Annotated in this window: 213 protein-coding genes, 3 tRNA genes and 3 pseudogenes (2 of these 219 only partly in view); 121 read left to right on the forward strand and 98 right to left on the reverse strand. The window is 73.4% G+C overall.

The window, feature by feature from the left end:
- Window positions 1-498, forward strand: partial view of a cation:proton antiporter gene (locus tag BJY14_RS04750; protein WP_179842484.1) — the 3' end only. The gene continues 810 nt to the left of window position 1, outside the view; only the last 498 of its 1308 coding nucleotides appear in the window; the start codon falls outside the window, past its left edge; its stop codon occupies window positions 496-498.
- A gap of 15 nt (window positions 499-513) precedes the next feature.
- On the opposite strand, the gene BJY14_RS04755 is transcribed toward BJY14_RS04750, so the two are convergent.
- On the reverse strand, window positions 514-1836 hold the full coding sequence (locus BJY14_RS04755; protein WP_312878978.1) for a cytochrome P450: 1323 nt from the start codon (window positions 1834-1836) through the stop codon (window positions 514-516).
- 122 nt (window positions 1837-1958) lie between these two features.
- On the opposite strand from BJY14_RS04755, the gene BJY14_RS04760 reads away from it, so the two are divergent.
- Together BJY14_RS04760 and BJY14_RS04765 are read left to right on the forward strand one after the other, a co-directional pair.
- Window positions 1959-2612 (forward strand): TetR/AcrR family transcriptional regulator, encoded by a 654-nt coding sequence (locus BJY14_RS04760; protein WP_179842485.1) that lies wholly within the window; start codon window positions 1959-1961, stop codon window positions 2610-2612.
- A 275-nt stretch (window positions 2613-2887) separates the two neighbouring features.
- Window positions 2888-3781 carry an RNA polymerase sigma-70 factor gene (locus BJY14_RS04765; RefSeq protein ID WP_179842486.1) on the forward strand — a complete coding sequence of 298 codons (894 nt, stop codon included), beginning with the start codon at window positions 2888-2890 and terminating at the stop codon, window positions 3779-3781.
- Between the two features lie 21 nt (window positions 3782-3802).
- Here BJY14_RS04765 and BJY14_RS47115 read toward each other — a convergent pair whose 3' ends face one another.
- Together BJY14_RS47115 and BJY14_RS04775 are read right to left on the reverse strand one after the other, a co-directional pair.
- A complete protein-coding gene (locus BJY14_RS47115) occupies window positions 3803-4273 on the reverse strand; it encodes a CBS domain-containing protein (protein WP_179842487.1) in 471 nt (156 codons plus the stop codon).
- A gap of 48 nt (window positions 4274-4321) precedes the next feature.
- On the reverse strand, window positions 4322-4588 hold the full coding sequence (locus BJY14_RS04775; protein ID WP_179842488.1) for a histidine kinase: 267 nt from the start codon (window positions 4586-4588) through the stop codon (window positions 4322-4324).
- 228 nt (window positions 4589-4816) lie between these two features.
- Here BJY14_RS04775 and BJY14_RS04780 point away from each other — a divergent pair, with 228 nt between their 5' ends.
- Both BJY14_RS04780 and BJY14_RS04785 read left to right on the forward strand, forming a co-directional pair.
- Window positions 4817-5755, forward strand: coding sequence for a universal stress protein (locus BJY14_RS04780; RefSeq protein ID WP_179842489.1), 939 nt, complete (start codon window positions 4817-4819; stop codon window positions 5753-5755).
- Window positions 5756-5835: 80 nt separating this feature from the next.
- The gene (locus BJY14_RS04785) at window positions 5836-6210 is read left to right on the forward strand and encodes a CBS domain-containing protein (protein ID WP_179842490.1); all 375 of its coding nucleotides are present in this window, start codon (window positions 5836-5838) and stop codon (window positions 6208-6210) included.
- Window positions 6211-6238: 28 nt separating this feature from the next.
- Here the strand turns inward: BJY14_RS04785 and BJY14_RS04790 are convergent, their stop codons facing one another.
- The 8 genes from BJY14_RS04790 to BJY14_RS04825 all read right to left on the reverse strand — a co-directional run bounded on the left by BJY14_RS04790 (window position 6239) and on the right by BJY14_RS04825 (window position 13573).
- A complete protein-coding gene (locus BJY14_RS04790) occupies window positions 6239-7129 on the reverse strand; it encodes a universal stress protein (RefSeq protein WP_376769994.1) in 891 nt (296 codons plus the stop codon).
- A gap of 36 nt (window positions 7130-7165) precedes the next feature.
- Window positions 7166-7807, reverse strand: coding sequence for a phosphoribosyltransferase (locus tag BJY14_RS04795; protein ID WP_179842492.1), 642 nt, complete (start codon window positions 7805-7807; stop codon window positions 7166-7168).
- A gap of 114 nt (window positions 7808-7921) precedes the next feature.
- Window positions 7922-8164, reverse strand: a complete 243-nt coding sequence (locus tag BJY14_RS04800) for an acyl carrier protein (RefSeq protein WP_179842493.1) — start codon at window positions 8162-8164, stop codon at window positions 7922-7924.
- Window positions 8161-9465 (reverse strand): dihydrolipoamide acetyltransferase family protein, encoded by a 1305-nt coding sequence (locus BJY14_RS04805; protein ID WP_179842494.1) that lies wholly within the window; start codon window positions 9463-9465, stop codon window positions 8161-8163. The genes BJY14_RS04800 and BJY14_RS04805 overlap by 4 nt, the downstream gene beginning before the upstream one ends.
- Window positions 9458-10486 carry an alpha-ketoacid dehydrogenase subunit beta gene (locus BJY14_RS04810; RefSeq protein WP_179842495.1) on the reverse strand — a complete coding sequence of 343 codons (1029 nt, stop codon included), beginning with the start codon at window positions 10484-10486 and terminating at the stop codon, window positions 9458-9460. Before BJY14_RS04810 ends, BJY14_RS04805 begins: the two co-directional genes overlap by 8 nt.
- Window positions 10483-11538 carry a pyruvate dehydrogenase (acetyl-transferring) E1 component subunit alpha gene (gene pdhA / locus BJY14_RS04815; RefSeq protein ID WP_179842496.1) on the reverse strand — a complete coding sequence of 352 codons (1056 nt, stop codon included), beginning with the start codon at window positions 11536-11538 and terminating at the stop codon, window positions 10483-10485. Before pdhA ends, BJY14_RS04810 begins: the two co-directional genes overlap by 4 nt.
- Window positions 11535-13325, reverse strand: a complete 1791-nt coding sequence (gene acsA / locus BJY14_RS04820) for an acetate--CoA ligase (protein WP_218905109.1) — start codon at window positions 13323-13325, stop codon at window positions 11535-11537. The genes pdhA and acsA overlap by 4 nt, the downstream gene beginning before the upstream one ends.
- Window positions 13322-13573 (reverse strand): DUF1876 domain-containing protein, encoded by a 252-nt coding sequence (locus tag BJY14_RS04825; RefSeq protein ID WP_179842497.1) that lies wholly within the window; start codon window positions 13571-13573, stop codon window positions 13322-13324. The genes acsA and BJY14_RS04825 overlap by 4 nt, the downstream gene beginning before the upstream one ends.
- 209 nt (window positions 13574-13782) lie before the next feature.
- On the opposite strand from BJY14_RS04825, the gene BJY14_RS04830 reads away from it, so the two are divergent.
- Window positions 13783-15135: a nicotinate phosphoribosyltransferase gene (locus BJY14_RS04830; RefSeq protein WP_179842498.1), complete on the forward strand. Its 1353-nt coding sequence runs from the start codon at window positions 13783-13785 to the stop codon at window positions 15133-15135.
- A 19-nt stretch (window positions 15136-15154) separates the two neighbouring features.
- On the opposite strand, the gene BJY14_RS04835 is transcribed toward BJY14_RS04830, so the two are convergent.
- A complete protein-coding gene (locus BJY14_RS04835; protein ID WP_179842499.1) occupies window positions 15155-16006 on the reverse strand; it encodes a universal stress protein in 852 nt (283 codons plus the stop codon).
- 177 nt (window positions 16007-16183) lie between these two features.
- On the opposite strand from BJY14_RS04835, the gene BJY14_RS04840 reads away from it, so the two are divergent.
- The 7 genes from BJY14_RS04840 to BJY14_RS04870 all read left to right on the forward strand — a co-directional run bounded on the left by BJY14_RS04840 (window position 16184) and on the right by BJY14_RS04870 (window position 22456).
- A complete protein-coding gene (locus tag BJY14_RS04840) occupies window positions 16184-16666 on the forward strand; it encodes a cyclic nucleotide-binding domain-containing protein (protein WP_218905111.1) in 483 nt (160 codons plus the stop codon).
- Window positions 16663-17514 (forward strand): FAD/NAD(P)-binding protein, encoded by an 852-nt coding sequence (locus BJY14_RS04845; protein WP_179842500.1) that lies wholly within the window; start codon window positions 16663-16665, stop codon window positions 17512-17514. The genes BJY14_RS04840 and BJY14_RS04845 overlap by 4 nt, the downstream gene beginning before the upstream one ends.
- Before the next feature lie 2 nt (window positions 17515-17516).
- A complete protein-coding gene (locus BJY14_RS04850; protein WP_179842501.1) occupies window positions 17517-18305 on the forward strand; it encodes an NADH-quinone oxidoreductase subunit B family protein in 789 nt (262 codons plus the stop codon).
- Entirely contained in the window at window positions 18289-19584 is a 1296-nt protein-coding gene (locus tag BJY14_RS04855) for a Ni/Fe hydrogenase subunit alpha (protein WP_179842502.1), read from the forward strand. Before BJY14_RS04850 ends, BJY14_RS04855 begins: the two co-directional genes overlap by 17 nt.
- Window positions 19581-20069, forward strand: coding sequence for a hydrogenase maturation protease (locus BJY14_RS04860; RefSeq protein WP_179842503.1), 489 nt, complete (start codon window positions 19581-19583; stop codon window positions 20067-20069). Before BJY14_RS04855 ends, BJY14_RS04860 begins: the two co-directional genes overlap by 4 nt.
- Window positions 20066-21244, forward strand: coding sequence for a 4Fe-4S dicluster domain-containing protein (locus BJY14_RS04865; protein WP_179842504.1), 1179 nt, complete (start codon window positions 20066-20068; stop codon window positions 21242-21244). Before BJY14_RS04860 ends, BJY14_RS04865 begins: the two co-directional genes overlap by 4 nt.
- Window positions 21245-21316: 72 nt before the next feature.
- Window positions 21317-22456 (forward strand): site-2 protease family protein, encoded by a 1140-nt coding sequence (locus BJY14_RS04870; RefSeq protein ID WP_179842505.1) that lies wholly within the window; start codon window positions 21317-21319, stop codon window positions 22454-22456.
- A 62-nt stretch (window positions 22457-22518) separates the two neighbouring features.
- On the opposite strand, the gene BJY14_RS04875 is transcribed toward BJY14_RS04870, so the two are convergent.
- Window positions 22519-23367 (reverse strand): universal stress protein, encoded by an 849-nt coding sequence (locus tag BJY14_RS04875; protein ID WP_179842506.1) that lies wholly within the window; start codon window positions 23365-23367, stop codon window positions 22519-22521.
- Window positions 23368-23614: 247 nt separating this feature from the next.
- On the opposite strand from BJY14_RS04875, the gene BJY14_RS04880 reads away from it, so the two are divergent.
- The 4 genes from BJY14_RS04880 to BJY14_RS04895 all read left to right on the forward strand — a co-directional run bounded on the left by BJY14_RS04880 (window position 23615) and on the right by BJY14_RS04895 (window position 28634).
- Complete coding sequence (locus BJY14_RS04880; protein ID WP_179842507.1) at window positions 23615-25930, forward strand: heavy metal translocating P-type ATPase; 2316 nt, start codon at window positions 23615-23617, stop codon at window positions 25928-25930.
- Window positions 25931-26021: 91 nt separating this feature from the next.
- Complete coding sequence (locus BJY14_RS04885) at window positions 26022-26639, forward strand: flavodoxin domain-containing protein (RefSeq protein ID WP_179842508.1); 618 nt, start codon at window positions 26022-26024, stop codon at window positions 26637-26639.
- A 9-nt stretch (window positions 26640-26648) separates the two neighbouring features.
- Window positions 26649-27008, forward strand: coding sequence for an STAS domain-containing protein (locus BJY14_RS04890; protein ID WP_179842509.1), 360 nt, complete (start codon window positions 26649-26651; stop codon window positions 27006-27008).
- Between the two features lie 162 nt (window positions 27009-27170).
- On the forward strand, window positions 27171-28634 hold the full coding sequence (locus BJY14_RS04895; RefSeq protein ID WP_179842510.1) for an MFS transporter: 1464 nt from the start codon (window positions 27171-27173) through the stop codon (window positions 28632-28634).
- A gap of 70 nt (window positions 28635-28704) precedes the next feature.
- Here the strand turns inward: BJY14_RS04895 and BJY14_RS04900 are convergent, their stop codons facing one another.
- The 4 genes from BJY14_RS04900 to BJY14_RS04915 form a co-directional block, all read right to left on the reverse strand.
- A complete protein-coding gene (locus BJY14_RS04900) occupies window positions 28705-29568 on the reverse strand; it encodes a universal stress protein (protein ID WP_179842511.1) in 864 nt (287 codons plus the stop codon).
- Window positions 29569-29655: 87 nt separating this feature from the next.
- A complete protein-coding gene (locus tag BJY14_RS04905; RefSeq protein ID WP_179842512.1) occupies window positions 29656-30525 on the reverse strand; it encodes a universal stress protein in 870 nt (289 codons plus the stop codon).
- 188 nt (window positions 30526-30713) lie between these two features.
- Window positions 30714-30917 carry a DUF1918 domain-containing protein gene (locus BJY14_RS04910; protein ID WP_179842513.1) on the reverse strand — a complete coding sequence of 68 codons (204 nt, stop codon included), beginning with the start codon at window positions 30915-30917 and terminating at the stop codon, window positions 30714-30716.
- A gap of 49 nt (window positions 30918-30966) precedes the next feature.
- Window positions 30967-31683 (reverse strand): hypothetical protein, encoded by a 717-nt coding sequence (locus tag BJY14_RS04915; protein WP_179842514.1) that lies wholly within the window; start codon window positions 31681-31683, stop codon window positions 30967-30969.
- Between the two features lie 198 nt (window positions 31684-31881).
- Between BJY14_RS04915 and BJY14_RS04920 the strand changes: the two genes are divergently transcribed.
- Both BJY14_RS04920 and BJY14_RS04925 read left to right on the forward strand, forming a co-directional pair.
- Window positions 31882-32463: an Rv1733c family protein gene (locus tag BJY14_RS04920; protein WP_179842515.1), complete on the forward strand. Its 582-nt coding sequence runs from the start codon at window positions 31882-31884 to the stop codon at window positions 32461-32463.
- A 32-nt stretch (window positions 32464-32495) separates the two neighbouring features.
- On the forward strand, window positions 32496-33866 hold the full coding sequence (locus BJY14_RS04925; protein WP_179842516.1) for a wax ester/triacylglycerol synthase family O-acyltransferase: 1371 nt from the start codon (window positions 32496-32498) through the stop codon (window positions 33864-33866).
- On the opposite strand, the gene BJY14_RS04930 is transcribed toward BJY14_RS04925, so the two are convergent.
- Complete coding sequence (locus tag BJY14_RS04930; RefSeq protein WP_179842517.1) at window positions 33835-36534, reverse strand: cation-translocating P-type ATPase; 2700 nt, start codon at window positions 36532-36534, stop codon at window positions 33835-33837. The genes BJY14_RS04925 and BJY14_RS04930 overlap by 32 nt on opposite strands.
- Window positions 36535-36546: 12 nt before the next feature.
- On the reverse strand, window positions 36547-39189 hold the full coding sequence (locus BJY14_RS04935; RefSeq protein WP_179842518.1) for a bifunctional acetate--CoA ligase family protein/GNAT family N-acetyltransferase: 2643 nt from the start codon (window positions 39187-39189) through the stop codon (window positions 36547-36549).
- Between the two features lie 150 nt (window positions 39190-39339).
- On the opposite strand from BJY14_RS04935, the gene BJY14_RS04940 reads away from it, so the two are divergent.
- Both BJY14_RS04940 and BJY14_RS04945 read left to right on the forward strand, forming a co-directional pair.
- Complete coding sequence (locus BJY14_RS04940) at window positions 39340-40458, forward strand: class I tRNA ligase family protein (protein WP_312878979.1); 1119 nt, start codon at window positions 39340-39342, stop codon at window positions 40456-40458.
- 109 nt (window positions 40459-40567) lie between these two features.
- The gene (locus BJY14_RS04945; RefSeq protein WP_179842519.1) at window positions 40568-40906 is read left to right on the forward strand and encodes a hypothetical protein; all 339 of its coding nucleotides are present in this window, start codon (window positions 40568-40570) and stop codon (window positions 40904-40906) included.
- 1 nt (window position 40907) lies between these two features.
- On the opposite strand, the gene BJY14_RS04950 is transcribed toward BJY14_RS04945, so the two are convergent.
- Window positions 40908-42359, reverse strand: a complete 1452-nt coding sequence (locus tag BJY14_RS04950) for a sensor histidine kinase (protein WP_179842520.1) — start codon at window positions 42357-42359, stop codon at window positions 40908-40910.
- Window positions 42356-43102, reverse strand: coding sequence for a response regulator transcription factor (locus BJY14_RS04955; RefSeq protein ID WP_281382070.1), 747 nt, complete (start codon window positions 43100-43102; stop codon window positions 42356-42358). The genes BJY14_RS04950 and BJY14_RS04955 overlap by 4 nt, the downstream gene beginning before the upstream one ends.
- Before the next feature lie 114 nt (window positions 43103-43216).
- Here BJY14_RS04955 and BJY14_RS04960 point away from each other — a divergent pair, with 114 nt between their 5' ends.
- The 5 genes from BJY14_RS04960 (at window position 43217) to BJY14_RS04980 (ending at window position 47033) form a co-directional block, all read left to right on the forward strand.
- Window positions 43217-44575: a ferredoxin reductase family protein gene (locus tag BJY14_RS04960; protein ID WP_179842521.1), complete on the forward strand. Its 1359-nt coding sequence runs from the start codon at window positions 43217-43219 to the stop codon at window positions 44573-44575.
- Window positions 44576-44589: 14 nt separating this feature from the next.
- The gene (locus tag BJY14_RS04965; RefSeq protein ID WP_179842522.1) at window positions 44590-45030 is read left to right on the forward strand and encodes an FMN-binding protein; all 441 of its coding nucleotides are present in this window, start codon (window positions 44590-44592) and stop codon (window positions 45028-45030) included.
- The gene (locus BJY14_RS04970; protein ID WP_312878980.1) at window positions 45023-45796 is read left to right on the forward strand and encodes an FAD:protein FMN transferase; all 774 of its coding nucleotides are present in this window, start codon (window positions 45023-45025) and stop codon (window positions 45794-45796) included. Before BJY14_RS04965 ends, BJY14_RS04970 begins: the two co-directional genes overlap by 8 nt.
- 141 nt (window positions 45797-45937) lie before the next feature.
- A complete protein-coding gene (locus tag BJY14_RS04975; protein WP_179842523.1) occupies window positions 45938-46162 on the forward strand; it encodes a hypothetical protein in 225 nt (74 codons plus the stop codon).
- A gap of 25 nt (window positions 46163-46187) precedes the next feature.
- On the forward strand, window positions 46188-47033 hold the full coding sequence (locus tag BJY14_RS04980) for a universal stress protein (RefSeq protein WP_179842524.1): 846 nt from the start codon (window positions 46188-46190) through the stop codon (window positions 47031-47033).
- A gap of 64 nt (window positions 47034-47097) precedes the next feature.
- Here the strand turns inward: BJY14_RS04980 and BJY14_RS04985 are convergent, their stop codons facing one another.
- The 3 genes from BJY14_RS04985 to BJY14_RS04995 all read right to left on the reverse strand — a co-directional run bounded on the left by BJY14_RS04985 (window position 47098) and on the right by BJY14_RS04995 (window position 48966).
- Window positions 47098-47574: a cyclic nucleotide-binding domain-containing protein gene (locus tag BJY14_RS04985; protein WP_179842525.1), complete on the reverse strand. Its 477-nt coding sequence runs from the start codon at window positions 47572-47574 to the stop codon at window positions 47098-47100.
- 36 nt (window positions 47575-47610) lie between these two features.
- Window positions 47611-48456 carry a universal stress protein gene (locus BJY14_RS04990; protein WP_179842526.1) on the reverse strand — a complete coding sequence of 282 codons (846 nt, stop codon included), beginning with the start codon at window positions 48454-48456 and terminating at the stop codon, window positions 47611-47613.
- 96 nt (window positions 48457-48552) lie between these two features.
- A complete protein-coding gene (locus tag BJY14_RS04995; protein WP_179842527.1) occupies window positions 48553-48966 on the reverse strand; it encodes an OsmC family protein in 414 nt (137 codons plus the stop codon).
- 182 nt (window positions 48967-49148) lie between these two features.
- Here BJY14_RS04995 and BJY14_RS05000 point away from each other — a divergent pair, with 182 nt between their 5' ends.
- The 7 genes from BJY14_RS05000 (at window position 49149) to BJY14_RS05030 (ending at window position 55099) form a co-directional block, all read left to right on the forward strand.
- Window positions 49149-49412, forward strand: coding sequence for a metal-sensitive transcriptional regulator (locus BJY14_RS05000; RefSeq protein WP_173392307.1), 264 nt, complete (start codon window positions 49149-49151; stop codon window positions 49410-49412).
- Between the two features lie 101 nt (window positions 49413-49513).
- Complete coding sequence (locus tag BJY14_RS05005; RefSeq protein ID WP_179842528.1) at window positions 49514-50899, forward strand: MBL fold metallo-hydrolase; 1386 nt, start codon at window positions 49514-49516, stop codon at window positions 50897-50899.
- Between the two features lie 44 nt (window positions 50900-50943).
- Window positions 50944-51528: a rhodanese-like domain-containing protein gene (locus BJY14_RS05010; RefSeq protein WP_179842529.1), complete on the forward strand. Its 585-nt coding sequence runs from the start codon at window positions 50944-50946 to the stop codon at window positions 51526-51528.
- Between the two features lie 33 nt (window positions 51529-51561).
- Complete coding sequence (locus BJY14_RS05015; RefSeq protein ID WP_179842530.1) at window positions 51562-52341, forward strand: sulfite exporter TauE/SafE family protein; 780 nt, start codon at window positions 51562-51564, stop codon at window positions 52339-52341.
- Between the two features lie 113 nt (window positions 52342-52454).
- Window positions 52455-52898: a universal stress protein gene (locus BJY14_RS05020; protein ID WP_179842531.1), complete on the forward strand. Its 444-nt coding sequence runs from the start codon at window positions 52455-52457 to the stop codon at window positions 52896-52898.
- A gap of 30 nt (window positions 52899-52928) precedes the next feature.
- Window positions 52929-53615, forward strand: coding sequence for a CBS domain-containing protein (locus BJY14_RS05025; protein ID WP_179842532.1), 687 nt, complete (start codon window positions 52929-52931; stop codon window positions 53613-53615).
- Between the two features lie 5 nt (window positions 53616-53620).
- The gene (locus BJY14_RS05030; protein ID WP_179842533.1) at window positions 53621-55099 is read left to right on the forward strand and encodes a bifunctional aminoglycoside phosphotransferase/ATP-binding protein; all 1479 of its coding nucleotides are present in this window, start codon (window positions 53621-53623) and stop codon (window positions 55097-55099) included.
- A gap of 79 nt (window positions 55100-55178) precedes the next feature.
- Here the strand turns inward: BJY14_RS05030 and BJY14_RS05035 are convergent, their stop codons facing one another.
- A complete protein-coding gene (locus BJY14_RS05035) occupies window positions 55179-55742 on the reverse strand; it encodes a hypothetical protein (protein ID WP_179842534.1) in 564 nt (187 codons plus the stop codon).
- A gap of 238 nt (window positions 55743-55980) precedes the next feature.
- On the opposite strand from BJY14_RS05035, the gene BJY14_RS05040 reads away from it, so the two are divergent.
- Window positions 55981-56565 carry an Rv1733c family protein gene (locus tag BJY14_RS05040; protein ID WP_218905113.1) on the forward strand — a complete coding sequence of 195 codons (585 nt, stop codon included), beginning with the start codon at window positions 55981-55983 and terminating at the stop codon, window positions 56563-56565.
- A gap of 28 nt (window positions 56566-56593) precedes the next feature.
- On the opposite strand, the gene BJY14_RS05045 is transcribed toward BJY14_RS05040, so the two are convergent.
- Entirely contained in the window at window positions 56594-58315 is a 1722-nt protein-coding gene (locus tag BJY14_RS05045; RefSeq protein WP_179842536.1) for a sensor histidine kinase, read from the reverse strand.
- A gap of 91 nt (window positions 58316-58406) precedes the next feature.
- Here BJY14_RS05045 and BJY14_RS05050 point away from each other — a divergent pair, with 91 nt between their 5' ends.
- Complete coding sequence (locus BJY14_RS05050) at window positions 58407-58841, forward strand: pyridoxamine 5'-phosphate oxidase family protein (protein ID WP_179842537.1); 435 nt, start codon at window positions 58407-58409, stop codon at window positions 58839-58841.
- On the opposite strand, the gene BJY14_RS05055 is transcribed toward BJY14_RS05050, so the two are convergent.
- Entirely contained in the window at window positions 58822-59829 is a 1008-nt protein-coding gene (locus BJY14_RS05055) for an Acg family FMN-binding oxidoreductase (RefSeq protein WP_179842538.1), read from the reverse strand. The genes BJY14_RS05050 and BJY14_RS05055 overlap by 20 nt on opposite strands.
- A gap of 194 nt (window positions 59830-60023) precedes the next feature.
- Here BJY14_RS05055 and BJY14_RS05060 point away from each other — a divergent pair, with 194 nt between their 5' ends.
- Window positions 60024-60713: a response regulator transcription factor gene (locus BJY14_RS05060; RefSeq protein WP_179842539.1), complete on the forward strand. Its 690-nt coding sequence runs from the start codon at window positions 60024-60026 to the stop codon at window positions 60711-60713.
- A gap of 93 nt (window positions 60714-60806) precedes the next feature.
- Here the strand turns inward: BJY14_RS05060 and BJY14_RS05065 are convergent, their stop codons facing one another.
- From BJY14_RS05065 to BJY14_RS05075, 3 genes are read right to left on the reverse strand one after another with little or no spacing between them, the layout of a single operon-like run.
- Window positions 60807-61673: a universal stress protein gene (locus BJY14_RS05065; RefSeq protein ID WP_179842540.1), complete on the reverse strand. Its 867-nt coding sequence runs from the start codon at window positions 61671-61673 to the stop codon at window positions 60807-60809.
- On the reverse strand, window positions 61670-62167 hold the full coding sequence (locus BJY14_RS05070) for a flavodoxin domain-containing protein (protein WP_179842541.1): 498 nt from the start codon (window positions 62165-62167) through the stop codon (window positions 61670-61672). Before BJY14_RS05070 ends, BJY14_RS05065 begins: the two co-directional genes overlap by 4 nt.
- Window positions 62164-63048, reverse strand: a complete 885-nt coding sequence (locus tag BJY14_RS05075) for a universal stress protein (RefSeq protein WP_179842542.1) — start codon at window positions 63046-63048, stop codon at window positions 62164-62166. Before BJY14_RS05075 ends, BJY14_RS05070 begins: the two co-directional genes overlap by 4 nt.
- A 139-nt stretch (window positions 63049-63187) precedes the next feature.
- On the opposite strand from BJY14_RS05075, the gene BJY14_RS05080 reads away from it, so the two are divergent.
- Together BJY14_RS05080 and BJY14_RS05085 are read left to right on the forward strand one after the other, a co-directional pair.
- Window positions 63188-65911 (forward strand): cation-translocating P-type ATPase, encoded by a 2724-nt coding sequence (locus BJY14_RS05080; RefSeq protein ID WP_179842543.1) that lies wholly within the window; start codon window positions 63188-63190, stop codon window positions 65909-65911.
- Window positions 65908-66432: a CBS domain-containing protein gene (locus tag BJY14_RS05085; protein ID WP_179842544.1), complete on the forward strand. Its 525-nt coding sequence runs from the start codon at window positions 65908-65910 to the stop codon at window positions 66430-66432. The genes BJY14_RS05080 and BJY14_RS05085 overlap by 4 nt, the downstream gene beginning before the upstream one ends.
- A 15-nt stretch (window positions 66433-66447) precedes the next feature.
- Here the strand turns inward: BJY14_RS05085 and BJY14_RS05090 are convergent, their stop codons facing one another.
- Together BJY14_RS05090 and BJY14_RS47665 are read right to left on the reverse strand one after the other, a co-directional pair.
- The gene (locus tag BJY14_RS05090; RefSeq protein ID WP_312878981.1) at window positions 66448-66798 is read right to left on the reverse strand and encodes a universal stress protein; all 351 of its coding nucleotides are present in this window, start codon (window positions 66796-66798) and stop codon (window positions 66448-66450) included.
- 175 nt (window positions 66799-66973) lie between these two features.
- Window positions 66974-67519: pseudogene (locus tag BJY14_RS47665) on the reverse strand (universal stress protein); the annotation flags it as partial.
- Here BJY14_RS47665 and BJY14_RS05100 point away from each other — a divergent pair.
- On the forward strand, window positions 67518-69935 hold the full coding sequence (locus BJY14_RS05100) for a glycoside hydrolase family 65 protein (RefSeq protein ID WP_179842547.1): 2418 nt from the start codon (window positions 67518-67520) through the stop codon (window positions 69933-69935). The pseudogene BJY14_RS47665 and the gene BJY14_RS05100 sit on opposite strands and share 2 nt — an antisense overlap.
- Window positions 69936-70052: 117 nt before the next feature.
- The gene (locus tag BJY14_RS05105) at window positions 70053-70478 is read left to right on the forward strand and encodes a pyridoxamine 5'-phosphate oxidase family protein (RefSeq protein ID WP_179842548.1); all 426 of its coding nucleotides are present in this window, start codon (window positions 70053-70055) and stop codon (window positions 70476-70478) included.
- A 114-nt stretch (window positions 70479-70592) separates the two neighbouring features.
- On the opposite strand, the gene BJY14_RS05110 is transcribed toward BJY14_RS05105, so the two are convergent.
- The 9 genes from BJY14_RS05110 to BJY14_RS05150 all read right to left on the reverse strand — a co-directional run bounded on the left by BJY14_RS05110 (window position 70593) and on the right by BJY14_RS05150 (window position 78575).
- A complete protein-coding gene (locus tag BJY14_RS05110; protein WP_179842549.1) occupies window positions 70593-71459 on the reverse strand; it encodes a universal stress protein in 867 nt (288 codons plus the stop codon).
- A 52-nt stretch (window positions 71460-71511) separates the two neighbouring features.
- Window positions 71512-72345 carry a universal stress protein gene (locus tag BJY14_RS05115; protein ID WP_179842550.1) on the reverse strand — a complete coding sequence of 278 codons (834 nt, stop codon included), beginning with the start codon at window positions 72343-72345 and terminating at the stop codon, window positions 71512-71514.
- 20 nt (window positions 72346-72365) lie between these two features.
- Window positions 72366-73406 carry a zinc-dependent alcohol dehydrogenase family protein gene (locus BJY14_RS05120; RefSeq protein ID WP_179842551.1) on the reverse strand — a complete coding sequence of 347 codons (1041 nt, stop codon included), beginning with the start codon at window positions 73404-73406 and terminating at the stop codon, window positions 72366-72368.
- A gap of 89 nt (window positions 73407-73495) precedes the next feature.
- On the reverse strand, window positions 73496-74176 hold the full coding sequence (locus tag BJY14_RS05125) for a DUF4389 domain-containing protein (RefSeq protein WP_179842552.1): 681 nt from the start codon (window positions 74174-74176) through the stop codon (window positions 73496-73498).
- Window positions 74177-74227: 51 nt separating this feature from the next.
- Window positions 74228-74692: a hypothetical protein gene (locus tag BJY14_RS05130; RefSeq protein ID WP_179842553.1), complete on the reverse strand. Its 465-nt coding sequence runs from the start codon at window positions 74690-74692 to the stop codon at window positions 74228-74230.
- 160 nt (window positions 74693-74852) lie between these two features.
- Entirely contained in the window at window positions 74853-75383 is a 531-nt protein-coding gene (locus BJY14_RS05135) for an SMI1/KNR4 family protein (RefSeq protein ID WP_179849170.1), read from the reverse strand.
- Window positions 75384-75440: 57 nt separating this feature from the next.
- Window positions 75441-76595 (reverse strand): FAD-dependent oxidoreductase, encoded by a 1155-nt coding sequence (locus BJY14_RS05140; RefSeq protein ID WP_179842554.1) that lies wholly within the window; start codon window positions 76593-76595, stop codon window positions 75441-75443.
- A 34-nt stretch (window positions 76596-76629) separates the two neighbouring features.
- Window positions 76630-77067 (reverse strand): cupin domain-containing protein, encoded by a 438-nt coding sequence (locus tag BJY14_RS05145; RefSeq protein WP_179842555.1) that lies wholly within the window; start codon window positions 77065-77067, stop codon window positions 76630-76632.
- A 56-nt stretch (window positions 77068-77123) separates the two neighbouring features.
- Window positions 77124-78575 (reverse strand): MFS transporter, encoded by a 1452-nt coding sequence (locus BJY14_RS05150; protein ID WP_218905115.1) that lies wholly within the window; start codon window positions 78573-78575, stop codon window positions 77124-77126.
- A gap of 164 nt (window positions 78576-78739) precedes the next feature.
- On the opposite strand from BJY14_RS05150, the gene BJY14_RS05155 reads away from it, so the two are divergent.
- Both BJY14_RS05155 and BJY14_RS05160 read left to right on the forward strand, forming a co-directional pair.
- Complete coding sequence (locus BJY14_RS05155) at window positions 78740-79882, forward strand: sensor histidine kinase (RefSeq protein WP_179842556.1); 1143 nt, start codon at window positions 78740-78742, stop codon at window positions 79880-79882.
- The gene (locus BJY14_RS05160; RefSeq protein WP_179842557.1) at window positions 79879-80538 is read left to right on the forward strand and encodes a response regulator; all 660 of its coding nucleotides are present in this window, start codon (window positions 79879-79881) and stop codon (window positions 80536-80538) included. The genes BJY14_RS05155 and BJY14_RS05160 overlap by 4 nt, the downstream gene beginning before the upstream one ends.
- 42 nt (window positions 80539-80580) lie before the next feature.
- Here the strand turns inward: BJY14_RS05160 and BJY14_RS05165 are convergent, their stop codons facing one another.
- Both BJY14_RS05165 and BJY14_RS05170 read right to left on the reverse strand, forming a co-directional pair.
- A complete protein-coding gene (locus tag BJY14_RS05165; RefSeq protein WP_179842558.1) occupies window positions 80581-80940 on the reverse strand; it encodes an STAS domain-containing protein in 360 nt (119 codons plus the stop codon).
- Window positions 80937-82256, reverse strand: coding sequence for a PP2C family protein-serine/threonine phosphatase (locus tag BJY14_RS05170; protein ID WP_218905117.1), 1320 nt, complete (start codon window positions 82254-82256; stop codon window positions 80937-80939). Before BJY14_RS05170 ends, BJY14_RS05165 begins: the two co-directional genes overlap by 4 nt.
- Window positions 82257-82536: 280 nt before the next feature.
- Between BJY14_RS05170 and BJY14_RS05175 the strand changes: the two genes are divergently transcribed.
- From BJY14_RS05175 to BJY14_RS47120, 10 genes are all read left to right on the forward strand, one after another.
- Window positions 82537-86724 (forward strand): SpoIIE family protein phosphatase, encoded by a 4188-nt coding sequence (locus tag BJY14_RS05175; RefSeq protein WP_179842559.1) that lies wholly within the window; start codon window positions 82537-82539, stop codon window positions 86722-86724.
- Window positions 86721-87053 carry an STAS domain-containing protein gene (locus BJY14_RS05180; protein WP_179842560.1) on the forward strand — a complete coding sequence of 111 codons (333 nt, stop codon included), beginning with the start codon at window positions 86721-86723 and terminating at the stop codon, window positions 87051-87053. The genes BJY14_RS05175 and BJY14_RS05180 overlap by 4 nt, the downstream gene beginning before the upstream one ends.
- Window positions 87054-87120: 67 nt before the next feature.
- Entirely contained in the window at window positions 87121-87489 is a 369-nt protein-coding gene (locus BJY14_RS05185) for an STAS domain-containing protein (protein WP_281382071.1), read from the forward strand.
- A 440-nt stretch (window positions 87490-87929) separates the two neighbouring features.
- On the forward strand, window positions 87930-89207 hold the full coding sequence (locus tag BJY14_RS05190; protein WP_258941606.1) for a PP2C family protein-serine/threonine phosphatase: 1278 nt from the start codon (window positions 87930-87932) through the stop codon (window positions 89205-89207).
- Entirely contained in the window at window positions 89204-90988 is a 1785-nt protein-coding gene (locus tag BJY14_RS05195) for a sensor histidine kinase (protein WP_179842562.1), read from the forward strand. Before BJY14_RS05190 ends, BJY14_RS05195 begins: the two co-directional genes overlap by 4 nt.
- Window positions 90985-91431, forward strand: a complete 447-nt coding sequence (locus BJY14_RS05200; protein WP_179842563.1) for a response regulator — start codon at window positions 90985-90987, stop codon at window positions 91429-91431. Before BJY14_RS05195 ends, BJY14_RS05200 begins: the two co-directional genes overlap by 4 nt.
- A 212-nt stretch (window positions 91432-91643) precedes the next feature.
- On the forward strand, window positions 91644-92054 hold the full coding sequence (locus BJY14_RS05205) for a VOC family protein (RefSeq protein ID WP_179842564.1): 411 nt from the start codon (window positions 91644-91646) through the stop codon (window positions 92052-92054).
- Window positions 92055-92232: 178 nt separating this feature from the next.
- Window positions 92233-92643, forward strand: a complete 411-nt coding sequence (locus BJY14_RS46375; RefSeq protein ID WP_179842565.1) for a ribonuclease domain-containing protein — start codon at window positions 92233-92235, stop codon at window positions 92641-92643.
- A gap of 16 nt (window positions 92644-92659) precedes the next feature.
- Window positions 92660-93007, forward strand: a complete 348-nt coding sequence (locus BJY14_RS05215) for a barstar family protein (RefSeq protein ID WP_179842566.1) — start codon at window positions 92660-92662, stop codon at window positions 93005-93007.
- Between the two features lie 132 nt (window positions 93008-93139).
- Window positions 93140-96793 (forward strand): CHAT domain-containing tetratricopeptide repeat protein, encoded by a 3654-nt coding sequence (locus BJY14_RS47120; protein ID WP_218905119.1) that lies wholly within the window; start codon window positions 93140-93142, stop codon window positions 96791-96793.
- Here the strand turns inward: BJY14_RS47120 and BJY14_RS05225 are convergent.
- Window positions 96751-97416 carry a restriction endonuclease gene (locus tag BJY14_RS05225; RefSeq protein ID WP_179842568.1) on the reverse strand — a complete coding sequence of 222 codons (666 nt, stop codon included), beginning with the start codon at window positions 97414-97416 and terminating at the stop codon, window positions 96751-96753. The genes BJY14_RS47120 and BJY14_RS05225 overlap by 43 nt on opposite strands.
- Before the next feature lie 18 nt (window positions 97417-97434).
- The gene (locus BJY14_RS05230) at window positions 97435-99759 is read right to left on the reverse strand and encodes an ATP-binding protein (protein WP_312878983.1); all 2325 of its coding nucleotides are present in this window, start codon (window positions 99757-99759) and stop codon (window positions 97435-97437) included.
- Between the two features lie 416 nt (window positions 99760-100175).
- Here BJY14_RS05230 and BJY14_RS05235 point away from each other — a divergent pair, with 416 nt between their 5' ends.
- Window positions 100176-101027, forward strand: a complete 852-nt coding sequence (locus BJY14_RS05235) for a DUF72 domain-containing protein (protein WP_179842569.1) — start codon at window positions 100176-100178, stop codon at window positions 101025-101027.
- Between the two features lie 4 nt (window positions 101028-101031).
- Here the strand turns inward: BJY14_RS05235 and BJY14_RS05240 are convergent, their stop codons facing one another.
- Window positions 101032-101733 carry a FadR/GntR family transcriptional regulator gene (locus BJY14_RS05240; protein ID WP_179842570.1) on the reverse strand — a complete coding sequence of 234 codons (702 nt, stop codon included), beginning with the start codon at window positions 101731-101733 and terminating at the stop codon, window positions 101032-101034.
- Between the two features lie 137 nt (window positions 101734-101870).
- Between BJY14_RS05240 and BJY14_RS05245 the strand changes: the two genes are divergently transcribed.
- Entirely contained in the window at window positions 101871-103271 is a 1401-nt protein-coding gene (locus BJY14_RS05245) for a GntP family permease (RefSeq protein ID WP_179842571.1), read from the forward strand.
- A gap of 2 nt (window positions 103272-103273) precedes the next feature.
- Window positions 103274-103789, forward strand: a complete 516-nt coding sequence (locus BJY14_RS05250) for a cupin domain-containing protein (protein WP_179842572.1) — start codon at window positions 103274-103276, stop codon at window positions 103787-103789.
- Between the two features lie 16 nt (window positions 103790-103805).
- Here BJY14_RS05250 and BJY14_RS05255 read toward each other — a convergent pair whose 3' ends face one another.
- Genes BJY14_RS05255 through BJY14_RS05270 form a run of 4 tightly spaced genes read right to left on the reverse strand, consistent with a single transcriptional unit; the run spans window position 103806 to window position 107204 of the window.
- Entirely contained in the window at window positions 103806-104762 is a 957-nt protein-coding gene (locus BJY14_RS05255) for a glycine betaine ABC transporter substrate-binding protein (protein ID WP_179842573.1), read from the reverse strand.
- Window positions 104763-104782: 20 nt separating this feature from the next.
- Window positions 104783-105556 (reverse strand): ABC transporter permease, encoded by a 774-nt coding sequence (locus BJY14_RS05260; RefSeq protein WP_179842574.1) that lies wholly within the window; start codon window positions 105554-105556, stop codon window positions 104783-104785.
- Complete coding sequence (locus BJY14_RS05265; protein ID WP_246395802.1) at window positions 105553-106563, reverse strand: ABC transporter ATP-binding protein; 1011 nt, start codon at window positions 106561-106563, stop codon at window positions 105553-105555. Before BJY14_RS05265 ends, BJY14_RS05260 begins: the two co-directional genes overlap by 4 nt.
- Window positions 106560-107204 (reverse strand): ABC transporter permease, encoded by a 645-nt coding sequence (locus tag BJY14_RS05270; protein ID WP_179842575.1) that lies wholly within the window; start codon window positions 107202-107204, stop codon window positions 106560-106562. The genes BJY14_RS05265 and BJY14_RS05270 overlap by 4 nt, the downstream gene beginning before the upstream one ends.
- Window positions 107205-107449: 245 nt before the next feature.
- Between BJY14_RS05270 and BJY14_RS05275 the strand changes: the two genes are divergently transcribed.
- The 3 genes from BJY14_RS05275 to BJY14_RS05285 all read left to right on the forward strand — a co-directional run bounded on the left by BJY14_RS05275 (window position 107450) and on the right by BJY14_RS05285 (window position 110124).
- Window positions 107450-108391: an alpha/beta hydrolase gene (locus tag BJY14_RS05275; protein ID WP_179842576.1), complete on the forward strand. Its 942-nt coding sequence runs from the start codon at window positions 107450-107452 to the stop codon at window positions 108389-108391.
- A gap of 977 nt (window positions 108392-109368) precedes the next feature.
- Window positions 109369-109734, forward strand: a complete 366-nt coding sequence (locus BJY14_RS05280; RefSeq protein ID WP_179842577.1) for a VOC family protein — start codon at window positions 109369-109371, stop codon at window positions 109732-109734.
- Window positions 109735-109812: 78 nt separating this feature from the next.
- Window positions 109813-110124, forward strand: a complete 312-nt coding sequence (locus BJY14_RS05285; protein ID WP_246395803.1) for an MmcQ/YjbR family DNA-binding protein — start codon at window positions 109813-109815, stop codon at window positions 110122-110124.
- Window positions 110125-111112: 988 nt separating this feature from the next.
- On the opposite strand, the gene BJY14_RS05290 is transcribed toward BJY14_RS05285, so the two are convergent.
- Together BJY14_RS05290 and BJY14_RS05295 are read right to left on the reverse strand one after the other, a co-directional pair.
- The gene (locus BJY14_RS05290; RefSeq protein ID WP_179842579.1) at window positions 111113-112024 is read right to left on the reverse strand and encodes a type IV toxin-antitoxin system AbiEi family antitoxin; all 912 of its coding nucleotides are present in this window, start codon (window positions 112022-112024) and stop codon (window positions 111113-111115) included.
- Window positions 112025-112107: 83 nt separating this feature from the next.
- Window positions 112108-112926: an alpha/beta hydrolase gene (locus BJY14_RS05295; RefSeq protein ID WP_179842580.1), complete on the reverse strand. Its 819-nt coding sequence runs from the start codon at window positions 112924-112926 to the stop codon at window positions 112108-112110.
- A 70-nt stretch (window positions 112927-112996) separates the two neighbouring features.
- Here BJY14_RS05295 and BJY14_RS47125 point away from each other — a divergent pair.
- Window positions 112997-113434, forward strand: a pseudogene (locus BJY14_RS47125) (RNA polymerase sigma factor); the annotation flags it as partial.
- Between the two features lie 81 nt (window positions 113435-113515).
- Here the strand turns inward: BJY14_RS47125 and BJY14_RS44890 are convergent.
- Window positions 113516-113854 (reverse strand): hypothetical protein, encoded by a 339-nt coding sequence (locus BJY14_RS44890; RefSeq protein WP_246395807.1) that lies wholly within the window; start codon window positions 113852-113854, stop codon window positions 113516-113518.
- A 193-nt stretch (window positions 113855-114047) separates the two neighbouring features.
- Between BJY14_RS44890 and BJY14_RS44895 the strand changes: the two genes are divergently transcribed.
- The 3 genes from BJY14_RS44895 (at window position 114048) to BJY14_RS05310 (ending at window position 115879) form a co-directional block, all read left to right on the forward strand.
- Window positions 114048-114194, forward strand: coding sequence for a VOC family protein (locus BJY14_RS44895; protein ID WP_246395808.1), 147 nt, complete (start codon window positions 114048-114050; stop codon window positions 114192-114194).
- A 266-nt stretch (window positions 114195-114460) separates the two neighbouring features.
- Window positions 114461-114808: a hypothetical protein gene (locus tag BJY14_RS05305; protein ID WP_179842582.1), complete on the forward strand. Its 348-nt coding sequence runs from the start codon at window positions 114461-114463 to the stop codon at window positions 114806-114808.
- Window positions 114809-114973: 165 nt separating this feature from the next.
- Complete coding sequence (locus BJY14_RS05310; protein WP_179842583.1) at window positions 114974-115879, forward strand: LLM class F420-dependent oxidoreductase; 906 nt, start codon at window positions 114974-114976, stop codon at window positions 115877-115879.
- On the opposite strand, the gene BJY14_RS05315 is transcribed toward BJY14_RS05310, so the two are convergent.
- Together BJY14_RS05315 and BJY14_RS05320 are read right to left on the reverse strand one after the other, a co-directional pair.
- The gene (locus BJY14_RS05315) at window positions 115866-116243 is read right to left on the reverse strand and encodes a VOC family protein (protein ID WP_179842584.1); all 378 of its coding nucleotides are present in this window, start codon (window positions 116241-116243) and stop codon (window positions 115866-115868) included. The two genes, BJY14_RS05310 and BJY14_RS05315, sit on opposite strands and share 14 nt — an antisense overlap.
- Window positions 116240-116851 carry a TetR/AcrR family transcriptional regulator gene (locus BJY14_RS05320; protein ID WP_246395810.1) on the reverse strand — a complete coding sequence of 204 codons (612 nt, stop codon included), beginning with the start codon at window positions 116849-116851 and terminating at the stop codon, window positions 116240-116242. The genes BJY14_RS05315 and BJY14_RS05320 overlap by 4 nt, the downstream gene beginning before the upstream one ends.
- A gap of 279 nt (window positions 116852-117130) precedes the next feature.
- Here BJY14_RS05320 and BJY14_RS05325 point away from each other — a divergent pair, with 279 nt between their 5' ends.
- From BJY14_RS05325 to BJY14_RS05340, 4 genes are all read left to right on the forward strand, one after another.
- Complete coding sequence (locus BJY14_RS05325; protein WP_312878985.1) at window positions 117131-118048, forward strand: ABC transporter substrate-binding protein; 918 nt, start codon at window positions 117131-117133, stop codon at window positions 118046-118048.
- A gap of 286 nt (window positions 118049-118334) precedes the next feature.
- Window positions 118335-119372 carry a FecCD family ABC transporter permease gene (locus BJY14_RS05330; protein WP_179849179.1) on the forward strand — a complete coding sequence of 346 codons (1038 nt, stop codon included), beginning with the start codon at window positions 118335-118337 and terminating at the stop codon, window positions 119370-119372.
- Window positions 119369-120139 (forward strand): ABC transporter ATP-binding protein, encoded by a 771-nt coding sequence (locus BJY14_RS05335; RefSeq protein WP_179842585.1) that lies wholly within the window; start codon window positions 119369-119371, stop codon window positions 120137-120139. Before BJY14_RS05330 ends, BJY14_RS05335 begins: the two co-directional genes overlap by 4 nt.
- On the forward strand, window positions 120136-120822 hold the full coding sequence (locus BJY14_RS05340) for an adenosylcobinamide amidohydrolase (RefSeq protein WP_312878986.1): 687 nt from the start codon (window positions 120136-120138) through the stop codon (window positions 120820-120822). Before BJY14_RS05335 ends, BJY14_RS05340 begins: the two co-directional genes overlap by 4 nt.
- Window positions 120823-120932: 110 nt before the next feature.
- Here BJY14_RS05340 and BJY14_RS05345 read toward each other — a convergent pair whose 3' ends face one another.
- Together BJY14_RS05345 and BJY14_RS05350 are read right to left on the reverse strand one after the other, a co-directional pair.
- Window positions 120933-122258 carry a chromosome segregation ATPase gene (locus tag BJY14_RS05345; RefSeq protein WP_179842586.1) on the reverse strand — a complete coding sequence of 442 codons (1326 nt, stop codon included), beginning with the start codon at window positions 122256-122258 and terminating at the stop codon, window positions 120933-120935.
- 76 nt (window positions 122259-122334) lie between these two features.
- Entirely contained in the window at window positions 122335-123882 is a 1548-nt protein-coding gene (locus tag BJY14_RS05350; RefSeq protein WP_179842587.1) for an AMP-binding protein, read from the reverse strand.
- A 240-nt stretch (window positions 123883-124122) separates the two neighbouring features.
- On the opposite strand from BJY14_RS05350, the gene BJY14_RS05355 reads away from it, so the two are divergent.
- The gene (locus BJY14_RS05355; protein WP_218905121.1) at window positions 124123-126246 is read left to right on the forward strand and encodes a hypothetical protein; all 2124 of its coding nucleotides are present in this window, start codon (window positions 124123-124125) and stop codon (window positions 126244-126246) included.
- A gap of 13 nt (window positions 126247-126259) precedes the next feature.
- Window positions 126260-127633 carry an extracellular solute-binding protein gene (locus BJY14_RS05360; RefSeq protein ID WP_179842589.1) on the forward strand — a complete coding sequence of 458 codons (1374 nt, stop codon included), beginning with the start codon at window positions 126260-126262 and terminating at the stop codon, window positions 127631-127633.
- Window positions 127634-127807: 174 nt separating this feature from the next.
- On the opposite strand, the gene BJY14_RS05365 is transcribed toward BJY14_RS05360, so the two are convergent.
- On the reverse strand, window positions 127808-128467 hold the full coding sequence (locus tag BJY14_RS05365) for a TetR/AcrR family transcriptional regulator (protein WP_179842590.1): 660 nt from the start codon (window positions 128465-128467) through the stop codon (window positions 127808-127810).
- Between the two features lie 77 nt (window positions 128468-128544).
- Here BJY14_RS05365 and BJY14_RS05370 point away from each other — a divergent pair, with 77 nt between their 5' ends.
- The 6 genes from BJY14_RS05370 to BJY14_RS05395 all read left to right on the forward strand — a co-directional run bounded on the left by BJY14_RS05370 (window position 128545) and on the right by BJY14_RS05395 (window position 135943).
- Window positions 128545-130158, forward strand: coding sequence for a carboxyl transferase domain-containing protein (locus tag BJY14_RS05370; protein WP_179842591.1), 1614 nt, complete (start codon window positions 128545-128547; stop codon window positions 130156-130158).
- An 8-nt stretch (window positions 130159-130166) separates the two neighbouring features.
- Complete coding sequence (locus BJY14_RS05375; protein ID WP_179842592.1) at window positions 130167-132104, forward strand: ATP-binding protein; 1938 nt, start codon at window positions 130167-130169, stop codon at window positions 132102-132104.
- A 2-nt stretch (window positions 132105-132106) separates the two neighbouring features.
- Window positions 132107-133033 carry a hydroxymethylglutaryl-CoA lyase gene (locus BJY14_RS05380; RefSeq protein ID WP_179842593.1) on the forward strand — a complete coding sequence of 309 codons (927 nt, stop codon included), beginning with the start codon at window positions 132107-132109 and terminating at the stop codon, window positions 133031-133033.
- Window positions 133034-133036: 3 nt separating this feature from the next.
- Window positions 133037-134185 carry an acyl-CoA dehydrogenase family protein gene (locus tag BJY14_RS05385; RefSeq protein ID WP_179842594.1) on the forward strand — a complete coding sequence of 383 codons (1149 nt, stop codon included), beginning with the start codon at window positions 133037-133039 and terminating at the stop codon, window positions 134183-134185.
- Between the two features lie 99 nt (window positions 134186-134284).
- Window positions 134285-135034 (forward strand): FkbM family methyltransferase, encoded by a 750-nt coding sequence (locus tag BJY14_RS05390; protein ID WP_179842595.1) that lies wholly within the window; start codon window positions 134285-134287, stop codon window positions 135032-135034.
- Between the two features lie 87 nt (window positions 135035-135121).
- Window positions 135122-135943 (forward strand): SAM-dependent methyltransferase, encoded by an 822-nt coding sequence (locus tag BJY14_RS05395; protein ID WP_312878988.1) that lies wholly within the window; start codon window positions 135122-135124, stop codon window positions 135941-135943.
- A 6-nt stretch (window positions 135944-135949) separates the two neighbouring features.
- Here BJY14_RS05395 and BJY14_RS05400 read toward each other — a convergent pair whose 3' ends face one another.
- The gene (locus BJY14_RS05400) at window positions 135950-136879 is read right to left on the reverse strand and encodes a LysR family transcriptional regulator (protein ID WP_179842597.1); all 930 of its coding nucleotides are present in this window, start codon (window positions 136877-136879) and stop codon (window positions 135950-135952) included.
- An 89-nt stretch (window positions 136880-136968) separates the two neighbouring features.
- Between BJY14_RS05400 and BJY14_RS05405 the strand changes: the two genes are divergently transcribed.
- Together BJY14_RS05405 and BJY14_RS05410 are read left to right on the forward strand one after the other, a co-directional pair.
- On the forward strand, window positions 136969-137880 hold the full coding sequence (locus BJY14_RS05405; RefSeq protein ID WP_179842598.1) for a zinc-binding dehydrogenase: 912 nt from the start codon (window positions 136969-136971) through the stop codon (window positions 137878-137880).
- Entirely contained in the window at window positions 137877-138905 is a 1029-nt protein-coding gene (locus BJY14_RS05410) for an alpha/beta hydrolase (protein WP_179842599.1), read from the forward strand. The genes BJY14_RS05405 and BJY14_RS05410 overlap by 4 nt, the downstream gene beginning before the upstream one ends.
- Before the next feature lie 354 nt (window positions 138906-139259).
- On the opposite strand, the gene BJY14_RS05415 is transcribed toward BJY14_RS05410, so the two are convergent.
- The 3 genes from BJY14_RS05415 to BJY14_RS46380 all read right to left on the reverse strand — a co-directional run bounded on the left by BJY14_RS05415 (window position 139260) and on the right by BJY14_RS46380 (window position 141823).
- Window positions 139260-140276, reverse strand: coding sequence for a hypothetical protein (locus tag BJY14_RS05415; RefSeq protein WP_179842600.1), 1017 nt, complete (start codon window positions 140274-140276; stop codon window positions 139260-139262).
- A 9-nt stretch (window positions 140277-140285) separates the two neighbouring features.
- On the reverse strand, window positions 140286-141227 hold the full coding sequence (locus BJY14_RS05420; protein WP_312878989.1) for an LLM class flavin-dependent oxidoreductase: 942 nt from the start codon (window positions 141225-141227) through the stop codon (window positions 140286-140288).
- 119 nt (window positions 141228-141346) lie between these two features.
- The gene (locus BJY14_RS46380; RefSeq protein ID WP_179842601.1) at window positions 141347-141823 is read right to left on the reverse strand and encodes a MarR family winged helix-turn-helix transcriptional regulator; all 477 of its coding nucleotides are present in this window, start codon (window positions 141821-141823) and stop codon (window positions 141347-141349) included.
- A gap of 150 nt (window positions 141824-141973) precedes the next feature.
- On the opposite strand from BJY14_RS46380, the gene BJY14_RS05430 reads away from it, so the two are divergent.
- From BJY14_RS05430 to BJY14_RS05450, 5 genes are all read left to right on the forward strand, one after another.
- Window positions 141974-142381: a DUF4260 family protein gene (locus BJY14_RS05430; protein WP_218905123.1), complete on the forward strand. Its 408-nt coding sequence runs from the start codon at window positions 141974-141976 to the stop codon at window positions 142379-142381.
- A 175-nt stretch (window positions 142382-142556) separates the two neighbouring features.
- Window positions 142557-144533, forward strand: a complete 1977-nt coding sequence (locus tag BJY14_RS05435; RefSeq protein ID WP_179842602.1) for a WD40 repeat domain-containing serine/threonine protein kinase — start codon at window positions 142557-142559, stop codon at window positions 144531-144533.
- 3 nt (window positions 144534-144536) lie between these two features.
- Window positions 144537-146360, forward strand: coding sequence for a WD40 repeat domain-containing serine/threonine protein kinase (locus tag BJY14_RS05440; protein WP_179842603.1), 1824 nt, complete (start codon window positions 144537-144539; stop codon window positions 146358-146360).
- A gap of 56 nt (window positions 146361-146416) precedes the next feature.
- Entirely contained in the window at window positions 146417-146749 is a 333-nt protein-coding gene (locus BJY14_RS05445; protein WP_179842604.1) for a TfoX/Sxy family protein, read from the forward strand.
- A gap of 316 nt (window positions 146750-147065) precedes the next feature.
- Window positions 147066-148601, forward strand: a complete 1536-nt coding sequence (locus BJY14_RS05450; protein WP_246395812.1) for a DHA2 family efflux MFS transporter permease subunit — start codon at window positions 147066-147068, stop codon at window positions 148599-148601.
- Between the two features lie 75 nt (window positions 148602-148676).
- Here BJY14_RS05450 and BJY14_RS47670 read toward each other — a convergent pair whose 3' ends face one another.
- The 3 genes and pseudogenes from BJY14_RS47670 to BJY14_RS05460 all read right to left on the reverse strand — a co-directional run bounded on the left by BJY14_RS47670 (window position 148677) and on the right by BJY14_RS05460 (window position 150501).
- Window positions 148677-149009, reverse strand: coding sequence for an AMP-binding enzyme (locus BJY14_RS47670; RefSeq protein ID WP_246396535.1), 333 nt, complete (start codon window positions 149007-149009; stop codon window positions 148677-148679).
- 204 nt (window positions 149010-149213) lie between these two features.
- Window positions 149214-150213: pseudogene (locus BJY14_RS44915) on the reverse strand (AMP-binding protein); the annotation flags it as partial.
- A gap of 57 nt (window positions 150214-150270) precedes the next feature.
- Window positions 150271-150501: a DUF397 domain-containing protein gene (locus BJY14_RS05460; RefSeq protein ID WP_179842605.1), complete on the reverse strand. Its 231-nt coding sequence runs from the start codon at window positions 150499-150501 to the stop codon at window positions 150271-150273.
- A gap of 195 nt (window positions 150502-150696) precedes the next feature.
- On the opposite strand from BJY14_RS05460, the gene BJY14_RS05465 reads away from it, so the two are divergent.
- Window positions 150697-151323, forward strand: a complete 627-nt coding sequence (locus BJY14_RS05465) for an ATP-binding protein (RefSeq protein ID WP_179842606.1) — start codon at window positions 150697-150699, stop codon at window positions 151321-151323.
- On the opposite strand, the gene BJY14_RS05470 is transcribed toward BJY14_RS05465, so the two are convergent.
- Window positions 151304-152737 carry an alpha,alpha-trehalose-phosphate synthase (UDP-forming) gene (locus BJY14_RS05470; RefSeq protein WP_179842607.1) on the reverse strand — a complete coding sequence of 478 codons (1434 nt, stop codon included), beginning with the start codon at window positions 152735-152737 and terminating at the stop codon, window positions 151304-151306. The genes BJY14_RS05465 and BJY14_RS05470 overlap by 20 nt on opposite strands.
- 319 nt (window positions 152738-153056) lie before the next feature.
- On the opposite strand from BJY14_RS05470, the gene BJY14_RS47135 reads away from it, so the two are divergent.
- Window positions 153057-154160, forward strand: a complete 1104-nt coding sequence (locus BJY14_RS47135; RefSeq protein WP_179842608.1) for an FAD-binding protein — start codon at window positions 153057-153059, stop codon at window positions 154158-154160.
- Here the strand turns inward: BJY14_RS47135 and BJY14_RS05480 are convergent.
- Window positions 154124-154726 carry an HDIG domain-containing metalloprotein gene (locus tag BJY14_RS05480; RefSeq protein WP_179842609.1) on the reverse strand — a complete coding sequence of 201 codons (603 nt, stop codon included), beginning with the start codon at window positions 154724-154726 and terminating at the stop codon, window positions 154124-154126. The genes BJY14_RS47135 and BJY14_RS05480 overlap by 37 nt on opposite strands.
- A 28-nt stretch (window positions 154727-154754) precedes the next feature.
- Window positions 154755-155273 (reverse strand): YbaK/EbsC family protein, encoded by a 519-nt coding sequence (locus BJY14_RS05485; protein WP_179842610.1) that lies wholly within the window; start codon window positions 155271-155273, stop codon window positions 154755-154757.
- Between the two features lie 101 nt (window positions 155274-155374).
- On the opposite strand from BJY14_RS05485, the gene BJY14_RS47140 reads away from it, so the two are divergent.
- The 3 genes from BJY14_RS47140 to BJY14_RS05500 are packed head-to-tail and all read left to right on the forward strand — an operon-like array spanning window position 155375 to window position 159251.
- Window positions 155375-156067, forward strand: a complete 693-nt coding sequence (locus tag BJY14_RS47140; RefSeq protein ID WP_179842611.1) for a FadR/GntR family transcriptional regulator — start codon at window positions 155375-155377, stop codon at window positions 156065-156067.
- A complete protein-coding gene (locus BJY14_RS05495) occupies window positions 156064-157449 on the forward strand; it encodes a tocopherol cyclase family protein (protein WP_218905125.1) in 1386 nt (461 codons plus the stop codon). Before BJY14_RS47140 ends, BJY14_RS05495 begins: the two co-directional genes overlap by 4 nt.
- Window positions 157446-159251, forward strand: coding sequence for a GMC family oxidoreductase (locus BJY14_RS05500; protein WP_218905127.1), 1806 nt, complete (start codon window positions 157446-157448; stop codon window positions 159249-159251). The genes BJY14_RS05495 and BJY14_RS05500 overlap by 4 nt, the downstream gene beginning before the upstream one ends.
- Before the next feature lie 9 nt (window positions 159252-159260).
- On the opposite strand, the gene BJY14_RS05505 is transcribed toward BJY14_RS05500, so the two are convergent.
- Genes BJY14_RS05505 through BJY14_RS05515 form a run of 3 tightly spaced genes read right to left on the reverse strand, consistent with a single transcriptional unit; the run spans window position 159261 to window position 161786 of the window.
- Window positions 159261-159908: a response regulator gene (locus BJY14_RS05505; RefSeq protein WP_179842613.1), complete on the reverse strand. Its 648-nt coding sequence runs from the start codon at window positions 159906-159908 to the stop codon at window positions 159261-159263.
- Window positions 159899-161077, reverse strand: a complete 1179-nt coding sequence (locus BJY14_RS05510; protein ID WP_312878992.1) for a sensor histidine kinase — start codon at window positions 161075-161077, stop codon at window positions 159899-159901. Before BJY14_RS05510 ends, BJY14_RS05505 begins: the two co-directional genes overlap by 10 nt.
- Window positions 161061-161786: a DedA family protein gene (locus BJY14_RS05515; RefSeq protein ID WP_179842614.1), complete on the reverse strand. Its 726-nt coding sequence runs from the start codon at window positions 161784-161786 to the stop codon at window positions 161061-161063. Before BJY14_RS05515 ends, BJY14_RS05510 begins: the two co-directional genes overlap by 17 nt.
- A 204-nt stretch (window positions 161787-161990) precedes the next feature.
- Here BJY14_RS05515 and BJY14_RS05520 point away from each other — a divergent pair, with 204 nt between their 5' ends.
- From BJY14_RS05520 to BJY14_RS05535, 4 genes are all read left to right on the forward strand, one after another.
- Window positions 161991-162806: an SAM-dependent methyltransferase gene (locus BJY14_RS05520; RefSeq protein WP_179842615.1), complete on the forward strand. Its 816-nt coding sequence runs from the start codon at window positions 161991-161993 to the stop codon at window positions 162804-162806.
- Between the two features lie 260 nt (window positions 162807-163066).
- Window positions 163067-163564, forward strand: a complete 498-nt coding sequence (locus BJY14_RS05525; RefSeq protein ID WP_179842616.1) for a hypothetical protein — start codon at window positions 163067-163069, stop codon at window positions 163562-163564.
- Window positions 163565-163725: 161 nt separating this feature from the next.
- Window positions 163726-163914, forward strand: a complete 189-nt coding sequence (locus BJY14_RS05530; protein WP_179838579.1) for a DUF5999 family protein — start codon at window positions 163726-163728, stop codon at window positions 163912-163914.
- A gap of 584 nt (window positions 163915-164498) precedes the next feature.
- Window positions 164499-164822 (forward strand): hypothetical protein, encoded by a 324-nt coding sequence (locus BJY14_RS05535; protein WP_312878994.1) that lies wholly within the window; start codon window positions 164499-164501, stop codon window positions 164820-164822.
- A gap of 65 nt (window positions 164823-164887) precedes the next feature.
- Here the strand turns inward: BJY14_RS05535 and BJY14_RS05540 are convergent, their stop codons facing one another.
- The 3 genes from BJY14_RS05540 to BJY14_RS05550 all read right to left on the reverse strand — a co-directional run bounded on the left by BJY14_RS05540 (window position 164888) and on the right by BJY14_RS05550 (window position 166859).
- Window positions 164888-165358, reverse strand: coding sequence for an SRPBCC family protein (locus BJY14_RS05540; RefSeq protein ID WP_179842618.1), 471 nt, complete (start codon window positions 165356-165358; stop codon window positions 164888-164890).
- A gap of 292 nt (window positions 165359-165650) precedes the next feature.
- Window positions 165651-166448, reverse strand: a complete 798-nt coding sequence (locus BJY14_RS05545) for an SAM-dependent methyltransferase (protein WP_179842619.1) — start codon at window positions 166446-166448, stop codon at window positions 165651-165653.
- A gap of 42 nt (window positions 166449-166490) precedes the next feature.
- A complete protein-coding gene (locus BJY14_RS05550) occupies window positions 166491-166859 on the reverse strand; it encodes a PepSY domain-containing protein (protein WP_218905131.1) in 369 nt (122 codons plus the stop codon).
- 133 nt (window positions 166860-166992) lie between these two features.
- On the opposite strand from BJY14_RS05550, the gene BJY14_RS05555 reads away from it, so the two are divergent.
- Complete coding sequence (locus BJY14_RS05555; RefSeq protein ID WP_179842621.1) at window positions 166993-167673, forward strand: response regulator transcription factor; 681 nt, start codon at window positions 166993-166995, stop codon at window positions 167671-167673.
- Window position 167674: 1 nt separating this feature from the next.
- Entirely contained in the window at window positions 167675-169093 is a 1419-nt protein-coding gene (locus BJY14_RS05560; RefSeq protein ID WP_179842622.1) for a sensor histidine kinase, read from the forward strand.
- Between the two features lie 19 nt (window positions 169094-169112).
- Here BJY14_RS05560 and BJY14_RS05565 read toward each other — a convergent pair whose 3' ends face one another.
- Together BJY14_RS05565 and BJY14_RS05570 are read right to left on the reverse strand one after the other, a co-directional pair.
- Window positions 169113-170282, reverse strand: a complete 1170-nt coding sequence (locus tag BJY14_RS05565; RefSeq protein WP_179842623.1) for an acyl-CoA dehydrogenase family protein — start codon at window positions 170280-170282, stop codon at window positions 169113-169115.
- Window positions 170283-170385: 103 nt separating this feature from the next.
- On the reverse strand, window positions 170386-171261 hold the full coding sequence (locus BJY14_RS05570) for a LysR substrate-binding domain-containing protein (protein WP_179842624.1): 876 nt from the start codon (window positions 171259-171261) through the stop codon (window positions 170386-170388).
- 74 nt (window positions 171262-171335) lie between these two features.
- On the opposite strand from BJY14_RS05570, the gene kdgD reads away from it, so the two are divergent.
- Together kdgD and BJY14_RS05580 are read left to right on the forward strand one after the other, a co-directional pair.
- Window positions 171336-172250, forward strand: a complete 915-nt coding sequence (gene kdgD / locus BJY14_RS05575) for a 5-dehydro-4-deoxyglucarate dehydratase (RefSeq protein ID WP_179842625.1) — start codon at window positions 171336-171338, stop codon at window positions 172248-172250.
- 1 nt (window position 172251) lies between these two features.
- Window positions 172252-173397 carry an L-talarate/galactarate dehydratase gene (locus BJY14_RS05580; RefSeq protein WP_179842626.1) on the forward strand — a complete coding sequence of 382 codons (1146 nt, stop codon included), beginning with the start codon at window positions 172252-172254 and terminating at the stop codon, window positions 173395-173397.
- 19 nt (window positions 173398-173416) lie between these two features.
- Here BJY14_RS05580 and BJY14_RS05585 read toward each other — a convergent pair.
- From BJY14_RS05585 to BJY14_RS05600, 5 genes are all read right to left on the reverse strand, one after another.
- Window positions 173417-173487, reverse strand: a tRNA-Gln gene (locus BJY14_RS05585).
- 89 nt (window positions 173488-173576) lie between these two features.
- Window positions 173577-173648 (reverse strand) — tRNA-Gly (locus BJY14_RS05590).
- Between the two features lie 43 nt (window positions 173649-173691).
- Window positions 173692-173764, reverse strand: a tRNA-Ala gene (locus BJY14_RS05595).
- Between the two features lie 292 nt (window positions 173765-174056).
- Window positions 174057-174185 (reverse strand): LPFR motif small protein, encoded by a 129-nt coding sequence (locus BJY14_RS46390; protein WP_258939140.1) that lies wholly within the window; start codon window positions 174183-174185, stop codon window positions 174057-174059.
- 54 nt (window positions 174186-174239) lie between these two features.
- Window positions 174240-175022: a putative protein N(5)-glutamine methyltransferase gene (locus BJY14_RS05600; RefSeq protein ID WP_179842627.1), complete on the reverse strand. Its 783-nt coding sequence runs from the start codon at window positions 175020-175022 to the stop codon at window positions 174240-174242.
- Between the two features lie 69 nt (window positions 175023-175091).
- On the opposite strand from BJY14_RS05600, the gene BJY14_RS05605 reads away from it, so the two are divergent.
- From BJY14_RS05605 to BJY14_RS05615, 3 genes are all read left to right on the forward strand, one after another.
- Entirely contained in the window at window positions 175092-175943 is an 852-nt protein-coding gene (locus tag BJY14_RS05605; RefSeq protein WP_179842628.1) for a pentapeptide repeat-containing protein, read from the forward strand.
- A gap of 111 nt (window positions 175944-176054) precedes the next feature.
- A complete protein-coding gene (locus BJY14_RS05610; protein WP_179842629.1) occupies window positions 176055-176591 on the forward strand; it encodes a hypothetical protein in 537 nt (178 codons plus the stop codon).
- Entirely contained in the window at window positions 176582-177691 is a 1110-nt protein-coding gene (locus BJY14_RS05615; RefSeq protein WP_179842630.1) for a PrsW family intramembrane metalloprotease, read from the forward strand. Before BJY14_RS05610 ends, BJY14_RS05615 begins: the two co-directional genes overlap by 10 nt.
- On the opposite strand, the gene BJY14_RS05620 is transcribed toward BJY14_RS05615, so the two are convergent.
- Window positions 177657-179048, reverse strand: coding sequence for an MFS transporter (locus BJY14_RS05620; RefSeq protein ID WP_218905133.1), 1392 nt, complete (start codon window positions 179046-179048; stop codon window positions 177657-177659). The two genes, BJY14_RS05615 and BJY14_RS05620, sit on opposite strands and share 35 nt — an antisense overlap.
- A 97-nt stretch (window positions 179049-179145) precedes the next feature.
- On the opposite strand from BJY14_RS05620, the gene BJY14_RS05625 reads away from it, so the two are divergent.
- Both BJY14_RS05625 and qcrB read left to right on the forward strand, forming a co-directional pair.
- Complete coding sequence (locus BJY14_RS05625) at window positions 179146-180024, forward strand: LysR family transcriptional regulator (protein WP_179842631.1); 879 nt, start codon at window positions 179146-179148, stop codon at window positions 180022-180024.
- A gap of 89 nt (window positions 180025-180113) precedes the next feature.
- Window positions 180114-181748 (forward strand): cytochrome bc1 complex cytochrome b subunit, encoded by a 1635-nt coding sequence (gene qcrB, locus BJY14_RS05630; protein WP_179842632.1) that lies wholly within the window; start codon window positions 180114-180116, stop codon window positions 181746-181748.
- A gap of 10 nt (window positions 181749-181758) precedes the next feature.
- Here qcrB and ctaD read toward each other — a convergent pair whose 3' ends face one another.
- Window positions 181759-183447 carry an aa3-type cytochrome oxidase subunit I gene (gene ctaD / locus BJY14_RS05635; RefSeq protein WP_179842633.1) on the reverse strand — a complete coding sequence of 563 codons (1689 nt, stop codon included), beginning with the start codon at window positions 183445-183447 and terminating at the stop codon, window positions 181759-181761.
- A gap of 165 nt (window positions 183448-183612) precedes the next feature.
- On the opposite strand from ctaD, the gene BJY14_RS05640 reads away from it, so the two are divergent.
- The 3 genes from BJY14_RS05640 (at window position 183613) to BJY14_RS05650 (ending at window position 186004) form a co-directional block, all read left to right on the forward strand.
- A complete protein-coding gene (locus BJY14_RS05640) occupies window positions 183613-184254 on the forward strand; it encodes a hypothetical protein (protein WP_179842634.1) in 642 nt (213 codons plus the stop codon).
- A 77-nt stretch (window positions 184255-184331) separates the two neighbouring features.
- Window positions 184332-185519: a zinc-dependent alcohol dehydrogenase gene (locus tag BJY14_RS05645; protein ID WP_179842635.1), complete on the forward strand. Its 1188-nt coding sequence runs from the start codon at window positions 184332-184334 to the stop codon at window positions 185517-185519.
- Window positions 185520-185617: 98 nt separating this feature from the next.
- Complete coding sequence (locus tag BJY14_RS05650) at window positions 185618-186004, forward strand: nuclear transport factor 2 family protein (RefSeq protein ID WP_179849186.1); 387 nt, start codon at window positions 185618-185620, stop codon at window positions 186002-186004.
- Between the two features lie 45 nt (window positions 186005-186049).
- On the opposite strand, the gene BJY14_RS05655 is transcribed toward BJY14_RS05650, so the two are convergent.
- The 3 genes from BJY14_RS05655 to BJY14_RS05665 form a co-directional block, all read right to left on the reverse strand.
- Entirely contained in the window at window positions 186050-187246 is a 1197-nt protein-coding gene (locus tag BJY14_RS05655) for a PucR family transcriptional regulator (RefSeq protein ID WP_179842636.1), read from the reverse strand.
- 12 nt (window positions 187247-187258) lie between these two features.
- Window positions 187259-187927 (reverse strand): polyprenyl synthetase family protein, encoded by a 669-nt coding sequence (locus BJY14_RS05660; RefSeq protein WP_179842637.1) that lies wholly within the window; start codon window positions 187925-187927, stop codon window positions 187259-187261.
- 1051 nt (window positions 187928-188978) lie between these two features.
- The gene (locus tag BJY14_RS05665) at window positions 188979-191075 is read right to left on the reverse strand and encodes a catalase (protein ID WP_179842638.1); all 2097 of its coding nucleotides are present in this window, start codon (window positions 191073-191075) and stop codon (window positions 188979-188981) included.
- A gap of 280 nt (window positions 191076-191355) precedes the next feature.
- Here BJY14_RS05665 and BJY14_RS05670 point away from each other — a divergent pair, with 280 nt between their 5' ends.
- From BJY14_RS05670 to BJY14_RS05685, 4 genes are all read left to right on the forward strand, one after another.
- Entirely contained in the window at window positions 191356-192636 is a 1281-nt protein-coding gene (locus BJY14_RS05670; protein WP_312878999.1) for a PucR-like N-terminal domain-containing protein, read from the forward strand.
- Window positions 192637-192747: 111 nt separating this feature from the next.
- Complete coding sequence (locus tag BJY14_RS05675; RefSeq protein WP_179842639.1) at window positions 192748-193104, forward strand: Lsr2 dimerization domain-containing protein; 357 nt, start codon at window positions 192748-192750, stop codon at window positions 193102-193104.
- Window positions 193105-193121: 17 nt separating this feature from the next.
- Window positions 193122-193451 (forward strand): histone-like nucleoid-structuring protein Lsr2, encoded by a 330-nt coding sequence (locus tag BJY14_RS05680; protein ID WP_179842640.1) that lies wholly within the window; start codon window positions 193122-193124, stop codon window positions 193449-193451.
- A gap of 184 nt (window positions 193452-193635) precedes the next feature.
- Entirely contained in the window at window positions 193636-195513 is a 1878-nt protein-coding gene (locus BJY14_RS05685) for a CASTOR/POLLUX-related putative ion channel (RefSeq protein WP_218905135.1), read from the forward strand.
- A gap of 54 nt (window positions 195514-195567) precedes the next feature.
- Here the strand turns inward: BJY14_RS05685 and BJY14_RS05690 are convergent, their stop codons facing one another.
- Entirely contained in the window at window positions 195568-196572 is a 1005-nt protein-coding gene (locus BJY14_RS05690; RefSeq protein WP_179842641.1) for a hypothetical protein, read from the reverse strand.
- A 131-nt stretch (window positions 196573-196703) separates the two neighbouring features.
- Complete coding sequence (locus BJY14_RS05695; RefSeq protein WP_179842642.1) at window positions 196704-197663, reverse strand: MBL fold metallo-hydrolase; 960 nt, start codon at window positions 197661-197663, stop codon at window positions 196704-196706.
- Between the two features lie 154 nt (window positions 197664-197817).
- Here BJY14_RS05695 and BJY14_RS05700 point away from each other — a divergent pair, with 154 nt between their 5' ends.
- Genes BJY14_RS05700 through BJY14_RS05715 form a run of 4 tightly spaced genes read left to right on the forward strand, consistent with a single transcriptional unit; the run spans window position 197818 to window position 201012 of the window.
- On the forward strand, window positions 197818-199143 hold the full coding sequence (locus tag BJY14_RS05700; protein WP_312879000.1) for a hemolysin family protein: 1326 nt from the start codon (window positions 197818-197820) through the stop codon (window positions 199141-199143).
- Complete coding sequence (locus BJY14_RS05705) at window positions 199140-200159, forward strand: hemolysin family protein (RefSeq protein ID WP_179842644.1); 1020 nt, start codon at window positions 199140-199142, stop codon at window positions 200157-200159. The genes BJY14_RS05700 and BJY14_RS05705 overlap by 4 nt, the downstream gene beginning before the upstream one ends.
- A gap of 58 nt (window positions 200160-200217) precedes the next feature.
- Window positions 200218-200451: a helix-turn-helix domain-containing protein gene (locus BJY14_RS05710; RefSeq protein WP_179278852.1), complete on the forward strand. Its 234-nt coding sequence runs from the start codon at window positions 200218-200220 to the stop codon at window positions 200449-200451.
- A gap of 3 nt (window positions 200452-200454) precedes the next feature.
- Window positions 200455-201012: a Clp protease N-terminal domain-containing protein gene (locus BJY14_RS05715; RefSeq protein ID WP_179842645.1), complete on the forward strand. Its 558-nt coding sequence runs from the start codon at window positions 200455-200457 to the stop codon at window positions 201010-201012.
- An 8-nt stretch (window positions 201013-201020) separates the two neighbouring features.
- On the opposite strand, the gene BJY14_RS05720 is transcribed toward BJY14_RS05715, so the two are convergent.
- Both BJY14_RS05720 and BJY14_RS05725 read right to left on the reverse strand, forming a co-directional pair.
- Complete coding sequence (locus BJY14_RS05720) at window positions 201021-201515, reverse strand: hypothetical protein (protein WP_179842646.1); 495 nt, start codon at window positions 201513-201515, stop codon at window positions 201021-201023.
- 237 nt (window positions 201516-201752) lie between these two features.
- On the reverse strand, window positions 201753-202670 hold the full coding sequence (locus tag BJY14_RS05725) for a LysR family transcriptional regulator (protein WP_179842647.1): 918 nt from the start codon (window positions 202668-202670) through the stop codon (window positions 201753-201755).
- Between the two features lie 155 nt (window positions 202671-202825).
- Here BJY14_RS05725 and BJY14_RS05730 point away from each other — a divergent pair, with 155 nt between their 5' ends.
- From BJY14_RS05730 to BJY14_RS05770, 9 genes are all read left to right on the forward strand, one after another.
- Complete coding sequence (locus tag BJY14_RS05730) at window positions 202826-203707, forward strand: threonine ammonia-lyase (RefSeq protein WP_218905137.1); 882 nt, start codon at window positions 202826-202828, stop codon at window positions 203705-203707.
- Between the two features lie 46 nt (window positions 203708-203753).
- Entirely contained in the window at window positions 203754-204692 is a 939-nt protein-coding gene (locus tag BJY14_RS05735) for an ornithine cyclodeaminase family protein (protein ID WP_246396546.1), read from the forward strand.
- Entirely contained in the window at window positions 204689-205615 is a 927-nt protein-coding gene (locus BJY14_RS05740) for an amino acid ABC transporter permease (RefSeq protein WP_179842650.1), read from the forward strand. The genes BJY14_RS05735 and BJY14_RS05740 overlap by 4 nt, the downstream gene beginning before the upstream one ends.
- Window positions 205608-206381: an amino acid ABC transporter ATP-binding protein gene (locus tag BJY14_RS05745; RefSeq protein ID WP_179842651.1), complete on the forward strand. Its 774-nt coding sequence runs from the start codon at window positions 205608-205610 to the stop codon at window positions 206379-206381. The genes BJY14_RS05740 and BJY14_RS05745 overlap by 8 nt, the downstream gene beginning before the upstream one ends.
- 30 nt (window positions 206382-206411) lie before the next feature.
- Complete coding sequence (locus BJY14_RS05750) at window positions 206412-207344, forward strand: ABC transporter substrate-binding protein (protein ID WP_179842652.1); 933 nt, start codon at window positions 206412-206414, stop codon at window positions 207342-207344.
- On the forward strand, window positions 207341-208324 hold the full coding sequence (locus BJY14_RS05755; RefSeq protein ID WP_179842653.1) for an alpha/beta hydrolase: 984 nt from the start codon (window positions 207341-207343) through the stop codon (window positions 208322-208324). Before BJY14_RS05750 ends, BJY14_RS05755 begins: the two co-directional genes overlap by 4 nt.
- Window positions 208321-209754 (forward strand): NAD(P)/FAD-dependent oxidoreductase, encoded by a 1434-nt coding sequence (locus BJY14_RS05760; RefSeq protein WP_179842654.1) that lies wholly within the window; start codon window positions 208321-208323, stop codon window positions 209752-209754. Before BJY14_RS05755 ends, BJY14_RS05760 begins: the two co-directional genes overlap by 4 nt.
- 97 nt (window positions 209755-209851) lie before the next feature.
- On the forward strand, window positions 209852-210850 hold the full coding sequence (locus BJY14_RS05765) for an ornithine cyclodeaminase family protein (RefSeq protein WP_312879002.1): 999 nt from the start codon (window positions 209852-209854) through the stop codon (window positions 210848-210850).
- Window positions 210851-210914: 64 nt separating this feature from the next.
- Window positions 210915-212429, forward strand: a complete 1515-nt coding sequence (locus BJY14_RS05770) for a CoA-acylating methylmalonate-semialdehyde dehydrogenase (protein ID WP_179842655.1) — start codon at window positions 210915-210917, stop codon at window positions 212427-212429.
- A gap of 141 nt (window positions 212430-212570) precedes the next feature.
- Here BJY14_RS05770 and BJY14_RS05775 read toward each other — a convergent pair whose 3' ends face one another.
- The 4 genes from BJY14_RS05775 to gnd form a co-directional block, all read right to left on the reverse strand.
- Window positions 212571-213383, reverse strand: a complete 813-nt coding sequence (locus BJY14_RS05775) for a carbon-nitrogen hydrolase family protein (protein WP_179842656.1) — start codon at window positions 213381-213383, stop codon at window positions 212571-212573.
- A 10-nt stretch (window positions 213384-213393) separates the two neighbouring features.
- Window positions 213394-215901, reverse strand: coding sequence for a DEAD/DEAH box helicase (locus tag BJY14_RS05780; protein WP_179842657.1), 2508 nt, complete (start codon window positions 215899-215901; stop codon window positions 213394-213396).
- 53 nt (window positions 215902-215954) lie between these two features.
- The gene (locus tag BJY14_RS05785; RefSeq protein ID WP_179842658.1) at window positions 215955-216551 is read right to left on the reverse strand and encodes an HD domain-containing protein; all 597 of its coding nucleotides are present in this window, start codon (window positions 216549-216551) and stop codon (window positions 215955-215957) included.
- Window positions 216552-216624: 73 nt separating this feature from the next.
- The gene (gene gnd / locus BJY14_RS05790) at window positions 216625-218049 is read right to left on the reverse strand and encodes an NADP-dependent phosphogluconate dehydrogenase (protein WP_179842659.1); all 1425 of its coding nucleotides are present in this window, start codon (window positions 218047-218049) and stop codon (window positions 216625-216627) included.
- A 156-nt stretch (window positions 218050-218205) separates the two neighbouring features.
- Here gnd and BJY14_RS05795 point away from each other — a divergent pair, with 156 nt between their 5' ends.
- Window positions 218206-218955, forward strand: coding sequence for an HAD family hydrolase (locus BJY14_RS05795; protein WP_179842660.1), 750 nt, complete (start codon window positions 218206-218208; stop codon window positions 218953-218955).
- Window positions 218952-221348, forward strand: coding sequence for a glycoside hydrolase family 65 protein (locus BJY14_RS05800; RefSeq protein WP_179842661.1), 2397 nt, complete (start codon window positions 218952-218954; stop codon window positions 221346-221348). Before BJY14_RS05795 ends, BJY14_RS05800 begins: the two co-directional genes overlap by 4 nt.
- A gap of 21 nt (window positions 221349-221369) precedes the next feature.
- On the opposite strand, the gene soxR is transcribed toward BJY14_RS05800, so the two are convergent.
- The 4 genes from soxR to BJY14_RS05820 form a co-directional block, all read right to left on the reverse strand.
- On the reverse strand, window positions 221370-221924 hold the full coding sequence (gene soxR, locus BJY14_RS05805; protein ID WP_179842662.1) for a redox-sensitive transcriptional activator SoxR: 555 nt from the start codon (window positions 221922-221924) through the stop codon (window positions 221370-221372).
- A 61-nt stretch (window positions 221925-221985) separates the two neighbouring features.
- Window positions 221986-222579, reverse strand: a complete 594-nt coding sequence (locus tag BJY14_RS05810) for an HdeD family acid-resistance protein (protein ID WP_179842663.1) — start codon at window positions 222577-222579, stop codon at window positions 221986-221988.
- Between the two features lie 135 nt (window positions 222580-222714).
- A complete protein-coding gene (locus tag BJY14_RS05815) occupies window positions 222715-224532 on the reverse strand; it encodes a phosphoenolpyruvate carboxykinase (GTP) (RefSeq protein ID WP_179842664.1) in 1818 nt (605 codons plus the stop codon).
- A 179-nt stretch (window positions 224533-224711) separates the two neighbouring features.
- On the reverse strand, window positions 224712-225103 hold the 3' portion of the coding sequence (locus tag BJY14_RS05820) for an ABC transporter ATP-binding protein (protein WP_179842665.1). It continues 661 nt past the right edge of the window; 392 of the gene's 1053 nt are visible here — the last part of the coding sequence; its start codon lies beyond the right edge, outside the window; its stop codon occupies window positions 224712-224714.

A 225103-nucleotide genomic window follows, 5' to 3' on the forward strand; every position in this document is an offset into this window, starting at 1 on the left:
GCGGTGTTCTTCGTGTTCTTCGGCCTGCACACCGACCCCGGCCAGCTGCCCCCCGTGCTGGGTGTGGCCGCGCTGCTCGCCGTGGCCGGGATCGCCACCAAGCTCACCTCGGGCTGGGTGGCCGCCCGCCGAGCGGGCGTGGCCGCCCGCGGGCGCCTGCGCGCCGGAGCGGCACTGGTCCCGCGCGGAGAGTTCAACATCGTCATCGCCGGGCTGGCCGTGTCCGACGGCGTCAACCCCCGGCTCGGGCCGCTGGCCGCCGCCTACGTGCTGATGCTGGCCATCGCCGGGCCGCTGATCGCGCGTGGCGTCGAACCCTTCATCCGCTGGCGCGGCATCCGGCCCTCGCGCACCCGGCCGGGCGCGGCACGGGACGAGCACGCCGTCCCCCGGCCCGCCGACGGCGTGGCCGACGACCGGGTCGACGGGCAGGAGGACGTGGAAGACGTGGAAGACGTGGAGGCCGTGGACCGTCCACCGGCGCCCGGCCGGCACTGACCCCGGGCCGGCCTCTCAGCGCCCGGGCCGCGGAGGGGTGAAGGTGCAGGGCAGGCGCTTGTAGCCGTTGATGAAGCCGGACACGAGCCGGTCGGGTTCCCCGGCGGCGATGTCGGGCAGGCGCGTGAACAGCTCGCGGAACATCACCGTGATCTCCCGCCGCGCCAGGTTGGCGCCCAGGCAGAAGTGCGGCCCGGGGCCGCCGAAGCCGACGTGCGGGTTCGGCGAGCGCGTGATGTCGAAGCGGTCGGGGTCGGCGAAGACCGCCTCGTCGCGGTTGGCGGACCAGTAGAACAGCGTCACCCGGTCGCCCTCGCGGAAGGTGTGGCCGTTCATCTCGTGGTCGCGGGTGAGGTTGCGCCGCATGAAGATGACCGGGCTGCTGAAGCGCACGATCTCCTCGACGGCGCCGGCGATGCGCCCGTCGAAGTCGGCCAGCAGCAGCTCGCGCTGGTCGGGGTGCTCGGTGAACAGCTTGAGGCCGTGCGCGATCGCGTTGCGGGTCGTCTCGTTCCCGGCCACCACCAGCAGCAGGAAGAACGTGGCGAACTCGCGGGGGGTCAGCCGTTCGCCGTCGACGTTGGCGTTCACCAGCGCCGAGGTCAGGTCGCCGGTGGGAGCGGCCCGGCGCTCCCGTCCGAGCCGGGCCGCCAGCCGGTGCAGCCGCCACCCCGCCGACGCCACCGTGCCCAGCATGCGCAGCGTGCCGAGCCGGCCCAGCTTCGGGACGCCGTCCCTGTACTCGACGGTGGCGCCCACGTACTCGGGGTCGCTGTAGCCGACGATGATGTTGGTGAGCTCGACCACCCGCCGGTGGTGCCGGGCGGGGATGCCCAGCATGTCGCAGATGACCTCGACCGGCAGCCGCGCGGCCGCCCCGGACACGAAGTCGCCGCCGCCGGCCTCGACCAGCTCGTCCACGATCCGGGCGGCCCGCCGCGCGATGTCGTCCTCGGCCTTGGCGAGCATCTTGGGGCTGAACGCCCGGGAGACGATCCGGCGGATCTTGGCGTGCCGCGGATCGTCCATGTCGATCATCGAGTTGAAGTAGCCGTCCATCCAGCGCGGCATGTCGGCCGGGCTGGTGGCGCTGGGCTCGCTGCTGAACACCTCCGGATGGCGGCTGGCCTCCGTCACGTCGGCGTGGTGGACCAGCGCCCAGGACCCGGGGCTCTGCCCGAGGAAGGGGAGCTTGGGCAGGGTGAAGAACACCGGACCCGGCTGGGCGCGCAGCAGCGCGAAGGCCCGCGCCCGCTCCTCCAGCGGCCGGGCCCAGAACCGCAGATCGCTCAGGTCGATGTCCGCCAGCTCCGGCTGCGGGGGGATCTCCGTGGCCACCGGGCCTCACGCTCCCGTCTCGTCGCGACCCAGATTTCTGGTGAACCAATACACCAGAAATATCTGGTGTGTACCGTCTCCAGATTTGCGGGGGAAGTCAAGGGATGCGGCACAATCGGGTGGTGACGTCCCAGGCCCCCGGCGCGCGCCCCTACCGCGGCGTGCCCGCCGACCAGCGCCGGGCCCGCCGCCGCGCCGCGCTGCTGGCGGCCGGGCTGGAACTGCTGGGCACCCAGGGGTGGGCCGCCACGACCGTCCGGAAGGTGTGCGCCGAGGCCGGGCTGAACGACCGCTACTTCTACGAGAGCTTCCCGGACCGCGACGCCCTGCTCCTGGCGATCGTCGACGAGCAGGTGGCCCGGGGCACCGACGTGATCCTGTCCGCCGCCCGGCGGGCGCCGCGCCACCCGCAGGCCCGCACGCGCGCCGTGGTGACCGCCGTGTTCGACTTCCTGACCACGGACCCGCGCCGCGCCCACATCCTCACCCACGCCTTCCCCTCCTCCCCCCTGCTCCAGCGGCGGCGGATCGAGATCATCCGGACCATGGCGGCGATCTTCACCGTCCAGACCCACGAGACGCTCGACCAGGTCCTGCTGCCCGACGTGGACGTGGAACTGACCGGCCTGACCCTCACGGCCGGCCTCTGGGAGCTGTTCACCACCTGGTTCCGCGGAGACCTGGACGTCGATCGCGACCACCTGATCGACTACACCGTCGCGCTGATGCTGAGCACCATCGAGCTGGCGGCGCCCCTCCACCACCGCCTCCACTGACGACCGCACCGCCCGCCCCACCGCCGCCGCCCGGCACGCAGGGGAGGTGTACCGCTCGCGGGGCATGCGCCACGCGCGTCCCGCCGCGCGCCGGGCGTCCGGTTCCGGAACACCCGTCCGCTGAGGCGGCCGCACGGCGCACTGTGACGCAGCACACTCGCGCCGGTGTTACGGACGTTCCGCCCGCGGTGTCCTGTGGACGTCGGCGCCCTTCCCGAAGCGAACCGACCGGCCCGCCGGCCGGGGGCGCCGAGCGCGCGGGAAAGGATGGACCCATGAGCGACAACGCCGCCGACCCTGCGACCGAGGCCTTCGTCGCCCACCGCAACCTGCTCTTCACCGTCGCCTACGAGATGCTCGGCTCCGCGGCCGACGCCGAGGACGTCCTCCAGGAGACATGGTTGCGGTGGGTCAAGGTCGACCTGGAGCAGGTGCGCGACCGGCGCGCCTACCTGGTCCGCATCACGACCAGGCAGGCGCTCAACCGGTTGCGCACGATGACGCGCCGCAGGGAGTCCTACGTCGGTCCCTGGCTGCCCGAGCCGCTGCTCACCTCGCCGGACGTGGCGGAGGACGTAGAACTCGCCGAGAGCATGTCCATGGCGCTGATGCTCGTCCTGGAGACGCTGGGGCCGACCGAACGCGCCGTCTTCGTGCTGCGCGAGGTCTTCGCCGTCGGCTACGAGGAGATCGCGGCGGCGGTCGGCAAGAGCCCCGCGGCCGTCCGCCAGATCGCCCATCGCGCCCGCCGGCACGTCGACGCCCGCCGTCCCCGCGAGGCGGTCTCGCAGAGCGAGACCCGGGCGGTCCTGGAGTCGTTCCGGCGCGCGCTCGACACCGGGGACCTCCAGGGGCTGCTCGACGTCCTCGCCCCCGACGTCGTGATGGTGGGGGACGGCGGCGGCCTCAAGCAGGCGGCGCTGCGGCCGGTCACCGGCGCCGAGAAGGTGGCCCGCTACATCATCGGCGGCACCGGCAGGGTGCCGAGCACGGTCACCGCCGACCAGACCGTCGTCAACGGCAACCCGGCGCTCGTCATGCGGCTGGACGGCGAACTCGACGGCGTTCTGGCGGTCCGCGTGGAGGGCGCCCGCATCACCGGCCTCTACTACGTCCGCAATCCCGAGAAGCTGACCCGCGTCGAGTCCGAGACCCCGCTCACGCGGTGAACCGCCGGAGGCGCCGGCGGCTCAGCCCGCCGGCGGGCCGGGCAGGAGCCGGTCGAGGAGGTGCGCGACGGTGATGACGCCGATCATCGGCGCGTCGGTGCGGTCGGCCTCGCCGCTGACCGCGACGACGGGGCTGCGGTCGGCCGCCATGACGCTGGCGATCTCCATGACGGTGGCGTCGGCGTCGACGACGGGCAGTGCCTTCTGCCCCTCGACGAGCAGATCGGCGACGCTCTTCTCCCCGAGCCTGGCGCACAGCATGTCGGCGTGGCGCTCGTCGTAGACCCGGGCCAGGGCGGGGTCGTCCCGGACGTGCGGCGGGATGATCGACCGCAGCAGCTGCGAACCCGGGACCACCGCGACGGGCCGGCCGCCGGGGCCGACGACGATCAGACCGGCGAGGCGGTGCTCGGCCACCAGCCGGGCCGCGTCCAGCGCACTGCTGTCCGGGGTGACGGTCGGGTACTCGACGGCGAGGTCTCGTGCGCGCACGGCTCCAACGTAGCCGCCGACGTCGCGGGCCCGCGCGGCGGGACGGGTTCAGCGGTCGGCGGTGTCCCTGTCCCGGGCGGCGGCGTGGAGGTCGAAGACGGCGCGGCGCAGATCGTCGATGGCGTCGTCCAGTCCGGTGAGGGCCGCACGGACGCCCTGGCAGGCATGGGGGTCCTGGATGCGGGCCAGGGCGCAGTGCAGTTCGAGGCCGATGCCGAACAGCCGGCGGGTGATCTGGTCGGCCAGATCGTGGGCGACGCGCCGCGCGTCAGGCGATCCGCATGCATGCCCGGGCGCAGGTGACGGATAGGTCATCCCTCTGCCCTCTGGACGGGGAGCGAACGGTACACGCAGGAGCATTCCCCCGACCGCGCCCCGAACCACGCCTGCGAGGTACTGGTTTGCGGGCATTTTGTTGATTCTGTCCGCAATCGTGAGTCCGGTTCCAGGGCCGAAGGTCCCTCGAACCCGGGACAGCGGCCCCTGCCTGCGCCTTTTCGCCCGGGGGAAGGCTGGACACACCGACAGGGGGAGGGATCGGCCATGAACGATCACGAGAGGACGGGCACCGTCCTGGTCGGGTACGACGGGTCGCCCGTCGCGGACGAGGCGCTCCGCTGGGGGGTGCGGGAGGCCCTGTTCCGCCACCTGCCCCTCACGGTCTGCCATGCCTGGCACTGGCCCTATCCACTGCGCCAGCCGGACAAGGACACGCTGGAGGTCCTGCGCGGCGCGGGCGCGATCGTGGCGGACGAGGGCGTGCGCAAGGCCCACGGCCTCGCCGAGGGCCTGGACGTCCGCTGGCGCCTGGAGCGGGGGTGGGCTTCGGCCGTGCTGCTGGAGGCGTCGCGCGAGGCCTCCCTGGTCGTGCTCGGCTCGCGGGGGCACGGCGGCTTCGAGGCCCTGACGGTCGGCTCGACCGCGGTCCAGGTCGCGTCCCACGCCGACCGCCCGGTCATCGTCGTCCGGCCCGACCTGCCCGCCGCCCCAAAGGGCCGCGAGCGGCTGGTGGTGGGCGTGGACGGCTCGACGGGCGGCGAGTCGGCCGTCGGCTTCGCCTTCGAGGAGGCCGCGCTGCGCGGCGCCTCGGTGACGGCCGTGTGCAGCTGGTGGGACCCGGCCGCGTTCCGCGGACCGGACCGCGTCCCCTTCAGCGATCCCCAGGTGATCAGGCGCGAGGCGATGGCGCGCTTCGAGGAGGACGTCGCGCCCTGGCGGAGCCGGTACCCGCAGGTGCCGCTGGAGACCGAGTTCGTGGTCGACACTCCGCGGGAGGCACTGGCCGGCGCCGCCCGCGGCGCGGCGCTGCTGGTGGTGGGCGCGCGCGGAATCGGCTCGGGGCCCCAGACGCTGCTCGGCCCGGTGACCCAGGCCGCGCTGCAGGAGGCGCCCTGTCCGGTGGCGGTGGTGCCCGCCGAAGGAGCCGGGCGGCGGAGGGCCGCCGAGACCGCGGGCGCCTCGGCGCGCGGCGGAACGGGCTGAGGGAGGCGTCCGGACGCCCGTCCGGGCCGCCGGAGCGACCGATCCGTCCGAGCGGGCGGTCCATCCAACGGGGAGGGAACATGCGGGTCAGCAACGTGTACCGGCCGACGGTCTTCACCTGCCGGGCGGACGAGCCGCTCGGCGACGTCGCGCGGCAGATGATCGAGAGGGAGGTCGGCGCGCTGGCGGTGCTCGACGGCGAGCGGGTCACCGGGATCATCACCGAGCGCGATCTGGCCGGGGCCCTCGCCTCCTCGGCCGACGCGGCCTCGCAGGAGGCGGCGGGCTACGCCTCGGCGCGGGTGGAGACCGCCGCGCTGGACGAGGACGCGCGGGACGTCGCCCGCCGGATGCTGGAGGCGGGCATCCGCCACCTGCCGGTGGACGACCACGGGCGGCTGGTGGGGATGGTCTCGATGCGCGACCTGCTGGCGCTGGAGACCTGGGCGGCCTGAGCTCCGCGGACCGGCGGGCGGGCGGCCGTCAGGCGGGCCGGGCGATGAGCACCGGGCAGCCGCACCGGTGGATGACCGTATAGGTCACCGACCCGAGCGGCATGAGGGGATCCCTGTGGTCGTGGGGCCCGACCACGACCAGCTGCGCGCCGGCCGACACCCGGGGCAGGGCCTTGCGGGCGCTGTCGTTGACGACCTCGGCCGTCACCGGGACATCGGGGAACCGCGTCCGCCAGCCGGCCAGCGCCTCCTCGATCCGCCGCTCCTCCGCCCGCCGGTGGCGCCGCAGGAGCGCGGCGAGTTCCGCGGAGTGCACCGGGTCCGGGACCTGGAAGAACCGGAAGGCGTGCACGACCCGCAGCGGCGCCTGCCACAGCGAGGCCTCCCGGAAGGCCTCGGCCAGCACCGCCCCCGCGGACGTCCCGTCCAGACCGGCGACGATCTCGGGGCGGCCGGTCGTCGGCTCGCGCACGGCCGACGCGAGCGCCACCGTGACCGGGGAGTGGGCCGCGACCTTGAAGGCCACGGAGCCGAGCATGAGGCCGGCGAGGCCGCCGCTCCCCCGGGTGCCGACGACGACCATCCCGGCGTCCCGCGCCCGCGCGACCAGGGCGCTCGCCGCGTCGCCCTCGACCAGTTCGCCCGTCGCCTCGACGCCTTCCACGCGGCGGCGCACCCGCTGCTCGGCGCGGTCCAGCAAGCGCCGCGCCTCGTCCCGCTCGGGCCCGTTCCCGCGCCCGGCACGAGGCTCCGGAAGGGCGTGCAGGAGCCGGAGGGCGACCCGCCGGACCCCGGCCTCGCCGGCCGCCCAGTCCAGCGCCCGGGTGCCGGCCTCCGACCCGTCCACCCCCACCAAGATCGGACCATCCACCGAAATCCCCCCAACCGCAGGTCCGTGCCGCGCGCCCCCGAGGACCACCGCCCCTACGAGATGCTGCCCCGATCCGCCCCGGGCTCACGCGGTGTGCTGGGACGCCCGTTCGAGCAGCCTGGCGGCCTCCACCTCGGAGACCGGTGCGAAGTCCAGGTAGAAGTCGCTCGCGGTGACGAAGAACGTCGGCGAGAGCGGGCACACCACCTCGTCGGCGACGGTCCACAGATGGTCGATGGTGGCGGGCGGCGCCGCGGCCACGGCGAAGACGACCCGCCCGGCGCCCTGGGCCCGGGCGTCACGGCACGCGACCTCGGCCGCGAGGCGGCCTGCCGCTCCGTCGTCGACGACGATGACGTCGCGGCCCGTCGGCGGGAGGCTCGGTCGCCGCCCGCGCAGCCGGAGCCCGAGGGCCCGCGCCTCGACGCGGGCGTCCCGCTCCAGCTCCCGGATCCGCGTCTCCCCGGCCCCCGACCGCCGGACGGCCTCCTCGTCCAGGACCCGTGCCGGGCCCTCCGCGACCGCGCCCACCAGGACGCCGGGAGGCCCCGGGACGACGAGTTCGCGCACGACGAGCGCGTCCAGCGCGCAACCGAGCCGCGCGGCGGTCTCGGCCGCCACCGGGACGCCGCCCCCGTGAAGGCCGAGGACCCGGACGCCACCACCCGTGTACCGCCGCAGGTTGGCGACGAGCTGCCGCCCCGCGTCCTGCCGATCGGAGTACATCGCCCCACCTCGTTCGCCTGCGCTTCACCCACCAGCATTCGATGGGGGCGTCGGTGGTTCCAGTGCGCATCGGCCCTCCCCCGGGCCGACCTTCGTCCCGGCCCTTCCCGGCGGTCAGGCCCGGCGGGTGAGGTAGGCGACGCAGCCGTCCAGTGTGGCCAGCTCCGGATAGTCGTCCTCGTCGATGCGCAGGCCCGCGGCGTCGCTCAGCCCCTCGACGAAGCCGAGGAAGTCGAGCGAGTCGAGGCCGAGGTCCTCGCGCAGGTCGGCGTCACCGCCGACCGCCGAGGCGTCGATGTCGGGCGCCGCCTTCTCCAGCGAGCGGGCGGCGAGGTCTCGTGCCTGTCGGGGTGTCACAGCTCCTCCGGGCTCTGCAGCAGCCGGTCCACGGCCTCCAGGAGGCGCGCGCCCGTGTGGCCGTCGCTGGCGCGGTGATCGGCGGCCAGCGTGGCGGTGACCACCGGCCGGACGCCCAGCAGCCCCTCCACCGCCCACGGCCGCTGGACGATCTTGCCGAAGCCGATCAGGGCCACCTGGGGCGGGAAGATGACGCCGGTCACCGACTCCACGCCCTGGTCGCCCAGATCGGTGACGGTGATCGTGGCGTCGGCCAGCTCGGAGCCGCGCAGCCGGCCCGTCCGGGCGCGCACCAGCATCTCCTTCAGAGCGGCCATCAGCTCGTCCAAGGACAGATCGTCGGCGCCGCGCAGGGTGGGGGTCATCAGCCCGCCGCCGCGCAGCGCGGTGACGATGCCGAGGTGGACGCCGTCCCCCTGGACGAACGCGTCGTCGAGCCAGTGCCCGTTGAGCTCGGGGACCTCGCGGGCCGCCAGCGCGCTCGCCCTGAGCAGCAGCGCGGCCGGGAGGAGGCGCTTCGCCACCGGGAGCTCGCGGTTGCGCGCCCAGAGCCAGGCCGTCGCGGCGCTCATGTCGATGGTGGTGCCGAGGTAGTAGTGCGGGATCTCGCGTTTGCTCCGGGCCATGAGCTCGCCGATCGCCCGCCGCATCGCGGCCTGCCTGCCCGCCTTCGCGGGACGCGGGGCCGCCGCCTTGCGCCGCGGACGCGCGGGCGGCCGCGGCGTCCGCGCGGCGGCGCGGACGTCGTCGGCCCGGATGGCGCCGCCGGCCCCGGAACCGCGCACCCGCCCCAGGTCGACGCCGAGCTCGCCGGCGATCCGGCGGGCCATGGGCGACGCCTTCGGACGGGACGGCGGGCGGGCGGCCCGCTCGACGTCCGCGCGGACGACCCTGCCGTCGTGGCCCGTGCCGTGCACCGAGGCCACGTCGACGCCCTGTTCCTCGGCCAGCCGCCGGACGAGCGGAGTCGCCGCATGCCGGGGCTCGGGAGCGGGAGCGGGAGCGGGAGCGGGCTCCCCGCTCACCGGCTCCGGGGCCGAAGGCTCCGGCGGGGCCGCCGGAGCCTCCGGGGAGGTCAGGCGGGCGAGCGGGGCCCCGACCGGGACGCTGGTGCCGGGCTCGACGAGGAGGGCGTCGATCACGCCGTCGTCGAAGCACTCCACTTCGATTTCGGCCTTGTCGGTCTCGACGACGGCGACGGCGTCGCCCCGGTTCACCCGGTCCCCCGGCCCGACCAGCCATTCGGTGAGGGTGCCGCGGTCCATGTCGGCGCCGAGCGAGGGCATCGTGAAGTCAGGCATCCCCGCTCACCACCCGGTGCGCGGCGGCGACGACGTCGTCCGGCTGCGGCACCGCCGCCTCCTCCAGGTGCCGCGGGTACGGGATGGGGATCTCCACGCCGCACACGCGGGCGACCGGCGCGTCGAGCTCGTAGAACACCTGCTCGGTGACGCGGGCGCTGATCTCCGCCGACAGGCTGCCCGACCGCCACGCCTCGTCCACCACCACCGCGCGGTGGGTGCGGCGGACCGAGTCCATGATCGTGGCGTCGTCCAGGGGGCGCAGCGACCGCAGGTCGAGCACCTCGGCCTCGACGCCCTCGGAGGCGAGCCGCCCGGCCGCCTCCAGGGTCTTGTGCAGGGTGCCGCCGTAGGTGATCAGGCTGACGTCCGAGCCGGGCCTGCGCACGGCCGCGCGGTCGATGTCCACCGCCCCGGCGCCCGGCGGCAGCTCGCCGGACAGGGTGTACAGCGACCCGTGCTCGAAGATCAGGACGGGGTCGGGGTCCGCGAGGGCGGTCCACAGCATGCCGCGGGCGTCCTCCAGGGTCGCGGGCGCGACGATCCGCAGGCCGGGGATGTGGGTGTACCAGCCTTCGAGGCTGTGCGAGTGCTGGGCGGCCAGCTGCCGGCCCGCCCCGGTCGTCATCCGGATCACCAGCGGGACGCCGAACTGCCCGCCGGACATGTGCGACAGCGTCGCGGCGTTGTTGAGGATCTGGTCGAGCGCGAGCAGGCTGAAGTTCACCGTCATGATCTCCACGATGGGGCGCATGCCGGCGAGGGCCGCGCCGATGCCCGCGCCGACGAACGCCGACTCCGACAGGGGCGTGTCGCGGATCCGCTCGGGGCCGAACTCCTCCAGCAGGCCGAGGCTGACGGCGAAGCAGCCGCCGTAGCGCCCGACGTCCTCGCCCATCAGGAACACGCGCTCGTCCTTCGCGAGCGCCTCCCGCAGGGCCGCCCGCATGGCCTCCCGATAGGTGATGCCGCCGTTCGCGCCGGCCGCCGGAGCGCCGGGGGCCGTCCGGGTGGTGGTCATGGCCGCACCGCCCTCTCGGAGTAGACGAAGCGGGTCAGGTCGGCGACCGGCTCCAGCGGGGCCTTGCGCGCCGCCTTCACGGCGCCGTCGATCTCGGCGGCGATCTCCTTGTCCATCGCGGCGAGGTCGTCGCCGCCGAGGTCGCCGTCGGCGCGCAGCCGGGCGGCGAGCGCGTCGATCGGGTCGTGGCGCCTCCACTCCTCGATCTCGGCCTTGGTCCGGTAGCGGTCCGGGTCGTACATCGAGTGGGCGCGGTACCGGTAGGTGCGCATCTCCAGGAAGTGCGGGCCGCCGCCCCAGCGCACCGCCTCGGCCGCCCGCCGCGCGGCCGCAGAGACGGCGAGCGCGTCCATGCCGTCCACGGCCCACGCCACCAGGCCGTAGGACGAGGCGCGCAGGGCCAGGTCGGTCTCGGCGTGCTCGCGGGCGAGCGCGGTGCCCATCGCGTACTGGTTGTTCTCGCAGACGAACAGGACCGGCAGGCGCCAGAGCGCGGCCAGGTTCAGGCATTCGTGGAACTCGCCCTCGGCGGCCGCCCCGTCCCCGAGGAAGCACGCCGTGACGCGGTCGGCGCCGCGCATCCGGTCGGCGAGCGCCAGCCCGACCGCGAGCGGCAGCCCGCCGGCCACGATGGCGTTGCCGCCGTAGAACCGGGTCGCCGCGTCGAACAGGTGCATCGAGCCGCCGCGGCCGCGGCTGCAGCCGGTGGAGCGGCCGAACATCTCCGCCATGATCGCCTCGGCCGGGATCCCGCGCGCCAGGGCGTGCCCGTGCTCGCGGTAGGTGGTGACGACGGCGTCCTCGGGGCCGAGCTCCGGCATCACCCCGGCGGCCACGGCCTCCTCGCCGATGTACAGGTGCATGAACCCGCGGATCTCGGCCGCGCTGTACAGCTCGACGCAGCGCTCCTCGAAGCGCCGGATGCGCAGCATCTCGTGGAGGAGGCTCCGGCGCTCCTTCGCCGCCGCGTCCCGCGCCGCCCCGCCCGCCGTCCGGGCGGCCTCCCCGGCGGCGCCGCCGGGATCGGTCTTCACCGTCTTCTTCGTGGTCATGGGCTCTGCTCCAGTGTCGACACGTCCCCTTCGGGGAGCCCGAGCTCGCGCGCCTTCAGCAGCCGCCGCATCACCTTGCCGCTGCGGGTGTGCGGGAGGTGCCGGTCGAACGCGATCTCCTTGGGCGCCAGCGACGCCAGCCGCCGGCGGCCGAAGGCGATCAGCTCGCGGCGGGTCTCCTCGTCCGGCTCGTAGCCCGGGCGCAGGGTGACGAACGCCTTGACGACCTCGCCCGCGACCGGGTCCGGCCGCCCGATGACCCCCGCCTCGGCGACGGCCTCGTGCTCCATCAGCGCGCTCTCGACCTCGAACGGGCCGATCAGGTGCCCGGCCGACTTGATCACGTCGTCGGCGCGGGCGACGAACCAGTAGTAGCCGTCCGCGTCCCGGCGGGCGATGTCCCCGGTGAGGTACCAGCCGCCGGCGAAGGCCCGGGCGTAGCGCGCGTCGTCGTGCAGGTAGCCCCGGAACATCGACGGCCATCCGGGCCGCAGCGCGAGCTCGCCCTCGGCCTCCGGGCCGCGCGCCACGGTCACCCGCCGGCCGGCCGACACCCGCGCGCGCCCGTCCGGGCCGCGTTCCAGCAGCGCGGCCTCCACGCCGGGCATCGGACGTCCCATCGAGCCGGGCCTGATGTCCATGGACGCGTAGTTGCCGATCATGATCGCGCCGGTCTCGGTCTGCCACCAGTTGTCGTGGACGGGCAGGCCGAACGCCTCCACGCCCCACACGACGGCCTCGGGGTTGAGCGGCTCCCCCACGCTGGCGACGAACCGCAGGGCGGACAGGTCGCGGCCGCGCGCCGGGCCGGTCCCGTACCGCATGAGCATCCGCAGCGCCGTCGGCGCCGTGTACCAGACCGAGACGCGCTGCTCCTCCAGGATCCGGTACCAGCGCCGCACGTCGAACTCCGCGGCGTCCACCAGCAGCGTCGCGCCGTGGGTGAGCGGGGCGATGATCCCGTAGGAGGTGCCGGTGACCCAGCCGGGGTCGGCCGTGCACCAGAACACGTCGCCGCGCTTCAGGTCCAGCGCGTACGCCGCGGTCGCGTGATGCGCCACGACCGCCTCGTGGACGTGGACCGCGCCCTTGGGCCGTCCGGTGGTGCCGCTGGTGAAGTGCAGCAGCGCCATGTCCTCGGGGCCGGTCGGGGGGATCTCGAAGTCCGCGGCGGCCCCGTCCATGACCTCCCGGTAGGAGACCGTGCCGGGCGGCGCCCCCGACCCGCCGACGATCAGCACGTGCCTCAGCCCCGGCAGCTCGTCCCGGATCTGGGCGATCTTCCTGGTGTACAGGTCGAGGCTGGTGACCAGCACCACCCCGTCCCCGAGGCGGAGCCGGTCGCGGATCGGCTCCGGCCCGAACGCGGGGAACAGAGGCGACAGGACGCTGGTGTTCTTCAGCGTCCCGAGCGCCGTCACGTACAGCTCCGGAACGCGTCCCAGCAGGGTGAACACCCGGTCCGCCTTGCGGACTCCGAGCGCGCGCAGCACGTTGGCGAACCGGCAGGTCTCGTCCCGCAGCCGCGCGTAGGTGAGTTCGGTGACCCGGTCGTGCCGGTCCAGGCAGCGCAGCGCCACCCGGCCGGCGAGCGGCCCCTCGGCGTGCCGGTCGACCGCCTCGTGGGCGATGTTGAGGCCCCGGCCGCCCGGAAGGCCGTCCATGGCGGCGCGCGCCTCGTCCCAGCGGAAGCGGTCGTAGACCTTCTCGTAGTCGTCCAGGTTCGGCGGGAGGACCGGCCGCCCGGCCTTGGCGATGGGGTCCCAGCGTGGTCCGGCGACGTTCACGAAGGTCCCGCGAACTGGGCGATGTCCTTGTCGGCGACCCCGTGGAGCCGGCCCGCCAGATCGGCGAGCGCCCGGCTCACGGCGAGCTCGTCACCGATCTCCGGGACCTCACGGTCGGCCGGGTTGCGGCGGGCGTGCCCGCGCCCGGTGGTCCTCTTCTCGCCGCCACTGAACAGGACCGCCTGCGCGACGGTGTCCGAGCCCTCCTCGGTGATGTAGAGCTCGACGCTCCACTCCTTGGCCTTCATGACGAACCTCCTTCGCTCGGCCGTTCACCCTCCATCGTCGGAAGGGGGTGGGGCCGCCCCTAGGGGCGGAAGTCCCGAATCCGCTGATCAGACCGTTGGGAAGGGACCTTCGGCCCCGGTCCGCAGGACCGATGGGGGCGGGGGGCCGGGCCCGGGCGGGGAAGGCTCGACCCGTACCGGGGCGGATCGACGGACGCGAGGACGGACCCATGAGCGGCGGACTGCTGACCGACCTGTACGAGGTGACGATGGCGGCGAGCTACCTGCGCCGCGGCATGACCGGGCCCGCGACGTTCAGCCTCTTCGTCCGCAAGCTGCCCCCCGACCGCGGTTTCCTGATCGCCGCCGGGCTGGAGGACTGCCTGTCGTTCGTCGAGGACTACCGGTTCTCCCAGGAGGATCTCGACTACCTGGCGGTGGAGCAGGGACTGGACGACGCCTCGCTGCGCGCTTTCGAGCGCCTCCGGTTCACCGGTGAGGTCCGGGCGGTCCCCGAAGGGCGCGTCGTCTACCCGGGCGAACCGCTTCTGGAGGTCACGGCGCCGATCGCGGAGGCCCAGCTGGTGGAGACCGTGCTGCTGAACCACGTCACGTTCCAGACCACGGTGGCCACGAAGGCCGCCCGCTGCGTGCGGGCCGCCGCCGGTGCGCGGGTCATCGACTTCTCCTTCCGCCGGACGCAGGGGGTCGACGCCGCGATGGCCGTCGCGCGGGCCTCCTACCTCGCCGGCTTCGCCGGCACCAGCAACGTCGAGGGCGCCCGGCGGTACGGCATCCCGGCGACCGGCACGATGGCCCACTCCTACGTCGAGGCCTTCCCCGGCGAGGGCGAGGCGTTCGCCGCCTTCGCCGCCGACTTCCCCGACCGCACCACGCTGCTGGTCGACACCTACGACACGATCGCCGGGGTCGAGGCGGCCATCCGGACGGCCCGCCGGGCCGGGCTGCCGTCCCTGGCGGGGATCCGGCTCGACTCCGGGGACCTCGGCGACCTGGCGGTCAAGGCGCGCTCGATTCTGGACGAGGCCGGCATGACCGGCACGCTGATCGTGGCCAGCGGCGGGCTGGACGAGCACCGGATCGCGGACCTCGCCGCCGCCGGCGCGCCGATCGACGTCTACGGGGTGGGGACGAAGATGGGCGTGTCCGCGGACGCCCCCTACCTCGACAGCGCCTACAAGCTCGTCGCCTACGCGGACCGGCCGGTGATGAAGCTGTCCACCGGCAAGATCACCGCACCGTGCGCCAAGCAGGTCTACCGGGGCGCGGACGGCGACGTGGTCGCGCTGCGGGACGAGCCCGCGCCGGACGGCATGGAGCCGCTGCTCGTCCCCGTCATGGAGGCGGGGCGCCGCGTCGCCGGACCGGACCCGCTCGATGCCGTGCGCGAACGGTGCGCCGCCGAGATCGCCGCCCTCCCCGACCGGATCACGCGGCTCCGTGCCCCCGAATCCCGTCCGGTCCGGCTGAGCGCGCGCCTCCGGCGAACCCGGGACCGGCTCTACGCGGAACTCGCCGCCGGGCACCGGGCCGCCGGCGCGGGTCCTCTCAAGGAGCGGTGACGGCGACCGGGCAGGCGACCTACCGGGGCCCGCCGACGACGGCGACCGGGCACTCGGCGTGATGGATCACCCCGTGGCCGATGGAGCCGAGCCGGAACAGGCCCCAGCGGTGCGGGTGCGCGCCGACGACGACCAGGTCCGCCGTCCGCGACGCCCGGACCAGTTCGGAAACCGGGTGCCCCACGAGGACGTCGTTGACCACGTCCACCAGCGGATACCGCTCGTGGAGCGGAGCGTAGGCCTCGATGACCCGCGCCCGCCGCTCGTCGTTCAGGCGCTCCTCGTCGAGGGCGTAGGCGGCTTCGGCCATGTCCACGGACAGCTGCCAGGCGTGCACGACGCGCAGCCGCACGCCGCGGACCGCGGCCGCGTCGAAGGCGTACCTGAGCGCCTCGCCCGGCTCCGCGGCGACGTCGTGGCCCACCACGACCTCGCCGCGATCGGCGGCGCCGTCACGCACGATCACCAGCGGGACGGCGGTCCGCCCCGCCATGCGCAGCCCGACCGAGCCGAGCGGGAGCCCGGGGAAGCCGCCGTGCCCGCGGTGCCCGAGCACCAGCTCGAACGCCTTCTCCGACTCGTCGCGCAGCGCGTCCGGCGTCGCGTTGACGACCAGGGCGGTCGTCACCCGCAGCTCCGGCCGGCGCTCCAGGACGCGGCGCTCGGCCTCCAGCAGCACGGCCCGCCCGGCCGGTGAGGTGCGCTCGGCCGCGTCCGGCTGGACGAAGCGCCGGACCTGGTACGGCCAGATCTCCGCCGCGTGGACGATGCGCAGCGGCCGGTGCCGCAGCGCCGCCTCGCCCGCCGCCCAGTCGACGGCCCGGCCCGCGGCGGCGGACCCGTCGGTCCCCACGACGATCGGTGCGGACATGGCTCCTCCGGCGATCACCCGTCTTCTCACGGCCTCCTCCCAGCCTTCGCGCCCGGCGCCGGCACGGGCCAGGGACCAAGGTCCGCCGCGGCGGGGACCTTCGCCGCGGCCGGTCCGCGCCTGTTCTTGACCGTTCACGCGGTATGCGCTGGCCGCCGTAAGGGCAGGTCACAGCAGGTGGAGGCAGGGAACGGCGTCACGGGCGACGCGCTGGCCGGGGAGCGGTTCTTCGGTGGCATGCCCGAACGGCACCGCGCCGCCCTGGCCGCCACCGCCCGCGCGGTGGACGTCCCGGCCGGGCACCGCTTCTTCGAGGAGGGCTGGGCCGCCGAGCACTTCTGGCTGCTGCGTTCCGGGACGGTCGCCCTCGACCTCCAGGTGCCCGGACGGGGCGCGGTGGTGGTGGAGACGCTGCCGGCCTCCTCGGTGCTGGGCTGGTCGTGGATGTTCCCTCCGCACGTCTGGAGGTTCGGCGCCGTCTCCCTGGAGCCGGTGCGGACCCTGCGGTTCGACGGGACCGAGGTCCGGGAGCTGTGCGCCGCGGACCTCAGGCTCGGCTACGACCTGACCCTGCGGTTCGCCGCCGTGCTGCTGGACCGTCTCGAAGCCACCCGGGTCCGCGTCCTGGACCTGTACGCGCACCCGGAGCAGCGGGCATGACCCCGGCGGCCACGGACGGCCCCATGGTCCCCGTCCCCTACCGCGTGACCGACCGGCGCGCGGAGACCGCCGACACGGTGACGCTCGCGCTGGAGCCCGTCGGGGCGCCGATCCCCGAGCCGGCGCCGGGCCAGTTCACGATGATGTACGCGTTCGGTGTGGGCGAGGCGCCGATCTCCGTCAGCCGGACAGGGCCGTTCGATGGGACGCCCGCCCCGGGAGTGCTGGAGCACACGGTCCGAGCCGTCGGGGCGGTCACCCGGGCCGTGTGCGCGGCGCGGCCCGGCCAGGTCCTCGGGCTTCGGGGCCCGTTCGGGGCCGGCTGGGAGCTGGACGAGGCCCGCGGGCACGACCTGGTCGTGGCGGCGGGCGGGATCGGCCTGGCGCCGCTGCGGCCGGTGGTGCTGCGGGCCCTGGCCGACCGGGACGCCTTCGGCCGCATCGCGGTCCTGGTCGGCGCCCGCACCCCCGGCGACCTGCTGTTCCGCGGGGAACTGGACGCCTGGCGGGAGCGCGGGGCCCAGGTCGAGGTGACCGTGGACCGGCCGGCCCCGGGCTGGACCGGCCAGGTCGGCGTGATCACGGCCCTGGCGGGCGCCGCGGACGTCGACCCCGCCCGGGCCGCCGCGTTCGTCTGCGGGCCGGAGATCATGATGCGCCTCACCGCGCGGGCGCTCACCGGGCTGGGGGTGCCCGCCGGGAACGTCCGGCTCTCCCTGGAGCGCAGCATGCGGTGCGGGGTCGGCTGGTGCGGGCACTGCCAGCTCGGCCCGCTGCTGGTCTGCCGGGACGGGCCCGTCGTGCCCTACCCGCGCGCCGCCGCGCTGATGACCGTCAGGGAGCTGTAGCCATGGGACGACCGACGCTGGCCGTGTGGAAGTTCGCCTCCTGCGACGGCTGCCAGCTCACCCTCCTGGACTGCGAGGACGAGCTGCTCGCGCTCACGGGCGAGATCGAGATCGCGCACTTCCTGGAGGCGTCGAGCGCCGCCGGGGACGGGCCCTACGACGTGTCGCTGGTCGAGGGGTCGATCACGACGCCCGCGGATCTGGACCGCATCCGGCACGTGCGGGCCGTCTCGCGGAAGCTGGTCACGATCGGCGCCTGCGCGACCGCCGGGGGTATCCAGGCGCTGCGCGACTTCGCCGACGTCGAGGAGTTCGCCTCGGTCGTCTACGCGCGGCCCGAGTACGTCGCCACGCTCGCGCGGTCCACCCCGATCGCCGCGCACGTCCCCGTGGACTTCGAGCTGCGGGGATGCCCGATCGACCGCCGCCAGCTCCTGGAGGTGCTGGCGGCGCACCTGGCCGACCGCACGCCCGACGTCCCGTCCCACAGCGTCTGCTTCGAGTGCAAGATCCGCGGGAACGTCTGCGTCATGGTCGCCCGCGGCACGCCGTGCCTGGGCCCCATCACCCAGGCGGGCTGCGGCGCGATCTGCCCCGCGTACGCGCGGGGCTGCTACGGCTGCTTCGGCCCGTCCCCCGCGTGGGGCGGGGGGCGGCCCAACACGCGCGGGCTGCTGCCGTGGCTCGACATGACCGAGGGCGAGGCGCACCGCGTGCTGTCCACCTTCAACGTCACCGCCTTCCGCGAGGGGGCCCCGGCCGAGGGACGCGGCGATGACGCACCGCAATGAGAGGACGCTGACCGTCGGGGCCCTCGCGCGGGTCGAGGGCGAGGGCGCGCTGTACGTCCGCGTGCGCGGCCCGGACGTCGAGGAGGTGCGGCTCGACATCTACGAGCCGCCGCGCTTCTTCGAGGCGTTCCTGCGCGGCCGCGCCCACACCGAGCCGCCCGACATCACCGCCCGGATCTGCGGGATCTGCCCGGTCGCCTACCAGATGAGCGCCTGCCAGGCCGTCGAGGCCGCCTGCGGCGTGACCGTGGACGGCGCGCTCGGCGAGCTGCGCCGGCTGCTCTACTGCGGCGAGTGGATCGAGAGCCATGCGCTGCACATCTACCTGCTGCACGCACCGGACTTCCTCGGCTATCCCGGCGCGGTCGAACTGGCCCGCGACCACCGCGCCGCCGTCGAGCGGGGGCTGCGGCTGAAGAAGGCCGGGAACGCGCTCATGGAGTTCCTCGGCGGCCGCGCGATCCACCCCGTGAACGTCCGGGTCGGGGGGTTCTACCGGACCCCGGCGCCCGCCGAGCTGGCACCGCTCGCCGAGACGCTGCGGGAGGCGCGCGCCGACGCCCTGGCCACCGTGGAGTGGGCGGCGGGCTTCGAGTTCCCCGACTTCGACCACGGCCACGAGTTCCTCGCGCTGTCGGCCGACCGCTACCCCCTGGAGCGCGGCGTCGTCCGCGGCGGCACGGGACGCGTCTTCCCCGCCGCCGAGTTCGAGCGCCACGTCGTCGAGGAGCAGGTCCCGCACTCGACCGCGCTGCACGCGCGCTTCACCGACGGCGGCCGCTACCTGACCGGCCCCCTGGCCCGCTACTCCCTGAACCGCGACCGGCTCTCCCCGCTCGCGCTGGAGGCCGCGGACCGGGCCGGGCTCGGCGCCGAGTGCCGCAACCCGTTCCGCAGCATCCTGGTCCGCGCCGTCGAGGTCGTCTACGCGGCGGACGAGGCGCTGCGGCTCATCGCCGGCTACGAGCCGCCGGCCCGTCCGGCCGTGCCGGTGCCGCCGCGGGAGGGCACCGGCCACGGCGTCACCGAGGCCCCGCGCGGCCTGCTCTACCACCGCTACGACCTGGGCCCGGACGGGCTCATCCGGGCGGCCCGGATCGTCCCGCCGACGTCGCAGAACCAGGCGGCCATCGAGGACGACCTGCGCCGCTTCGTCGCGGCCCGCCTCCACCTCGACGACGAGGCCCTGACCCGGCGCTGCGAGCAGGCGATCCGCAACTACGACCCCTGCATCTCCTGCTCCACCCACTTCCTCGACCTGACCGTGGAGCGCTCGTGACCATCGTGATCGGCGTCGGCAACGATCTGCGCCGCGACGACGGCGCCGGCCCCGCCGTGGTCGAGGCGCTCCGCGGCCGGGTCGGGGCCGGGCTCGCCGTCACCGACGGCGAGCCCGCGAGGCTCGTCGCGCTGTGGGCGGACGCCGACCTCGCGATCGTCGTGGACGCCGTGCGCGCCGACCCGCCCACCCCCGGCAGGGTCCGCGAACTGGACGCCGAGACCGCGGCGCTCCCCACGCGGCCGGTCACCGATCACGCCCTCGGACTCGGCGACGCCGTCGCGCTCGGGCGGGCCGTGGGCCAGATGCCCGCCCGGCTCCGCGTGATCGCGATCGAGGGAGACGACTTCGGGTTCGGCGAGGGGCTGACCCCGAGCGTCGCCGCCGCGGTCGGCGCGGTCGCCGACCGCCTGGCCGGCGCGCTCGCGTCCCCGGGCGGGACGGCGCTCCCGGCGGATGACAGGACAGGAAGGGGAGACGGATGACCGCTCCGACGGACGCACCGGGGCCCGGCGGCCCGGCCGCGCTGGAACTGACGAGTCTCCGCCCGCTCTGCGAGGCGCTGCGGCGAGCGGGCTACACCGTCATCGGGCCGACCGTGCGCGACGACGCGATCGTCCTCGCCGAACTCGACTCGGCCGACCGCCTGCCCCACGGCTGGGGCGTCACGCTCCGCGCGGGCGGCTACCGGCTGCGCCGGCGGGAGGACGGCGCGGCCTTCGCGCACGCGGCCGGGCCGCAGTCCTGGAAGCCGTTCCTGCACCGGTCAAGGGTCAAGCTCTGGGAGGCGGACCGGACGCGGGACGGGTTCCGGGTCCAGGAGCAACCGCCCGAACCGGCCCGGCTCGCGCTGCTCGGCGTCCGGCCATGCGATCTGCGCGCGATAGCGATCCAGGACCGCGTGCTCATGGGCGGCCGCCACGTCGACCCCTCCTACGCGGCGCGGCGGGATGACAACTTCGTCATCGCCGTCAACTGCACCGAGCCCGGCGGGACGTGCTTCTGCACCTCCATGGGAACCGGCCCGCAGGCGGGCCCCGGGTACGACCTCGCGCTCACCGAGCTGGCCGGCGACGGCGGCGTCCGCTACGTCGTCGACGTCGCCACCGAGGCGGGCGCCGCCCTGATGGACGACCTCGGCTCCGCCCCCGCCGAACCCGCCGACGTCGACCGCGCCCGCGCGGAGGTGGCGGCGGCGGCCGGCCGGATGGGCCGGGAGATGCCCGCCCTCGGGCTGCGCGAGCTCATGGCCGGGACGCTGGAGGCCGACCGCTGGGACGAGGTGGCCGAACGCTGCCTGAGCTGCGGCAACTGCACGATGGTGTGCCCGACCTGCTTCTGCACGAGGGTCACCGACACCACCGACCTGACCGGCGACCACGCCGAACGCTGGCAGCTCTGGGACTCCTGCTTCGATCCGGACTTCACCCATCTGCACGGGGGCGACGTCCGAGCGTCCGCCAGGAGCCGCTACCGCCAGTGGCTCACCCACAAGCTCGGCACGTGGCACGACCAGTTCGGGTCCTCCGGCTGCGTGGGCTGCGGGCGGTGCATCGTCTGGTGCCCGGTCGGCATCGACCTGACCGTCGAGGTCGCGGCCCTGCGCACCGAGGCCGCCGGGGAGGGCCCCCATCGCCCCGAGGGGTCCAAAGGCCCATAAACATGAGCAATTCGCCCCTGACCGGCGGGCGAACCCTCGCGCGAGCCTGGTGGCGTCGGTAGGAGGCTCGCGATGAAGCAGACGTTCAGATTCGGCACCTTCCGCGGGATACCGGTCGGGATGCACTGGTCGGTTCTGGTGATCATGCTGTTGATCGCCGAGATCCTCGGGCGCTCGGTCCTGCCCACGGCCGCCCCGGGCGCGCCGCCCGGCGTGCGCTGGGCGGCGGCCGCGCTGGCCGCGGTGCTGTTCATGGCCTCGCTGGCCGCGCACGAGATCGCGCACGCGCTGGTCGCCCGCCGCCACGGCGTGGGGGTCGCCTCGATCACGCTGTGGGCGCTGGGCGGTCTCGCGGAACTGGACGGCGAACCCGCCACCGCTCGCGCCGACCTCCAGATCGCCGGGGTCGGCCCGCTGACCAGCGCGCTGGCCGGAGGGGTGTTCGCCGGGGCCTGGGCCGCCGGGCACGCGCTGGGCGCCCCCGTCATCGTCACCGCCTCGCTGAGCTGGCTGGCGGCGACCAACATCCTGATCGCGGTGTTCAACCTGCTCCCCGGAGCCCCGCTGGACGGCGGGCGCATCCTGCGCGCGCTGCTGTGGGGCCGGAGCGGGAACCGGGCGAGCGCGACCCGCAGCGCCCAGCGCGCCGGGATGGTGCTCGGCCAGACCATGATCGGCGCCGGGCTGCTGACGCTGCTGCTGTGGAGCTGGTTCAACGGGCTGTGGCTGGCCGTGATCGGCTGGTTCATCTCCAGCTCGGCGCGGGCGGAGGCGCGCTACACCGATCTCCGCGAGGCCGCGAAGGACCTCCGGGTCGCCGAGGTCATGACGCGCGATCCCGACCACGGCTGGGCCTGGCAGCCCGCGTCCGCGTTCGTCCAGGACGTGGCGGTGCGGTCCCGCCAGACGGTGTTCCCGGTCGTGGGCGTGTCCGGCGACCCCGTCGGCGCCGTCACGGTCGACCGGCTGGCCCGCGTCCCGGAGCCGGACACCGGCGTCACCCTCGGCGACCTGAGCGTCCCGCTCGGGCCGGACCGGGTCGTCGGCCCGGAGCAGCCCGTGGACGCCCTGCTCCAGATGGCCCCCGTCGCGGGCGACCTCGTCGCGGCGGTCGCCGCCGACCACCACCTGCTCGGGATCGTCACCACCGACGACCTCCAGCGGATGATGCGCCGGACCCGGCTCAGCCGGGGCAGCCCCGCCCCTGCCTGAGACCCCGCGTGGACATGCCGGTCCCGTCGGCGGAAGGAACCGCCGACGGGACCGGCGCGGGGTCAGTGGGCGGGGACGACCGCGACGGGGCACCGCGCGTGGTGGATGACCCCGTGGCAGGTCGACCCGAGCTGCGGAGCGCTCCAGCGCCGGTCGTGGGCGCCCACCACCAGCAGGCGGGCGCTCTGCGAGGCGTTGGCCAGCGCGGTCACCGGGTGCTCCAGGACGATGTCGTCGGCGACCTCGACCCCCGGGTGCGTGCGCCGGACGGGCTGGTAGGCCGCGACGACCTCCTTGCGAAGATCGTCCTCGATCTGGTCCGCGTCGACGGCGTAGCCCGCCTCGATCAGCGTCGCGAACGTCTGCCACGCGTGGACGATGCGGAGCCGGGCGCCGTGGAGCGCGGCGGCCTCGAAGGCGTAGTCGAGGACCGGATCCATCTGCCGGGCCAGGTCGATCCCCACCACGACGTCGCCGCGGTCCACGCCGCCGTCGCGCACGATCACCACCGGCACCGCGGAGTGGCCGGCCAGGCGAAGGCTCGTGGACCCCAGCATCAGGCTGGAGAACCCGCCCCGGCCGCGGCTGGCCACCACGAGCTCGAACGCCTTCTCCGACTGCGCCCGCAGGGCCTGCCACGCCTCCTCGGCCACCAGCTCGGTCGTGATCTCCAGGTCCGGCCACCGCTCCTTGACGCGCTCGCGCGCGGCCGCCAGGAGCGTGCGCCCCGCGCGGGTCATGCGCTCGGCGGTCTCGGGCGGCGCGAACAGCGGCGTCTTGTAGGGCCAGCTCTCCACGGCGTGGACGATGTGCAGGGGGCGCTCACGCGAGGCGGCTTCGGCGGCGGCCCAGTCGAGGGCGCCCGCCGCCTCGTCGGAACCATCGGTCCCGACGACGATCGGCTCGGACATCGGATCTCCTCCCGGCTCAGCGGCTGTCGCTTCCTTCGACGCGACCCCGCGGGCACAGCGGCACGGCCGCTCCTTTCCACGCTCCATCGCGGGCCGGGGGCGGCCCTAGGGACGAAGGTCCCCATGTCAGGCACCCTCTCGTCCCTCCGGCCACGAGCCGACCGCCCCTGAGACCCCCGGCCGCGGCGTGGAAGCGTGGACGGCACGGACTCCGCACAGGCGGCGAGGTGGGTATGGCGGTGTGGATATGGCGGTAAGGGCCGCGCTCACGCGGAACGCTCACGAGCTGCTCTTCGCGCTGACCGGCGCCGGGCTGGCGGCGGGCGCCGCGCTGCGCTGGTCGGTGGGCGCCGGCGCCGGGGACCTGGTCTGGGTGCTGACGACGGCGGTCGCGCTCTGCCCCGCCGTGTGGTGGGTCGTGGACGGGCTCCTGCACCGCAGGTTCGGCAGCGATGTGATCGCCGTCCTCGCGCTGGCCGGGACGATCGCGGTCGGCGAGCCCTTCGCGGGCGCCGTCATCGCCGTGATGCTCACCGGGGGCCGGCTGCTGGAGGAGCGGGCCGGGCGGCGCGCCCGCCGCGACCTCGGCGCGCTGCTGTCGCTCGCGCCCCGGGTGGCGCACCGCCGGACCGGCACCGGCCTGGACACCGTCGACGTCTCCGAGGTGCGGCCGGGCGAGCTGCTGCTGGTCCGCGCCGGGGAGACCGTGCCGGTGGACGGGCTGGTCGAGCGCGGGGCGGCGGTGCTGGACGAGTCCACGCTGACCGGGGAGTCGCTGCCGGTGGAGCGCCCCGCCGGGGACGCGGTGCGCGGCGGGACGGTCAACGCCGGAGACCCCTTCGAGCTGCGCGCCACCAACGACGCCCGGTCCAGCACCTATGCCGGCATCGTCCGGCTCGCCGAGGAGGCCGCGGCCGAGAACGCGCCGTTCATCCGGATGGCCGACCGGTACTCGGCCCTGTTCATCCCCGCCACCCTGCTGCTGGCCGGAGCGGCCTGGATCGCCGCCGCCGACCCCGTGCGGGCGGTGGCGGTGCTGGTCGTCGCCACTCCCTGCCCCCTGATCCTCGCGGCGCCCATCGCCTTCGTCTCCGGCCTGTCGCGGTGCGCGCGGCGGGGCGTGGTGGTGAAGGGCGGCGGCACGCTGGAGCGGCTGGCGCAGGCCCGGGTGCTGCTGTTCGACAAGACCGGCACCGTCACCACGGGGCGTCCCGCGCTCACCGAGATCATCGCCGCCGACCCGGGCCGCCACGAGGACCCGCTGCTGCTCGCGGCCTCGCTCGACCAGGTGTCCCCGCACGTGCTGGCCTCGGCGATCGTCCGCGGCGCCCGCGAGCGCGGGCTGCGTCTCACGGCGCCGGAGGACGTCGTGGAGCGCGCCGGGCAGGGCGTGCGGGGCACCGTCGACGGCCACCGGGTGAGCGTCGGCAAGGCGAGCTGGGCGGGGCGGGCGGACCCGGCGTGGCTGGACCGGGTCCGCGACCGGGCCGCCGCCCGCGGCGCGATCACCGTGTTCGTCGGCGTGGACGGGCGGCTCGCGGCCGTCCTGCTGCTGCGCGACCGCGTGCGTCCGGACGCGGCGCGGACGTTCCGGCTGCTGCGCCGGGCGGGGATCGGCCGGGCGGTGATGGTGACCGGCGACCGCGCGGACGTCGCCGGGCCGATCGGCCGGCTCGTGGGGGCCGACACCGTGCACGCCGGGCTGTCGCCGGCCGGGAAGGTCGAGATCGCCCGGGACGAGAGCGCCCGCGCGCCGACCGTGATGGTCGGCGACGGGGTCAACGACGCGCCCGCGCTCGCGGCGGCGGGCGTCGGCGTCGCGCTCGGCGCCCGCGGCGCGACGGCCTCGTCCGAGGCGGCCGACGTGGTCGTCACCGTGGACCGGCTGGAGCGGCTGGCCGAGACCCTCGCGATCGCGCGGCGCACCCGGTCGGTCGCGCGCCAGAGCGTGCTCGTCGGGATGGGGCTGGCGCTGGCCGCGATGGTCGTCGCGGCGCTCGGGTTCCTGACCCCGGCGGCGGGGGCGCTGCTCCAGGAGGGCATCGACGTGGCGGCGATCCTGTCCGCCCTGCGCGTGCTGGGCCCGGGCCGCGACCGGGCGCCGCGCCTTCGCGGTGACGAGGCCGAACTCGTCCGGCGGCTGGACGAGGAGCACCGGGCGCTGTGGCCGCGGATCGAGCGGCTCCCCGCCCTGGCGGACGCGGCGGCCGGCCACGCCGGGCAGGACCGGGACGCCGCCATGGACGCGCTGTCGGGGTTCCTGGCGGACCTGGAGGCGCACGAGCGCAAGGACGAGAGGCTGCTCTACCCGGCGGTCGCGCGCGTCCTCGGCGGCTCCGACCCCACGGGGGCGATGAGCCGCGGGCACACCGAGATCGCCGAGCTGGCGCGCCGGATCGGCGCTCTGACGGCGGAGCTCCGCGCCGCGCCCGAGGCTCCGGAGCCCGCCGGCGACCTGCGGCGGACCGTGCAGGAGCTCTACGCGGTGCTCCGCCTGCACTTCGCCCAGGAGGAGGAGAACTACTTCGTCCTCGCCGACGTGCACGATCCGGCAGGGCCCTGACCATCCGGCGGCCGGGCCGGGACGTTCGACTCTGGGGAGGGGCGCCGCCAGGGCCGAGGCTGAAGGCAGGACACCGCCGGAGGTGAGGAAAGTGACCGTCTTGGTGGGATACGCCAGTGCACACGGCTCCACGCGGAGCATCGCCGGACGGATCGGCACGGTGCTGGCCGAGCGGGGGCTCCAGGCCGACGTCCGCTCCATGGCCGGGGTGGAGGACGCCGGAGCCTACGAGATGTTCGTGCTCGGCAGCGCGATCCACGACCGCACGTGGCTGCCCGAGGCGCTCGACTTCCTCGCGCGCGAGCGCGACGTCCTGGCGATCCGGCCGGTGTGGCTCTTCAGCGTCGGGGTGCCGGCGGCCCTGCGCGGCCCGTGGCGGCACTTCGGCGCCAAGGAGGAGGGCCTCGTGCGGGACGAGCTCCGGACGAGGGTCACGGCCGTCGACCACCGCCTGTTCTCGGGCGTCTTCCTCCGCGAACACACCTCCCTGGTCGGGCATCTGCTCTTCAGAGCGCTCGGATGCCGGTACGGCGACTACCGCGACTGGCCGCGGGTCGAGGCGTGGGCCTCGACGATCGCCGCGCGGCCGGGCTACGCCGCGCGGAGCCGCCGGGGCGCGGCGGACCTCGGCGGCGGGACGCGGGGACCTAGGTCCCTGGTGGCGGGCCGTCCGGCAAAGGAGTCTTGGGGGCATTCGGGCAAGGCCTAGGGGGAAGGCATGCAGACGCGAAGGATCCGGCGGGAAGCGTTCGGGGAGCTCGTCACCATGATCGACGGCGAGGACGGCGGGCCGGCGCGGGTGACGGCCCGCGGCGAGCTGGACATCGCCTCGTCCGCCGCGTTCGGCATCGAGCTGGCGAGGCTGATCGGCGAACGGGGGCCCGACGTCGTCATCGACGTCTCCGGCCTGATCTTCTGCGACGCGCGGGGCCTCGCCGCGCTCGTCGCCGCCGACGAGCTGGCGCGCAGCCAGGGCGGCACCGTCACCCTGACCGGCCCCCGCCCGCAGATGGCGAAGATCCTGCGGCTCACCGGCCTCGACCGCCGGTTCGCGCCGGCCCGCACGCCAGTCCGCTGAGGCGGCGCCCCAGGTACCCCTACCCCGTAACGACAAGGGATCGTCCACGGAGAGTGCCCTAGACCACGTTCGCTCCACGCCGCCAGGTCTTGCGGTTTCGGTTATACCCCCCTAGGGTAAGCCCGAATCGTTGATACCCCCTAGGGGTACATAGGAGGGGACATGTCCGCTCGTTCCGTGCCGCCCGCCGCCCGCCGGTGGTGGGCCCTGGCACTCATCGCGACCGCCCAGTTCATGGTGATCATGGACACCTCGATCATCGGGGTGGCGCTGCCCCGCATCCAGGACGACCTGGGCTTCTCCCAGCAGAACCTGTCCTGGGTGTTCAACGCCTACGTCGTCGCCTTCGGCGGCCTGCTCCTGCTCGGCGGCCGGCTGTCGGACCTGTTCGGCGCCCGCCGGCTGTTCTCGGCCGGCTGGGTGGTCCTGCTCGCCGGCTCCGCGGTGGCCGGAGCCGCCGGCACCGTCGGCGTCGAACTGACCGGCCGCGCCCTGCAGGGCGTCGGCGCCGCGCTCATCGCGCCCGCCGCGCTCACCCTGCTGATGATGCTGTTCGGCTCCGAGCCCCGCGAGCTGACCAAGGCGCTTTCGCTCTACGGCGCCGCGGCTCCCGCCGGGGGCACCGCCGGGGTGTTCCTCGGGGGCGTCATCACCGAGTACGCGGCCTGGCCGTGGGTCTTCTACATCAACATCCCCATCGCCGTGCTGGCGCTGGCCGCCGCGCCGGCGCTGATGCCCGGGGGCAGCGGGGGCGCCCGCGGCTCGGTGGACGTGGTCGGCGCGCTGACCGTGACCGCCGGGCTCGGCGCCGTCGTCTTCGCCGTCGTCCGCGCCCCCGAGGCCGGCTGGGACGCGGCGTCGACCTGGGCCGTGCTGGCCGGCGGGCTCGTCCTGCTCGGCGCGTTCCTGGCCGTCCAGGCGTCCCGCCGCGCCCCGCTGATGCCGCTGTCGATCTTCCGGGCGCCGAACCTGGGCGCCGCGAACCTCGCCCAGCTCCTGCTCGGCGGCGCGTGGATCCCGATGTGGTTCTTCCTGAACCTCTACCTGCAGCGGGTCCTCGGCTACAGCGCCTTCCCCTCCGGGGCCGCGCTGGTCCCGATGACCGCGCTGATCATGCTCGGGATGATCGTCCTGGCCCCGCGGGCCCTGGGGCGCCTCGGCCCCAAGGCCTCCATCGTCACCGGGCTGCTGGTGCTGGCCGCCGGCATGGGCTGGCTGGCGCTGATCCGCCCGGACGGGAACTACTGGGTGGACGTCCTGCCCGCGTCGCTGGTGGCCGCGCTGGGCATGTCGCTGGCCTTCATCCCCTCCCTGGGCACCGCGCTGTCGGCCGCCCGCCCGGAGGAGGGCGGGCTGGCGTCCGGCATCGTCAACACCAGCTACCAGGTCGGCTCGGCACTCGGCCTGGCCGCGATGACCGCCATCGCCGCCTCCTTCGGCGCCGACCGGCCCGGCGACCTGCCCGCGCTCACCGACGGCTTCTCGGCGGCGTTCGCCGGCGCGGGACTGGTCGCGCTCGCGGGCGCGGCGCTGGCCGCCGTCACCCTGCGCACCCCGCGCCCGGAGCACGCGCCCGCGCCCGCGCCGGTGACGCCGGCGGAGCACGAGAAAGCCCCGGGGCACTGACCGGCACGTCCGCGGGGTCGCCGTCGGCGGCCCCGCGGAGCCCGTTCGCGGGGACCGGGCGCGTCCGCGATCAGGTCGCGTGGACGACCGCGACCGGGCAGGGCGCGTGGTGGATCAGGGCGTGGCTGACCGATCCGAGCAGCAGGCCGCGGAAGCCGCCGAGGCCCCGCGAGCCGACGACGAGCAGGCGCGCCTCCTCCGCGGCGTTCATCAGCACCTCGCGCGGCGGGCCGGTCACGATGTCGACCTCGACCTTCACGTCGGGGTGGAGCTCACGCGCCGGGATCATCAGCCGGGCCAGCCTGGCCGCGGCGGCGTCCCGCATCCCGGTCTCGTCCACCAGCGGAGGGACGTCCTTCTCGGGCACCGCCTCCCAGGCGACGACCGCGTGCACGTCCCAGCCGTGCGCGCCGGCCTCGGCGAAGGCCAGCGCCAGCGCCTCGCGCGACGCCGGCGAACCGTCCACGCCCACGACGACGTGCCCGTGCACCCGCTCCGGCGGCGGGACGAGGTCGCCCCGAACGATCACGACCGGGCAGGGGGCGTGCGCGGCCACCTGCGCGCCGACCGAGCCGAGCACCAGTCCGACGAACCCGCCGAGCCCCCGCGGGCCGAGCACGATCATGTCCGCGCCGTGTCCGGCCTCGATCAGCCGGGCGGCCGCCTGCCCCCGTGCCAGCACGCCCCGCACGCTCAGCTCCGGCGCCGCCTTCCGGGCGTGCTCGACCCCGTTGTTGAGGTTCTCCTCGGCCACGGCCCGCAGGTCGACGACCGGCATGGCGATCGGGCCCCCGACGTAGACGTCCCACACGTGGAGCACGGTCAGGGGCAGGCCCCGGGTGCGGGCCTCGGCGGCGGCCCACTCCAGGGCCTGCACACCGCCGGTGGAACCGTCGTAGCCAACGACCACACCAGTGATCGGCTCGTCGTTCATGGAGAACTCCCCTTCAGGGTTCCTGCCTGGTCGAGTCAAGCCTCGCCCGCCCGGACGCCGCGCAGGAGGGTCGAGGGTCCGCGGGAATCAGGGACCTTCGGCCCTCTCGTCCTCGCGGAGCGGCACCACCGCGATCGGGCAGACCGCGTTGTACAGCAGCCACTGCGCGACCGAACCGAACGCGGGGTGCGCGGCCCCCACCACTAGGAGCCGCGCCTCCTGGGCGGCCTCCCGCAGTGCTCCGGGCGGGGGCGCGAGCGGATTCTCCGGGTGCGTGAGGACGTCGGGATGCCGCTCCCGGACCACCGTCACCGCCCGCTCCACCGGGTCGTGGACCGGCGGCCGCCGGAGCGCGGGCTCCGGCGGCGGCCCGCCCTCGGCGCCCGAGTAAACGATCTTCAGGGGCAGCTGCCGCAGCTCCGCCTCGCGCGCGGCGAACGACAGCGCGCCCTCCGCCGCGGGCGAGTCGTCCACCGCGACCACGACCGGCCGCGGATCACCGGGGCGGGGCAGCGCGCCGACGCCCCGGACCACGATGACCGGGCATCGCGCGTGCATGGCGACGTGCGCGGCGACCGAGCCGACCGGCACGCGCGCGAGCCGCCCGAGCCCGCGGGACCCGAGCACCAGCAGTTCGGCGCCGGCCGACAGCCCGGTGAGCCGTTCGGCCGCCGACCCCTCCTCCGACAGGGGCCTGACCGCCACCCCGGCGGTGCGCTCCCGGGCGCACTCGACGCCGTGGGCCAGCACGTGCCGCGCAGCCTCGCGCAGCGACCGGCGGCCCGCCTCCTCCACCTCGGGGGCGGCACCCTGGTACGGCCACTGCCACGCGTGGCACAGCACCAGCGGCGATCCGCGCAGCTCCGCCTCGTCCAGCGCCCAATCCAGCGCCTGCATGGCGTGGACCGATCCGTCGAATCCGACGACCACCTCGCGCGCGCCGCCCACGTCGGACATCGCGAACCTCCGTCCCCCTCGCGGACGTGATGGGGGCGGGAGAAGCCCTCCGCCGCTTAGGCAGCGTTTCGAGATGGACGGTGCGTGGTCTCCCACTTCTCCGTCCCTTTCGGCTCGACTTCTCTCGCCCGACTACATTCCACCTCGCCGCCCGCGTCCGGACCAGGGACGAAGGTCCCTCGTTCGCCTCAGGCCCGGGACGGTCGCGCGGGGTGCCGCTCGATGACGGCGTCCGAGGACGGGTAGAACGTGCTCTCGTGCCCGTCGTCCCATTCCACGACGTAGGGTGGCGCGCCGTCCCGTCCGTGCACCTCGACGATCAGCGCCTTGCGGTCCGGCTCCCCCACCTGGTGGCCCCGGACGATGACCCAGTCACCCTTGTTCGCCTTCATTGGAACCTCCCTCGTCCCACGCTGCTCGCAGCGTGCTCTGGCGGACCGGTCACCGGAAGAGCCGAAGGTCCCCTCGCCGGGCCCGTCCGGTTTCCGCGTCCCGCGCCCCGGCCGGCGGGCGGCGGGCGACGCGCCGGCGAAGCTCGTGGAACTGCCTGTGCTGCATGATGAAGTGCGCCGGCTCGCCGAGGGTCCAGGTGAACAGCCGGTCCGGGATCGAAGGGGCCCCGCGGCCGCGCGTGCGGACGATCAGCCGCGTGCACCCGTCGGGGAGCCGGTGGAGGTGGAAGGCCCACAGCCCGTCCGCGTACGCCCGCGGCATCGGCCCGCGCGGGTCGAACGACCTTCCGGACGGCAGCTCCACGTCGCTCCGCAGCACGAGGGTCCTGCCCGGATCGAGGACCTCGACGCGGAAGTAGGTCGTCCCGCCCGGGACCGTGGGCACGCGGTCCCCCGCCGCCAGGCCCTGCCACTCGGGGTGGATGCGTTCCGCGCTCGGCCGCCCGCCGTTGTCGAGCAGGTCCCAGCTGTACCAGCCGGCCCGCCCGCATCCCATCTGTACCAGCCACGGCCAGACCGCCTCCGGCGGCGCCGGCAGCGAGACCGCCATGGTGGACTGGCTCGTCGCGTCCTCGATGAGCTCGTCGCTCGGATACCGGGTGCCCGCCTCCGCGTCGGTGGCCCCCCAGGACAGCAGCGCGGGGCGGATCACGGCCGCGTAGGTGGCGGCCGCGCCGCAGGCGAGCGCGACACCGCGAACGCTCATGTTCCTCACGAGTCCTCCCCTGTCGATGACCGCTCGGTTCCACGGTCGCGAGCGGCGGCTCGGATCCGCAGAGTCCTTCGCCACGTCGGCCAGGGACGTTCGTCCTCTGCCCCGAACGGCCCCGGCCGGAAAGGCTGGAGGGAGAAGCCGTTCCGGGCGACTTCCGAGGTCGTTCGGTCATCGACCCGGGGAGCGGGCATGAAGCCGCCGGATGCCATGACACGCGCGGACCGCCTGCGGCGCCGCTGCGGGTTCGACGGCAACGCACTGCGCCGGAAGGTGGATCGGACCCAGTGGCGCGCCGGGCTGCTTCTCCTCCTGCTCTTCCTGGTCGTCGCCCCGGTCGCCTGCGCCCACGTCGTTTGGTCCGTGCACACCGCGGGCGTCCGCGCCGAGCGGTACGAGGCCGCGACACGCCACCGGATCGACGCGACGGTGGTCGGGGTCACGCCGCTGGAGTCCGGGCGCGAGGTCACCGTGGTCTGGACCGGCGCGGACGGTGCTCCGCACACGGGCCGGTACACCAGCTGGCGCGCGACCGCGATCGGGCAGCACCGCGTGCTCTGGACGGGGCCCCGTCACGGCCTGGGAGAGATGGGGCCGCGCAAGCACGTGCGGACCATCGGTGACGACGTGTCGGCCGCCGCGGCGGCCGTGGCGGTGACGGGCCTGCCGCCGCTCACCGTCTACCTCCTGGTCCGCTGGGGCTGCGACAGGCGCCGTTACCGGCAGTGGGACGAGGAATGGGCCGACTTCGACCGCCGCTCCCGTTCGACCTAGGAAGACCCGACACGCCACGCCGGAGGTGCGCGATGCAGCGGATGAACGCGCTGGACGCCGGGATGTACTTCGCCGAGAACGACACGACCCCGCTCCAGATCGGCACGGTGACCGTGTTCGAGGGGCCCGCGCCCGGCCACGCGGAGCTGGTGCGGGAGATCTTCGCCCGGCTCCGGTTCGCGCCCCGCTGCCGGCAGCGCGTCCGGACGGTGCCGCTCCACCTCGCGCACCCGGTCTGGGTCGACGACCGCGGCTTCCGGATGGCCGACCACGTCCGGCACGTGGAGGCGCCCGCGCCCGGCGGCCCGGACGAGCTCCAGGAGCTGGCGGGCCGCGTCCTCGGCCGGCGGCTGGACCTCACCCGCTCCCCGTGGGAGGTGTGGCTGGTCGAGGGGCTGGAGGACGGCCGCTGGGCCCTGATCTCCAAGGTGCACCACTGCATGGTCGACGGGCTCGCCGGGATCGACCTGCTGGGCGTCCTGCTCGACGCCGGCCCCGGGTGGTCGCCCGCCGCCCCGCGGCTGTGGACGCCCGCTCCGGAACCGTCCGGGCGGGCCGTCGTCCGCGGCGCGGTGGCGGATCGGATGAGGGGGCTCGGGCGGCAGGCCACCCGGCTCTTCCTGCCGGCGCTGCGCGAGTCGATCGCGGCCGCGGGCGCGGCGCCCGGCTACGCCGCGCGCCTCACCGGGCCCGGCGCGGCCTCGCTCAACGGCCCGACCGCTCCGTTCCGGCGCTGGTCGCGGACCTGCGCCGGCCTGGACGAGGTGGCCCGGATCAGGCGCGCCTTCGGCGGATCGGTCAACGACGTCGCGCTCGCCGCGACCGCCTCCGGCTTCCGGGCGCTGCTGGCCGCACGCGGCGTGCTCACCGGGGATTCGGTCGTGCGCGCCCTGGTTCCCGTCTCGGTCCGGTCGCCCGACGAGCGCGGGATCCTGACGAACCGGGTGTCGGCGGTACTGGCCGACCTGCCCTGCGGGGAGCCCGACCCGCTGCGCCGCCTGCGGCTGGTGCGGGAGCAGATGGACGGCGCGAAGAGCGCGGACCAGGCGGCCGGGCTCGACGCCTTCGTGCGGCTCGTCGGCGCGGCCCCCGGGCTGCTCGCCCTGGCGGCCCACGCCGCGCTGCGGATGAGGCAGCCCCTGGTCCACACGATCGTCACCAACGTCCCCGGCCCCTCGTTCCCGCTGTACGCGATGGGCCGGCGGATGCTGGAGATGGACCCCTACATCCCGATCGTCGCCGGGTCGCGCGTCTCCGTCGGCATCGTGTCCTACGACGGCGTCCTGTCCTTCGGGATCACCGGGGACCGCGAGGCCCTGCCCGACCTGCGGACCCTGTGCGCGGGCGTCCGCGAAGGCGTCGACGAGCTCCTCAAGGAGACGGCGCGGATGGGGCCGGCGTGACCGCGCGGGCGCGGCGGCGGTAGCGGCGGAACTCGTCGGCGGCCCAGACGATGACGGGGAACGCGGCGATGATCGCCAGGACGTCCGCGGGGAGGGCGGCGGTGCCGAACAGGCGCTGGAAGGACGGCAGGTAGATCAGGGCGGCGGCGAACAGCACCTCGAAGGCGATGCCGGCCAGCAGGAGTGGGTTGGTGGCGAGCCCCACCTGGCGCAAGGAGGCGTGGTCGGTGCGCGCGGCCATGGCGGTGCCGATCTGGCAGGTCACCAGGCCGGCGAACGTGGCGGTGGTCGCGGTCAGGTAGGCGTGGTGGAGCGGGGCGCCGGCGCCGGTGGGGTCGCCGGGCCGCCAGCCGGCCCGCCACAGCACGTAGAAGAACACCGACATGACCAGGACGGCCGACACCAGGCCGAGGTAGCCCCAGGCGCGGATCAGCATGTCCCGGGAGATGACGCCCTGGGAGGACGGGCGGGGCGGCCGGTTCATGATGCCGGGTTCGGCGGGTTCGCGGCCGAGGGCCAGCGCGGGCAGCGTCTCGGTGCCGAGGTCGATGGCGAGGATCTGCAGGACCGTGAGGGGCAGCGGCACCAGCCCGCCGCTGAGCGCGAACACCAGGAACGGCACGATCTCCGGGACGGCGTGGGCGAAGATGTAGAGGATGAACTTGCGGACGTTGTCGTAGACGCGCCGGCCTGACTCGACGGCCGTGACGATCGTCGCGAAGTTGTCGTCGGTCAGCACCATCGTGGACGCCTCGCGGGCCACGTCGGTGCCCGAGCGGCCCATGGCCACGCCGATGTGCGCCTGGTGCAGGGCGGGGGCGTCGTTGGCGCCGTCCCCGGTCATCGCCACGATCCGGCCGTGGGCGCGCAGCGCGTCGGCGACCTTGAGCTTGGTCTCCGGCGACGACCGCGCGAAGACGATCTCCGCGTCGCCGGTCAGCAGCTCGTCCAGCTCGTGGTCGTGGATCTTCTCGGCCTCGGCGACCACGCGCAGGCGCGGGACGCCGATCCCGACCTCCGCCGCGACGGCCGCGGCGGTGGCGCCGTTGTCACCGGTGACGATGTGGACGCGCAGCCCCGCGCCGTGGCAGCGGCGCACCGCGTCCGCGACCTCCGGGCGCGGCGGGTCGTACAGCCCGACGAGGCCGAGGAGGCGCAGCCCGGTCTCGGCGTCCTCCCGGCGCCCGGGCGGTCCGGCGCCGGACGGCAGGTCCCGGTCGGCGACCGCGAGGACCCGCAGTCCCCTGCGCGCGAGATCGTCCACGACGCCCATCACCGCCTGCCGGTCGGCGCCGGAGCAGCGGCCCAGCACGGCCTCGGGCGCGCCCTTGACGTAGACGGCGAGGTGGTCGCCGCGCCGGGCGACGGTGGACATCAGCCGCAGGCGGGCGTCGAACCGGAAGACGGCGCGGCGCCCGTCGTCGCGTGCCGCGAGGCGCGCGGGCAGGTCGGGGCCGCCGCCCGTGACCAGGGCGATCTCCGTCGGGTCGCCCCGCAGGTCGCCGGCCTCGTCGTAGGAGACCGTGGTGCACTCGGTCATCGCCCGCGTCAGGTCGGCGGGCGGCGGCTCCCCGGGCGCCGTGACCGCGCCGCCGCCCGGGGTCCAGTACGCCTGGAGCCGCATCCGGTTCTGGGTGAGGGTCCCGGTCTTGTCGGTGCAGATGACGTTGGTGGAGCCGAGCGTCTCGACGGCGCTGAGCCGCTTGACGACCGCGCCCTGCCGGGCGAGGACCCGCACCCCGACCGCCAGCGCGAGGGTGATGGTCGGCAGGAGGCCCTCGGGGACGTTGGCGACCAGCAGCCCGATCGCGAACATCAGCGCGTCGGTCAGCGGCAGGCCGACCAGCGCGCCGATCAGCAGGAACACCATGCCCATCCCGACGGCGACCGCGGCGATCAGCCAGGCGACCCTCTTGACCTGGGCCTCCAGGGGGCTCTCGCCGCGCGGCGCGCGCTGGCTGAGGGCCGCGATGCGGCCGAGCTCGGTGTGCCCGCCGGTCGCGAACACGATCGCCCGGGCCTGCCCTCCGGTGCAGGTCGTCCCGGAGAACACCAGGTTGGGTTCGTGCAGCAGCGCGACGCCCTGCTCCGCCGGCGCCGCCACCCGGTCCACCGGCGCCGACTCGCCGGTCAGCATCGACAGGTCGAGCTCCAGGGCCCCGTCGGTGAGGCGGGCGTCGGCGGGGACCTTGTCGCCCTCCTCAAGGGCGATCAGGTCCCCCGGGACGAGCCCGGTGGCCTCCACCGCCCGCGCGGTCCCGTCCCGGACGACATGGGCCTGTTCGGGCAGGTAGGCCGCCAGGGCCTCGACGGCGCGCTCGGCCTGGTGCTCCTGGAGCAGGGCGAACACGGCGTTCACCAGGATCACGGCCAGGATCGCCCAGCCCAGCACCGGCATGCCGGCGACGAAGGCCAGCAGGCCCGCACCCCACAGCAGCAGCGCCAGAGGGTGCAGGAGCTGGGCGGACACCAGCCTGGTCAGGGAGCGTCTCTCGCGGCGCCGCACCTGGTTCGGCCCGTAGACGGCCAGCCTGCGGGCCGCCTCGCGTTCGGACAGTCCGCGCTCTCCCGTCCGCAGCTCCTCGCGGAGCCGGGGCAGGGGGTCGCGCGGATCGGCGGTCGCGACCGCCGATCCGGCGGCGGGTTCGGGATGTGGGTGATGTCGCACGGCGGCTTCCCGTCACCGGAGGCGGCGCAGGTAGGGGTCCCAGGAGCGCCGCGGAAGGAGCCGGACGCGGGCGTCGACGGCCACCGCGCCGTCCGGCCGGACGAGGGTGGGGTTGAGGTCGAGCTCGGCGATCTCGGGATGCTCGGCCGCCAGCCTGGACAGCCGCAGCAGGACGTCGCGCAGGGCGGCGAGGTCACCGGCCGGGCGGGCGGGATGGCCGAGCAGCAGGGCCGACAGCCGCGGCTCGCGGATCAGCTCGCCGGCCTCCCGCGCGGTCAGCGGGGCGAGGCGGGCGGTGCGGTCGGCGAGGGCGTCGGCGTCGACGCCGCCCGCACCGAAGATCACGACGGCGCCGAACACCTCCTCCTGGACGGCGCCGCACAGGACCTCGACGCCCTCGTCCACCATGGCCTGGACCACGACGCCCTCCAGGGCGTCGCCGAACCGTCCGGCCAGGCTCCGGAACGCCTCGCGGACCTCGCGATCGCCGTCCAGGTCCAGCCGCAGTGCTCCGGCGGCGGTCTTGTGCACGACTCCGGGCACGTGGGCCTTCATCGCCACCGGCACGCCCATCTCGCGGGCGGCCGATGCGGCCTCGTCCTCGGTGCGAGCCCAGCACCAGGGAGCGAGGGGAAGCCCGTAGGACTCCAGCAGCCGGAAGGTTTCGACGGGCGGCAGCCAGCCGCCCTCCGGCCTCGTGGCGAGGAACCCGTCGATGATGCCCGCCGCCTCGGCCGGCATCAGGCCGGGCAGGACGGGCGGCGCGTCGGGCGGGACGCCCCGCCGCCGCGCGTAGGAGAAGGCGCGGGCGAACGCCCGGACGGCGTTCTCCGGGTAGCCGTAGCAGGGGACGCCCTGCTCGTTGACCACGACGCTCTCGGGCTGCCCGAGCACGACGGCGGCGACCGGCTTGCCGCAGCCGCCGAGCGCACCGCGCAGGTCGGCGAGCGCGGTCGGCGCCACGAGCGCCAGGACGATGTCGACGGACTCGTCAGCGGCGACCGCCTCCAGGGCGCTCCGGAACAGCTCGGCGGAGACCGCGGCCGTCGTGTCGACAGGGTTGGCGACCGCCGCGCACTCGGGCAGGAGCCCAGTGAGGCGGCGCTGCGCGTCCGGGCCCAGGACGGGGACGGCGAGGCCCGCGTCGGCGCAGGCGTCGGCCGCCAGGACCCCCGCCCCGCCCGCGTTGGACACCACCGCGACGCGCGGCCCGTCCGGGAGCGGCTGGCTCGCCAGCAGCGCCGCGGCGTCCACCAGTTCCCCGAGGTCGTCGGTCGCGACGATGCCCGCCTGCTCGAACAGGGCCCGGCGGGTGATCTCCGGGGTCGCGGCGGCCGCGGTGTGGGAGGCGGCCGCCCGCGTGCCGGGCGCCGACCGCCCGGCGAGGACGGTCAGCAGCGGCATCCGCGCCGCCACCCGCCGCGCCGTCCTGGCGAACTTGCGCGGGTTGCCGAACGACTCCACGTGCAGGATCCCGAGCCGGGTCGTGTCGTCCGACTCCCACCACATGAGCAGGTCGTTCGCGCTGACGTCGTACTTGTCGCCGACCGAGGCGAACGAGGAGACGCCGATCCCCAGCCGGGACAGCTGCTCCAGCAGCGCGATCCCGACGCCGCCCGACTGCGCCACCACGCCCGCGGTCCCGGGGACGGGATGGCGGGCGCCGAACGTCGCGTCGAGGGAGATCGCTGTGTTGGCCGTCCCCAGGCAGTTCGGGCCGACCAGCCGCATGCCGTGCTCCCGGCACACCGCCAGCAGGTCGCGTCCCTGGCCGGCGGTCAGCCCGGAGCTGATCACCACCAGCGCGCGGGCCCCGTACCGCCCGCATTCGGCCGCGGCGCGGACCACCGCTCCGGCGGGCACGGCGACGACCACCAGGTCGGGCCGCTCCGGCAGGCCGGCGGGCGCCGCCACGCACGGCGCGCCGTGCAGGTCGCCGCCCGCGGCGTGCGGGTTCACCGCGTACACGGCGCCGCCGAAGCCGGCGGAGACGAGGTTGCGCAGGACCTCCGCCCCGACCGTCCCCGGCCGCCGGGACGCGCCGACGACCGCGACCGTCCGCGGCCGCATCAGCGGCTCCAGGCTGGCGACGTCCGCGCGCCGCTCCCGCTCGGCCACCGCGTCCAGGTACCGGTCGTCGGAGACCAGCGGCAGGGTCAGCTCGACCACGCCTCCCGAGAACCGGCGGCGGGCCGCCATCCCGGCGTCGGCGAAGACGCGCAGCATCGCGGTGTTCTCGGCGAGCGTGTCGGCGCGGAAGGCCACGATCCCGTGGGCCCGCGCCAGGGACCCGAGGTGCTCCAGCAGCAGCGTCCCGACGCCGCGGTGGTGCACCCGGTCGGCGACCACCATGGCGAACTCGGCCTCGCCGGGCACGTCGGTCGGCTCGTACTCCGCGACGCCGACCAGGTCGCCGTGCAGCCACGCGCCGAGCGCCGCGTGGCCTTCGCCGTCCGTCCGGCAGACCCGGCCCGCGACCTGCTCGGACACGGCCCGGTTGAGCCCGAAGAACCTCAGGTAGAGGCTCTCCTCGCTCAGGCCGCGGTGAAGGTCCCGCACCGCCTCCCGGTCCGCCTCGCCCAGACTCCGGATCTCGACCTGCGTCCCGTCGGTCAGCAGCGCGAACACGCGCGCGCCGGAAAGGCTCTGCGTCATGCCCTCAGCGTCGGACGGGACCGCCCCGCCGGCCAGCGCCCCAAGGTCACCGGTCGCCGGGACGTTCGTCCCCCGGCGCGGACGGGCCGGCCGGGTAGGACGTAGGGGAAGAAATGGAGGAAACCCGCCACCGTGAGGAACGGCGCTCTCGTGGATCTCAACTCACCCGGCCGCACGCTGCGGATCGGCGGCCACCCCCTCCCGGTCGTCGGCCCCGCCCGCATGTACGTCTGCGGGATCACCCCGTACGACGCGACCCACCTCGGCCATGCCCGCACGTTCGTCTGGGCCGACGTCGCCGCCCGGGTCCTGCGGCACGCGGGCGGCGACGTGCGCGTGTGCCGCAACGTCACCGACGTCGACGACGTGCTGGACCAGGCCGCGCACCGCGCGGGCAGCCCGTACGACAGCTTCGCCGCCGTCCAGCAGTTCTACTTCGAACGCGACCTGGAGGTTCTCGGCGTCCACGCCGTCGACCACCAGCCCCGCGCGCACAACCACGTCGGCGAGGTCGTCGCGCTCGCCCAGGGCCTCCTCGCCTCCGGCCACGCCTACGTCCGGGACGGCGCGGTCCGCTTCCGCGGCGGCGAGGTCCCGCGGCGCGCCGGCCTCGACGACGGGCGGGCACGCGAACTCCTCGCCGAGTACGGCGACGCACCGGGCGACCCCGCCAAGGAGGACCCGTTCGACGTCGCGCTCTGGCGGCCGTCTCGGCCGGGCGAGCCGGCGTGGCCCAGTCCCTGGAGCGCCGGACGGCCCGGGTGGCACGCCGAGTGCTCCGCGATGGCCATGACGACCTTCGGCCCGGCACTGGACCTGCACGCCGGCGGCGCCGACCTGCGGTTCCCCCACCACGCCTACGAGGCCGCCATGGCCGAGGCCCTGACCGGGGTGCGCCCGTTCTCCCGGGCCTGGCTGCACGTCGGGATGGTCCGCCGGGACGGCGCCAAGATGGCCAAGTCCACCGGCAACCTGGTGCTGGTGTCCGATCTGATCCGGGACCATCCGGCGTCGGCCGTCCGGTTCATGCTGCTCGCCGAGCCCTGGGCGCGGGAGTGGGACTACACGCCCGGCGCCCTCGACCGCGCCGCGGCCGGCCTGGACCGCCTGCTCGCCGCGGCGGGCCGCGGCGGCTCCTCCCCCGCGGCGGAGGCCGCCGTGACCCGGGCGCTCCTCGACGACCTCGACGTGCGGACGGCGCTCGACGTGGCGGAGCAGGAGGGCGGCCGGACCGCCCGCATGGCGGCGCGCGTCCTGGCCCTCGGCTGAGCCCGCGGCGGCCCAACGGCCGCGTCCGGGGGGACCAAGGCCCCTGGGGAGGCCCCCCGCACGGGTCGAATGCTGGTGACACCGGCCCGCACGAATGAGGAGGCCCACGTTGCCCGCCATCGCTCCGGACGAACTCGACATCCAGTTCACGACCACCAAGGACGTCTCGCGCGAGGACGTGCGGCGGGCCCGCGAGAACGTCGCCAGGGCCCTGGCGCACGCCCCGCGCCCCGTCCTGTTCGCCAAGGCCGCGCTCAGCGTCCTGCACGACCCCGCCGTGCCCCGCCCCTACCTGGTCTCGTTCCGGGTGGACCTCGACGGCCTGCCGCTCAACGCCCACGCCGCGGCCGCCTCGATGCAGGAGGCGATCAGCCTGGCCGGCACCCGGCTGCGGGCCCGCGTGGAGAGCACGGCCCACTACAAGGACACCCGCACGGCGCGGCGGTGAGTCAGTCCCGGGGCCCCGTCCGCGGGGGCTCGGGCTCGAAGATCGGAAGGGTCACGCGGAAGAGCGTGTGCTCCCCCTCGACGAGTTCGGCGCGGCCGCCATGGGCGGCGGCCACCGCCTGGACGATGGCCAGGCCGAGTCCCGTGCCGCCCGCGCTGCGGGCCCGGCCCTGGTCCGCGCGGACGAACCGCTGGAAGATCTCCTCGCGCAGGCCGGCCGGGATGCCGGGGCCGTCGTCCTCCACGTCGAGCAGCGCCGCGCCCCCGCGGACCGTGAGCCGCGCGGTGACGTGGGTCCCGGGAGGCGTGTGGGCGCGCGCGTTCGCGAGCAGGTTGGCGACCAGCTGGTGGAGGCGCCGGGCGTCCCCGGTGACGGTCACCGGTTCCTCCGGGAGCACCAGTTCCCAGCGGTGCCGGGGGCCGGCGGCGCGGGCGTCGGCGGTGGCGTCCAGGACGATGCGGGTCAGGTCCACCGGGCCCGTCTCCAGCGGGCGGCCGGCGTCCAGGCGGGCGAGGAGCAGCAGGTCGTCGACCAGTTCGGACATCCGGACCGACTCGGCCTCGATCCGCCCCAGCGCGTGCCGCACCCCGGCCGGAACGGGCTCGGTGGTGCGCAGGGCGAGTTCGGCGTGGCCGCGGATCGCGGCGACGGGGGTGCGCAGCTCGTGGCTCGCGTCGGCGGCGAAGCGGCGGAGCCGCTCCTCGCTGGCGTGCCGGCGGGCCAGCGCGTTCTCGACATGGCCGAGCATCCGGTTCAGCGCCGCCCCGACCTGCCCGACCTCGGTGCGGGGGTCGGTGTCGGGAACGCGCTCGGGCATCGCGACCTCCCCGCTGGCCAGCGGCAGCTCGGTGACCCGGGACGCGGTCGCGGCGACGCGCCGCAGCGGGCGCAGGGCCAGCCCGACCCAGACCGCGGCCGCGATCCCGCCGGCGGCGAGCACGGCCGCGAAGACGACCGCCTCCACCAGGATGACGCGGTGCAGCGTCTCCTCGGCGGGCCGCAGCGGCAGCCCGGTGACCAGGACGTCCCCGTCGTCGCCGCGCAGCGCCATCACCCGGTACTCCTCCAGCGCCGACAGGTCGAGCGAGCGCGCCCGCCCGTCGGGCCGCAGGGCGGCGAGGGCGCGCCGGTCGGCGGCGTCGAGCGGCACGGGCTCGTCGGAGCTGTCGCGGACGACCGCGGCCTCCGTCACCTTCCCGCCGAACAGCCGCGCGCCGAACGTCCCCGGCGCCTGGCCCCGGGTGTCCGGACGGTCGTCGGCGTCACGGCGCCGCTCGTGTTCGAGGCTGGCCGGGAACCGCCCGCCGGACGCGGTCAGCTGCTCGTCCAGCCGCCCCATCAGGAACCGGTCGAGCGCGGTCGCGGTGGCGATGCCCACGGCGAGGCAGCTCAGCGCCAGCAGGACGAGCAGCCCGGCGGTGAGCCGGGCCCGCAGCGTGCGCGGGCCCCTCACGAGGCCCCCGGCCCCGGTTTCAGCACGTACCCGACGCCGCGCACGGTGTGGATCATCGGTGCCCGGCCCGCGTCGATCTTCTTGCGCAGGTAGCTGATGTACAGCTCGACGACGTGGGCCTGCCCGCCGAAGTCGTAGTCCCAGACGCGGTCGAGGATCTGGGCCTTGCTGAGGACCCGGCGCGGGTTGCGCATGAGGAACCGCAGCAGCTCGAACTCGGTGGGCGTCAGCTCCACGACCTCCCCGTCGCGGGTCACCTCGCGGGCGTCCTCGTCCATGGCCAGGCCGCCGACGGTGAGCAGCCGGCCGGCGTCGGCCTGCCGCGCCATGCCCGCGCGGCGCAGCAGCCCCCGCAGCCGCGCCAGGACCTCCTCCAGGCTGAACGGCTTGGTCACGTAGTCGTCGCCGCCCGCGGTGATGCCGGCGATGCGGTCCTCGACGGCGTCCTTGGCGGTCAGGAACAGCACGCACACGTCGGGCGCGTCGGCGCGCAGCCGCCGCAGCACCTGGAGGCCGTCGATGTCGGGGAGCATCACGTCCAGCACGACGGCGTCGGGGAGGAAGTCGCGCGCGGCGGCGAGCGCGCCCGCGCCGTCGCCCGCCGTCCGCACCGCCCAGCCCTCCGAGGCCAGCACGCGCGACAGCACCTCCGCCAGGTCCGGTTCGTCGTCGACGACGAGGACCCGCACGGGCGTCCCGTCGCCCCGTGTCAGGCCCGCCACCGCGGTTTCGTCGTTCGTCATGGTCCGGACAGCATCCCTCTCCAACCTCTGCCTTTCCTCTGAAAAGGCTCTGAGAGTCGCTTTCCCCCTCGCTGTCATAGGGAACTCAGAAACTGCGTTGGCAGGGTGGCCGCCATGACGACGACCAGGTACGACATCATGCGGCCGACCCCGCAGGTCAGGCGGCCGTCGTGGCGCGTCCCGCACTGGTGGCCGCAGGTGCTGATCTACGCCGGCGCGGTCGCGGTGCTGGCGATGTGGTGGCGCAGCACGGGCTCGGTCACCGGCCTGGACGGCTGGCTGACGGAGGCGGGCCGCGTCACCGGGCTCCTGGCGGGCTACGGGTGCGCCGTCCTGCTGGCCCTGATGGCCCGCGTGCCGGCGCTCGAACGGGGCGTGGGCACCGACAGGCTGGCCCGCTGGCACGCGATGGGCGGCCGGTACACCGTCTGCCTCGTACTGGCGCACGCCCTCCTGATCATCTGGGGGTACGCGGTGACGGCCCGGACCGACGTCGTCCACGAGACGGCGACGGTGATCGTCGACTACCCCGAGATGCTCAAGGGGACGGCCGGGTTCCTGCTCCTCCTCGGCGTCGGGATCACCTCCGCGCGGGCGGCGCGGCGGCGGATGCGCTACGAGACGTGGCACTACCTGCACTTCGCGACCTACCTCGCCATCTTCCTCGCGTTCTCGCACCAGCTCGCCAACGGCGCCCAGTTCGCCGGATCGCCCTGGGCGAAGGCGGCCTGGTACACCCTGTACATCGGCGTCGCCGTCACCCTCGTCTGGTTCCGGTTCCTGATGCCCGCCGTGCGAGGCGTCCGGCACGGGCTGCGGGTCACCGCCGTCCACACCGAGGCCCCCGGCGTCGTCTCGGTCTACATGAGCGGCCGCCACCTGGACGAGCTGCGCGCCGAACCGGGCCAGTTCTTCCGCTGGCGGTTCCTCGCCCCGGGCTTCTGGTGGACGGCCAACCCCTACTCGCTGTCCGAGCCGCCCCGCGGGCACCGGCTCCGGATCACCGTCAAGGAGGCCGGGGGCCACAGCCGGGCGCTGGCCCGGCTCCGCCCGGGGACGCGGGTCTGGGCGGAAGGGCCCTACGGCGGGTTCACCGGGGCGCGGCCGCACCACGACCGGGCCCTGCTCATCGCGGGCGGCGTCGGCATCACCCCGCTGCGGACGCTGTTCGAGACCCTGCCCGGCGACGTGACCCTCGTCTACCTCGCCCGCCGGCCCGAGGACCTCGCCCTGCGCGGCGAACTGGACGACATCGCCCGCGTCCGCGGCGCGCGCGCTTACTACTTCGTGGACGAGCCGTCCCACTACTCCCTGTCGCTGGACGGCCGGGCGCTGCGCGACCTCGTCCCCGACATCCGGCACCGGGACGTCTACCTGTGCGGTCCGCCCGGCATGATGGCCGCCGCCCAGCGCGCCCTCAAGCAGGCCGGCGTGCGGCGCCGCCACGTCCGATCCGAATCCTTCGAGTTCTGAGAGGACCGAACCACATGCGCCGAGCCGTGTTCGCCACGAGCGCGACGATCGCGGGTGTCGTGATGCTGCTGTCGCTGAAGCCGCACCATCAGGCGACCCCCGCCGCACCGCCGCCCACCGCGGGCGGCGGGACCAGCAACGGGGCCGGCGCCGGGACGAGCGGCGGAGCGACCCCGGCGAGCGGGACCTACCGGGGGCAGACCGTCGACACCCGCTACGGCCCGGTCCAGGTCGAGATCACGATGTCGGGCGGCCACCTCACCGGCGTCCGCGTCCTGCGCTCCCCGTCGGAGAACGGCCGCGACCGCGAGATCGCGTCCTTCGCCCTCCCGAAGCTCACCAAGAAGGCCCTGGCGGCGGGCAGCGCGCACATCGACACCGTCTCCGGCGCCACCTACACCAGCGAGGGGTACATCACGTCCCTGCAGAGCGCCCTGGACAGTGCCCGTGCGTGAGGGGATCCGCCACGTCGAGCACGTGATGGGGACGGTGTTCTCCTTCGACATCCGCACCCCGCGCTCGCCGTCCGTCACCACGGCCCTCACGGAGGCGGTCGCCTGGCTGCACCACGTCGACCGCGTCTTCTCCACCTACCGCCCCGACAGCCAGGTCTCGCGCCTGGCGGACGGCCGCGTCGGGGTCGCCGAATGCGATCCCGAGGTCGCCGAGGTCCTGCGCCTCGGCGCGGAGTTCGAACGGATCAGCGGCGGCGCGTTCACCTGCGCGCCGGGCGGCCGGCTCGATCCCAGCGGCGTGGTCAAGGGCTGGGCGGTCGAGCGGGCGTCGACGATCCTGCACGACGCAGGCGCGCTCGACCACTGCGTGAACGGCGGCGGCGACGTGCAGGCGCGCGGAGAGGCCGGGCCCGGAGACCCGTGGCGGATCGGCGTCGCCGACCCCCGCGACCCCGGCGGGCTCATCGCCGCCGTGACCGGTCACGACATCGCCGTCGCGACCTCCGGCACCGCCGAGCGCGGCCGGCACATCCTCGACCCCCGCACCGGGCGTCCCGCCGCGGGCCTCCTCTCCGTCACGCTGGCCGGCCGCCACCTCACCGAGGTCGACGCCCTCGCCACCGCGGCCTTCGCGATGGGCGACGCGGCCCGCGCCTGGACGGAGGCCCGCCCGGGGATCGAGGCGCTCGGCGTGACCTCCGGGCACCGCCTGTGGTGGACGCCCGGCTTCGAGGACATCGCCCTGCTTCCCTCCGGTCGGGCCTGAGGGCCGGGACCGGGGCGAGAGGACCGTCGCCGTCGAGGCGGGGACAAAGGTCCCTACGGCCGGCCAGGCCATGCAATGGACGCTTGAGTCGGCACCGTGGCCGCCACCGGGGCGGCTCGCCGAGCTTTAAGGAGCTTCGCGATGGCGAGGCAGATCTCCCATGGTTCGTCCGTCCCGGCCCTGGAGCATCGCGTCGCGGTGCTGGAGCGGCAGGTGGCCGCGCTCGCCGAAGCGGCCCGGCTTCTCGCCACCGCCCTGGAGGGCACTCCCCTGGACACCTCCGAGCTCGGCGACACGGCGCCGACGGCACGGCAGGCGCACGAGCTGCTCCTGCTCCCGCCGCTGGCGCCCGCCACCGGGCACTGACCCCCGATCCCCCCTGGAGAAGCACATGTCCACGGAACGAACGGCGATCCTGGTCGGAACCGATGGGTCCACCCCCTCCGATCGCGCCATCGGCTGGGCGGCGGGCGAGGCCGCGCGGCTCGGTAAGGAACTGCACATCCTGCACGTCCTGGAGACCCCCACGAAGACCGCGCCCGGGAACACGGGCGGCGACCGGGCATCGCTCGTGGACGCCTGGAACCCGGTACTGCGCGCCGGACGGGACACGGCCCTCCTGCGGCACCCCCGCCTCAAGGTCGAGACGATGCTCGTCCACGACCGGACCGTCGCGGGCGGCCTGCGGCACTACGCCGGCGAGGCCGCCGAGGTCGTCGTCGGCCACCGCGGCCGGGGCGGCTTCGCCTCGTTGCTGCTCGGCTCCACCGGCCTGCACCTGGCCGGGCGCTTCCCGGGCCCGGTGACCATCGTCCGCGGCCACTCGGACACCCCCCTCGGCGAGGTGGTGGTCGGGCTGGACCTGGCCGGGGACCCCGCGCCCGCGCTCGACCACGCGTTCGCCGCGGCCGCCGTCCGGGGCTCCCGGCTGCGGGTGCTGCACGCCTGGCGGCCCGCCGCGCACGCCGTCGACGTGGACGCGCAGCTCGCCGCCGGCGGCCGCTACGAACGCCTGGCGGCGGCACTGGCGCCGTGGCGTGGGCGCCACACGGACCTCAAGGTGGTCGAGGACGTGGTCGTCGGCCACCCGGTCCAGATGCTCGCGCAGGCCTCCGCCGAGGCCGACCTGCTCGTGGTCGGGTCCCGGGGCCGGTCGTTCCCGCTCGGGTCGGTCGGCCACGGTGTGATCCACCACGCCCACTGCCCCGTCGCCGTCGTCCGCCCCCGCGGCGACTGACGCGACGCCGCGGCCGCCCCCGGAGCGATCCCGCCCATGGCGGAGCCGCGGGGGCGGCCGTCGGTCACACCGCCCGTCCCAGGGTCTCGGGGGCGGCCTCGGCCAGCCGGGTCTGGGTGGCCTCCAGACGGCCCACGACCTGTTCGGCGAAGCGGCGCGTCAGCTCGTAGCCGAGCGACGGGTCGACCGCGCTCAGCGTCCGGACCAGCCGGCCGTCGAACTCGATCGCCTGGACCGGCGTGCTCGCGACCGCGCCGAACCGCCAGCGGTGCGGACGGAACAGCCATGACCAGCCCACCACCGATCCCGGCCCGAAGGTGTCGATGACGAGCGTCCCGCCCTCGGGGACGCGCATGTCGACGGCCACGCTCCCGTCGAGGAGGAGCCAGAACCGCTCCGCCGCGGCGGACTCCGCGAACATGCGCCGGCCCGCGGGGATGTCGGTGCGCCTGGCCGCCTTCGCCAGCCTGGTCAGATCCGGGCTCCGCATACCGTCGAAGAACGGTTCGCGGGCCAGATCGGCCGCGGTCACCATGCTCATGGCTCGCCTACCTTCGGTGTTCTCCGCCGCCCTGCGTCATCCGACCCGCTGCGGGACGATCGTGACCGTGCAGGGCGCGTGCTTGAGCAGCGCGTCGCTCGTCGCGCCGAGCGTCAGCGGCTTGACGGCGCCGGTGCCGCGCGCGCCCACCACCGTCAGGGTCGCGTCCTCCGCCGCCTCCAGCAGCGCTTCCCGGGGCGACCTGAGCACCAGCGACGTCGCGGCCTGGACGAGCGGGTACTTGACGAGCCAGGGCGCGACCGCGCGTTCCAGTACGGCCCCGCACACGTGGCGGAGCTTGTCCTCGTCGTCGAAAAGCGAGAGGTCCCCGTCGGGGGCGGCGCCGGGCTCCCAGCACCCGTACACCGCGCGCAGCCGCCAGCCGCGCAGCGCCGCCTCCTCGAACCCGAACGCCAGCGCCCCGTCGGCGCCCGGGGAGCCGTCCACGCCCACGACCACCAGACCGTCGCGCGCGGCGGCCGAGCGGACGACCGCGACGGGGACGGCGGCCCGGGCCGGCACCCGCAGGGCGGTGGACCCGACGGGCGTCTCCTCCGGCGGGTGCGAGCCGATGACGATGAGCTCGGCGTCCGGTCCCTGGTTCAGCAGGGCCGCGTGGGGCCCGCCGGTCTCCAGGTGCTTGCGCACCTTCACGCCCGGGGCCAGGTCGTTCGCCAGCGCCACGCCCTGGTCGAGCGTGTGCTCCCCCATCCGGTGGACGATGGCCACGCCCTCGCGGTCCATGGAGCGGATCGGATACGGCCACTGCCACGCGTGGACCACCGTCAGCGGCTCCCGCCGGAGCCTGGCCTCCTCCACCGCCCAGCGCAGAGCGCGCTCGCTCTCACTCGTTCCGTCGTATCCGACGACCACGTGGGTCATGACGCCCTCCTCCTCGGGTCCGCCTCAGTCTCACCGTCCGCGGGGCCCGTCCCCCAGGGCCGAACGGCCCTCGGCGGCGGGACCTCTGGCGTCCGGTCAGGCGGCCGTGACCTCGGCCTCCAGGCTCACGCCGATCCGCGGGGCGGCGAGGATCGAGTTGTGGACCGTGCAGGCCATGACGGCGGCCATGAGACCGCCCACGTCCCGGTCGGGCAGCCGGACGGAAGGGCGCAGGCGCAGGTCGACGCGCGACACCCGGGCGGGGCCCTCCGGGCTCATCACGTAGTCGACGGCGACCTCCAGCCCGTTCGCGGGCAGGCAGCGCGCCTTCAGGTAGCGCCGGGCGTGGTGCGCCGTGCACGCGGCGAGGGACGCCACGAACAGTTCGACCGGCGTCGGCCCCGCGTCCATCCCTCCCGCCATGTACGGCTGGTCCACGTGGATCACGTGGTCGCGGACGATCACCGCGAAGGCGTCGTCCTCTCGGTGGACGACCAGCATCTCGCTCATCGGTGCCACCTCCTCTGCTGGCGGTTCCTCTCGCTTGGCCCCAGTCTCGGTTTCGGGAGTCTTCGCAGGTAGAGCCGAAGGTCCTGCCGGAGGTCCCGGTGCGGGGGTGAGGTACCTCACGCACGAAGGGATACCCCAGGGGGTATGGTGGGCGACGGAGGTGGAAGGTGGAGCATCTGGAGATGGACGCGACCGCCCTGGCGGACGCGCTGACCCGGCTCCGGCGGGCGCACGGCCAGCTGGGCGGGGTGATCTCGATGATCGAGAACGCCGACGACTGCGAGCGGGTGCTGACCCAGCTGGCGGCCGTGTCGAAGGCGATCGACCGGGCCGGTTTCAAGATCATTTCAACCGGGCTGCGGCACTGCCAGGCGGCGGCCGACCGCGGCGAGAAGCCGCCGATCAGCGCCGAGCGCCTGGAGAAACTCTTCCTCGCCCTTTCCTGAGAACGGAGGGAGGGCCGCCCCTCACCGACCGGTGAGGGGGTACGACCATGGCCTCGATCTGACCCACGGATACCCCCCGGGGTATAAGGAGTTGAACGCAGATGGCACATGTCCAGGTAGTCGAGACCTCGTCCCTGGGCGACCGCAGCTACCTCGCCCACGACGGGCGGGTGGCGCTGGTGGTCGACCCGCAGCGCGACATCGACCGCTTCCTGGCCCTGGCCGGGCGGCTGGACGTCCGCATCACGCACGTGGCCGAGACCCACCTGCACAACGACTACGTCTCCGGCGGGCTGGCCCTGGCCAAGGCGACCGGGGCCGCGTACCTCATCTCGGCCGACGAGAACGTCGAGTTCGACCGGACCGCCATAGCCGACGGCGACGAGATCGCCATATCCGACGGGCTGCGCATCCGCGCCGTCGCCACCCCCGGGCACACCTTCCACCACGTTTCCTACGTCCTGTCCGGGCCCGGCGGGCCCGAAGGGGTCTTCACGGGCGGGTCGCTGCTGTTCGGCACCACCGGCCGCACCGACCTCCTCGGCGCCGAGCACGCTCACCTGCTGGCCGAGCGGCAGCACGCGTCGGCTCGCAGACTGGCCGACCTGCTGCCCGACGGCGCGCACGTCTGGCCCACGCACGGGTTCGGAAGCTTCTGCTCGGCGAGCCAGTCCGACGCCGCGTCGTCGACCATCGGCCAGGAGCGGCGGGCCAACCCCGCGCTGCGGCTGGAGGCCGACGACTTCGTCACCCAGACCCTGGACGGGCTCGACGCCTACCCCGCCTACTACGCGCACATGGGCGTCCGCAACAGCGCCGGCGCCGACCTGCTCGACCTCACGCCCGCGCGGACCGCCGACCCCGCCGAGCTGCGCGACCGCATCGCCGCCGGGGAATGGGTCGTCGACCTGCGCTCCCGCAAGGCCTTCGCCCAGCGGCACCTGGCCGGCACCCTCAGCTTCGGCCTGGACGGCGCGATGTCGACGTGGCTCGGCTGGCTGGCACCCTGGGGCGCGCCCCTCACCCTGCTCGGCGACAGCCCCGAGCAGATCGCCGCCGCCCAGCGGGAGCTGGCGCGCATCGGCATCGACCGCCCGGCCGCGGCCTCCTCCGGGGAGCCCGAGCAGTGGGCCGGCGGCGACGCCTCCCGGCTGCGGGAGACGCCCGTCGCGACGTTCACCGACCTGGCCGCCGCCCGCTCCGGCCGCGTCCCCCGGCACCTGCCGGCCCCGGACGCCGTGCTGGACGTGCGCATGACCAACGAGTGGAGGGACGGGCACGTCGAGGGCGCGGTCCACATCCCGCTGCCCGAGCTGGCCGACCGGCTGGACGAACTGCCCGACGGGACCGTCTGGGTGCACTGCGGCTCCGGCTACCGGGCCGCCGTAGCGACCAGCCTGCTCCAGCGGGCCGGACGCCGGACCGTGCACATCGACGACGCCTACTCCGAGGCCGCACTCACGGGCCTCGCCATCACCGACCGCTGAACCGCACCGACCACTCACCAACACGACACACGGGAGAAGACTTCGTGACCACCCCGCCCACCGCGTCCACCGTCGACGTCCCCGCCCTGCGCGAACTGCTGGACTCCGACGACCGGCCGCGGCTCATCGACGTCCGCACGCCGGGCGAGTTCGAGACCGGCCACATCCCCGGCTCCTACAACGTGCCGCTCGACCTGCTGCGCGAGCACCGCGCCGAACTGCGCGCCCACCTCGACGAGCAGGTGGTGCTCGTCTGCCGCTCCGGGCAGCGGGCCGGCCAGGCCTCGCAGGCGCTGGCCACCGCGGGCCTGCCCAACCTGCGCGTCCTGCACGGCGGCATCGGCGCCTGGCAGGCCGCGGGCGAGGCGGTCTCCGCGGGACGCCCCCGCTGGGACCTGGAGCGCCAGGTCCGCCTGGTCGCCGGCTCGATCGTGCTCGGGTCGGTGCTGACCAGCACGACCGTCCCGCGCGCCAAGTGGCTCGCCGCGGCCATCGGCGGCGGCCTCACCTTCGCCGCCCTCTCCAACACCTGCGCCATGGGGATGGCCCTGTCCAAGCTCCCCTACAACCGCGGGCCGAAGTGCGACATGGCCGCCGTCCTGAGCGCCCTGGCCTCGGACCGCTCGTGACCCCCCGCCCACGCCCGCCAGGGAGGTGAACGCATGCTGACCGCACTCGTCCTCGGCGCCCTCATCGGCGTCCTGCTCGGGCTGCTCGGCGGCGGCGGCTCCATCCTCGCCGTCCCCGCCCTCGTCTACGGCGCGGGCCTGCCGCTGGTCTCGGCGGTCCCGGCGTCCCTGCTGGTCGTGGGCATCTCCTCGGCCACGGCCGCGCTGCCCCGCGTGCACGCCGGGCAGGTGCGCTGGCGGATCGCCGGCGTCTTCGGCGCCGCCGGAGCGGCGGCCGCCTTCGGCGGCGCCGCCCTGAACCGGCTCCTGCCCGACCAGGTCGTCCTGCTCGGCTTCGCGGCGCTCATGGTGGCGGCGGGCTGGCGGATGCTGGCCGGAGGCGACCGGATCGGCGGGGCGTGCGCCCTTCCCGGCGGCGGGGTCGACTGGCGCTCCTGCCTGCCGAAGTCGATCGGCGCGGGCGCGGCCGTCGGCGTGCTGACCGGGCTGTTCGGCGTCGGCGGCGGCTTCCTGATCATCCCGGCCCTGGTCGTCGGGCTCGGCCTGCCGATGGCCGCCGCGGTCGGCACCTCCCTGGTCATCGTGGTGGTCAACTCGATCGCCGGCTTCGCCGCGCACGCCGGGGACGCGACGCTGGACTACGGCGTCATCGCGGCGTTCACCCTGGCGGCGGTCGCCGGGTCGCTCGCCGCCGCCCGCCTCGCGCGGCGCCTGGACGCCGACCGGCTGCGGCGCTGGTTCGCCTACCTGGTCTTCGCCGTCGCGGCCTTCGTCGCCGCGCAGGCCATCTTCCATCCGGGGGCCACCGGCTGAGCCCGCCCCCGGACGCCCGGATCGGGCCGAAAGTCCCCGTTCGGGGGGACGCTCGGCACTGACCCGCGGCACGTCCCGGGCGGAAGGGTGGGGGTGACTGAGGGAGGTCGCTGATGTGGGTCGTGCCCGAACAACGGTCCGTCGTCGTCGGTGTGGACGGTTCCCCCAACTCCATGGCCGCGCTGCGCCGGGCCGCCCGCGAGGCCTCCGAACGGCACGCGCGCCTGGACGTGATCCGCGTCGTGGAACCCGGCGACACGCCGGTAGGGCGCCCGTTCCACTCCATCAGGGAGTGGCTGCGGCTGCGCCGCCTGGTCGCCCGCCTGATCCCCCGCTCCCGGCACCTGACCACCCGGCTGCGCGTCCTGCACGGGGAGCCCGGCGCGGTGCTGGCCGAGTCGGCCGACCGCGCCGAACTGCTGGTGGTAGGTGCCCGGTCGCACTCCGAGCACGGCAACCCGCTCGGCGGCGACACCGTCCCGGTCGTACGGGAGCGGGCGCGGTGCGAGGTCGTGATCTGCGCGGACCAGAGGGCCGCCGCCGGCGAGAACCTCTGAGGCCCGCGGCCAACCCCGGGGAGGGAAGTCATGAAACGTCGCACGGTCGGGGACGTCATGACCAGGAACGTGGTGACGGTCTCCGAGGACACCCCCTTCACCGAGATCGCCGACGCGATGGCCGAGCGCCGCATCAGCGCGGTGCCCGTCATGGGCGAGGGCGGCCGGCTCACCGGCATCGTCACCGAGGCCGACCTCCTGCGCAAGCAGGAGTACGGGGACGGCACGCGACCGCGCCGGTCCAGGCTGCGGCGCCATGCCCAGGGCCGGGCCGGGGCGCAGGCCAAGGCGGCCGCAGCGGACGCCCGCGGGCTGATGAGCACGCCGGTCGTCACCGTCGCGCCGACCACCCCCGTCGCCGAGGCCGCCCGCCTGCTGAACGCCCACGGGTTCAAGGCCGTGCCGGTCGTCAGGGACGGCCGGCTCGCCGGGATCGTGGCCCGCCGCGACCTGCTCTCGGTGTTCCACCGCTCCGACTCCGACATCCGCGACGAGATCATCGACGACGTCCTGATCAGCAGGCTCTGGCAGGACCCGGCCGAGGTGCACGTCCGCGTCCAGGAGGGGGTCGTCCACCTCACCGGGCGCGTCGAGCGGAAGAGCCTGATCCCGATCATGGTGCGCATGGCCGCCGCGACGGAAGGCGTCGTCGACGTCGCCGACAACCTCGGTTACGACTACGACGACACCGGTTCCGCCCCCTACCCGGGGCCCTGAGGCCTATGGGGAACGCCGCCGTCGCCGAGACGCACATCGGCGTGGTCTTCTTCACCGGTGACCGCGCCTACAAGCTGAAGAAGCCGGTGGACCTCGGGTTCCTGGACTTCAGCACCCGTGAGCTGCGCGAGCGCGCGTGCCACGAGGAAGTCCGGCTGAACCGGCGGTTCGCCCCCGACGTGTACCTCGGCGTGGCCGACGTGCTCGGGCCCGACGGCGACCCCTGCGACCACCTGGTCGTGATGCGGCGGATGCCCGCCGACCGGCGCCTGTCCACCCTGGTCGAGGCCGGCGCCCCGGTGCGGGACGCGCTGCGCGACACCGCCCGGATCCTGGCCGCCTGGCACGCCAGGGCGCCGCGCGGCCCCCGCATCGCGGCCGAGGAGACCCGCGACGCCGTCCGGGGCCGCTGGCACGACAGCTTCGAGCAGGCCAGGCCGTTCCACGGCACCGTCCTGGACGCCGGGGCCGCCGCCGAGACCGAGGACCTCACGGACGAGTTCCTCGCCGGCCGCGAGCCCCTGTTCGACGCGCGCATCGCCGACGGCCGCGTGGTCGACGGGCACGGCGACCTGCTGGCCGGCGACGTCTTCTGCCTGGACGACGGCCCGCGGATCCTCGACTGCCTGGAGTTCGACGAGCGGCTCCGCTACCTGGACGGTCTGGACGACGCCGCGTTCCTGGCGATGGACCTCGAACGCCTCGGCGCCACCGAGCACGCGGAACGCTTCCTCGGCTGGTACGCCGAGTACGCCGCCGACCCGGCCCCGTCCTCGCTGCGCCACCACTACGTGGCCTACCGCGCCTTCGTCCGCGCCAAGGTGGCCTGCCTGCGCCACGGCCAGGGCGCGCCCGACGCCGCCGCCGAGGCCCGCGCCTACGCCGGCGTCGCGCTGCGCCATCTGCGCGCCGGCCGCGTCGGCCTGATCATGGTGGGCGGGCTCCCGGGCACCGGGAAGACCTCCCTGGCCGGCGCGCTGGCCGACCGGCTCGGCTGCACGGTGCTCGGCAGCGACCGGATCCGCAAGGAGCTCGCCGGGCTGGCGCCCGCCGACCCGGCGGCCGCGCCCTACGGCTCCGGTATCTACACCCCGGAGTGGGGCCGGCGCACCTACCGCGAGATGGCCGCGCGGGCCGCGCGGCTGCTCCGGATGGGCGAGACGGTCATCCTTGACGCGTCCTGGACGTCCGAGGCGAACCGGGAGCTCCTCGCCGCCGTCGCCGAGCAGGAGCACGCGCACCTGACGTCGCTGCGCTGCGAGGCGCCGGAGGCCGTCTGCGCCGAGCGGATGCGGACCCGCCCCCGGGGCGCCTCCGACGCCGACGCGGGCATCGCCGCCGCCATGCGCGCGGACTCCGCGCCCTGGCCCGGATCGACCGCCGTCGACACCGGCGGCCCCCTCCCCCGCGCCGTCGAGCAGGCCCTCGCCGCCGTCCACCCCGCGGGTCCGCCGGACCGTTCTCCGGCGCCGCGCCCTGCCTGACCCTCGCACCGCCCGGCATGCCCCAGGACATGCGTACGAGGGGCGCTCCCGGGGAGCGCCCCTCGTGCCGCGGATCAGGTCACTTGAGGAAGGGGAGGCGCTCGACCAGGCGGGTCCCGCCCCACCAGCGGCCGAGGCCCAGGGTGTCACCGGCGCTGACCAGGGCCAGTCCGATGATCAGGATGGCGTAGACCAGGTGGTCGTCCATGAAGGGGTTGTTCTCCGGAGGCAGGACCGCCGACCACATCATCACCAGCAGGGCAGCGCCCGCCGCGGCGGCGATCCGCATGCCCACGCCCAGGACGAGCGCGGTGCCGATGCCGGCCAGCCCGATCATGAACAGCCAGTCGGCCCAGCCCGCTCCCGCGATGTCGTGGTAGAAACCGGCGAACGGCCCGGCGGTCGCGTGCGCCAGGAACCCCTCGGTCGGGCTGCCGCCGTCGATCCACGCCTTGGCGGCGGGGGTCTCGTGGCCCAGCCCGAAGGTCTTGTCCAGGAACGCCCACAGGAAGACCCAGCCGAGCGCGAAGCGCGCGGCGGCCCAGGCGTAACGGGCGGCGTGCGACTCGGTCAGCGGCCTGGGGGTCACGACCCGGATCAGGGTGTCCCGTCCGACGTGGGTCTTGTGCTCGGAGAGTGCCATCGCCACTCACCTTCCATCGCATCGATGATCTCGTCACCCATGACTCAATCCTGAACCGCCCTTGGCCTGTAGGTACGTTCGGCGCACGATCGGCGGGACCAAGGTCCCCCGTGCGGCGGGCAGGAAGACCCGGGAGGTCCCGCCCGCGCGGGGCTTCCGTCTCTGCCCCCTCAGGGGGCTGATGCGTAGCGTCGTGATGGAAGGAAGGTGAAGGGACGGCGTCATGGGAGCGACGACCATGCGAGCACGGACCGGCCGCTGGACAGCACGGATCAACCGCTGGCGTCGCGGTTGCGGCTTCGACCGCAACGACCTGCGGCGCGATGTGGACCGGATCCAGTGGCGGCTCGGGCTGCTGCTGCTCATCGTCTTCCTCAGCGCGACGCCACCGCTGCTCTCCCATGCCGTCGCGTCCGCCTACGGCTCGGGCGTGAGGGCCGAGCGGCAGCAGGCCGCGACCCGGCACCGCGTCGAGGCCACCATCGTGAAGGTGCAGGACCCGGGAGGCCGGCGCACGGTCACGGTCGCCTGGACCGACCCCGACGGGACGCGGCGGACCGGCGACTACACGACGTGGCGGGGGGCCGGCGTCGGGGAGCGCCTCATCCTGTGGGCCGGTCCCGACGGCGTCTCGATCACGCCGCCCCGCCGGCACGCGCAGACGGTCATCCACACCGCGGTGGCCGGGACGGGCATGGCCCTCGCCACCGGACTGCCCGTGCTCTGCCTCTACTGGCTCGTCCGCGCACGCTGCGACCGGCTCCGGTACCGGCTGTGGGACGCCGAATGGGCGCGCCTCGACCACCACCGCACCGGTCCCTGACCACGGTGGGCCAGGTCCACGCGGAGGGTCAGGCAGGCTTGAGCGGGACGCACCAGACCAGCACCGTGCCGCCCTCTGGGCGGCGCCCGGCGGTGCACGTGCCGCCCAGCCCCTCCGCCCGGGTCTCCATGTTGCGGAGCCCGCTGCGGCGGCCGCCGTCGGTGATGCCGACGCCGTTGTCCTCGACCCGTACCGTGACGTCGTCCCCGACGTCGATGTTCAGGGACGTCTCGGTGGCGTGAGCGTGCCGGGCGACGTTCGACAGGGCCTCCCGCACGACCGCGAGGAGCTGCTCACCGGTCTCCTCGTCGACCGAGGTGTCCAGCAGGCCGTCCAGCCGTACCGAGGGCGCGAACCCGAGGTGCTCCGCCGCCCTGTCGGCCAGCGCGTGCACCCGGCTGCGCAGCGACGTCTCGTCGGTCTCGGGGCCCTGCAGCGCGAAGATGGACGAGCGGATCTGCCGGATGGTGTCGTCCAGGTCGTCCACCGCCCGCTGCACCCGGACGGCGACCTCCCGCTTCTGCGTGATCTTGATCGCCGCCATCAGCCCCATCGCGGTCGCGAACAGCCGCTGGATGACGGTGTCGTGCAGGTCCTTGGCGATCCGGTCGCGGTCCTCCAGCAGGGCGAGCCTTTCGGCGTCCCTGCGACGCTCGGCCAGCTCCAGGGCCACCGCCGCCTGCCCCGCGAACGCCTCCAGCAGCCGCTGCGTCCCCTCCGAGAACAGCGCGCCGCCGGGCGGGTTGACCACCGCGATGATCCCGCGCGCCGCCGAGCCGAGGCCCAGCGGGACGATCAGCAGCGGGCCGATCGGCAGCCGCGTGGGCACGTTCGCCTCGCGCGCCGCCTTCTCACCGTCGGCGAGCCGCAGGGCGGTCCCCTCGGTGAACACCGGCCCGGCCACCGAGTGCTCCAGCGGCACCCGCAGCCCTTCCAACTGCTCGGCGCCCCGCCCGCGGGCGGCCTCGACCACGAAGTGCGGGCTGCTCTCCTCCACCAGCGCCACGGTCGCGAGGTCGGCCTCGGCGATCTCCTGCGCCCGCTGCGCCACCAGCGTGGTCACCTCGTGCGGGTCGGTGCCCGACAGCAGCGCGGTGGAGACCTCGGCCGACGCCTCCAGCCACCGCTCGCGCCGGCGCGTCTCCTGGTACAGGCGGGCGTTCTCGATCGCGACGCCGGCGGCCGTGGCCAGCGCGATCACCACGACCTCGTCCTCCTCCTCGAACTGGCCGCCGCCGGCCTTCTCGGTCAGGTAGAGGTTGCCGAACACCTCGTCGCGCACGCGGATCGGGACGCCCAGGAACGTCCGCATCGGCGGATGGTTGGCGGGGAAGCCGCTGGAGGCGGGATGGTCCCCGAGGTCCGGGAGCCGCAGCGAGCGCGGGTCCCGGATGAGCAGCCCGAGGATCCCGTGCCCGTGCGGCCAGTGGCCGATCGCCTCGATCTCCTCGTCGCCGACGCCCACGGTGACGAACTGCACCAGGCGCTCGCCCTCCTCGCCGATGACGCCGAGCGCGCCGTAGCGGGCGTCGACGAGGGTGGTGGCCGCCTCGGTGATCCGCCGCAGCACCGACTCCAGATCCAGCTCGCTGCCGATCGAGACCACGGCCTCCAGCAGCGCGTGGACCCGGTCGCGCGTGGACCGCGCCGCCTCCAGCCTCGACTGCAGCTCCGACAGAAGATCGTCCAGCTGCAACTGCGGCAGGATCAGCCGTGCCCGGTCCTGGCCGGCGCCCGAATCATGAGCCACAGATCCAGTATTACCCTGCCCGGGGCGAGAAGTCAGGTCAGGGACCTTAGACCCTGATGCCCAGGGTCACCCGTGCCGCACGCTGGGGGGCATGCACCTCGACCAGAGCGGCATGGAGATCCTCGACGACGGGGAATGCCGGGCCCTGCTCGGCCGATCGACGATCGGCCGGATCGTGTTCACCCTCCAGGCGCTGCCCACCGTCCAGCCGGTCAACTTCGTCTACGACGGCGAGCTCATCGTGGTGAAGACGTCGTCGGTCTCGCGCCTGGCCACCGCCGCCTCCGACACGATCGTCGCCTTCGAGATCGACGACATCGACGCGGACGCCGGCCGGGGCTGGTCGGTGGTCACCGTGGGACCCGCCCGCCGCGTCACCGAGCCGGGCGAGATCGCCCGGCTCTCCGCGCTTCCGCTGCGCAGCTGGGCGCCGGGCGAGCGCGACCAGTTCATCGTCGTCCGCCCCCGGCTCATCACCGGCCGCCGCATCCCCGGCCGCGTCCCGCTCAGGGTTCCACGACCATGACGTCGTCCACGGGGCGGCGGACGGTGTCCAGCCCCTCCCCCTCGGGCGTTCCGATGCGCAGGAGCATCTGCGGGTAGGCGTCCCGGCAGAACTGGGCGCGGATGAACGCGCGCAGCTCCGGCACTTCGAGCGCCTGGGTGTGGAAGGCCGCCGCCAGGTCGCTCTCGGCCGCCCTCAGCAGCGCCCGCTGCAGCGCCTGGCCCGTGCGGAGCCAGTCGAGGGGCCCGTCGCCCTCGGAGACCAGGAGCAGCGCGACTCCGGCGGCGGCCGCCTCCTTCGGGTTCGCGGGCTCGGTGCCCCAGCCCTGCCCGCGCGCGAAGTCGCGGGCGGGGAAGTGCGGGCTGGTCTGGGGCGTCCGCCTGGGGTAGGCGCCTTCCTGGACGCCGTCCTTGCGGGCCGTCCTCGGTGAGGGCGCCCAGCGGCCGATCTCCGTCGAGTACGCGGGGGTGCGGCGCTGGATGTGCTCGGCCGCGTCGGTCAGGGCGGCCAGGGCCCCCTTGACGTGCTGGTCGACCGCCTCGATCAGCCGGGCGCCCTCGCGCTCGACGTCGTACCGCATCGCCGACAGGACCCCCGCGGGGACCGCCTCGGGACGGAACGCGCCCCGATGGCTGCGCCGGCGCGGGATCTGCGCGTGCTCCCGCAGCGTCTGCCGGTCCGCGGGCTCGTCGGGTTCCAGCACCACGTCGGCGAGCAGGTGCGGGCGGTCCGGATCGGGCAGCAGCCGCACGACGGGGTCGTAGCCCTGCGCCCGCAGCGACACCCGCAGGTTGTACAGCGCGGCGCCGCAGCTGATCAGCATCTCCCGGCCCTTCGGGTCCGCGACGCCCAGGCGCCGGTCCGGGTCGGCGCGGAGGCTGACGCGCGAGCCGCGCACGCCGAACCGCCACGGCTGGGTGTTGTGCACCGACGGCGCCCACAGCGCGTCCTCGACGGCACGCCGTATGTCGTCCGCGATGTCCGCGGAAGTCCTGTACCTGGTTTGCATGAATCGCTCCTTCCTCCACTCTTCACCCCATCAGCGGCCCCGCACCCGCGGCAGGGCCGAAGGTCCACCCGAGGGGCACGGGGACGCGTGCCGGTTCGGGACGTTGGTCCCCCGCGCGGGGGACGTCCGCTGGCTGGGGAAAGGCCGGGCGCCGGGGTAGCGTCCATTCCGTCACCACCGGACCGAGGAGAACCATGACCGCCCAGACGCCAGGCAACGCGGGGACGATCCGGGTCTTTCTGATGGACGACCACGAGGTCGTCCGCCGCGGGGTGGCCGCGCTGCTGTCCGCCGAGGACGACATCGAGGTCATCGGCGAGGCCGGCACCGCGGCCGAGGCACTGGCGCGGATCCCCGCCGTCCGGCCCGACGTGGCCGTCCTGGACGTCCGCCTGCCCGACGGTGACGGCGTGAGCGTCTGCCGCGAACTGCGCTCCCAGCTGCCGGAGCTGGCCTGCCTGATGCTGACCTCCTTCGACGACGACGACGCCCTGTTCGAGGCGGTGATGGCCGGGGCGGCCGGCTACGTCCTCAAGCAGATCCACGGCTCGGACCTCGTCGGCGCCGTCCGCACCGTCGCCACCGGCCAGTCCCTGCTCGACCCCCGCAGCACGGCCCGCATGCTCGAACGGCTCCGCACCCGCCAGGAGAAGAGCGACCCGCTCAAGGGCCTGACCGAGCAGGAGCGCCACATCCTGGAACTCATCGGCGAGGGGCTGACCAACCGGCAGATCGGCGAGCGCCTCTTCCTCGCCGAGAAGACGGTCAAGAACTACATCTCGAACATCTTCGCCAAGCTCGGCATGAGCCGCCGCACCCAGGCCGCCGCACTGGCCGCGCAGCTCAAGGCCGACGGCGCCCAGTCCAGGCAGGGGCGCGACTGAGCCCTGGCCCGGCCGGGTCCCTGGGGGGGCGGCCGGGCCAGGCTTCCGCTCGTCCGCGTCCACGGACGAGCTCACTCGCGTCCACGGACGAGCTCATCCCCGTCCACGGACGATGGCGACCGGGCAGTGGGCCCGCAGCAGCATCGCGTGGCCGACCGACCCCAGCAGGAGCCCGCCGAAGCCGCCGTGCCCCCGGGAGCCGACGACCAGCAGGCCCGCGTGGACGGACGCGCCCGCCAGCACCTTCGCGGCCCGGCCGTTGACGGCCTCGGACACGACCTCGACGTCGGGGTACTTGGACCACCATCCGGCGAGCGACTCGGCGAGGACGCGCTCCTCCTCCGCGGCGACGACGGCGCGGTCGTAGACGAGGGGCTGCATGTCGCCCCGGCCCGAGGGAACCGGATGCGACCAGGCCGTCAGCGCGCGCAGCCGCACCCGGCGCACGGACGCCTCCTCGAAGGCGAACCCGACGGCGTCCGCTCCCGCCGGGGAACCGTCGACCCCGACCACGACGTCCCCCCGCGGGTCCGCGTTCGAGGCCCGGGCGACCACCACCGGGCACGCGGCGTGCGTCGCGACCTGCATCGCCACCGAGCCCACCAGCAGCCCCGAGAGGCCGCCCGACCCGCGCGAGCCGGTCACGACCATCAGCGCGTCGCGCGCCTGCTCGACGAGCACCTTGGCGGGCTGCCCGCCGGTCTGCTCGCCGGTCACCTCCAGGCCCGGGACGCGGTCGCGGGCGCGGGCCACGGCGAACTCGACGATGTCCCGCCCGCCGTCCAGCAGCTGCTCGCGGACGCGGGCCGCGCCCGGATCGGTCGGGACGTCGAAGAGCCACGGCGTGACCACGTACACGACGTGCAGCGACGCGCCCCTGCGGGCGGCCTCGTCGGCGGCCCAGTCGACCGCGAGCAGGCTCGGCTCCGAACCGTCGTCCCCGACGATGATCCTGTTCATACGGTCACGCTCCGCAGGTCGCGGGCGATGCCGGCGGCCCACGCGCCGACGCGGTCGCGGTCGCGGAAGTCCCCGGACGCCGTCCGGGCGACCTTGGCGGCCATGAAGCCCCGGGCGTCGGGAGCGAGCCGCCCGCCGAAGGTCGCGTGCCCCCGGGCGTGGACCCGGCGGGCGAGCTTGGCGACGCCGGGCACGGGATCGATCGCGCGCTCCTGCGCGCTCCGGTCCAGGGGGCCGCTGCTGAACAGCCACACCGGCCGGTGCGCCAGCCCGTCCGCGTGGTGCCGGACGAAGCGGCGCGCCTCCCGGTGCCAGCGCCCGACGTACAGGGCGCCGCCGACGACGACGGCGTCGTACCCGTCGAGGCTCTCGACCTCTCCGGCGGGGCGCACGTCGGCCGTCACGCCCGAATCGCGCAGCGCGGCGCCCACCCATTCGGCGATCTCGGCGGTCCCTCCGCGCTCGGAGGCGAACGCCACCAGTACCCGGATCATGACGGCTCCTTCGCGTGCGGGTCGCGGTCGTGGACGACCGCGACCGGGCTCGGTGCCTCGTGCAGGACGAACCGCGTGACGGCGCCGAGCATGGTCTTGGGGGACGATCCGATCCCGCGGACGCCGACCACGAGCAGCATCGCGTCCCGGGCCTCGTCGGCGAGAACGCGCCCCGCCCGCTCCAGGACGAACCGGCGCTCGACGGCGATCTCGGGGTGCGCGGCGAGGGCGGGCGCGACCGCGGCGGCGAACCGCGCCTTGGCCTGCTCCTTGAGCGCCTGCGGATCGCTGAACGGCAGCCGGTCCGGGCCCGGGAGGGTGGCGGGATCCCACCACGCGCACACCAGCGTCACCGACGCGTGCCAGAGCGCGGCCTCGCACAGGGCGAACCTCAGCGCGGCCTGGCTCGCGGGCGACCCATCGATGCCGACGACGATCCGCTCCCCGGACCGCGCCGGCTCGTGGGCGGGCACCACGACGACGGGGCGGTCGGCGTGCGCGGGGACGTGGACGGCGGTCGAGCCGAGCGGCAGCCGGTCGAACCCGCCCGCCCCGCGGGCGCCGACCACGATCAGCTCGGCGTCCCGCGACGCCGCCAGCAGCGCGGCGGGCGGCGTTCCCTTGGACAGCAGCGACCGCACGTCCAGACCGGGGGCGGTCTCCTGGGCGATCCGGACCCCGTCCTCCAGGGCGATGACGCCCATGCCGCGGACTATCTCCAGAGCCTCGTCCCCCTGCGGCCCCGCGGGATAGGGCCAGTTCCAGGCGTGGCAGACCCGCAGGGGCACGCCGCGCAGGGACGCCTCCCTCGCCGCCCAGCGCAGGGCGCGCCCGGCGGCGGGGGAACCGTCGAACCCGACCAGGACATGTGGTCCGTCCATCGTCTTCCACCTCCAGATGTCCAAGCCTCACAACCCCCGCGGCGGGCGGTCAGAGGCGTGGGTCCGCCGACGCCGGGACCTTCGGCCCTGATCCGCGCCGCCGCGTGCCGCCATGCTGAGGGCGGCAGGAGGTGCGACGATGACGACGGCTCCGGCGCCCTACCGGCGGACGGCCGAAGACGTGGTGCGCGAGTTCGGCGGCGACGCCTCCGACGGGCTGGCGTCCGACGAGGCGGCGCGGCGGCTGGAGCGGGACGGGCCCAACACGCTGCCCGCCGCACGCGGGCGCGGCCCGGTGGTGCGGTTCCTCCTCCAGTTCAACAGTCCTTTGATCTACGTGCTGCTGGTGTCGGCGGCGGTGACCGGACTGCTCGGCGAGCACGTGGACGCGCTGGTGATCCTCGGTGTGGTGGTCGTCAACGCCGTCGTCGGGTTCGTCCAGGAGTCGCGAGCGGAGAAGGCGCTGGGCGCCCTGGCCGCCATGGCCCGGACGGCGGCGCTGGTCGTCCGCGACGGCGCCGCACGGCGCGTGCCGTCGGCCGAGCTGGTGCGCGGCGACCTGGTCAGGCTGGAGGCCGGCGACAAGGTCCCGGCCGACCTGCGGCTGCTGCGGGCCGACGAGTTCGCCGTGGACGAGTCGGCGCTCACCGGCGAGTCGGTGCCCGTCGCCAAGGACACCGCGGCGCAGGGCGAGGCGGCCCTCGCCGACCGCACCGGCATGGCCTTCTCCGGCACGCTCGCGACGGCCGGGAGCGCCGCGGGCCTGGTGGTGGCGACCGGGGCGGGCACCGAGCTCGGCGGCATCCACCGGCTGGTGGAGGGCACCGGCGCGGTCCAGACGCCCCTCACCCGCAAGATCACCCATTTCAGCAAGATCGTGACGGTGGCGATCCTGGCGCTGGCCGCGCTGACCTTCCTCATCGGCGTGCTCCGCGGCCGCGGCGCGACCGAGATGCTCACCGCCGCGGTCGCCCTCGCGGTCGGCGCGATCCCCGAGGGGCTGCCCGCGGTCGTCACGATCACCCTCGCGCTCGGCGTCTCGCGCATGGTCCGCCGCGGAGCCATCGTCCGGCACCTGCCCGCCGTCGAGACGCTCGGCAGCACCACCGTCATCTGCACCGACAAGACCGGCACCCTCACCCAGAACCAGATGACCGTCACCGCCGTGTCCGCCGGAGGGCGCGACTACACCGTCACCGGCGCCGGCTACGCGCCCGACGGGACGATCCGGCAGGACGGCCGGGAGATCGACCCCGCCGGCCACCCCGCGCTCAGGGAGACGCTCCGGGCCGGCCTCGGCTGCAACGACGCGCAGCTGCACCGGCGGGACGGCTGGCAGATCACCGGGGACCCGACCGAAGGGGCCCTGCTGACCAGCGCGGCCAAGGCCGGCGTCGACAGCGTGCCGGACCGCACGGCAACGCTGCCGTTCAACGCCGAACGCCGCTACATGGCCACCCTGCACGAGGACGGCACCGTCTACGTCAAGGGCCCCGTCGAGCGGATCCTGGAACTGTGCGAGACCGCCGCCGGGCCGGACGGCGCGCCCGTCCCGCTCGACCGCGCGGCGGTCACCGCGCGCGCCGAGGCCTACGGCGGCCAGGCGCTGCGCGTGCTGGCCTTCGCCCGGGGGCACGCCGACGGCGCCGGTCTGGACGAGCCGCCCCCGCTGACCTTCCTCGGCCTGCAGGCCATGTTCGACCCGCCCCGCGAGGACGCCGCCCGCGCCGTCCGGACCTGCCACGACGCGGGCGTCCACGTCAAAATGATCACAGGTGACCACGCCGCCACCGCGCGCGCCGTCGGCACCCGCGTCGGGCTGGACGGCGAGGTGATGACGGGCGCCGAGCTCACCGGCGACGTCTCCGCCGAACGCGTCCAGGCCACCACCGTCTTCGCCCGCGTCTCCCCCGAGCAGAAGCTCCGCCTCGTCCAGATCCTGCAGGATCGCGGGCACGTCATCGCGATGACCGGGGACGGGGTCAACGACGCGCCCGCCCTCAAGCAGGCCGACATCGGCGTCGCCATGGGGCGCACCGGCACCGACGCCGCCAAGGAGTCGGCCGACATGGTCCTCACCGGCGACGACTTCGCCTCGATCGAGAAGGCCGTCGAGGAGGGGCGCGGCGTCTTCGACAACCTGGTGAAGTTCATCGTCTGGGCGCTGCCGTCCAACATCGGGCTCGGGCTCGTGCTGGTCGCCGCGATCGTCGCGGGCACGGCGCTGCCCGTCCTGCCGCTGCAGGTCCTCTGGCTGAACATGACCGCGGTGCTCGTGCTCGGCCTGCCGTTCTCCGTCGAGCCGAAGGACGAGCACATCATGAGCCGCCCGCCCCGCGACCCGTCCCTGCCGCTGCTCACCCGCGCGATGACGCTGCGGATCCTGGCGGTCTCGGCGATCCTGCTCGCCGGCGCGTTCGGCCTCCAGCACTGGGAACGCGCCCACGGCGCCACACCGCAGGTCGCGCAGACGGTGGTCGTCAACGTCTTCGCGCTGACGCTGCTCACCTACCTCTTCAACTGCCTGTCGCTGGACCGGCCGCTGCTGTGGCACGGCGTCCGCCGCAACCCCTGGGTCGGTGCCAGCATCCTGGCCCTGATCGCCATCCAGGCGCTCTACACCTACGCGCCCTTCATGAACGACCTGTTCCGCTCCGCTCCGCTCGGCGCCGCCGCCTGGGCGCGGATCGTCGTCATCGCCGCCGTCTCCTACGTGGTGGTCGAGATCCTCAAGTACGTCCAGCGGCGCGCTGATCCGGCCCTCCGGCAGGGCGGCGCGGGACGTTCGCCCCTGCCGGCGGCCGGGGCAGGCGAGGAGTCTGGAGGCGGAGGCAAGCCGTCCAGCCCGGAGGAGGAGCCATGACGTCGAGCCCACCGCTGGAGCAGCGCGCCGTCACCGAGCTGATGAGCCGCGACCTGCTCACCATCGCCGCGGACGAGTCCGTGATCATGGCCTGGGAGCTGATGTGCCGGGCCGAGATCCACCACCTGCCGGTCACCGACGTCGAGGGCGGCTTCCTCGGGGTCCTGGACGCCCAGACCCTCACCTCGTCCTGGAACGCCGCCGTCCCCCGCGAGGCCCGCCGGCCCGTCACGGCCCTCCTGCCGTCCCGGCCGCCCGCGGCGGTGCGCCCGTCTGCCACCGTCGCCGAAGCGGCCCTGGCCATGCTGGAGTCGGACAGGGACTACGTGGCGGTGACGGACGAGAACGGCGCCCTGGCGGGCCTCGTCACCGCACGGGACCTGGTCTGCGCCCTCGCCGGGGTGCACCGCGAGATCCCGGCGCGGACCGGAGGCATGCCGTCCCTGTACCGGATCGAGCCCGTGCTGCCGCGCGCGACGCCGGCCCCGCATCCCGGCCGGAGCAGCATCGGCCCCGACTGATCCGGCGGGCGCTCCTCACGCGGCGTTCTGGGCGGCGTACCGGGGCGCCGGGACGATGGCGACAGTGCAGGGGGCGTGGTGCAGCATCGCCGAGCTGGTCGCCCCCAGCAGCAGCGGGTCCAGGCTTCCGGTGCCGCGGTCCCCGACCACGAGCAGGTCGGCGGTTCCGGCGGCGTCCAGCAGCGCCTCACGGGGACGCTCCAGCAGCGGCATGACGTCCACATGGACCTTCGGGTAACGCCGCCGCCAGGGATGGACGACCTTCTCCAGCATCGCGGCCCGCGCCTGGAACAGCTTGGCCTTGTCGGCGAACAGGGGCAGGTCGCTCTCGGGGACGGCGCCCGGCTCCCACGCCCCGTGCACCACGCGCAGGTCGCACTCGCGCAGCGCGGGCCTCCTCGATGGCGAAGCCGACCGTCGCGTCCGCGCTTTCCGACGCGTCGACGCCGGCCACGACGAGACCGTGACCGCCGTCCGCGCCGCGGACCACCACCACGGGACGGCGGGTCCGCGACGGGAGCTCCGTCGCCGTCGAACCCGCGGGCATCCGGTGCCGCTCGTGCGAGCCGACCACGATCAGCTCCGCGTCGTCGGACTCGTACACCAGCGTGTCGCAGGCGGGCTCCCGCCTCAGCAGCGTGCGCACCTTCCCCTGCGCTCCCAGGGCGCGCGCGCGGCGCGCTCCCTTGCGCAGGAGGTTCTCGCCCGCCCGCTGGAGCACCGCCTGCACGCCGGCGTCCACGTGACCGCTCGGGTAGGGCCAGTGCCAGCAGTAGCACAGCATCAGGTCGAGCCCGCGGAGCCGTGCCTCCTCCACCGCCCAGCGCAGCGCTGGGTCGTTCTCCTTGGTCCCGTCGTAGCCGAATAGGACGTTGGACCTCTGGGCCCTCGTCAGCGCCGCCATCCGCCCGCCCCCTTCCTCCAACAGGGTCCCGACTACAGTCTCGGCCCGCCGGAACGTGCGAGGCAGGGGCCGAAGGTCCCCCCGCGCCGGGTCGTCCGGTACTGCCGGACGGCGACGGGCCGATGACAGCGTGGGTGGAGGGAACGTCCCCCCGGAGGCCTCGACGGTGTGAGGAGACGCCATGAGCCGGTGGGTCCTGGCCTATGACGGCTACGATCCCGCGACGGAGGGGCTGCGGGAGGCGCTGTGCACCCTCGGCAACGGCTACGTCGCCACCCGGGGCGCCGCTCCCGAGTCGCCGGCCGACGGCGTCCACTACCCCGGAACCTACGTCGCCGGCTGCTACGACCGGCTCCAGGCCGAGATCGGCGGGCTGCACGCCGACAACGCCGACCTCGTCAACATGCCGAACTGGCTGCCGTTGACCTTCCGCGCCGAGGACGGCGAGTGGTTCGATCCGGACGCCGCCCTCAAGGAGGACCGGCTCCTGTCCTACCGGCAGGAACTCGACCTGCGGCGCGGTGTCCTGACCCGGCTCGTCCGCGTGCGCGACCGGGCCGGGCGGACGTTCCGCCTCGCCCAGCGCCGGATCGTCTCCATGGACGACCCGCACCTGGCCGCGCTGGAGACCACGATCGTCGCCGAGGACTGGAGCGGCGCCCTGCACATCCGGTCCGCGCTGGACGGACGGGTCGCCAACGCCGGCGTCGAGCGGTACCGCGGCCTGCCTGGAACCCACCTCACCCGTGAGGAGCCGCCGCCGCAGAGCGGCCCGGAGCTGCTCCTGCTGCGCGCCTCCACCGTCTCCTCGAAGATCGGCATCGGGGTCGCGGCCCGCACCCGCGTGTCCGTCCCCGCCAAGGCCTCCCGGCTCGCCGAGGCCGGCTGGGCCGCCCAGGACCTCACCGTCGACGCCGAGCGGGGCGCGCACGTCACGGTCGAGAAGGTGGCGGCGGTGTTCACCTCCCGCGACCGCGCCGTCGAGGAGGCCGGCGAGGCCGCGCTCGGGGCCGCGGCGGGGGCGGGCGGCTTCGACGCCCTGCTGGAGCGGCACACGCTGGCGTGGAACCGGCTGTGGCGGCGCTGCCAGCTGAGCGTGGACCACGTCGAGGTCCAGCGCGTCCTCAACCTGCACATCTTCCACCTGCTGCAGACCGTGTCGGAGCACATCGTGGACCTGGACGTCGGGGTCCCCGCACGTGGCCTGCACGGGGAGGCCTACCGCGGCCACGTCTTCTGGGACGAGGTGTTCATCCTCCCGTTCCTGACCATGCGGTTCCCCGAGATCGCCCGCGCGCTGCTGATGTACCGGTGGCGGCGGCTTCCCGCCGCCCGGCGCGCGGCGGCGGACGCCGGGCGCCGCGGCGCCATGTACCCGTGGCAGAGCGCCGCCGACGGCCGCGAGGAGACCCAGCTCGTCCACCTCAACCCGCGGTCGGGCCGGTGGCTGCCCGACCACACGCACCTGCAGCGCCACGTCGGCCTGACCATCGCGCTCAACGTCTGGCGCTTCTACGAGGCGACCGGCGACGCCGAGTTCCTCGCCGAGTACGGCGCGGAGATCATGCTGGAGGTCGCCCGGTTCTTCGCCGACCTGACGGTCTACGACCACTCCACCGACCGGTACGGGATCCGCGGCGTCATGGGCCCGGACGAGTACCACGACGCCTACCCGGGGCGGGACCGGCCCGGCCTGGACGACAACGCCTACACCAACGTCCTCGCCGCCTGGCTGCTGGAGCGCGCGCTGGAGGCGCTCGCCGTCCTCCCCGAGGACCGCCGCGGGGAGCTGCGCGAGCGGCTCGCGCTGACCCGCGAGGAGATCACCCGCTTCGAGGACGTGGCGCGCAAGATGTACGTCCCGTTCCACGCCGGCGTGATCAGCCAGTTCGAGGGCTACGGCGCCCTGGAGGAGCTCGACTGGGCCCGCTACCGGGAGCGCTACGGCGACATCCGCAGGCTGGACCGGATCCTGGAGGCCGAGGGCGATTCGCCGAACCGCTACAAGGCCTCGAAGCAGGCCGACGTGCTCATGCTCTTCTACGTGCTCTCGCCGGGCGAGCTGGACGCCGTCCTGCGGAACCTCGGCTACGAGCACGGGCCCGAGCTCGCCGCCCGGACGATCGCCTACTACCTGCCGCGCACCTGCGACGGGTCGACGCTGAGCTCGCTCGTCCATGCCTGGCTCCTCGCCTACACCGACGGGGACGAGGCCTGGGACGTCTTCCTCGACTCGCTGTTCACCGACATCACCGGCATCCAGCGCGGCACCATCGCCGAGGGGATCCACCTGGGGGCGATGGCCGGCACCGTCGACCTCGTCCAGCGGTGCCACGCCGGGGTCCGCACCCGGGGCGGCGCGCTGCGGCTGGAGCCGCGCCTGCCCTCGGCGGTCGGCGAGCTGCGCCTCGGGCTGCGCTACCGCGGCCACTGGGGCATCGACCTGACCTGCCGCCAGGACCTGGTCCGCGTCGCGCTGCGCCCCGGCGCGGCCTCCCCCATCCGCATCTCCTACGGCGCCGAGGACATCGAGATCCAGCCCGGCGCGTCCTGGGAGAGTCCCCTGGTCGCCGGCAGGCCGCCGCCGGCCGGCGGCTGAGCCGGGCCGTTCGAAGGGCCCGGCCGGAAGGGGACGGACGGCGACCGGCGCGGTGACCTAGGGCCCCTCCCGCCCGCCGCGGGCGGCGCGGAGCATGGAGTCATGAGGGAGGAAGCCATGAGGAGCGCGGACGAGGCGGCGGGCCTCACGCGAGCGGAATGCCTGCGCCTGATGGGCACCGCCGCCGTCGGCCGGATCGTCTTCACCCGGCAGGCGCTGCCCGCCGTGGCTCCGGTCGGTTTCGTCGTCGACGGCGAGGACGTCGTCATCCCGGTGCCGCGCGGTTCAGGGCTGGTCACCGCGACCCGCGGCGCGATCGTGGCCTTCCAGGCCGACGACCTGGACGCCGCCGACCGCATCGGGTGGTCGGTCACCGTCGTCGGACGGGCGCGGGTCGTCCGCGATCCCGGCGACCGCGCCCGCGAGGCCCTCCGGCCCTGGACGGCGGGAACGGGCGCCGAGTTCATCCTGGTCTCCTGCGGGCGGATCAGCGGCCAGCGCGTCGGAGTCGTCATGGCCGGCGACCGCGAGACCGCGGCCTGAACGGCCGGGCGCCCCGCGCGGACCGGCGCCCGCCCCTTCATCCGAAAGGCCCGGCGGCTGCCGGGCCTTTCGGATGCGGCGGTCATGTCCAGGCGACCATGTCCGGTGTCGCGCTCACGGTGCGGGGGCGGTCACGGCGGGGACGGCGGCGACCGGGCAGTGCGCGTGGTGCAGGAGGCCGTGCATCACCGCGCGGCTGCGCGGCACGGTCAGGCCCTCGCGGGGATGCGAGCCGGCGACCACCAGATCGACGTCGCGGGACGCGGCGACGAGCGCGGCGGCGGGGTTGTCCTGCACGAGGTCCTCCACGACCTCCACCCCCGGGAAGCTCTTGCGCATCGGCGCGTGCGCCTCGATGACGCGCCACCGGGCCCGCTCCTCGACGCGGCGGATGTCGAGGCCCGCTCCGGGCTCGTCCAGGGCCGCCGGGAACGGCCAGGCGTGCACGACGCGGAGCCTGGCCTCGCGTGCGGCGGCGGCCCGGAACGCGTACTCCAGAACGGCGGAGTCGTCGCCGAGGCCGATGCCCACGGCGATCTCGCGGCGCTCGGCGGCCGGTTCGCCGCGCACCACCACGACGGGGCAGGCGGAGTGCCGGACCGCGCCCAGCCCGACCGAGCCGAGGACCAGGCCCGCGAACCCGCCGAGACCGCGGCTGCCCACCACCATCTCGAACGCCTCCTCGGAGTGCTCGGCCAGCGCCCGGACGGTGCGCGCGGACGCCAGTTCCAGGCTCACCGGCACCTCCGGCCGCCGGGCGTGCGCGACGCGTTCCGCGGCCATCAGCACCTCCTCGCCCTCCCGCCTCAGCGAGACCACCTCGCCGGGGGCGGTGTTGAGCGGGATGTCGAACCCCCACCGCTCCACCGCGTGCAGGATCTTCAGGGGGCGGCCGTAGCGGGCGGCCTCGTCGGCGGCCCAGGCGACGGCCCGCTCGGACGGGACGGAGCCGTCGGCTCCGACGATGATCGGATCGGACATGGTCAACTCCTCTTCGCTTCCCCCGGTGGACGTCCCGCCGGGGCGGCGCCGGTCACCTGTCGATGGGCACGACGACCACGGGGCAGTGCGCGTGGTGCAGGACCGCGTGGTTGACCCGGCCCAGCGCCATGCCGATCCGGCCCGTCCGGCGGGCGGCGCCCACCACCACCAGGGCGGCCGACCGCGACGCCTCGACGAGAGCCTGGCCCGCCGCACGGTCGGAGACGAGCTGCTCCACCCGGACGTCCGGGTGGTGCTCGCGCAGGCCCGCCAGGGCCTCCGACAGCTCCAGGTCCTCCATCACCCGCCGGCGGGGGGACCCGAACTCCCCGCCCACGGCGTGCAGCGCCAGGATCCCGGCGCCGCGCGAGGCGGCCTCCTCGAAGGCCCAGCCGGCCATGGCGATCTCGCCGGGGCGGTCCTCGACCCCCACCACGATCCGTGCCGGGGCCTCGGCGGGGTAGGGCGCCTCGCGCGGCACCACCAGGACCGGGCACCGGGCGTGCGCGGCGGTGTACAGCCCGACCGACCCGAACAGCAGGCCCTCGAACCCGCCCATGCCGCGCGACCCCACGGCCACGAGCGCGGCGTGCTCGCTGCCCTCCACCAGCGCGCCGCCCGGGTCCGTCCGGACCAGCCGCGTCGCGACGTCGAGGTCGGGATTCACCTTCAGCGCGTACTGCCGCGCCTCGGCGAGCAGGTCCTCCCGCTCGGCGACCAGCCGGCGCAGCGCGTCCTTCGGGATCGCCCCGTCGTCCACCAGCGCGCGGGAGGCGTGCACCAGTTCCAGCGGCCTGCGGTGCCGGACGGCGTAGTCGGCGGCCCAGTCGAGGGCCCGCCAGGCGTGGGCGGAGCCGTCGACGCCCACGATGATCTGGGTCGGCATGGCCTCTCCTCGGTTCGGGTTCAGCGGGTCAGGACGACTTTGAGGGCGCCGGTGCGGCCGGCGTCGGCGAACACCTCGTAGGCCCTCGGGAACTCCTCCAGCGCGAAGTGGTGGGTGACGAACCGCCCGGCGTCGAGCTGGTGCCCGGCGACGAGCCTGAGCAGGGTGGGAGTGGAGAAGGTGTCCACCAGTCCCGTGGTGATGGTGATGTCCCGGATCCACTGCTCTTCCAGGTGCAGCGCGGCCGGGGCGCCGTGCACGCCGATGTTGGCGATCCGGCCGCCGGGGCGGGCCAGCGCGACCGTCAGCTCGAAGGCCTCGGGGACGCCGACGGCCTCGATGGCCACGTCGGCGCCGAGGCCGCCGGTCATGTCGCGCACCGCCGCCAGGGCGTCCTGCCGGGAGTTGTTGACGGTGGCGTCGGCGCCGAACTGCTTGGCCGCCTCCAGCCGGCTGTCGGCCAGGTCGATCGCGACGACGTGGCTCGGGCTGAACAGCCGCGCCCCCATGATCGCCGCGAGCCCGATCGGGCCCGCGCCCACCACCGCCACGACGTCGCCGGGACGGACGGCTCCGTTGAGCACGCCGACCTCGTAGCCGGTCGGCAGGATGTCGGCCAGCATCAGCACGTCCTGCGCGGGCACGCCGGACGGCAGCGGGTGCACCGAGGTGTCGGCGAACGGCACCCGGACGTACTCGGCCTGCGTCCCGTCGATCTTGTGGCCGAGGATCCAGCCGCCGCCGCCCAGGCACTGCCCGTACCGGGACTCGCGGCAGAACCGGCACGTGCCGCACGCGGTGATGCACGACACCAGCACCTGGTCGCCCGGCGCGACCGTCCGCACGCCGGAACCGACGGCCTCGACCGTGCCGACCGCCTCGTGCCCGAGGATCCGCCCGTCGGTCACCGCCGGGACGTCTCCCTTGAGGATGTGCAGGTCCGTGCCGCAGATGGTCACCGCGTCCACCCGCACCACCGCGTCGCCGTCCGCGACGATCTCGGGCTCGGGCACGTCCTCCCAGGACTTCCGGCCAGGTCCGTGGTACACCAGCGCCCGCATGGCGAGCCTCCCTCGTCGTCCTCAGGTTCGCTACCAGGGTCGAACGGGGGCGACGGCGGCGGCAGGGCCTAACGTCCCAGGGCGCGGGCCTAACGTCCCGGCGCGTCCGGCGCCGCGGGCACCGGTTCGGCACCGGGCTCGGCGCCGCCCATGTCCAGCCGGAACGGCGGGTAGCGGTCGGTCATCAGGAAGGCGTAGCCGGCCACCCGCAGGACCCACCGGTCCATCCCCATCACGAACGCGAAGACGCCCCGCAGGTAGCCCCCGGTGAACAGCAGCGCGATCGCGGCGATGAGCACCAGCAGCCCGACGACGCCCGGCGAGTTCCAGTTCTCCCCGCCCATGCCGCCGCCGGTGAACAGCGAGACCACCAGGTAGTGCGGGATCGCCAGCAGCCACCACTTCACCAGCACCAGCCCCCGCGACAGGCGCTCGGGGTAGTCGATCCGCAGCCGGGCCGGGTAGTCCGGGACGTCTGCGAGCGTGAACGGCGGGTACCGGTCGGTGCCCAGGGCGCCGTAACCGTAGAACGCCACCCGCCACGCCCAGCGCAGCACCCCGACGTCGAACTCGAAGATCGGCCGCGGGTAGCGGCCGGTGACCAGGATCGCGAAGAACGCGACCACGGTGAGCACGGTGAAGGCGATCCCGAGGAAGAACAGCACGATGTAGTGCGGGATCAGCAGCAGCCACTTCACCAGCCACAGCCACCGCGACAGAGGCTCCTCCAGCCGTCCCTCCACGTGGACCGGCGTGTCTCGGCCGTCCATCTCGTCCTCCCCTAGCCGAGCGTCCGGCGACCCGGTGTCACCGGGCTTGTCCTAGACCCACCGTCGGCTCCCGCTCCGCGGCGGCGTAGGGAGGAACGTCCGGACCCCGGAGGGACCAAGGTCGGTGGTCCGCAGGCCCAGCTGCACCTTCCACATGGCCTCGGCCAGCGCGTGGAACTGGTAGAGCAGGCGCCGCAGGGCGGGCAGGTCTCCGGCGGACGCCGTCGCGGCGGCGTGCTCGGCGACGATCGTGAGCCGGTTGACGCGGCACGCCAGGAAGTGGGCGAGCGCCTCGCGGCGCACGCTCCCGGACAGGGTGTCGAGCAGGATCGCCTCGGCGGCGCGCAGCTCGGCCATGACCTCGGCGGTGGCGGCGCGCACGTCGACGCCCGTTCCGAGGCCGCTCCTCGCCACCAGCCTGAGCCTGCTCAGCGCGGGCAGGCAGCGCCGGTGGTGCCGGCGCAGCCGGTCCTCCAGGAGCGCCGGATCGGCCACACCCGTCCCAGTGCCGCTCATGTTCCCTCCCCGTTCGTGGCGGCACGCCGGCCCCGTCGTGCCCAGCCGGGGGGCATGGCCGTCGCGCACATCGACGATCCCCGCCCCCGGCCGGGGGCGGGTAGGGAGGGAGGTCCCGGTCCGGGGGACGAAGGTCCCGAACAGCCCGTCGCCTACGGGGTCAGCGGCACATCGCGTCGATGTGGTCCGAGAAGTGCGGGAACTCCGCCTGCGCGGCGGCCACGACCTCGGTGGGCGAACGGCGCCCGGGGGCGTGGCGCTCGGCGATCGCGCGGAAGGCGTCGTTCGGTTCCGCCGGGGAGTCGGGCTCCTCCAGGGCCTCCGCGGGCCCGAGGCCGGCGGCGAACAGCCACAGCAGATCGCCGAGGTCGCGCGCGATCACCCCGCGGTCGCCCTCGGAGCCGAGGTAGACCACGGGCTGGCCGGTGACCGGCACGCCGGGCCGCACCAGCCAGAAGCCGACGTAGTCGCCCGCCCCGGTCGAGCCGAAGAAGCGGAACTCACCGCCGTCCACGTCCGGGTTGCCGGTCCAGAGGCGGAACCACCACGCCGTCTTCGCCGGTTCCTCGAAGCGGTCGTACGGCTCGAAGTCGCAGCCGCGCCCCTCGTCGGTCTCGTCGTCCCATTCCCATTCGAAGCCGATCGCGGCCACCTCTGCAAGGGCGGTGGGCAGCGCGAGGTCCCCAGGCATGTTCTCCACCCCGGCAGGCTAGGCGATCTTCACCCGTACCGGGACGGCGGTCGCGGGTCAGCGCGAAGGCGGGGCCGCGCGGCCGGCCCGCACCCGGAACCGGTCCGGGGCCGGGCGCTCCCCCGACGCCGCCTCGGCGATGATGCGGCCGAGGAGCGGCGCGAACTTCGCGCCGTGCCCCGAGCACGGCGAGGCGACCGTGATCCCGTCCGCGCCGTCGACCACGAAGTCCTCGGTGGGGGTGTTGGTGAACAGGCAGGTCGTCTCCGCGTACGGCTCGGGGACGACGCCGGGCAGGGCCCGCCGGACGTAGGCGACGATCCGTTCGCGGTTGGCCGGGTCGATCGCGCCGGTCTGCGCGGCCGCGCTCCGGATCGGCCGCCCGCCGTTGAACTCGGCCACCTTCTGGCCGCTCCGGCCGCCGGGGAGGCCTGCGTCACGGCCGCCGGGAAGGCCGTAGACCAGCGCGTCCGACTGTTTGTGGATGAACGTCGGCCAGGGTTCCTCCGGAGCGTCGCGGTAGGGGAAGTGGTAGGCGTTCTCCTGCATCACCTGGAGCGGCGGGAAAGCGGAGAGGAACGAGTCCGGCAGCGGGAGGCCGCCGAGCAGGTCGGGCAGCCAGCCCCCGGCGGCGACGACGACCTTCTCGGCCTCCTCCGCCCGCCCGTTCGGGCCCACGATCCGGTGGCCGCCGCCCGCCCGCTCGACCGACGACACGGGACGGCCGGTCTCGACCCGGGCGCCCTCGGCCCGCGCCAGCCGCAGCATGGCCGCCACCGAGGCCTCCGCGTCGACCACGCCGGCGGCCGGATGCCACAGCACGTCGCCTTCCCCGAAGCGGAACCGCGGCCAGCGCGCGGCCGCCTCGGCGCCGGTCAGCAGCTCGTGATCGACGCCGACCTTCGCGAACACCTCGGCCAGCGCCGCCGGATCCCGGGCCGCTCCGGCGTCCAGGGAACCCGTGCGGGTGAACAGCCGCTCGCCGGACAGGCGCTCCAGCTCCCGCCATTCGCGCCGCGCGTCGACGACCATCTGGGCGTAGAACGGGTCGGCGTAGCCGTACCGGAGGATCCGCGCGGATCCGTGGGAACTGCCTTCGGCGTTGGCCGGCGCGCGACGCTCCAGCACCGTCACCTCGTGCCCGCGCCTTGCCAGCTGCCAGGCGGTCGCGGCGCCCACCAGGCCGGCCCCGACGACGACGTACGTGCCCATCTCGATGCTTCCTTCCCACCCTGGACCAGGTTCATCACCGTAGGGCGGCGCGGTGGACGGCGGTAGGTTCCGGGCCGCGGGGACGGCCGGCGGTCCGCTTCTCCAGGCGGCTGCCGCGGGGCAGGGTGAGAGCCATGATGCTGCTGGGCGTGTCCAGCTCCATGCGGTGCCATCGTCCGCGCGGGATGATGGCGGCGGTTCCGGCCGTCAGCCTGATCACCTCCTCCTGCAGGCCCGGCTCCTCGGGACGGAGGTAGAGGCGCAGCTTCCCGATGAGGCAGGACACGACCTCCTCGGCCTCGGGGTGGACCTCCCAGTGGTCGGCGTGGACGTCGGCGTCGGTCTTCGCGTGGAAGGCCGTCAGCCGCCACCCGTCGCGCTCGTCGTCGAGGGCGCGCGGGGCGGCCTCGATTTCCCCGCCTTGGCGGAGGTGGAGGAAGCAGGAGAAGAGATCGATCGGGGCGACGGTCATACCGGGACGTCCTTTCTGGGGTGGGCTGCTCGGCGGCGAGGGTCTCGCCGGTCCGGTCAACCGGAAACGGTCAGCGGGTCGCGGTCGTCGATCTGCTCGGCCGGCGACGGCGGGGCGGTCCGGGGCAGCACGGTGAAGGCGACCAGGGCGGCGGCGGCCAGGAGCGCGGCGCCGAGGGTGAGGCCGAGCGCGTACCCGCTGTTGAGGGCCTGAGGTGTGGGGACGTCGCCGCCGCGGTGCTGCGCGGCGGTGCCGAGGGCGGCCAGCCCGAGGGAGGCGCCGATCTGGCGCGAGCTGTTGAGCAGCGCCGAGGCGGTGCCGGTCTCCCGCGCCGCGACCCCGGCGGTGGCGATGGACACGACCGGCGCCAGGCAGAGCCCGAAGCCCACGCTCGCGACGATCGAGGGCCCCAGCACGTCGGTGCCGAAGGCGCCGTCCGAACTGATCATGCCGAACCAGGCGAACCCCGCCGCCGCCAGCAGCCCGCCGGCGACCAGCAGGGTCCGGGGGGCCAGCCGGTAACCGAGCTTGACGGCCAGGAACGATCCGGCGACGACTCCCAGCGCGAACGGCAGGAACATGGTCCCGGTCAGCGCCGCTCCGTGCCCGAGCACGCGTTGCAGGTAGAGGGACATGAAGTAGAAGGACGAGGCCATCGCGGCGCCGACCAGGAGGTTGAAGGCGTTGGCGCCGGCCACCGAGCGGTTGGCGAACAGGCCGAGTCTGATCAGCGGGTCGCGGGCGGTGGTCCGCTCCAGGTGGAGGAACGCGGCCAGCAGCAGGGCGGCGACGGCCAGGGTCGTCAGGGTGACGGGCGAGGTCCACCCGTGCCGGTCCGTGCGCACGATCCCGAACACCAGCAGGCTCATGCCCGCGGTGGCCAGGACGGCGCCGAGGACGTCCGGGCGGCCGCCGCGGTCCGGGGGCGGTCCGGCGGCGACTCCGCGCCAGGCCAGTGCCAGCGCGCCGGCGGCCATCGGCACGTTCACCAGCATCACCCAGCGCCAGCCGGCGTACTCGGTGAGCACGCCGCCGATGAGGACGCCGAGCGCGCCTCCGGCGGCGTTCGTCGCGCTCCAGATCCCGAAGGCCCGGACCCGCGCCCGGCCCGAGGGGAACGTCGCGGTCAGCAGTGCCAGCGCGGCCGGTGCCAGCGCCGCCGCGCCGACGCCCTGGGCGGCGCGGGCGGCGACGAGATGGCCGGGTTCCTGCGCCAGGCCGCCGGCGAGGGAGGCCAGGCCGAACAGACCGAGCCCGAGCAGGAGGACGGGTTTGCGGCCGTACCGGTCGGCGGCCTTGCCGCCCAGCAGGAGCAGCCCCCCGAAGGAGAGCGCGTAGGCGTGGATCACCCAGGTCACGCCGACAGCGCCGAACCCGAGGCCGGAGGCGATCCGCGGGAGGCCCACGTTCACCACCGACAGGTCCAGCGACACCATGAACTGCACGACGGCCACCGCCGCCAGTGTCATCCCGGGGCGTGCCCCGGCCTTCTCCTCGATCGTTTGCATGCCTGAAATGGTGATGTTCGGGCAGGTCAGCGCGCATCGCTCGGGAGATGGCCTTTTGCGCTGACGCCCGCGGCGTACGATCAGTGGCACTACACCGCAGGATGTAGGGATTTCTCCGCCATGCCGCCGAGGAATCTCGGGGAAAACGGTCCTAATCTGCACGGATGAGCTCCATGAACCGGTGGCGGCCGCTCGCCCAGGACGGCCTGCTCGCCGTGGCGATGGCCCTCTTCCTGTCGGTCGTCGTGGCCATCACCCCGCACGCGGGCGCGCTCGACCTCGCCGCCGCCCTGGCCGGCTCGCTCGCGCTCGTCGCCTGGCGGCGGGCGCCCCTGGCGGCCCTGGTCGTCAGCGCGGGCTGCATGCTGGCGCTCGCCGCGCACGTCCGGCCGGGCCCGGCGGCCGCCTTCCCCGTCATCGTGGCCGTGTTCGCCGCGTTCAGGGCGGGCCACCGGCTCGCCACCGCGCTGGTGGGCACGGCCTTCCTCGGCGCCGGCCTGATGGTGCGGCTGCCCAGCGCCGACGGCTCCCTGCGCGACCTGCAGAGCCTCTCGCTGCTGGTCGGGTGGTTCGTGGCGGCCGGCGTGACGGCGACGGTGACCCGGCACCGGCAGGCCTACCTCGAGGAGGCCGAGCGGCGGGCCGCCGAGGCCGAGCGCACCCGCGAGGAGGCGGCCCTGCGCCGGGCCGGCGAGGAGCGCCTGCGCATCGCCAGGGAGCTGCACGACTCCCTCACGCACAGCATCTCGATCATCAAGGTCCAGGCGGGGGTGGCCGTCCACCTGGCGCGCAGGCGCGGCGAGGACGTCCCGCCCGCCCTGCTGGCCATCCAGGAGGCCAGCGGCGACGCCATGCGCGAGCTGCGCGCCACGCTGGAGGTGCTGCGCGACGACGGCCGCTCCGGCGGCGAGTCCCCCGCCAGCGGCCTCGACCGGCTCGACGACCTGGTGGAGCGGGCCCGCTCGATCGGGCTGCCGGCCACGGTGACGATCTCTGGTACGCGGTGCGACCTGCCCGCGGAAGTGGACCGTGCCGCGTACCGGATCGTCCAGGAGGCGCTCACCAACGTCTCCCGGCACGCGGGCGGCGCGGCCGCGGCGGTGCGCGTCGACTATGCGGGCGGTGAACTGGTCGTGCAGGTCGACGACGACGGCCAGGCCGACCCGGACGCGCCGCCCGTGCCCGGCACCGGCCTTCTCGGCATGCGCGAGCGCGTCACCGCTCTCGGCGGCCGGTTGCGGGCCGGGCCCCGGCCCGAAGGGGGCTTCACCGTGCGCGCCGAGCTTCCCCTGGGGGAACCCTCGTGATCCGCGTACTGCTCGTGGACGACCAGGCGCTCATCCGCGGCGGCTTCCGGGCGCTGCTGGAGATCGAGGACGACATCGAGGTGGTGGCCGAGGCCGCGAACGGCGAGCTGGGCGTCGCGCTCGCCGCCGAGCACCGGCCCGACGTCGCGCTCGTCGACGTCCAGATGCCGGTGATGGACGGCATCGAGGCGACCCGGCTGATCGCGGCCGACCCCCGGCTGAGCGGAGTCCACGTCGTGATCCTCACCAACTACGGCCTCGACGAGTACGTCTTCAACGCGCTGCGCTCTGGCGCCTGCGGGTTCATGGTCAAGGACACCGAGCCCGAGGACCTGGTGCGGGGCGTGCGGGTCGCGGCCCGCGGCGACGCGCTGCTGTCCCCCGCGATCACCCGGCGCCTGATCGGCGAGTACGTCGCGCGCCGTCCCGATCCCGCCCCCGAGGGGCTCGACATGCTCACCAGGCGGGAGCGCGAGGTCCTCGTGCTGGTGGCCCGGGGCCTGTCCAACGACGAGATCGCCGCCCACATGGTGATCAGCCCGGCCACCGCGAAGACGCACGTCAGCAGGGTGCTGGCCAAGCTGCACGTCAGGGACCGCGCCCAGCTCGTCGTGTTCGCGTACGAGTCCGGCCTCGTCACCCCGCGGCGCGGCTGACCCCGCCCGGCGGCCTCGCCCCGCGGCCTCGGCGCGGTCGCCTCACCGCTCGCCCAGGGACTTGACGGCCTCGTCTGCGGTGGGGTGGAAGGCGAAGACCTGGTCGAGTCCGGTGATCTCGAAGACCCGGGTGAGGTCGGGGTTCAGCCCGGCGAGCACGATCCTGCTCTGGGCCGCCTGCGCCCTGCGGTAGCCGGCGATCAGCACGGTGATGCCGGTGGAGTCGCAGTAGTTCAGCTCCGTCACGTCGAGCACGGCGCCGCCGCCCGAGGCCAGCGGCAGGGCATCGAGGGCCTCCCGCAGGCGCGGGGCCGTGTGGTAGTCGAGGTCTCCCGCGACGCGCAGGACGGGGACTTCGGCCCCCTCGGACGGGAGGCTGACGGTGAAGGTGTGGTCGGTCACCGAAGTGGCTCCTGTCCGGACGATTCGGCACGGCGAGGCACGGACAGAGCCAGCAGAGCCGTGTCGTCGCTGACTCCCGCGCCCAGTTCCGTGAGCAGTTTATGGACGTTCGCCAGCAGATTATCCGCTCCCTCATAGGGCGCGCTGGTCAGATGGGCGGTGAGGCCCTCGTCGCCGAGCATCGCGCCGTCCGGGGTGCGGGCCTCGGTGAGGCCGTCGGTGTACAGCAGGAGGGCGTCGCCGGGGGCGAGGCGGACCTCCGCCTGCCCGAAGACCGGGGCGGGCAGTATCCCGATGAGCTGCCCGCCGGGTGTGTCGACGGACTCGACCGTCCCGTCCGCGCGGACCACCAGGGCGGGCGGATGGCCGCCCCCGGCCAGCGTGACGGCGAAGGAACCGTCCGGCTCGGGGGCGAGGACCCCGAACAGCGCGGTGCAGAAGCGCGGGTCGCCCTGGTACTCCCCCTTGAGAACGGCGTCGAGGTTGCCGAGCGCGGCGCACGGGTCGGGCTCGTAGATGGCGGCGGCGCGCAGGGTGTAGCGGGTGAGGGAGGTCAGAGCGGCGGCCTCGGCGCCCTTGCCGCACACGTCGCCGAGGAAGAACGCCCAGCGGCCGTCGTTCAGGGGGAACAGGTCGTAGAAGTCGCCGCCGACCTCGTCCTGGGAGACCGGATGGTACGCGGCGGCGGCGTCGAGGCCCGGCACCTTCGGCAGGGCGGGCGGCAGCAGGGTGCGCTGGAGGGTGCGCACCAGGCGCTCGGCCCCGGTGCGCATGGTCCGCTCGGCCGTGATGGTGCAGATCGACGACAGTCGCCGCTCCAGCTCCTGGGCGACCAGAGCGGCCAGGTCGCCCAGGATGCGCAGCTGCGCCTCGGACGCGTCGCGGGGACGGGTGTCCAGCACGTTGACGGTGCCGAGGCGGTGGCCGTCCGCGGTGGTGATGGGGGCGGCCGCGTAGAAGCGCACGCCCAGCTCGCCGTGAACGAGGGGGTTGGCTGCCGTCCTCGGGTCGGTGAGCGCGTCCGTGACGACGTAGGGGGTGTCGTGGAGGATGGCGGAGGCGCACAGCCCGGGATCGCGGTCGATCTGTGACACGCCGTGTAGACCATGGGCCGCCTTGAACCAGATACGGTCGCTGTCCACGATGGCCACGGTGGCGATCGGCGCGTCGCAGCAGCGAGCGGCCAGGGACGCGATGGTGTCGAACATGCCGTCGGGCGGGGTGTCGAGTATCCGGTAGCGGCGGACGGCCGCGAGCCGCTCCCGTTCGGCGGCGGGTTCGGGCACGGGTTCGAGGTGGCGGGCAGGCTCCGTCACCGTCACCTCCTCTGGTCGGGACCGGGCGGCGGCAGTCCCGCCAGAAGGAAGGCTTTACCCTGTTTGGTCTACTTATCACCTCGGCCATTGACCAGGATGGACGGCGTAGCCGGAGAGGGGTGCCACGCCGCGGGTGCGCGGCGTGGCGGGCCGCCCAGATGCCGCAAAAACGGTTGTTGCCTCCGGGTTTTCCGGGGTAAAGGCTTGGCCATGCGGGGTGCGGGCGTGTCGGGCGCCCGCCGGATGCGGTGGGTGATCGCCTGAGTGGAAGAGGGGTGCGGTGGCGCTTTCGGAGGACGCCGGGCGTTCTGAGAAGGCCGGACGCGAGCCGCGGGAGGAGGCGGGCGTCTTCTCCGCCGACCGGGAGATCGGCCCCGATCTCGCCGCCGTCGACTGGGCGGCGACACCGCTCGGCCCCCCGCACGCCTGGCCGCAGAACCTGCGGACGGCCGTCGACATCCTGCTCTCGTCCCGGTTCTCGATGTGGATGGCCTGGGGCCCGGAGCTGACGTTCTTCTGCAACGCCTCCTACCGCCGCGACACGCTCGGCCGCAAGTACCCGTGGGCCCTCGGCCGGCCCGCGAGCGAGGTGTGGGCCGAAGCCTGGAACGACGTCTCCCACAAGATCGAATCCGTGCTCGGCACGGGGGAGGCGACGTGGGACGAGGGGCTGCTGCTGTTCCTCGAACGGTCCGGGTACTCCGAGGAGACCTACCACACCTTCTCCTACAGCCCTCTGCGCGACGACACCGGTGACGTGGTCGGAATGCTGTGCGTGGTCAACGAGGCCACCGAGGGGGTCATCGGCGAGCGGCGCATGACGACGCTGCGGGACCTGGGATCCGATCCGAGCATGATCCGGACGGAGGAGGAGACGCTCGCCTTCGCCGACGGGCAGTTCGACCGCAACCGCAAGGATCTCCCCTTCACGCTGACCTACCTTTTCGAGGACGGCGGCACGGCACGGCTCGCGGGGGCGACCGGCGTCCCCCGCGACCATCCGGCGGCCCCCGCCGAGCTGGCGGCGGACGAACCCGGCGGAATCTGGCCCGCGGCGGCGCTCGCGCGGGGAGAATCCGTCCTGATGCAGCTCGACGATCCTCGGTTCGGGGTCCTTCCCTCCGGAGACTGGCCCCAGCCCCCCGACCAGGCGCTGGTGGTGCCGCTGCTGCGGCAGGGCCGTGCGCCGTACGGGTTCCTGGTGGCCGCGCTGAACCCGTACCGGAAGCTTGACGAGGCCTACCGCGGCTTCGTGGAACTGGCCGCCGGGCACGTCGCGGCGGGCATCGGCAGCGCCCGCGGCTATCAGGCGCAGCGGCGGCGCGCCGAGGAGCTCGCCGAGCTCGACCGCGCCAAGACGACGTTCTTCTCCAACATCAGCCACGAGTTCCGCACCCCGCTCACACTGATCATGGGCCCGGTGCAGGAGCTGCGCGCGAGGCTGGAGGGCGCCGGCGAGCAGGTGCACCGGGAACTGGACGTGATCCACCGCAACGGGCTGCGCCTCGGCAGGCTCGTCAACTCCCTGCTGGACTTCTCCCGCATCGAGGCCGGGCGGATGCAGGCGCGCTACGAGCCGGTCGACCTGCCCGAGGTCACCGCCGAGCTGGCCAGCGTCTTCCGCTCCGCCGTGGACAGGGCGGGCCTCGCCTTCGTCGTCGAGTGCGACCCGCTCCCCCAGCCGGTGTACGTCGACCGCGACATGTGGGAGAAGGTGATCCTGAACCTGCTCAGCAACGCGCTGAAGTTCACCTTCGACGGGGCGATCCACGTCCGGGTGGAGGTCGAGGACGGCCTGGCGCAGGTGACGGTGGCCGACACCGGGGTCGGGGTGGCCGCGGACGAGGTGCCGCGCCTGTTCGAGCGGTTCCACCGCGTCGAGAACACCCGCGCCCGGTCCAACGAGGGCAGCGGCATCGGCCTGGCCCTGGTCAAGGAGCTCGTCGGCCTGCACGGCGGGACCATCGCCGCGGCGAGCAGCGAGGGCGAGGGCACGCGCTTCACCGTCCGGCTGCCGTTCGGGGCCGACCACCTGCCCCCCGGCGCCGTCGCTCCGGCGCGCCCCTCCACGGCGGCGTCGGTCACCGCCGACCCCTACGTCCAGGAGGCGCTGCGCTGGCTGCCCGCCGAGCATCCCGGCGGGCATCCCGGCGGGGACCCGAACTCGACCGACCCGACGCCGGCCGAGCCGGTCGCGGCGCCCGCGCCCGAGGCGGCGGCGCGGGTGCTCGTCGCCGACGACAACGCCGACATGCGCGAGTACCTCTCCCGGCTGCTGCGCGGCGCCGGCTACGAGGTCGACACGGTCGCCGACGGCCGGGCCGCCCTGGAGGCGGTCCGCGAGACCGCGGTCGACATGGTGGTCAGCGACGTGATGATGCCGCACGTGGACGGGCTGGAGCTGGTCGCCGCGCTGCGCGGCGACCAGCGCACCGCCGCCCTGCCGGTCCTGCTGCTGTCGGCCCGTGCCGGGCAGGAGGCCTCGATCGAGGGCCTGCGGGCGGGCGCCGACGACTACCTGCTCAAGCCCTTCGCCGCCGCCGAGTTCCTGGCCCGCGTGCGGGCGAACGTGGAGCTGGCCCGGCTGCGCGGGCACCACGCCCGGTGGCGCGCCGCGCTCGTCGACTCCCTTCAGGAGGCGTTCTTCGTCTGCGACGAGGACGGCGTCGTCGTCGAGTTCAACACCGCCTTCACCGACATCCTCGGCTACGACGCCGCAGGGCTCCCCTACCCGCCGCGTCCGCCCTGGTGGCCGGACGAGAAGAGCGACCCCGAAGCGCACCGGCAGGTCGCCGAGACGTTCGACGGCATGCTCCTACGGGAACGCGGCACCTTCGACATCCCCCTCAGGCACCGCGACGGCGAGCGCGTCTGGGTCAGCGTCGCCTTCAACCACGTCCACGACCCCGAGACCGGGCGGCGGGTCATCGTCGGCACCTTCCGCGACGTCACCGCCGACCACTACGCCATCCAGCGCGAGAGCGCCCTCGCGGCCCTCGGCATGCGCCTCACCGAGGCCGTGAACCTGCCCGACACCCTGGCGGGCGCGCTGGAGGAGCTCCGGGACCTCTGGCACGCCGAGCGGGTGCTGGCGGCCGTCTTCGGCGGCGGACCGCCCGAGCTGACCTCCACCGACCCGGGGCAGACCTGGCAGAACCTGCCGGAGGACCGCCGCGGGGAGCTGACCGCGCTGCGCGAGCACCCGACCCTCACCCCCATCGCCGAGCACGCCACCGCGATCACGCTCGAACACCCCCGGGGCACCCTCGTCCTCTGGATCGACCTGAGCGAGCGGCGCCCGTTCACCGACCAGGACCGGCTGCTGCTGTCCCTGCTCGCCGGGCGCCTCTCCCAGGGGCTGTCCCGCGCCAACCTGATCGACCAGCAGCGCGAGACCGCCCTGGCCCTGCAGCGCGCAATCCTCGGCCCGTCCGAGCTGCCGAACGGGTTCGCCGTCCGGTACGAGCCCGCGGCGCGGCCGCTGGAGGTCGGGGGCGACTGGTACGACATCTTCGCCCTCCCCGACGGCCGCATCGGCATCATCGTGGGCGACTGCGTCGGCCGCGGGCTGGAGGCGGCCACCGTCATGGGCCAGTTGCGCAGCGCCAGCCGGGCCCTGCTGCTCCAGGACGCCGGCCCCGCGGGGACCCTCACGGCCCTCGACCGCTTCGCCGCCGGCATCCCCGGAGCCCGATGCTCCACCGTCTTCTGCGGCGTCCTCGACCCGGCGACCGGCGACCTCACCTACTCCAGCGCCGGGCATCCGCCCGCCATCCTCGCCCGGTCAGACGGCACCACCCAGCTGCTCGAAGGCGGCCGGTCCGTCCCGATCGCCGCCGGCCCCCCGCGGCCACGGCCGGACGCCGCGACCACCATCCCCGCCAGGGGCACCGTGCTGCTCTACACGGACGGGCTCATCGAACGCCGCCGGCGCTCCCTGCTCGAGGGCATCGACCGGGTCGGCCACGCCGTCCAGGACGGCGGCGAGCGGGGCGTGGACGAGCTCGCCACCCACATCATGACGACCATGGCCCCGCCGGACGGCTACGACGACGACGTCGCGCTGATGCTGTACCGGCACCCCGCGCCGCTGGACGTGAGCTTCCCCGCCGAGTCCGCGCAGCTCGCCCCGCTCCGGGAGGCGCTGCGCGGCTGGCTCGCCCAGTGCCAGCTCCCCCGCCGCACCGCGCAGGGCGTCCTGGTCGCCGCCGGCGAGGCCTGCGCGAACGCCGTCGAGCACGGCCGGCCCGGCGCCGGCGTGCACACCGTCCGGCTGCGCGCCGAGGCCTTCGTCGACCAGGTGCACCTGACCATCGCCGACACCGGCCGCTGGAAGCCGCCCGGAGGCGGCGCCGACCTCAACCGCGGGCGCGGCACCGCGCTGATGCGCGCACTGATGAGCAAGCTCACGATCACGCCCGGACCGGACGGCACCACCGTCCACATGCACACCAGGATTGGCTCATGAGCACACCCCTGACCCTCACGACCGCCCGGCACCCGGACGGGAGGGCGCTCGTGACGGCCGTCGGCGAGATCGACATGAGCAACAGCGGGGCCCTCGCCGACGCGCTCGGCACCGCGCGCGAGAACGGCGGCGAACTCGTCCTGGACCTCACCGCGGTCGAGTACCTTGACAGCGCGGGGCTGAGCGTCCTGTTCGCCCATGCCGACCATCTCGAACTGATCGCTCCGCAACTCCTGGAACCGGTGCTGACCCTCTCCGGGCTCCCGGAGCTCGCCACCGTCCACCTCGCCCCGCCCGACGCCGCGCCGCCCGCGGCCGACGTCCCCTGACGTCCCCGGCACGCCGGAGGCGCAGGACCCCGACCCACAGAAAGCGGAACGACGTGGAGGCAACGCCATGGCCGAAGTGACCGGTCGCGCGCGTGACGGCCGGACAGTGATCACGATGACCGGGGATCTGGCGCTGGACTCCGCGCAGCAGGCTGAGCAGCGGATGCGCCGGCTGCGCAGCGAGCACGGCGAGCACCTGGTGCTCGACCTGAGCGGCCTGCGGTACCTGGACTCGGTGGGTCTCAGCCTGCTGATGCGGTTCTACCTGGCGGCCGAGGGACGCGGCGGCAGCGCCGTGTTGGCGGGCCCGCTGCAGGAAGCGGTCCGGCGCGTCCTGCAGATCACGCACGTCGACGAGCGCCTGACCATCCATCCGACCCTCGACGACGCGCTGGCCCAGTCGCTGCCGCCGGGAGCCGATCTGCGGAACGGCTGAGCCCGGGGGCAGGCGCCGGAAAGCGATGCGTCACGTTCGGTCCAGGAAATTTCGTTCCGTAACGAATGCTCGTATGATGACGCTCTGAGCACGGCCCCTCTCCCGGGCGGCCCCTGCCGACCTGCCCTCCTCATCCGTGGTGATCAGCCGGGCCGCGCGCCCGGTGGTGCCGATGTCATGGGCGATGTCGCGGATCCGCAGGTCGGGGTCGCATGCGAGGGCCGCGCGTGGTCGTTCAGGAAGTCCACGGCCGGCCGTGGTGCGTCCGCCGACGCGGTGGCGGACCGGCCGGCGGGTCACGGCCACCGGTGCGTTACGGTCGCGGTCTGGCAGGTCACGCAGGACTCGGATGCGTCACGGAGCGGTGAGCCGCGTATGCGTATTTGCCATAAGGCAACTACTATCGGCGCGGCACCGGCGGGGCGGAGAGGGGAAGGGCGGTGGACGGACTGATGTCGCACGGTCTCGGCACGACCGGCCCTGAGGCGACCTCGTCCACGCCGCCCGGACCGCGCGTCCCGGTCGCGATCACCGGCGCCGCCGACGGCGGGCCGGAGCTCGGGCCGCTGCGCGTGCTGCTGGTCGAGGACGATTCCGCCGACGCCCTCCTGGTGGAGGACACGCTCGCCGACACCGGGCTGCGGGCGTCGCTGCAGTGGGTGCGTTCGCTTCCCGAGGCGCGGGGCCCGCTGTCGGCGAATCCCATGCCCGACTGCGTGCTGCTCGACCTGCATCTGGGGGAGTCGCAGGGCATGGCGGTGCTCCGGCAGGTGCTGGAGTGGGCGCCGGGCGCCGCGGTGGTGGTGCTGACCGGGCTCGCGGAGTCGCAGGCGGGTACCGCGGCGGTGGCCGCCGGCGCGCAGGACTACCTGTCCAAGGACCAGCTGGAGGCGGACCGGCTCGGCCGGGCGATCCGGTACGCGGTGCAGCGGCGCCAGGTCCAGCAGGCGGTCGCGGCCCTGCAGGTCCAGCAGATGATGGCCCAGGAGAACGCGCGGCTGGAGCGCGGCCTGCTGCCGCGCCCGAGGGTGTCCAACCCGCGCCTGCGGGTCCTCTCGCGGTACCGGCCGGGGCGGGCCCACTCCCTGCTGGGCGGGGACTTCTTCGACGTGGTGGAGACCGGCGACGGCCTGGTGCACGCGGTGATCGGGGACGTGGCCGGGCACGGTCCCGCCTCGGCGGCCCTGGGCGTCAGCCTGCGGGTGGCCTGGCGGTCGTTCGTGCTGGCCGGAGCGCGCGGTGCGCGGGTGGTCGAGCTCCTGGAAGAGCTGCTGGCCGGGGAGCACGGCGGCTCGGAGATGTTCGTCACCCTCATCACGGCGACCCTGTTCCCCGACCGGCCCGTGGCGCGGGTGGTGCGCGCCGGGCATCCCGGGTTCCTGCTGCACGGGAACGGCGAGGTGCGGCTGGTCGAGCCGCCGGGCGGGCTGGGCGTGGGCATGGTGCCGGGGCTCGCCGGCTGGCGCGAGCACGACGTCCCGCTGCCGCCGGGGTCCTCGCTCGTCCTGTTCACCGACGGCCTGTTCGAAGGCCAGATCGACACCGAGGGCCGGCGCCTGGACCTGACCGGCCTCCTCCGGCTCGCCCAAGGTCACTGCACGCTCCCCGCCGGCGACTTCGTCGACACACTCATCACCGACGTCGAGGCGGCCTCGCTCCAGCACGGCGGCCTGGCCGACGACGTCGCCGTCATACACCTTGGATGGACCCCCACATGAGCACACCGCCCCAGCCGGTGCGGAACGCCGAGACGGTCGGATCCGCCGAGACGGCCGAATCCGCCGGTCCCGCCCCACGGGCGCCGACGACCGGGCCCCCGCGACGGCGGGGACTGGCCGTCCGGACATGGTTCATGCTGGCCGCGCTGCTGATCGTCACGCTCACCGTCACCGGCGCCGTGGTGGTCCACGGCCTGCTGGAGGAGACCGCGCGGGCCTCGGACCGGCTGGTGGACAGGATCGCACCGGCGCAGGTCGAGGCGAGCCGGATGCAGATGGCCATCCTCAACCAGGAGACCGGCGTGCGCGGCTACGCCCTGGCGGGCGACCGGCAGTTCCTGCAGCCCTACACCGACGGGCTGGCCACCGAGCAGGCGTCCCTCGCGCGGCTGCGGCGGCTGCTGGCCGACGAGCCCGAGCTGCGCGCCGACCTCGACGCGATCCAGCGGGCGGTCGACGTGTGGCGCCGCGACTACGGCGGCGTCGTCATCGACCAGGTCGCCGAGCAGGGGCCCGGCGGCGAGGCGGCCGCCACCGCGGCGCGGGGCAAACCCGCCTTCGACGAGGTCCGCGCCACCTGGGCGACCCAGAACCGCCACCTGAGCCAGGTCCGTGCCGAGAGCCGCGCCGACCTGCGCCACACCCGCACGATGCGGGACTGGACGCTGACCGCCCTGTTCATCGCGCTGCTGGTGACCGCCGCGCTGCTGGCGATGCTGCTGCACTACGCCGTGGACCGGCCGCTGCGCATGCTCCGCTCCGCTTCGCGCCGGGTCGCCGACGGCGACTTCACCCATGTCATCGGCGCGCACGGCCCCGCCGACGTGCGCGACGTGGCCCTCGCCGTGGAGGCGATGCGCGGCCGGATCACGATGGCGCTGGAGGAGTCCACCGAGCGCGAGCGCCTGCTGCAGAGCCGGACCGCGGAGCTGGACGCGCAGACCGTGGAGCTGCGCCGCTCCAACGCCGAGCTGGAGCAGTTCGCCTACGTCGCCAGCCACGACCTGCAGGAACCGCTGCGCAAGGTCGCCTCGTTCTGCCAGATGCTGGAGCGCCGCTGCTCCGACCAGCTCGACGACCGGGGCCGCCAGTACATCGCCTTCGCGGTGGACGGCGCCAAGCGCATGCAGGTGCTGATCAACGATCTGCTGACGTTCTCCCGGGTCGGCCGCCTGCACCAGCACCAGCGGACGCTCTCGCTGGGCGAGCCGCTCGACCAGGCGCTGGCCAACCTCGACGGCGCCCTCACCGAGGCCGGCGCCCGCGTGGAGAGACCGGACGACCTGCCGGAGCTCACCGCGGACCCCACCCTCATGGTGATGCTGTGGCAGAACCTGATCGGCAACGCGGTCAAGTTCCGCTCCCCCGACCGGGACGCGGTCGTCCGCGTCACCTGCGAGCGGGAGGACGGGCACTGGCACCTGACCGTCACCGACAACGGGATCGGCATCCCCGCCGAGTACGCCGACAAGATCTTCGTCATCTTCCAGCGGCTGCACAGCCGCGACGCCTACGCCGGCACCGGCATCGGCCTGGCCCTGTGCAAGAAGATCGTCGAGTACCACGGCGGCCGGATCTGGCTCGACCCCGACCGCGGGGAAGGCTCCCGCTTCCACTTCACCCTCGCGGCCGACGCCCTGTCCGCCGCCCCCGACGCCGCGGAGGCCTCCGACGAGGCCCCGGACGGCCGGGCACCGGACGGCTCCGGCGCATCCGCCGCCGAAGCGGCCGGCGGAGACGTTCCCTCCTCGACCACCGACCTCCAAGGAGCCAGTTCGTGACCAGCAGCGCCGTCCAGCCCATCACCGTCCTGCTGGTCGAAGACGACCCCGGTGACGAGCTGATGACCCGCGAGGCCTTCGAGCACAACAAGGTCGGCAACACCCTGCAGGTCGTCCGCGACGGCGCGGAGGCCCTGGACTTCCTGTACAAGCGGGGGGAGCACGTCGGCGCGCCCCGCCCCGACCTGGTCCTGCTCGACCTCAACCTGCCCAAGCGCGACGGCCGCGAGGTCCTCGAAGAGATCAAGTCCGATCCGGAGCTGGCCTCCATCCCGGTGGTGGTGCTGACCACGTCGTCGGCGGAGGAGGACATCCTGCGCAGCTACAAGCTGCACGCCAACGCCTACGTCACCAAGCCCGTCGACTTCGACCAGTTCATCAAGGCCATCCGGCAGATCGACGACTTCTTCGTCACCGTCGTCCGCCTCCCCACCCGCCGCTGACCGCGTGTTCTCCGACGGCTTCACGCTGACCGGGTGGACCGGCCGGGCGGGTGGCTTCCTCGACCGTCACGTTCGCCAGGACCTTACGGAAGGCCCGCCGCTCTAAGAAACGGCCGCCGTGCCGTTGTGATTGCGATGCCCGTGCGGCCCGTGGCGAGACCGGTCAGGAATCGAGAAGCGCGGATGAAGAAGCCGGGGCTAGCGTGATCGGCATGGACATCACCATTCACACGAGCTTCCTCCCGCACGACGACCCGGACGCGTCGCTGGCCTTCTACCGCGACACGCTCGGCTTCGAGGTCCGCAACGACGTCGGCGGCGGCAGGATGCGCTGGATCACGGTCGGTCCGCCCAAGCAGCCCGGCACCTCCATCCTGCTGGCGCCGCCGGCCACCGATCCCGGCATCACCGACGACGAGCGCCGCACCATCGCCGAGATGATGGCCAAGGGGACCTACGGCTGGATCCTGCTCGCCTCCCCCGACCTCGACGACACCTTCGACCGGGTGCAGGCCGCGGGGGCCGAGGTCGTCCAGGAGCCGATCGAGCAGCCGTACGGGATGCGCGACTGCGCGTTCCGGGATCCCGCGGGCAATCTGATCCGTATCCAGGAGCTGCGCTAATTCCTGACGAAATTGCCGAGATGAACGGTCGGGTGCTGTTCATAGAAACTTGTCGGCTCTGTATCGACTAAGCCTTGACGCGAGGTCATCATGGCGGCTGGTCGCCCCCGATTCCGGCGCGGTCCGGGTCCGGGGGAAATCGTCCCCTTCGGGACGCACTCGTTCGTAGGAGGTACCTGTGCTCAAGCAGCGCTCCCGGCCGTCCTGGACGAAACGAGCCGCCGTCACCCTGGTGGCCGCGACGTGCGCGACGGGCGTCACCGCCACCGTCCCGGCCGGCGCGACGGTCTACGGCTCCTGCACGATCTCACGCTGCTCCGACGGCCGGTACGCCGCCTCGGTGTGGGCCGGGAAGGGATGGCCGTCCAGCTCAGGCTGGTACTCCTGGCCGGACGGCCTGTACAACTACACCGGCGGCGTCTACCACAACTACGACGGCCAGCTCCCGGCGAGCGCGACCTACCACGAGTACGACGTCTACTCGCGGACGAAGGGCTCCTCGCGCGACGCCTACCGGATCGTGCACAGCAGCACCGGCACCGTCTACTTCTCGCCGGACCACTACTCCAACTTCTACAAGCTCTCCTAGAGACGGGACCCGTTCGATGACCTCGCTGCCGCCCTGGTTGACGCTGACCAGCGATCCGGTGCGGGCGGCCGTCGACGGGCACGCGTGCCGGACCCGCGCCGCCTTCTTCCGCGCGGCGGCGCGGGCCCTCGGCTTCCCGGACTACTTCGGGCACAACTGGGACGCGTTCCTGGACTGCCTGCGCGACCTCGACCGTCCCGCCCTCACCGTGGCGCACGCCGACGAACTCCTGGCCGAGGAAGACCTCCGGCAGCTCGCGATCCTGCTGGAGATCCTGGCCGAGTGGGAGGTGCCCACGACCTTCGCCGCCGCCTCCGAGCGCATGCCCGCCCTGCGCACCCGCCTGGCCGCCGCCCTCCCCTGATCTGCACCCGACCGGGAAGGCGAAGAACGCGGGAACCTCCCACCGCCGGAACGGATATGGTTCCTCACTGCTGCTCTCCCGGCTGTCGACATGGTTGGAGCGTCGGTGGTGCGAACGCGTCTGCTCGCACAGGTGCGTGATCGGGTCGACCGGTTCAACGCGGGGCAGGACGCGACCCTGGTCCTGACTTCCCGAGCCGTCGCCGACGCGGTGGATCTGATCTGCTCGGTCCCGGACCCGGTGGACGACGTCGAGGTCGCGCAGGCCGCGGGATGGCTGTTCTGGCTGCGCTTCGCCGCCCGCGGTTCGGCCGAGGGCGAGCCGGACCTCTCCGTCGCCCTGGACCTGCTCAATCCGGTGTACCGGGTGGTTCCGGCCGGGGTCCCCTCGCTGATCGGCGAGCTGTTCGACGGCGAGCCTCCGGCCGCCCCGGACGGCGGCGGGCTGCTGGCCCGCCTCGGCCGCATGCTCTACCGCGACACGCTCGCCTCGCAGGACGCGGGCGACCTGGACCGGGCCGTCGAGCTGTTCCGGATGGCGGCCGGCGCCACCGGGCCGGGCCACGCCGAGTACGGCCGCTGCCGGACCAACCTCAGCAGTGCGCTGCTGACCCGGTTCGAGCGGACGGGGGCGCCGCCGGACCTGGAGGAGTCGATCGCGTCCGGCCTGGCGGCGGCCGAGAGCGCCGGACCGGGCGAGCCCGACGGCGCCCTCTACCTGTCCAACCTCGGCAACGCCCTGCTGACCCGGTTCGAGTACCTCGGCGGCGAGCCGGACCTCGACGCCGCGATCGAGGCCGGGCGGGCCGCGGTCACCGGCTGGCCCGACCACCCCGACCGCGCCGCCATGGCGTCCAACCTCGACCTCGCCTTACGGACGAAGGAGGCACTCGTCCACCGGGTGACCGAGGTGGACGACCTGATCGGCCTGGCGCGGGACGCGGTGACCACGACCGCGCCCGACCACCCCGCGCACGCCGCGCAGCTGGCCCAGCTCGGCCAGGCGCTGCTGGCCCGGTTCGACCGCGCCGGGGACCCGGCGGATCTGGACGAGGCGGTCGAGGCCCATCGGGAGGCGGCCGCCGTCGCCGAGCCCCACGGCCCCGAGCGGCCCGCCCACCTGTCCGAGCTCAGCGACGTCCTGCGGATCCGGTCCGTCCAGACCGGCGGCGAAGAAGACCTGGCCGACGCGGTCGAGGCGGGACGGGCCGCGGTGGCGGCGACCCCCGCCGACGATCCCGGCCTGCCCGCTCGCCGGTCCAACCTCGCCAACGTGCTGTGCGAGCTGCACCGGCGCACCGGCGGCCGGACGGAACTGGACGAGGCGGTCACGCTTGCCCGGCAGGCCGAGGCGGCCACTCCGGCGGATGATCCCGACCGCCCCTCGCGCCTGTCGAACCTGTGCGACATCCTCCGCGTGCGGTTCGAGCGCACCGGGGAGGAGACCGACATCGACGCGGCGGTGGAGGCCGGGCGCGCCGCGGTGGCCGCCGCGCCGCCCGGGCATCCGCACCTCGCGGCCTACCTCGGCAACCTGGGGGCGGCCTCGCTCTCCCGGTTCCGCGGCTGCGGCTCCCAGACTGACCTGGACGAGGCGGTCGACGCGCTCCGGACGGCGGTGGCGGCCGCCCCCGACGCGGGCCCCGACCGCGGGACGATGCTGGCGAACCTGGGCGGCGCGCTGCAGATCCGGTTCGACTCCGTGCAGCGCCGCGAGGACATCGACGAGGCCGTCGACGCCTGCCGGAAGGCGGTGCTCGCCACCCCGGCGGGGCATGCCGGCCGGGGGGCTCGCCTGTCCAACCTCGGCACGGCCCTGCACGCCCGGTTCTCGGCCGGCGGAGAGCGGGCCGACATCGACGAGGCGGCCGAGACCGTCCAGGCCGCCGCGGCGGCCGTCCCCGACGGCCACCCGCGCCGCGCCTCGGTCCTGTCGAACCGCGCGATGGTGCTCCACCGGCGGTTCGAGCACACCGGCGAGGCCGCGGACGTGGACGCGGCGATCGGCGCCGCCCGCGCCGCGGTCGCGGCCATCGCCCCCGGCCATCCCGACCGCGCCGGCTACCTGGCCAATCTGGGCCAGGCGCTCGGCGCCCGGTTCGCCCGCGCGGGCGCCGTCCTCGACCTGGACGAGGCGCTCACCGCGTGCCGGGAAGGAGCGGGCGCCGAAGCCGCCCCGCCCCGCGTCCGCGCGGTCGCGGCCGCCCGCTGGGCGAGGCTCGCCGCCAGGGCCGGACGGTGGGAGGACGCCGTGTCCGGCTACGCGACGGTCGTGGACCTGATGGGACGCACGGTCCCGCGCGGCCTCGACCGCCGCGACCAGGAGATCCTCCTCAGCGATATGGGCGGCATCGGATCGGACGCCGCCGCCTGCTGCGTGCGCGCCGGACAGGCCGAGTACGGCGTCGAACTGTTCGAGCAGGGACGCGGGCTGCTGCTCGGCCAGGCGCTCGACACCCGCACCGACCTCACCGCGCTCTCCGGACGGCACCCGGATCGGGCCGCGCGGTTCACCGCCCTCTGCGCGGAACTCGACCGTCCCGCGCCCGCGGCGGGAGCCCCCGGCAGTGGCGCCGCCCCGGCGCCCCAGGCGTCGGTGGAGCGCCGCGCCACGGCCGCGGAGTTCGACCGGCTCGTCGCCGAGATCAGGGAACTGCCCGGCTTCGACCGCTTCCTGCGTCCGCCCGCCGTCCGCGACCTCGTACCGCCCGGCGGCCACGTCGTGATCGTCAACGTGTCGGACTTCGGGTCGCACGCGCTGGTCCTGCGTGCCGACACCGGCGCGGGCGCCACGGTCGTGCCGCTGCCCGCGCTCACCCCCGCCGCGGTGACGGCGGAGGTCGGCGCGTTCCTGGCGGCGGTCGAGGAGACCGGCGCGCGGCAGGCCCGATCGTGGGCGGCCGGGCAGCGCCGGATGTCGCGGACGCTCGAGTGGCTGTGGGACGCGGTGGCCGGCCCGGTGCTCGATCACGCCGGTGCCAGCGGGCCGCCCCGGGACGGCGAACCCTGGCCGCGGCTGTGGTGGTGCCTGTCAGGGCTGCTGTCGTTCCTCCCGGTGCATGCGGCGGGATACCACGGCACCATGGCCGGCGCCGCTCCGGAAACGGTGATCGACCGGGTCGTGTGCTCGACGACCCCGACCGTCCGGGCCCTGGCCCACGCGCGCCGCGGCGCGGCGGACGCGGTGCGGCCGGGCGACGGCCGGGCGGTCGCCGTGGCGATGCCCCGGACGCCCGGCGCCCGGTCCGACCTGCCGGGGGCGGAGGCCGAGGCGGCGCTGGTCGGCCGGCGCTTCCCGGGCCCGGTGGACGTCCTCACCGGCTCGTCCGCCACCCACGAGGCGGTGCTCGCGGCGCTGCCGAAGGCCCGGTGGGCGCATTTCGCCTGCCACGGGCACAGCGACCTGGCCGACCCGTCGTCCAGCCATCTGCTCCTGGCCGACCACCGGACCCGGCCGCTGACGGTGGCGGACCTCGCCGGGCTCCGCATGGACGGCGCCGAACTCGCCTTCCTGTCGGCCTGCTCGACCGCCCGGCCGGGGGCGCGCCTCGCGGACGAGGCGATCCACCTGGCGTCGGCGTTCCAGCTCGCCGGCTACCGGCACGTGATCGGCACCCTGTGGCCGATCGGGGACCGGCACGCCGTCGACATCGCCGACCTCGTCTACACGGCCGTCACCGGCGGCGGAGACGTCGCCGGCGCGGTCCACGCCGCGACCCGCCAGATGCGGGACCGGTGGCCGGACTATCCCTCGGTGTGGGCGTCGCACGTCCACGTCGGCGCCTGACCGGGCCGTCCGTGCTCCGGCGCACGCCCTTCGGAGGGGCAGCCCAGCAGGGTCTCCGCCGCCTGCCGGGGGTAGTCGTCGTCGTCCGGCACCATGAGCAGGGTCCGCGACGTGCCCGGCCGCCGGCCGGGAAGGCCATGGCAGTGGACGATGAGAGAGGACGGACCGGGACCGGCGTCCCCCTCGATCGGCATGGCGTCCCTCGTCTCGAAGAGGAACAGGCCGTCGGTGACCGTCACGAGGGCGATGCCATGGGCCCGCGCGAACGCCACGGCACCGCTCTGGTACGCGGCGGTGGACACCATGACGCCCTTGTGCGCGCCGACGCTCTGGACCTTCTGGTGCAGCACCTGCACCAGCTCGCGCTTGATCGGATTCCGGTGGTGCTTGGCCTCGACCACGACCAGGAAGTCCATGCCCGCGAACCGGTAGCGGACGGTCGCGTCGAGGTCGTAGGTCCCGTCGGAGCCGGCCACCTTCTCGTGCAAGGTGACGCTCAGCCCGCTCACGTGCGGGGCGGCCGATCCGAGGAGCCGTTCGGCGACGAACTCCTCGAATTCCGCGGGGGTGATGCCGGGACGGGACGCGGCCGGCGGCGCCACCCGGATCTCCTCCTCGCTCACGTGCCGGATCCTACGGGGTCACCGGTCCCGCTCGCTGATCCACACGGCGATCTGGGCGCGGGAGGAGAAGCCGAGCTTGGCGAGGATGTGCTCGACGTGCGAGTCGGCGGTGCGTTTCGCGATCGTCAGGCGCTCGGCGATGCCGCGGTTGGACAGTCCCTCGGCCACGAGCCCCGCGACCTGCCGCTCGCGCTCGGTGAGCGGGGACGCGCCGTCGCCGTCCGCCCCGGCCGCGGGCTCGGCGGGCGCGGGCTCCTCCAGCGCCTCCATGATCGCGAGGGCCAGGGGCAGCCGCTCGCCCTCCTCGAACGCCGTGCGGTACCGCGCCTCGCCCAGGGCCTCCACGGTCTTGTCGATGTGCAGGTCTCGGAGGACGGCGTGGTAGGGGCCGAACCAGGACGTCCGCGTGGACTCGCGCATCCGGTCCGCGGCGCCGAGCAGCCGGGCGGCCCGCACGTGGTCGCCTCCGCTGCACAGGCAGCCGGCGATCGCTTCGAGGCCCAGGGTGATGCCCAGCCGGTCGCCAAGGTCGCGTTTCGTCCGCAGCGCCCGGCGGAGCCGCCGCACCGCCCCGTCCAGGTCGCCGGCGAGCCACAGGCTGAGCCCGCCCACCAGCATCCCGTAGGAGCGGACCCAGAACTCCTCGCGCTCCTCGCCCAGCCGGACGGCCCGGTCGGCGTGCTCGACGGCGGCGGAGAAGTCGTTCTCGAACAGGTGCACCACGGCGCGGAAGACCTCGACGAGCAGGCTGAGCACGTCGTCGCACCCGGTCTCCCGGTAGATCTCGTCCGCCCTGTCGAGCCCGTCCAGCGACAGGTCGAAGTCGCCTGCGAACAGGGCGGCGACGCCCTGGCAGAAGTAGACGTCCGCGACCGCCGCCCGATCGCCCTCCGCCTGGGCCTGGGCCAATGCCCGCTCCAGCAGCGCGCCGCCTCCGGCGAGGTCGTTCTGCATCGTGCTCGCCAGGGCGGCCATCGTGAGCAGCCCTGACCAGCCGGGACCCGTCGTGTCGCGGGTTTCGAGCAGCCGGTCCATCCAATGGCGGCCCTCGCCCAGCACGCCCTTCAGCACCCAGAACCGCCCGAGAGTCTCCATCGCGCCCCGGACCGTTTCGGGATGGGCCGTCGGGAGCACCCTGCCCAGCACGTCGCGGACGTTGGCGCGTTCGCAGTCGAACCATTCCAGCCACTGGACCTGCTCGGGGCCGGCGAGTTCCTTGCGGGCACGTTCCAGCCGACCGGCATACCACTCGAAGCAGCGGGACCGCAGCCGACCCGCCTCGCCGCCGTCCCGTGCGGCGAGGCGTTCGGAACCGTACTCCCGCAGCGTGTCGAGCATCCGGTAGCGAACCCGGACGCCGCGGTCGGCGCGCTGCACGATAGACTTGTCCAGCAGCCCCGTCAGCACTTCGGCGACGTGCTCGGCGTCCAGTCCGTCCCCGGAGCAGATGTTCTCGGCCGCGGCCAGGTCGAAGTCGGCCGCGAACACCGACAGCCGCGCCCACAGGAGCCGTTCCTCAGGCGAGCAGAGCGCGTGGCTCCAGTCGACCGTCGCGCGGAGGGTCTGATGGCGTTGCAGGCCCGTCCGCCGCCCGCCGGCCTGGAACAGATGGGTTCCGAGGCGGGCGAGCACCTGGTCGAGCGAGAACGTCCGCAGTTGCACGGCGGCGAGCTCGATCGCCAGCGGGATGCCGTCGAGGCGGTCGCACAGGCGCACCACCGTGTCGCGGTTCGCGCGAGTGAGCGTCCATCCCTGGACGGTCGCCGCCGCGCGCTCGGCGAACAGCGTGACCGAGTCGCACTCCCGGCCGTCCGGGACGGTGTCGCGGGGGGCTCGCGGCCCGCCCAGCGGGGGAACCGTGAACAGGTACTCGCCCATGACGTCCAGCGGCTGCCGGCTGGTCGCCAGGACCCGCAGCTCCGGCGCCGACCGCAGCAGCGCCTCGCTCAGCGTCGCGCACTCGTCGACCATGTGCTCGCACGTGTCGAGGACGAGCAGGACCCGCAGGTCGGCGAGATGGTCGGCGAGGCAGGCGGCGGCGGGCCGGTCGCCCTGCTCCCCCACTCCCAGCGCTTCGCAGATCGCCTGCGCGAGCAGGGACGGCTCGGTCAGGTCCGAAAGGCAGACGAAGAACACGCCGTCGCGGAAGGCGTCGCGCGCCAGCCCGGCCGCCCGGACCGCGAGCCGGGTCTTGCCCACTCCGCCCGCCCCGGTCAGGGTGACCAGCCGGTGACCGTCGATCAGCCGCCGCACCTGCTCCAGCTCCGCCTGTCTGCCGATGAAGCTGGTGAGCTCGGCGGGCAGTCGCCCCGTCTGTCGTTCCAGCGTCGCGGTCAGCGGCACGGCGTCTCCAGTCAGCTACCGCCGGGGTCTCCGGCTCCAGGGGATCTTCTGGATTGTAGTCACACCAATACGCACCGCTATGACTTTCCCAAAGCCGAATCGGATCGCGGATCGGTACGCGGATCGGTTCATCTACCGATGCGCGCTCCCCTGCCGGCCGACAGGATGATCTACAGCCGGACGGGAGAAGATCCGTCTCGCGGGGGGGCTCTCGCCCTTCAGGGCGGGGGGAGTGAGCGCGGCTCCCGCGATTTCCGCGGCGGCCCGGATCCCGTCCGCCGGCGATCCGCTACGGTTCGCCGGCCGGCGGCCGAGGCTCTTGGGGGACCCTCGGCCGCCGGAACTCCGGCGTGCGGCCCCGGAGGCCCGCACCGGTGAGGGGCGCGGCCGTTCTAGATCACCGGTAGCGTCGGGGCATGCGGCTTCACGTGGGGTGCGCGATGTGGGCTCACGCGCGGTGGCAGGGGCGTTTCGTCCCGCCGTCGCTGCCTCCGGGCGAACGGCTGCGCGCCTACGCGAGCTGGTGCAACGCGGTGGAGGGCAACACCACCTTCTACGCGACGCCCGCGCGGAGCACCGTGGAGTCGTGGGCGGAGCAGACCGGCCCCGGCTTCCGTTTCGTGCTCAAGCTGCCGAAGACGATCACGCACGAGCGGCGGCTCGCCGGGGGCGAGGAGGAACTGCGGGCGTTCCTGCACGCGATCGAGCCGCTCCAGTCGCGGGCGCACGCGCTGTGGGTGCAGCTCCCCGGCTCCTTCGGCCCCGGCGACGTCGGGTCGCTGGCCGCGTTCCTGCGCGGGCTGCCCTCGGCGCACAGGTACGCCGTCGAAGTGCGGCACCGCGCGTTCTTCGAGGACGCGTCATCCGTGCGCGACCTCGAGCGGCTCCTGTCCCGCGCCGGTGCCGAGTGGGTGCCGTTCGACACGACCGCGTTCTTCCAGGACCGTCCGACCAGCGACGCCGAGCGGGACGCCTGGACGAAGAAGCCGCGGGTGCCGCGCAGGGCGACCGCGCTCACGGACCGTCCGATCGTCCGCTACCTCGGACGGGACGACACCGAGCGCACCGTCGAGGGCTGGCGGTTCTGGGTGGGCCGCGTCGCCGGATGGCTGGCCGAGGGACGCTCGCCGACCGTGTTCGTCCACACGCCGGACAACGCCGACGCGCCCGAGCTCGCCCGGCGCTTCCACGACGAGGTGAGGGCCCGCGTCCCCGGGGTGGAGCCGATGCCGGAACCCGTCCCGGCGGAGCCGCCGACCCTGTTCTGACCGGTCAGCCGGGCTCCAGCATCGCCCGGGTCGCCTCCTCGACGATGTCGCGCATGGCGCGTTCGGCGTCGCCGGCGTCGCCGGCCTGCACCGCCTGCGCCACCTCGGCGTGCCAGCGGATCGCGGCCGGTTCGGGGTGCGCGGGCATCAGGTCGTGGTGGGTGCGCCCGGCCAGGACGGCGGCGACCACGCCGCTCAGCGCGCCCATCATCTCGTTGCCGGACGCCTCCAGGAGCGTCCGGTGGAAGCGGATGTCCGCGGCCAGGTAGGCCTCCAGGTCGCCGGACCTGCCGTGCACCGCCATCTCCATGACCGCTCCGGTCAGCACGCCGCACTGGTCCGGTGTCGCGTGCCGGGCGGCGAGCGCGGCGGCCACCGGCTCCAGCCCGCGGCGCAGCTCGCCGAGGGAGCGCAGCTGCTCCGCCCGGCCGTCGCCCTCCAGCCGCCAGCCGATGATCTGCGGGTCGAAGAGGTTCCAGCCCGACCGGGCGGCGACCGTGACGCCGACCCGGCGGCGGCTCCTGACCATGCCCATGGACTCCAGGACGCGGATCGCCTCCCGGATCACCGACCGGGACACCGCGAACCGCGACTCCAGCTCCTCGATCCGCAGCACCTCGCCCGCGGGCAGCGCGCCGGACGTGATCAGCATGCCGAGCCGGTCGAGGACGCTGCCGTGCAGGCCCGCCGAGGGCGTCTCCACCATGCGCTAATCATCACACGAAGCTAGACAACTTCCGACAAAGATATGATTTTACGGAGCTATCCCTTGTTAACGGCAGGTTATAGGCGCCACACTCGGGCGACCATCATCGTTCGCTCCGGCTCCCAGGAGGATGACGCATGCACCCGATCGTGCTGGCCGCGGCGCCGGCGGCGTCGAGCGGGAGGCTCGTCCCGGCCGCGCTCGCCGGCATCGCCCTGATCGTCGTACTGATCACCTACTTCAAGGTGCACCCGTTCCTCAGCCTGACCCTCGGCTCGCTGCTGGTCGGGATCGGCGCGGGCCTGCCGGTCGCCGACACCGTCGACGCCTTCGTCAAGGGGTTCGGCGACACCGCCGCCGGAGTCGGCGCGCTGATCGCGTTCGGCGCGATGTTCGGCAAGCTCCTGGCCGACTCCGGGGGCGCCGACCAGATCGTCGACACGATCATCGGGCGCACCGGGCGCCGGTTCCTGCCGTGGGCGATGGCCCTGGCCGGCGCGCTGATCGGGCTGCCGATGTTCTTCGAGATCGGGCTCGTCCTGCTGGTGCCGGTCATCCTGCTGGTGGCGCGCCGCGCACAGATGTCGATCATCGCGGTGGGGATCCCCGCGCTGGCGGGCCTGTCGGCGATGCACGGGCTCGTCCCGCCGCACCCGGGGCCGCTCGTCGCGATCGACAACCTCAAGGCCGACCTCGGCCTCACGCTCGCCCTCGGCATCGTCGTCGCGCTCCCCACCATCGCGCTGTCCGGCCCGGTGTTCGCCCGGTTCGCGTCCCGCTGGGTGGACGTCCCGGCGCCGGAGCTCTACGTCACCGGCGCGGACGAGCGGGACGCCGAGGACGACGCCGCCGTGGACCTGAAGTCGCGGCGCCGCCCGTCCTTCGCCGTCACCCTGTGCACCGTGCTGCTCCCGGTCGTGCTGATGCTGGGCAGGGCCGTCGCCGACATCGCCCTGGACGAGGGCGGCCGCGTGCGCACCGTCCTGGACAATCTCGGCACCCCGCTGGTGGCGCTGATCATCGCGGTCGTCGTCGCCATGTTCACCTTCGGCCGCGGCTCCGGCATGGACCGGGACGCGATCGCCTCCTCCCTGGCCGGATCGCTGCCGCCCATCGCCGGCCCCCTGCTGATCGTGGCCGCCGGCGGCGGCTTCAAGCAGACGCTCGTCGACACCGGGATCGGCGACCTCGTCGCCGACTGGGTCAAGGACAGCGACCTGTCCGTGCTGTTCCTGGCGTGGCTGGTCGCCGTCCTCATCCGGCTCGCCACCGGATCGGCGACCGTCGCCACGGTCACCGCGGCCGGGATCCTCGCACCGCTGTCCACCACGCTCGACAGCAGCCAGACGTCGCTGCTCGTCCTCGCGATCGGGGCCGGGTCGCTGTTCTTCTCCCACGTCAACGACGCCGGCTTCTGGCTGGTCAAGGAGTACTTCGGGCTCAGCGTGGGGCAGAACATCAGGACATGGTCCTTGATGGAGACCGCGATCTCGGTGTGCGGCCTCGTGTTCGTCCTTCTGCTGAACCTGGTGGTGTAGCCATGACCTATCCCGACGCCCGCTACCTCGGGGACGGCGGCGAGAGCAGCGGGACGTTCCGTCCCGCCGGCGCGGCGCCCGACCTGCTCATCGGCGCCGCCGACAGCGACCGCGTCCACCGCGGGACGCGGGTGCACTACCTCGGCACCGGCGGCTCGACCGCCGGCGCCTTCGGCCTCTACCGCTGGGAGATGGGGCCGAAACCGTCCGGCCCGATGCCGCACTTCCACAGGACGATCACCGAGTCGTTCTACATCCTGTCCGGGACGGTCCGGCTGCACGACGGGACGGGGTGGAAGGACACCTCGGCCGGCGACTTCCTCTTCGTCCCCGAAGGCGGCGTGCACGGGTTCCGCAACGAGTCGGGCGAACCGGCGGCGATGCTCCTGCTCTTCACGCCGGGCGCTCCCCGCGAGGCCTACTTCGAGGAGCTCGCCGAGATCGCCGCGACCGGGCGGCGGCTCAGCGACGAGGAGTGGACGGACCTGTACCGGCGCCACGACCAGTACATGGTGTGACGCCGGGCCGCCGCGGCTACCCGCCGATGAAGCCCTTGGACTTCAGCCAGGTCTCGGCGACCTCCGCGGGCTCCTTGCCCTTGATGTCGACCTCGCCGTTGAGCTCCTGGAGGACCGCGTCGGTGAGCGCCGCGGCGATCGGGTTCGCGATCTTCTCGATGGCGGGGTCGTCCCTGTAGACGGACTCCCGGACGGTGAGAGCGGGGTTGTAGACGGGGAAGAACTTCTTGTCGTCCGGTACCGGAGTAAGGCCGAGCGCCTTGATGCGCCCGTCGGTGGTGGCGACCTCGCCGAAGGCGCACGGCTTGCCCTTGCCGATGGCGTCGTAGATGGCGCCCTCGGCAAGTGTCGCCACATCCGACTTCGGCAGGCTGAACCCGTAGGCCTTCTGCAGGCCGGGCCACCCGTCACTGCGTCCGGCGAACTCGCTCGCCACGCACGTGGAGGCCTTCGCCGGGTCGCTCTTCGCCAGCCTCGCGTAGCCCGACAGGTCCGCGATCCCGAGCTGCCGCATGGTCGTCGTCTTCACCGCGAGGGCGTAGGTGTTGTTGGCGGGCGCGGCCGCCAGCCACTTCACCTTGTTCTTCGCGAGGTCCTGCTGCGCGACGGCCGCGTACTGCCTGGCCGGATCGCCGATCGGCTCGGTCTGCTTGAGGTAGTTGATCCAGGCGGTTCCGGTGTACTCCCAGTAGAGGTCGATGCTGCCGGACGTCAGCGCGGCCCGCGTGGTGTTGCTGCCCTGGAGCCCGCACTTCTCCTTGACGGTCGCGCCCGCCGAGCGCAGCGCGAGAGCGGTGACCTGGCAGAGGACGAGCTGCTCGGTGAACTCCTTGGACCCGACGGTGAGCGTGACGCCCTTCAGCGAGTTGCCCTCGGCCAGGCTCCCCGCCTTGGCGTCGGTGCCGGCCGAACTGAAGCATCCGGCGGTCAGGGCGACGGCGGCGAGGGACGCGGCGACGGGGAGCTTGCGCATGGTGACTCTCCTCAAGGGGTTCAGAGGCCGCGGGGGCGCAGGACGGACTCGACGATGCCGATCAGCCAGTCGGCGGCCATCGCGAGCACGGCGGTCAGGACGCTTCCGGTGAGCAGGATCGGGGTCCGGTTGAGGGAGATGCCGGTGTTGATGAGATCGCCGAGCCCGCCCGCGTTGGTGAACGCGGCGAGCGTCGCGCTGCCCACGTTGAGGATCACCGCGACCCTGACGCTGGCGAGGATCACCGGGACGGCGAGCGGCAGCTCGACGCGGAACAGGACCGCCGCCCTGGACAGGCCGATGCCGCGCCCCGCCTCGATCAGCGACCGGTCGACGCCCTGCAGGCCGACCATCGTGTTGCGCAGCACCGGCAGCGCGGAGACGAGGATGAGCGCGACCACCGCCTTCTGGAAGCCGATGCCGACCGTGACGGCGAGCAGGACGAGGACCCCGATGGAGGGAACGGCCTGGCCTACGTTGGCGAGCGCGAGGAACGGCGCCGACAGCCGGTTCAGCCGGGGCCGGGTCAGCAGCACGCCGAGCGGGATGGCGATCGCGAGGACGAGCGCCGTGGACACCGCGACCAGCCTGATGTGCTGGAGGAACTGGTGGGTGATCTCGGACCGGTTGAGGGAGCGGCGCTCGATCGCGTCGAGATCCAGGCCGCGCACGTACAGGTAGAGCGCCGCCGACACGGCGACGAGGAAGACGGGCGTGACGAGGAGCCCTGCAAGGGAGCGCCCGGCGGCCTCGTCGCCCGGCCTCGTCCGCTCCGGCACCGCCGTGACGGTCATGGCCGCGGCTCCGGGGTCCGCCGGACGATCGCCGACCACGAGACCGCGCCCGCGGGCCGCCCGTCCTCGTCCAGGACGGTGGCGGTCTCCGCCCCGGCGCGCAGCATCGCGTCGAGGGCCTCGTACAGGGACTGCTCCGCGCGGACGGTCGCCGCCGGGGGGCCTTCCCCGGCGGGCAGCAGCTCGATCGAGCCGACCTCGACCAGCCGCAGCCGCCGCATCGCGGCGCCCGCCCCGACGAACTCCGCGACGAACCCGTCGGCCGGCTCGGCCAGGATCGCCGCGGGGGTGTCGTACTGCACGAGCCTCGCCCCCTCCCCGAGGATCGCGATCCGGTCGCCGAGCTTCAGCGCCTCGGTGAGGTCATGGGTGACCAGCACGATCGTCTTGCCGATCCGGGCCTGGAGCTCCAGGAACGCGTCCTGCAGCCGCTCCCGCGTGATCGGGTCGAGCGCGCCGAACGGCTCGTCCATCAGCATCGCGGGCGGGTCGGCCGCCAGGGCGCGCGCGACGCCGACGCGCTGCTGCTGCCCGCCGGACAGCTCCTTCGGGTACCGGCCGCGGTACGTGCCCGGGTCGAGCCCGACCATGTCGAGCAGCTCGTCGACGCGGGCGCGGACGCGTTTGCCGTCCCAGCCGAGCGTCCGCGGGATGAGCCCGACGTTCGCGGCGATCGTCATGTGCGGGAACAGCCCGACCTGCTGGATCACGTAGCCGATGCGGCGGCGCAGCCGGTCGGGGTCGGCCCGGGTGACGTCCTCCCCGTCGAGCAGGATGCGGCCCGAGGTCGGCTCGATCAGCCGGTTGATCAGTCGCAGCGTGGTCGTCTTGCCGCAGCCGGACGGGCCCAGCAGCACGACGATCTCCCCGTCCCGGACGCTGAGCGTGAGGTCGCCGACGGCGGGGGCGTCCTGCCCCGGATACCGCTTGGTGACGCCCTCCAGCCGGATCATCTCCCGTCCGGCCGGGGCGACCTGCGCGGTCTCGGTCGCGGCGGGTTCGGTCATCGCAGCCCCCTGGAGGTGGTGAGCCTGGACAGCAGGACGAACAGCGCGTCCAGGACGAGCGCCAGGACGGCGACGCCGAGCGTGCCGGCGAGGGTGTCGTTCAGCGCGTTGGCGCCGCCGATGCGCGACAGCCCGCCGAAGATCAGCTCGCCCAGCCCGGGCCCGGCCACGGCCGCGGCGATCGCCGCGATCGCCACCGTCATGATCGTGGCGACCCGGACGCCGGTGAGCACGACCGGCCAGGCCAGCGGCAACCTGACCCGCAGCATCCGGCTCAGCGGGCTCATCCCCATCCCCCGCGCGGCCTCCTCCACCGCGCTCGGCACGCCGTCCAGCCCGGTGATGGTGTTGCGCAGGATCGGGAACACCGCGTACAGCGCCAGCGCGGTGATCGTCGGGGTCAGCCCCAGCCCGAACAGCGGGATGAGCAGCCCGAACAGCGCCAGCGACGGGACGGTCAGCATGGTGCCGGTGACGCCGAGGGCCAGCCCTCTCGCCCTCGGCCGCCCCTCGACCGCGACGCCGAGCCCGACCCCGACCACCGCCGCGATCGCGACGGCGATCAGGACGACCTCGGCGTGCTCGCCCATCATCCGGGCGATCGTGGGCCAGCGTTCGGAGAGGTACTCGGAGAAGCTCATCGCCGCCTCCCGTCACCGCGCGCGGCGGCGGGAGCCCGGGCAAGGACGGTGGGGTTCGCGTCTCCCATACCTCAGAGGCTGCCTACGGATGATCAGTCTGGCAATAACGGATTCGGTGAGACCGCACCCTCCGACGTCTCCGCACCGCCCTTGACACCGTCTCCACACCCGGCGGCGGTGGGCAACGGCTGGGCAGGCGGAGGGAATCGTCCGACACTGATCCCACAGCAGAAAGGAGCCCCGAGGTGCCCTACGCCTACGACCCGGCACTCCTCCCCTGGATCCCGCAGGTCCCGCGGCTGTCGATCGCCGACATCGAGCAGACCCGCCGCGACGAGAAGGACATGTTCGCCGGAATGTCGAAATACGTCCCTCCCGCTCCGGTCGAGACCCGCGACCTCACCATTCCCGGGCCCCCGGACGTCCCCCTCCGCATCTACGCACCGGCCAACCGGGCGGGCACCCTCCCAGGACTCGTCTACTTCCATCCGGGCGGCTTCGTCCTGGGCAGCGTCGACATGTCCTCGGACGACGCGACCGCCATCGCAGCAGAAGTGAACGCCGTGGTGGTGTCCGTCGAGTACCGGCTCGCTCCCGAGCACCCCTTCCCCGCCGGACTCGATGACTGTTACGCCGCCCTCACCTGGACGGCGGCGAACGCCGCCGACCTCGGAATCGACCCGGACCGGCTGGCCGTGGGCGGCGAAAGCGCGGGCGGCGGCCTCTCCGCGGCCGTCGCCCTCCTCGCCCGCGACCGGGGCGGCCCCCCACTGTGCTTCCAACTCCTCGGCGTCCCCGAACTCGACGACCGGCTCGACACCCCGTCCATGCGCGCCTTCACCGACACACCGATCTGGCACCGCCCCAACGCCGAGCTGAGCTGGGACTACTACCTGGGCAAGGGCGTGCGCGGCACCGACGCCGTCTCCCCGTACGCGGCACCCGCCCGCGCCGACGACCTCTCCGGCCTACCGCCCGCCTACATCACGACCTGCGAGTTCGACCCGCTGCGCGACGAAGGCCTGACCTACGCACAACGACTGATCCAGGCAGGCGTCCCGACCGAACTGCACCACTACCCCGGCACCTTCCACGGCTCCACGATGATCACAGAAGCCCCCATAACAAAACGCATGGCCGCCGACCGCACAACCGCCCTCCACCAGGCCCTACACCCCACCCATTAGCGCCCTAGATCCACACAACAAGGCCCCCGCCCTCCAGCCCCGCCACAACGGCGCGGACGCAGCCGGGCAAGACGTAGCCGCGCCCGGCGAGCAGGGCAGGACCGCAAGCGGCGAAGCGCCACTACCCCAGCACGCAAGCCTGACCCGACGCACTCTGCCCCCCGCACCATCAGCTAGCCCGCTACCCCGGCGAAGCGCCCCTGCACCAGCACGCAAGCCCGGCCTGGCGCACCGCACCCCTCCCCACCGCCATCGGCCAACCCACTACCCCGGCGAAGCGCCGCAGCGCCAGCACGCAAGCCTGACCTGACGCACCATGCCCCTCCCCACCGCCATCAGCCGACCCACTACCTCAGCGGGACGCCGGCGCCGGGGGGCCATGCGGTGGTCACCGCCGCCGCGCCGAGGCGCCAGACGCACCCGAAAGCTTCTGACTCCCCGGCCTCCTGCCGCCCCTGGCCGCCGTCTACCTGCAGCCACGCACCGAAATCAGCGCCCACGACCGCATCTCCGCGCTAGCCACCTTCCGCAGAGCGGAAGAAACACCCCTCCCGCGCCAACCAACCCGCAAAAATCCGAGTTCCCGCATGACCGAGAGCTCCGTGCCCAAGCCCCCACACCTACACCGTCAACGCGGTAGCCGCTGACAAGCAGCAGGCTCCGTCACCGAGCCCGGGGATGGACGCGGCCCCCCGCTTCCCAGGGCCGCGCCCATCCCCACCACCAAACCCCAAGCAACATGAAGCCGAGCGAACACATCCCCAGCGGCGGGCAACTCAGGCACGCATGACACGAACTCGACCAAGAACCAGCAGCCACCACTCCGAGCTCGTGCACAACTCAACCCGCCGCAAAACACCCCTCTCACCCGCCATGCCGCGGTGACACCGGGACCGCGCATTGGCATGCGATCTCGGAGAAGCGCGACCGCTTTGCCCTCCCCTCGCGGTGTCAGGCCCTGCGGCTAGCCTCTGCGCATGGCATCGCGCTTCTATCATCTGGTCATCGACTCTCGGGAGCCGTCCGCGCTCGCCGAGTTCTGGGCGGCCGTCCTCGATCAGCCGGTCCTCTACCGCTCGGACGACGAAGTCATCGTCGGCGCGGACCCTCACACCTATCCCGGGCTGTGCTTCATCCGTGACGACGGCACGAAGACCACGAAGAACCGGCTCCACATAGACCTTGACCCGGACGACCAAGAGGCCGAGGTGCAGCGCATACTCGCCCTGGGCGCACGTCGCACCGACATCGGCCAGTCCACCGATGTGTCGTGGGTCGTGCTTGCGGACCCCGAGGGCAACGAATTCTGCGTGTTGCGGCCTCACACCTCCCTCATCGAATAGTTTTCTTGCACCCCTGCTACAGAAGAGGAATCGACAATGAGTGACTTGGATTCTCTGGTTCGGATACGAGAAATATGCATGTCGTTGCCAGAGGCGACGGAGAAGCCTTTCGGCGGCCACACAGCACCCTCTTTCCGTGTTCGCGACAAGCTGTTCGCAATGACCTCCGAGGACGGCCTGACATTGACGTTCAAGGCCGGGCCCGGTGTGCAGGATGCCCTGGTCGCAGAGGCTCCCGAGCGCTTCTTCGTCCCGAAGTACGTGGGCGTTAAGGGCTGGGTCGGCGCACGACTCGACGTCGACCACGACTGGGACGAGATGGCCGAGCTGATCGAGGACAGTTACAGGCTTGTCGCCCCCAAGCGCCTGGCGAATCTCCTCGACAACTGAGCCCCGTCGAGCCCAACGGCACCGAGTCGCCCAGGCAGCGGATCTGATGGAGCACGCCCCTGCCCCGCAACGGCATCGTCCGATGCCCCAACGCGGTCGCCGAGGCCATGCTGGGACTGGCCGCGCCCGCGCACACGCCCACCGGGCAAAGCTCGCCGTCGTCGCCAGGCAGCACGAACCCGACCAGCACGGCTCGTCCCCGGGATCGGCTCCGTTGGCGGAAGGCTCGTTCTCGTGACTCGCCCTGGCGTCCAGCCTCTAGCAGAGCAGCTCGGAGGTCGTAAGTCCCGACGGCCGCCCGGCCAGATAGACATCGGGGCATTGTCCGGCAGCGCTCGTGCAGCACCCAGCCCCGCAGCCACAACCCCATGTCCCGAACGACCCACCCGAACTCCACGAACTCCCCAGCGCCACCGACGCCGACGCCTCCTCCAACGCACCCCGCAGCGGCTCGCCCCTGTACCACCAGGGCAAGTTTGGCCCGGCCGCTGGCGTAACTGGTGTGCGTGCCGGTGCGGAACGAGGCGGGCGGATCCTGACAGCGGTGCTGCAAGAGCCAACGTCCGAAGGACAAGGCGGCGCCGGACAAGGTAGCCGTACCGGGCCGGACGAGGCAGGGCGAATCCTGGCGACAGTGCTGCAAAAGCAAACGCCTGAAGGACAAGGCCGCGCTGAACGAGGTAGCCATACCCGAGCCGGACAAGGCAGAGCGAAACCCGGCAACAGTGCCACAAAAGCCAACACCTGAAGGACAAGGCCGCGCTGAACGAGGAGGGGGTGCCGGAGCTGTTCTTGAATGCCCGCCGGAGGGGGCCGGTCCGCCGGAGGGGGGCCGAGTCCGTTGGCCGGGGTGGATCGGGTGAGTTCGGGGCGGTGCGGTCCGGCTGCTCGATTCGCGCGTTCTGGGACTGCCGCCCGCCCGCGATCACTCGTCGGCCGGCTCGCGCGTGGCACCTCCTCTCGCGGGCACGCCGGCAGCTCTTGGCGTTCAATGTGGTCGGCGTTCTAGGCGCGCTAGGCGGGCGGCTATATGTTCCATCGTGGCGTTGTCGGGTTGCCAGCCGCGCTGGAGCAGCGCTGTCAGGAGAGCGCCCAGGTAAGGGGCTGGGCGGGTCAAGAAGTTCTTGGTGACGGGGATGACGTCCCAGCCCATCTCCTTGGCGAGCCAGTCTCGGCGGCGTGCGTCGTGGTTCCTGGCCTCTCGGCCGGTGTGGTGGCGTTCGCCGTCGTATTCGAGGCCTACGCGGAATTCGCGGTAGCCGAGGTCGATGTACAGCGAGTGGCCTTGCGGGCCCTGCACGGGGATCTGTGTTTCAGGGAGCGGGAAGCCCGTATCCACAACAGCGACGCGAACCCAACTCTCGCCGGGGGAGGCCGCGCCGCGGTCACCGAGCCGGAGCCTCTGACGCAGCCGTTTGTTGCCGCGGTATCCCCGCAGCCTCCGGGCCATCGCGGTGAGCTCCGCGACGTCCACGTCTCGCCGCAGGAACTGGTCCAGGGCCGCGACTGCCTCGTAGCGAGGGAGCCAGCGGGCGCAGTCGAGTGCGGTGCGGGCCGGGCATGTGAGGCGTACATCGGATTCCTTCACTACGTGTTCGGGCGGCAGTTCGACACTGTCGGGCGTGATTGGAGACGGGGCCGGCGGAGTCTCGGAGGTTCGGGGGGCGATGAGTTCGACGTCCCAGTCGAGCTCGTTCACCCCCGGAGGTAATACGTCCAGGCCCCATATCCATGCGGCCGTGCGCCGCGCGATGACGACCTCCGGGGGAAGGAGGCTGCTCAACGCCGCGGCACGCGCGGCGAGACCGGCTCCCTTGACGGGGACGAAATAGGCGTCCGGGCCGATGGGGATGATCGAGTGGGCGCCCGTTCGCTTCCAGGTGAGGGTGAATCCGTCCATGGGATCGAGGATGCCTTGCCCGGCGGTTCCAGGAAGGCGACCGCAAGAATGTGGATAACTCCAAGTTTTCGCAGGCCAGCGAGCTAGTCGCGAGTTCGGTGGTCTGACGGTTCCGCATAGGGCGCCGAGGGGGCCGGCGTTGCGGAGACCGCCTTCGTCGCCCACGCGGCCAGGCGGTTGATCAAGTCAGGGGTGGCCGCCACCTCGGCGTGGCCGAAGGCCGGTTCTATCCACAGTTCCCTCGGGTCGGACGCCGCCTCATAGAGCTGGTGGCCGTGCTCGACGGGGAAGAACGGATCCGCGGCCCCATGGACGACCAGCAGCGGCGCCGGCGCGATCCGTCCGGCGACCTCGTGCGGTGCCTCTGGAACCGGGTCCCAGCCTTTGGGCGCGATCCGTGTGCCGCGTGCCAGGCGGACCGCCATTCGGCCCGCGCGCCGTTCGATCGCCCAGTGCACGCGCCGCATCGGCACCGTTTCGCGGTAGTACCAGCGCGCGGGCGCGCTGACCGAGACCACCGCGTCCACCCCGCCGTACAGCGCAGCGTGCCTGACGACTATGGCGCCGCCCATGGAGAACCCCGTCAGGACGACTCGCTCATATCCCCGTCGACGGGCCGCCGCGACCGCCGCGTCGACGTCGAGCACCTCCCGGTCACCCACCGTTGAGTGACCGCCGGACCGGCCGTGGCCGCGGAAGTCGAGCGCGATGACACCGCCGTGGCGGCCGAGGGCCGCGGCGATCCGGCGAAGTGCGGGCAGGCGCCACGAGCAGGTGAAACCGTGCGCCAAGATGAAGCAGACCTCCCCACCAAAGGGCGTGTGACCTGCGTCGATCCGGACACCATCGGTGGTGTACAGGGTGAGCGGTTCGGGATTCACCACGCTTCTATGATCGCGCATCGGCTGCGGCGGCTCGAAGAAACTTTGCCCCGGCCCGTCGGAGAAGCGACCCGCCGAACGATGGAGGGGTATGAACCACCCGGGAAAGCTGGAGCCCGACCCGGGGCCGGCCCTGCTCGCTCTCTACGACACGGCCTTGCCCGAGGTCTACGGCTACCTGCTGCCCAGGTGCGGCCGGCGCGCCCTGGCAGAGGACCTCACGGCCGAGACCTTCTTGGCCGCCGTGGAGGCGGTACGCAAGGAGCCGCCCCCGGCGCTGTCGGTCGCGTGGCTCGTCGGCGTGGCGCGGCACAAACTGGCCGACCACTGGAGGCGGGCGGCACCGGAGCAGCGCGGCCTTCAGGCCCTGGACGGGGGCGTCTCAGACCCCGCGGAGGACCCGTGGGACGAACGCCTGGACGCGCTCGTCGCCCGAGACGTCCTCGGCACGCTGGCACCTCACCATCGGGCCGCCCTGACGCTGCGCTACCTCGACGGGCTGCCCGTCCCGCACGTCGCCGAGCACCTCGGCCGGACGCTCCACGCCACCGAGGCCCTGCTGACACGGGCGCGCAAGGCCTTTCGCCACGCCTACACAGACGACTGTCCATCAGGGAATCGGGTCCCCCGGATCCTCGGCTGGCACACGGTTCCCGAAGGCGTGGAGGCCGGTTGTCACGTCGAAGGACTGCCGGACCAGCAGATCGGTCTCTTCGGCGGGCAGGAGCACCGAACCGTCCATCTGGCCTTCGCGGTCGAGGATCTCCACGAAGCCGTCCGGCGGATCCGCCATGCCGGCGGCGACGCCCAGGAGCCGACCGACGAGCCGTTCGGCCTCAGCGCCGCGTGCACCGACGACCAGGACCTGCGCTTCTCGGTCTACCAGCCTGCGGAGGCGGTCGGCCCCGTCGAGAGCGGGCAGGCGGAAGAGCCCGGCCTCACCGCTCACCACGGTGAGATCTCCTACCTCACCATCGGCGTGCCCGACATCGCCCGCGCGCGTTCCTTCTACGGTGAAGTGCTGAACTGGGAGTTCGCGCCGGGCCACACGCCGGGCGGCTGGAGCGTCCGCCTCGGCGGAACGGAGGTCCGCCCCATGACCGGCATGTACGGCGGCGCCGACCGTCCCGTGGTGATCACCCATGTACACGGTCGACGAGATCGAGCCCGCCGTCGCCCGCGCCCGGGAGGCCGGCGGCACCGCGACCGCCCCTGCCCGGCAGCCCTACGGGATCACCTCCGAATGCACCGACGACCAAGGGAGCCGCTTCTACCTGGGCCAGCACTGACGTTCCACACCAAACTCGGCTCCTTTCCTGCCCCCGCCACGGTCACAAGGACGCGACGAACGTCAACATCCGCAATTCGGCCGCCCCGGCCCGCATCTCGCCCGGCGCGTGGCCCCGCGCCTCAGCAACCCCAAGGCCACCCACAGGGAAATGACGATTTAGGTATGTGTCCGCCGTAGTGGGCTGAAAGGACAGGGTGCTGGGTAGAAATCGAACGTGTCTGGTGGGCTGGTTGGTCGACGGGCTTTGGCGTCGGATTGGCTGGTATGGACAGCGAAGAGCGCACGCTTCAGGTGAAGGCACGCCGCACGCGGCGCGCTGGCGAGGGCGGAGCGACAACGCGGCTGCCGGACGTTCCCGAAGCCTCTGCGACGGCCTCGGCGTGCAGGCGCGAGGCCGAGGAGTACGCGCAGCAGGCGATGGTCTCTTCGGCGCGAGCCCACGACCGCGCCGCGCTGCTCCTGGAGGAGATGGCCACGGTCCATCCCGAAGAAGCCGAGCTGCACCTGCAGTCAGCGGCACGCCACCGCCGATGGGCCGACAACGACAGAAAACTGGCCCGACAACACGCCCCCCACGACGACAAACCCGACGCCCCTAACCAAGGGCGGTGAAGACCACCGTCTTCCAGAGTCGCCGACCGCCTTCCCGCCCGCCCTGAGCGCCCGTGGGGGGCCTGGCATCTTCCGCGTTGCCGGGCCTGCCGGGCGTCCGCCTTGTGGCCGTCGGGGCGGGGCGCTTAGGTAGGAAGGTCATGTAAGGCTCTCTGGGAGGTCCTTGTGCGGGTTGGGGTTCTGCTCAACGAGCGGGGCGGCGCGGAGGCGCTGGGCAAGCTGGCCGACGACGTGCGGCGCGCGGCGGACGACGGGTTCTCCTCGGCGTGGATGTCGCAGATCTTCGGGGTGGACGCGCTGACCGCGCTGGCCGTGGCGGGGAGCGGCGTGCCCGGGATCGAGCTGGGGACGGCGGTCGTGCCGACGTATCCGCGGCACCCGGCCGTGCTGGCGCAGCAGGCGAGGACGACCGCGCTGGCGCTGCGGGGGCGCTTCACGCTCGGCGTCGGGCTGTCCCACAAGATCGTCATCGAGGACATGTACGGGTACGACTTCGGCAGGCCGCTGCGGCACATGGACGAGTACCTGTCGGTGCTGGGGCCGCTGCTCAACGGGGAGAACGCCGCCTTCACGGGCGAGACGCTGCGGGGCCACATCGGGCTGAGCGTGCCGAACGAGGGGCGGGTGCCGCTGGTGCTGGCGGCGCTCGGCCCGAAGATGCTGAAGCTGGCGGCGGAGCGGGCGGACGGGACGGTGCTGTGGATGACCGGCCCCGTCACCGTCCGCGAGCACATCGTGCCGACCATCACGGCGGCGGCCGAGGCGGCCGGACGCGGCGCGCCGCGGGTCGTGTGCGTCCTGCCCGTGTGCGTCACCGGTGACGTGGAGCGCGCGCGGGAGCAGGCCGCGGAGACGTTCGAGGTGTACGGGGTGCTGCCGTCCTACCGGGCGATGATGGACCGGGAAGGCGTGGAGGGGCCGAAGGACCTGGCCGTCGTCGGGGACGAGGACGCGGTCGCGGCGAAGCTGGAGGAGCTGTCCGAGGCGGGCGTCACCGATTTCGTCGCCGCCGAGTACGTGCCGGGCGACCGGCGCACCCGGGAGTTCCTGAAGACGGTCACGGCGAAATGAGTTCGTAGAGGTTGCCGCTGGCGTCGGAGAAGTAGAGGCCGCGTCCGCCGAGCGGGTGGTTCTCGTCGACGCGGCCGTTGTCGGCGTGGGCGGGTTCGTCGCCGTAGGGGATCTCGCGCGCGTCGAGGCGGTCCACGACCGTGTCGAAGGTGGCGGCGTCCACGTCGAAGGCCAGGTGGTGGCCCTGCGGGTAGGCGACGGTCATGAAGTCGAGGGTGAGGCCGTCGTTCACGCGGATCGGGACGAAGTGCCGCGCGTGCGGGTGCGGGCCCGTGTACTCAAGGCCCATGACGGCGGCGAAGAAGCGGGCGGCCTCGTCGTTGTCGGCGGCCGTCACGATGGTGTGGTTCAGGGTGATCGTCATGCGGCGGTTCCTTCCTTGAGCGCGCCGTGCAGGAAGACGTCCAGGTACTCCTCGACGGAGAGGGGCTGCGTCTCGGGGCCGGCGGCGGGCCGGGCGCGGCTGAACACGAAGCCCATGAACAGGCCCGCGATCTGCTCGACGGGCAGGCGCAGCCGGTCCCGTTCGGGTTCGAACAGCTCGGCGAGCGCCTCGCGGGTGCGGGTCATGGCGGCGGCGCGGTCGGGGCCGGGTTCGCCGGCGCCGGGTTCGCGGCGCCCGGTGGCGTGCAGCGCGCCGATCACCAGGCCCATGCGGGCGAGGTAGGCGTCGATCGCGGCGGCGGCCTCGGCGAGCCGCGCGGGCAGCGGCTGGTCGAGCGGGATGGCGCCGATCTCGGCGAGGACGTGGTCGGTCCGCAGAGCTTCGGCGACGCAGGCGTCCAGCAGTTCGTCCTTGTCGGCGAACACCCGGAAGATCGTCGCCTCGCCGATGCCGGCGGAGCGGGCGATCTGCGCGGTGGTGACGGCCATGCCGTGCTCGGCGACGAGCGGCAGGGCCGTCCGGATGATCATCTCGCGGCGCTGCTCCGGGCTCATTCCGGGGGCGCGCCGGCGGCTCTTGTCCTCCATGCCCGCCACGGTACGGAGTGAGTACTCACTCCGTCAACATCGAAGTGAGTACTCACTCCGCACAACCCGACAGATCAGCATACGGTGGCTGATACCGTTGCGATGCTGCGCGCCAGGAGCGAAGTCCGGTGGAAAATCCGGCGCTGTCCCGCAACTGTGGTGCCCCTCTCGAAGTGGCCGAGCCAGGTCGCCTCCTCGCGCGCCGACGATTGTCGACCTCGTGGAAGGGCGATCCGTCATGACGGGCCGCGGCTTCCCTGCACCAGCCAGGAGGCTCCTGTGAGACCCGTACGCACCTTGGGCGCGGTGATGGCGATCGGCGTCGTCACGCTCGCCGCCGCATGCGGCGACGACGACGGCAAGTCCGGCGGCACGCCGGACGGGAAGGCCGTCACCGTCCAGGCCGCCAACGGGGCCGTGAACGTCCCGGCCAAGCCGAAGCGCATCGTCTCCCTCTCCCCCACCCACACCGAGACGCTGTTCGCCATCGGCGCCGGCCCGCAGGTGGTCGCGGTGGACGACTACTCCAACTATCCGGCCGGCACCCCGCGCACGAAGCTGTCGGGCTTCAAGCCGAACGCCGAGGCGATCATCACCCACAAGCCGGACCTCGTCGTGCTGTCCGACGACATGGACGGCATCGTCAAGTCGCTGGAGAAGGTGAAGGTCCCGGTCCTGCTGGAGCCGGCGGCGAAGAACCTGGACGAGGCCTACGACGAGATCGGCGATCTCGGGAAGGCGACCGGGCACGAGGCCGAGGCCAAGAAGGTCACCGACGGGATGCGCGCGGACATCCAGAAGACGGTCGCCGCGTCGTCCAAGGCCAAGGGCCTCACGTACTACCACGAGCTGGACAACCAGCTCCATTCCGTGACCTCCCAGACCTTCGCGGGCCAGGTGTACGGGCTCTTCGGCCTCCAGAACATCGCCGACAAGGCGGACAAGGCCTCCGGCGGCTACCCGCAGCTGTCCCGGGAGTACCTGCTCAAGCAGGACCCGGACCTGATCTTCCTGGCCGACACCAAGTGCTGCGGGCAGAACGCCGCCGCCCTCACCAAGCGCCCCGGCTGGTCGGACCTGGACGCGGTCGGGCACGACGGCGTGGTGGAGCTGGACGACGACATCGCCTCCCGCTGGGGGCCGCGCCTGACGGAGTTCGTCAAGGCGATCGGCGACGCGGTCCAGAAGGTTCAGTGACCGCTGCCGCCGAGGGCGCCCGCCCGTGAGCAGGCGCCGACCGCACACCGGGGACGTCCCGGCCGATCCTGAGGACGCGGCCGGGACGTCCCCGGACGTCCGCACAGGTCCCGAGGACGTCTCCGGTCGGGGGCCGGACGACGGCGAAAGCGCCAATCTCCAGGTCGCCCGCACGGACTCCGAGGACGTCTCCGGGCAGGCGGCCGAGATCTCCGGCGGCCGCGCCAAGGCGCGGACGCGTCTCGCAAGCGTCGCCGCATTGGACGGTGCCGGCGCGCCGCACGGCCTGCGGGGCCAGGCCAGGCTGCGGCCGCTGCCGCTGGCCGTCGCGGTCGGGCTGCTCGGCGCGACGCTGCTGGCGGGGGTGCTGGTGGGGTCGGCCGGGCTGCCCGTCGGCGGGGTCCTGAAGGCGCTGGCCGACAGGATCCCGTTCGTGCACGTCGACAGCGGTCTCGGCGTCATCGACGAGAACGTGCTGTTCCAGCTGCGGGTGCCGCGAGCGCTGATGGCGGCGCTGGTCGGCGGGATGCTCGCCGTCGCGGGCGCCGGGTACCAGGGCGTGTTCCGCAACCCGCTCGCCGACCCGTACCTGCTGGGCGCGGCGGCGGGGGCGGGTGTCGGGGCGACGCTGGTCATCGCGCTGGTGCCGGGCGACCCCGGGTACGCGGTGCCGCTCGCGGCTTTCGTCGGCGCGATCGGCGGGGTCGCCCTGGCGTACCTGCTCGGCAGCGCCGCGGCGGGACGCGGGAACGGGACGGCGACGCTGGTGCTGGCCGGCGTCGCGGTGTCGTCGTTCCTCGCCGCGGTCCAGACGCTGATCCAGCAGATGCGGGCGGAGGAACTGCAGCGGATCTACTCGTGGATCCTCGGCGGGGTCGGGTCGGCCGACTGGCACCAGCTGGCGCTCGTCTTCCCGTACGCGCTGGTCTCCACCGTGGTGCTCCTCGCCCACGGCCGGCTGCTGGACGTGCTGAGCGTCGGCGACGAGGAGGCGGCCTCGCTCGGCCTGTCGGCGTCGCGGGTCCGGCTGACGGTGCTGGTGGCGGCGTCGCTGGCGACGGCGTCGGCGGTCGCGGTGAGCGGGCTGATCGCGTTCGTCGGCATCGTGGTCCCGCACGTGGTGCGGCGGCTGGCGGGCGGGTCGTACCGGATCGTGCTGCCGCTGTCGCTGCTGGGCGGCGCGGCGTTCCTGGAGGTGGCCGACCTCGTGGCGCGGACGGTGATCAGGCCCGGGGAGCTCCCGCTCGGCGTGGTGACGGCGTTCGTCGGCGGGCCGTTCTTCGTCGTGGTGCTGCGCGCGTCCCGCCGGCAGGTGGACACGTGACCGTCTCGGTGCGGGCCCTGGACGTCGCGCTCGGCGGGCGGCAGGTGCTGGAGGGCGTGTCGGTGGAGGTCCCGGCGGGCTCGTGGACGGCCGTCATCGGGCCGAACGGCGCGGGGAAGTCGACGCTGCTGCGCGCGGTCCTCGGCCTGGTGCCGTCCCGCGGCGAGATCACCCTCGCGGGCGCGGACCTGCAGTCGCTCAAGCCGAGGCAGCGTGCCCGGCTCGTCGCCTACGCCCCGCAGAGCCCGAACCTTCCGGCGGGCATGACGGTGTACGACTACACGCTGCTCGGGCGCTCCCCCTACGTGCCGCATCTGGGCCGGGAGAGCGCCCGCGACCGGGCCATCACCGGAGAGGTCCTCGACCGGCTGGGCCTCACGCCGTTCGCGGACCGCCCCCTGGACCACCTCTCCGGCGGTGAGCGGCAGCGGGTGGTGCTGGCCCGCGCCCTCGCGCAGCAGACCTCGGTGCTGCTGCTGGACGAGCCGACGACCGCGCTCGACATCGGCCACCAGCAGCAGGTGATGGAGCTGATCGACCGGCTGCGGCTGTCGGACGGGCTGACCGTGGTGACCACGATCCACGACCTGACGCTCGCCGGGCAGTACGCCGACGGGCTCGTGCTGATCTCCGGCGGACGGGTGGCCGCGTCCGGCCCGCCCGGCCTGGTCCTCACCCGCGACGCCGTCGAGGAGCACTTCGACGCCCGCGTGAGCGTCACCCCCGGGCCGGGCGGCCGGCCGATCCTGTCGCTGGAGCGTCCGTGAACCTCGAGACGGTGTGGCGGGTGGAGGACGGCAGGCGGCTCGCCTCGACGGTGTGGCGGGCCGGCGCCGGCCATCGGATGATCTCCTCGGCGATGCTGGGCGGCGGGATCGGCCCGGCCCGCTGGGTGCTGAACGCCCAGGTGCCCGGCGCCTACGCGCGCACCGACCCGGTCGCGCACCTCGCCGAACTCGCGGCGGCGGAAGAGCTGGAGGGGCCCGGCGTCGGGATGCTCACGGCGGCCTCGGTGGCGCGCACGGTGCGGCGGGACGGCGAGGGCGTGAGCGTGTCGGCGACGGTCGGGTTGCGCGTCCCGACCTGGGCGGCCTCCCCCGCCGGGACGCCCGACGCCGAGCTGGCCCCGCTGGACGGGGACGGGACGCGGGCCCACAGGCCGGGGACGATCAACATCGTGGTCGCCGTCCCCGTCGCGCTGAGCGACGCGGCACTGGTGAACGCGGTCGTCACCGCCACCGAGGCCAAGACGCAGGCGCTGCTCGAAGCGGGCTTCCCGTGCACGGGCACGGCGTCCGACGCGATCTGCGTCGCGGCCGCGACCGGCGGAACGCCGGAGGTCTTCGCCGGGCCCCGCTCCACCTGGGGCGCACGGATCGCCCGCACCGTGCACGCCGCCGTCCGCGCCGGGGCCCTGGACTACGCCGCCCGGCTGGAGTCGCGCGGCTAGGGCCGGCCGCCGTACCACCCCGGTGCGGTACGGCGGCCGGTCTCAGGGCCAGTGCAGTTGGGGGGTCGGGCCTCACCTCCTCCCTGTGGGTCGCGCGGCCGGCATGACGGTCAGCCGGCGTGAGGAAGACGATGCCCGTTGTGCCCCCCGTGTCCGTATCCGTTGCGGCGCAGGGGGTCGGTGGCGAGCGGGTCGCCGCCGTCCAGCAGGGACCCGTTCATCGGCGGCAGGGAGTGCAGCCCGGTCGGCGGTTCCCGGTCGACGACCGGGCGCGGCCCGGCCGGGCCGTCCGCGCGCCCCTCCGACAGGGCGGTGAGCGCGTCGACGCGGCGGCGCGCGCGATCGGCCTCGGCGCGGGCGGCGTCCCGCTCGGCGGTCAGCGCCCGCACCGCGGCGCGCAGCTCCTCGGTGGCGCGGCCGAGCTGCCAGTTGTGCTGCTCCAGCTCGCGGGCCCGCGCCTGGATCTGGTCGCGGTCGGCGACGGCCTGCCCCCGTTTGGCCTCGGCGTCGCGGACGGCGGAGCGCAGGTCCTCGGCGGCGCGGGTCGCGGCGGCGGCCTCGACGCGCTGCCCCTCGACGAGGGTCTCGGCCTCCGACAGCCGCCCGTGCAGGGTGACGAGTTCGGCGCGGGCGCTCTCCAGGGAGGCGAGCAGTTCGCCCTCCCGGGCGGCCACGCGGTCGCGTTCGCGCTCGGCGGCGAGGCGGGCGGCGCCCGCGCCGTCGGCGTCGTCCTTGGCCTCCTGGCGCTCCCGCCGCGCGGCGTCCCGTTCGGCCGCGAGCCGCTCGGCCTCGGCGCGGGCGGACGCCGCCTCCTGCTCGGCGGCCTCGGCGCGGGCGCGGGCGGTGGCCGTCTCGCGCCACGCCACCTCGGCCTGCCGCTGGGACGCGTCGCGCTCCCGCTGCGCGAGCGCGACGAGCCCGGCGGCCTCGGCGCGGGCCTCGGCGATCCGCCGCTCGACGCCCGCGACGCTCAGCTCGGAGATCAGCGACCCGGCGAGCCGGTCGGCGAGGCCCTCCAGCCGGTCGACCATCTCCCACGTCCAGGCGACCTGGCCGGTGAGGCCGGGCGACTCCAGCCCGCGCTCCCGGCTCTCGCGCGCGGCCCGCTCGCACGCGCCGTCGCCGTCCTGGCAGTAGCGGACGGTGCGGGCGCCGCGCACCGGCTGCGGCACGGGCCGTCCGCAGCCGGCGCACGGCCAGACCGCGACCGGGTCACCGAGGCGTGCGATCCCGGCACGGTCGTCTTCGGTGGCCGGCGTCTCCGCCGCGCCGGCCGGCGGGGCGTCGGGCAGCGCGGCGGAGGACCCGCGCGGGCCTGCCGGATCTTCTCGCTCGGCGTAGGAGGCGGGGTCGGTGATGACGGGAAGGTCGGTCTGCGTCGGGGCGGCGGGGGTCGGGGCGACGTTGTCGAACGGGGCGACCTTCTGGTCTTCCATGTGCCGTTGTACGCACGGCGGCCCGGAGGCGTTCGACGGTCTCGGCGACGAGTTGCGCCCCGGCCGTCCCGGCGGCTCAGTCCCCGTGTTCGCGCAGGTAGGCCTCCCGCACGCGGCGGCGGCTGAGCTTGCCGGACGGCGTGCGCGGCAGCGATTCGCGGAACTCCAGGCGGCGGGGGTGCTTCAGCCTCGCCAGCCGGGGCCCGCAGTGCGCGAGCAGTTCGGCGGCGAGCCGCTCCCCCGGCTCGGCGTCCCCGGCGGGTTCGACGAGCGCGACGACGCGCTGCCCCCAGTCGTCGTCCGGGACGCCGATGACGGCGACGTCGCCGACCGCCGGATGCTGGAGCAGGACGGCCTCGATCTCGGCGGGGTAGACGTTGACTCCGCCGGAGATGATGAGGTCGGTGCGGCGGTCGCTCATGTACAGCCAGCCGTCCTCGTCGAGGCGGCCGAGGTCGCCGGGGGTGTAGTAGGCGTCCCGCATGGCGGCGGCGGTCTTGGCCGGGTCGCCGTGGTACTCGAAGCCGGGCTGCCCCGCCGCGTAGATGAGGCCGGTCTCCCCCGGCGGCAGCTCGGCCCCCTCGGGATCGAGGATCTTGATCTGCACACCGTCGACCGCGCGCCCGACCGTCCCCGGACGGGCGAGCCACTCGTGCGGGGTCGCGACGACGACCGGGCCGCTCTCGGTGCAGCCGTAGTACTCGTAGAGGACGGGCCCCCGCCACTCCATCATCTTCTGCTTCGTCTCCACGGGTACGGGCGCGGCGCTGTGGTACACCTGCCGCAGCGTCGACAGGTCGTACCGGGCGCGGACGCCGTCCGGCAGGGCCAGCATCCGGTGGAACATCGTCGGCACCATGAACGTGTTGGTGACGCCGTGCCGCTGGATCAGTTCCAGGGTGTGCTCGGGGTGGAAGCGCGGGGCGACGACGACGGCGTGGCCGAAGTTCAGCGCCATCATCGCGTGGACGCAGGGCGCGGAGTGGTAGAGCGGCCCGACGGCGAGGTGCACCTCGTCGCCGGGCTCCAGCCCGAGGTGCCGCGCCAGCGTCCGCCGCATGATGTCCATCAGCACCTCGGGCGCGATGTCGAGCAGGGGCCGCCGGACGCCCTTCGGCCGTCCCGTCGTCCCGGAGGTGTAGAGCATCACCGAACCCATGCGCCGCCGGGCGGGCGGTTCCGCGCTGCCGGTCGCGCAGAGCGCGGCCATCGAGCGGTACCCGTCGCCGGTGTCGACGCTCACCCGTCCCTCGGCCGGGACGCCCGCCTCGCCGGCCGCGTCGGCCACCGCCTCGGCCAGCGCGCTCTCGGTGATGACGGCCTTCGCGCCGCTGTCGCCCAGGATGTAGCCGATTTCCGGTGCGGTCAGGTGGCGGCTCACCGGGACCAGGTACAGGCCCGACTGGAGCGCGGCGAGCAGGACGGTCAGGAACTCGGGACGGTTGCCGAGGACGGTGGCAAGAGTGTCGCCGGGACCCAGCCCGAGCCCGGCCAGTGCGTTGGACAGCCGGTTCGCCTCGGCGTGCAGTTCGCCGTAGGACATCGGCACGCCGGGGGCCAGCACGGCGGGACGGTCCGGGTCGTTGCGCGCGATCTCGTAGAAGCCGACACCCTCGACGCCCATACGGCTCTCCTCTGGTCCGGGCCCGACGACCGAATGGTCTTCGGTTCCATACGACCGATCCTCCGCCGGCCCCGTCAAGGGCGCCCCGGCCGACGGCGGCGTCCGCCCCGGCGGCGGTCCAGCAAGATCGGCCGACCCCGGTCAGTCACATTCCATGACGCCCCGCATCGGGCTACGTATCATGAGGTCGCGTTTGCCGGGGGGCCGACAAGTCGATACCTGCGCGGCGATGGGGCATGAATGAGCGGACCGTACGACGGTGACGGGTCCCGGAATTCCGGACGCCGGGACGAGCCGCAGGAGTGGCCCGAGCGGATACTCCAGGGTCTGCTGATCGACTTCTGCTGCACCCTCGTCATCAGCGGCGGCCTGAGAGTCTTCGACGCGTTCTCCTGGTGGAACGCACTCGCGACAATGGCCACGGTGATGCTCGCGACCGTCCTGCTGTTCGCGGTCATTCCCGGCACGATGCACGGCGTTCTGGAGTGGACGTGGAAGGCGCTGCGCCTGACCGCGCCCGCGACCGCGTGGACGCTGGCCGGGGCGGCCACGATGGCCCTGGTCCTTCTCGCGGGCTATGGCGCGTACAACCTGTGGGAGGGCGCGCGGCCGTGCGGCCAGCCGCTGGAACTGCGCATGCTGACCGCCCAGGACTCGCTTACGGCGCTGCGCGGGGCGGCCCAGGATTTCGAGCGCGACACGGGGGAACGGGGCTGCCGCAAGTACAGCGTGACCGTCGTCCCGGAGCCGGGCCCGGTCGCGCTCTCCGATGGATTCGCCCGCTTGTGGCGGAGCAGCGTGTCGGCGGAGAACGAGCAGCTCTTCGGCCCGCAGCCCGATATCTGGATCCCGTCGTCAACCGCCGAGTACGAGTACGTCTCGCACTCCGCCGTCTCCGAGAGTGGACGCCTGACCCGGTCCTGTCCGCCTACGGCGAAGCATCCCGATGACGATACCCACAGCCTGGAACTCTGCGGCTCGCTCGGAACGTCGCCACTGGTACTCGCGCTGTTCCCCAAGGCCAACGCGCCCGTGGCCGACTCGCGTACGGATCCCATCAATTCCTCGACCGAGGACCTGCTGAAAACCATTTCGGATGCCGGCGTTCGGCTCCGCAATATCGCCCGCCCCGTCCCGGAGACATCGGGAGCCGCCTTGGCGGTGACGCCCGTGCTGTACGGCCCGACAAGTGCAGGAGACGCGGAGGCCGCGGAGGCCGAGCGGTTCGCCGAGCCCGCGGACCTCGTCACCCCGGACGCGGTGTCGCTGCTGTGCCGCTTCCGGCTCCAGATGGCCGCGTCCGGCGACGGGCCTCCGGACGACGTCGCGGTGATCGCTCCCGAACAGGTGCTCTTCGACTACGACATGGGCTTCACGCTCGGCGATGACGACCGTTGCCACCGGGTCGACCTCCTCGACCGGGATCCGAAGTACAGGAAATGGCAGCTGTATCCGCACTACGCAAGTGACCTGCCACTGCTCGACTACCCCTTCGTCAAGGTCCGTTGGCAGGGACAGGACTCGGAGGAGCGGAACGCCGCCGTCAACGAGTTCCGGCGCTGGCTGAAGGACAATCCCCTGACCATGCGCGGGTTCCGGGACCGTTCCGGCAAGGCGCCCTCGGCATCCGCGGAGGACAAGGAGAACGACACGCTGCCAAACATTCAGACTTTCCTGGAATACAGTAAGTTGCCGAAGAAAGTGCCTTACCCCGGACGGACGGGTTTTCAGGAGATCCTGGATCGGATCAAGAACGCGCGCCCCAAGAGCTCGATCCATCTCATGGTGGACGCGTCCACGTCGATGGGCAGCGCCTCCGGCGGGAACGGCGGCTCGCGGCTCGGTCGCGGAGCGGCCGTCCTGCAGAGCCTGGTGTCCCAGCTCCAGTCGACCGATCGGGTGGACCTCCAGTTCTCGGCCACGTCCCCCTCGATCGGGCTCGGCGGCTTCCGGGTCGAGCAGAACGCCGCTTCCGCGAACAAGGAAACGATCATGAGGAACCTCCAGGCGATGTCGGCGACCGGCAGGGACACGGCGCTCGACGACATCGTCGAGGCGACCGATCTCGCCCGGGGAAAGCAGGAGATCGTCCTGCTCACCGACGGGCAGGGCCCGAGGAGCACCCCGGGGCTCGACTCCCGCACGGCACGCCTGTCCGACTTCTTCCGCCGGCACGCTCCGGACGGGCGCCTGCGGCTGACCGTGGTACTCACGGGACCGGCCACCTGCGGGGACACCCCCGTCCGCGAGATCGTCGCCTCGCTTCCGGACCGCGCGGGGACCTGCGTGGAACTCGACGACGCGCCGGAGGCGACCCAGGCCGCGAGAATCCTGTCGGACCTCAGATGGGGCGGGCGAGCATGAGGGGAGCGCGAGGATGACCTCCTGGCCGCGCTTCCCCGTCCGGCCGCACGGCCGGTCCTGGATCTTCTTCACCGTCGGGGCGGTGGTCGCGCTGCTCACCGGGGCCGCCGGACTCCTCTACCCGGCCTCCTCCTACACCCCGCTGTCCTCGAAGTGCGAGCACAGCGAACTGTTCGTCGTGGGCGGCACGGACATCAGCCTCAACTACGAGCGGCGCAGGCTCATCTCGCAGTGGAACGAGGAGCATCGGCACGCCACGCTCGTCGAGGTGTCGGACTCCACGGACCTGCAGCACAGCCAGATCAAGGCCATGGAGGAGTCCGGCGGCTGCGCCTACGACGTACTGATCATGGACAACACGTGGACCGCGCAGTTCGCCGAGAGCGGGTACCTGCGTCCCCTCGACGATCCCGAGGACCCGGAGGACTTCTTCCCCAACGCGCTCCGGACCGGTATGTGGCAGGGCGATCTCTACGCCGTCCCGTTCAACGTGGACGTCGGGCTGCTCTACCGCCGTACCGACATGCCGACGAAAACGGAACAGCCCGACTCATGGGCTCGTCTCATCGACTCCCCTGTCATCATGCAGCTCGCCGACTACGAAGGCCTGACCGTGAACGCACTCGAAAGGGTGTGGAACAGCGGAGGCGCCGATTTCATGGGAGAGGGCGGTCGGGGCGAGAAATACCTCCGTGAGAACGTCTACCAGGCACTGGAGGAATTCGCTACGAGGGTCAAGCCCGATCTCGAGGCACGGAAGTATCACGAGCGAGAGAGCATCGACGCGTTCGCCTCCAATTCGCAGAAGGCCCGCTCCTCAACTGCGCGCCTGATGCGCAACTGGCCCTACGCGTTCTCGACACTCGCCGCCGAGCCGCAGATGCAGCAGGACGGAGGTCTGAGGTTCGAGGTGAGCGCCCTGCCCGGCCGCACCGTTCTCGGCGGGCAGAACCTCGCCGTCGCGAAGCGCTCCCCCCACGCCGCCGATGCCGAGAGGCTGGTCAAGTTCCTCACCGAAGTGAAGAACCAGAAAGAGCTCTTCGCGTGTGGTGGGCTCGCCCCCGCCCGCTACTCGGCGCTCGGCCTGCGGCCCGGCCAGAAGGTTCCCGAGAACTGGCCGATCGCCAAATGCTCGGAACTCGACAAGAGCATGACCGGCCTGGATGAGACGCATGTCCTCGACCACGAACAACTCCAGGAGCTCGGCCGGGCGATCGTGACCGCCCTGCCCGGCGCGTCACCGCGGCCGGTGACGGCTCACTACAGCACGTTCAGCCGCACGTTCCGCGGCTGCGTCGTGAAGATGATCAACAACAAGCCCGTCGGTGAGCGGACGTTCGCCCGCGCGGTGCGCCGCTCGCTGGACGGCCAGACGGCCTCCTGCTAGGCAGTGTTTCAAAGCCCCGGCCCACTGCGCTCGCCTGGCGGCTCGCTACGTGACCGAGCCTGGGCGAACGCGGCATCGCTTCGCGATCTGCCCGGTTCCGCTCGCCTCCGGCTTCGCTCCACCTGCCAGGTCACGCGTTCGCGCGGCAAGGCCGAGGCGGTTTCGAGACAGACCCTAGCCCCGGTCGGCGGCCGGCGCCTTCTCTGCCCGGCCGTCCGGAGAGGCTGTGTCCGGCAGGTGGGAGTCCGCGGCGGCGAGGGCCGTGCGGGCCATGCCGTGCAGGAGGTCGGCCATCGCGGCGCGGTCGAGGCCCTGCGCTGCGCTGCGCGGGGTGGAGTTGAGCAGGCCGAAGCAGGCGTGGACGGCGGCGCGGATGCGCTCGTCCGGAAGCCGGGGGCTGAGGCGGCGCAGGACGGCGACCCACTCCTCGACGTAGGCGCGCTGGAGGCGGCGGATGCGGTGGCGCTGCGGCTCGGGGACGTTGTCGAGTTCCCGCTCGTGCACGGTGATCAGCGCGGGGTTGTCGAGGGCGAACGCGATATGCCAGCTCAGCAGCGCGTCGATGGCGCGCCCCGGGTCGGGTTCGGCGGCGCGCCGCAGGCCTTCGGCGAGGAGCCGCTCGCTGATGTCGAGGAGCATCTCGGCGAGGACGGCCTCCTTGCCGCTGAAGTGGCGGTAGAGGGCGGGGCCGGTGAGCCCGACGGCCCGGCCGAGGTCGCCGATGGACGCCCCGTGGTAGCCGCGGCGCGCGAACAGCTCGGCGGCGGCGCCGAGGATCTCGGCCCGGCGCGGGTTGGGCGGGCCCGGCGGCGCCTCGGCCGGATGCGACGTCATGCGCCCAGTCTAGACTAGAGTTGTTAACGACCGTTAACATCAGCATTGTTAATGAGCGTTAACCGGGAAGGGGGGTCATGAGCGGACCCGAGATCGGCTCGCACGCCGACGCCGGCGGCGAGGCGTTCAAGGCGAGCGCCGCCCACAACGAGGCGCTCGTCGCGCAGCTGCGCGACCGCGTCGACCGGGCGGGCCGCGGCGGACCCGAGCGCGCCCGCGAGCGGCACGTGGCGCGCGGCAAGCTGCTGCCCCGCGACCGGGTCGACACGCTGCTGGACCCCGGCTCGCCCTTCCTGGAGCTGTCGCCGCTGGCCGCGAACGGCATGTACGGGGACGAGGCGCCGGGCGCGGGGATCATCACCGGCGTCGGGCGGGTCTCCGGCCGCGAATGCGTCATCGTCGCCAACGACGCCACCGTCAAGGGCGGCACGTACTACCCGGTCACGGTGAAGAAGCACCTGCGGGCGCAGGAGGTGGCGCTGCAGAACCGCCTCCCGTGCCTCTACCTGGTCGACTCCGGCGGCGCGTTCCTGCCGCGCCAGGACGAGGTGTTCCCCGACCGCGAGCACTTCGGCCGCATCTTCTACAACCAGGCCACCATGTCCGGCCGCGGCATCCCGCAGATCGCGGCGGTGCTGGGCTCCTGCACGGCGGGCGGCGCCTACGTCCCGGCGATGAGCGACGAGGCCGTCATCGTCCGCGGCCAGGGAACGATCTTCCTCGGCGGGCCGCCGCTGGTGAAGGCCGCCACCGGCGAGGTCGTGACGGCGGAGGAGCTCGGCGGCGGCGAACTGCACTCGCGCACGTCCGGCGTGACCGACCACCTCGCCGAGGACGACGCGCACGCGCTGCGGATCGTCCGCGACATCGTCGCCACGCTGGGTCCGCGCGAGCCGCGCCCGTGGGAGGTCGCGCCGCCCGAGGAGCCGGCCGCCGACCCGTCCGAGCTGTACGGGATCGTCCCGCCGGACTCGCGCACCCCCTACGACGTGCGCGAGGTCATCGCCCGGATCGTCGACGGCAGCCGCTTCCAGGAGTTCAAGAAGGAGTACGGCGCGACGCTCGTCACCGGGTTCGCGCGCGTCCACGGGCACCCGGTCGGGATCGTCGCCAACAACGGCATCCTGTTCGGCGAGTCGGCGCAGAAGGGCGCGCACTTCATCGAGCTGTGCGACCGGCGCAGCGTCCCGCTGGTGTTCCTGCAGAACATCACCGGGTTCATGGTCGGGCGCGAGTACGAGGCGGGCGGCATCGCCAAGCACGGCGCGAAGATGGTGACCGCCGTCGCGTGCGCCCGCGTCCCGAAGTTCACCGTCGTCATCGGCGGCTCGTTCGGCGCCGGCAACTACGCGATGTGCGGCCGGGCGTACTCGCCGCGCTTCCTGTGGATGTGGCCGAACGCCCGCGTCTCGGTCATGGGCGGCGAGCAGGCGGCGAGCGTCCTCGCCACCGTCCGCCGCGACCAGATGGAGGCGCGCGGCGAGGAGTGGCCCGCCGAGGACGAGGAAGGGTTCAAGGCGCCGATCCGCGAGCAGTACGAGGCACAGGGCAACCCGTACTACTCCACGGCGCGGCTGTGGGACGACGGGGTGATCGACCCGCTCGACACCCGGCGCGTGCTCGGGCTCGGGCTGTCGGTCGCGGCCAACGCACCGCTGGAGCCGGTCGGCTACGGCGTCTTCCGGATGTGAGGGTGTTGATGTTCGACAGCGTCCTGGTCGCCAACCGCGGGGAGATCGCCGTCCGCGTGTTCCGCACGCTGCGGCGGCTCGGTATCCGGTCCGTGGCCGTCCACACCGGGGCCGACGCCCTGGCGCGCCACGTACGGGAGGCGGACGAGGCACTGCTCATCCCCTCGTACCTGGACATCGAGGCCGTCATCGCGGCCGCCCGCGACGCCGGCGCGTCGGCGGTGCACCCCGGGTACGGGTTCCTCGCCGAGAACACGGCGTTCGCGAAGGCGTGCGGCGAGGCGGGGCTGGTGTTCATCGGACCGCCGCCCGGCGCGATCGACGCGATGGGCGACAAGATCCGCGCCAAGCGGACCGTCGCGGCGGCCGGCGTCCCCGTGGTCCCCGGGCGGGACGAGCCCGGCCTGTCCGACGCCGAACTGGAGGCCGCGGCGCTGGAGGTCGGGCTGCCGGTGCTGCTCAAGCCGTCCGCGGGCGGCGGCGGGAAGGGCATGCGGCTCGTCCGGGACGCCGCGGACCTGCCGGAGGCGATCGCGTCCGCCCGGCGGGAGGCGCGCGGCTCGTTCGGCGACGACACGCTGCTCGCCGAGCGGTTCGTCGAGAACCCGCGGCACATCGAGATCCAGGTCTTCGCCGACGCCCGCGGCGGCGCCGTCCACCTCGGCGAGCGCGAGTGCAGCCTCCAGCGCCGGCACCAGAAGATCGTCGAGGAGGCGCCGTCCCCGCTGCTGGACGCCGCCGCGCGCGAGCGGATGGGCTCCGCCGCCGTCGCCGCCGCGCAGGCCGTCGGGTACGTGGGCGCCGGGACGGTCGAGTACATCGTCTCGGCCGACCGCCCCGACGAGTTCTTCTTCATGGAGATGAACACCCGGCTCCAGGTCGAGCACCCCGTCACCGAGCTCGTCACGGGGCTCGACCTGGTCGAGCTCCAGCTCCGGGTGGCCGCGGGAGAGCCGCTGCCGTTCACGCAGGACGACGTGCGCCTCGACGGGCACTCGATCGAGGCCCGCGTCTACGCCGAGGACCCGGCGCGCGGCTTCCTGCCCACGGGCGGGCGGGTGCTCGCCCTCGCCGAGCCCGAGGCCGCGCGGGTCGACTCCGGGCTGGACGTCGGGACGGAGGTCGGCGGCTCCTACGACCCCATGCTCGCCAAGGTCATCGTCCACGGCGCCGACCGCGCCGAGGCGCTGCACAGGCTCGACCGCGCGCTCGCGTCCTACACGCTGCTCGGCGTCCCTACGAACGTCGCGTTCCTGCGCGCGCTGCTGCGGCACCCCTCGGTCGTCTCCGGCGACCTCGACACCGGCCTGGTCGAGCGCGCCCTGGACGACCTGGTCGCGGGAACGGCCGTCCCGCCCGAGGTCCTCGCCGCCGCCGCGCTGGAGCGGATGCTCGACCTGGAGTCAGGCGACGACCCGTGGGACGTCCCGGACGGGTGGCGGCCCGGCGCTCACGCCTGGGCGCCGTGGATCATCACCCCGTCCGGCGGCGACCCGGTGGAGGTCCGCGTGCAGGGCAGGGCGGCGTCCGCGCGCGTCGCCGTCGGCGGCGAGCCGCCGGTCGCCGCGTCCCTCACCAGGCCGTTCACGCTGACCTACGGTGGGAGGACGACCTCGTTCGCGAGCGCCCGGGACGGGCGCACCCTGTGGCTCGGCCGCGACGGGCACGCGTGGGCGCTGGGCGAGCACGTCCGCGCCGAGGGCGGGGCCGACGCCGGCGCCGCGGGCGACGGGGTGCTGCGCAGTCCGATGCCCGGGACGGTCCTGGCGGTCAAGGCGGCCGAGGGCGACCGCGTCGAGGCCGGGCAGCCGCTCGTGGTCGTCGAGGCGATGAAGATGGAGCACACGGTCACCGCGCCGCTCGCCGGCGTCGTGGCGAAGCTGCCGGTCCGCGCGGGCGCGCAGGTCGCCCTCGACGCGGTGCTGGCCGTGATCGAGGAGGCGTGACGGTGGCGGTGGTTCCCCTCTCCGGCCTGCCCGAGCGGGTCACGATCTACGAGGTCGGGCCGCGGGACGGGCTGCAGAACGAGAAGGCGGTCGTCCCCGCCGAGGTCAAGGCGGAGTTCGTGACCCGGCTGGCGGACGCGGGGCTGCGCACGATCGAGACGACCAGCTTCGTCCACCCGAAATGGGTGCCGCAGCTGGCCGACGCCGAGCAGCTGCTCGACATCCTGCCGCGCTCCCCTCACCTGCGGTATCCCGTCCTGGTGCCGAACGAGCGGGGCCTGGACCGGGCCCTCGCCAACGGCGTCACCGAGATCGCGATCTTCGGCAGCGCCACCGAGACGTTCGCCCGCCGCAACCTCAACCGCACCGTGGACGAGTCCCTCGCGATGTTCGCCCCGGTCGTGGAGCGGGCGCGCGCCGAGGGCCTCTGGGTGCGCGCCTACGTGTCGATGGTGTGCGGCGACCCGTGGGAGGGCGACGTCCCCGTCGAGCAGGTCGTGTCCGTCGCGTCCCGGATGATGGACATGGGCTGCTCCCAGCTCAGCCTCGGCGACACCATCGGCGTCGGCACGCCCGGCCTGGTCACCGCGCTCATCGAGGCGCTGGGCGAGGCCGGCATCGGCACCGACCGGCTCGCCGTCCACTTCCACGACACCTACGGGCAGGCGCTGGCCAACACCCTCGCCGCGCTCCGCGCGGGCGTCACCGTCGTGGACGCCTCGGCGGGCGGTCTCGGCGGCTGCCCGTACGCCGAGAGCGCCACCGGCAACCTGCCCACCGAGGACCTCGTCTGGATGCTGGACGGCCTCGGCGTCGAGACGGGCGTCGACCTCGCCGGGCTGGTGGCCACGAGCCGCTGGATGGCGGGCCGCCTGGGCCGTCCCAGTCCGTCCCGCGTAGTGCAAGCCCTGTCACCTGAATCGGAGTAGCCAATGATCGACTTCACGCTGGGCGAGGAGCAGGAGGAGCTGCGGCGCACGGTCGAGCGGTTCGCCCGCGAGAGCGTCGCCCCGGTGATCGGGGACCTGTACGAGCGCGGCGAGTTCCCCTACGAGATCGTCGCCGCGATGGGGAAGATGGGGCTGTTCGGGCTGCCGTTCCCCGAGGAGCACGGCGGCATGGGCGGCGACTACTTCACGCTCTGCCTCGCCCTGGAGGAGCTGGCGCGCGTCGACTCGTCCGTCGCGATCACCCTGGAGGCCGGGGTGTCGCTGGGCGCGATGCCGATCTACCGGTTCGGGTCCGCGGAGCAGAAGGAGCGATGGCTGCCGCTGCTCACCTCCGGCGAGCGGCTGGCCGGCTTCGGGCTGACCGAGCCGGGCGGCGGGTCGGACGTCCCCGGCGGCATGCGCACCACGGCCCGGCTGGACGGCGACTCCTGGGTGATCAACGGGTCCAAGTCGTTCATCACCAACTCCGGCACCGACATCACCGCGTTCGTGACCGTGACCGCGTTCACCGGCGAGGACGAGATCTCCACGATCATCGTCCCGAACGGGACCCCGGGCTTCACGGTCGGGCGCAAGTACTCCAAGGTCGGCTGGTCGGCGTCCGACACGCGGGAGTTGTCGTTCGACGACGTCCGCGTGCCGGCCGGGAACCTCGTCGGCGAGCGCGGCCGGGGGTACGCCCAGTTCCTGCGCATCCTGGACGAGGGGCGCATCGCGATCGCCGCGCTGTCGGTCGGCCTCGCCCAGGGCTGCGTGGACGAGTGCCTGCGCTACGTCCGCGAGCGGGAGGCGTTCGGCAGGGAGATCGGCCGCTACCAGGCCATCCAGTTCAAGATCGCCGACATGGAGACCCGGGCGCACACCGCCCGGCTCGCCTACTACGCGGCGGCCGCGCGGATGCTGGCGGGCGAGCCGTTCAAGAAGGAGGCCGCCATCGCCAAGCTGGTCGCCTCCAACGCCGCCATGGACAACGCCCGCGACGCCACGCAGGTCTTCGGCGGCTACGGCTTCATGAACGAGTACGCCGTCGGACGCTTCTACCGCGACGCGAAGATCCTGGAGGTGGGCGAGGGCACCTCGGAGGTGCAGCGCATGCTGATCGCCCGCGCCCTCGGCCTGCCGCCGTCCTGACGTCCGGCCGGCCCGGACGCCGCCGGGCCGGCCCCACGTGCCCCCGCGCCACGTGCGGAGTTCCGCCGGTCGCCGGGCCCGGCGCGGTAAGGTCGGCGGATGCTGCTGCGCGCCTACGGGATCGCTCGCTCACTGGTCATGTACCACGGAATTCCGGGCCGGCACCGGCGCGCGTCGCGCCTCTACGGGCAGTTCCTCGGGCCCGGCGACGTCGGGTTCGACATCGGGGCGCACGTGGGCGGGCGGGTGCGCGTGTGGCGGGGGCTGGGGGCGCGCGTCGTCGCGGTGGAGCCGCAGCCCGACTGCCTGCGCGTCCTGCGCCTGTTCTTCGGCCGCGACCGCGGCGTGGCCCTCGTCCCGGGCGCGGCCGGCGCCGAGCCCGGCAGGGCGCGCCTGGCCCTGTCGACCGCGACGCCCACGGTGTCCTCGATGTCGCCCGGCTGGATCAAGGCGGTGACAACGGACCGCGGCTTCGCCCGCGTCCGCTGGGACCGCTCGGTCGGCGTCGAGGTGACCACGCTGGACGAGCTCATCGCCGTGCACGGCGTGCCGGCCTTCTGCAAGATCGACGTCGAGGGCTTCGAGGCGGACGTGCTGGCGGGGCTGTCCCGGCCGCTGCCGGCCCTGTCGTTCGAGTACGTGCCGTCCGCGCACGACGCCGCCCTGGAGGCGCTGGACCTCGTGGACCGGCTGGGCGACTACGCCTACAACTACTCCCCCATCGAGACCATGCGGCTGGCCAGCCCCCGCTGGCTCGACGCGGCCGAACTGCGGCGGCGGCTGGAGAGGATCCGGCCGCGCGGGCGGTCGGGAGACATCTACGCCCGCCTCCGCGAATCCGGCCGATAGCGTCGACGCCGGGAAGGACATCCGATTAGATAACAAGACTTACTAATGCTGGTGCAGGCCAGCACGCCGAGCCACCGGGGGCCCAACGTGCCGGACAAGACCGTCCGTGAACCGACGTCCGCCGACCTGAGAACGGACGTCGCCCACTCGGCCCGGGTCTACGACTACCTGCTCGGCGGCAAGGACAACTACGCCGCCGACCGGGACGCCGCCGAAGAGGTCGTCAGGGTCGCCCCGTACATGCGCACCTCCGTGCGGGCCAACCGAGACTTCATGGTCCGGGTCGCCCGCCACCTGGCCGCCGAGTGCGGCGTCCGGCAGTTCCTGGACGTCGGGACCGGGCTGCCGACGTCCCCGAACCTGCACGAGGTCGTCCAGGAGGTCGACTCGTCCGGCCGCGTCGTGTACGTCGACAACGACCCGATCGTGCTGGCGCACGCCCGCGCCCTGCTGACCGGCACCCCGCAGGGACGCTCCCGCTACATCCACGCTGACCTGGCCGACCCGGAGGCCATCCTGTCCTCGCCCGAGGTCCGGGCCACGTTCGACTTCGGCGAGCCGGTGGCGCTGTGCCTGATCGCCGTCCTGCACTTCGTCCACGACGACGAACGGGCGCACGACGTCGTCCGGCGGCTCCTGGAGCCGCTCGCGCCGGGCAGTTTCCTCGCGCTCTCCACGATCACCATCGACAGCGCGCCCGAAGAGGTCGGGGACGCCGTGAAGAAGTACAACGCGCGCGGGATCAGGTCCAAGGGCCGTACCAGGGCGCAGGTGGCGGCCCTCTTCGACGGCCTGGAACTCCTCGCCCCGGGCGTGGTCCCCGTCCACCGCTGGCGCCCGGACGAGAGGGCACGCGCGATCGACGACAGTCAGGTGTCCATGTACGGCGGGCTGGCCCGCAAACCCTGACCCGGGTCAGTCCGCGGGGCCCGGTTCGCCGGGCAGCCAGTCGCGGGCCGGGTCGTACTCCAGCCAGCGGTGCCGCCGCCCGTGCTCGGCGAACCCCCTGACCAGCGCGGGGATCATCGGGTGCGGCGCCTGCCGCGGCCACATCAGCGACCAGGCGTAGAGCGGGACCGGGTCGGCGAGGGGAATCGCCCGGACGCCCGGCACGCCCGGCAGCCGGGCGTCGGCGGGGAACAGCGTGATCCGTCCCGGTTCGGCGAGCAGGCCTGCCAGGAGGTGCTCCACACCGAGGTTGGCTCCGCCGGACGCGGCGCGGGCGCCGAACTCGTCGCAGAACCGGCTGATGAAGTCGAGCCGGCCGGCCGCCGCGGGGAACCACAGGTCGCGTCCGGCGAGGTCGGACGGGCGGACGCCGGACGCGGCGGCGAGCGGATGCCCGTCGGCGACGAGGACGTCCACGGGTTCGAGCCGGACGACGCGGTGCGTCAGCCCGTCCGGCAGCGGGGGGTGCACGCGCCCGAACGCGGCGTCGATGTCGCCGCGCAGCAGTGCCGCCGCCGCGGCGGGAAGGTCGCGGCTCATGCCGAGTTCGACGTCGAGCTCCGGCCGCGCGTCGATCACCGGGGCGACCGTCCGGGACGGGCCGTACAGGTGGCCCCAGACGTCGATCCGCAGCGGCCGGCCGGCGGCGTGGACCGCGCCGGCCGCGGCCTCCGCGGCCCGCAGCGCCTCCCGCGCCGGCTCCAGGAAACGGCGCCCCGCCTCGGTGGGCTCCACGTTCCCGCGGGTCAGGAGCGCGACGCCGAGCGCCGCCTCCAGCCTGGCCACCCGCTTGGACACCGCCTGCTGGCTGATCGACAGCTCCTCGGCGGCCCGCCCGAAGTGCAGGTGGTCGGCGACGGCGACGAACGCGCGCACCTGGCCGAGGTCGAGGTCCATGGCTCCCATCGTGGGCGACAACCGATGGTTGTCAACCTCGCCCGGCGGCTGTTGGACCGGTCCGCCGCCCGTCCGGTTTCCTGCCGGGCATGAGAGCACTCCTTCCCGAAGCGGGATCGGTGGCGTTCGGCGAGGCCGACGAGCCGGTGCCCCGGCCGGACGAGGCGCTGCTGAAGGTCGCGGCGTTCTCGGTGAACCGGGGCGAGCTGTTCCAGCTGGAGTCCGACCGGCCCGGGTGGCGGCCCGGCAAGGACGTCGCGGGCCTCGTCGTCCAGGCGGCCGCCGACGGGACGGGGCCACCGGCCTGCAGCCGGGTCGTGGGGCATCCGCCGTCGGCGGGCTGGGCGGAGTACGTCGCCGTCCCCACCTCGTCGCTCGCCGAGATCCCCGCCTCCGTGTCCGTGCGGTCGGCCGCCGCGCTGCCGCTGGCCGGGCTCACCGCGCTGCGCCTGCTGCGCGCGTCCGGCGCCACGGCTGGGACGCGCGTCCTGCTGACCGGCGCGTCAGGAGGGGTCGGGCACTGTCTCGTCGAGCTCGCGGCCGCCGCGGGAGCCGAGGTCACCGCCGTCACGGCCACGTCCGATCGCGGGCGGCGGCTCGCCGAGCTGGGCGCCACGGTCGTCCACGATGTGCGGGACGCGGTCGGCCCGTTCGACGTCGCCCTGGAGTCCACGGGCGGGCACGTCCTGCCGCTCGCGCTGGCGCGCGTGAGGCCCGGCGGCACGCTGATCTGGTTCGGTCAGGCGAGCCGCCGGCCCGTGACGCTCGACTTCTTCGCCTTCTTCGACGGCCCGGAATCCGCATCCATCAGGCACTTCCACTACGCGGGCGCCCCGTACGGGGAGGATCTCGCGACACTCGTCCGGCTGACCGCGGCCGGGCGCCTGCACCCCGAACTCGGCCGCGTCGCCGACTGGAGCGAGACCGCCGCCGTCCTCACCGATCTCCGCGAGCGCCGCGTACGCGGCAACGCCGTCCTCACCCTGGAGCAGAACCGATGACCGCCTTCTTCGACGAGCCCGCCGCGCCCTTCGCCGCCGCCAACCGGTCGCGCGCCGTCGCCGCCGGCCTCGACCCCCACCAGTACGACGAGGTCACCGCCGGCCTGGCCTCACTGCGCGAGTGGACGGACGCGTTCACGCGAACCGGGCGGGAGCATCTCGCCCTCGCCGGGGAGGCGCGGCTGACGCGCTCGGCGGGCGAGGCGTTCCGCGACGCCGCGCTGTGGTTCTATTTCGCCACGGTGCTGCCGAATCCCGACCTCGCCGAGCACGGGCGGGCCGCCGCCGCGTCCGCCGACGCCCTGCGCCGCTCGCTCGCCCGCCTCGCACCGGACGCCGAGCACCTCACCGGCCCCGAATTCACCGGCGTCCTGCGGCGCCCGTCCCCGGACGCCCCCCTGGTCGTCCTGGTGCCGGGCATGAACTCCGGCAAGGTCGAGTTCATGCCGATCGCCGAGGCGCTCCTGCACCGCGGCCTCGCCGTGCTCGCCATCGACGGCCCCGGGCAGGGAGAGCTCGCCGTCCGCGGCCCCTGGGCGGCGGACTACCAGCGGATCGTGCGGCAGGCCTTCGACGCGGTGGACGGTCTGCCTTCCGGCATCGGACTGGTCGGGCTCAGCATGGGCGGCTTCCTCGCCTCCGTCGCCGCGCTGCACGAACCGCGGATCGGCGCCGTCGTCACCGTCAGCGGGCCCACCGCCCTCACCTGGGACGAGCTTCCGCCGTACGTGACGGAGTCGTTCGTCCTGCGCATGGGCGGGGAGGCGGCAGCCCGCGAGTTCGCCGAACGGGTGACCGCTCCACCGGTTCCGCAGCCGCTGCGCGTCCTGGACGGCGGGCTGGACGTCATCCCGGGCGTCGCCAACGGTGCGGAACTGGCCCGCCGGGCGGCGAACGGCGAGTACGTCCTGATACCCGAGGGCAACCACCTCCTGGAGAACCGCCGCTGGGCCTGGCTTCCCGGCACCCTCGACTGGCTCGCCGCCCGGCTGGGCCACGACCACGACCCCGCGAGGTCGTTCTGACCAACGTGGTCGTCGTCGGCGACCAGGTCGTGGCGGAGTGGACGTCAAGGGGGCGGCGCGCGGCGGGAGCGCCCACGACAACCGGTGCCTCGGCGTGTTCACGGTGCGGAACGGCAAGATCACCTGCGTCCGGGAGTACACCGACACCCAGACGTCGAACGCACCCTGTTGGACTCCTAGGGTCTGTCTCGAAGTGGCCTCGGCCGCGCACGCGAACGCGTGACCTGCCCGGTGGAGCGAAGCCGGAGGCGAGCGAAGCCGGGCAGATCGCGAAGCGATGCCGCGTTCGCCAAGGCCAGGTCACGTAGCGAGCCGCCAGGCGAGCGTAGTGGGCCGGGACTGAGAAAACACCGCCTAGCGCGCGAAGACCGCGAGCCGCGCCTCCGCTTCGCCGGGGGCCAGCTCGCGGAGGCTGACCCGCGATTCCAGCGCCTCGTGCAGGACCGGGTACATGTTCGTCGGGGACCACTGGGCGTGGATCGATTTCTCGTCCAGGAACAGGGTGGGAAGGCCGTCGACCACGGGAATCGCCTCGAAGGGCGCGGAACCGGGGAAGAACAGGGCCGGTTTCGCGCCGGCGCCCGGGTAGTGGAATCCGATCCGCTGGTGGTCGATCAGCTCTTGGGCCTCCTGGTGCTCCTGCGGAGTCAGGCCCTGGTTCCGCGCGTACCGCACGCTCGCGGGGTCGGTCGGCTCGGCTCCGAGGTACCCGGGGCCCGCGTGGCGTTCGAGAGCGTCCTGCGCGAGCGCGAAGAAGTGGTACATCCGGTCCTGGACGCCGGTCAGGCCGAGGACGAAGCCGCGCCGGCCGCGCGGGTCCAGCAGCAGGATCTCCCGGCCGTCCAGGAGGGCGAGCACCTCGCGGACGTAGTAGAGGGTCTCGTAGTGGTCTTCCAGTTCCTCCGCCAACGGCGCGACCTGGGACCGGGCCCGCAGACGCCGCCGCGCGCCCTCGTCGCGGCTGAGCATCGTCATGGCCGCGAGGAGGACGAACGGCAGGGTGTGGTGGGCCCGGACAAGGTCGGGAGACACCTGGAACAGCTCGTCCTCGGCGCTCACCCCGCCCTGCGCCACGAACTCCTTCGCCAGGTGCAGGCAACGTTCCGTCACCCGCATGACCGCGTCCACCGGGACGGTCACCGAGCCGCCCCGCTCGACCAGCACCCCGCAGACGAAGGCCATCATCCCCGCGCGGAAGACGTCGCCGGACTCGAACGCGGCGGCGAGCTCCGCCATGGCGGCGTCGACATCGGTGACGGTCCCCAGGAACGCCTGCACCTCGTCCCTGCCGATCAGGTCGGTTCCGGCCCGGCATTCGCCCAGGTCACTCGGCTGCCGGACGAACCGTGCGATCCCCACCGTCTGCGACATCCGATCATGCTAGCGGCGGGCCGGCCCCTGGCGGCGCGCCTCCGCCGGGGGGCCGACCTCCTTCGCGACCGCTTCGCGCACTGCGGGGGCGATCTCCTGCCCCCAGCGGCCGATGGAGGCGAGGTCCTGCGTCCCGCCGCTGGGCGAGAAGAGGGTGAAGCCGGACGCGCCGTGCTCCAGGACCGCCCCGGTCAGCTCCTCGGCCCACTGCTCGGGGGAGCCGCCGATCCAGCACCCGTCGCGGTCGCGGGTGGCCGCCAGGGGCCGGTCGGTCACGCGCCCGGGGAGGTTGAAGATCGTGCGGATCTCGCGCGGGTCGCGTCCCGCGGCGGCCGCGGCCTCGTCGATCACCGGCCGCGACGTGCGGTGGCGCTCGCTGAGCCAGTCCGCCGCGTGGCCGGGGATCCAGCCGTCGGCCACCCGGCCGGTCGCGGCGAGGGACCTCGGGCCGACCGACCCGGTCCAGACGGGCGGCGCGTCCACGGGAGCCGGCTCGATCTTCTCCACCCAGTAGTGGCGGCCGTGGTGGGTGACGGGCGAGCCGCCGCCGGCCAGCTTCCTGACCAGGACGATCGCCTCCTCGAAGGCGTCCACGGCGTCGCCGGGCGACAGCCGCGGGACGCCCATGTCGGAGATCCGATCCCACAGCCCGCCGGCCCCCATGCCGAGTACGACGCGGCCGCCGGAGAGCGCCGACAGCGACGTCACCGCCCGCGCGAGCAGCGGAGCCGGCCGGGTCGGCAGGTTCGTGACGTTGGCGAAGCCCGCGATGCGCTCGGTGCGTCCGAGCACGAACCCGATGGCGGCGTAGGCGTCCACGCGATCGCCGAGGTAGGGGTGGTCCGACAGGGAGAAGTGGTCGAGGCCGTCGCGGTCGGCCTGCCGGGTCATGCGCAGCAGGCCGGGCACGTCCTCGATGCTCGTGTGCGCGCCGAACCCGAAGAGGGGCACGCTTTCACCGGTGGCCGGAACCGTAGCACTCATCATTCTGGACTCTCCCACGACAGGTTTCAGTTCGTGACACGAACCATATTAGTTCGTGCCACGAACCGCAACACCCGTCGACCGTCTCAGCGCTCCCCGGCGGGCCCTTCGCCGGGCTCCGCGAACACCACCGGGACCTCGTTGTCCAGCACGACCCGGCCGAGCAGATCGGCGAGCGCACCGCGCTCGGCGTCGCTGAGCCCCTCCGGCAGCCGGTCGATCCGCCGGCAGGTCTCGGCGTAGAACTCCTCGACCAGCCGGCTCCCCTCGGCGGTCAGCGCGACCCTCACCGCGCGCAGGTCCCGCGGGTCGGGCTCGCGCCGGACCAGGCCGTTGCGCTCGGTGCGGTCCACCAGGCCGGTGAGGCTCGACTTGGCCAGCCCCAGCATCGCGCCCAGCTCCCCCATCCCCCGCGGCCGCGCCATCAGCACGCACAGCAATTGCCCCTGCTGCGCCGTGATTCCGTACTCCCGCGCCGACTCGCCATAAACGGCGTTCACAAGGAACGCGCCTCGCACGAGCGCCGCCACTACACCGATCCGGCCTTCGCCTTCTTTGCCCACCCGCCCAGAGTAGCCCGTCAGTTCGCGCGACGAACTACCGCGCCATCACCGCACACCGCCCCGCGGTCGGAGGTCAGTAGCTTGACAGCTAACATACTTAGCCTTACGGTTGGCTAACGTCATTAGCCAACGTTCGGAAGGGCCGTCATCGTGAACGCAGCCGTCGTCCGGGACTCCGGCATCCGCACCCTCCGGCGCGCCGCATGGTTCGCCGGGGCGCTCTTCTGGACGGCCTTCGCGGTCCTCGAAGGCGTCAACCACGGGTGGCTCGCGGCGCTCCTGGCGCTCGCCTTCTTCATCGCCCCCGACCTGACCTTCCTCGTCGGGCTGCGGGACGCCCGCACCGTCGAGCGCGGCCGGCTCCAGCCGCGCGCCGTGCCGTTCTACAACGCCGCACACCGGGCCCTCGTGCCGCTCGCGCTGATGGTGGTCTACACGTTCACGCCGATGACCTGGGCTCCCTTGTTCGCCGGCCTCTGCGGCTGGCTGGCCCACATCTCCTTCGACCGCGCCTTCGGCTACGGGCTGCGCACCAAGGAGGGCTTCCAGCGCACCTGACCGCAGGCCCGGCCTGACGACGACAGGCGACCGGCCGGCGAGATCACCCTCACGGAGAGTCGGGCGACCGGCACGGTTCATGCCGTGCGTCACACCGGCCCCGAGGCGACGCCAGGGGAACATTCGTGTCTGCTAGAAAAGGCCGGACGCTTGCAGGCCCAACGACGGGTGGCACATGGAACCCCTCCATCCCGGTGATCCCCGGCGGATCGGACCGTACGAGCTGGAGGCCCGGCTCGGCGCCGGCGGCATGGGGCAGGTGTTCCTCGGGGCCTCGCCCGGCGCCCGCAGCGTCGCCGTCAAGGTCATCCGCGCCGAGCACGCCGAGGACGCGCGGTTCCGGCGGCGGTTCGCCCGCGAGGTCGAGGCGGCCCGCAAGGTCGGCGGGTTCCACACCGCGCAGGTCGTCGACGCCGACTCGGAGGCCGACGCGCCGTGGCTGGTGACCGCGTTCATCCCGGGGCCGTCCCTCAGGGAGGTGGTCGCCGAGCGCGGGCCCCTCGATCCGGACGATGTCCGGGCGCTCGCGGCGGGGCTGGCGGAGGGCCTGGCCGCGATCCACGCGTGCGGGCTGGTGCACCGCGACCTCAAGCCCGGCAACGTCATCATGGCGGCGGACGGGCCCCGGATCATCGACTTCGGCATCGCCCTCGCGACCGACGCGACCGTGCTGACCTCGCACAACGTGGTCGTCGGCACCTACGCCTACATGTCGCCGGAACAGGTGCTCGGCGATGTTCCCGGCCCGCCCGGCGACGTGTTCTCGCTCGGCTGCGTCCTCGCCTACGCCGCGACCGGCGGCGGCCCCTTCGACGCCACGTCCATCCCGGCGATCGTCCACCGCGTCCTGCACGAGGAACCGGACCTGTCCGGACTGCCCGGCGACCTGGCCAACATGATCGCCGCGTGCCTGGCCAAGGATCCCGGGCAGCGGCCCACACCGGACGCCCTCATCACCGCGCCGCGGAGCATCGAGGCCCCGACGCCGCGGCCGGCGTCCTCCCCGCCCGGCGACGACGCGCTCAGCACGCACCCCAACGCGACACGCGTCGCGACACGGCAGCAGGAGGCCCCGGCCGTCGCGCCCGCCGGGCGGGCTCCCGTCGGCCGCCGGGCGCTGCTCATCGGCGCGGGCGCCGTCACGGCGGCCGCCGCCGTGGCCGTCCCCGCCGGGATCCTCCTGACCCGGAGTGGCGGGAAGGGGGCCGCGGCGCCGCCCGCGCCCGCCCGGCGTCCGAAGGGCCTGGTCTCCCCCAGCAGCTCGCTCAGCGCCACCGACGTCAAAAGCCTCAGCGAGGTCGCCCTCACCCCCGACGGCCGGACCCTCGCCGCCGGGGGGCTGGACTCCACGATCACGCTGTGGGACGCCGCCACCGGACGCGTCCTGCGGACGATCAAGAAGACGGGCTGGGTGAGCGCGCTGGCGTTCAGCCCGGACGGCCGGTCCATGGCCAGCTCCTGCAGTACCCCCGGGCTCCTGCTCGTCTGGGACGCGGCCACCGGCCGCCTCAAGGTGAACGTGCGGAGCGGGGAGTTCGGCCTGAACTCGCTGGCCTACAGTCCCGACGGCCGGACGCTCGCGGGCGCCAACCCCGACGTCCGGCTCTTCGACGCCGGCACCGGCCGCAGGCTGGCGTCGTTCGACCTCCGCCACAGCGGCGTCAACGCGGTCGCCTACAGCCCGGACGGCGGGCTCGTCGCGGCCGGCGTGGACGGGTACTACGACAAGCCGCCCGGGAGCACCGTCCAGCTCCTCGACGGCCGGACGCTCCGCAAGCGCGGGCAGCTCGCCGGCCACACCGAGAGCGTCACCGGTGTGGCGTTCAGCTCCGATGGCAGACGGTTGGCCAGCAGCGGTGCGGACAGGACCGTCCGGATCTGGGATGTCGCCTCACGCCGCGCCCTGCGCGTCATCAAGACGGGCGATGCGACGGTCAAGGACGCGAAGTTCTCCCCGGACGGCTCGTCCGTCCTCGGTGCGTGCTCCGACCGGACCGTCCGGATCTGGAACGCCGCCACCGGCGTGCTCACCGCGACGCTCGTCGGCCACCCCCAGTCCGTCGAGCGGATCGTCCTCACCCCGGACGGCCGGACCGTGGCCGGCGTGGGCGGCGCCAAGGCGGACGGCACCGTGACCCTCTGGAAGGTCTGACCCTTGGATCCGCTCCGCAGTGAGGACCCCCGCCAGGTCGGCCCGTACCGGCTGGACGGACGGCTGGGCGCCGGCGGCATGGGCGAGGTGTTCCTCGGCTCCTCGCCGAGCGGGCGCAAGGTCGCGGTGAAGGTCGTCCGCGCCGAGTACGCCGCCGATCCGGGGTTCCGCCGCCGGTTCGCCGGCGAGGTCGAGGCGGCCCGCAAGGTCGGCGGGTTCCACACCGCGCAGGTGGTCGACGCCGACCCGGAGGCCGCGTCGCCCTGGATGGTGACCGCGTTCGTGCCCGGTCCGTCCCTGCGGCAGGTCGTGCTGCGCCAGGGGCCGCTCGCGCCGCCCGAGCTCCGCGCCCTGGGCCGGGGCCTCGCCGAGGGACTCGCCGCGATCCACGCGTGCGGGCTGGTGCACCGCGACCTCAAGCCCGGCAACGTCATCATGGCCCCGGACGGCCCCCGGATCATCGACTTCGGCATCGCCCGCGCCGCGGACGCGACCGCGCTGACCTCGACCGGCTCGGTCGTCGGCACGTTCTCGTTCATGTCGCCCGAGCAGGTGCGCGCCGACGCCACCGGCCCGGCGAGCGACGTGTTCGCGCTCGGCTGCGTGCTCGCCTATGCCGCGCTCGGCCGCGGCCCGTTCGACGCGCCGACCATCCCGGCGATCGTCCACAAGATCGTCGGCGCGCCACCGGACCTGGCCGGCCTCACCGACCCGCAGCTGCTCGAACTGGTCGTCCGCTGCCTGGAGAAGGACCCCGCGCGGCGGCCGTCCGTCCAGGAGGTCATGACCGGGCTGAGCTCCGCACCACCGCGCGGGCTCCCCCGCCGCGCCTTCCTGTTCGGCGGAGCGGGGGTCGCGGCGACCGCCGCCGTCGCCGTTCCGGCCGTCCTGCTGTGGCCCTCGGCCAGGCGGAACGTGCCGAAGACCCCGAGCGGCGTCCCCACCGGTTTCAGCCTCCCGAGTACGGAGGTCGCGGTCTTCGACCTGGCGTTCTCCCCTGACAGCCGGGCCCTGTGGGGCGCGGGCTTCTCCTCGATCCTGCGCTGGGACCTGTCCACCGCGCAGGTCGCCACCCGCAAGATCGAGAACTCCGACGACACCTACAAGCGCCCCATGGCCTTCACTCCCGACGCCGGGACTCTCGCCACAGGCGGCGGCGACGGGACCGTCCACCTCTGGGACGTGGCGTCGGGCCGGATCCGCAAGACCTTCTCCGGGCTGCGAGGCCCCAAGGCGCTCGAGTTCGCCCCGGACGGCCGGGCCCTCGCCGTCAGCAGCGAGAGCGGCTCCCCGTACGTCCAGATCTGGGACACCGTCACCGGCAAGACCGTTCCGATGAAGATCGACTACGCCGCCGGCACGCTGGCCTTCTCCCCGGACGGTGAGAAACTCGCCGGCGACCGGTCGCTGTCCGGCCGCTTCACGCTCTGGAACGCCTCGAACGGCGACGGCACCGAGATAGCGCCGCTCTACGCCACGGGGGTCCCGTGCCTCGCGTTCAGTCCGGACGGGAAGACCATGGCGGTCTCCACCGGCGGCTATTACGGGTTCGAACTGCGGCACGCGGACGACGGCAAGCTCAGGAAGACCATCAAGAACCTCGACGGCGAGGTCCATGCCATGGCGTTCAGCCCCGACGGCGAGACCCTCGTCACCGCCGACGAGAAGAACATCCGTCTCTGGCACGTCCCGACAGGCCGCAGCACGGCAACGCTCCCCGGGGACAGCGACGACGACCAGACCGTGGCCTTCGCCCCGGACGGCCAGAGCTTCGCCACGACCAGCGGCGCCGGCACCACCCGCCTCTGGACCTTCGGCTCCGCCTGACGGCGCTGGTCGAGACCGTGGAAGACGCGTGCGGGCCGAGGAGAGAAGATGTCGGTGTGAGCTACGACGAGGAACTGGCCGAACGTGTGGAGGACCTGCTCGGGGTGAGGCGTGACGCGACCCCGAAGCGGATGTTCGGCGGAGTCGCCTGGATGGTGAACGGCAACATGGCCGTGGTCGTGAGGAACGAGGGCGGACTCATGATCCGGGTCTCCCCCGACGACCACGAGGCGGTGCTCGCCGAGCCGGGCGCCGCCACGACGGTCATGCGCGGGCACCCGATGCGAGGCTGGATCACGGTGTCGCCCGAAGCCTGCGCCACGCCGTCCGAGGTGGCCGCGTGGGTGGACCGGGGGCTCGCCTACGTACTGTCCCTGCCTGCGAAGTAGGCTCGGACACCGGCCTGCGGGGCGCCCGGTCCAGGGCACGCGGGCGGGGAGCCCCTCGGGTGTCGCGTCCGTCACACTTGATCGGCCTCGGACGCGGTGGACGAGGGAGGCCGGACGGCGCGGAGCAGGGCGGATCTGTCGGACCCCGCTGGAATACTCCCGGAGCGCTCGAAGTTTAATCGTTCGCGAAAGTGTCAGTCACTGCAGTAATTTGCGGCAGTACCCGGGGCGAGCCCTGCGCGAGCCCCGACACCCCCTGAGCAACGAGACCACGGCCCCCGCGTGCCCACATGCGGGCCTGACGATTGGAAGAGAGTTGACCGCTCCCGCATCCCCCAAGGTGGCGGACGGCCCGCTGGAGGAACCCGGCGCCGGAGGAGGACTGGACCGCGGTGTGCTCGCCACGGCCATGGTGGTCGTCCTCGGGGCGATCATGTCCATTCTGGACGTGACGGTCGTCAATGTCGCGATCAACGACCTGGCGAAGGAGTTCGAGACCTCGCTGGCGACGATCCAGTGGGTCGCGACCGGCTACACCCTGGCGCTGGCCACCGTGATCCCGATCACGGGGTGGGCCTCGGCCCGGTTCGGCACCAAGCGCCTCTACATGATCTCCATCGGCCTGTTCGTCGCCGGCTCGATGCTGGCGGGCCTGGCCTGGTCCGCCGAGTCCCTGATCGCCTTCCGGGTGCTGCAGGGTCTGGGCGGCGGCATGATCATGCCGGCCGGCATGACGATCCTGACCCAGGCGGCGGGGCCGCAGCGGGTCGGGCAGGTGATGAGCATCGTCGGCGTGCCGATGCTGCTCGGCCCGATCCTCGGCCCCATCATCGGCGGCTACCTCGTCGACGACGTCTCGTGGCGGTGGATCTTCTTCATCAACCTGCCGATCGGCATCATCGCGCTGACGCTGGCGGCGAAGATCCTGAAGCGGGACGAGCCGAAGCCGGCCGAGCGCCTCGACTTCATCGGGCTGCTCCTGCTGTCCCCCGGCCTGGCCTCGCTGATCTACGGCGTGGCCAAGGGCGCCGAGATGAAGGACTTCCTGAAGACCGGCTCGCTGGCCTTCTGGGCGGTCGGCGCCGTGCTGATGATCGGCTTCGTGTTCCGCGCGCTGAACGCCGAGAACCCGCTGATCGACCTGCGACTGCTCAAGCGGCGCTCGGTGGCGGCGGCGTCCGGCACGATGGTGCTGTTCATGGCCGCCTTCATGGGCGCGATGCTGCTGCTGCCGCTGTACTACCAGACCGTGCGCGGCGAGGGCGCCCTGCAGTCCGGCCTGCTGCTGGCCCCGCAGGGCCTCGGCGCGATGATCACGATGCCGATCGGCGGCAAGCTGACCGACCGGATCGGCCCCGGCCGGGTCGTGCTGGTCGGCATGGTCGTCGTGGTGCTGTCGGTGGCGGGCTTCGCCTCGATCCTGGAGGCCGACACCTCCTACTGGGCCCTCGGCGGGACCCTGTTCGTGATGGGCCTCGGCATGGGCATGACGATGATGCCGACCATGGCGGCGGCCATCCAGACGCTCGTCCACGACGAGGTGCCGAGGGCGAGCACGATGCTGAACATCATCCAGCAGGTGTCCGCGTCCATCGGCACCGCGATGATCTCCGTGCTGCTGGCCAACCGGCTGGTCTCGGAGCTCGGCGGCGGGGGCGGCGGCGAGATCGGCAGCACCGAGAAGGTGCCGCCGGCGATCATGCAGAAGATCGCCGGGCCGATGGCCGACGCGTTCCAGCACACCTACTGGTACTCGGCCGGGCTGCTGCTGCTGGCGTTCCTGCCGGCGCTGCTGCTGCCGCGCAAGAAGCCGCAGACCCCCGTGGTCGACGCGCCGATGCCGATGCACTAGAACGCCCCTGGCGCGTTCCAAACCCCGGCCGGTCCCTGAGGGGCTCCGGCCGGGGTTTGGCCGTTCAGGGCCGCCTCAGGCCGTGGCAGGGCGATCGTCCGCCCAGTACTCGTCCTTCAGCAGCCGCTTGTAGAGCTTGCCGGTCGGGTGCCGGGGCAGCTCGGCGCGGAAGTCGACCGAGCGCGGGCACTTGTAGTGGGCGAGCCGGTCGCGGCAGTACGCGATCAGCTCGGCCTCCAGCGCGGGGCCCGCGTCGTCCATGGACGGCGGCTGGACGACGGCCTTGACCGCCTCCCCCATCTCGGCGTCCGGGACGCCGAACACCGCGACGTCGGCGACCTTCGGATGCACCGCGAGGACGTTCTCGGCCTCCTGCGGGTAGATGTTCACCCCGCCGCTGATGATCATGTAGGCGCGCCGGTCGGTGAGGTGGAGGAAGCCGTCGGCGTCGACGTGGCCGACGTCGCCGAGGGTGGTCCAGCCGTGCCCCCAGGGGTCGCGGGACGCGGCGGTCTTGGCCTCGTCGGCGTGGTACTCGAACTCGGGGCCGTTGCCGAAGTAGAGCGTGCCGGGCTCTCCCGGCGGCAGCTCCCGGCCCTCCTCGTCGCAGACGTGGACCTCGCCGAGGATGGGGCGCCCGACGGTGCCCTTGTGGGCGAGCCAGTCCTCCGAGTTCGTGTAGACGAAGCAGTTGCCCTCGGTGCCCGCGTAGTACTCGTGCAGGATCGGCCCCCACCAGGCGATCATCTGTTCCTTGACCGGGACGGGGCAGGGCGCGGCGGCGTGCACGGCGCAGCGCAGCGACGACACGTCGTAGCGGGCGCGGGTCTCCTCCGGCAGCTTGAGCATCCGGATGAACATGGTCGGCACCCACTGGCTGTGGGTGACGCCGTACTTCTCGATGGCGGCGAGGGGCCTGCTCGGCGTCGAACCTCTCCATCACGACGACGGTGGCGCCGAACCGGTGGAAGTTGAGCGAGTACCGCAGCGGCGCGGCGTGGTAGAGCGGCGCCGGGGAGAGGTAGACCGAGTCGGCGTCGGGCTGGAAGAGGAACGCCAGGAGCTGGTACAGCGTCCCGCCCTCGCCCATCGGCGCCTTGGACAGGGCCGGTTTCACGCCCTTGGGGCGGCCGGTCGTGCCGGACGAGTAGAGCATGTCCGCGCCCTCGCACTCGTCCTCGATGGGCGTGGGCGGATGCCGGGCGACGCGCTCCTCGTAGGAGTCGTAGCCGGGGGCGGTGCCGCCGAGCATCAGGCGCAGCGGCACGTCCGGCGGCGACTGGGCGGCGGCCTCCATCGCGGCGCTGGCGATGAAGACCTTCGCCTCGCAGTTGGCCGCGATGTAGGCGAGCTCGTCGGGCTGGAGGCGCGAGCTGACGGCGGTGTAGTACAGCCCGGACCGCTGCGCGGCCCAGGCGACGGCCAGGTAGAGCGGATGGTTCTCCAGCATGAACGCGATGTGGTCCCCCGGGCGCAGCCCCTCCGCGCGGAGCAGCTGCGCGAGCCGGTTGGACTCCTCGTTCAGTTCCCGGAAGGTGACGACCCGCCCGGAGCCCGCCATGACCACGGCGGGCTTGTCGGGCGTCCGAGCGGCGATCTGCCCCAGGTGCATGGCCGCAACCTACCTGGCCGGACCGGTAAATGGAATCCCGTTCGGTTTGCCGGCGGATCAGACGAGCATGTGGTCGAAGTCACCGTCCTTGGCTCCCCCGACGAACGCCTCCACCTCCTCGCGCGTGTAGACGAGGATCGCTCCCTCGGGGTCCCTGGAGTTGCGCACGGCGATCTCCCCGTTGGGGAGTTCCGCCATCTCGACGCAGTTGCCGGACGGGTTGCTTCGCCGGCTCTTCTGCCAGACGAGCCCGCCGACCCGGACGTCCGACATGTGGTGGCCGTCCATCTTTGCCCCCTTTAGGCGTCTCGGCCCCCCTGTCCCGGGAGACCGCGATCTCGCCCCACCCCACACCATGGTACGAGATGCACGTGCATTCGTTCTTGCATTGGTTCATGCAGACGGTCTTGCATCTGCACGACTTGGGGAGCAAGATAGCGAACGCTCGCCGGTGACCAACCCGCACGCCTCTGAGGTTTGACCATGACCGTTGACCAGGCAGACGACGTCGCAGCCCCCGCCGCCACGGGGGGCGGGCGGCCACGGCACTTCTCGGCCGTCCGCACGCCCTGGCCGGACGCCCCGCCGATGACGCTCGGCTCGAACGTCCCCGCGGAGGCCGCACGCGGCCCGGCCGCGGCCCCCGGCCTCGCCGGACTCTGGCCGGCCCCGCACGCGGGCACGCCGCGCACGGCCCGCCGGGTGCTCCCGGCGGAGATCACCGCACCCCGGTCGGCGCGCGAGTTCACCCAGGTCACCCTGGACGCGTGGGGCCTGGCGGACGACGCCGGGGACGTGGTCGTCGCCGTGTCGGAGCTGGTGACCAACGCGCTGCGCCACGGCCTGGAGGGCCTGCCCCAGCCGCTGCCGCTGTGCCCCATCCAGCTCGTGCTGATCGGCCACCCGAGGCGGCTGGTCGTGTCGGTGACCGACCCGGGCGCTCGCGCGCCCGAGCCGGTGCCGACCGAACCCGACCGCTGCGCCGAGGGCGGTCGCGGCCTCGTCGTCGTCGGCGCGGTCAGCGACTCGTGGGGCTGGGCGCGCCTGGCGACCGGCGGTAAGGCGGTCTGGGCCGCCTTCGACCTGCGGTTCAGCTCTCCAGTCCGCTAACGACCTGCTCCGCGGTGGCCTGGCGCGCCGGATTCTCCAGCTCGCTGAGGAACTCCTGCGCCCACCGGTCCACGTCATGCTCGATGACGCGGCGGCGCATGACGCGCATGCGCCGCGCCTGCTCGGCGGGCTCGGCGTTCAGCGCGGCCATCAGCGTCCCCTTCAGGCCGTCGATGTCGTAGGGGTTGACCTGGAAGGCGCCGCGCTTGAGCTCGGCGGCGGCCCCGGTGAACTCGCTGAGCACGAGCGCGCCCCGCAGGTCCTTGCGGCAGGCCACGTACTCCTTGGCGACCAGGTTCATGCCGTCGCGCAGCGGGGTCACCACCATCACGTCCGCCGCGAGGTACAGCGCGGCCAGCTCGGGGCGGTCATACGAGCTGTGCAGGTAGTGGATGACCGGAAACCCGATCTCGCCGTGCTCGCCGTTGATCCGCCCGACCAGCTGCTCGATCTCCTCCCGCAGCAGCTGGTACTGCTCGACGCGCTCCCGGCTCGGCGTCGCGATCTGCACGAACACCGCCTGCCCCGGTTTGATGTGGCCCTCTGCGACCAGCTCCCCGAAGGCCTGGAGCCGCTGCGTGATGCCCTTGGTGTAGTCGAGGCGGTCGACGCCCAGCAGCACGGTGGCGTCGCCGAGGTCGGTGCGGATCTCCTGCGCCCGCTCCAGGACGTCCTCGCGCCCGACCAGGTCGTTCAGCTCGCCCACGTCCACCGAGATGGGGAACGCCCGGGCACGCACGACGCGGTCGTCCCAGAAGACGTTCTGCTTGGAGAACCGGGCGTCCAGGAGCCGCCGGCAGAGCCGCACGAAGTTCGCCGCCGCCCCGGGAAGCTGGAAGCCGACCAGGTCGGCGCCGAGCAGCCCCTCCAGGATCCGCCGCCGCCACGGCAGCTGCCAGAACAGCTCCACCGGCGGGAAGGGGATGTGCAGGAAGAAGCCGATCCGCAGGTCGGGACGCAGCTCACGGAGCATCTGCGGCACGAGCTGGAGCTGGTAGTCCTGCACCCAGACGATGGCTTCCTTCGAGGCGACCTTCGCCGCCGCCTCGGCGAAGCGCCGGTTGACTTGGACATAGGCGTCCCACATCGCCCGGTCGTAGACGGGCGTGGCGACGACGTCGTGGTAGAGCGGCCACAGCGTGGCGTTCGAGAAGCCTTCGTAGTAGAGCTCCACCTCCCGCGCGGACTGCGCGATGGGGTGCAGCGACATGCCGTCCTCCTCGAACGGCTCCAGTTCCTCGTCCGGCGCGCCCGTCCAGCCGATCCAGGTGCCCTGCCTGCGCCTCATCACCGGGGCGATCGCGCTGACCAGTCCGCCCGGACTGCGCCGCCAGCGCGGGACGCCGTCGGCTCCGACGTTCCGGTCCACCGGCAACCGGTTGGCCACCACAACGAACTCACTACCGCGCGACACTCTGCGACCCGCCTCTCCAGGAAACTCTCAGCGCTCACTCATGCCCACAAACGGCCAACGGGAACATCTTGTCATTTCGACGCAAAGGACCCGAAGCCCGCAAAGGACGAAGTCAGGCGGGCGGGGCGGCCTGGAGGCGGGATTGGATCGGGCCATATTCCTTTCCCGGCAGGTGACCCCTGTTGATGCAGGAGTCACGCGGCGCGGGCGGCGGAAGTCAAAAGTGACCCAGATCACACTCGCGGACGCCCCGGCGCCCGGCGCCGCGCCGGGCTAACGTGACCGGAGGGGGAGACCACCGGCCGGGGGGAGCATCGCTGTGCGCGACTTCGGGGGGATCATCGAACGCTCGCCCGCGCGGGTCGTCCGGCCGGAGTCGGCGCGGGAGGCCGCGGCGGCGATCCGCGAGGCCGCCGCGCAGGGCCTGGAGCCGGTGCCGCGCGGCCTCGGGCACTCCACCTACGGGCAGTCGCTGACATCGGGCGTCTCGATCGACCTCGGCGGGCTGGCGGGCGTGCGCGACGTCGGCCCGGACCGCGCGGTCGTCGGCGCGGGGACGAGCTGGCGCGCGGTTCTCGCCGCGACGCTGCCGCTCGGGCTGACCCCGCCCGTCCTGACCGACCACCTCGACGTCACCGTCGGCGGAACGGTCTCCGCGGGCGGCATCGGCGGGACCTCCCACCGGTACGGGACGCAGGCCGAGAACGTCCTCGCGCTGGAGGTCGTCGTGGACGGGGAGCCCGTGACCTGCTCCCCCGGCGTCCGCCCGGACGTGTTCGACGCGGTCCGCGGCGGGCTGGGCCGGCACGGCGTCATCACCGCGGCGACGCTGCGGCTCGTCCCGGCGCCGGACCGGGTGCTGAGCTGCACGGTCCCGTGCCGGGACGCCGCTGACCTCCTGCGCGTCCAGCGCGAGACGGCGGCCGAGCACATCGCGGGCCGGGTCAAGCCCTCGGAGGACGGCTGGGCGTACGAGGCCAAGGCCGTCCTGTACGGGCCGGGCGAGCCCCCCGCCGGCACGGCGGAGACCGAGGAGCTCTCCTACGCCGACTTCGCCGACCGGATGCGTCCCGACGTGGAGGAGCTGATCGCGCTCGGCGAGTGGGCGCGCCCGCACCCGTGGGGCATCGTCCTGCTGCCCGGCGCCGCGGCCGCGGCGGTGATCGGATCGACGGTCGCCGGCATGACCGCGGCGGACATCGGCCTCGGCGGCCTCATCGTGGTCAAGGCGCTGCGGGTCGGCCATGTCCCGATGCTCGCGGCGCCGGGCGACCCCGTGCTGTTCGGCATGCTGCGCACCGCCTCGCCGGGATGCGCGTCCGTCGCGGAGATGCTCGCCGCCAACCGGGCCCTGCTCGACCGCGCCGAGGAGGTCGGCGGGGTCCGCTACGCCGTCGACTCGGTCCCGCCGGCGACGGGGTAGGCGGACTGGAAGGCGAGGCGCCGGTCGGCCCCCGCGGCGATCCGGTCGCAGGCGTCGTCGAGGTCCATGAACTCCTCCCACTCCGCCCGGCCGGACGCGGCGGCGAGCACCTCCACGAGCCGCTGTTCGAGTTCGGAGAGGCGCTCGCCCTTCCAGATCGCGTCGGCGAGGCTGACGAGCAGGTCGTCGATGCCGATGCCGGGCTCGTCCCAGGACGCGTGGGTGCGGGCGAAGCGCGCGAGCCGCTCCTCCACGCCCCGCTCCCGGAGCAGGGCGTGCCCGGCGCGCTCGTGCTCGGCGCCCGGGCCGGACAGCTCGGCCGGGTGCAGCGCCTTGCCGATGTCGTGGGTGGCCGCGCCGAACAGCACGGCCTCCGCGTCCACGGCGAGGCCGGGGTGGTGCTCTCGCGCCCAGCCGACGAGCTCGGCGGCCACGTCGTGGACGGCCCGCAGATGGGCGGCCAGGCGGGGCGGGGCGTCGAGATCCTCCAGGAGGCGGGCGGCCCGCTCCGGCAGCGGACGGAGCCCGGGTTCGGTCAGCGCGCGGCGCAGGATCGGGGAGGGCATCCCGGCACCGTAGCGCCTCCCGGCCCCCTCACCGCGCCAGCGCGATGACCTCCGCCCCGGGGAGCCCGGTGAGGGCCTTGCCCGGTAGGAGGATCTTGGATTTCCGCAGGCCGCTGCCGATGACGACCTGCGGGGCGGCGGCGACGGCCTCGTCCACGAGGATCGGCCAGCCCGCGGGGAGGCCGACGGGGGTGATGCCGCCGTACTCCATGCCGGTCAGGGACGTGGCGTCGGCCATCGGGGCGAAGGAGACCTTCCGGGCGCCCAGGTGCTTGCGGACCACGCCGTTGACGTCGGCGCGGCCGGTGGCGAGGACCATGCAGGCGGCGTAGGAGACCTCGCCGCCGCGCTTGGCGGCGACGACGACGCAGTTGGCGCTCACGTCGAGCGGGACGCCGTAGCGCTCGCAGAACGCCGCCGTGTCGGCGAGGTCCGGGTCGATCTCGGCGGCCTGCGCGCCGGGAACGCCGCCGGTCGCCGCGGCCACCGGATCCGCCAGCAGGCCGCTCCGTTCGTTCACCGGTCCCCAGTCGAGCGTGCCGACCATGTCTCATCCCCTCTCGTGATGCCCCCACCCTGCCACGGTCTTGACGGCGGGACCGCGCTCGTGGTCCAGTGGCTCATCCACTCGACCTCTGGAGGTCATCGGTGCCGCCCACCCCGATCCCCCGCGACACGGTCGTCGACGCGCTCGTCGACCGGCTGCGCGACGACGTGCTCGGCGGCCGCTACCCGCCCGGCTCATACCTGCCGCCGGAGCGGGACCTCGCCGCCGGCTACGCGGTCACCCGGACGTCGCTCAAGCACGCCATCGTCCGGCTCGCGCAGGCCGGGCTGCTGGAGACGCGGCACGGCGTCGGGACGCGGGTCCGCGACTACGAGCGGCTGGGCGGGCCCGAACTGCTGCCGATGCTGGTCAGCACCGTCGGAACGGCCTGGATGGCGGAGATCTTCGAGGTGCGGCGCGAGGTCGGCGCGCAGGTCGCGGCCAAGGCGGCGATCCACGCCACCGGCGAGCAGCGGGCCCGGCTGCGGGAGCTGGCCGCGCGGGTAAGGGACGCCGCCGGAGGCGACGAGGCCCAGCTGGCCGAGTGCGAGGTCCACCGGGTCATCGCCGCGGCCACCGGCAACCGGGTCTACGGGTTCATGGTCAACGCCCTGCTCAACGCCTACCTCGCCGTCCGGGAGGGCTTCACGCACGCGTTCGCCGACCCGCCGGCGGCCGCGGACCGGCTCGCGCCCCTGGTCGAGGCGCTGTGCGACGGCGACGCCGCGCGGGCGCGCGAGGCGGCGGGCGCGTACTTCACCGAGACCGAGGCGATCATGCGGGGCTCGCGATGAGCGCGCGGCGCACGGTCTTCGGCGAGGTGATGGAGGGGTCGCTGCGGCTCGCCGGAGAGGACCGCGACCGCCCGATGCGGCTGGAGCTGACCGCCGACCTGCCGGGCGTGCTGCGCCCCTGGGGCGATGCGGAGGGGGCGCTGACCGGACGCGTCCGCGTGCCGGACTGGGCGGACGACCCGGCGGCGTCCGGGCGGCTGCGGGTGGCGCCCGTCGCGGCACGCCGGATCCGCTACACGCTGGGCTTCACCGCCGGCGACGGGCGGCGGCTGCGCCTGGACGGCTGGAAGACCGTCACCCCGCGCCGCCCCGTCCGGTCGATGACGTTCCTGCCGCTCACGGTCACCGACGAGGACGGAGCCGTGGTCGGTGAGGCGCGGCTGCGCTTCGACCTGCGCCGCGACCTCGTCCGCTTCCTCGGCGGCTTCCGGTTCCCCGGACCCGATCCCATGCGGTCGCGCTGGCGCGGGCAGGCCGGGCGGCTGGAAGTCTGGTACACGACGCTGACCGACCCGGCGACCGGGACGGGCGTGTGGATCCACCACGAGCTGGTCGCGCCGGAGCGGGGCGCGGCGGACGCGGGCGCGGCGCGGGCACACGGGTGGGCCGCCGTCTTCCCGCCCGGCGAGGCGCCGGTGCTCGCCCGGTTCGGCCCGGAGAGGTGGAGTCCCCCGGCGGACGCCGCGTTCGCCGCCGGGCCCGTCGAGCAGGCCGACGGACGTCTCACCGGAACGGCCGGGGACGTCGGCTGGGACCTGCGCGAGAAGGGAGGCGGCCCGCCCCTCTACACGTTCCCGCGCTGGGCGTGGGAGTCGGAGCTGCTGCCCGCCGCGCAGATCGTTCCGAGGCCGGCCGCGACGTACGACGGCACGGTGCGGTTCGGCGACCGCGTCCTCGAACTGGACGCCGCACCCGGCGCGTCCGCCCGCATCTACGGGCACGGGAACGCGCGGCGCTGGGCGTGGCTGCACGCCGACCTCGGCGGCGGCGACGTGTGCGAGATCGTGGCGGCGGTCTCGACGCGTCCGGGGATGAACCGGCTCCCCCCGCTGCCGTTCGTCCGGTTCCGGGTGGACGGCGCCGACCTGGCCTCAGGCGATCCGCTGCTCGCGGCGCTGCGGCTGCGGGCCGACATCGGCCTGCCGGTCTGGACGGTCCACGGCCGCCTCGGCGACCGGCGCGTCCACGTGCGGGTGACGCTGCCGCCCGGGGAGACCGTCTCGGTCGACTACGCCGACCCGGACGGCGCCCCGGCCGTCTGCCACAACTCCGAGCGCGCCGACGTCCGGATCGTGCTGGCCCGGCGCGCCGGGCGCGGCTGGGAGACCGAGCGCGCATGGCGGCTGGACGGCACCGGGCACGCGGAGGTGGGGCTGCGGTGAGCGCGCTGACCGGAACGGTCGCGGCGCTCCTCGGCATCGAGGACGCCGCCGACCTCGCGCGGGTGACCGCCCGCGCGGAGGCCATCGGCCGGGCGCTCCCGGCGCCCGCGCGGCTCGGCCTGCGCGCCGGCGCGGGCACGCTGGACGCGCTGTCCCGGCTCGCCACCGGGCACCCGCTCGACGGCCTGGACGCCGACCGCCGCGACGCGTTCTGCGCCCTGCTGACCTCCCGCGAGCCGGCGGCGCGGCTCGTGGAGGCGCTGAAGATCCCGCTGCTGCTGGCGGCCGGCACCGAGCTGCTGCCGCTCCCCAGGGCCTCCGGCGACCCGCGCCCCGACGCGCCCCTGGACTGCACGCCGTCCGGCGGCTGGCCCGCGTGCTCCACCGCCGACGCCGTCGTGGTCGGGTCGGGCGCGGGCGGCGCGATGGCGGCGCGGACCCTCGCCCGGCGCGGCATGTCGGTGGTGGTCCTGGAGGAGGGGCGGCGGTTCACCGTCGCCGAGTTCCGCGACCGCCCGCCGCTCGACCGGTTCCTCGACCTGTACCGGGACGGCGGCTCCACCGTCGCGCTCGGCCGGCCTCCGGTGCTGCTGCCCCAGGGCCGCGCGGTCGGCGGGACGACCGTCGTCAACAGCGGCACCTGCTACCGGACACCGGACCGCGTGCTGCGGCGGTGGGCGGGGTTCGGCGTGCCGGTCGGCGACTTCGGCGCCCGGCTCGACGAGGTCGAGGCCACGCTGCGGGTCGCGCGGCAGCCCATGGGCCCCCTCGGCCGCAACGGGCTGCTCGCGCTGGAGGGCGCCGAGCGGCTCGGCTGGCGCGCGGGGCCGCTGCGCCGCAACGCGCCCGACTGCGTGGGAAGCGGGCAGTGCGCCGCCGGCTGCCCGCACAACGCCAAGCACGGCGTCCACCTGAACGCTCTCCCCCAGGCCTGCGAGGCGGGGGCGCAGATCGTCTCCCGGGCCCGGGTCGAACGGATCCTCGTCGAGCGCGGCACCGCCACCGGCGTGCGCGCCCGCCGCCCGGACGGCACGGCCTTCGAGATCCTCGCGCCCCGCGTCGTCGTCGCGGCCGGCGCCTTGGAGACGCCGCTGCTGCTGAGGCGGTCGGGGATCGGCGCGCATCCCGAGGTGGGACGCGGAATGGCCGTGCACCCCGCGACGAACATCGCCGGGCGGTTCGCCGAACCGGTCGTGTCGTGGTCTGGGGTGATGCAGAGCGTCGGCGTCGAGGAGCTGCACGGCGACGGGATCCTCATCGAGGCGACCGCGAGCCCGCCTGGCATGAGCTCGTTCCCGCTGCCGGGCGCGGGACGGGCGCTGCGCCGCGCGCTGGAGGGCGCCGACCGCCTCGCCGTGCTCGGCGCGATGATCGCCGACGCTCCGTCCGGCCGCGTGCACGGTGCCCGGCACCGCGCGCTCGTCCGCTACGACCTGGCCCGGGATGACGCGGCCCGGCTGCGGCGGGCGCTCGTCGCGATGGGGCGGATCCTGTTCGCGGCCGGGGCCGAGGAGGTCCTCACCGGCCTGCCCCGCCACCCGTCCGCCCGCGACGACGCCGAGCTCACGCGCGCCGTCGCGATGGCGTCCGCCTCCGACCTGCACCTGGCCGGGTTCCACCCCACCGGGACGGTGCGGCTGGGCGCCGACGCGGGGCGGGCGCCGGTGGACCCGTCCGGGCGGCTGCGCGGCGTGCGGGGCGTGCACGTGGCCGACGCGTCGGTCCTGCCGAGCTGCCCCGAGGTGAACCCGCAGCTCACGATCATGGCGATGGCGCTGCGCATCGCCGAGGGGATCGGGTAGCCGCCGCCTTCAGGAGCCGAGGTACCGCAGGACGGCCAGGACGCGGCGGCTGTACCCGGTCGCGTGCGACAGGTCGAGCTTGTCGAAGATCGCGTTGACGTGCTTCTCGACGGCGCTCTGCGAGATGTGGAGATGCGCGGCGATCGAGGCGTTGGTGTGCCCCTGCGCCATCGTGTCGAGGACGTCCCGCTCGCGCGGGGTGAGGCGCGCCAGCGGATCGCCCTGCGCGCCGTGCGCGGCCAGCAGCCGGCGCACCACCTCCGGGTCGAACGCGGCGCCGCCCGCGCCGACGCGCTCCAGGGCGTCGAGGAACTCGTCGACCTGCGCGACCCGGTCCTTCAGCAGGTAGCCGACGCCCGCGGTGTCCGCGGTGATCAGCTCGGCGGCGTAGCGCTTCTCCACGTACTGCGACAGCACGAGCACCCCGACGTCCGGCCAGCGCCGCCGGATCTCCAGCGCGGCCCGCAGCCCCTCGTCGGTGTGGCTGGGCGGCATCCGGACGTCGACGACCACGACGTCGGGCGGGCCCTCGGCCACCGCCGCGATCAGCGCGTCGCCGTCGCCGACCGCCGCCTCCACCCGGTGGCCCTCCTCGGCGAGCAGCCGCACCAGGCCCTCGCGCAGCAGCGTGGAGTCCTCGGCCAGCATCACCCGCACGGCAGCTCCGCGGTGATCACAGTTGGGCCGCCGCGCGGGCTGTCCACGGTGAACGTCCCGTCCAGCGCGGCGACCCGGCGGGCCAGCCCGGCGAGCCCGCCGCCGCCCGGGTCGGCTCCCCCGCCCCCGTCGTCCTCGATGCGCACGCCGATCATTGTCGCCGATCCCGCCACGGCCACCCGCACCGACGCGGCGCCGGAGTGCTTCGCGGCGTTCGTGACGGCCTCGCAGACGACGAAGTACGCCGCCGTCTCGACCGCGTGCGGGGGCCGCCCGGGGACGTCGAAGTCGATCACCACCGGCAGCGCGGACCGCTCGGCCACGGTCTCCAGCGCCGCCCGCAGCCCCTCGCCGTCCAGCGCGGCGGGGTAGACCCGCCAGGTGACCTCCCGCAGGTCCGCCAGCGCCCGCTGCGACTCCTCGTGCGCCTGCCTCAGCAGCTCGGCCGCCCGCTCCCCGTCGCCGGCGCGGCGGGCCCGCCCGATCAGCATGCCGAGCGCCACGAGCCGCTGCTGGACGCCGTCGTGCAGGTCCCGCTCGATGCGGCGCCGCTCGTCGTCCACCGCGTCCACGACCTGCGCCCGCGTCACCGACAGCTGCGCGATGCGGCGCTCGTACTCCTCCAGCGGGCTCGGCCCGAGGCAGCGCCGGGCCACGCTCCGCTCCATCGCCGCGACCCCGACCAGGCCCTGCACGGCGAGGAAGAGCAGCACCACGCCCGCGACGGCCGTGTAGAGGACGATCCACCAGGTCGGCGGGATGCCGTCCAGGTGGTCACCCGTGATCCACCAGCCCACCGCCAGCCGGACCGCGGCCGCCGCCCCGTAGGCCAGCAGCAGCAGGATCACCCCGCCGAGCAGCCCCACCGGCACCCGCAGCACCAGGTACGCGAGCGCCTTCAGCGGGCCGTACCGGACGGCCCGGTCCTCGCCGAGGAACACCCGGAGCCTCCACAGCTCCAGCTCGGCCAGGAGCTCGGCGCCCTCCGCGACCGCCCCGGGGACCTTCCGGCGCCCGCGCGAGAACGCCATCGAGTACGCCATCAGCAGCGCCGCCACCGCCAGCAGCACCAGTTCCACTCCCGCGGTCACCGCGGCCAGCAGCAGGCCCGCCGCGGCTCGCCCGGCCGCGCGCGGGCCGCCGCGCGGCACGTCAAAAGTCGCGATCACGTTGAAGTTCTCTCGCCTCCGCTCGGTGCGCCCCTTGCCTCCGCCCCCGCCCCGGCCTCCGCGCGGACCCGCGCGCCTTCACGATACGTACGGCCACGAACGCCAGCGCCGCCAGACCGACCAGCGCGACGACGGCCTTGGAGTAGACGCCGACGAACTCCTCCACCGTCCGCCAGTTGTCCCCGAGCCCGTACCCGGCCAGCACGAACACCGTGTTCCACAGCAGGCTGCCGAGGGCGGTGTAGAGCAGGAACGTCGCGGGCCTCATCCGCTCCACCCCCGCCGGGACGGAGACCAGGCTGCGGAAGATCGGGATCATCCGGCCGAAGAACACGGCCTTGGCGCCGTGCCGGGCGAACCACGCCTCCGTCCGGTCCAGGTCGTCGAGCTTGAGCAGCGGCAGCCGGGCCACCATCGCGCGGATCCGGTCCCGCCCGATCAGCGCGCCGATCCCGTACAGGGCCAGCGCCCCGGCCACGCTGCCGGCCGTCGTCCACGCGAGCGCCGCCACCAGGCTCATCCGGCCCTGCGCGGAGGCGAACCCCGCCAGGGGGAGGATCACCTCGCTCGGCAGCGGCGGGAACAGGTTCTCCAGCGCGATCGCCAGCCCCGCCCCGGGCGCGCCCAGCCTGTCCATCAGGTCCGTCGCCCACCCCGCGACGCCTCCCGCGGGCTCGGCCGCCGGCGCCGCGTACATCGTCTCGATCATGTGTACGACGCTAGGAACCGGGACGCCGCGCCACCATGGAGCGCACCGCCGGTCCGTCCGGCCGCCTCCCGCACCCCTCCCCTGCGGAAAACCGCACCCCGAGGGGCCGAAAACGGGGACGGGGACGGGCATCCGGCCTACTGTTGGATCACCGCCGCCGCCCGTCCTGGGAGATCAGGGCGCACGACAGAAGGAGCCGCGCGCGTGGCCGACGACCTCCCCGAGAACGCACCTCCGGGCATCGACCCCTCCACGCCCACCTTCGCGCGCGTGTACGACTACTTCCTCGGCGGCAAGGACAACTTCGCCGCCGACCGCGAGGTGGCCGACATGGTGATGCAGCTCGTGCCGGAGGCCCCCGTCGTGGCCCAGGGCAACCGGGTCGCCATCGAGCGGGCGGTGACCTACATGGCCCGCGATCTCGGCATCGACCAGTTCGTCGACATCGGGTCGGGGCTGCCCACGTCGTCCAACGTGCACCAGTTCGCCCGGGCGGCCAACCCCGACGCGCGCGTGGTGTACGTCGACAACGACCCGATCGTGCTGGCGCACGGGCGGGCGCTGCTGACCGAGACCGGCGTCGCGACGTTCATCCAGGGCGACCTGTACGAGCCCGAGAAGATCTTCACCGACCCCGCGCTGACCGGGCTCCTCGACCTGTCGCGCCCGGTGGGCGTCGTGCTGGCCGCGATCATCCACCACGTGCCGGACGACCGCGACCCGGCCGGGGTCGTCCACGCGCTGCTCCCGTTCCTCGCGCCCGGCAGCCACGTCGTGCTCACCCACCTGCACGACGCGGGGGACGATCCGCGCGTCGAGGAGGCCAAGCGCATCCTGCAGTCGGGCCTGGGCGGGTCCTACTTCCGCCACTCCTCCGAGATCGAGCGGTTCATGGAGGGCCTCACGATCCTGGAACCGGGGGTGGCCAACGTGACCGCGTGGCGGCCCGCCGGGCCCGCCGGGCCGCTGGAGCACCCGCTGCACTCCCAGATGGTCGCCGTCCTGGGGCGTAAGGACTGATCAGCGGATTCAGCGGAGAGTGAAACCGGTTCCGCCCGCGCCCGCGCCCGCAGGAGGCTCGGAGCCCCGATTCCCGCAGGCCGCGCGGTTACGGACGGCCTCGCCCCCCGGTTTCGGGCCCACGTCCGGTCATGATCCAGGTAAAAGATCTTTTTGATCGACTTTTCCGTTGTTGGGCCTTTCTTGTAGCGTTCGCAGCGTTTTGTGAAGTGCATTCATGATCGGACTTTCCCGCCACAAGATCATGTAAGGACGCCGCGATGCCCCTGGCGACAGGCCTGGCCGCGGCCGCGCTCGTGGGCCTGCTCTCGCTCCTGGCCACCGCGCGGCACGGCAGGCGCCCCGACCGTTCGGACGAACGGCACCCCGAGTCGCTGACGGCCGTCCTCGGCCCGGGGGACGAGGAGTACCTCGCCTGGCTGGCCGACCACCACTGGCCCGCCGACGAGTACCTCGATCTGGAGCACGAGTGGCGGATCGAGCTGGAGTTCGGCGAGCCGGCGGGCCACTACGAGTCGCCGCTGTGCCCCCGGTGCGACCTGCGCCGCGAGGACGTCTGGCCGTGCCCCGCCTGCGGCAGGCTCCTGCACTCCTCCTGCGGCCACGGCATGCGGCGCCGCACCGTCGAGCGCCCCTACCGGACCCACGGCACCAACTCCGAGGCCGTCGTCGCCGAGTGGATCTGCACGGGCTGCACGGCCGTCGTCGGTCTCGACGTGGACCACGGCGACGAACCGGACGGTGGCATCTTGCGGTGAATCGCCCCTGATTGCCCTAGCTTCGACGCCTTCACACGTGGGCGACGGTAAAAAATTCGCCATCCACTTGCATATTTCGGACGCAGCGCGGCAGGCTGCAATATGTCCTTAATCACGTGGGACACCCGTGGAGGAACCCTGTGACCGCCGAGCACCACACCATCTGCCAGCACGAGCCGCCCTGTCCGCAGCCGGACGACCTCGACCGCGAGGCCGCGCGCATCATCGCCGCCCACCCCGAGCAGGGGTGGAATCTCCTGTGCAACGGCGTCGTCGTCTTCGACGACACCGGCGAGCTCCTTCCCGACGGCCGCGTCATCGCACCGCACCGTCCCACCACCGCCGCCTAGAGCCCGCGACCCGTCCCGGCACGATCATCCGATCACGTGCCGGTCGTTCCCGACGCCGGGCGAGCGCCTGCCGCCCGGGACGTCGCGAGCACGCTCTCCGGCTCCCCTCCCAGCCCCCCGCACAGACGGCGATCCGCCGCAGACCCCCACGTGAGCTCGATGAACCGGCGCTCTCCCCCGTACGCGCCGCCCCCGGTCCGGCAGCCGAGACCCTCCACTCGCCTTCGGACCGTCGTGGCGTTCATCCAGGCCAGGCCATGCCGAGGCCACCTCTCCGCGCCGTCATCAGGCGACCACCACCGGACTCCAACCCGCTTGCCAAACCCTGGCAGCGTGCGACGAAAGCCCGCGTGTCGTGACGCCCCCGCGCGACGATCGCGCACAGCCTTGGAGAGGAGAGCGGACAGGGCGCGGCGATCCCAGGTGAACCTCGCCCGCTCGCGCGCGTCCGCATGAGACGCCGTGCGCTGTTCGTCTCCACCGATCCGCATGTCGGACTCCCATCCGGCGGGCGATCCCGGTAGCGTTCAACTGTTTTGCTACTTACGCAACAATCATGCGGAACTCGACCGCGGAAGGACGGTGTGGGTGTGGTCACAGTCCTGGTCCTCGCGTCCCTGGTCGCCCTGTTCGGCCTTTTCCTGCCGAACCTCCTCCACCCCATGCCGCCGCGCCCCGCTCCGGAGCAGGGGGATCCCGCTCCCGAGCCGCCACGCGCCGTCCCGCCCCCCGCCCTCGCCGCCGATCCCCCGGGCCACCCGGAGTCCATGACCGCCGAGCTGGACCCCGGCGACGAGGAGTACCTCGCCTTCGTGGCCGACGAGCTCTGGCCCGACGACGAGTACCTGGAGCTGGAGCACACCACCGACGGCGAGGAGGAGTCCGGCGGCAGCAGCATGCGCATGTGAGCGGGCGACCTTTGGTGGACCGTTCCGAAGCGCAGTGCCCGGCCGGCCGGTGAACGCGCGACCGGTTACGTGGTGGGGAGGGGAGCGCCCGTCTCCAGGAGCGTCTTAAGGCCGGACAGGACGTGCGGCCAGCCGTGCCGGGACATGCCGAGCAGCACCTCGCCGCCCTCGTGGACGACGGTCAGCCTCACCGCCTCCCCGACGGGTTCGAGATCGAAGGTCACCTTGGAGCGGGGCTCCCGCAGGAGCCGTGCGCGGGTCTCCTCGTCCACGCCGGTGGACCGCGCCCACTCCGGCGTGAAGGTGTGCCAGGTGTAGCTGAGGCACCGGCCCGGCTCGGCCGCGAGGACGACCTGCTCAGGGTCGGACGTCGTCGCGCCCTCCTCGTGCCAGGTGACGGCGGACCCGGGCCGCCAGTCGGTCTCGAAGGCGACACCCCAGTAGCGGCGGGTGGAGCCCGGGTCGGTGAGCGCCTCCCAGAGCCGCTCCGGCGTGGTCCTGATGTAGGTCGTGTAGACGAACTCGTTTCCGGTCATCGCGTCCTTTTCAGCGGACCTGGGGTTCTAGGGAGCCTGTCTCGAGTCACGACCAAGGCCGCAGCAGCCGACACAATCCTTACCAGCCGATCCCAGACCAGCCACCACAAGACTCACAGCCTGTCTCGAAGTCGCCCCGGCCACGCGCGCGAACGCGTGACCTGCCCGGTGGAGCGAAGCCGAAGGCGAGCGGAACCGGGCAGATCGCGAAGCGATGCCGCGTTCGCCCAGGCCAGGTCACGCAGCGAGCCGCTAGGCGAGCGAAGTGGGCCGGGACTGAGAAAAACACAGCCTAGGGCTTGCGGCCCACGGCGCCGTAGGCGTCCACCGCCTCCGGCTCGGCCGCCGTGTCCGGCCGCCAGTGCGTCACCGGGACGATGCCGGGCTCCACGAGTTCCAGCCCGTCGAAGAAGTGCCCGATCTCCTCGGGCGTCCGCAGGACGAGGTGCGCGTTGCCCGCCGCGTTCCAGACGTCGACGATGCGGTCGGACGCCTCTCCGTGCACGACGTTCGTCCCGTCGTACATGGCGAAGTAGCTGCCGGAGGGCACCGCGTCCATGAGCCGCCGCACGATCCGGTAGGCCTCGTCGTTGTCGGGGACGAACTCCAGGATGCCCATCAGGGTGAACGCGATCGGGCGGCTGAAGTCGAGCGTCTCGGCGGCGCCCTCCAGGATCGTGCCGGGGTCGCGCAGGTCCGCGTGGATGTAGGCGGTGCTCCCCTCGGGCGTGCTGGTGAGCAGGCCCTTCGCGTGCTCCAGGACCAGGGGGTCGTTGTCGACGTAGACGACCCTCGACTCGGGCGCGGCGCGCTGGGCGACCTCGTGGGTGTTGTCCACCGTGGGGAGCCCGGTGCCGACGTCGATGAACTGGCGGATGCCCGCCTCGGCGGCCAGATGCCACACCACCCGGTTCAGGAACAGCCGGGAGGCCCGTGCCAGCCGTGCGACGTCCGGCAGCATCCCGAGGATCTGGTCCCCGACCTCGCGGTCCACCGGATAGTTGTCCTTGCCGCCAAGCCAGTAGTTCCAGATGCGCGCAACATGCGGGACGCTCGTGTCGATGCCGGACACGGGTTTCTGGTCGCTCATGCGCCACCCCCTCGGCCGTTCCCTTCCCGTTACGGAGGAAGGTCAGTCATCGTCGTCCGCCTTCCCGTCGTCCGCCTTCCCGGCGACCGCCTTGCCGGTCGCGGCGTCCACGATCACCTCGTGCTTCTTCCCGTCGGCGCCGACCACGTCGACCTCCCAGACGGTCCTGCCGTTGTCGTCGTCCAGCTCGATCTCATGGACCTCGCCGGGGACGGCCTTCAGCGCCGCGTCCGCGGCCTGCGTCAGCGAGACGGCCGGGCGGGCGGGCTTCCCGCCGGAGGGCGACGCGCCCTCCCCGCCGTCCGCCGCCGCGACCGCGGCCGTGGCTCCCCCGGCGGCGAGCGCGCCCGCGGCGACCACCGTGACCAGCAGGCCGCGGCCCGCGACCATGCGCCGTGCGTCGAACCTCATCGAAGCTCCCATCTGCGGGTGTCGTGCCGGCCTTCGCGGCCGGACCCTTCGCCATGGACGATGCCGGGCGTTCCTGTAGCGCCGCTGAAGGGACCTGAAGCCGCCTTCAGGTGCGGTTTGGCAGGCTGTGGGGATGCGCCTGCTGATCGTCGAGGACGAGAGACGCCTGGCCGCCTCGCTCGCGCGGGGGCTGACGGCCGAGGGATTCGTGGTCGAGACCGTCCACGACGGCGCCGAGGGGCTGCACCGGGCGCTCGGCGGCGGGTACGACCTGATCCTCCTCGACATCATGCTGCCCGGGATGAACGGCTACCGGGTGTGCGCGGCGCTGCGCGCGGCGGGCGACGAGACGCCGATCCTGATGCTGACCGCCAAGGACGGCGAGTACGACGAGGCGGAGGGCCTGGACACCGGCGCGGACGACTACCTCACCAAGCCGTTCTCCTACGTGGTGCTGGTGGCCCGCGTCCGCGCGCTGCTGCGCCGCCGGACGCGGGGCGCGGCGCCCGCCATCGTGCTCGGCGACCTCACGGTCGACCCGGCCGCGCGGCGCGTGCACCGGGGCGAGGTCGAGGTGGAGCTCACCGCCAAGGAGTTCGCGGTGCTGGAGCACCTGGCGTCGAACGCGGGCCGGGTCGTCTCGAAGGCCCAGATCATCGAGGCGGTGTGGGACCTCGCCTACGGCGGGGACCCCAACATCGTCGAGGTGTACGTGAGCGCGCTGCGCCGCAAGCTCGACGTCCCGTTCGGGCGCCGGTCGATCACGACGGTGCGGGGCGCCGGGTACCGGCTGGCCCGGGACGGGGGCGCCTGACATGGCCCGCCGCCCGACGTCCGTCCGCGCCAGGACGACCCTGGGCGCGACCGCCGTGGTGGCCGTCGCGCTCGTCGCCGCCGGGCTCGCGGTGGTGCTGCTGCTGCGCTCCAACCTCGGCGGCCAGGCAGACCTGAAGGCGGAGGTGGCGGCGCGCGAGGTGGCCTCGCAGCTCGCGAGCGGCACCCCGTTCGCGGCGCTCGACCTGCCGGACGGGGAGGACCGTCCCGTGCAGGTCGTGGACGAGGAGGGCCGGGTTCTGGCGGCCAGTGAGGACCTGCGGGAGATCCACGGAACCGGCTCTCCCGCCGTGCGGCCCGTGCGGCCGCCGCAGGGCGGCGACGATGACGACCGCGGTGACGACGACCCGGCGCGCGGCGAGATGGCGGGCGGCGACCCGGACCTCACCACGGGCCGCGCGACCGTGGACGACAGCACGGCCGTCTACCGGTTCGCGGCGGTCGAGGTCACGACGCCGCGGGACGAGACGGTGACCGTCTACGCGGGCGCCGACCTGGCCGCCGCCCGGGACGCGGTGGGCACCGCGGTCCGGGCGATGCTCGCGGGTCTGCCGCCCCTGCTCGCGGTCGTCGCGGGCGTGACGTGGCTGGTCACGCGGCGGGCGCTGCGCCCGGTGGAGGCGGTCCGGGCGGAGCTGGCCGAGATCACCTCTTCCGGCGACCTGGCCCGGCGGGTGCCCGTCCCGGACGCGCGGGACGAGATCGCCGGGCTCGCCGCGACGACGAACGCGACGCTCGCCGCGCTGGAGGAGTCGGTGGCGCGGCAGCGCGGGTTCGTGGCGGACGCCTCGCACGAGCTGCGCAGCCCCATCGCCTCGCTGCGCACCCAGCTGGAGGTGGCCGCCGCGCACCCGGAGCTGCTGGACGTCGGCGGGCTCACCGAGGACGTCCTGCGGCTCCAGCGGCTGGCCGCCGACCTGCTGCTCCTCGCCCGCATCGACGCCGGGGACCGCCCGCCGGCCAGGCCCGTCGCGCTCGGCGAACTCGTCCTGGACGAGCTGGAGCGCCGCGCGGCGGGCGACCGGATCGCCGTCCAGGCGTCGATCGGGGCCGATCCGCGGGTCATGGGCGTGCCGGGGCGGCTGGCGCGGGTGGTCGGCAACCTGCTCGACAACGCCCAGCGGCACGCGCGCTCGGCGGTCCGGCTGTCGGTGGACGAGGAGGCGGGCGCGGCGGTGGTGCGGGTCGCCGACGACGGGCCGGGGGTGCCGCCCGCCGACCGCGAGCGGATCTTCGAGCGGTTCGTGCGGCTGGACGACGCGCGCAGCCGGGACGAGGGCGGCGCGGGTCTCGGGCTGGCCATCGCCCGCGACCTGGTGCTGGCGCACGGCGGAGACCTCGCCGTGCGCGAGGCCCCCGGCGGCGGTGCGCTGTTCGAGGTGCGACTGCCGGCCTTGTGACCCGGCTCCCCGGGGCCGGTTACTTGAGGAGCTGGCGGGCCATGACCATGCGCTGGATCTGGTTGGTGCCCTCGTAGATCTGGGTGATCTTGGCGTCGCGCATCATCCGCTCCACCGGGAACTCCCGCGTGTACCCGTACCCGCCCAGCAACTGCACCGCGTCGGTCGTCACGTCCATCGCCACATCCGAGGCCAGCGTCTTGCACGCCGACGACACGAACGTCAGATCCGGCACCCGCTCCCCGCCCATTGCCCGCTCGGACTTCACCGCCGCGTGATACGTCAGCTGCCGCGCCCCCTCCAGCCGCATCGCCATGTCGGCCAGCATGAACTGCACACCCTGGAAATCCGCGACCGCCTTGCCGAACTGCCGCCGCTGCTTGACATACCCCACCGCGAAATCCAGCGCCCCCTGCGCGATCCCCAGCGCCTGCGCCGCGATCGTGATCCGCGTATGGTCCAACGTCGCCAGCGCCGTCCTGAACCCCGTCCCCGGCTCACCGATCATCCGATCGGCCGGAACCCGCACCCCCTCCAGCACCACCTGACGCGTCGGCGACCCCTTGATCCCCAACTTGCGCTCCTTGGCCCCGAACGACACCCCCGCATCCTCCTGCGAGTCCACCACGAACGCCGAGATCCCCCGCGCCCCCGCACCCGGCTCGGTCACCGCCATCACCGTGTAGAACCGCGACACCCCCGCATTGGTGATCCACATCTTCGCGCCGTCCAGCACCCAGTGATCCCCATCACGCACCGCACGCGTCCGCATCCCCGCCGCGTCCGACCCCGCATCCGCCTCCGACAACGCATACGAGAACATCGCCTCCCCCCGCGCCACCGCCGGAAGAAACCGCTCCTTCAACCCCTCCGACCCCGCCAACAGCACCGGAACCGTCCCCAGCTTGTTCACCGCCGGGATCAACGACGAGGACGCGCACACCCGCGCCACCTCCTCGATCACGATCACCGTCGCCAAAGCATCGGCCCCCGCACCCCCGTACGATTCCGGCACGTGCACCGCATGCAGATCACCCGCCACCAGCGCGTCCAACGCCTCCTGCGGGAACCGCGACTCCTCGTCCACCTCCGCCGCGAAAGGAGCGATCTTGGCCTCGGCCAGCTCACGCACCGAACGCCGCAACAGCTCGTGCTCCTCCGACGGCGCGTACGCGGGAAAGTCGCTCATCGTTCCTCCAGGATGCCGGGGCCGCGGGCCGATATTTTGACGGCCAATATTTGGACGCCAAATTAAGCGAGCGGGCGGACGCCGTCAAGGCGCTCCCCGGTGGTCACAGGTGGCGCAGCAGCAGGGCGAGCGCCGGATTGTCGTTGCCGCGCCGCCAGGTCAGGCTCAGCTCCACGGGGGCCGGATCGGGCAGGTCGACGGGCCGGAACACCACGCCCGCGTAGCGCAGCCGGGCCGCCGCCGCGGGCACGAGCGCGAGCCCCCAGCCGCAGCTGACCAGCGCGAGGATGCTGTGCACCTGGCTGAGGTACTGCGCGTACACGGGCGAGACGCGGGCCTGCCGGAACAGGCTGACCAGCAGTTCGTGGAAGTAGCGGGCCTCGACGGGGGAGTACATGAGGAACCGCCGCCCGTCGAGGTCGGCGAGCGGGACCGGGCCGTCCCCCTCCGCCAGGGGATGGCCGTGCGGGACCGCGGCGAGCAGGGGCTCGCGGTCGGCGGGGCGCTCCTCCAGGTCGGGGTCGCTCACCGGCGGCCGGACGAGCCCGAGGTCCAGGCCGCCCTCGGCGAGGGCGCGCACCTGGTCGCGGGTCACCATCTCCCGCAGCACGATCTCCACGTCCGGGAGCGCCGCGCGGGCGGCCTCCAGCACCCGGCCGAGCGTGGCGTGGGCGCTCGCGGCGGTGAAGCCGAGGGTGATCGTCCCCGCCTCCCCCGCCGACACCTGCCGGACGGACATCGCGGCGTGGTCGGCCTGCTGGAGCAGCCGGCGGGCCTCGACGAGGAACGCGCGCCCGGCGGGGGTGAGGCGCACCGAGCGGTTCGTCCGGTCGAACAGCCGCACCTTCAGTTCGTTCTCCAGCAGCTGGATCTGGCGGCTGAGCGGCGGCTGCGTCATGCGCAGGCGCCGGGCGGCGCGGCCGAAGTGCAGTTCCTCGGCGACGGCCACGAAGTTCGCCAGCTGGGTGAGCGTGAACATCGATTCGCTTCGGGTATCAGTGGATGCGTTTTCTGTGTTGGACCTGGATCGATCGACCATCCTAGCCTCGGGGCATGAAGCAGACCGCGCCCGACGAGATCGCCCGGCGGCTCGGGTCCGGGCTCCTGTCGTTCCCCGTCACCCACTTCCGCGACGACCTGTCGTTCGACGAGGACGCCTACCGCGAGAACATCGCCCGCCTCGGCGCGTACGACGTGGCGGGCCTGTTCGCGGCGGGCGGGACGGGCGAGTTCTTCTCACTGACGCCGGACGAGGTCGGCCGGGTGGTGCGCGCGGCGGTCGCGGAGGCGCCGGACGGCGTCCCGGTGGTCGCGCCCGCCGGGTACGGGACGGCGCAGGCCGTGCGGATGGCCGAGGACGCCGAGCGCGCGGGCGCCGACGGGGTGCTGCTGTTCCCGCCCTACCTCACCGAGGCCTCGCAGGAGGGCCTGGCGGCGCACGTCCGGGCGGTGTGCCGGGCCACCCGCCTCGGCGTGACGGTCTACAGCCGCGCCAACGCCGTCTACCAGGACGCGACGATCGCCGAGCTGGCCGACGCGTGCCCGAACCTCGTCGGCTTCAAGGACGGCGTCGGCGATCTGGAGCTGATGACGCGGATCCGGTCCCGCCTCGGCGACCGCCTCGTCTACGTCGGCGGGCTGCCGACCGCCGAGACGTTCGCCCTCCCCTACCGGGAGATGGGCGTCACGACGTACTCGTCGGCGATCTTCAACTTCGCCCCGGAGTTCGCGCTCGCCTTCCACGCCGCCGTCCTCGCCGGCGACCGGGCGGGGGTCCACCGGCGGCTGGCGGAGTTCGTCCTGCCGTACTGCGAGATCCGCAACCGCCGCAAGGGATACGCGGTGAGCATCGTCAAGGCCGGCATGCGGGTCACCGGACGTCCCGCCGGCCCCGTCCGCCCGCCGCTGACGGACCTGACCGGGGACGAGACGGCACGGCTCGCGGAACTCGTGAAGCGGGTGCGCTGAGATGGCGGGCGCCGAGGCGGTCCTCGACCGGATCGCCTGGATCGAGCTGTCGTCGGTCACGCTGCCGCTCGCCGCGCCCGTCAGCGACGCGAAGGTGCTCACCGGGCGGCAGCGGCCGATGACCGAGGTGGTGTTCCTGTTCGCCGAGATCGGCACCGAGCAGGGCCACGAGGGCGTCGGCTTCGGGTACTCCAAGCGCGCGGGCGGGCCCGGCCAGTTCGCGCACGCCGCCGAGATCGCCCCCGCCGCCGTCGGCGAGGATCCGAGCGACATCGGCAGGATCGGGACGAAGCTGGCATGGGCGGGGGCGTCGGCCGGGCGCGGCGGCCTCGCCGGGCAGGCGATCGCCGCCATCGACATCGCGCTGTGGGACCTGAAGGCCAGGCGCGCGGGCCTGCCGCTCGCCAAGCTCCTCGGAGCGCACCGCGACTCCGTCCGCTGCTACGACACCACGGGCGGGTTCCTCGGCGCACCGCTGGAGGAGGTGCTCGACAACGCGGCCGCCTCCGCGCGGGCCGGGATCGGCGGCGTCAAGATCAAGGTCGGGCATCCCGACCACGCCGAGGACCTGCGCCGCGTCGCGGCCGTCCGGGAGCGGCTCGGCGACGGGTTCCCGCTCATGGTGGACGCCAACCAGCAGTGGGACCGGCCGGCCGCGCGCCGGATGGGGCGCGCGCTGGAGGAGTTCGGCCTCACCTGGATCGAGGAGCCCCTGGACGCCCACGACGCCGAGGGGCACGCCGCGCTGGTGCGGGCGCTCGACACCCCCGTCGCGAGCGGGGAGATGCTGACCAGCGTGGCCGAGCACCGCGAGCTCATCGACCGGGGCGCCGTCGACGTCCTGCAGCCGGACGCCCCGCGCATCGGCGGCATCACCGGCTTCCTGAAGGTCGCCGCGCTCGCCGAGCACCGGCACCTGGCGCTCGCGCCGCACTTCGCGATGGAGATCCATCTGCATCTGGCGGCCGCGTACCCGTCCGAGCCGTGGGTGGAGCACTTCGACTGGCTCGGCCCGCTGTTCGAGGAGCGGCTCACCATCGAGGGCGGGCGGATGCACGTCCCGTCCCGTCCCGGTCTCGGCATCACGCTCAGCGAGCGGGCCCGCGCCTGGACGACGCGGCGGGCCCTCGCCGGCGCCCGGCCCTGACCGGGCCGGGCCGGAGGAGCTGCTGGAGCAGGGGTCGAACCTGCATGACGTGATCCAGAATCACGCATCCTGCCCTTGGATGATCCAGCACGGGTGCCCGCCGGCGGGCGGTGGCGTCCGCCCGCCGTGGGCACGGGGAGGACCGGCCGGGGGTCGTTACTCCCGCCGGTCCAGTCCAGAGCCGCACCCGGGAATCGAACCCGGTTCTGCTGGGTGGAGACCAGCCGCCTCACCATTCAGGCCTGTGCGGCGCGCGGAGCAGGAAAGGCTCCGCCCGGTGGCCGTTCAAGGCCGTGGATCGGGCCGGACTCGAACCGGCATCCTCCCGCTTGCAAGGCGGGCGCTCTCCCCATTGAGCTACTGACCCCTGATAAAAGAGAAAGGCCGCCGGGATCTCTCCCTGACGGCCTCCGGCGGAGCCTGACGGCTCTATCCGGAGGCGTTTCCGGCAAGGGCGACGCCCTGACCGGCCCCGAATCCGAGGGGCTGTCGGGCCTGCCGCCCGATGGTCGTGACCATGGCCTCCACCGCCTCCCGTGCGCTTCCGACCTTTTCCATGCCCCTATGGTGCGGGACGCCGCGCGGGCACGCAACGCCTTTTCCATGCGAACGCCCCGGGCCGTTCGGGGAGAATCGGCCCGGGGCGAGTCGGATATGCGTCACGCCGCCCCGCGGCGGCTGCGGCCGCGGCCGGGGGTCAGCAACCGCCCCAGAACGCGGAACGGCAGGGTCACGACGCTGATGATCGTCCCGACAATGGCGCTGATCGCTGCGCTGATGCGGCGCATCTGGCTTCACTCCTTCGGCTCGGTCCTGACCGACCGATACCCGCCTGTGGAGTTTTACACCGGCTTTGCCCCGGCAATGACGGTGGCGGAGAACTCCTCGGACGCAGCGACCGTGGGAGCGAGGCCGCCGGCCTCCACGGCGGCGACGGCGGCGGCGGCCTGCCGCTCGCTCGTCTCGAACAGCAGGCGGCCGCCCGGGGCGAGCCAGCGCGACGCCTCGGCGGTGACGCGGCGCAGCACGTCGAGACCGTCCGGCCCGCCGTCGAGCGACGAGCGCGGCTCGTGGTCGCGCGCCTCCGCCGGCATCAGGGCGATGTCCCCGGTCGGGACGTAAGGGACGTTGGCCAGCAGGACGTCGACCCGCCCGCGCAGCTCGCCCGGGACGGCGTCGAAGAGGTCGCCCTCGTGGGCCGTGCCGCCGTACGGCGCGATGTTGCCGCGGGCGCAGCGCACCGCCGCGGGTTCGATGTCGGCGGCGTGCAGGACGCACTCGCCCGCGCCGGAGGCGAGCGCGGCCCCGAGCGCGCCCGACCCGCAGCACAGGTCGAGGATCACGGGGCGGGGAGGCGCGAGGGCGTGGGCCCTCCGGACGAGGAACTCGGTGCGGGGCCGGGGCACGAAGACCCCGGGGCCGACGGCGATCCGCAGCCCGCAGAACATCGCCCAGCCGAGAACGTGTTCGAGCGGCTCGCCGGCCGCGCGGCGCTCCACCATGGCGGCGGCGTCGCCGGGGGCGGGGGCGGTGGAGAGGATGAGGCGCGCCTCGTCCTCGGCGAACACGCAGCCGGCTGCGCGGAGCCTGGAGACGATGGCGGGCTCGGTGAGGGGTGCTGTCATTGGAGTCCGCAACTGTATCCGGCACCGTGGCCTCCCGCGCGTCCCCGGCATGGCCGGCCGGGCGCGACAATGGAGCGTCGTCCAGAAGCCGGGGGGTCGTGGGTGTCGGACAGATCGGACCTGAGGGCCGACTGCGCCAGCTGTTTCGGGCTGTGCTGTGTGGCGCTGCCGTTCGCCCGGTCCACCGACTTCGCGGTGGACAAGGACGCGGGCGAGCCCTGCCGCAACCTCCTGGCCGACTTCCGCTGCGGCATCCACGCCGACCTCCGGCGGCGCGGCTTCCCGGGCTGCACGGTGTTCGACTGCTTCGGCGCCGGTCAGAAGGTGTCGCAGGAGACCTTCTCCGGCCGGGACTGGCGCGGGGACCCGGAGGCCGCGCACCGCATGTTCGCGGTGTTCCCCGTCATGCGGCAGCTCCACGAACTGCTCTGGTATTTGGACCAGGCCGCGGCGCTGCCGTCCTCCGGCCCGATCCTCGACGGGCTGCGGCGGGCGTCCGGCGAGGTCGACCGCCTCACCGGGGGCGACCCCGGCGAACTCGCCGAGGTGGACGTCCGGGCCGTCCGGGAGAGGGTGAACGGCCTGCTGTCGCGGGCGGGAGAGCTCGCCAGGGCCGGCGTCCCCGGGCGCCGGAAGAACCGGCGCGGCGCCGATCTGATGGGGGCGAGGCTCAGGCGCGCCGACCTGCGCGGCGCCGATCTGCGCGGCGCGTACCTGATCGCCGCCGACCTGCGGGACGCCGACCTGCGGGTCGCGGACCTGACCGGGGCGGACCTGCGGGACGCCGACCTGCGCGGCGCCGACCTCACCGGGTGCCTCTTCCTGACCCAGCCGCAGCTCGACTCGGCGCGCGGTGACGCGGCGACGCGGCTGCCGGCGGCCCTCGCACGGCCCGCGCACTGGACGACTCCCGCGGCCTGATCTTGTTTAGCCGCCCGGTCAAGGGGCATTTTCGCCTGTCAAAGGGCATTTCCGCAGCGCACGTCGTCGGGGGGTCGCGTGGTGCGGGTCAGATGGTGGGGTACGGGAGCCGTGGCGCTCGTGCTGCTGGTCCTCGGCGGCGGGCTTCCCCTGCTCGACCGCGCCCTCGGGCCCCGCGGGCAGCCGCTGGCGCCGGGCACGGTGGTGTCGGTCGGGACGGAGCGCGACGGGGCCCGCCCGGTGACGTTCTCGGTCACCTCCCCCGGCTGGGTCCTGAACCGGGGCGCCACCTCCCTCGCCAGCAGCGCCGAACTGCTCAGCGGCGACGTGGTCTTCGACCTCAGCGTGGTGGTGCCGCTGGGATCGGCGGACGCGCGGGCGCTGTGGGGCGGCCTCGGGCGGATCGTCGCCGCGGGCGGTCGCACGCGCCTCGGGACGGGGCCCGTCCCGCTCACGACCACGCAGGGCCTGACCGGGCTGACGGGACGGCTCGCCGGGCGTGAGCGCGTCGGCACGGCGGCAGTGTTCGCGAAGGGGACGCTCGGCGCGGCCGTCACGGCGACGGGCCCACCGCAGGCCTTCGGTGACGCCGCCCCGCAGGTCGAGGCGATGGTGCGGACGATCAGGATCGCGGCGCCATGGGAATGACCCGCGGCGGTCTGGCGCGCCGTCCCGCGTTCTGGCTGTGGGCGGCGGCGTGCCTGCTCGGCGTCTGGATCGCGCTGCGCGGGATCGGCACGCACGTCTCGGCGTTCCCCGGCGGGGCGGTCGCCGGGGTCGTGCTGCTCGCGCCGGCGCTGGCCGGCGGCGTGTGGCTGCTGCGGCGGCTGCACCCCGTCCGCTCGCCGCCGCTCGGCTACGCGCTGGTCGCGGTGGCGTGGGGCGGGCTGGCCGCGTTCGGGACGGCGCTGCCCGCCAACGCGGCGTTCCAGGCGATCGTCGGGAAGACGGCGGGGCCGGGCTTCAACGCGGCGTGGGGAGCGTCGATCGCCGCCCCGGTGAACGAGGAGATCCTGAAGCTGCTCGGCGTCGCGACGCTGGCGCTGATGGCGCCTGCCGCGGTCCGCGGGCCGCTCGACGGCTGGGGCTACGGCGCGCTGGCGGGGCTGGGCTTCCAGTTCGCGGAGAACTTCCTGTACGTCCTGAACACTATCGTCCTGACGGGCGCCACGCACGACGCGAACGCGGCGCTCTTCTCGTTCGGCACCCGGGTGGTCTGCGGGGCGTGGTGGAGCCACTGGGCGATGACCGCGGTCGGCGGCGCGGGCCTCGGCCTCCTGATCGGGCGGGCCTCGAAGGCGCACCTGGCCGTCGCGATGGGCGCGTTCGTCCTGGCGATGGCGCTGCACTCGTGGTGGGACGCCCCCGTCCTGTCCGGGCTGGTCCTGATGCCGGTGAAGGGCGCCCCGATCCTGCTGGCGGCGGTCGTCGCCTACCGCCTGGCCAGGCGCCGCTACCTCTCGCATTTCCGGCGCACGGTGCACGCGGAGACGAGGGACGGCGTCCTCGTGCCGGGTGAGGGCCACGTGCTCGCGTTCCGCAAGTGGCGCAGGAAGGAGCAGTGGGGAGTGCCGGCCGGGGAGTCGCGCCGGCTGCTCGAACGGCTCCGCGCCGCCGAACTCGCCCTCATCGAGGACGGCCTCGGCGGCCTGGAACCGGACCCGCTGGCCGCCGAGCGGCTGCGCACCGACATCCGCGCCCTGCGGGGCGACCTCAAGGCGTCCGGCGCGAACGTGCGCGTGGCGTAGCGGCCAGGACGCAGGCGCACACGGCCGCACAGACGCCGGCGGCGATGAACAGCGCCCGGGCGGGGTCGCTGGAGCCGTCCCCGGCTCCGACCGGCGCGAACGTGCCCATGATCGCGACACCGAGCGTGGCGCCGAGCTGGCGGACGGCGTTCAGCACGCCGCCCGCCGCGCCCGCGGTGCCCTCGGGCGCCGCGGCGACGACCATCGTCGCGAGCGCGGGCAGCGCGAACGACACGCCGAAGCCGGTGCACAGCAGGCCCGCGACGAGCGGCGGATAGGACGCGCCGTCCAGCAGCACGGCGCCGAACAGCGCTCCCCCGGCGGTCAGCAGGCCCAGGCCCGCCAGGACGGGGCGGCGCGGGCCGGTCCGCGCCACGATGCGCCCGGTGAGCAGCGGATTGAACGCGAACGGCAGGGTCATCGGCAGGAACGCCAGGCCGGTCTGGAGCGGCGTCAGCCCGAGGGTCTGCCGGAACACCAGCGGCAGCACGAACAGCACGCCGGTCATGACGAAGTTGACGGCGGCGCCGGCGGCCAGGGCGGCGGGCATCCCCGGCGCCCGGAGCACCGCCGGGACCAGGACCGGCGCCTCGCTCCCGCGCTCGCGGACCGCGAACGCGGCGCCGGCCGCGACCGCTCCGGCCGCCGAGACGGCCGCGTGCGCGCCCGGCCCGCCTCCCAGGGCGATCAGGGCGTCGGTCAGCAGTCCGAGCGCGGCGCAGGCGAGGAGCTGCGCCACCGGGTCGAGGCGGCGGGTCCCGCGCGGGCAGTGCACGGGCCGTCCCGCCGCGAGCGCGAGGACGGCGGCGGCGAGCGGGACGTTGACCAGGAAGATCGCGCGCCAGCCGGCGAGGCCGACCAGCGCGCCGCCCGCGACGGGCCCGGCGGCGAGGGCGGCGCCGCTGGTCGCCGCCCAGGTCGCCACGGCCCGGGCGCGCTCGGCGGGCGCCGGGTACAGGCGGGCGATCATCGCCATGGAGGCGGGCACGCAGGCCGCGGCGGCGGCGCCGAGGACGGCGCGCAGCGCGACGAGCGTCCACAGGTCCGGCGCCGCGGCGCACAGCAGCGACCCGGCGCCGAAGGCCGCGACGCCCGCGCGGAAGACGCGGTGCGCGCCGTACCGGTCGGCGACGGCGCCCGCCGACAGCAGCAGCGCGCCGAACACGACGGTGTAGCCGGTGACGGCCCACTGCAGGCCCGCGACCGTCCCGTGCAGGGAGTCGGCCAAGTCGGGTTCGGCCACCGACAGGACGGTCGTGTCGAGCAGCACCATGAAGTAGCCGAGTGAGATGCCGAACAGGGCGGGGCCGCGCCGCCCGGAGGGCGCGGCCGTCGCGGGTGAGATAACCGGGTTCATGGCGCCCCAGTCTGGGCATCCGCGCGGGAGGGCTCCACCGGCCGGCCCGCACGCGGCGTTCGGAATATCCGAACGGACGGCCCGGGTTGCGACCGGCATGGAACTGCGCCAGCTGCGGACGTTCGAGGCCGTCGTCGCCCACCGGACCGTCACCGACGCCGCCAACGCCCTCGGGCTCGCGCCGTCGTCGGTGTCGGAGCAGATCCGCGCGCTGGAGGCGTCGCTGGGCGTCCCGCTGTTCCACCGCGGCCCCAAGGGCATGCGGCCGACCGAGGCGGGCGAGCGGATGCGCGGGTGGGCGCGGCGCCTGCTGCGGCAGGCCGAGCAGGCCCGCCGCGAGGTGGCCGCGGAGCAGCCGGTGCTGCGGCTCGGCGCGCTGGAGTCGATCGCCGCCGCGCACGTCCCCGCCGTCCTGTCCAGGCTGGCCGAGCGGCGGCCGGGGCTGCGGGTCGAGGTCCGGTCGGACGCGGCCCGCGACCAGCTCCTGGACGCGGTCGCCGCCGGGGACCTGGAGGCCGCGCTGCTGCTGGACGCCGGCGAGGGCGTGGGCGGGCTCGGGTTCGCGCCGCCGCCGGCGCCGCTGGACTTCGTGGACGTGGAGCCGGTGCCGCTCGCCCTCGTCGCCGCGCCGGACCACCGGCTCGCCGGGGCGCCCAGCCTGGCCGCCGGCGACCTGCGCGGCGAGAGGCTGCTGGTCAACGTGCCGGCGTGCTCGTTCTGGATGGCCGGTGAGCGGCTCCTCGGCTCCGCCGTCGAGCGGGTGCGGGCGGGCAGCGTCACCGTGATGGCTTCCTGGGCCGAGCAGGGCCTCGGCATCGCGCTGCTCCCCGAGTTCGCCGTCCGCGACCGGCTGGCGGCCGGAACCCTCGCCCGTCTCGCGTTCGACGCCCCCGGCCTCGAACTTCGCCTCGTCTGGCGGGCCGACCGGGAGGGCGTCCCCGGCATGCGGGAGGTCCTGTACGCGGCCGTCGCCTGACCGTTCCGCGTCACCGGTACGGAGCGTTTGCCCTTACTTACCCCGGGTAGCCGCCCAAGGGAGATCATTGTTCGGCCGGGGAGAACGCTATGGCAGGACGGAACGGGAGCGGAACCGCGAAGGCCGAGCGCGCGCAGAAGCTCTTCTGGGGGGTCAACGACCGGCTCGGGTCCACCGGGTTCCTGGACAAGAACATCCGCAAGGCGTTCCCCAAGCACTGGTCGTTCCTGCTCGGCGAGATCGCGCTCTACTCGTTCGTCGTCCTCGTGCTCACCGGGGTCTACCTGACGCTGTTCTTCCACCCGAGCGGGGCGGACACGGTCTACGACGGCTCGTACGCCCCGCTGAAGGGCGTCACGGTCAGCGAGGCGTACGCCTCCACCCTGCACCTGTCGTTCGACGTGCGGGGCGGTCTGCTGATGCGGCAGATCCACCACTGGGCGGCGAACGTCTTCGTCGCGGCGATCTGCGTGCACCTGCTGCGGATCTTCTTCACCGGCGCGTTCCGCAAGCCGCGCGAGATCAACTGGGTGATCGGCACGACGCTGTTCGTGCTGGCCGTCGCCGAAGGGTTCGCCGGGTACTCGCTGCCGGACGACCTGCTGTCGGGCACCGGCCTGCGGATCTTCCAGGGCATCCTGCTCTCGGTCCCGCTCGCGGGGACCTACGCGGCCCTGTGGGCCTTCGGCGGGGAGTTCCCCTCCGCCGCGGAGTTCATCCCGCGGCTGTTCACCGTGCACATCCTGATCGTCCCCGGGATCCTGCTGGCCCTCATCACCGCGCACCTGATGATCCTCTGGCACCAGACCCACACGATCTTTCCGGGCCGGGGGCGGCGGGAGCGGGCGGTGACCGGGGAGCCGACCTTCCCGCACTTCGCCACGCAGAGCACGGCCTACTTCCTCTTCACGTTCGGCGTGCTGGCCGGGCTGGCCGCGTTCTTCCAGATCAACCCGGTCTGGCTGTACGGCCCCTACGACCCTGACCAGGTGTCGTTCGGCTCCCAGCCCGACTGGTACGTCGGGTTCCTCGAAGGCTCGCTGCGCATCATGCCGCGCCTGTCCACGACCGTCGCGGGCCACACCGTCTCCTGGAACGTGCTGGTCCCTGCCGTCATCCTGCCCGGCGTGTTCTTCACGCTCATCGGCCTGTACCCGTTCGTGGAGCGCTGGGCCACGGGGGACGAGCGCCTGCACCACCTGCTGGACCGGCCGCGCAACGCCGCGACGAGGACCGCGATCGGCGCCGCCGCCGTCGCCTGGTACGGCGGCCTGCTGTCGGCCGGCGGCAACGACTACATCTCCGCGACCTTCAAGATCCCGCTGTTCTGGACGACCTGGTTCTTCCGCGCCGGGTTCTTCGTCTTCCCGATCGCGGCCTTCGTCATCACCCGCCGGATCTGCCTGAGCCTGCAGCGCCGCGACCTGCGGACCCGCGAGGAGGGCGTGGAGAGCGGGCTGATCTCGCTGACCCCGGACGGGGGGTTCCGGGAGCGGCACGAGCAGCCGTCCGAGGAGGCGGAGGCGGTGATGGAGGCCCGGCGGCCGGGCGAACTGGTCGCGCCCTACCCGCACCACCTGATCCCGCTGCCGACGCCCGACCGGGCCCGCACGCAGGTCCGGACCCGCGTCAACCGCTTCTATCTCAACTACCAGGCGGAGTCGCACGGCGGCGGCCAGGGCGATCTGCGGAAGGGCTCCGGGGAGAACGGCCAGGGCGAGTGACCGGCGCCCGTCAGCCGGACGACGCCGGCGGCGGCAGCGCCGGCTCGGCCTCCTGCGGCGGCTCCTTCGGCGGGTAGTGCAGGTCGAACGCGGGGCGCGAGGAGCGGATGCGCGGCATCGACGTGAAGTTGTGGCGGGGCGGCGGGCAGGAGGTCGCCCACTCCAGCGAACCGCCGGCGCCCCAGGGGTCGTCGGTCCCGACGCGCTCGGCGTGCCGCCAGGACCACAGCACGTTCCACAGGAACGCGAACGTCGAGGCGCCCAGAACGAACGAGCCGATCGAGGAGACGAGGTTCAGCGTCGCGAACTGGTCGGCGTAGTCGGCGTAGCGGCGCGGCATGCCCTCGGCGCCCAGCCAGTGCTGGACGAGGAAGGTGGTGTGGAAGCCGACGAACAGCGTCCAGAAGTGGATCTTCCCCCAGGTCTCGTTCAGCTTCCGCCCGGTCATCTTCGGCCACCAGAAGTAGAACCCGCCGAACATCGCGAACACCACGGTCCCGAACAGCACGTAGTGCAGGTGGGCGACGACGAAGAAGGAGTCGGTGAGGTGGAAGTCCATCGGGGGCGAGGCGAGGATGACCCCCGTCAGGCCGCCGAACAGGAACGTCACCAGGAACCCGAGCGCGAACAGCATGGGGGTCTCGAAGGTCAGGTGCCCCTTCCAGAGCGTCCCGACCCAGTTGAAGAACTTCAGGCCGGTCGGCACGGCGATCATGAAGGAGGTGATGGAGAAGAACGGCAGCAGCACGCCGCCGGTGGCGAACATGTGGTGCGCCCAGACCGTCATCGACAGCCCGGTGATCGCGATGGTGGCGCCGACCATGCCGAGGTAGCCGAACAGCGGCTTGCGGCTGAACACCGGGATGATCTCGGTGATGATGCCGAAGAACGGCAGCGCCGCGATGTAGACCTCGGGATGGCCGAAGAACCAGAACAGGTGCTGCCAGAGCAGCGCGCCGCCGTTGGAGGGGTCGTAGATGTGGGCGCCCAGCCTGCGGTCGGCCTCCAGCGCGAACAGGGCCGCGGTCAGCACCGGGAAGGCGATGAGCACCATCAGGCTGGTCAGCAGCACGTTCCAGGTGAAGATCGGCAGCCGGAACATCACCATGCCCGGGGCGCGCATCGCGATGATCGTGGCGATCATGTTCACCGAGGTCAGGATCGTCCCGGCACCGGACAGGATCAGTCCCATGGCCCACATGTCGCCGCCCTGGTTCGGCGTGTAGGCCTGGGTGGACAGGGGCGTGTAGGCGAACCAGCCGAACGCGGGGGCGCCGCCCGGCATGACGAACGAGGCCAGCACCATGAGCGCGCCGAACAGGAACAGGTAGTAGGTGAGCGCGTTCATCCGCGGGAAGGCGACGTCCGGCGCCCCGATCTGCAGCGGGACGAGCACGTTGGCGAACCCGGCGAACAGCGGGGTGGCGAACAGCAGCATCATGATCGTGCCGTGGATGGTGAACATCTCGTTGTAGGTGTGGTTGCTCACCACCTGCTTGCCGGGCTCCAGCAGCTCGGCCCGCATCACCATCGCCAGCAGCCCGGCGGCCAGGAACATGGCGAACGATGTCCCGAGATAGAGGTAACCGACCATCTTGTGGTCGGTCGTCGCCAATACATGGCCGATTCTCGTTCCCTTGCGATGCCGCGCGAGCGCGTCGGCGACGCTGGTGTCCTGCCGCCCCTGCACGGTCGTCATCCCAGCTCTCCCCCACGTCCGCCCCCATTCGGCCATTAGCCGCGCACGCCGGTTTCAAACGCGGCGAGCAGGGCCGCGGAGCGGTGGACCGGCGATCACGCGAGGGATGAAGCGGGGAACTTCGGGAAAGCGGCCCAGAAAGGCACAACCGAAGGAGCTCCCCCCGTGCGAAACGAGAATCTCAGCCCTCGGGCCCGCGAGCCCGACGAACCCTCGCGTGTGCGGGCCACCGTCGAGGGGCGGGCCGGTGTCGCGGCCGCCCGCGACGAGGCCGCCCACGCGCTCGACCAGCTGGACACCGCGCGCAGGAGGACGGCGCGGGCGCGCCGCGAGACCGGCGCCGGCGCGCCGCCGCCCGCGCAGGAGCAGCGGCTCGCGGAAGCCGCGCACGCGCTGGCGGAGGCCGCCCGCGAACTCGCCCGTGCCGTCCGCGACTGCGGACCGCGGCCCGCCCCGGCCGCAAGAGCGTCCTCCCCGGAGCGGACGGGGCGCCAGACCGCCGCCGGGCCGCTCGTGACGCTCGACCTGGCCCACCGCCTCGGACCCGGCTGGCGCCTGTACCAGTTCACGACCGCCGACCGGGACGCCCACCGCTGGCATCTCCGGCACGACGGGCACGCCGCCGGGACCGTGACGCACGTCCTGAACCTGCGCGGCCGCCGGACGGGCTGGGAGGCCTATGACGCCCGCGGATTCCGGCTGCGCCCGGAACCGGGGCCGGAGGCGTACCCGCCCGCCACGCCCCGCCTGTGGTCGACCAGGACGGCGGCGGTGCGCGCCACCGCGCGGGCCCACCGCTGCCCCTGACCGCCGGAGCGGACGTTTCGCCCCAGTCGCCCGGGTAGGGCCGCCTGGGACGGAGCCCGTCCCACCGGAGGAGCACGATGAAGGCTGTCACCTGGCACGGCAAGCGCGACGTCCGCGTCGAGGAGGTCCCCGACCCGAAGATCAAGGAGCCGAACGACGCGGTCATCCGGGTCACCTCGTCCGGCATCTGCGGGTCGGACCTGCACCTGTACGAGGTGCTCGGGCCGTTCATGAGCGAGGGCGACGTCCTCGGCCACGAGCCGATCGGCGTCGTCGAGGAGACCGGGCCTGACGTCACGCACGTCAAGCCCGGTGACCGTGTGGTCATCCCGTTCAACATCTCGTGCGGGCACTGCCACATGTGCGGCCTCGGGCTGTTCGCCCAGTGCGAGACGACGCAGGTCCGCGAGCAGGGCACGGGCGCGGCGCTGTTCGGCTACACGCGGCTGTACGGGCAGGTGCCGGGCGGGCAGGCCGAGTACCTGCGGGTCCCGCAGGCCCAGTTCGGGCCGATCAAGGTGCCGGAGGGGCCACCGGACGAGCGTTACGTCTACCTGTCGGACGTGCTCCCCACGTCCTGGCAGGCGGTGGCCTTCGCCGACATCCCCGAGGGCGGTTCGGTCACCGTGCTCGGGCTCGGCCCGATCGGGCAGATGTCGGCCCGGGTGGCCCGCCATCTCGGCCACCGAGTGATCGCGGTCGACCTCGTCCCGGAGCGGCTGGAGATGGCGCGCCGGCACGGCGTCGAAGTGATCGACGCCTCCGACGCCGACGACGTCCCGGACGCGGTCCGGCAGCTCACCGGCGGGCGCGGCACCGACTCGGTGATCGACGCGGTCGGCATGGAGGCGCACGGCTCCCCCGGCGCCAAGCTCGCGCAGACCCTCACCGGGCTCATGCCGGGCAACGCCGCCGCGCCGCTGATGACGCGCGTCGGGGTGGACCGCCTCGCGGCGCTCACCACGGCCATCGAGGTGGTGCGCCGGAGCGGGACGATCTCCCTCAGCGGCGTGTACGGGGGCATGACGGACCCGCTGCCGATGATGCAGATGTTCGACAAGGGCATCACCCTGCGGATGGGCCAGGCCCACGTCAAGCGCTGGATCGACGACCTGATGCCGCTCGTCGCCGACGACGCCGACCCGCTCGGCGTGATGGACCTCGCCACGCACCGCTGGCCGCTGGAGAAGGCGCCGCAGGCCTACGAGATGTTCCAGAAGAAGCAGGACGGCGCCATCAAGGTGCTGCTGCAGCCGGGCACGTGACGCCGCCCGCGAGGTGATCGCGGGCCGGGGCCTCCCGCCCTAGGCTTTCCGGCACGTCTTCGGGCGTGCCGATGACCGAGGCTCTGGAGGTGGACCCGATGCACCCGTTCCGCGCCGCCATCGAGAAGGGCGACCTGGACGCCCTCCCGGCGCTGCTGGCCGAGGACGTGACGTTCCTCAGCCCGGTGGCGTTCGCGCCGTACGAGGGGCGGGCGACGGCCACCGCGATCCTGCGCGCGGTGACCCGGGTCTTCACCGACTTCCGCTACGTCCGCGAGATCGGCGGCGGCCGCGACCACGCGCTGGTCTTCAAGGCGCGCGTCGGCGACCGCGAGGTGCACGGCTGCGACTTCCTGCACCACGACGACGCCGGGCTCATCGACGAGTTCTGCGTCATGGTCCGGCCGCTGTCGGGGGCGCAGGCGCTGTCGGACGCGATGGCGGTGCAGTTCGAGACCGTCAGACGAGAGATGGGCCTCGCCTGACGCCCCGGCTCCCGCCGGGCCTTCCAGAGCTCCACGGTGCCTCCTTCAGGCGCTCAGCGGCGGCGGGTCCTCGGCGCGGCGGCCTTCGCGCTCCAGGCACGTCAGCCGAACGGAGGTGAGGGCGGCGCGGAAGAGCTGGAGGCCGCGCGCGGAGCTCGGGTCGACGCCGGACAGCTCGCGGATGCGGTCCAGGCGGTAGTGCAGGGTGCGGCGGTGGATCCACAGCTCCCGCGCGGCGCGCTCGCGGTCGAGGTTGCAGGCGAGCAGCACCTCCAGCGTCCGCCGCAGGTCGGTGCCGGCGTCGAGCGGGGACAGCACGGTGGCGAGCCGGCCCCGGATGGCGGGCTGCCCGAGGATCGCCAGCTCGACGAGCAGCTCGTCGGCGCGGTAGGGGCGGTCCTCGGCGTCCGGGATGGCCTTGGCGATCGTCAGGACGCGGGAGGCCTCCTCCAGCCCGGCCGGGATGTCGGCGATGCCGCGCCGGTAGGACTCGGCGGCGTGCACCGGACCGCGCGAGCGGGCGGCGAGCCCCGCGGTGAACTCGGCGGCGAGGTTCTCGGCGCGCAGCGGTTCGGCGGCGGGGAACAGCACGATCAGCCCCGCCGGGTCGCCCGAGTACAGCACGCCCTCCCAGGACTCCAGGCGCTCGCTCTCCCGCTCCCAGTCCTCCGCCGCGAGGGCGGGCGCCTCGCACCGCAGGACGAGGTAGGCGGGCGCGAGGCGGACGCCGGCCGCGTCGGCGATGACGCCGGCGGGAGCGCCGTCGATCAGGGTCTCGGCGAGGAGCCGGCGCAGCGGCCGCGACCTCGTCCCCTCGCGGGGCGCCTCCGCGTAGCCCTGGATGCAGGCCTCCCGCGCGCCGGAGGCGAGCAGGGCCGCGTGCGCGGTCAGCTCGGCCATCTCGGTGAAGCAGCCGGGCGGCGCGACCGTCCAGCAGGTCCGCGCCGCGGCGGCCAGGGCCAGGTCCCACGCCTCCGACAGCACCGGCAGCGGGACCGCCTGCCGGGCCGCGAGGACGCCGAGGTCGCGGAAGCGCCCGCGGTCGTCCTCGGGGAGGGGGGCCCGGCGCAGGACGAGGCCGAGCAGCCGGGCGCAGGTCTCCCTGCGCCCGCCGAACATCGGGCCCGCCGCCCGCCGGATCGGCTGGTAGGCGGGATGGCCGTGCAATGCCTCCCGGATCGCCGTGGCGACCCGCGGGCAGTGCGCGGCGAGGACTTCGGGGAGGCCGCCGGGAACGGTCATCGACTGTCCTCTCTAGGCCGCGGCCAGCGGGAGCCCGGGCAGGTGACCGACGGTGCCGTCGACCACCCGGTGCAGTTCCCGGACGCAGCCCGGATCGCCGCCGAGCATGTCGAGCAGGCCGTGGGCGCGGTCGATCAGCGGAGCGAGGGAGGCGGCGTAGGACTCGGCGACCTCCTCGTCGAGCATCCAGGACGCCATCTCGGCGCGCGCGGACGCCGAGTGGCGGGCGGAGGCGTGCAGCGCGAGGGCCTCGCGACGCCGCGCGGGGGGCAGCTCGGCCAGCAGGTGGACGAGCAGGAACGTGGCGGTGCCGGCCGCGAGGTCCTCGTACCGCCCGGAGGCGAGGTCGCGCTGGTCGTCGGCGAGCCGGCGCAGCACGCCGAGGGCGCGGCCGTACGCCCGCCAGCCCGCGACCCGGTGGTCGACGGCTCCGGCGAGGCGCGCGGCCGAGGCCGCGGCCATCGCGTAGGGCGCGCCGGCCCTGCCCTCGTAGCCGCGCAGTACCGACTCGGGGGTCGCGTTCGGCGCCCGCTCGGTGAGGTCGCGGAGCCGGCCGTCGACGGCGTCCACCCAGGAGCGCGACAGCTCGTCCGCGAGCGCGGCGCGGACGGCCGCGCCGGCGGGCAGGCCGGCGATGAGCCGGCCGGGCAGCTGGCCGCCGACGGCCAGCGCGGTGAGCACCCTCCCGCCGGCGGCGCGCGCCCCCGGGGGACGGCGCGCCGGCGGCGCCGGTGAGGTCGCAGAGGTAGCGGGCCGACGCCCACCAGAGCAGGTGCAGCACGGCGACGGGCATCGCGGGGCCCGGCTCGCCGGTCTCCGCGCCGTGCACCAGCAGCGGCAGCGTGATCATCGCCTTCACGCCGGGACGCGAGCCCTCGGCCCGGGCGAGGTCGAAGAACTCCACGAGGAACTCCGACATGGCGCCCCCGACCATCTCGCGGCCCTCGTCCACGCCCATCGCGAGGCCCTCGGCGAGCAGCTCGCACAGCCGCGCCATCTCCGCCTCGACCTCGGCGATCGCCCGTTCCTGGGCGGCCCTGCCGAACGCTCCTTCGTCCACGTGCCAACTCCTCTGCTGCGGGGGTGTCTCGGGCCGTGCCGGCGCCGCCGTCCGGCTCGATCCGGGCGCCGCCGAGGGTGCCGGCTCACGGAATCGGTCGATGACGGCCCCGGCCACGCGCGTTTCCTGATTTCTTCGACCACAACGCTCGCCGGCCCGCGCCAGAAACGGCGCCGGCGCCCTTCCGGGGAAGGGCGGATAAGCCGACCGGACGGCCGTCATCCTGCTACAGAAATGCGGATTGCTGAACTGCACTCCCGGGCAGTCCAGGGCGCGCCGGGCTGCCCGGACCGGCAACCGGCGCGGCGCGGACACCGTCCGCGCTAGGCTCCTGTGCCCCGGAAACCGCATGTCAGCGTCTGCTTGCAGGAGGCGCCCCGGCGACGCGGGCACGGACCTCGCACGTCACCCGCTCCCGGCGGGACCGCACGCCGCGCGTTTCCGCGCGACCTGCGCCGCACATTCTCAGAGCGATCACACAAGGTATATTTTCAGATTATTGTTCAATTGCCGCGACCGGCCGCGGTCCTGTGACGTTGCCCACAATTAATTGGCAGAATGCGGCCAGCGCGGCGGGGCCCGGCGCGGCGGCCGCGCAGAGCGTCCGCCGTGCCGGGCCCCGTCCCCCGATCGGTCCCGGCCCGCGGGCGGAAAGCCGCCCGCGGGCCACGGTCAGGCCGGCACGTGAGCCTTCCTGCGCGTCCAGTGCCGGTGCGCCGCGACCGCCTCGACCAGCCTGGCCGGGAAGTCGCCGCCCGCCCCGCGCCCGGTGACGACGCCGGCGTCGCTGACGGCCTCCCCGCCAGAGAACCGCACGCTGTCGACGCCGGCGCGCTCCAGCAGGCCGATGCCCTCGTCGAGCGCGCCGATCGCCTTGCAGTGCACGAACGCCTCGGCGACGAAGTGCACGGCGTCGCCGTCCTGCGCCAGCGTCCGCACGCTCTGCTCGCCTCCCGGCACCAGCACCGCGTCGTAGAGGACGGAAGCGACGGTCGGCATGGCGCGGGTCACCTCGATCTGACCGCCGTTGGCCGCCTGCACGAAGCCGTCCTTCGCGGCGAGGACCTCGACCACCGCCCCTGCCTCGGTGAGCGCGTCGCCGGCCGCCGCGACGGCCGCCGAGTCGGCGCCGTCCGCCACCAGCACCGCGACCTTGCGGCCCTGGACGGACTCCGCGGGCGCGTTCGCCTGGCTCAGCGCGGGCGAGGTGCGCCCGTGGTTGGCCGTCGCCGCCTCCTGCGGCGGCTCCACCCCGACGCCCTCGGCGACCTGGACGGCCAGGTCGTGGTCGACGCGGTTGAGCTGCTCGATGACGCCCTCCCGGATGTGCCGGTGGTCGCACTTGCCGAGCTCGAACCGGAACGCGCCGACGATGTGCTCCTTCTCCCAGTCGGACATGCTGTTCCAGAACAGCGTCGCCTGGGAGTAGTGGTCGGCGAAGCTCTCGCTGCGCTTGCGGATCTTGTTGCCGTCCACCCGCTCCTGGTAGTGGGTGAAGGAGCCCTCGCCGCCGACCGCCGGGCAGCCCCCCGACAGCGAGTTCTTGTGGTAGCTCGCCCGGCCCTGGTGGATGTCCGTCTGGTGGTAGCCGTCGCGGTGGTGGTTGCGGACCGGCGCGACGGGCCGGTTCACGGGGATCTGCGGGAAGTTCGGCCCGCCGAGCCGGATCAGCTGCGTGTCCAGGTAGGAGAACAGCCGCGCCTGCAGCAGCGGGTCGTTGGTGAAGTCGATGCCGGGCACGACGTTGCCGAGGTGGAAGGCGACCTGCTCGGTCTCGGCGAAGAAGTTGTCGGGATTGCGGTCGAGCACCAGCGTGCCGACCGTCCGCACCGGCACCCGCTCCTCCGGAATGATCTTGGTCGGGTCGAGCAGGTCGAAGGCGAAGGCGTGCTCGTCCTCCTCCGGAACGAGCTGGACGCCGAACTCGTACTCGGGAAAGGCGCCGGCCTCGATCCGCTCCCACAGGTCGGCCCGGTTGAAGTCGGGATTCTTCCCCGCGATCTTCTGGGTCTCGTCCCAGGCGAGCGAGTGGATCCCGAGCTTGGGCTTCCAGTGGAACTTCACGAACGTCGCGCGCCCCTGGGCGTTCACGAGCCGGAATGTGTGAACGCCGAAGCCCTCCATCATCGCGTAACTGCGCGGCAGCGCCCGGTCCGACATGAGCCACATCATCATGTGCATGGTCTCGGGCTGGAGTTGCACGAAGTCCCACAGCGTGTCGTGCGCGGAGGACGCCTGCGGGATCTCGCTCGCCGGCTCGGGCTTCACCGCGTGCACGAAGTCGGGGAACTTGATGCCGTCCTGGATGAAGAAGACCGGCATGTTGTTTCCGACGAGGTCGAAATTGCCCTGGCGCGTGTAGAACTTCGTGGCGAAGCCGCGGACGTCCCGGACCGTGTCTGCGGAGCCGCGGGACCCGGCGACGGTGGAGAACCGCACGAACACCGGCGTCGTCAGCGACGTGTCGGTCAGGAATTCGGCCGTGGTGTACTCGGCGAGGGACTCGTGCAGCGTGAAATGGCCGTAGGCCCCCGAACCGCGCGCGTGCACGACCCGCTCGGGAATCCGCTCGTGGTCGAAATGCGTGATCTTCTCGCGCAGATGGAAGTCCTCCATCAGCGACGGGCCGCGCTCGCCCGCCGACAGCGAGTTGTCGGTGTCGTCGACCCGGATCCCCTGGTCGGTGGTGAGCTTCGTCCCTTCCGGGCTCACCCTCCGGTGGTCCAGTTGCTCCTGCTTCCGGTCGTCGCGGCCGGTGGGGTCGCCCATGTTCTGGCTCCTCGGATGATGACGCGGGTGGTGACTCGTTGGCGATGACTGCGCACGTGTTGTGGCGGCTACCCCGGTATTTCTGTGGCATGCGTTGTTTGACCGGAACTTGAGTCCTGTTCGGCACGGGCCGCGCGGACGGGCGGCGGCGCTTGTCAGACCGCTGACAAAGGCCGCCGAGGACGGTGAGGCCCGGTGAGTGTCGCGCGTCACGCCGCGTGCCTAGGTTGAGACGTCCGGGCCCTGTGCCCGCTCCAGCACGGCGAGGGGAGGTGTCACCGTGGCGGTGGCCCACGACGACGCGGACTCCGGGCCACCGGTCCTCGACGGCCTGGCGGACGAGCCGTGGCGGGACGTCCCGGCGGAAGAGGCCCGCTGGATGCGCCCCCGCCTGCCCGGGCTGCTCGATGTCATGGTCGAGGGCGTGCTGCGCCACGTCCCCGAGTACGACCGGCCGGGCGACGCGGCCTACTGGCGGGTGGCCGAGGCCGCCGTCGCCAAGGCGATGGAGCACTTCGTGCAGATGATCGCCGATCCGGACACCTCGTGGAAGGAGGTGTACCAGGTCTACTTCGACGTCGGCTACGGCGAGGCCGTGGAGGGCCGCAGCCTGGAGCACCTGCAGAACGCGATGCGGGTCGGGTCGCGGCTCGCCTGGCGGCACCTGGCGGTCGAGGCCGAGCGGCTGGGCCGCCCTCCCGCGCTGGTCAGCCTGCTCGCCGAGGCGAACTTCGCCTACCTGGACGCGCTGGCCTCGGCCGCGGCGCACGGCTACGCCCGGGCGCGGGAGAAGGCCGCCGGGGAGCGCGAGCAGCGCCGCGGCCGCCTGCTGGCCCTGCTGCTGGCGGACCCGCCGGCACCGCCCGAGGTCGTCCGCGAGCAGGCGGCCCGGGCCGGCTGGCCGCTGCCGCGGCGGCTGGCGGTGATCGTGCTGCGGGCGCGGCCCGGAAGCGGCGGGGAGGGCCCGGCCGGGCTGCCGCCGTCCCTGCTGACCGGGCTCGACCACGGCCGCCCCTGCCTGGTCATGCCGGACCCGGACGGGCCCGGGCGGCTGGACGAGCTGGCCGCGACGCTCGCGGGCTGGACGGGCGCGGTCGGCCCGTCCGTGCCGGCGCAGGAGGCCGGGACGTCGCTGCTGTGGGCGCGGCGCGCCCTCGACCTGGCGCCGCCCGCGCCGTCCGGCCCGGACGGGCCCGCCCCCGGCCGGGCCGGACGGCGGTCACGGCGCGGCGGGCTGCTCGTGCGGGCCGAGGAGCACCTGCCCGGCCTGCTGCTGCGCGAGGGCGCGACGCTCGCCGCGCTCGTGGCCGCCCGGCGGCTGGCCCCGCTGGACGCGCTGGGCCCCCGGCAGGGCCGGCGGCTCGCGGTGACGCTGCTGGAGTGCATGAAGCACGGCTTCAACGCCACCGGGGCGGCCGAGGTCCTCCGCGTGCATCCCCAGACCGTCCGCTACCGGCTGGCGCAACTCCACGAAATGTTCGGCTTCGACATCGAGGATCCTGAGATCCGGCTGGAGATGATGCTGCTCCTGCACACCTGGATCCAGCGCCGCGGCGGCTGACGCGCGCCCTTCTTTCCGTGCTCCCCGCGCGTCCCGCCACCATGTCCGCCCCCGGAATCCGCTACGGTCAAGGTCGCCGCAGCCGGCGAGGGGAAGGAAGACACAGAACACATGGCCGAGAAGGTCATTCGGGTGGACGACATGGACGGCTCCGAAGGAGCCGATGTCGCAAAGCGGGACTTCGAAGTCCTGGACCGGACGTTCACGATCGACTTGAACGATGACAACTACAAGCGGCTGAACGAGATGCTGGACGCCCTCGCGCCCTTCATCGAGAACGCCGCCGAGGTGAAGCCGGCCGGGAAGGGCCGCAAGTCCCGCACCGCGAAGATCAAGGGCTACACGAACGGCGATGTCCGGGCGTGGGCATTGCGTGAGGACATCGAAGTCTCCGAACGTGGCAAGATATCGGATGAGGTCTATGCTGCATTCATCGAGGCACATCCGGACGCCAAGCCGGACGCATAGCTAGAGGGAGTCCCCGCATGGCACAGAAGGTCGAAGTCCTTCTCGTGGACGACATCGACGGCGGAGAGGCTGACGAGACCGTCAGCTTTTCCATCGACGGCACGTCTTATGAGATCGACCTGAGCAAGAAGAACGCCGCCAAGCTCCGCAGCGGCCTGGAGCCGTTCGTGGCCGGCGCCCGCAAGGCGCGCAAGGCCGCCGGCCGGGGCGGCCGCGGGACGCGCACCGCGGGCAGCCGCGAGCGCTCCGCGGAGATTCGCGAGTGGGCGAAGAACCGCGGCATCAAGGTCAATGAGCGGGGCCGTATCCCCGCCAATGTGATCGAGCAGTACGAAGCCGCGCACTAGCGGCCGCCGCGCGGCCGGCGGTGTTCCGGCGCGCGGCGAGGGGCCGGGGCGGATTTATCCACGCCCCGGCCCTCTTGCGTGCGCATCGGGCAAATCCTCCCCACATTGCGGGAGAGAATGCCAGTAATGGTGCGAGACAACACAATAGGCTGGCGCCGGGGGCGACGGCGGAGGGGGCGGCCCGTTGACACGCGTGACGCGGCGGGACAGGGTCCGGTACTGGTTCGACCGGACGATGTCGAAAGGGACGCCCGCTCTCATCGGCTGGCTCGGGCTCGCGTCCGGGGCACTGGTGCTCGTGGTGGCGACCGCGGCGCTCGTGATCGCCCCCGGCGACAGCGAGTCCAACGGCCACTGGCCCGGCATGGTCTGGCGCAGCCTGCTGCGCACGCTCGACCCCGGGACGATGGGGGGCGACACCGGCACCGCGCCGTTCCTCGGCCTGATGCTGGTGTCGACCATCGGCGGGATCTTCATCGTCAGCTCGCTCATCGGCGTGCTCACCACCGGCCTGGAAGCGAAGATCACCGAGCTGCGCAAGGGCCGCTCGCGGATCGTCGAGCACGACCACACGGTGCTGCTCGGCTGGTCCGAGCAGGTCTTCACCGTGGTGGCGGAGCTGGTGGAGGCCAACCAGAGCCGGCGCAGGTCGTGCGTGGCGATCCTCGCCGACCGCGACAAGGTCGAGATGGAGGACGCCATCCGCGCCCGGGTCGGCGACCTCGGCCGCACCAGGATCGTGTGCCGCACCGGCGACCCGCTGAAGGTCGCGGACGTGGAGCTGGTCAGCCCCGGCACCGCGCGGTCCATCATGGTGGTCACGCCGGAGGTCGAGGAGTCCGACGCCCGCGTCATCAAGGTGCTGCTGTCGCTCGGCGCCCGCTCCTGGGGACGGCGCCGCCCGCACATCGTCGCCGCCGTGCACGACTCGGCGAACCTGCCCGCCGCCCGGCTCGCGGGCGGGCCCGCCGCGCACGTCATCGACGCCGACGACGTGGCGATCCGGCTGATCGTCCAGTCGCACCGGCAGTCGGGACTGTCGCAGGTCTGCACCGACCTGCTGGACTTCGCCGGGCACGAGTTCTACATGCGCGCCGAGCCGGCCCTGGCGGGCATGCGGTTCGGCGCCTCGCTGGCGGCCTACGACCTCGGGGTCCCGGCCGGGCTGCGGCGGGCGGACGGGTCCGTGCTGCTGAACCCGCCCATGGACACCGAGATCCGCGCCGACGACGAGGTCATCGTCCTGGCGGAGGACGACCTGCTGATCCGGCTGGCCAGCGGGCCCGCGCCGCCCGTCCGGGAGGAGGCGATCACCACGGCGACCGCCCGGCCCCCGGCGGCCGAGCGCACGCTGATGCTCGGCTGGAACCACCGCGCCCCGAAGATCGTCGAGCTGCTGGACGAGTTCCTCGCCCCGGACTCGGAACTGGTCGTGGCCGCGCCGCGGGAGGACCCGACCGGGGCGCTGCCCCCCGCGGTCAACCTCAAGATCGCCTTCGTCCGGGCGGAGCCGACCGAGCGGCCGGCGCTGGAGTCCCTCGACCTCGGCTCCTTCCAGCGGGTCATCGTGCTGTCGGACGCCCGGCACGACCGGGAGCACGCCGACGCCCGCACCCTCGTCACGCTGCTGCACCTGCGCGACATCGAGGACGGCCTCGGCGACCCCTTCGCCATCGTCAGCGAGATCAACGACGACGCCAACCGGGAGATCGCGCAGGTCACCAAGGCCGACGACTTCGTGGTCAGCGAGAAGCTGATCAGTCTGATGCTGACCCAGCTGAGCGAGAACCGGCACCTGTACGAGGTGTTCGCCGACCTGCTCGACCCGGCCGGCTCGGAGATCTACCTCAAGCCCGCCTGCGACTACCTGGCGCCGGGCGCCGAGGCCGACTTCGCGACGCTCATCGAGTCGGCGCGGCGGCGCGGCGAGGTCGCGCTCGGCTACCGCCTGACGGAGCGGTTCCACGAGCCGCCCGGCTACGGGGTGGTGCTGAACCCGGACAAGACGGCGCCGCTGACCCTGTCGGCCGACGACCGCGTCATCGTGCTCGCCGAGAACTGAGCGGGGCCCGCGGGGAGCCGGGAGGGGACGCGTACGGCACCCGGGGGCCTCGGGTCAGCGCAGCGGCGGGCCCAGCTCGTGCCCGGCCCGCACGGCGCCGGCGACGCGCTCGCGCAGCGCCAGTTCGGCCCGGCGGGCGTCCTCGGCCATCCCGCGGATCTCCTCGCCCGCCATCGCGTCCCCGACGGTGCTCGCCAGCAGGTCCCGGTAGCGGGCGTTCTGCTCGGGCAGCTCCTGCAGGACGCCGGCCTCGTGGTAGGCGTCGTCGGCCTCGCCCGCCCGGCGCGCGTAGGCCTCCAGCGCCTCGATCCGCCCGGTGACCGAGCGGACCGACAGGTCCAGGGCGCGGTCCTGCGGCTCCAGCAGGGCCAGGACGTGCGGCGAGAGGCGTTCCGGCCGCTGGGCGCGGCGCTCCCGGCGCAGCCGGGTGTGCTCGGCGAGGGCGTCCGCGATCGCCCACTCCTGCCGCGGCAGGACGACCGAGTTGTTGATGTCGTCGAGCAGCCCGGCGCAGTGCGCCCTCGACCCGAGCACGCCGTCCACGGCGCGCTGGGCGCGCACGAGGAGCCCGGCGGCGGGCTGGTCGAAGTCGGCGGGCAGCAGGTAGCGTCCGTGGTGCTCGCGCGCGGCGCGGGCGGCCGCGGGCTCCCGGACGTGGCGCAGCGCCCCGGCGACCCAGGCGGCGAAGCTCGCGGCGGCGAGGACGACGGCGGCCTCCACCTGGCCGAGCAGCAGCAGGGCGACCTGCAGGGCCGGGGTGAGCATCATCGCGAGGACGGGCAGCCTCCCCCAGCGCACCGCGCCGCCCACCAGCTCGTCGTCGTCCAGCGAGGCGACGAAGCACACGCGCAGCCATCCTCCGGGCAGCACGCCGTAGAACAGCGCGAACGCCGGGATCCACACCAGCCGCGCGGCGACCGTGGAGGTGCGCAGCCGCGGGGGCGCCGGAGCGGGCAGGCAGGCCGGGACGAGCCGCTCGGGCGCGGCGGCCAGCAGGGCGCGCTCCTCGCCGCCGATGCCGGGATCGAACACCGGGCGGGGACGGTATCGCTCGGTCATCGCCACTCCCCTCCGCGTCGGGAACCCGCTGCCGGGCCGTTCCGAGCCTTCCACGCGGGCCCCGGCTCTCTCCGGGTTGTCACGAGATCCGGACATTTCTGCCGTCGCTGGATATCCCTCCTCCGTACCGGCTAGTCCTGCAGCTCCGCCCAGACCTCCCGGTCGCGCTCCGCCGTCCAGATCCGGGGGCGCTCGACGCCGTCCAGCTCGTCCCAGAGGCGGGAGACGTCGAACGGCAGGCAGTGCTCGAAGATCGGCCAGCCGCCGTAGGCGGGGGCGAGCGCCGCGTGCACGGCGGCGAACGCGTCCTTGAGCGCGCCGCCCTCCCGCCGGACCCGTTCGACCTCGTCGATCATCGTGACGAGGAAGTCGCGGGTCTGCCCGACGGCGGCCTGGGCGGCGTCGCGGCCGTGCGCGACGGCGCCGCGCCCGCCGACGAGGATCTCGGCCCCGAAGGAGTGGACGTGGTCGAGCGTGCCGGACGCCCACTCGCGGTGGAAAGCGTCGCCGGTGTAGAGCGCCGCCTGGGTCTCCACGAGGTCGCCGGCGAACAGGATCCGGTGCCGGGGCAGCCACGCCACGATGTCGCCCTCGGTGTGGCCGCGCCCGCAGTAGGCCAGGTCGAGGTCGCCGCGGTCGCCGCCGAGGTCGATGGTGAGGGTGCCGGAGAACGTCGCGGTCGGCCGGGTGAGCCCCGGGATGCCGTCCGGGTCCTTGAACAGCCGGGGCATCCGGCCGTACTCCGACTCCCAGTCCTGCCTGCCGCGCTCGGCGATCAGCGCGCGGGTGAGGTCGTGCGCCACGACCACCGGGGCGCCGAACGCGCTCGCGCCCAGCGTCCGGACGGCGTGGTAGTGCGACAGGACCAGGTAGCGGATGGGCTTGTCGGTGTGCTCGCGCAGGACCGCGAGCCAGTCGCGCGCGGCGGCGGGCGTTGCGAGGGCCTCGAAGCAGACCAGGAAATCCTCGCCCTCGACCGCCCCGACGTTCGGGTCGCCCTCGGCCGTGAGCGCGTACACCCCGTCGGCGAGGATCTCCAGCGTCTGCGTCTTGCCGCCCAGGTCCGCGGACGACGCGAACGGTCTCGGCATGGGCGCCCCCTCGCGGTCATGGCCCCGGCCTCTTCGCCTGCAATGTGGTTCATTCCACACAGAGCGGTCGATAACCGTCCCACCCCTCGGGGAGGGACGCCCGGCCGGGGGTAGGAGGGGACTCGAAGACGCCGCGCGTGAGGAGGATCCCCGGGTGAACGCCGCGCTCGGACTGCTGGCCGTCCTCGTGCTGACCGCCGCGACCGGCTACTTCGTGGCGCAGGAGTTCGCGTTCGTCACCGCGGACCGCCCGGCGCTGGACCAGCGGGCGGCGGAGGGCGACCGGGCCGCGGGACGCGCGGTGCGGGTGATGGGCCGGCTGTCGTTCATGCTGTCGGGCGCCCAGCTCGGCATCACGGTCACCGCGCTGGTCGTGGGCTTCATCGCCAAGCCGGCCCTGGCGGACCTGATCGCGCCGGCACTGCGCGCGCTCGGGGTCCCGGACGCGGCGGTCGGCGGGGTGGCGGTCGCGCTCGGCTTCGTCCTGGCCACTCTGATCCAGATGCTGCTGGGCGAGCTGTTCCCCAAGAACCTGGCGCTGGCGCGGGCGGAGCCGCTGGCCCGCGCGCTGGCCGGCTCCACCCTGGTCTACCTGGCGGTGGCCGGCCCGCTGATCAGGCTGTTCGACGCGTCCGCGAACCGGCTCGTCCGCGCGGTGGGCATCGAGCCGGTGGAGGAACTGCGGCACGGCGCGACGCTGGAGGAGCTCGGGCACATGATCGGCGAGTCCGGGGAGCTGTTCCAGGCGGGCCACGCCGACCTGCTGGAGCGGGCCCTGGTGTTCTCCGAGCGGGACGCCGAGGAGGTCATGGTGCCCCGCGTCGACGTGGTGACGGTGCCGGCCGCGGCGCGCGCCGCCGAGGTGAGCGACGTGATCGCGGCGAGCGGGCACACCCGCTACCCCGTCCTCGGCGAGGGCGTCGACGACGTGGTCGGGGTCGTCGGGCTGGAGGAGCTGGTCGCGCTGGACCCGGACGCCGCCGCGCACACCGAGGTCCGCGCGCTCGCCCGGCCGGCCCTGCTGCTGCCGTCGTCGCTGCCGCTGCCGCAGGTCGTGCTGCGGCTCCAGGGGGCCGGCGAGCCCCTGGCCTGCGTGGTGGACGAGTACGGGGGCTTCGCCGGCATCCTCACCTGGGAGGACGTCGCCGAGGAGCTGGTCGGGGAGATCGCCGACGAGAACGAGCCGGGCGAGGACCTCGCGATCCGCAGCGGCGAGTGGTGGACGACGGACGCGGGCCTGCGGATGGACGAGGTCGCCCACGAGACCGGCATCGCGCTGCCGGAGGGCGACTACGAGACCGTCGCGGGGCTGCTGATGAAGCGGCTCGGCCGGGTCGCGCGGCCGGGCGACGTCGTCCGGGTGGAGCTGGCGCCGACCCGGCTGGACGAGCCGGCCCGCACGGCCGTGGTGGAGGTCCTGACCATCCGCCGGCACGTGCCGGAGCTGATCCGCGTCCGCACCGTGGAGGAGGACCGGTGAACCTCGGGCTGGGCACCGCCGTCACGCTGGCGCTGCTGGCGGGCAACGGGTTCTTCGTCGCCACCGAGTTCGCACTGGTGGCGGCGCGGCGGCCACGGCTGGAGCGGGCCGCCGCGCGCGGCGGGCGGGGCGCGGGCGCGGCCGTCGCGGGGATCGACGAGCTGTCGCTGACCCTCGCGGGGGCGCAGCTCGGCATCACGATGTGCTCGCTCGGCCTCGGCCTGGTGTCCGAGCCGGTGTTCGCGGGGACCCTCACGCCGCTGTTCCACGCCGCCGGGCTGCCGGGGGGCGCGGCGCACGCCGTCGCGTTCGTGCTGGCCCTGGCGCTCGTGACGTTCCTGCACATGGTCGTCGGGGAGATGGCGCCGAAGGCGTGGGCGATCGCCGACCCGGAGCGCTCGGCGAGCGTGCTGGGCCTGCCCTTCCGCGCGTTCGCCGCCCTCGCGCGCCCGGTGCTGGCGGCGCTGAACGGCGCGACGAACCTGCTGCTGAGGCTGGTGGGCGTCCGCCCGGCCGACTCGCGGGAGGTGTCGCGCACCCCCGAGCAGCTGCGCAGCATCGCCCAGGAGTCGCGGCGGCTGGGGCTGATCGGGCAGAGCGACCTGACGCTGCTCACCGCCGCGCTGGACGCGCCGCGCGCCCCGCTGGCGGGCCTCGTCGTGCCGGTCACCGACATCGTGTCGGTCCCGCCATCGGCGACGCCGCAGGAGGTCATCGACGTCGCCGCGCGCACCGGTCACATCCGGCTGATGGTGCGGGGCCTCGGGCGTCCGGGGCAGGCCCGCATGGTGCACGTCCGGGACGCCTTCGTGGCCCGGGCGCGGGGCCGCGCAACCCCCGCCGGGGACCTCGCGCATCCCGTCCCGGCGATGCCGGTCGGCACGCCCGTCGGCGAGGCGGTCGCCACCCTGAAGGCGGGCCACAGCCATCTCGGTCTCGCCGTCGCGCCGGACGGCCGCGTCGCCGGACTGGTCAGCCTGGACGACCTGCTCACGACGCTGCTGGCCGTGCGCTGAACCCCCGGCATGTCAACGTTGGTTGACACGCGCTCGATGTCAACCTACATTGACAGACATGAGCGATGGAGTGACGCTCGCCCAGGAGGCGAGCAGCCGGGATCCCGCGGTGGGGCTGCGGGCCGTGCGCGCGCTGCGCGAACTGGCCGAGAGGCTGGAGGCGCTGCAGGTCGCCAGCGCCCGCGACCAGGGCTGGTCCTGGCAGGAGATCGCGGTCTGCCTCGGCGTGAGCCGGCAGGCCGTCCACAAGAAGCACGGCTCCGGCCGCCGCCTACTCAAGAAGGAGCAGTAGAGCATGTTCGAGCGTTTCACCGCGGAGGCGCGGCAGACGGTCACCGGGGCCCAGGCCGAGGCGCGGGCGCTGCGCGACCGCCACATCGGCACCGAGCACCTACTGCTCGCTTTGGCGGGCGCCGGGGACGCCACGGGACGCGCGCTGCGCTCGCACGGGCTCACCCCGGACGACCTGCGGGCCCGGATCGCCCGCGCCGGCCGCGCGGACGGCGACGCCCTCGACCCCGACGCCCTGCGCAGCATCGGTATCGACCTGGACGCGGTCCGCGAGGCCACCGAGCAGAGCTTCGGCGAGGGCGCGCTCGACGCGCCGGCCGGGAAGGCCGACCGGTTCCGCCAGGGCCGCGTCCCCTTCGCGCCCGAGGCCAAGAAGGCGCTGGAGCTGAGCCTCCGGCACGCGATCCGGCTCGGTCAGAAGGAGATCCGCAGCGGACACCTCCTGCTCGGCGTCCTGCACGACGGCGGCTTCCCGTCGGTGCGGCTGGTCACCGGGGCCGGGGTGGACGTCGAGGAGCTGCGCGCCGAGGTGCGCCGGCTGCTGACCTCCAAAGCGGCCTGACCGCCCGGTCAGCCGAAGGCGCCGGTGAGGGCGCCGACGCAGGCGGCGCCGCGGGCGGGATCGTAGGGGAAGCGCCGCTTGCACTCCCCCGAGACCCACGGCGGGGGCGCGTGGCGGGGCCGCGGAGGCTTGCGCACCGCGGGCCTGTGGTGCCGCCGCACGGGGCGGTGGTGCCGGCGCGGCGAGGCGGCGCGCCCGCCGCGATGAGCCCGCTTCTTGTGCCCGGCGTGGTGCCGGGACGGGTTCGCGCGCGGCTCGGCCACGTCCCGTCCCGGCGGCGGCGACGAGGCCGGCGAAGGCCTGGCGGACGGCACCGGCGTGGTGACGCCGTCCGCCGGACGGACCGGCGCGAACCGCGTCGTGCCGTAGGCGATGACGAGGACGAGCCCCGCGACGAGGGCGAACGCCGCGGCGACCGCCGGCAGGCGGGTCGGGCGGCGGATGGGCCGCCGGGGCCCGCCGCGGGTGAACCCGGCGGGCGGAAGGCTGGAGGAAAGGCGCACCCCACGATGGTCACGCTACGCACCCGCCCGGACACGGAGACGCGCCGCAACCGTTGCCAGCTCGATACATTGGCGGGGGCCGAAGCCTCGTGAGCAGGCGAATTCCTCGACGAACGCGGAGGAGACCGACACCCGCCGTCCGCCCCGGTCCGTCCCCGGCGGCCCGTGATCACACCGGGTTTCCCGGCGGGGGCCGCTTCGGCTTCTCCCACCATCCCGACCTGGACGTCCGGCTCGTCAGGGCGAGGTGGAGCGAAGCGAGGCCGACGCGCTCTCCCACAGCGCGATGGACATGGCGCGGACGGCCGGATTCGCATCGGATGCGCGGCAGGTCACGAAGATCTCGCGGGCCAGCCCCTGCGGTTCGTCGACGGGAAGGTACTGGATCACATCCTCGCGCTGTCTGGCCAGCTCCGGGATGAGGGCGATGCCGAAACCGCTGGCCACGAGGCCGAGGGCTGTGCGGTAGCTGACCGCCTTGTACGGCACCCGAGGCTCGAACCCCCCGGCCCGGCAGGCGATCTCGGTGACGGATTGGTGGCCCGGCGGCACCATGTCACCGACCCATTCCGCCTCGGCGTAGTCGAACAGGCGGGCCCGCGAGTGAGCGGACGGCGAATCGTTCCGTTGAACCGCCAGCAGCATCGGCTCCGCCCCGAGCAACGTCTGCTGGAGACCGCGATTGTCCGGCCTGGGCGAGCACGAGTACTGGTAGGTGATCGCGAGATCGATCTCGTCGGCGAGGACGGCCGCACGCGCCTCTTCGGTCTCGTGTTCGATGATCGTGAGAGAGATGCCCGGGTAGCGGTGTCGGAACAGTCGCAGCGCCAACGGGAGCAGTTCGGTCGCGGCGGTCGCGAAGGTGGCCATGCGGAGGATGCCGGCTCGCAGGTTCGCCACGTCGTGGACGGCGTGCTCGGCCGCCTCGAGCTCGGACAGCACCCTGTACGCGTGCTCGGCCAGGACACGGCCGGCCAGGGTCAGCTGCACCCGGCGGGCGTGTCTCTCCAGGAGAACGACTCCGGCCTCGCGCTCGAGCTGCGCGAGTTGCTGGGAGACGGCGGAGGCCGTGTAACCGAGCTCCCTCGCGACGGCCACGATGGTCCCCCGCCGTGACAACTCGGCGAGGACTCGGAGGCGTTTCGCGTCGAGCATAAGCAAAACTTAATCTATTTCGGAAAAACCCGCGATTGACCTCCGTCTCGGGGCACCTCAATACTTCCCGCATGATTCACCCCGCAACGCGAGCTGTGAGTGCTCCGACCGCCTCGGCGGTAGACGCGGCACTGGCCGTGGTGACGAACACCCTGGTGGCGAGCCCTCTCATGCCGAGCCCGCGGCTGGCGCCTGACGCGTTCCTCAAACTCGAGAGCCTCCAACCGACCGGCTCCTTCAAAGTCCGGGGTGCCCTGGCCGCCGTGGCGATGGCCGAGCGGAACCGCGGAATCGTCACGGCATCGGCAGGCAATCACGGACTGGCGGTCGCGTGGGCGGCCGAGCGGCTGGACCGGCACGCCACGGTCGTGATCCCTCGGACGGCTTCCAGCGCGAAGGCGAACGCGCTCGAACGCTCGGGTTGCAAGCTCGAACACGTGGGCGAGAACTACGAGGAGGCCGAGGAGCACGCTCTCACCCTGGCGGCGGAAGGCCACTCCTACATCTCCGCCTACAACGACCCGAACGTCATCGCGGGGCAGAGCACCATCGGCGCCGAACTGGCGCACATCGACGGACCGATCACGGTGTACGTCCCCGTCGGAGGGGGCGGCCTGGTGGCAGGCGTCTGCCTGTGGGCACAGGACCGCTCCGACGTGAGGGTCGTCGGTGTCGAGAGCGCGGCGTCGCGAGGGCTGAGCGCGGCGATCGAGGCGGGACGCGTCGTGAACGTGCCCGTCGGCCGGACGCTGGCCGATGGACTCGCGGGCAATCTCGAGGCGGGTTCGGTCACGGTGGAGATCGCCTCACGACGCGTCGACGAGATGGTCGCCGTCACCGAGGAGGAGATCGAGGAGGCCATCCGGTTCCTCGCGGCCGAGCACGGGCTGGTCGCCGAGGGCTCCGGGGCCGTCGGGGTGGCCGCCGTCATGAACCGCCGGGCGACCTCCGTGGGAAGCCCGTTGGCGCTGGTCACCGGCAGGAACATCGCGTTGCCGACACTGGCGGGGGTGCTCGGCGATGCTTCTGCTCAGTGAGTCGGAGATTCACACCCTGCTCACTCCGTCCGAGGCTCTGGAAGCGATGAGGTCGAGCTTCATCGCACATGACCGCGGAGCCGTCGAGAAGCCGGATGTGATCACCCTCGAATTCGACGAGCACGGCGCGGACGTCCACGCCAAGGGCTCCTACATCCACGGCGATCCGACCTGGGCCGTCAAGGTCGCCTCATCGTTCCCCGGAAACAACAGGTCGGGCGAGCCCGTGCACAGCGGCCTGAGCCTCGTCTTCAGTTCGTCCTCGGGCTACTTGGAGGCCATTCTCCTCGACAACGGATACCTGACCGAACTCCGCACCGGCGCCACCGGCGCGCTGGCCACCGACCTGCTGTCGAGAGCCGACGCCTCGACCGTGGCCGTGATCGGCGCCGGCAGCCAGGCAAGGTTCCAGCTCGACGCCCTTCTTCGCGTCCGCAAGATCGACACGGTACGCGTCCTCTCCAGACGCCGGGCTCATGCGGAACGCTACGCGCTCGATGCCCGGACCCGTTACGGCGTGACCGTACAGGTGTGCGACTCGGGCGAGGAGGCCGTGGCGGGCGCGGACATCGTCGTGACGACCACACCATCGCGCGAGCCGGTCGTCGAAGGCGCGTGGCTCGAACCGGGAACCCACCTCACGGCCATCGGTTGCGACTCGCCCGGCAAGCGCGAACTGGACGCCGAGTGCCTGCGGCGCGCGGCGGTCGTGGTCGTCGACGACCCTGACCAGGCGATCACTCATGGAGAGCTCCAGCATGCGGCGCGCGACGGGTCATGGGACGTGTCGCGCACGGTGGCACTCGGCGCGCTCCTCCAGGGGAAGGCGCGCGGACGGCTCGACGACCGCGGGATCACGATCGCGGACCTGTCCGGCGTCGGCTCGCAGGACGCGGCCATCGCGTCGCTCGCGTACTCGAAGGCCGTCGCCAGAGGGATCGGCCGCCGCATCGCCGAGGCCCGATTCCCCGAGGAGACGAAATGAGCGCCACCAGGACGCCCACCGCGCCGGCCCAGCAACTGCGCGTGCATCCTCGGCGGGCCGCGCGCCGGCTCAGGATGCTCTGTGGCGCCGTCGTCGTGTTCTTCCTCGTCGCACTCGCCCATTCACTGTGGACGAATCCGCGACTGCCGAAGGACGTGGTGTGGGACTACCTCTTCCATGAACTGACCCTGAGCGGGCTCGTCGTCACCCTGTACCTCACGGTTCTCGCCATGGTCATCGGGCTGGTCGGGGGCACGCTTCTGGCGATCATGCGTCTGTCGCCGAACCCCGTCCTGTCGTTCTGCGCCAACCTGTACCTGTGGGTCTTCCGGGGAACACCCGTGCTGATCCAGATCATCTTCTGGGGCTACCTCGGAGCGCTCTATCCCGAGCTGAAGATCGGTATTCCGTTCACCGGCATCACCTTCGTGTCCTTCGACGCCAACGTCATCACCCCGACCGTCGCCGCGCTCCTGGCCCTCGGTCTCAACGAGGTGGCCTACGCGTCGGAGATCGTGAGGTCGGGGATCCTCGGAGTCGATGCCGGACAGGTCGAGGCGGCGTCGTCGCTGGGGATGAACTCGCCCCAGACCCTGCGGCGGATCGTCCTTCCGCAGGCCATGCGAACGATCGTCCCGCCGATGAGCAACGAGGTCATCACCATGCTGAAGACGACGGCGCTGGTCTCCGTCATCGCCGGCAAGGACCTGCTGACGAACCTCCAGCAGATATACGCGCAGAACTTCCAGGTCATCCCGCTGCTCATCGTCGCGAGCATCTGGTACATGGCGATCACTTCGGTGCTCACTCTTCTCCAGACCCATCTCGAGAAGCGATACAGCCGGGGCCTGACCCGGACCACGGCCCGAGGGCCCATGAACAGGCTTTTCGGCTTCAAGCGGAGGGGAGCCGTCGATGCCTGAACCGCGCCTGGCCGTCAGCGCCCAGGGGATCCACAAGAGTTTCGGCGACATCCACGTGCTCCGGGGGGTCGACCTCGACGTACACGACGGAGAGGTCGTCTGCCTCATCGGCCCGAGCGGCTCGGGCAAGAGCACCTTCCTCCGCTGCATCAACCATCTCGAGACAGTGGACGTCGGCCTCCTCTCCGTCTACGGCGAACCCGTCGGCTACCGCGAAGAGCGGGGGACACTTCGCGAACTGCCGAACAAGGAGGTCTGCCGTCGCCGCAGCGAGATCGGCATGGTGTTCCAGCGGTTCAACCTCTTCGCGCACATGACGGCGGTCCAGAATGTCGCCGAGGCGCCTGTACGCGTCCTGCACAAGAGCAAAGAGCAGGCATACCAGACGGCGCGGGAACTGCTGGAAACGGTCGGCCTCAGCGACAAGGCCGATTGCTACCCCTCCTCGCTCTCGGGCGGCCAGCAACAACGAGTGGCCATCGCCCGCGCACTGGCCATGGGTCCCAACCTGATGCTGTTCGACGAACCCACGTCCGCACTGGATCCGGAGCTGGTCGGCGACGTCCTCGCCGTGATGCGGGACCTCGCCCAGAGCGGAATGACGATGGTCGTCGTCACCCACGAGATCGGTTTCGCCCGGGAAGTCGCCGACCGCGTGGCCTTCATGGACGGCGGGATCATCGCCGAGAGCGGCCCCACCGAGCAGGTACTCACCAATCCTTCACATGCCAGAACACGGGATTTCCTCTCCAAGGTACTCGCCTGAGCACGGCCGGGAAATTCCCGAAAGGAAGACATGAAAGCACGTAGATTGGCGGCGGTCGCAGCATGCGCGGCCGTCTTCGCCGGCGGGCTCGTCGGCTGCGGTGACTCATCCGACTCGACCGGCAGCGGCTCGACCACGATCGCGGATCGGAAGGTCATGGTCGACGAGCAACTCGCGGCGAAGGTCCCCGACTCGTTCAGGGGCCGCCTGCGCATCGCCACCGCGGCGCCATATCCGCCCTTCGAGTACTTCGACGAGAACCAGAAGCTCGTCGGACTCGACATCGATCTGGGCAATGCGGTGGCCGCCAAGCTGGGCATGAAGACGGATTGGCAGGCGGTCAGCTTCGACGGCGTCATCGCCGGGACCAAGGCGAAGAGGTTCGACCTCATCATCTCGGACATGGGCGTCACCTCCGAGCGGGCGAAGGAGATCGATTTCGTCACGTACGCGCTCGCCGGCATCGGCATGGTCATCCCGAAGGGGAACCCTCAAGGCGTCACGACGCTGGCCGACTTCTGCGGGAAGCCGGTGTCGATGGAAAAGGGCGCCATCCAGGTCACCTTCATCCAGGAGTTCAACAAGACCACCTGCGCGAAGGCGGGAAAGCCCATCCAGATCGCCCAGTTCGCGAAGAGCTCTGACGCGCTGCTCTCCCTGAAGACCGGCAAAACAAGCGGATTCTTCGTCGATCTCGCCAGCGGCACCTACATCGCCCGGACCAGCGAGAAGGGAGCGGCGTTCGAAGTCCTCAACGATTCCAAAGCGCCGCCCAGCGGCTACAACCCGATCAAGATCGGAGTTGGTGTGGGCAAGGACCACACCGAGCTGCGGGACGCGGTCAAGGCCGCGCTGGAGGCGCTCTTCGCGGACGGAACCTATACCGCGATATTCAAGAAGCACGGATTGCAGGGATCCGTCGTCAAGAAGATCGAGATCAATGGAGCGGAGACTCCCCAGTGACGGCACGACCGAGGATCGAGCTGGCGACGGCGGCGTACCTGCGCCGCCTGAACGTCCCGTCCCGGACCTCGGAGGAGGAGATGGGCGCGGCCGACGCACGTGAGTTCAACCGGAAGGCACTCGTCGCGGAGTTCGGCCCGCAGCCGGTCGTCGGCGCCATGGCGGACCACCTCGCGGGCGGCGTCCCAGTCCGCGTGTTCCGGCCCGCCGGAGACGCGGGCGCCGGTCCGGTCGTGCTGTACATCCACGGCGGCGGATGGACGGTCGGCGATCTGGACTCGCACGCCGGTGTGAGCCGGGCGCTGTGCGCCCTGGCGGGCGTCACCGTTGTCGCCGTCGACTACAGGCTCGCTCCCGAGCACCGGTATCCGGCGGCGGTCGAAGACTGCGAGGCCGCGCTCGAATGGCTCGCCGCCCATGCCGACGACCTCGGCGTCGACCCCAGGGCGATCGCCGTGGTGGGCGACAGCTCGGGGGGCAATCTCGCGGCGGTGATCGCACAGCGAGCGACGGCCGCCGGGGTGCGCCTGCGCTGCCAGGTGCTGGTCTACCCCCCCGTTGACAGCAGGTCCCGATCGAAGTCCTTCGAGACGATGGCGACGGGATACGGTCTCGAGGCCGCGGAGATGCTCTGGTACTGGTCGAACTACCTCGGCGAGGCACCGAAGGCCGACGACCCGGGGCATTCGCCGCTCGCGGCCCACGACCTGCACGGCCTGCCGCCCGCTCTGATCCTGACCGCCGAACTGGATCCGCTGAGGGACGAGGCGGAGGAGTACGGTGCGGCGCTGGTGGCGGCGGACGTGCCGGTGAGCATGCGCCGTTTCGCTGGAACGATCCACGGCTTCTTCCGCATGCCGGGCACCATCCCGCTGGGCAGGGTCGCGCTCGAATCGGCCGCCGCGTTCCTCCACTCCCGCCTTTCGGTCACCGGACCGCTACGGAGCTGGGACGACCTGAGTTTCGAGGTCGTGATATGACGCTGACGCTCGACCAGATCGTCGCCACCGCGTCGACTCCATGGTGGATGGAGGACGCGCTTCGGGACGAGGCCGAGGGGACCGCGCTGTCGCCTCTCTCGGAGAGGATCGACGCCGATGTCGCGGTGGTCGGGGGCGGCTACACGGGCATGTGGACCGCGTGGCTGCTGAAGACGCATGATCCGAGCCTGGACGTCGTCCTGCTGGAAGGCGACGAGTGCGGTCTGGGGCCCAGCGGTCGCAACGGTGGTTTCGTCCATGGCTACTGGGGACAACTCGGCCAGCTCGTCGACCTGTTCGGCCCGGAGAAGGGGTTGACGGTCGCCCGCGCGGCGGACGAGGCGCAACAGGCGATCTTGGACTTCTGCCGGGGCTCGGAACGTGATCTGTGGCTCAACGTCGCCGGCATCACCATGATGTCGGCGACTCCCGAACAGGACACCATCGTTCGGCAATCGATCGCGGTGGCCCGCCGTCTCGGTGTACTGGACGAGGTACGCGGCCTCAGCGGCGCGGAGGCCCGCGAGTTCTGCGACTCGCCGCGGTTCCGGAGCGGCGTCCACTACAGGCACGGTGCGACCGTGCAACCCGCACGGCTCGCCCGGGAGCTGCGGCGGCGCGCCGTCGAGGTGGGCGTGCGGATGCACGAGCACTCACCCGTCACCGAGATCCTCGACTCAGGCGACCGGGTCGAGGTCTCGACCGCACGCGGGCGGGTGCGGGCGGAGCGTGCGGTCATCGCCACCGGGGCCGCTCTGACCGGGGAACGCCACATCCGGAGCCGCGTCGTCAACTTCAGCAGCCACATGATCCTCACCGAGCCGGTTCCCGAGCTGATCGAGGAGCTGGGATGGACCGACGGGGTGGGCATCTTCGACGCCAGGATGTTCGTCCATTATCTGCGGACGACGCCGGACGGCCGGATAGCCATCGGCAGCGGTTCCGGGCACATCGGCTACGGGGGGCGCATCAACCCGAGCCTCTACGCCGATCGGCAGGCCGTCGCTCGGGCGCGCCGCGGGCTGGAGTTCCTCCTTCCTTCACTCAAGGGCGTCGGCATCGAGCGCGCTTGGGGTGGCCCGATCGACGTGAGCGGGGACGGGCTGCCGTTCATCCGCCCCAGCAGAACCGGGAGGGTCCTCCGGGCGGGCGGGTTCTCCGGCCATGGCGTCAATCCCTCCTACCTCATCGGGCGGATCCTGACCTCGCTCGTCCTCGGACGGCGGGACTCCTGGGGGCGGCTTCCGCTGGTGCGGCGCACCGTCCCGCGTTTCCCGCCAGAGCCGTTCCGCTGGGTCGGAGGCAACGCCGTCCGCCTGTCGATCGCGAGAGTCGAGGACGGCCAGCAGGGTGATGTGTCGGTCAACGGGCTCCAACGCTTCGTCGCGAACCTGCCGGCGCGACTCGGGATGAAGATCGGTACCCGCTGATCATCCGTTGCCCGCAGGCGGCCGGCCGGGCCGCCCGCCTGCGGGTTCGGCGGCCTTCGACCGTCCAGAGAAGGAAACGAGACATGATGGTGTACGAGTGCTCCACCGGCGGGCGACCGGTCCGGAATCCGGCGCCGAGATGAGTGCCGCCGGCATTCCCTACTTCACCGCCGCCGACATCCACGCCTCAACGACGCCGGCCATGGCGGTCACCGCGATCGAAGACGCCCTCCGGTCAGGGCTCGATCCGAAGGACGACCTGGTCCGGACGACCACCGGCCTGAGACACGGCCAGTTCCTGCTGATGCCGTCAGAGGCCGGGGACAGCGCCGGCGTCAAGATAGCGTCCGTCGCCCCCGGCAACCCGCGCCGCGGCCTACCGCGAATACAGGCCCTCTACGTGCTGTTCGACGCCGCGACCCTCACCCCCCGAGCCCTGCTCGACGGGACCGCGCTGACCACACTGCGCACACCGGCCGTGTCCTTCGCGGCGGTTCGGTCCGCCGTCTCGCGTCTGGGTCACGCGCCCCGGATCCTGCTGTTCGGAGCCGGACCGCAGGGGCGGGCGCACGTCGACGCGCTTCGGTCGCTTCTCGGTCCGGAGGCGGTGGCACACGTGACCTACGTGGTTCGGAACCCGGACCGCGTGGACCGGAGCACGGTCCGGGCCGCGCCGGTGATCCGAGCCGGAGCTCATCACGGAGCCGTCGCCGAAGCGGATCTCATCGTCTGCGCGACGAGCGCGTCCACGCCCTGCTTCGACTCGAACCAGGTCAAGGACGACTGCGTCGTGATCGCCGTCGGCTCACACCAGCCGGACGCTCGTGAGATCGACTCCGCGTTCGTCGGTCGTGCGCAGGTCGTGGTCGAGGACGTGGAGACGGCCACCCGTGAGTCGGGTGACATCGTCATGGCCATCGCCGATGGCGTGATCACTGCCGATCGGCTCGTCGCCATGCGCGACGTCGTGGACGGATCACGCGGGCTCGAGGCGGGCCGCCCGGTGCTGTTCAAGAGTTCCGGGATGTCGTGGGAGGACCTGATCATCGCGAACGCGGTCCTGGAAGCCTCCATGCGACGGCCGCAGGACCGCTGAGCGCGGCACCGTCACCGCGGCCCGACGAGGACGACCGCAACCGCCAGTAGCAAGGAGATGCACGATGACCAAAGAGATCACGCACTGGGCCGGCGGCACCGAGTTCACCGGGACCCCGGAACTGTGGGCCGATGTCACCAACCCCGCCACCGGACGCGTCACCGGACGCGTCGCGCTGGCCAGCGAACCCGACGTCCAGTTCGTCGTCGACGCGGCCAAGAAGGCCTTCACGACCTGGGCGGGCGTCTCCCTGGCCCGCCGCACCCAGATCCTGTTCTCGTTCCGTGAGCTGCTCAACAGCCGCAAGAGCGAGCTCGCGGCGCTGATCACCGCCGAGCACGGCAAGGTGTTCTCCGACGCGCTCGGCGAGATCTCCCGCGGCCAGGAGGTCGTCGAGTTCGCCTGCGGCATCGCTCACCTGCTCAGGGGCGGTCACTCCGAGAACGCCTCCACAGGCGTCGACGTGCACTCCACACGCGCCCCGCTCGGTGTGGTCGGCATCATCAGCCCGTTCAACTTTCCCGCCATGGTCCCGATGTGGTTCTTCCCCATCGCGATCGCCGCGGGCAACACCGTTGTCCTCAAGCCCAGCGAGAAGGACCCCTCCGCCGCGCTCTGGATCGCCGACCTCTGGCGGGAGGCCGGGCTCCCCGACGGTGTCTTCAACGTGCTCCAGGGCGGTAAGACCGCCGTCGACGGGCTGCTGCACAGCCCCGACGTCGCCGCGATCAGCTTCGTCGGCTCCACTCCGGTCGCACAGTACGTCTACGAGGAGGCCAGTCGGCGCGGGAAGCGAGTGCAGGCCCTCGGCGGCGCGAAGAACCACATGGTCGTGCTGCCCGGCGCCGACCTCGGCCTCGCCGCCGACGCGGCGGTCAACGCCGGGTACGGCAGCGCCGGCGAGCGTTGCATGGCGATCAGCGTGCTGGTCGCCCTTGAGCCGATCGCCGACGAGCTCGTCGTCCAGATCGCCGAGCGCATCCGGACGCTGCGCATCGGCGACGGTCGCCGTGACAGCGCCAACACGATCGATATGGGCCCCCTCGTCACCAAGGCCCACCGCGACAGGGTCGCGGGCTTCGTGACCTCGGGCGAGAGGGCCGGCGCCGAACCGGTCATCGACGGCCGCGATGTCCAAGCCCATGGCGAAGAGGGCGGCTTCTGGCTCGGCCCGACCTTGTTCGACCACGTCACGCCCGATATGGAGATCTACCGTGAGGAGATCTTCGGGCCGGTCCTGTGCGTCGTGCGAGTCTCCTCCTACGACGAGGCCGTCGCGCTCATCAACGCCAACCAGTACGGAAACGGCGCCGCGATCTTCACCAACGACGGCGGCGCCGCCCGCCGCTTCGCGAACGACGTCCACGTCGGCATGATCGGGGTCAACATCCCCATTCCGGTACCGGTCGCCTACTACTCCTTCGGCGGCTGGAAGCGCTCGCTGTTCGGCGACACCCACGCCCACGGCACCGAGGGGGTCCACTTCTTCACCCGCGCCAAGGTCGTCACCTCCCGCTGGATCGACCCGTCCGTCCGCTCAGGAGGCGGGCTCGAACTAGGGTTCCCGCAGAATGCCTGACACCGCACAATGCTTCAGTTCACCGAAACGCAGTGCTGCCGGTGGGCTGCCGGGCCGAACGGTGTCTCAGGCCAGCCGATGCGCCCGGCGCCACCCAGCGGGTATATGGGCGGTCTCCGTCCGGCGGATGGAGACCAGCCGTCACGCTGACGGACGGCCGGCTTCGGTGACGGTGAAGCGGCGCAGGTCGAGCGCCGGGTTCTTCGCGCGGACGGCCTTGACGCGCTCGGGCGAGACGTCGCCGGACACGACCCCGGTCCCCTCCCCCAGCGCCGCCACGACGACGCCCATCGGGTCGACGACCATGCTGTTTCCGGCGCCGGTCGGGGCGCACTGGTCGGCGGCCGCCACGTAGATGGTGTTCTCGATCGCGCGGGCCCGCACCAGCGTCCGCCAGTGGTCCTCCTTGAGCGGCCCCGGCACCCATTCGGCGGGCAGCGCCAGGACGTCGGCGCCGGCGTCCACGATCCGCCGCGTCACCTCCGGGAACCGGACGTCGTAGCAGGTCTGCATGCCGAACGTGACGCCGTCGACGGCGAACGTGCGCGGCTCGCCGATCTCGCCGGGGCGCACCAGCGCCGACTCCTCGTACCCGAACGCGTCGTACAGGTGGATCTTGCGGTACTCGGCGACGACGTCCCCGGCGGGGGCGACGGCGACGAGGGTGTTGGAGATGCGGCCGGGATCGTCCAGCCGCTCGTTCACGCCCGCGACGACGTGGACGCCGTGGCGCCGGGCCAGGCCGCCGAGCCCCGCCACGAACGGGCCGTCGAGGGCCTCGGCCGAGTCGACGAACCGCCGGTCCATCTTCGGTGCGGTGAACATCGCGAACTCGGGCAGCACCACGACCCGCGCGCCCTGCCCGGCCGCCTCGGCGACCAGCCCGCCGATCGCCGCCAGGTTCTCGTCCTTGTCGGTTCCGGGCGCGAACTGCGCCACCGCGACCCGCACCATACGCCGCCTCCTACATCCGGTCGACGCCGGTCACCCGGACGACGGCCTCGCCCTCCTGGTCGGAACCCGCGAGGTCGACCTCGGCGCTGACGCCCCAGTCGTGATGCCCCTCGGGATCGTCGAACACCTGCCGGACGCGCCACAGCGCGTCCTGCGGGACCTCCTCGATCTGCAGCAGCTTCGGCCCCCGCGCGTCGGCCCCGGTGAGCAGCTCGTCGTGCTCCTCGAAGTAGCGGTCCATCGCCTCCGCCCACGCGTCGGCGCCGAAGTCGGGGTCCAGCCCGCCCAGCTCGCCGTAGCGCTCCAGCGCCGCCAGCTCCACCCGGCGGAACATCGCGTTGCGCACCAGCACCCGGAACGCCCGCGCGTTCGCGGTGACCTTGGTGACGCGCTCCTCGATCGGCTCGTCCAGGTCCTCGGCGGCGGGGTTGGCGAGCTGCTCCCACTCGTCCAGCAGGCTGGAGTCGACCTGCCGGACCAGCTCGCCCAGCCACTCGATCAGGTCGATCAGGTCGTCGGTCTTGATCGACTCCGGGACGGTCTGCTGCAGCGCCTTGTAGGCCCCCGACAGGTACCGCAGGACGAGCCCCTCGCCCCGCGCCAGCTCGTAGTACCCGATGTACTCGGTGAACGTCATCGCCCGCTCGTACATGTCGCGCACGACGGACTTCGGGCGCAGCGGGTGGTCGCCGACCCAGGGGTGCCCGGCCCGGTAGACCTCGTAGGCGGCGCCGAGTACGTCCTCCAGCGGCTTCGGGTGGTCGACGTCCTGGAGCAGTTCCATCCGCTCCTCGTACTCGATGCCCTCGGCCTTCATCTCCTGGACGGCCTCGCCCCGCGCCCGGTTGACCTGCGCGGCCAGGATCTGCCGCGGGTCCTCCAGCGTCGCCTCGATCACCGACAGCACGTCCAGCGCGTACGACGGCGACGCCGGGTCGAGGATCTCGAAGGCCGCGAGCGCGAACGTCGACAGCGCCTGGTTGAGCGCGAAGTCCTCCTGGAGGTCGACGGTGATGCGCGCGTACCGGCCGGCGTCGTCCGGCTCCGGCAGCACCTCGACGATGCCGCCCGCGAGCAGCGACCGGTAGATCGCGATGGCGCGGGAGATGTGCCTGCGCCGCGCCGCGGGCTCCTCGTGGTTGTCGGTCAGCAGCCGCTTCATGGCCTGGAACGCGTTGCCCGGCCGCGCGATCACCGACAGCAGCATCGCGTGGCTGACCTGGAACCGGGACCGGAGCATCTCCGGCTCGGCCTCCTGCAGCTTCTTGAAGACGTCCTCGTCCCAGCCGACGAACCCCTCCGGCGGCTTCTTGCGCTGGACCTTCCGCCGCTTCTTCGGGTCGTCCCCGGCCTTGGCCAGCGCCTTCTCGTTCTCCACCACGTGCTCGGGCGCCTGCGCGACGACGAACCCGACCGTGTCGAAACCGGCCCGCCCCGCCCGCCCGGCGATCTGGTGGAACTCCCGCGCCCTGAGCCGCCGCACCCGGTGCCCGTCGTACTTGCTGAGCGCGGTGAACACGACCGTCCTGATGGGGACGTTCACCCCGACCCCCAGGGTGTCGGTCCCGCAGATGACCTTCAGCAGCCCGGCCTGCGCGAGCCGCTCCACCAGCCGCCGGTACTTGGGCAGCATCCCGGCGTGGTGGACCCCGATGCCGTGCCGGACGAACCGCGACAGGTTGCGCCCGAACTTCGTGGTGAACCGGAAGTTGCCGATCAGCTCGGCGATCCGCGCCTTCTCCGCCTTGGTGCACACGTTGATGCTCATCAGCGCCTGCGCCCGCTCGATCGCCGCCGCCTGCGTGAAGTGCACCAGGTAGATCGGCGCCTTCTGCTCGGCCAGCAGCTCCTCGATCGTCTCGTGCAGCGGCGTCACCCGGTAGTCGTAGATGAGGGGCACGGGCCGCTCCGCCGACGTCACCAGGGCGGTCGGCCGCCCCGTCCGCCGCGTCAGGTCCTTCTGGAAGAACGCGACGTCCCCGAGGGTGGCCGACATGAGCAGGAACTGGGTCTGCGGCAGTTCCAGCAGCGGTATCTGCCACGCCCAGCCCCGCTCGGGTTCGGCGTAGAAGTGGAACTCGTCCATCACGACCACGCCGATGTCGGCGTCCTTGCCGTCCCTGAGGGCGATGTTCGCCAGCACCTCCGCCGTGCAGCAGATGATCGGCGCGTCCGCGTTCACGCTGGCGTCGCCGGTCATCATCCCGACGTTGTCGCGCCCGAACATCTCGCACAGGTCGAAGAACTTCTCCGACACCAGCGCCTTGATCGGCGCCGTGTAGAACCCGACCTGGTCACGGCCGAGGCCCGCGAACAGCGCCCCCGCCGCCACCAGGCTCTTGCCCGACCCGGTCGGCGTCGACAGGATCACGTTCGCGCCGGAGACCACCTCGATGAGCGCCTCCTCCTGGGCGGGGTACAGCGTGATCCCGCGCCCCGACACCCACCGTTCGAACGCCTCGAACAGCGAGTCGGCGTCGGTGTCGTTTCCGGAGGGAAGCTCATCGATAAGGCTCACCCCTCCATCCTGCCCCCGATCACCCACTGCCCGCGCCGGACGCCGCTCCGCGTCTAGACCAGCCCGTGGCCGTACCTGTCCATGAGGGGCCGGAGGTCGGGCTCTCCGAAGGACTCCCGCATCGCCTCGAAGACGGGGACCTTCTCCTCCCCGAACCGCCGGACGCGGCCGGCGTAGGTGGCGGCGGACACGAAGGTCGGCGGATCGGTCTTGCTGTGGAACTTGTCGGCGTACATCACGAGCCGCTCTTCGCCGGTCACGGCCACGTAGTCGCCGGCCGGGACGGGAAGCCGCTGCCGCGCGATGTCGTCGCGGGAAAGCCCTACCCCGGTGTGGCACGAGCAGAAGCGGCAGATCTCCTCCGGGAACCCCTCCTCCCGGAGGATCTCGTGACCGAGCACCCCGTGCCGGACGTAGCCGCTGTAGTCGATCGTCCCGGACGGGCCGAAGAGCCGGTAGACGCCGAGGTCGTGCAGCAGGCACCCGGCCCGCACGAGATCGGCGTCGACCGCGAGCCCCGCCCCGTCCATGACGCGCTCGGCGATCTCGGACACGATGACGCAGTGCGTCCACACGGCCTCGAACGCCTCGGCCCCTGGCGCGTACCGCTCGTGCAGGGCCCGGATCTCGTCGACCCCAGGTATCTCCACCCCACGACCTTAGACCGGCGCGCCCGCTCGGCCCGTCAGGGACGGACCGAGCTGCGGGCACAGGGGCCGGCCGTCAGGCGCCTACCTCGGTGCGGTCGCCTCCCCAGAGGGTGTGGAAGGAGCCGTCGCGGTCGGTGCGGCGGTAGGTGTGGGCGCCGAAGAAGTCGCGCTGCCCCTGCGTGAGCGCGGCCGGCAGGCGGTCGGCGCGCAGGGAGTCGTAGTAGGCCAGCGCGGTGGAGAAGCCGGGCGCGGGGACGCCGAGACGCGCGGCGGTGGCGACCACCTCGCGCCAGGCGTCCTGGGCGTCGCCCACGGCCTCTGCGAAGTGGTCGTCGGTCAGCAGCGTCGGGGTCTCCGGGTCGGCCTCGTAGGCGGCGCGGATGCGGTCCAGGAAGCGGGCCCGGATGATGCAGCCGCCGCGCCAGATGGTGGCCATCGCCCCGAGGTCGATGTTCCAGCCGTACTCGGCGCTGCCCGCCTGGATCTCGTGGAACCCCTGCGCGTACGCCACGATCTTGGAGGCGTACAGGGCCTTCTCCACGGCGTCGGCGAAGCCGGAGTCCGCGACGGCCGTGCGGGACGGCCCGGGCAGGCCCCGCGCGGCCTCGCGCAGCGCGGCGTGGCCGGAGACGGACCGGGCGAACACGGCCTCGGCGATGCCGCCGACGGGGACGCCGAGGTCGAGGGCCGTCTGCACGGTCCAGCGGCCGGTGCCCTTCTGCTCGGCCTGGTCCAGGACGACGTCAACGAACGGCCGGCCCGTCGAGGCGTCGGTGTGCGCGAGGACCTCGGCGGTGATCTCGATCAGGTAGGACTCCAGGCGGCCGGTGTTCCAGGTGCGGAACACCTCGGCGATCTCGGCCGGCGCGAGCCCGGCGGCGTGCCGCAGCAGGTCGTAGGACTCCGCGATCAGCTGCATGTCGGCGTACTCGATGCCGTTGTGCACCATCTTCACGAAGTGCCCGGCGCCGTCGGGGCCGACGTGCACGCAGCAGGGCGTCCCGTCGACCTTGGCGGAGATGTCCTCCAGCAGCGGACCGAGCGCCTCGTAGGACTCGGCGGAGCCGCCCGGCATGATGCTCGGGCCGTGCAGCGCGCCCTCCTCGCCGCCGGAGATGCCGGTGCCGACGAAATGGATCCCGCGCTCGCGCAGGTCGGCCTCGCGGCGGCGGGTGTCGGCGAAGTTGGCGTTGCCGCCGTCGACGATCATGTCGCCGGGCTCCAGCAGCGGGGCGAACTCGTCGATGACCGCGTCGGTCGGGCCGCCCGCCTTCACCATGACGACCAGCCGCCGGGGCCGCTCCAGGGACTCCACGAACCGCTCCGGCGTTTCCGCGGGCAGGAACGTTCCCTCGCCGCCGAATTCCTCCACCAGGGCCTTCGTCCTGGCGGACGTGCGGTTGTGGACGGCTACGGGGTGCCCGTGCCGGGCCAGGTTGCGGGCCAGGTTGCGCCCCATCACCGCCAGTCCGGTGACACCGATTCGCGCCTTCTGCATTGGCTGACTCCTCCTCGTGTGCGACCCTGACCAAGGGGTTGTACGCGGCTCATGATCCCCCCGTTCGAGCGCCCGGGCCCGCATACCCGCGCTCGTCGCGGGAACGGGTCGCGCTTTGAGGATCACTATCGATGGTGCCATCTACCTGGGGGTGCGATGCTGGGACTGCCGGACGAGGCGGCCGCGTGTCTCTTCGATCTCGACGGCGTGCTGACCCGGACCGCGGCCGTTCACGCGGCGGCGTGGAAGGAGATGTTCGACGGCTACCTGCGCGAACGGGCGGAGCGGACCGGTGAGCCGTTCACCGAGTTCGACCCCGTGCGCGACTACGGCCGTTACGTCGACGGCAAGAGACGCGAGGACGGGACGCGCTCGTTCCTGGAGTCGCGCGGCATCTCCCTGCCCGAGGGAGATCCGGACGATCCGCCCGAGAAGGAGACCATCCGGGGCCTCGGGAACCGCAAGAACTCCCTCGTCCTGAAGATCATCCAGGAGAAGGGCGTCGAGACCTTCGACGGGTCGATCGACTACGTCCGCAAGGCGCGCGAGGCCGGGCTGAAGACCGCCGTGGTCTCCTCCAGCGCCAACACCGTCCAGGTCCTGCGGACCGCCGGCATCACCGACCTGTTCGACGCGCGCGTGGACGGCGTCATCGCGGCGGAGCGCGACCTGCCCGGCAAGCCCGCTCCCGACACCTTCCTCGCGGGGGCCGAGGAGCTGGGCGTCCCCGCAGGCAAGGCGGTCGTCTTCGAGGACGCGCTCGCCGGCGTCCAGGCGGGGCGCGCCGGGAAGTTCGCCTACGTCGTCGGCGTCAACCGGGTCGGCGACGAGCACGCGAAGGCGCTCGCCGAGCACGGCGCCGACATCGTGGTCGACGACCTGTCCGAGCTGCTGGAGGGGCCGTGAGCGAGCACGAGAGCCAGGGCGCCGACCGGCCGGTGTTCTCCGTCGAGCCGTGGTGCGTGCGGGAGCCGGAGCTGCGGCTCGACCGGCTGGCCCAGACCGAGTCGGTGTTCTCCCTCTCCAACGGGCACGTCGGCATGCGCGGCAACCTCGACGAGGGCGAACCGCACGGGCTTCCCGGCACCTACCTGAACTCCTTCTACGAGCAGCGTCCCCTGCCGCACGCCGAGACCGCCTACGGCTACCCCGAGATGGGCCAGACGGTCATCAACGTCACCAACGGCAAGGTGATCCGGCTGCTCGTCGACGACGAGCCGCTCGACGTGCGCTACGGCCGCCTGCACCACCACGAGCGGATCCTCGACATGCGCGCGGGAACGCTCACCCGGCACGTGGAGTGGACGTCCCCGGCCGACCGCAGGATCAAGGTCACCTCGGTCCGGATGGTGTCGCTGACCCAGCGGGCCGTCGCGGCGATCTGCTACGAGGTCGAGCCGGTGGACGAGGCGGTCCGGGTGGTCGCCCAGTCGGAGCTGGTGGCCAACGAGGCACTGCCCGGCGGCGGCAAGGACCCGCGCGCCTCGGCGATCCTGAGCAGCCCGCTCGTCGGCGAGGAGCACGTCGCCAACGGCACCAAGGTGCTGCTGCTGCACCGGACGCGGCAGAGCGGCCTGCGGATGGCCGCCGGGATGTCGCACGACATCGAGGGCCCGGAGTCGATGGCGATCGACACCGAGAGCTCCAAGGACGTGGGGCGGCTGACGGTCGCGACGCGGCTGGAGCCGGGGCAGCGGCTGCGCATCGTCAAGTACATCTCCTACGGCTGGTCGAGCCGGCGGTCGCGCCCCGCGCTGCACGACCAGGTGGTCGGGGCGCTGGCGGGCGCGCGGCAGACCGGCTGGCAGGGCCTGCTGGACGAGCAGCGCGAGTACCTCGACGACTTCTGGGAGGGCGCGGACGTCGAGGTCGACGGCGACGCCGAGATCCAGCAGGCGGTCAGGTTCGGGCTGTTCCACGTCCTGCAGGCGGGCGCCCGCGCGGAGCGCCGCATGATCCCGGCCAAGGGGCTGACGGGACCGGGCTACGACGGGCACACGTTCTGGGACACCGAGACGTTCGTGCTGCCGGTCCTCACCTACACCTCCCCCGGCGCCGCGGCGGACGCCCTCGGCTGGCGGCACATGACGCTGCCCCTGGCCCGGGACCGTGCCAACCAGCTCGGCCTGGAGGGCGCGACGTTCCCGTGGCGGACGATCCGCGGGCACGAGTGCTCGGGCTACTGGCCCGCCGGCACCGCCGCGTTCCACATCAACGCCGACATCTCCGACGCGGTCGTCCGGTACGTGGACGCCACGCAGGACGAGCAGTTCGAGCGGGAGATCGGCCTGGACATCCTGGTCCAGACGGCCCGGCTGTGGCGGAGCCTCGGCCACCACGACGTGGGCGGGGTGTTCCGCATCGACGGCGTCACCGGCCCCGACGAGTACAGCGCGGTGGTGGACAACAACGTCTACACCAACCTGATGGCGCGCCGGAACCTCCAGGAGGCCGCCGAGACGGCGATGCGCCACCCGGACGTGGCCGACCGGCTCGGCGTGAACGCCGAGGAGGCGGCGTCGTGGCGGGACGCGGCGGCGGCGATGCTCATCCCCTACGACGAGCGGCTCGGCGTCCATCCGCAGAGCGAGAGCTTCACCAACCACGCCCGCTGGGACTTCTCCGCCACCAAACCCGACCACTATCCGCTGCTGCTGAACTACCCCTACTTCGACCTCTACCGCAAGCAGGTGGTCAAGCAGGCGGACCTGGTGCTCGCCCTGCACCTGTGCGGCGACGCGTTCACCGACGAGCAGAAGGAGCGCGACTTCGCCTACTACGAGGGCCTGACCGTCCGCGACTCGTCTCTGTCGGCGCAGACGCAGGCGGTCGTCGCCGCCGAGGTCGGCCAGCTGGAGCTGGCGCACGACTACCTCGGCGAGACCGCGCTGATGGACCTGCACGACCTGAACCACAACACCCGCGACGGGCTGCACATCGCCTCGATGGCGGGGGCGTGGAGCGGGCTCGTCGCCGGGTTCGGCGGGATGCGGGCGGGCAAGGGCACGCTGCGGTTCGCGCCGCGGCTGCCCGGCGGGATCAGCCGGCTGGCGTTCCGGATGCGGTACCGGGGCAACCGGATCAAGGTCAGCGTGACCGGTGAGGCGGCCCGCTACGAGCTGCTGGACGGCCGGGGCCTCACGCTGTGGCACCACGGCGAGCGGTTCACCCTCGCCGACGAGCCCGTCGAGCTGCCGATCGAGCAGATCCCGGTGCGCCCGGCGGTGACGCAGCCGGCGGGCCGGGAGCCCGCGCCGCGGCGCATCGACCCGCACGGACGCGACCCCCGCCGCCGCTAGGCGGGGTCGCTGAGCGGGCCGCTAGGCGGGGCCGCTCTCCGGAGCGCAGACCCGCGCGCAGCCGTCCGCCTCGGAGGCCCGCGTCCCGTCCGCCGGGCGTGACGCGGGGTCTCCGGGGCCGGCCGGCACGAGCAGCCGGCGCGGTCCCGGCCCCTCGTCCCCGAGCCGGTCGTAGGGGTTGGCGAGCGCGCACCTGCTGATCGACAGGCAGCCGCAGCCGATGCAGTCGGTGAGGTCGTCGCGCAGCCGTTCGAGCTGCCGGATGCGCGCGTCGAGCTCGCCGCGCCACCGCTCGGAGAGGCGCGCCCAGTCGGCCACCGTGGGCGTGCGCTCCTCGGGGAGGGTGGCGAGCGCGTCGCGGATGTCGCCGAGCGGGATCCCGACGCGCTGCGAGACCTTGATGAACGAGACCCGGCGGAGCGTGTCCCGGCTGAACCGCCGCTGGTTGCCCGCCGTGCGCCGGCTGCTGATCAGTCCCTTGGACTCGTAGAAGTGCAGCGCCGAGACGGCCACGCCGCTCCGCTCGGCGAGCTGCCCGACGGTCAGTTCGTGCACCCGGTGCTCCAGCCGCGTCATGCACCGGATCCTATGCGTTCCTCAACCGCGCTTGAGGTCGGGCCGGGCGGCCGGGCCCCGGTCAGTAGTGGGGGCCGGGCCGGTAGTGGGCGGCGGGGCTCGTCCCGCCGGGACGCTCGGCCGCGTGGCCGAGCCGGCGCAGCCGGAACGCCGCGCCGATCATGGCGGCGCCGGCCAGGACGGCCAGCAGGCCGATCAGCCAGACGATGGCGATCGCGCCGGAGACGGGCCACGCGAACAGCATGATCCCGAAGATCAGCGAGACGGCGCCGGTGAGTACGTACGCCCACTCGCCCTTGAGCTCCTTGCGCATCGCGAGCGCGACCCCGATCTCCAGCACGCCGGTGGCGACCGCCCAGGCGGCGATCAGCATCAGCAGGACGAACGCGGTGATGCCGGGCCACACCAGCGCCGCGATGCCGAGCGCGATCCCTGCGGCCCCCGACAGGGCGAGCAGGCCGCGCGGGCCGCCGGAGGTGCCGCGGATCGCCTGCGCGACCGCGAACACACCGTCCACCAAGGCGTAGGCGCCGAACAGCACCACCAGCGCCCAGACGGTGATGCCCGGCCACACCCAGGCGACGATGCCGAAAATGACCGCGAACGTGCCGCGCAGCGCGAGCACCCACCAGTGGCGGGTCATCAGGTCGAACATGCCGGCCTCCCGGGGACGGGGAACTCCTCCAGTGTTGACCGCCGCCGCCTGCGGGGAACGCAAAGGCCGGTCGCGAACTTCGCAAAGTTCGCGACCGGCCCACGGGTCCGGCCGGTGGCCGGCTCCGCCCGCGCGTCAGTGCTCCAGGCGGCGCACCAGGTCGTGGTACTCGTCCCACAGCGCCTTCGGCGTGTGGTCACCGAACCGCTCGAAGAACTCCGGCACGAGGGCGGCCTCCTGCTTCCACACCTCGGTGTCGACCGACAGCAGGGTCCCCAGGTCGGCGTCGTCGATGTCGAGGCCCTCGGTGTCGAGCGCCTCCCGGGTCGGCAGGTGCCCGATCGGGGACTTGACCGCGTCGGCCTTGCCGTTGAGGCGCTCGACGATCCACTTCAGGACGCGGCTGTTCTCGCCGAAGCCGGGCCAGATGAACCTGCCGTCGGCGTTCTTGCGGAACCAGTTGACGTAGTAGATCCGCGGGAGCTTCTCCGGGTCGGTGGCCTTGCCGATCTCCAGCCAGTGGCCGAAGTAGTCGCCCATGTTGTAGCCGCAGAACGGCAGCATGGCGAACGGGTCGCGGCGCAGCTCGCCGACGGCGCCCTCGGCGGCGGCGGTCTTCTCGGACGCGACGTTGGCGCCGAGGAACACGCCCTGCTGCCAGTCGAACGACTCGGTGACGAGCGGGACGGCGGAGGCGCGGCGGCCGCCGAACAGGATCGCCGAGATCGGGACGCCCTTCGGGTCCTCCCACTCGTCGGCGATGATCGGGCACTGCCCGGCCGGGGTGGTGAAGCGGGCGTTCGGGTGGGCCGCCGGGCTCGTGGAGTCCGGCGTCCAGTCGTTGCCCTTCCAGTCGGTCAGGTGCGCGGGCGGCTCGTCGGTGAGTCCCTCCCACCACACGTCGCCGTCGTCGGTGAGGGCCACGTTCGTGAAGATGCTGTTGCCCCACAGCGTCCTGACCGCGTTGGCGTTGGTGCTCTCGCCGGTGCCGGGCGCGACGCCGAAGAATCCGGCCTCGGGGTTGATGGCGTACAGGCGGCCGTCGTCGCCGAAGCGCATCCAGGCGATGTCGTCGCCGATCGTCTCGACCTTCCACCCGGGGATGGTCGGCTCCAGCATGGCGAGGTTGGTCTTCCCGCACGCCGAGGGGAACGCGGCGGCGACGTAGCGGGTCTCACCGGTGGGCGGCGTCAGCTTCAGCACGAGCATGTGCTCGGCCATCCAGCCCTCGTCGCGGGCCATCGTCGAGGCGATGCGCAGCGCGTAGCACTTCTTGCCGAGCAGCGCGTTGCCGCCGTACCCGGACCCGTAGGACCAGATCTCCCGGGTCTCGGGGAAGTGGGTGATGTACTTGGTCGAGTTGCACGGCCACCTGACGTCCTCCTGGCCCGGCTCCAGGGGGGCGCCGACGGAGTGGACGGCCCTGACGAACGACCCGCGCTCCTCGATGAGGCGCAACGCGCCCTCGCCCATCCGCGTCATGATCCGCATGGACACGGCGACGTAGGCGGAGTCGGTGATCTCAACGCCCAGCTGCGAGATGGTGCCGCCGAGGGGGCCCATGCAGAACGGCACCACGTACATGGTGCGGCCCTTCATGCAGCCCGCGAAGAGGCCGCCCAGGGTCTCCCGCATCTCCCCGGGCGCGACCCAGTTGTTGGTGGGGCCGGCGTCCTCCTGCTTCTCGGAGCAGATGAACGTCCGGTCCTCGACGCGGGCGACGTCGGTGGGATCGGAGGCCGCGTGGAAGCTGTTGGGCCGTTTGGCCGGGTCCAGCCGCGTCAGGGTGCCCTGCTCGACGAGGAGGCCGGTGAGCCGCTCCCACTCCTCCTGCGAGCCGTCACACCACTCGACCCGGTCGGGCCCGGTCAGCTCGGCGATCCCGCGCACCCACTCAATCAGTTCGGTGTGGCCGGTAGGGGCCTGGTCGAGGCCGGGGACCTGGTTGGACACGGGCGTTCTCCTTCAGCTGTTCGCAGGATGTTTGCATGATGAACAAGACCCGTCGTTTTTGCCATTTGGTCTGGACCAATCCCGTCCGCTTTTGGGGCATGATGCCCGGTTCTGTGAGGGATATCACTGGATGGGGGAACCGACCGCCCACCCGCACCCGCCGGACGGCGCGAGAGCGCTCAAGCTGGGTAAACGTGGGTCTCAGTGGCCTTCACGGCCGCCCAGACGGGGCTGCCCTCCGACAATTGGAGCTCCGCGACCGCCGCCTGAGTGACGTCCGCTACGGCGTCGAAAGGCGGCCCCGACAGCCGGACCCGGACACGGTCCCCCTGCCGTTCGATCGCGCCGACGCGCGTGCGCCAGAGGTTGCGCGGGCTGCCGTCGGGACGCGTCCGGTACAGCGCCACCGAGGATGGCGCGAAGGCGAGGAACACCTCACCTTCGAGTGAGTCAACAGTGTCAAGGGTTGCAGCACCGTCCCCCAGGGCCACCGTGCCCGCCTCGGCCCTGCCCCGGTACAGGTTCAACCCGACCAGGCGCGCGACGTAGTCGGTCCGCGGGCGGCGCGCGA

It is taken from the genome of Actinomadura luteofluorescens, assembly GCF_013409365.1.
GTDB classification, from domain to species: Bacteria; Actinomycetota; Actinomycetes; order Streptosporangiales; family Streptosporangiaceae; genus Spirillospora; species Spirillospora luteofluorescens.

What these genes read in the sequence shown, in the direction of transcription:
- BJY14_RS04765 (WP_179842486.1), top strand. Translation starts at nt 2,888, where the DNA reads ATGAGCGACAACGCCGCCGACCCTGCGACCGAGGCCTTCGTCGCCCAC.
- BJY14_RS04775 (WP_179842488.1), bottom strand. Translation starts at nt 4,588, where the DNA reads ATGACCTATCCGTCACCTGCGCCCGGGCATGCATGCGGATCGCCTGAC.
- BJY14_RS04780 (WP_179842489.1), top strand. Translation starts at nt 4,817, where the DNA reads ATGAACGATCACGAGAGGACGGGCACCGTCCTGGTCGGGTACGACGGG.
- BJY14_RS04785 (WP_179842490.1), top strand. Translation starts at nt 5,836, where the DNA reads ATGCGGGTCAGCAACGTGTACCGGCCGACGGTCTTCACCTGCCGGGCG.
- BJY14_RS04795 (WP_179842492.1), bottom strand. Translation starts at nt 7,807, where the DNA reads ATGTACTCCGATCGGCAGGACGCGGGGCGGCAGCTCGTCGCCAACCTG.
- BJY14_RS04805 (WP_179842494.1), bottom strand. Translation starts at nt 9,465, where the DNA reads ATGCCTGACTTCACGATGCCCTCGCTCGGCGCCGACATGGACCGCGGC.
- BJY14_RS04810 (WP_179842495.1), bottom strand. Translation starts at nt 10,486, where the DNA reads ATGACCACCACCCGGACGGCCCCCGGCGCTCCGGCGGCCGGCGCGAAC.
- pdhA (WP_179842496.1), bottom strand. Translation starts at nt 11,538, where the DNA reads ATGACCACGAAGAAGACGGTGAAGACCGATCCCGGCGGCGCCGCCGGG.
- BJY14_RS04825 (WP_179842497.1), bottom strand. Translation starts at nt 13,573, where the DNA reads ATGAAGGCCAAGGAGTGGAGCGTCGAGCTCTACATCACCGAGGAGGGC.
- BJY14_RS04830 (WP_179842498.1), top strand. Translation starts at nt 13,783, where the DNA reads ATGAGCGGCGGACTGCTGACCGACCTGTACGAGGTGACGATGGCGGCG.
- BJY14_RS04835 (WP_179842499.1), bottom strand. Translation starts at nt 16,006, where the DNA reads ATGTCCGCACCGATCGTCGTGGGGACCGACGGGTCCGCCGCCGCGGGC.
- BJY14_RS04845 (WP_179842500.1), top strand. Translation starts at nt 16,663, where the DNA reads ATGACCCCGGCGGCCACGGACGGCCCCATGGTCCCCGTCCCCTACCGC.
- BJY14_RS04850 (WP_179842501.1), top strand. Translation starts at nt 17,517, where the DNA reads ATGGGACGACCGACGCTGGCCGTGTGGAAGTTCGCCTCCTGCGACGGC.
- BJY14_RS04855 (WP_179842502.1), top strand. Translation starts at nt 18,289, where the DNA reads ATGACGCACCGCAATGAGAGGACGCTGACCGTCGGGGCCCTCGCGCGG.
- BJY14_RS04865 (WP_179842504.1), top strand. Translation starts at nt 20,066, where the DNA reads ATGACCGCTCCGACGGACGCACCGGGGCCCGGCGGCCCGGCCGCGCTG.
- BJY14_RS04870 (WP_179842505.1), top strand. Translation starts at nt 21,317, where the DNA reads ATGAAGCAGACGTTCAGATTCGGCACCTTCCGCGGGATACCGGTCGGG.
- BJY14_RS04875 (WP_179842506.1), bottom strand. Translation starts at nt 23,367, where the DNA reads ATGTCCGAGCCGATCGTCGTCGGGACCGATGGTTCCGACGAGGCGGCG.
- BJY14_RS04880 (WP_179842507.1), top strand. Translation starts at nt 23,615, where the DNA reads ATGGCGGTAAGGGCCGCGCTCACGCGGAACGCTCACGAGCTGCTCTTC.
- BJY14_RS04890 (WP_179842509.1), top strand. Translation starts at nt 26,649, where the DNA reads ATGCAGACGCGAAGGATCCGGCGGGAAGCGTTCGGGGAGCTCGTCACC.
- BJY14_RS04895 (WP_179842510.1), top strand. Translation starts at nt 27,171, where the DNA reads ATGTCCGCTCGTTCCGTGCCGCCCGCCGCCCGCCGGTGGTGGGCCCTG.
- BJY14_RS04900 (WP_179842511.1), bottom strand. Translation starts at nt 29,568, where the DNA reads ATGAACGACGAGCCGATCACTGGTGTGGTCGTTGGCTACGACGGTTCC.
- BJY14_RS04905 (WP_179842512.1), bottom strand. Translation starts at nt 30,525, where the DNA reads ATGTCCGACGTGGGCGGCGCGCGCGAGGTGGTCGTCGGATTCGACGGA.
- BJY14_RS04910 (WP_179842513.1), bottom strand. Translation starts at nt 30,917, where the DNA reads ATGAAGGCGAACAAGGGTGACTGGGTCATCGTCCGGGGCCACCAGGTG.
- BJY14_RS04915 (WP_179842514.1), bottom strand. Translation starts at nt 31,683, where the DNA reads ATGAGCGTTCGCGGTGTCGCGCTCGCCTGCGGCGCGGCCGCCACCTAC.
- BJY14_RS04920 (WP_179842515.1), top strand. Translation starts at nt 31,882, where the DNA reads ATGAAGCCGCCGGATGCCATGACACGCGCGGACCGCCTGCGGCGCCGC.
- BJY14_RS04925 (WP_179842516.1), top strand. Translation starts at nt 32,496, where the DNA reads ATGCAGCGGATGAACGCGCTGGACGCCGGGATGTACTTCGCCGAGAAC.
- BJY14_RS04935 (WP_179842518.1), bottom strand. Translation starts at nt 39,189, where the DNA reads ATGACGCAGAGCCTTTCCGGCGCGCGCGTGTTCGCGCTGCTGACCGAC.
- BJY14_RS04955 (WP_281382070.1), bottom strand. Translation starts at nt 43,102, where the DNA reads ATGACGAACGACGAAACCGCGGTGGCGGGCCTGACACGGGGCGACGGG.
- BJY14_RS04960 (WP_179842521.1), top strand. Translation starts at nt 43,217, where the DNA reads ATGACGACGACCAGGTACGACATCATGCGGCCGACCCCGCAGGTCAGG.
- BJY14_RS04965 (WP_179842522.1), top strand. Translation starts at nt 44,590, where the DNA reads ATGCGCCGAGCCGTGTTCGCCACGAGCGCGACGATCGCGGGTGTCGTG.
- BJY14_RS04975 (WP_179842523.1), top strand. Translation starts at nt 45,938, where the DNA reads ATGGCGAGGCAGATCTCCCATGGTTCGTCCGTCCCGGCCCTGGAGCAT.
- BJY14_RS04980 (WP_179842524.1), top strand. Translation starts at nt 46,188, where the DNA reads ATGTCCACGGAACGAACGGCGATCCTGGTCGGAACCGATGGGTCCACC.
- BJY14_RS04985 (WP_179842525.1), bottom strand. Translation starts at nt 47,574, where the DNA reads ATGAGCATGGTGACCGCGGCCGATCTGGCCCGCGAACCGTTCTTCGAC.
- BJY14_RS04990 (WP_179842526.1), bottom strand. Translation starts at nt 48,456, where the DNA reads ATGACCCACGTGGTCGTCGGATACGACGGAACGAGTGAGAGCGAGCGC.
- BJY14_RS04995 (WP_179842527.1), bottom strand. Translation starts at nt 48,966, where the DNA reads ATGAGCGAGATGCTGGTCGTCCACCGAGAGGACGACGCCTTCGCGGTG.
- BJY14_RS05000 (WP_173392307.1), top strand. Translation starts at nt 49,149, where the DNA reads ATGGACGCGACCGCCCTGGCGGACGCGCTGACCCGGCTCCGGCGGGCG.
- BJY14_RS05005 (WP_179842528.1), top strand. Translation starts at nt 49,514, where the DNA reads ATGGCACATGTCCAGGTAGTCGAGACCTCGTCCCTGGGCGACCGCAGC.
- BJY14_RS05015 (WP_179842530.1), top strand. Translation starts at nt 51,562, where the DNA reads ATGCTGACCGCACTCGTCCTCGGCGCCCTCATCGGCGTCCTGCTCGGG.
- BJY14_RS05020 (WP_179842531.1), top strand. Translation starts at nt 52,455, where the DNA reads ATGTGGGTCGTGCCCGAACAACGGTCCGTCGTCGTCGGTGTGGACGGT.
- BJY14_RS05025 (WP_179842532.1), top strand. Translation starts at nt 52,929, where the DNA reads ATGAAACGTCGCACGGTCGGGGACGTCATGACCAGGAACGTGGTGACG.
- BJY14_RS05030 (WP_179842533.1), top strand. Translation starts at nt 53,621, where the DNA reads ATGGGGAACGCCGCCGTCGCCGAGACGCACATCGGCGTGGTCTTCTTC.
- BJY14_RS05035 (WP_179842534.1), bottom strand. Translation starts at nt 55,742, where the DNA reads ATGGCACTCTCCGAGCACAAGACCCACGTCGGACGGGACACCCTGATC.
- BJY14_RS05040 (WP_218905113.1), top strand. Translation starts at nt 55,981, where the DNA reads ATGCGAGCACGGACCGGCCGCTGGACAGCACGGATCAACCGCTGGCGT.
- BJY14_RS05050 (WP_179842537.1), top strand. Translation starts at nt 58,407, where the DNA reads ATGCACCTCGACCAGAGCGGCATGGAGATCCTCGACGACGGGGAATGC.
- BJY14_RS05055 (WP_179842538.1), bottom strand. Translation starts at nt 59,829, where the DNA reads ATGCAAACCAGGTACAGGACTTCCGCGGACATCGCGGACGACATACGG.
- BJY14_RS05060 (WP_179842539.1), top strand. Translation starts at nt 60,024, where the DNA reads ATGACCGCCCAGACGCCAGGCAACGCGGGGACGATCCGGGTCTTTCTG.
- BJY14_RS05065 (WP_179842540.1), bottom strand. Translation starts at nt 61,673, where the DNA reads ATGAACAGGATCATCGTCGGGGACGACGGTTCGGAGCCGAGCCTGCTC.
- BJY14_RS05070 (WP_179842541.1), bottom strand. Translation starts at nt 62,167, where the DNA reads ATGATCCGGGTACTGGTGGCGTTCGCCTCCGAGCGCGGAGGGACCGCC.
- BJY14_RS05075 (WP_179842542.1), bottom strand. Translation starts at nt 63,048, where the DNA reads ATGGACGGACCACATGTCCTGGTCGGGTTCGACGGTTCCCCCGCCGCC.
- BJY14_RS05080 (WP_179842543.1), top strand. Translation starts at nt 63,188, where the DNA reads ATGACGACGGCTCCGGCGCCCTACCGGCGGACGGCCGAAGACGTGGTG.
- BJY14_RS05085 (WP_179842544.1), top strand. Translation starts at nt 65,908, where the DNA reads ATGACGTCGAGCCCACCGCTGGAGCAGCGCGCCGTCACCGAGCTGATG.
- BJY14_RS05100 (WP_179842547.1), top strand. Translation starts at nt 67,518, where the DNA reads ATGAGCCGGTGGGTCCTGGCCTATGACGGCTACGATCCCGCGACGGAG.
- BJY14_RS05105 (WP_179842548.1), top strand. Translation starts at nt 70,053, where the DNA reads ATGAGGAGCGCGGACGAGGCGGCGGGCCTCACGCGAGCGGAATGCCTG.
- BJY14_RS05110 (WP_179842549.1), bottom strand. Translation starts at nt 71,459, where the DNA reads ATGTCCGATCCGATCATCGTCGGAGCCGACGGCTCCGTCCCGTCCGAG.
- BJY14_RS05115 (WP_179842550.1), bottom strand. Translation starts at nt 72,345, where the DNA reads ATGCCGACCCAGATCATCGTGGGCGTCGACGGCTCCGCCCACGCCTGG.
- BJY14_RS05120 (WP_179842551.1), bottom strand. Translation starts at nt 73,406, where the DNA reads ATGCGGGCGCTGGTGTACCACGGACCTGGCCGGAAGTCCTGGGAGGAC.
- BJY14_RS05125 (WP_179842552.1), bottom strand. Translation starts at nt 74,176, where the DNA reads ATGGACGGCCGAGACACGCCGGTCCACGTGGAGGGACGGCTGGAGGAG.
- BJY14_RS05130 (WP_179842553.1), bottom strand. Translation starts at nt 74,692, where the DNA reads ATGAGCGGCACTGGGACGGGTGTGGCCGATCCGGCGCTCCTGGAGGAC.
- BJY14_RS05135 (WP_179849170.1), bottom strand. Translation starts at nt 75,383, where the DNA reads ATGCCTGGGGACCTCGCGCTGCCCACCGCCCTTGCAGAGGTGGCCGCG.
- BJY14_RS05140 (WP_179842554.1), bottom strand. Translation starts at nt 76,595, where the DNA reads ATGGGCACGTACGTCGTCGTCGGGGCCGGCCTGGTGGGCGCCGCGACC.
- BJY14_RS05145 (WP_179842555.1), bottom strand. Translation starts at nt 77,067, where the DNA reads ATGACCGTCGCCCCGATCGATCTCTTCTCCTGCTTCCTCCACCTCCGC.
- BJY14_RS05150 (WP_218905115.1), bottom strand. Translation starts at nt 78,575, where the DNA reads ATGCAAACGATCGAGGAGAAGGCCGGGGCACGCCCCGGGATGACACTG.
- BJY14_RS05155 (WP_179842556.1), top strand. Translation starts at nt 78,740, where the DNA reads ATGAGCTCCATGAACCGGTGGCGGCCGCTCGCCCAGGACGGCCTGCTC.
- BJY14_RS05180 (WP_179842560.1), top strand. Translation starts at nt 86,721, where the DNA reads ATGAGCACACCCCTGACCCTCACGACCGCCCGGCACCCGGACGGGAGG.
- BJY14_RS05185 (WP_281382071.1), top strand. Translation starts at nt 87,121, where the DNA reads ATGGCCGAAGTGACCGGTCGCGCGCGTGACGGCCGGACAGTGATCACG.
- BJY14_RS05195 (WP_179842562.1), top strand. Translation starts at nt 89,204, where the DNA reads ATGAGCACACCGCCCCAGCCGGTGCGGAACGCCGAGACGGTCGGATCC.
- BJY14_RS05205 (WP_179842564.1), top strand. Translation starts at nt 91,644, where the DNA reads ATGGACATCACCATTCACACGAGCTTCCTCCCGCACGACGACCCGGAC.
- BJY14_RS05215 (WP_179842566.1), top strand. Translation starts at nt 92,660, where the DNA reads ATGACCTCGCTGCCGCCCTGGTTGACGCTGACCAGCGATCCGGTGCGG.
- BJY14_RS05235 (WP_179842569.1), top strand. Translation starts at nt 100,176, where the DNA reads ATGCGGCTTCACGTGGGGTGCGCGATGTGGGCTCACGCGCGGTGGCAG.
- BJY14_RS05240 (WP_179842570.1), bottom strand. Translation starts at nt 101,733, where the DNA reads ATGGTGGAGACGCCCTCGGCGGGCCTGCACGGCAGCGTCCTCGACCGG.
- BJY14_RS05245 (WP_179842571.1), top strand. Translation starts at nt 101,871, where the DNA reads ATGCACCCGATCGTGCTGGCCGCGGCGCCGGCGGCGTCGAGCGGGAGG.
- BJY14_RS05250 (WP_179842572.1), top strand. Translation starts at nt 103,274, where the DNA reads ATGACCTATCCCGACGCCCGCTACCTCGGGGACGGCGGCGAGAGCAGC.
- BJY14_RS05255 (WP_179842573.1), bottom strand. Translation starts at nt 104,762, where the DNA reads ATGCGCAAGCTCCCCGTCGCCGCGTCCCTCGCCGCCGTCGCCCTGACC.
- BJY14_RS05260 (WP_179842574.1), bottom strand. Translation starts at nt 105,556, where the DNA reads ATGACCGTCACGGCGGTGCCGGAGCGGACGAGGCCGGGCGACGAGGCC.
- BJY14_RS05265 (WP_246395802.1), bottom strand. Translation starts at nt 106,563, where the DNA reads ATGACCGAACCCGCCGCGACCGAGACCGCGCAGGTCGCCCCGGCCGGA.
- BJY14_RS05270 (WP_179842575.1), bottom strand. Translation starts at nt 107,204, where the DNA reads ATGAGCTTCTCCGAGTACCTCTCCGAACGCTGGCCCACGATCGCCCGG.
- BJY14_RS05280 (WP_179842577.1), top strand. Translation starts at nt 109,369, where the DNA reads ATGGCATCGCGCTTCTATCATCTGGTCATCGACTCTCGGGAGCCGTCC.
- BJY14_RS05285 (WP_246395803.1), top strand. Translation starts at nt 109,813, where the DNA reads ATGTCGTTGCCAGAGGCGACGGAGAAGCCTTTCGGCGGCCACACAGCA.
- BJY14_RS05290 (WP_179842579.1), bottom strand. Translation starts at nt 112,024, where the DNA reads ATGGACGGATTCACCCTCACCTGGAAGCGAACGGGCGCCCACTCGATC.
- BJY14_RS05295 (WP_179842580.1), bottom strand. Translation starts at nt 112,926, where the DNA reads ATGCGCGATCATAGAAGCGTGGTGAATCCCGAACCGCTCACCCTGTAC.
- BJY14_RS44895 (WP_246395808.1), top strand. Translation starts at nt 114,048, where the DNA reads ATGTACACGGTCGACGAGATCGAGCCCGCCGTCGCCCGCGCCCGGGAG.
- BJY14_RS05305 (WP_179842582.1), top strand. Translation starts at nt 114,461, where the DNA reads ATGGACAGCGAAGAGCGCACGCTTCAGGTGAAGGCACGCCGCACGCGG.
- BJY14_RS05315 (WP_179842584.1), bottom strand. Translation starts at nt 116,243, where the DNA reads ATGACGATCACCCTGAACCACACCATCGTGACGGCCGCCGACAACGAC.
- BJY14_RS05320 (WP_246395810.1), bottom strand. Translation starts at nt 116,851, where the DNA reads ATGGAGGACAAGAGCCGCCGGCGCGCCCCCGGAATGAGCCCGGAGCAG.
- BJY14_RS05345 (WP_179842586.1), bottom strand. Translation starts at nt 122,258, where the DNA reads ATGGAAGACCAGAAGGTCGCCCCGTTCGACAACGTCGCCCCGACCCCC.
- BJY14_RS05350 (WP_179842587.1), bottom strand. Translation starts at nt 123,882, where the DNA reads ATGGGCGTCGAGGGTGTCGGCTTCTACGAGATCGCGCGCAACGACCCG.
- BJY14_RS05355 (WP_218905121.1), top strand. Translation starts at nt 124,123, where the DNA reads ATGAGCGGACCGTACGACGGTGACGGGTCCCGGAATTCCGGACGCCGG.
- BJY14_RS05360 (WP_179842589.1), top strand. Translation starts at nt 126,260, where the DNA reads ATGACCTCCTGGCCGCGCTTCCCCGTCCGGCCGCACGGCCGGTCCTGG.
- BJY14_RS05365 (WP_179842590.1), bottom strand. Translation starts at nt 128,467, where the DNA reads ATGACGTCGCATCCGGCCGAGGCGCCGCCGGGCCCGCCCAACCCGCGC.
- BJY14_RS05370 (WP_179842591.1), top strand. Translation starts at nt 128,545, where the DNA reads ATGAGCGGACCCGAGATCGGCTCGCACGCCGACGCCGGCGGCGAGGCG.
- BJY14_RS05375 (WP_179842592.1), top strand. Translation starts at nt 130,167, where the DNA reads ATGTTCGACAGCGTCCTGGTCGCCAACCGCGGGGAGATCGCCGTCCGC.
- BJY14_RS05385 (WP_179842594.1), top strand. Translation starts at nt 133,037, where the DNA reads ATGATCGACTTCACGCTGGGCGAGGAGCAGGAGGAGCTGCGGCGCACG.
- BJY14_RS05390 (WP_179842595.1), top strand. Translation starts at nt 134,285, where the DNA reads ATGCTGCTGCGCGCCTACGGGATCGCTCGCTCACTGGTCATGTACCAC.
- BJY14_RS05400 (WP_179842597.1), bottom strand. Translation starts at nt 136,879, where the DNA reads ATGGACCTCGACCTCGGCCAGGTGCGCGCGTTCGTCGCCGTCGCCGAC.
- BJY14_RS05405 (WP_179842598.1), top strand. Translation starts at nt 136,969, where the DNA reads ATGAGAGCACTCCTTCCCGAAGCGGGATCGGTGGCGTTCGGCGAGGCC.
- BJY14_RS05410 (WP_179842599.1), top strand. Translation starts at nt 137,877, where the DNA reads ATGACCGCCTTCTTCGACGAGCCCGCCGCGCCCTTCGCCGCCGCCAAC.
- BJY14_RS05415 (WP_179842600.1), bottom strand. Translation starts at nt 140,276, where the DNA reads ATGTCGCAGACGGTGGGGATCGCACGGTTCGTCCGGCAGCCGAGTGAC.
- BJY14_RS05435 (WP_179842602.1), top strand. Translation starts at nt 142,557, where the DNA reads ATGGAACCCCTCCATCCCGGTGATCCCCGGCGGATCGGACCGTACGAG.
- BJY14_RS47670 (WP_246396535.1), bottom strand. Translation starts at nt 149,009, where the DNA reads ATGATCATCAGCGGCGGGGTGAACATCTACCCGCAGGAGGCCGAGAAC.
- BJY14_RS05460 (WP_179842605.1), bottom strand. Translation starts at nt 150,501, where the DNA reads ATGGACGGCCACCACATGTCGGACGTCCGGGTCGGCGGGCTCGTCTGG.
- BJY14_RS05465 (WP_179842606.1), top strand. Translation starts at nt 150,697, where the DNA reads ATGACCGTTGACCAGGCAGACGACGTCGCAGCCCCCGCCGCCACGGGG.
- BJY14_RS05480 (WP_179842609.1), bottom strand. Translation starts at nt 154,726, where the DNA reads ATGCCCTCCCCGATCCTGCGCCGCGCGCTGACCGAACCCGGGCTCCGT.
- BJY14_RS05485 (WP_179842610.1), bottom strand. Translation starts at nt 155,273, where the DNA reads ATGGTCGGCACGCTCGACTGGGGACCGGTGAACGAACGGAGCGGCCTG.
- BJY14_RS05495 (WP_218905125.1), top strand. Translation starts at nt 156,064, where the DNA reads ATGAGCGCGCGGCGCACGGTCTTCGGCGAGGTGATGGAGGGGTCGCTG.
- BJY14_RS05515 (WP_179842614.1), bottom strand. Translation starts at nt 161,786, where the DNA reads ATGATCGAGACGATGTACGCGGCGCCGGCGGCCGAGCCCGCGGGAGGC.
- BJY14_RS05525 (WP_179842616.1), top strand. Translation starts at nt 163,067, where the DNA reads ATGCCCCTGGCGACAGGCCTGGCCGCGGCCGCGCTCGTGGGCCTGCTC.
- BJY14_RS05540 (WP_179842618.1), bottom strand. Translation starts at nt 165,358, where the DNA reads ATGACCGGAAACGAGTTCGTCTACACGACCTACATCAGGACCACGCCG.
- BJY14_RS05545 (WP_179842619.1), bottom strand. Translation starts at nt 166,448, where the DNA reads ATGAGCGACCAGAAACCCGTGTCCGGCATCGACACGAGCGTCCCGCAT.
- BJY14_RS05550 (WP_218905131.1), bottom strand. Translation starts at nt 166,859, where the DNA reads ATGAGGTTCGACGCACGGCGCATGGTCGCGGGCCGCGGCCTGCTGGTC.
- BJY14_RS05555 (WP_179842621.1), top strand. Translation starts at nt 166,993, where the DNA reads ATGCGCCTGCTGATCGTCGAGGACGAGAGACGCCTGGCCGCCTCGCTC.
- BJY14_RS05560 (WP_179842622.1), top strand. Translation starts at nt 167,675, where the DNA reads ATGGCCCGCCGCCCGACGTCCGTCCGCGCCAGGACGACCCTGGGCGCG.
- BJY14_RS05565 (WP_179842623.1), bottom strand. Translation starts at nt 170,282, where the DNA reads ATGAGCGACTTTCCCGCGTACGCGCCGTCGGAGGAGCACGAGCTGTTG.
- BJY14_RS05570 (WP_179842624.1), bottom strand. Translation starts at nt 171,261, where the DNA reads ATGTTCACGCTCACCCAGCTGGCGAACTTCGTGGCCGTCGCCGAGGAA.
- kdgD (WP_179842625.1), top strand. Translation starts at nt 171,336, where the DNA reads ATGAAGCAGACCGCGCCCGACGAGATCGCCCGGCGGCTCGGGTCCGGG.
- BJY14_RS05580 (WP_179842626.1), top strand. Translation starts at nt 172,252, where the DNA reads ATGGCGGGCGCCGAGGCGGTCCTCGACCGGATCGCCTGGATCGAGCTG.
- BJY14_RS46390 (WP_258939140.1), bottom strand. Translation starts at nt 174,185, where the DNA reads ATGCGCCGCATCAGCGCAGCGATCAGCGCCATTGTCGGGACGATCATC.
- BJY14_RS05600 (WP_179842627.1), bottom strand. Translation starts at nt 175,022, where the DNA reads ATGACAGCACCCCTCACCGAGCCCGCCATCGTCTCCAGGCTCCGCGCA.
- BJY14_RS05605 (WP_179842628.1), top strand. Translation starts at nt 175,092, where the DNA reads ATGGAGCGTCGTCCAGAAGCCGGGGGGTCGTGGGTGTCGGACAGATCG.
- BJY14_RS05615 (WP_179842630.1), top strand. Translation starts at nt 176,582, where the DNA reads ATGGGAATGACCCGCGGCGGTCTGGCGCGCCGTCCCGCGTTCTGGCTG.
- BJY14_RS05620 (WP_218905133.1), bottom strand. Translation starts at nt 179,048, where the DNA reads ATGAACCCGGTTATCTCACCCGCGACGGCCGCGCCCTCCGGGCGGCGC.
- BJY14_RS05625 (WP_179842631.1), top strand. Translation starts at nt 179,146, where the DNA reads ATGGAACTGCGCCAGCTGCGGACGTTCGAGGCCGTCGTCGCCCACCGG.
- qcrB (WP_179842632.1), top strand. Translation starts at nt 180,114, where the DNA reads ATGGCAGGACGGAACGGGAGCGGAACCGCGAAGGCCGAGCGCGCGCAG.
- ctaD (WP_179842633.1), bottom strand. Translation starts at nt 183,447, where the DNA reads ATGACGACCGTGCAGGGGCGGCAGGACACCAGCGTCGCCGACGCGCTC.
- BJY14_RS05645 (WP_179842635.1), top strand. Translation starts at nt 184,332, where the DNA reads ATGAAGGCTGTCACCTGGCACGGCAAGCGCGACGTCCGCGTCGAGGAG.
- BJY14_RS05650 (WP_179849186.1), top strand. Translation starts at nt 185,618, where the DNA reads ATGCACCCGTTCCGCGCCGCCATCGAGAAGGGCGACCTGGACGCCCTC.
- BJY14_RS05655 (WP_179842636.1), bottom strand. Translation starts at nt 187,246, where the DNA reads ATGACCGTTCCCGGCGGCCTCCCCGAAGTCCTCGCCGCGCACTGCCCG.
- BJY14_RS05665 (WP_179842638.1), bottom strand. Translation starts at nt 191,075, where the DNA reads ATGGGCGACCCCACCGGCCGCGACGACCGGAAGCAGGAGCAACTGGAC.
- BJY14_RS05675 (WP_179842639.1), top strand. Translation starts at nt 192,748, where the DNA reads ATGGCCGAGAAGGTCATTCGGGTGGACGACATGGACGGCTCCGAAGGA.
- BJY14_RS05680 (WP_179842640.1), top strand. Translation starts at nt 193,122, where the DNA reads ATGGCACAGAAGGTCGAAGTCCTTCTCGTGGACGACATCGACGGCGGA.
- BJY14_RS05690 (WP_179842641.1), bottom strand. Translation starts at nt 196,572, where the DNA reads ATGACCGAGCGATACCGTCCCCGCCCGGTGTTCGATCCCGGCATCGGC.
- BJY14_RS05695 (WP_179842642.1), bottom strand. Translation starts at nt 197,663, where the DNA reads ATGCCGAGACCGTTCGCGTCGTCCGCGGACCTGGGCGGCAAGACGCAG.
- BJY14_RS05710 (WP_179278852.1), top strand. Translation starts at nt 200,218, where the DNA reads ATGAGCGATGGAGTGACGCTCGCCCAGGAGGCGAGCAGCCGGGATCCC.
- BJY14_RS05715 (WP_179842645.1), top strand. Translation starts at nt 200,455, where the DNA reads ATGTTCGAGCGTTTCACCGCGGAGGCGCGGCAGACGGTCACCGGGGCC.
- BJY14_RS05725 (WP_179842647.1), bottom strand. Translation starts at nt 202,670, where the DNA reads ATGCTCGACGCGAAACGCCTCCGAGTCCTCGCCGAGTTGTCACGGCGG.
- BJY14_RS05735 (WP_246396546.1), top strand. Translation starts at nt 203,754, where the DNA reads ATGAGGTCGAGCTTCATCGCACATGACCGCGGAGCCGTCGAGAAGCCG.
- BJY14_RS05740 (WP_179842650.1), top strand. Translation starts at nt 204,689, where the DNA reads ATGAGCGCCACCAGGACGCCCACCGCGCCGGCCCAGCAACTGCGCGTG.
- BJY14_RS05745 (WP_179842651.1), top strand. Translation starts at nt 205,608, where the DNA reads ATGCCTGAACCGCGCCTGGCCGTCAGCGCCCAGGGGATCCACAAGAGT.
- BJY14_RS05750 (WP_179842652.1), top strand. Translation starts at nt 206,412, where the DNA reads ATGAAAGCACGTAGATTGGCGGCGGTCGCAGCATGCGCGGCCGTCTTC.
- BJY14_RS05760 (WP_179842654.1), top strand. Translation starts at nt 208,321, where the DNA reads ATGACGCTGACGCTCGACCAGATCGTCGCCACCGCGTCGACTCCATGG.
- BJY14_RS05770 (WP_179842655.1), top strand. Translation starts at nt 210,915, where the DNA reads ATGACCAAAGAGATCACGCACTGGGCCGGCGGCACCGAGTTCACCGGG.
- BJY14_RS05775 (WP_179842656.1), bottom strand. Translation starts at nt 213,383, where the DNA reads ATGGTGCGGGTCGCGGTGGCGCAGTTCGCGCCCGGAACCGACAAGGAC.
- gnd (WP_179842659.1), bottom strand. Translation starts at nt 218,049, where the DNA reads ATGCAGAAGGCGCGAATCGGTGTCACCGGACTGGCGGTGATGGGGCGC.
- BJY14_RS05795 (WP_179842660.1), top strand. Translation starts at nt 218,206, where the DNA reads ATGCTGGGACTGCCGGACGAGGCGGCCGCGTGTCTCTTCGATCTCGAC.
- soxR (WP_179842662.1), bottom strand. Translation starts at nt 221,924, where the DNA reads ATGACGCGGCTGGAGCACCGGGTGCACGAACTGACCGTCGGGCAGCTC.
- BJY14_RS05810 (WP_179842663.1), bottom strand. Translation starts at nt 222,579, where the DNA reads ATGTTCGACCTGATGACCCGCCACTGGTGGGTGCTCGCGCTGCGCGGC.